Here is a 230,686-nt window from a genome sequence, read left to right on the forward strand (position 1 = left end):
GCCGTCGAGGTGATCTCGGTGTCGACGTTCGCGGTGGTGACCGAGAATTCGGCAGGCGTCGGCAGGAGGTAGCCGATTTCCTGCAGGAACGCCTTGTATGCAGCGGCGTCGATGGGAGCGCCGGCGTGATCGCGATGCCACTGATCGATCTGAGCCTGCAGATCGTCACGCTTGGCAAGCAAGTCGCGGTTCTTCGGTGCGAGCTCGGTGATGACCTTGTCGGCGCCGGCCCAGAACGTTTCGGCGTCTACACCGGTGCCGGGAAGAGCCTCCTCGACCACGAAGTCGTAGAGAACCTTGGCAACCTGAAGACTGCCGACCTGAACGCGCTCAGTCATGAATAGCCTCACTTTTCCGAAAGCGGAGCATCACATATGGATGCCATGAACCAACATCAATGTTACCTGGGAGTATTCCCACCGCTGTCCGCGCCCTGAGCTGCGATAATCGGGCGCGAAGAGCTGAAACGATCAAGTGAAATTCGTTCTGTCTAGAGTTTGCGCGCGGAAATCTCGAAACCAGCCGCGCGTAGACGCTCGACCAGGACGTCGCCGAGCGCTGTCGCTGGAGTCAAAACGCCGGTGGCCGGGGGAAGAGCCTTTTGGTCCTTCGCCAACGACAACGCAGATTCGCCGAGCATTACCGCCGTCGCGCTGTATCCCGGGTCGCCCTTCGCCTTCACTCGTGATGTGTATCGGGCGCCGGTCGTGGTCGTGGTGAACACGTCGAGCGTGAAGTGGCCCTTCTTCTGGGTGCTCTCGCTCGGACCTTCACCGGGAGCCGGCAATACCTTGTCGAGAAGGAAACGTGTCGGAGGTAGAGCGAGTCCGGCGACCAGCGCGCCGAGGCCGACCGCCACGCCGCCCGCAATCACCGGTGACACCACCGATGAGCCGACGCTCATCACCTCGCTGTACTTGAACTTCTTGCCGTACGCCCACTCTCGGAGCGCATTGCTGCGACGGACGACTCGTGTGTTGTACGACGCCATCACGAACGGCGCTTTCCACCCCTTCAACGACGGATCGATCTTCTTGCCGTCGACCACGCTCACGTCGCTCTGGCGTCCGAGTTCGGGCTCCCGATCACGATCGGGGCTCAGCGAGTACGGCGAGGCAGCAAGTTTCCGCAGGCGCGCATCGTCTTTCGACACGTCGATCTGGTTGCGAAGCGAATCGATGGTGCCACCGCTCACGCCGCCGCGCAGGGCCGTGACCACCAGGGTGGTGTCGGTGAGCTCGCCGGCGCCGTCGGCGGCGACCTTCTCGTGCAGGACGTGAACTCCGAGATCGGAAGGGATGGAATCGAATCCGCAGGAATGGACGATCTTGGCACCGGTCGACACGGCCAGGGCGTGGTTAGCGTCGATGCTCTCGCGGTGGAACAGCACCTCGCCGGTGAGGTCGACGTAATGAGTTCCGGCGGAGGCGCATTCGTGAACAAGGGCGTGGCCGTACTTGGCATACGGGCCGACCGTGGTGGCGACGACCCGGGTTCGCTGGGCGAGTGCCTTCAGTGCGGTGGCGTCGTCGGCGTCGGCGATGATCAGGGGGAGATCGGCAGCGGCGGTACCCAGATCGGCGCGAGTGGCTGCCAACTTCTCGAGGGAACGGCCACCGAGGCCGATCTTCGTGCCTTCGGGAGCATGTTTGACGAGGTAGTCGGCGAGTAGCTTACCGACGAAGCCGCTCGCTCCGTAGACGATGATGTCGAGTTCTCGGGCGGGCGAGGTTCCAGTCATGGAGCCAGCCTACAAACGAGCACCCGAAAGTGATGTGACCGAGGTCACTCGGCGGGGAGGGGTTCCTTGACGACGAGGATCGGAGCCTCCACTTCGAGTAGGAGACGCTGCAGCGGGCGTTCGAGGAGGAACTTGCCGATGGGGGACATCCGGCGGGTTCCGACGATCAGGAGATCGACACCCGCGTCGTGGACCAGGTCGACTAGCGCGGTAACCGGATCGCCGTCGTGCTCGGTGGTGCGCAGATCCCACTTCGTTTCCGAGAATCCACCGGCGTCGAGCGCCGACTGGATTTCGCCGCGAAGAGCGGCCCGATCGTCCTCGGTGTCTCCGAGGTTGGCCGTGCCTCCGATGTTGACGTCGTCCAGGACGTGCAGAACCAGCAGTTCCTCGCTTCGACCCACGGATTCCCGTGCGGCGGCCACGATTGCGGCGCGGCCTTCCGGGCTGTCCTTGTGTACGACGGCGATCGTCATGGTTCCTCCGAGTCGGTGAGCAGGTACGCACTCCATTATCGCCTGCAATGCTGTGCTCTACCTGAAATGAGCTACTCGACACGGGGGTTGGGGGTGACGAGATCGCCACATCGGGGCGCCTAGGTGCCGCCCATCACGAATGCGGCGTGCTGCCGATCACCACGGCGAAGGTTTGTAATCCTTGAGGAAGCAGCCGTGCAGGTCGACGCCCAGTTCACCCTGAACGATGGGGTCGTAGACGCGGGCGGCACCGTCGACGAGGTCGAGTGGTGCGTGAAAACCTTCGTCGGCCAACCGCATCTTGGTGAAGTGTGGGCGTTCGTCGGTGATCCAGCCGGTGTCGACGGCGGTCATGAGGATGCCGTCGTCGAGCATTTCCTTGGAGCTGGTGCGGGTCAGCATGTTCAGTGCTGCCTTGGCCATGTTGGTGTGCGGGTGGCCAGGGCCCTTGTACGCGCGGCTGAACTGGCCTTCCATGGCGGAAACGTTCACGACGTACTTGCGTCGCGCAGCTGCCGCGGCCATCGATGGGCGCAGGCGTGAAACGAGGATGAAGGGCGCGACCGAGTTGCAGAGCTGGACTTCGAGAAGCTCGATCGGATCGACCTCTTCGACGGTCTGAACCCAGCTGTTTGTGTGCGCGAGGTCGGGCAGCAGCCCGCCCGCGTCGATGGCGATGCCCTGCTCGATGCGATCGGGTGACGCCGACTTGGCGACGAGGGCGAGTGAACTGACCGCGTCTGCGGACAGATTTCCGGAGGTGATGCTTGCGACGTCCGACAGCGATCCGGCCAGAGCCGCGGGGTGGGCGTCGCTCGTCTTGCCGAAAGTCAGGACATCAGGCAGTTCACCGGCGGGAAGCGCACCGGACTCGGCGTCGACCAGAGCGCCGTAGGCACCGGGGGAGCGTCGAACAGTTTGTGCGGCGTTGTTGATGAGGATGTCGAGTGGACCCTGTGCGGCAACGGAATCCGCGAGTGCAACAACCTGGGCGGGGTCGCGGAGGTCGATGCCGACGATGCGCAGACGGTGAATCCAGTCGTTGCTGTCTTCCATCGCTTTGAATCGGCGGATCGCGTCGTTGGGGAATCGTGTCGTGATGGTCAGATGTGCGCCGTCACGCAGCAGGCGCAACGCGATGTACATGCCGATCTTCGCGCGGCCGCCGGTCAGAAGTGCGCGTCGGCCGGTGAGATCAGTGCTGGCATCACGTTTGCTGCGGCTGGTGGCAGCGCAATCGGGGCACAGTTGGTGGTAGAAGGCGTCGACTGCGGTGTAGCGCTGCTTGCAGATGTAGCATGGCCGCGCCTTGATGAGCGTGCCGGCGGAGGCGCCGGCGGTGTTCGACTTGATCGGAATGCCTGCGGTCTCGTCGTCGATGCGATCGGGTGAACCGGTGGCAGTCGCAGCGACCACTTGGCGGTCGGCTTCGTTGACGGCTGCGCGCGAGGCGAGGCGACGCTTCTTCTTGAGTCGCTTGAACAGATGGCCGACAGCGCGCTGCATGGTGATCGAATCGGGATGCTCGTCGTCGAGTTCGGCGGCTTCGGAAAGGACCTTCAGGCAGATTTCGAGTTCTGCGGGGTCGAGTCCGGTGAGTTCGGCTCGAGCAGATTCTGAATCGGCTGTTTCCAGCGAATCTGCCTGCAGTGCATCCGATTTCTTGGTGTCTGTATCCACTTCGAACTTCTGTTCCATCTCGATCGCCGCTCGCGCGGACTGTTCCCTGGTGCGGGAACTTCGCCAATTACGAGAAAAGCTCCGGTTCGATGAACCGGAGCTTTTCCTGTCTGTCTCAACACAGAGTGTCCGAGGGGGGACTTGAACCCCCACGTCCGTTAATAGGACACTAGCACCTCAAGCTAGCGCGTCTGCCATTCCGCCACTCGGACTCGGCCCCGATTTCTCGGTGCTGGGAAAGAGTATCCGATGCCATCCCCAGGTCCCAAATCGCCCCACTGCTGTGCGCCTTTATTAACCGCCGGGGGTTAATAAAGGCGCACAGCAAAAAGACCCCAGCCTGATCAGGCTGGGGTCTTTTTGCTGTATTCGAGTGTCCGAGGGGGGACTTGAACCCCCACGTCCGTTAATAGGACACTAGCACCTCAAGCTAGCGCGTCTGCCATTCCGCCACTCGGACTCGGCCCCGATTTCTCGGTGCTGGGAAAGAGTATCCGATTAGGTGAGCTGCCCCAAATCGCCAGGTTGCGGGGCATTCCGGTCGCCCGCGTCGTTTGATTCGATGGTAGGAAAGTGGAATGACCACAACCCCGAATAATCCGAATCCGAGCAGAGCCGAAGCAGAAGTAGTCGAACTGGTCAGTTCCCTCATCCGCTTCGACACCTCGAACACGGGAGAACTCGAAACCACCAAAGGCGAGCGTGCGTGCGCGGAGTGGGTTGCCGCGCAGCTTCAAGAAGTCGGTTACGAGACGGAATACGTCGAGTCCGGAGCACCCGGCCGTGGGAATGTCTTTGCTCGCTTGAAGGGAGCCGAGTCGGGTCGTGGTGCGTTGATGCTTCACGGTCACCTCGACGTAGTTCCGGCCGAGCCCGCCGACTGGAGCGTCCATCCCTTTGCCGGCACCGTCCAGGACGGTTACGTCTGGGGGCGCGGCGCCGTGGACATGAAGGACATGGTCGGGATGATCCTGGCCCTCGCCAGACAGTTCAAGGCGGAAGGCGTCGTACCGCCGCGTGATCTGGTGTTCGCCTTCGTGGCGGACGAGGAAGCTGGCGGAAAGTACGGATGCCAGTGGCTGGTCGAGCACCGCCCGGATCTGTTCGAGGGAGTGACCGAGGCCGTGGGTGAGGTCGGCGGTTTCTCGCTGACGGTTCCGCGGCCTGACGGAACCGACCGCCGGCTCTACCTCGTGGAGACTGCGGAAAAGGGCCTAGGTTGGATGCGTCTGACTGCCAAGGGACGCGCCGGGCACGGCTCCTTCCTCCACGACGACAACGCGGTCGCGACACTCGCCGGCGCGGTCTCGAGGCTTGCTGCCCACCAGTTCCCGATCGTGATCTCTGATTCGGTCGCGGAGTTCCTGACCGCCGTCGGCGAGGAGACCGGATTGGACTTCGATCCGGGATCACCCGACATCGACGGGACTCTCGCGAAGTTGGGGACGATCGCCAACATCATCGGGGCGACGTTCCGTGACACGGCGAACCCGACGATGCTCAAGGCCGGATACAAGGCGAACGTCATTCCGCAGACTGCCGAGGCGGTCTTCGACTGCCGCGTGCTGCCGGGAAGGCAGGCCGAATTCGAGCGCACGGTGGACCAACTGATCGGTCCCGACGTGACCCGCGAGTGGATCACCAAGCTGGATTCGTACGAAACAACGTTCGACGGCCACCTCGTAGACGCCATGAACGAGGCGATCCTCGCCCACGATCCGGAGGCTCGCACAGTTCCGTACATGCTCTCCGGCGGAACCGACGCGAAGGCATTCGCGAAACTGGGCATTCGCTGCTTCGGCTTCGCGCCGTTGCAGTTGCCGCCCGAGCTGGATTTCAGCGCGCTGTTCCACGGCGTCGACGAGCGCGTTCCGGTGGACGCACTACTGTTCGGGACACGTGTTCTGGAACATTTCCTGCTCAATTCCTGACGAGCACGTAGATAGATCCGTGAGCTCGACGCACATCGAGCTCTCTTGTCACAGAAAGGATTCGCATGGCGCACGATCCGTACGAACCATTGCCGAAGTTGCCGAGTTTCGAGCTGACCAGTGACGACATCACTGCGGGCCAGCCGCTGAAGCTTGCTCAGGCCAGTGGAGCCTTCGGTGTCCCCGGTGGCGAAGACATCTCACCTCAGCTTTCGTGGTCCGGCTTTCCAGCCGAGACGAAGAGCTTCGTCGTGACGGTGTTCGATCCGGACGCACCGACTGCGTCGGGGTTCTGGCACTGGGCCGTGGCGAACATCCCCGCTTCCGTCACCGAGCTCCCCGCCGGTGCCGGCGCGGCGGACAGCGATGTCCTGCCCGCCGGAACCGTCACCCTCCGCCACGACGGTGGCGGGTTCGGTTTCATCGGTGCAGGCCCGCCTCCCGGGCACGGTCCGCATCGCTACATCGTGGCGGTGCATGCCCTCGACGTGGAGACGCTCGACGGAGTCACCCCTGATTCGTCGCCGGCGTTCCTCGGTTTCAACGTGTTCCATCACGCGATTGCGCGTGCAACCCTGACCGGGACGTTCGAGGTCGAATAGTCACTATGCTGTGCGCCTTTATTAACCGCGGGCGGTTAATAAAGGCGCACAGCACTCTCTAGCGAGGGTTCTCAGCTCCCACAGCCTGGGCGATCGACGAGAAACCCGCTGCGCGGACCCGCTTGGCTATCCCCTTGTGGATGCTGCGAGCCCAGAACGGTCCGCCGTAGATGAAGCCGGTGTATCCCTGCACCAGCGTCGCGCCGGCGAGGATCCGTTCCCACGCCTGATCGGCCGTCTCGATACCGCCGACCGAGATGATGGTCATCTTGTCGCCCACTCGGACGTACAGGCGCCGAAGTACTTCGAGTGAGCGCTCGGCGACCGGTGCACCGGACAGCCCGCCTGCGCCGAGTGCAGCTACCTCGGCGTCCGGGGTCTTCAAACCGTCGCGACGGATCGTGGTGTTGGTCGCGACGATTCCGGCAAGCCCGAGTTCGATTGCCAGATCGGCGACCGCGTCGACGTCCTCGTCCGAGAGGTCGGGCGCGATCTTCACCAGTACCGGCACGCTGACGGTGTCGAGCACGGCCTGCAGGATCGGGCGCAGTGATTCGACGGCCTGCAGATCACGGAGTCCGGGCGTGTTCGGCGAGCTGACATTCACGACCATGAAGTCGGCCAGCGGACCCAGAAGCTGCGCGCTGGCGGTGTAGTCGGCAGCGGCGTCGGCGGCTTCGACGATCTTGGTCTTGCCGATGTTGGCACCGATCGGCACCGTGACGCGGCGCTGTCGCAGGAAATTCGCCGCGTGACCAGCGCCGTGGTTGTTGAAGCCCATCCGGTTGATCAGAGCGCGGTCGGCCGGAAGACGGAAGAGACGCGGCGCGGGGTTACCGGGCTGAGCCTGGGCCGTCACTGTTCCGACCTCGGCGAAACCGAATCCCAACGGGCCCCAGGCGTCGACTCCGGTGGCGTCCTTGTCGAATCCTGCGGCCAGGCCGAGAGGTGCCGGGAACGCCAGACCGAAAGCCTGACTGCGCAGAACCGGGTCGTCGACGACAAGGACTTTTGCGACCAGCCAGCGAAGGGGAGCGAACCGTGTCACCAGTTTCATCGCGGTGAAGGCAATGTGGTGGATGCGTTCCGGTGGGACCCGGAACATCAGGCTCAGCAGCAGTTGGTACACGATTCTCCAGCTCTTCGATGGTGTGATTTTGTCAGCGGTTTCGACAGCGGCGGGCCCTGGTCGTCTGTTGGACGATCAGTGCTGAATGCCGTCCGGATCGGTCACGTGCAGCGGCGTCTTCTTTCGCTTGAGGAGCACGCGACGACTGCCGTCGGGGTAGAGACGGACTCGGGAGAGTTCCCATCCGCCGAACTCGGCGGAGATCGCCAGACGCATCGACGCCGTGACCCGCGAAACGTTCGGCGGTAGTCGAAGGGGCACATAGTCGAACTTGTCGTCCGACGTCTCCCACTGCGCGGGGATCCCGCGCGTACGCTTTTCCATCAGTTCTCCCGTGACGGGATGACCTGCAGCCCGTCACCGGTTGCCGATCCGACGATCAGATTGCCGTTGGAAGAGTCTACGGCCAACGAATTCGGCTGTCGCACCGTCTTGAACCGTCCGGTCTCCACGGGGATGCCGGACGACAGATCGAAGCCGACCACTTCGTTGGTCGCGGTCAGTGTCACCCACACCCGATCCGCGGCCTCGTCGTAGGCGACGGCGTATGGCGACTCGCCGACGGGGTAGCGCTGGTGCATCAGGAGCGGATCGGCAGTGAAGACGAGCAGTTCGTTCCCGGTGGTGTCGGTGACAAGGATGCGTCCGAAGCGATCGGTGGCCAGATGAGTTGCGCCCTCACCGGCGCGAAGAGCGACGCCGAGTTTGCCGTCTTCGAGATTGATCGCCGTCAGCGAGGTCTGACGGTGATCGAGGGCGCTCAGGTTGTCGCCGGTGACCGCGAGTTCGTCGACGGATGCGAATCCCGAAACCGTCTGTGACTGATCGGTCTTCGGGTCGACGATGTGAACTGAACCATTGTCCGTGCCGATCGCGATGCGGCCGTCGTTGAGTTCGACCGCTGAATTCGCCTGCCCGTCGACCGGGATGGACATCTGTTCGCCCGAAGTCAGATTCAGCTTCACTACCTGGCGATCCATCGACAGAAGAGCGCTACCGTCAGAGCCGATCGAAACGTCGCGTACGTCTGAATCCAGAGCTATCGGACGACCTGCGGAGGCGGGGTCGGCGCCGGCCAAACTGTCCGTAGGAACGACCAGCACCGAACGGGGGTCGTTGGCAACCACTAGAGCGCTGCGCGTGATCGGATCGAATGTGATGGAATCGATCAGACCTGAATACGGGTGAACCACGCCGTCCGGGGTACTGGTGGTGGCCGGTGAGACCGCTGCCGTTGCGGGATCGATCGTGATGAGGTCGTCTCCGCCATCTCCGGAAGAACATCCTGTGACCAGCAGAACCGCCGCCCCCATTGCTGCTGCAGTGGTGCGGATCCCTAGGCGAGCCATGTGTAGTTCCTCTTTTTCTTGTCATCTGTTCTTCACGCAGTGCGACTGTCATCGATCATCCCTGATCGCAGTCGGGCGCCGTTCATCGCGTCGAGGAACTACCGACCATTCCGCTCACACCCTTGACGCGATACCGTACGAACAGCGATTGCGGTTGACGCTGCAATCACCGAGGAGATCATTGTGATTCCCACAGAACCCACCGATTCCGGCGCGCAGTCGCCCGAACCGGCGCGGCCGGGCTTCGAGATCGAGGACCTCACCGTCGGCGCTCACGCACACGGTTTCGGCAGGTCCGACGGTCGAACTTTCGCGTTCCGCGTACGAAAGAGCATGCTGTTCGTCGAGGTATACGGCGAATACTGCGAGCACAGTGTGCCGACCCCTGCAGACGTTGTCGCCACCGCGGAGCGATCGGTGACCGACATCGATCTGACCGACGAGCGAAGCATCGCCGGTGTGGTCCGCGACGCAGTTCTGTCCACGGAGGCTGATTGGTCACAGCCCGGTCCCGGTGACGGAGTTCGTGACGGCGACGGCCGCAGCCTGCCGACGGTGAGAGCCGTCCTGAACAGGCTGGGATCGATCATCGATTCTGTTCGGTGAATTCTCGGCGCGGGATGACCAGGGTTGCTCCGGTTGTCGGATGCGGGAACACCTCGACCGGATAACCGTAGACGCGGGTCAGAAGCTCTTCGTGCAACACCGATTCCGGGGGACCGTCAGCGGCGATGCGGCCGTTTTCGAGCACGACGATCCGATCCGCGTACGCCGCTGCCAACGCGAGGTCGTGCAAAACGACGACGACGGCATCGCCGTCCGCAGCGCGAGCGCGCGCCACGGACATCACCGCCTCCTGGTGTCCGAGATCGAGAGCTGCAGTCGGCTCGTCCAGCAGAATGGTCGACGTTTCCTGTGCCAGTACCCGGGCCAGCGCGACCCGCGCTTGCTCGCCGCCGGACAGCACGGCGAACGGCCGATTGGCGAACCCCTCGACATCGCAGGTCTTCATCGCCGCGGTGATAGCAGCGCCGTCGCGGTCTTCTCGGCGAGTTCCGGTCCATGGCGCACGTCCCATACGAACCACCTGGCGAGCGCTGAACGAAAAACCGATGGTGTGTTTCTGGGGGAGCACCGCGCGTCGGCGCGCCATGTCGATCGGCGACCACTGAGTGAGGTCGGTGCCGTCAACGTCCACCCGCCCAGCGATGACGGGCTGATCACCGGCCAACGCCGCAAGAAGAGTCGACTTACCGGCGCCGTTCGGTCCGACGAGAACGACTAGCTCGCCTGCCCGGACTTCGATGGACACGCCTTCCAGAATCTGCCGACCACCGCGTTCGACGGTGATGTCGCGCGCCTCGAGGGTGACATCACCGACGGCTGGGCTCTTCGGTTCGGGGGTGACGCGGCCGAACAGTTCGCGCCAGTTTCTTACGAGGCTGCTCATGCCCACCCGCCCTGTTGCGCGCGCGTGCGTCGGAGAAGCCAGAAGAAGAAGGGGCCGCCCACCAGAGCGGTCAGCATTCCGAGGGGCAGGTCTGCGTTGTCGATCAGCGACCGCGAGCCCAGATCTGCGACAAGCAGAACCAGTGCGCCGGCGAGGGCGCTCGCCGGAATCAGCGCGCGGTGGCCAGGTCCGACGAGAATGCGCATCAGGTGCGGAACGACCAGACCGACGAAGAGGATGATGCCGGTGAAGGCAACACTCGCCGAGACCAGGAGAGCGACGATCAGTACCGCGAACTGGCGAAGCCGTTCGACGTTGACGCCCAGATGACGGGCCGCGTGTTCACCGAGCGCCAGCAGGTCGAGACGTGGGGCGATCATCATGGTCGCGGCGATCCCGACGACGGTCATCGGCGCCACGATCAGGACTGCGTTCCAGGAAGCGCCGTTGAGTGAGCCGAGTTGCCAGAACACGATCTGATCGCGAGCGGACGGGCTGGCGACGAAGGTGAAGAACGCGATGAGCCCGCCGGCGAACGCGTTGATCGCGACGCCCGTCAGCACCAACGTCACCACTTCGGTTCGGCCTTCGTGCCGAGCCAGCAGGTAGACCGCCGCGGTGGTGACCAGCCCGGCGACGAACGCAGCCGCAGCAACGGCCCAGCCGGCCACGAACGTTCCCCCGACGACGATGACAGCACTCGCGCCAACTGCCGCGCCCGCAGACACTCCGATCACTCCGGGTTCTGCGAGCGGATTGGAGAACACACCCTGCAGGAGCGCACCGGAACATCCCAGCGCCGCGCCGACACAGATGGCGAGCACGACGCGGGGGAAACGAACCTCCCACAAAGTCACTTCACCGCTGGGATGGGCGGGCATCGGACCGAGGTCGAGCCCGATGCGATGCAGGATGCTGCCCAAAACCTCGAGAGGCGACGTCGGAACTTGGCCGATGCACGCCGACAGTACCGCGACGATCACCAGGGCGAGAGTCAAGCTGACCAGAACCGCACTCACCCGCGACCGCGACGCGGGGCCAGACGCCGACTTGTCGGCGCCCCCGACGTCGTGTGAATCCTCGGCTGCGGACACAGTCTTACCTGCTTCGGAACTACCTGTCTCTGTACTCACGAATCAGCACTCACGAATCTTTGCTCACGATCCACCGGGCTCGTAGATCGCTTCGGCGAGTGCCGCCATGACGCGTCCGGTGTTCGGCCCGAAGCTGAGCAGTACTCCGTCCGCCATGTCGACTACTCGTTTGTTCTTTCCAGCCGGCGTCTGAGCGATGCCAGGGACCTTTTCGAGGCCGTCGATTCCGCCGATCGATGCCAATCCGTCCGTCATCATCAGCAGGGCGTCAGGCGCTGCGGCGATGAGCGCTTCGCTGGTGATGGGCACGAACTGTTGTGTGATGCCCGAGGCGGTTCCTGCATCGGTGGCGCCGAGTGCCTCGATCAAGGAATCTGCTCCGGACCCTTCACCGCCGATCATGGTGATGGCCGATCCGCGCATGTAGAGGAATGCGATTTTCAGTGGATCGCCCTCGGTGGGGACCAGATCGCGAGCTCCAGCGATTTCCGATTCGGTCCGATCGACCAGCGCTGCGCCCTGGGCGGGTACGCCGAGCGCGTCGGCGACGGCCTGGAGTTGTCCTGGCACACCCTCGAGTGTTCGGGTCGGATCGAAGAAGACGACGGGAACACCGGCGGCGCGCAACTGATCCTGGACGCTCTTGGGCCCGATACTCGTGTCGGTGAGAACTACGGTGGGATTGAGGTCGAGAATTGCCTCGGTGTTGAGCGATTGGCCGCCGACCGTGACAACCGGCACGTCCGCGACTGCGGGGAACTTGGCGGCGGTGTCGCGGCCGACGAGATTGTCACCGAGGCCGAGCGCCACCGTCGTCGTCGCGAGCGTCCCGTAGCGGTCGGCCGCAACGATCCGGCTGTTGTCGGTGATGGTCACGTCGACGCCGTCGAAGCTCTTCACCGTCACGGGCAGTGTCGCGGTCGGGTTGTCGGACACGGGAACCGGGCTGGAATCTTCGAGTACCGCGGTCCTGGCACCCTGAGATGTCGTCGAAGTGTCGCTGGACCCGCAAGCCACCAGACCGAAACCGGCTGCTGCGACCAGAGCCGCCGCGGCCAAGCGCTTCATCATTTGACGAGGTAGCTCTCGATGTCGCCTTCGAGGTCGGCGAACAAGTCGCCGTTGAGGCGGTACGCCAGATTCACCTCGTCGATGAAACGCTGCTGTTCCTCGGCAGGAATCTGCAGTGCATCCAGATTCGAGCGGTAGTCGTCCTTGAAAGGCTTCGGCTTGGGGATGCCTTCGAAGATGTAGAAGCGAAGTCCGTCGGTCTCGAATCCGTAGGCGCGTTCGAGCATCCGGCGGATGATCTGTCCGCCCGAGAGATCGCCCATGTACCGAAGGTAGTGATGTGCGACGAAGCCGGCAGGCCAGTCGAACGCCACCTCCTTCAGGCGGGCGATGTAGCGCTCGGTTGCCGGCAGTGCCACGAGTTCGTCGCGCCAGTTCGGTCCGCCGAGGAACTCGAGATCGGCCTCGAGTGAAGCCACGCGCAACAGATCCTCGGACAGGAACGGGGCGACCAACTCGTTGTCGGCGTGTGTGCGGCCGGCCTCTTCGAGGCTCGTGTAGACGAGGTACGTCTGTCCCAGAAGTGCGGCGTAGCCAGCCGTGGTCAGCTCACCGCCGAGAAGTGCGCCTACGAATCGCGACTGCTCCGTCTCGCGGTGTGCTGCGTCCGTCTCGGTCTTGATTCGTTCGGAGAAGGCTGGGCCTGCGTCTGCGGAAAGGCTGTCTACGTCGAGCGTGGTCATTGATTCTCCTGAGGCTGTAGTCAAGCGTTGCCTACTAGGTTAGCCTGCCCTCGCCAACGCGATACCTCCGGTATTTCGATCAGCGGGACAGATCAAGCGCTCACATCGTCGAGAGCCGCGGCAATCGCTTTCGGAAGTTCCAATTCTTCGGTTGCCAGTACTCCTGTCAACTGGGCGAGATCACGCGTGCCGACGACGGCGCTGGCCACCCCGGCGCGATCGCGCGCCCAGGCCAGTGCCACCGCCAGTGGGGAAGTACCCAGACCGTCGGCAGCGGTAACGACTGCGTCGACCACCCGGATCGAGGAATCGGTCAGATAGCTCTGCACATCCTGCGAATGTGCTTCGTCGGCGCCGCGGGAATCGACGGGAATGCCGTCGCGGTACTTGCCGGTCAGCACACCGCCCGCGAGGGGTACTGCGGCGAACACTCCGACGCCGTGATGGGCCGCCGCTGCGAACAATTCTTCCTCGACGCCGCGTGCGAGCAACGAGTACTCGGCCTGCGTCGCGGCGAGTGTTGTTGCGCCACCGGCTCCTACGGCCGTCGCGAGCTGCCAGCCGAGGTAGCCGCGAACTCCGACGTACCGCACCTTGCCGCTCGAGACGGCGTAGTCGAGGGTTGCTGCAACCTCGTCGACAGGCGTGAGCGGATCCCAGGTTGCGACCTGCCACATGTCGAGGAAGTCGGTTCCGAGTTCACGAAGAGTCGCGTCGAGCTGGCGGAGCAATCCGCGCCGCGAGCAGTCGACGCGGTCGGTGCCGATCGGTGTGGGGTCGATGCCGGCGCTCGAGCTGATGATGAGTTCGTCACGTGGAACGACGTCGTCGAGCAACTCGGCGAGGATTCGTTGCGCCGCACCGGCGCCGTAGGCGGGCGAGGTGTCGACCAGGGTTCCGCCGGCCTCGGCGAACGCGAGTAGCTGCGCAGCAGCCTCGTCGCCGTCCGTGTCGCGTCCCCATGTCAGTGTGCCGAGCCCAAGTCGCGAGACCCGAAGTCCGCTCGTTCCGACAGATCTGTGCTTCATAACCGCCTGCATCTCGCGCCCGACTCGTGTGCGCAAGTGCGGCACCCGAGAGATCTCACCACGTGCAGACTAGTAGGCGCTCGCCTCGAGTCGGGGTATTCGGACACGGACGTGCCGGGCGCGGCGCGGCGCCGTGGGCCCCGGTAGCGTGGCGCCGGTGAAACGTGAACCCGACACACGAAACCTGTGTGCAGTAACCCCATTCGAATCAGCCGGGATCGGTGAGTGATGGGCGAAGCGATGACCTGGCTCCAGGCCGTGATCCTGGGCCTCGTGCAGGGCTTGACCGAGTTCCTGCCCATCTCGTCTTCCGGACATTTGCGAATCGTGTCGGAGATATTCTTCGGCAGTGACGCCGGCGCGTCGTTCACCGCGGTGACGCAGCTCGGCACCGAGTTGGCGGTCCTGATCTACTTCGCACGCGACATCGTGAGGATCATCACTGCCTGGTTCCGAGGTGTGTTCAATGCCGAGCACCGGGGCGATCTCGATTACCGGATGGGCTGGTACGTCATCATCGGCACCATCCCGGTCGGCATCCTCGGGTTCTTCTTCAAAGACCAGATCCGTACCGGCGCACGCAATCTGTGGCTGATTGCCACGATGCTGATCGTGTTCGCGCTCGTCATCGCTGCTGCCGAGTACTACGGACGCAAGACGCGCCCGATCGAATCGCTCACAGCGCGCGACGGCATCATCATGGGTTCGGCTCAGGCGCTCGCGCTCATCCCGGGTGTCTCACGTTCGGGTGGCACGATCAGTGCCGGCCTTTTCCTCGGACTCACCCGTGAGGCCGCAGCCCGTTACTCGTTCCTGTTGGCGATTCCGGCAGTTCTCGCCTCCGGTTTGTTCAGCCTCCCGGATGCCTTCGAGCCGGCCGGTGAGGGTCTGAACGCGAGCGGTCCGCAGTTGCTGGTGGCAACCGTCATCGCCTTCGCGGTCGGTTACGCAGCGATCGCCTGGCTGCTTCGATTTGTTGTCGATCACTCCATGTACTGGTTCGTCGGATACAGAATCGCTCTCGGCGTAGTCGTCCTTGCGTTGCTGGCCACAGGGGTCGTGTCCGCGACATAGGGCCCGTTTCGACGTCGACCACCCGTCCGTGCGGCCACCGCCCCATTAGGGTTGTGGAATGACAGTTGTCCTACTGCGGCACGGGCGGTCGACGTCCAACACTGCCCATACCCTGGCCGGTCGAACGCCGGGTGTGGAACTCGACGACCACGGCCGGAAACAGGCCGAAGGCGTCGTCGATCGGCTGGTCGGTCTGGACATCGCGGAGATCGTCCGCTCGCCGCTGTTGCGGTGTGAGCAGACGGTCGGCCCCATTGCCGTCGACCGTGGTCTGACGCCGGTGGTCGAGGATCGCCTCATCGAGGTCGATTACGGCGACTGGACGGGTCGCCCGCTCAAGGAACTCTTGGAAGAACCGCTCTGGAAAGTGGTGCAGCGCCACGCTTCCGGTGCAGTGTTTCCCGGCGGTGAAGGGCTGGCCCAGGTACAGGCGCGAGCCGTTGCCGCGATCCGAGAGCACGACGCACGGCTGGCCGAAGAACACGGCAAGGACGTCGTCTGGATCGCGTGCACGCACGGTGACGTCATCAAATCGGTTCTCGCCGACGCGTTTGCGATGCACCTCGATTCGTTCCAGCGCATCGTCGCCGAGCCCGCCTCGGTCAGTGTGATTCGCTACACGGCGACACTGCCGTTCGTTCTTCGCGTCAACGACACCGGAGACGTACTCGCCGCGATCGGTGCGGCGAAGGCCGCGACCAACGGTTCGGCTCCCGCGCAGGAGTCCGTCCCCGGCGGAGAGGTCGGTGCGTGAGCTGTGACGGATAATGGGTATTCAGTGATGTTCTGCTCGAACTCGAGGAGGTGCAATGTCGCGCGCGATTCACGTATTTCGCACTCCTGACCGATTTGTCGCAGGAACGGTGGGCGAACCCGGTGACAGGTCTTTCTATCTCCAGGCCGTGCACGAATCACGGGTGGTGAGTGTGCTGCTCGAGAAGCAGCAGGTTCAGGTCCTCGCCGATCGCATGGGCTTACTCCTCGAAGAGGTACATCGACGCTTCGGAACCGAGGTTCCGCCACAAGCCGACGACGTCTCCGACCTCAGCCCGCTGGTCACACCGCTCGACGCGGAGTTCCGGGTCGGCACGATGGGGCTCGGTTGGGACGCCGATGCCGGGGCGGTCGTCGTGGAGCTGCTTGCCGTCAGCGAGACGGAGTTCGACGAATCGGTTGTCCTCGACGACGCCGACGACGGTCCGGACGCGGTCCGTGTGTTCCTGACTCCGGAGCAAGCGCGCGAGTTTTCGCTGCGGTCCGAACGCGTCATCGCGGCGGGACGCGCGCCGTGCCCGCTGTGTGGTGAACCGTTGGCGCCCGAGGGACACGTCTGCATCCGCACCAATGGGTACCGACGCGGCGAGTCCTTCGGTTTCGCGATCGACGACGCAGACGACGACGAGGTCTGACGTCGTGTCCGAACTTGGTGTGCCGGACGTTCTGCTCGAGGGTGATCTGACTCTGATCGGTCAGATCACCACGGCGAGCAACGCCACGCTGGTATGTGAGTCGACTCTGGGGGAGCAGTCCACCCGTGTGGTCTACAAGCCGGTGCGGGGTGAACGCCCACTGTGGGATTTCCCGGACGGCACTCTGGCGGGGCGTGAGGTCGCGTCGTACCGCGTGTCCGAGGCGCTGGGTTGGGGAGTGATTCCGCGAACAGTGTTGCGGGACGGCCCCTTCGGTCCAGGCATGGTGCAGCGATGGATCGACACCGTCGATCGCCGCGCGGATGGATCTGGCGGACTCGAGATGGTGGACCTGTGCAGTCCCGGCAACGTTCCGCCGGGGTGGTTCGAGGTCCTGCAGGCCTTCGACTCGGAGGGTGAACCAGTCTCCCTGATCCATGCGGACGATCCACGGCTGCAGCGAATGGCCGTTCTGGACGTCCTCATCAACAACGCCGACCGTAAAGGTGGTCACGCCCTCGAGGGCGTCGACGGCTCGGTGTACGGCGTTGATCACGGAATCTGTCTTCACTCGGAGAACAAGCTGCGGACGGTGTTGTGGGGGTGGGCCGGGCAGCCCGTACCCGGTGCTTTGATCGCCGACGTCGCCGAATTCGCGACAACTCTCGACGGGGATCTCGGCGACGAGTTGTCCGAACTGATCACCGAGGAAGAGATCGTGGCTTTGGCGGTGCGGGCGATGCAGTTCGCCGAGTCCGCTGTGATGCCTGAGCCGAACGGCCATCGAACGATTCCCTGGCCGGCCTTCTAGTCGCGAGACGTTTCCTGCTGTTCGCGAGTTGCCGTCAATCCGGGTGAGCGAACCAATCGCAGTAGTTGTTCGCGCAGCGCGGCGACATCCCCGACGCCGACGGTCAACGCCGCATCTTCCTTCTCGAGCGTCAGTAGTCGCTCGTACGTCAGTCTTCCGGCGTCGGTTATCGCGATCACGCGCCGACGCTCGTCCCTCGGATCGGTGTCACGAGTGACGTAACCCGCTCGTTCGAGACGGTCGATCGTGCGGCTCATCGTCTGATCGGTGACGCGGGCGTTCTTCGCGATGTCGCGTTGAGACGCCGCCCCACCGGCGATCGAGTGGAGCACGATCAGGCCCGCGTGCGTCATGTCCTGAGACCGCAAGACCTTCTCCCACGAGTGCTCCACCAGGCGTGCAGCGGTGGACAACAGCCGGCCGGTGGGCCAGTCGTCCAGGCCGTCGCTGCTCATTTTTCTGCCTTCCGTTTGCAATTACTCAGCATGCTGAACAAAATAGTCGGCAAGTCCTCTGCTGCCGATCCCTGGAGACCCAGTGAGCACACCAGTACAAAATCGTCCTGTTCGTCGCCTTCGATGGATTGTGCCAGCTCTCCTCGTGATCGGCTGGCTGGCAATCGGAGGATTCGGCGGTCCGTTCGCCGGAAAGCTCAGCACGGTGCAGCAGAACGACAACACGTCGTTCCTGCCCGCGTCGGCCGAAGCGACCGAGGTGGCAAAGCTTCAGGAGAGCTTCACGGACACGCGCTTCGTGCCGGCCATCATCGTGGCGGAACGACCGGGTGGCCTCGAGCCCGTCGACTCCACCTTCCTTTCCCAGACCGTCGATTCGTTTGTCGGTACCGAAGGATTCGGCGACGCCTCATCGCCGCCGATCCCGTCGGCCGACGGCCAGGCACTCCAGATGTTCCTGCCGGTCGACAGCACGCTCGAAGTCAAGGACAGCGTGAAAGCGCTGCGCGCGGCGCTGGAGTCGAGCCCGGACGGACTGACGGTCAAGGTGACCGGCCCCGCTGGGCAGGTTGCGGATCTGTCGGCGGCATTCGCGGGCATCGACGGATTGCTGTTGTTGGTAGCCGGATCCGTGGTGATCGTGATCCTGATCATCGTCTACCGGAGCCCGATCCTGCCGTTCGTGGTGATCTTTTCGGCGATCTTCGCACTCGGATTGTCGAGCTTGCTCGTGTATCTGCTCGCGGACGCGGACGTCATCGCACTGAACGGTCAGAGCCAGGGCATCCTGTTCATCCTCGTGTTCGGTGCCGCCACCGACTACGCGCTACTTCTGGTCTCTCGCTATCGGGAAGAGCTGCGTATCGAGAAGGACAAGTACGCAGCAATGCGCACTGCGTGGCGCGCGACGCTCGAACCTGTCGCAGCGTCTGCGGGAACGGTCATCGCGGGCGTTCTGTGCCTGTTGCTCTCCGACCTGAACTCGAACCGCGGACTCGGTCCGGTGGCCGCCATCGGTATCGCCGCGTCCTTCCTCGCATCGATGACCTTCCTACCTGCTGTCCTGGTTCTGTTCGGGAGGACGGCGTACTGGCCGACCAAGCCGAAGTTCGATGCCGACCGCGAGCACCACGACGAGGCGAACGATCACCGGTTCTGGGCCGGGCTCGCTGCTCGAATCGGTAGGCATCCGCGCCGCTTCTGGGTGGCGTCGACGCTGGTGCTGGTGATCTTCGCGATGATGATGCCGCAGTTCAAAGCCAGCGGTGTCTCGTCGTCCGACATCTTCTTGCTCGATGTCGATTCGGTTGCAGGCCAGGAGATTCTCGGCGAGCACTTCGACGCGGGTTCGGGTTCACCGGCCGTGGTCATCGCGAATGCAGACCAAGTGGATGCCGTTGCGGCAGCCAGTCGCGTGGAGGGTGTCAGCGACGTAAGCGTCGTGCAGAACGGGGGAGCGCCTCTGGTTGTCGACGGGCGAGTCTCCCTGCAGGCGACGTTGACTGACGCTGCCGACTCGCTCGAGGCCGAAGACACCATCGTGCGACTGCGTGATGCAGTTCACTCAGTGGAGGGCGCCGACGCATTGGTCGGTGGCGTCACTGCGACCGACCTCGACACGAAGACCACCTCGACACGGGACCGGACACTCATCATTCCCGTGGTGATCATCGTGGTGTTCGTGATTCTCTCGCTCTTGCTGCGTTCGCTTCTCGCACCGCTGCTTCTCATGGGCACCGTTGTGCTCTCGTTTGCTGCGACACTGGGCATTTCGTCGCTGGTGTTCGACCACATCTTCGGTTTCCCCGGCGCGGATCCGGTGGTCCCGCTCTTTGCGTTCGTGTTCCTCGTGGCTCTGGGAATCGACTACAACATCTTCCTCATGACGAGGGTGCGTGAGGAAGCGCTGAAGATCGGCACCAGGGCGGGCGCTCTGCGGGGACTCACGGTGACCGGCGGGGTGATCACATCTGCCGGAGTTGTTCTGGCAGCAACCTTCTCGGCGTTGGCGGTGATCCCGCTGTTGTTCCTCGCCCAGATCGCGTTCATCGTGGCGTTCGGTGTCCTGCTCGACGCTCTGATCGTCCGATCCTTGCTGGTCCCGGCCTTGACCTACGACATCGGTCAGAAGATCTGGTGGCCGAGCAAGCTCGCGTCGACGCCCGAACCAGAGCAGGATCAGCCAGCACCTTCCCAGCCTCAGAGCAGTCTCCACTAGGCTCGGCAGCATGCAGTCTTGGTCCGATACCGCATTCCCGTCCGTTCCCGGTCAGGGGCCGCCGTTGCGGCTGTACGACACAGCCGACCGTCAGGTTCGCCCCGTCACCCCGGGCGAGAAGGCGACGATGTACGTCTGCGGCATCACCCCGTACGACGCCACCCACCTCGGCCACGCGGCCACGTACCTCACGTTCGACCTCGTGAACCGCATCTGGCGCGACGCCGGACACGATGTCCACTACGTCCAGAACGTGACCGACGTGGACGACCCGCTGTTCGAGCGAGCCAATCGCGACGGCGAGGACTGGATCGTCCTCGGCATGCGTGAGACGGCACTCTTCCGCGAGGACATGGAAGCGCTGCGTGTGCTTCCGCCGAAGGACTACATCGGCGCCGTCGAATCGGTGAACGAAGTAGTCGAGTTGGTGGAGAAGTTCGTGGCGTCCGGCGCCGCGTACATCGTCGACGACGCGGAGTTCCCCGACGTCTACTTCCGTGCCGACGCGACCGAGCAGTTCGGCTACGAGTCGGGCTACGACCGCGCGACGATGGAGAAGTTCTTTGCCGAACGCGGCGGAGATCCCGATCGCGTCGGAAAGCGCAATCCGCTCGACGCACTTGTCTGGCGTGCGGAGCGTCCGGGCGAGCCCTCGTGGCCCTCACCCTTCGGGCCGGGGCGCCCCGGCTGGCACATCGAATGCGCGGCCATTGCACTCAACCGCATCGGCTCCGGCTTCGACGTCCAGGGCGGTGGCAGCGATCTGATCTTCCCGCACCACGAGTTCTCGGCCGCGCATGCCGAATCGGCAACGGGTGATCGCCGATTCGCGCGGCACTATGTGCACACCGGCATGATCGGTCTCGACGGCGAAAAGATGTCGAAGAGTCGCGGAAACCTGGTCTTCGTCTCCAAGCTGCGCGGCGAGGGGGTGGACCCAGCGGCAATCCGTCTCGGACTGCTGTCCGGCCACTACCGCCAGGATCGCGCGTGGACCGATCAGGTCCTCGCGGATGCTCAGTCGCGCCTGAAGGTGTGGCGCGAGGCAGCAGCTCTCGGTTCTGCGCCGTCTGCCACCGACACTGTTGCGCGTTTGCGTCAGCACCTGGCCGACGATCTCGACACCCCGAAGGCGCTCGACGCGCTCGACGGTTGGGCCCGCCGCGCCATCGAGGGCGGCGGATCCGACACGCAGGCACCCGGCGAGTTCGCCGATGCCGTCGACGCCCTACTGGGTATTTCGCTTCGCTGAACCCCTGCTGTGCGCCTTTATTAACCGCCCGCGCTTAATAAAGGCGCACAGCAGTTTCTAGGCGTAGTCCAACGCACCTTCGGCGGGTGTCGGCACCCGGCGCCGTAGCGGCGAGCCCAATGCCCTCGCCAGATCCGTTCCGTCGTGCTCGGCGAGCAGCTCACCGTTCGACCAGACCAGCAGCGCGGCGCTGACCGCTTGTTCGGCCGTGGAGTGCGCGAGGTCGTAGTGCGCACAGCCGGGGACGTCTGCGTACGTGATCCACAGGTCGTAGCCGGTCATGAAGAGGTCCAGGTCGAACTGAACGCTCAAGCCGAGAAGCTCGCTGCGACCGTTGTCGTCGACACCGGCGAAGGCCTCGTCGAGTGCCAGCAGACGCGGGGCGTGCGGGTCGGCCGAGTCCAACATGACGTGCGCCGCGGCGAACAAAGGAAGGTGCAGCGAGACGGACTGCTCGCCACCGGACAGCGCGCTGTGCCGCGCGACGGTAAGACGGTCTTCCTTGCCCTCACCGCTGATGAGGGTGAACGAGAACACGCGCCATTGACGGTAGTCGAGCGCCGAGGACAGAATCTCCGGGTACGAGCGTTCGGGGTGCGCCGCGCGGGCGGTACGGATCTGCGTCGCGAAATGTGCTCGCAGAGTAGCTAGTTCATCGACGCCGAGGGCCGACGCGTCTCGATCCAGCAGCTTGGAGATTGCCCGCGAGCTGTCGTCGAGGTTGTCGGCGAGCACCCAGTGAACGCCGATGGTATTGCCTGAGGACATCCGCCGCTCACGCATCTCGGTGCCCATCTGTGCGATCAACTCGCGTGCGTCGACCGTGCGCTCGTGGATCTGCTGGGCCAATCCCGTCAACAGGGCATCTTCGAGAATGCGACGCTCGGATTCGGTGAGCAACTGCTCCTGATCGCCGCGAGCGTCGTGGATCCGCGTTGCGAACTCGCCGATCGACGAATAGCCCTGATCGTCCTGGACTCGTACGACGGTCAGCCCATCCGGTGCATCCCACTGCAGACGGTAGTCCTGTCCGGCCGCTGCGAGTTGCGCGTCGAAGTCCTGCAGCGCCGAGGTCAGTGCCGTGCGGGTTGCCTTTCGGGCGCCGTCGGTGACTCGGACTGCCGAGGTCGCAGCCTCGAGCGCTCGGTACAACCTGTCGACGTCTTCGGGGAGGACGGGCGGGTGGGCTGCGTCCTCGCTGCGATCTTCGTTCTGGATGCGGTAGACCAACTGATCGGGGCTCATCCACGCCGCTGAACTTGCCGGCCAGCTCAGATGTTCCTTGACGCCCAACAACTCGAGAAGGTCCGGGCGCGCGTAGGGTGCGAGTCGCTCTGCATCACTGCGGGTTTCGGTCAGGGTGTGACGCAAAGTCTCCACGGCGGTGTTGTACGCACCCTCCGCCGTGCCGATCTGGAGGACGGCGGCGTCGTACGCCTTTCGCGCCGCACGCTGTTCGACCTTGCATTCTTCGATCTTCGCGCGGGCTTTTGCCAGGTCCAGGTCGATCTGCTCGGCGCTGGCACCGAGGGTGTCGCGCAGCGTCTCGAGACGCTGCACCTGCTGGAGCAGACTCTCCTCGGCGATGGCGGCTTCCTCGGCGAATTCCTCCGCATTGGCGCGTGATTCGTCGAGACGGTCGCGAGACTCGCGTTCGAGTTCGACTTCCTTGGCATGCTCCCGTCGGCAGCGCAGCGCCAGTTCGCCCTGCTTCTCGAAATGACGGATCGCCGCCGCGAGGGAGTCGAGTTCACGGCCGATATGCGGCGTCCGGTGCTGCGACGCCGTCGCTCGGAGTTGCTTTTCCTTCGCCGCGAGATCAGCGATCGCCGCATCGAGTTCGCGTTGTGCCGTTTCCGTGGCCTCCGAGCGAGTACGGAGTGCGCCGGCGGATTCGGTGACCGTCTTGAGTGCGCGCAGGATCGAACCTGTCTTCGGCAATTCCTTTGCCGCAGAGTTGATCCGGCTCAGTTGCTCGTTGGTCTGCGCCACCAGTGCCTTGGCCGTATCGACTGCCGCGGCAAGTTCTTCCAGAGCCGCGTCGATCTCGGTGATCCGAGCCTCGCGTCGACGCGCCCGTGCTGTGGTGCCGATGTACTCGGCGTCGGCCTTGACGTGCCGGCCACGCGCGACGCCCTGCCAGAAGCGGCCGTCGACGCCGATCGCGACGCTTGCGTCGGAGTCGCCCGGCGCCTCGACGAGACTGATCGACGCGAGAATGTCCTGTACCCGAGCGTCGGGTACGTCGGCATTGCCTTCGACCTCGAGGACGTCGCCCAGCGTTCGTCCCTTCGGACGCTGCTTGACGGGCAGAGCCGTCAGGAACTGCTCGCTGACGTGCTCGGGAATCTTCTCGTCCGGGCAGACCCAGCCGTCGAGCAGATTTGCCGCCTGGAGTGCGGATTCGATTCCCGTGGCCACGTCTGGTTCGACGGAATCGGCGAAGCGCACCAACTGCCACAGCGGTGCACCACCCAGTTCACTGCGGTTGTCGGAGCGTGCGTGGAAGGCAGGCGGAGCGTCGTCGTGTTCCGCGGAGACGGCCTTGCGCTCGGATTTGAGAGCCGCGATGGAGGCGTGTGAGGCAGATATTTCAGCTTCGGCCTCACGTCGACGCTCGCGCAGCGTCTCGGTGCCGGCTTCGGTGTGCTCGGCGAGAACTGCGGACAGCGCCGGAGCGTCTTCGTCGCCGACTTCGGCGAGCGCCGCGTCGAGAGCCTCGAACAGCGACGTGTCGGCGCCGACAGCCGAAAACAGGGAGGAGTGATCGGTCCACCACGCGCGCAGCCCGCTGGCGCACTGACTGCGTGCGAGTTCCACGGCAGCTTCGCCCTCGAGTACAGCCGCCTTGGACGCTTCGAGCAGCTCTTGTCCACGGCGAGAGCTGTTTTCGGCCCGGGTTCGTTCGGTCGCCGCCTTCTCGACGGTCGCCAGTGCGGTGCGGACGACGCGTACGTCACCGTCACGCTCCTCGGCATGGCCACGGACTGCTGCCGTGATCTGGTCACTGCGTGAGCCGTCGGGCAGGGGAGTCCAGACGATGCCGGCGTCCTCGGCTGCTGCCTGAAGTTCGTCCTCGGCGCGCGAGAGTGCTTCGGCCGCACGCTTGACCGACGATGCAGCCTTGTCGGCTTCGTCGCCGCGTTGAGCGAGTGCGGCCTGCGCTTTCCGGGACTTGTCTGCCTGCTGCTCGGTCGAGAGCTTGAGCGTCGCGACGGCCTGGGCGAGGTCGTCGAGTTGCTGTTTGCCTTCGTACGCGCTCGAGCGTTGCAGTGCTTCGACATTGGCGCGCGCGTTCTCGAGTGCCTGCTCGGCCTGGTTGAAGCGCTCCTCGGCTGCTGCCCGCGCCTCACGGCTGCGGGTCTGGGCGAGCGACGACTCGTCCATGGCGGCAACACCTCTGGTGACCGCTGCGAGGCGGGTGCTGACCTGTTCGATCTCTCCGCGAGACTGCTGACGCAGGTACTTGGTGTAGACCCCGATGAAACTCTGGGCTGCCTGATCGGCGGCCGCGAGCCCCTCGAGCGCGCGGCCGACTTCCTCCATGTCGCTGAACGAACGCGCAGCTTCGAGGACCAACTGATCGTCGAGTGGACGGAGACCGTCGGTGAGTGCCTGCGAAAGGCCCTTCGGGTCGAGGTTCTTCGCGAGCTGGGGACGGCGAAGCGTGAGAATGAGATTGATCAGCTGGTCGTAGCGCTGCACTCCGAGACCGAACATTCGCGCGTCGATGGCTGTGCGGTAGTCGAGGGGACGGTCGGTGATGGAATCGCTGCCGAGTTGTTCGGCCAACTGCTTCTTGGTGAGAGGACGATCGTCGTTGCCGATCAGCGAGAAGTCGACCCCGACGCGGCCGTCGGCGACGAAGTACCAGCGGGTGACCTTGTCGTTGGTGCGTGTTGCGCGCATGCCGATTCCCACGGTCACCGACTCGGGATCTTCGAGGGAGCCGCGGCAGAACTCCATCCACACGTAGGAGTGCGCGCTGTCCTGGCCCCGGTAGAGCAGGTTGGACTTCATCGTGCGCTCTTCACCGGCGAACGGGTTGAGGCGCCGCGGTTCGATGCGGCCGTCGAAGACGAACGGGAACAGGACCTCGAGGGCCTTGGTCTTGCCGGATCCGTTGGGTCCCCGCAGAACCAGTCGACCGTCGGCGAACGAGAACTCTTGGTCTCGGTAATCCCAGAGGTTGATGATTCCAGCCCGAGTAGGTCGGAAGCGGGCGTTGCTCATACGTTCTCTACCTCTGATAGTTCGCCGTTGGGGGAAGGTTCGGGGCCGAATTCGTCGACCGGATCCGGTGCGGAGTTGTCCACCGCGAAGTCGATCTGAGGATCGCGTTCGCGCACGGAGACCACGACATCGCGGTACCGGGCAAGGACGGGCAACACCAGTACGCCGCCGTCGACCGCATGCGTCAGGCGCAGACGTTGCAGCAACCCGAGCGCCTGCTTGCGCAGCCCGTTGTGATCGGCCTGCCACTGCGCCGCGAAAGTTCGCCCGAACTGGTCCACCAACTCGGTGACCTTGTCAGCGAGCCAGTCGTCGTCGATTTTCGGGTACGTGACGGGTTCCGGTGGCTCGGTCGGTTCGCCGGCAGGAAGCGGGAATTCTTCTTCCTCGTCGGCGAGGTCCTCGAAGATCCCGGCCTCGGGGATGGCGGCATCGAGTTGTTCGATCAGGTGATCGTCCGACACGTGCGGGATCGGAAGTTTCGGCAGTTCGGGAGCGTCGACGTCGAGTACGCGGTCGGCAATCTCGCCGGCCAGGAGAAGTGCCACCTGAGCGATCGTTCCGGTGCTCGGGAAGCGGACGTCGGAGAGGCGACCGGTGGGATCGATCAACGCGATTCCCTCGGCGCGGCGCTCGGCCACCAACCCCGTCAGTAGTTCGACTTCCGACGCGGTCTTGGGCTGCGCCAACGCGATCAATTCGTGCTGATCGAGTTCACCGGCCAGTACGACCGGGCGCTCGACGAGTGCCCGACGTACTCGGCGTCCGATCTCTTTCGCGTCCACGGGAATTCCGTCGTCCTCGGAGGCGCTCGAGGTCTCGACGGCCAGGAGTCCGCGGATGGAGTGTAGGTGCTGCAGGGCGCGCGGTGGACGGAACAGCGCTACGACGACGGAACGGTCGATGTCGTAGAGCGCTTCTCCCGCTTCGGGATTGGACGCCCAGCCGTTTGCGTCACCGTCGGCGAGGGCGATGGCGCCTCTGACTCCGAGCCAGCCCACTGCGTCGACGAAGGCGTCGCGGTCGGACGCGCGATCGGTGGAGAGTTCGACGCCGTCGACCTGCGCGGCGTCGGCCGCGACGTGATCGGCCAACTCCGACAACGTGATCTGGTTTCCGGCGCGGCCCAATGCGGCCAGGCACAACGCCAGGTAGGCGTAGCGCGTGCGATCGAAGGTTCGCTCGGAGGCAGTTCTGGCCGGTGCCGACGGGTTGAGTCGATCCGACACCGTGAACAGGCGCGCGGTGGTCTCCGTCACCTCGAGGCGGTAGCCGAACAGTTCGAGTAGGTCGTCACGCAGCTCGGTGGCCCAACGGCGCAAGAGCGGCAACGCAATTCGATCCGGGTACGTCGAGGTGATCAGGTGGTTGGACAGGATCACTCGCGCCGCGCGTTGATACGAATCGAGGGCAAGGGGCGTGATCTCGCGAGCTCTCATCGAACACTGACCTCGATGCCGTCGAGGTGCATACGCCCGCGGGCGGTCTTGATGGTGGTCGAACCGTCCGAGGGACTGAGTGTCAGCTTCACCCCGTTCTCGCTACCGGTGGAGCTCTTGACGCGTCCCACCACCGGAACGCGCGCGGTCAGTGCTGCATTGAGCAGACTCAGCAAAACTTCGGTCTCCTGCTCGTTGAGTTCGCGCTGATAAACACCGTTCGACGCGAGGGATTGCGCCGCGGCACTGCGCGTACGTTGCGCCGCCAACTGCTCTTCGCGCAGGCGGCGGATGCTGCCGTCGTTGCGGGCGACTTTGCTCGGCAAGCCGGGTGAGGGCGGGCGGCCGGTTTCGGCGAGTGTTCGCGCGATCTCGACCGGCGGTGCCTCCCACCACGAGCGTGAGTGCGAAATAATGTCGGCGTCCGGATGCACCATCGAGAGATGGCGTGGACGACCGAGGTCGAACACTGCCTGGAACAGAGCATGAGCTGCGTCTTCGGACGGCGTGGCGGCGAACCAGCCGGCGAGGTGCCGGAGCTGGCTCTCACGGCTGACGCCGCCGCGACGGGTTTCCGTGACGCGGCGAAGGAGCGCCAGAACCGCGGCGATCGCGCTCATCGTGCCCTCACGTAGACGCTCGGACTCGCTGATCCCCGATTCCGCGGAGACGAACCAGGCGGTCAATCCTCGCCAGCGCGCAGCCCAGTCGTCCTCGCGTTCGGTGATCGGGACGAACACCCGTTCGTCACTGGCGGCGGCGAGGCGGATCATGCGATCGACCCCGGTGGATTCGACGTGCTCGATCGCTTCCTTGAGCTTGGGGGCGTAGCGAGCCAGATCGGAGCTGAACTCCCGCATGTGCGTGAGCAGTGCGTCCTTGTGCGTGAGGAAAGCCTGCGGAGTGATCTCCGTGGTCCGTACGAGGTCGCCGAGGGTGAGATAGAAGTGCGCGGCTCGATCGGCCATGTCGGAGAGTGTCGAGTCGAGGCGCTTGAGCTTGCGGAAGATCAGATCGCCGTCGGAGCTTCGGTTGGCCTCGGCGAGTTCGGACATGTCTGCGAGCAGGTCCGGCAGAGCGAGACGCGAGAGCGACGCCGAGTCCAGGCGTGCGGCGAGAACGTCCTCGACCGATCGATAGACCTGGTATCCGGCCTGACCGAACTGGTAGACGAAGTGGCGATTGCGGTACTCGGCCAGCGTGGCCGCGCGGGTGCCGTCGTAGCTGCGCTCGAGGATCTCCCACACGTGGAGCTGATCCAACAGGGGAGTGACCTCTGCTGCCGACAGATCGGCCGCCGGATCCGATCCACCGATCTTCTCGAGGATGTGCGCGACGGCTCCGGCATGCAGCAGGACGGTGTAGTTGGCGCGAGCATGGTCGAAGGCACGAAGTACCCAGAGGTACTCGGCCCGTTTTTCCGCGATCGTGAACGAAAACAGCTTCAGTCGATTGGTGTCGGCGTACGCGGCGTAATCGGGCGCACTCGTTTCTTCCACCATGACAGGGTAGGCGAGAGACGCCCCCTCTTTTTCCTACGGGCGATCCGTAGCAGGGGATGCGGCGCGTCGCCACTGCGATTCGTTCTCGATCATCCATGTGAGCAGGTGCTCGGCCGCCGCCTCGTCGGAGTCCGGGCCGACCAGCAGATCGGCGAACGCTTGGCTGGGGGCGACGATGCGGATGCCGTCGCGGGTGAGCAATCGGTCGAAGGCAGACGGTGAGAGGGGAGCGGTGATCCACACGTCACCGCCGGATTCCACCCGCCGTAGTCCGAGAGCGTCGGCGAACTGATCGACGTTGTCGGCATGGAAGTGGGCACGTCGAGTGGGCGCGTACCGAGCAAAGGGTGCGGCGGCCACCGAGGCGGTACCGGCGTAGATGTGGCCGCTGAGCTGACGCAGTTGATCGAAGAGTGCTTCCAACCCGTCCGGCGCGTGAAAGCCGTGAGGCGTCGGCGCTTTGGCGCCGGCTTCGGCCGCCCATTCACGAAGCATCTTCGGCCAGCGGACGTCACCGATTCCGCCGCGGGGGAGCCTGGTCACCAGTTCACGATCCGACAGTGTCTGAACCACCCGATAGGTTGCTCCCGTCGACGCACCGGCCAGGCGCACCAAGGCAGTGATCGCCAGTGGCGCCGCGAAATCGGCAAGCGCACGCACGACGCGAGCTGACGGATCGCCCGTCAACTGTCCGGAAGGACGTCCGGGCCCCCGCCACGGATCGGCGTCGGCTCCGCGTCCACGCACCCAGACGGCGGGTCGATCAGCGGTCAACGACACGTTGCCCGTGGCGTCTGCGTACGAGATCGCGTGGGAATCGAGCTGCCGGCGAACCGGCTCGGACAGATATTTTGCGCACACGAAGCCCGATTGACCGGTGGGGAAGCGATCGGCGATACCGGGAACGTCGCTGCTCAGGACACCGTGAGCGGCGTACACGCCGAATTTGGCCACCGAGCCGTCAGGGGAGCGGAGGTCGAGTCGGAGTGGCGCCTCGGACAGGTCGGGGGAGCGCTGCGTCGACAAAGACCAGGTAGGAGGCAAATTTTCTTCGATGACGGCAACCGATCGCCGAAAAATGTCGATCGGCCGTTCCGGTTCCGACTCAGATTCGCTCATGTTCCAATGGTATCAATATCTGTCGACGACGGAAACACGAAATTTTCCGAATAATGTTCGCCCTGACAGCCTCGCGACAACGGTGGTCGCTTTCGCCGAGAAACTCACTACCTACACAACTTCAAATTCGAAATTGCCTAGACCGATCAGCGTTGCTTCGGCATGATCAGGGGAGCGACGACGGCGAGCAGTAATGCGGGGATCAGGAAGCTCGCGGCAGGCGAAGAGTCGTAAATCGGTGTCAGGGCCAGGGGAGCAAGAGCGGCGCCGCCGAAGCGCATCGCTTGGACGACGGACACGGCGCCGCCACGGTTCGGCCCCGCGGATCCGAGGACCGCCGCGTTGACGCCGACCAGCACGAACTGGCTCGCGACGCCTGCGACAAACCATGCGATCGCGATCACCGGCACCAAGCCGGCAAGGCCGACGACGGAGACCAGAACTGCTCCGCCCAGGGCGCCGATCATCACGGAGGAGCGTGCGCCGATGCGATCGATGAGGATTCCGATGCGCCGGGCCGAGAGGATGCCGGCCACGCCGAAAACGGTGAGCAGTAGGCCGCGGACGGTGGGGGACAGCCCGAACTCGTCTTCGAAGCGGAAGGCGAGCAGGAAGCTCAGTCCACCGAGGGCGCCCCAGCCGAGCAATGCAGCGATACCGATGCGGAGCACTTCGGGGCGTAATGCATCGCGGAGACGGGCGGGAGTGGTCGCTGCCGGTGCTTCGGACTTCGGAAGTCCGACGGCTCCCAGAATGCCCGCGACCACTGCGATGACGAGAAAGGCCAGACGCCAGTCGAATTCGGCCGCCAGTCCGCCGATCAACGGAGCCGACGACTGCCCTGCGGCCTGGAAAGCGCCGAAGGCTCCGAGGGCTCGACCCAGCCGTGCCTGCGGTGTTGCGGCCGCCAACGAGGCAAGCAGTAGCGGCGTGGTGAATGCGTTCGCGGAGCCCTGCAGTACCCGGGCGGCAAGGAAGATCTCGAGTGTCGGGGCGAGGAAGCATGCCAACGACGCGAGGACGTAGACGCCGTAAGCGATGCGCACCGTCCGAACCTTGCCCCACCGCGTCCCGAGTGTCCCCGACACCAACATCAGAGCGGCGAAGGGGAGCAGGTACGCGGTGAGGGAAGAGGCGGCCGCCGACGGACCGACCCCTAGATCGTCACCGATCTCGGGAAGGATCGAAGCAACCACGCCGCCGCCGAACGGGCCGAGGAACCCGCCGGCGTACAGCGCGATCAGCTGAAGCCGGAGGCGCAGTGGGCGCTGTGTACTTCCGCCTTCTTCTGGAGTGTTCTTGCTCACAGTCCGAAGCTGCCGGGGCCTCGCCGTCTGAGGTAGCGCTCGAATTCCGCGGCGATGGCGTCGCCGTCGATCTTGGAGATTGCTTCGCTGATGTCAGTTTCGGCGTCTCCCCGTTCTTCCAGGGTGCGCACGTATTCGCCGATTTCCTCGTCGTCCGCGGTCATTTCGTTGACCGCTTCCTCCCAATCCTCCGACTGAGCCGGGAGCTCCCCGAGTGGGACCTCGATGTCGAGAACATCCTCGACTCGTTGAAGGAGGGCCACTGTGGCCTTCGGGTTGGGTGGCTGCGAGACGTAGTGCGGAACCGCCGCCCAGAACGAAATAGCGGGTACACCAGCACGAACGCACTCGTCCTGAAGAACCCCGGTGATGCCCGTCGGGCCTTCGTACCGCGTCTGTTCCAGGTTGAATCGGGCGGCGGATTCACTGCTGTAGGCCGTGCCCGTCACCGGGACCGGTCGGGTGTGCGGAGTATCGGCGAGCAGGGCGCCGAGGATGACGACCGTCTTGACGTTCAGTTGGTCGATCAGCTCGAGCAGATCCTCGCAGAAACTGCGCCACCGCATGTTGGGCTCGATCCCGCGAAGCAGGACGATGTCGCTCTCGCTGCCAGGAGGCGAACAGACCGACAAACGTGTTGCCGGCCAAACGATTTCGCGAGTGACACCGTCGACCTGCCGGACTGTGGGGCGGTTGACCTGATAGTCGTAGTAGTCCTCTGAATCGAGTTCGGCGAGCGGCTGGGCATCCCAGATCAGCTCGAGATGTTCGACCGCACCGCTGGCTGCGTCACCGGCGTCGTTCCAGCCCTCGAAAGCTGCAACGAGGATGGGATCACGTAGGACAGGGATGTCGCCCTCGAGGCGGTCGCTGCTGTCGACGGCAAAGCCGTCAGGGCTCTCGAAGGCCGCGGAATCATCGAAATCGACCGGGCCGTCGGGAGTGACGGGGAACTCACTTGGACTCACCCACCCAGCCTACGGCCAGAGCTTGTCGGTGCGCCCACTACTCTGGACGGCATGTCTGCCCCATTTAACTCTGCCCTGCTTGATGCGCTGAAACAGCGCGTTGTCATCGGCGACGGAGCGATGGGCACCATGTTGCAGGCCGCGGACCTCACCCTGGACGACTTCCTCGGCCTCGAGGGGTGCAATGAGATCCTCAACGACACCCGTCCCGACGTGCTCAAAGACATCCACCGTGCGTACTTCGCCGCTGGTGCCGATGCCGTCGAGACCAACACCTTCGGTTGCAACCTGCCCAACCTCGCCGACTACGACATCTCTCACCGGATCCGCGAACTCGCGGAAAAAGGCACTGCTCTCGCCCGTGAAGTAGCGGACGAGATGGGACCAGGCCGCGACGGCATGGCCCGATTCGTACTCGGCTCGATGGGACCGGGAACCAAGCTCCCCAGCCTGGGACACGCACCGTACGCAGTCCTGCGTGACGCGTACACCGAAGCTGCGCTCGGCATGATCGACGGTGGCGCCGACGCCATCCTCGTCGAAACCTGCCAGGACCTGCTTCAGGTGAAAGCTGCAATCCTCGGCAGCCAGCGTGCGATGGAGCAACTCGGACTGCGGTTGCCGATCATCACGCACGTGACGGTCGAGACAACCGGAACGATGCTCCTGGGCAGTGAGATCGGTGCGGCGCTGACGGCACTCGAGCCACTCGGTATCGACATGATCGGTCTGAACTGTGCCACCGGGCCGGCCGAGATGAGTGAACATCTCCGTCATCTGTCCAAGTACTCCACGCTGCCGGTGTCGGTCATGCCCAATGCCGGCCTGCCGCAGCTCGGCCCCAAGGGTGCCGAGTATCCGCTGACTGCCGACGAATTGGCCGAAGCCCTCAGTGGTTTCGTCTCCGAGTTCGGACTCGGCCTCGTCGGTGGCTGCTGCGGTACGACGCCCGAGCACATCAGCGCGGTCGCCGACGCGGTTCGTCAGGTCGAGAAGGCCCAGCGCACGCCGATCCACGAGCCGAGCACCTCTTCGCTGTACTCGGCGGTGCCGTTCGAGCAGGACGCCAGCATCCTGATGATCGGCGAACGCACGAACTCCAACGGCTCCAAGGCTTTCCGCGAGGCGATGCTCTCCGCGGACTACCAGAAGTGCCTGGACATCGCCAAGGACCAGACCCGCGACGGCGCACACATGCTCGACCTCAACGTCGACTACGTGGGCCGCGACGGTGCCGCCGACATGTCGGAACTTGCCAGCCGCCTGGCGACGTCCTCGACGCTGCCGATCATGCTCGACTCCACCGAGCCTGCCGTGCTGCAAGCCGGCCTCGAGCACCTCGGTGGCCGCTGCGCCGTCAACTCCGTCAACTACGAAGACGGCGCCGGCCCCGAATCGCGTTTCCACAAGATCATGACTCTGGTCAAGGAGCACGGCGCGGCGGTCGTCGCCCTGACCATCGACGAAGAGGGCCAGGCTCGCACCGCCGAGACGAAGGTCGCCATCGCCAAGCGTCTGATCGAGGACATCAAGGGAAACTGGGGACTCGCCGAGTCCGACATCATCGTCGACGCCTTGACCTTCCCCATCTCCACCGGTCAGGAAGAGGTGCGACGCGACGGCATCGAGACCATCGAAGCCATCCGTCAGCTCAAGGCTGCGTACCCGGAACTCCACTTCACCCTGGGTATCTCGAACATCTCGTTCGGTTTGAACCCGGCCGCACGGCAGGTCCTCAACTCGGTGTTCCTGCACGAGTGCACCGAGGCAGGTCTGGACACGGCGATCGTTCATGCGTCCAAGATTCTGCCGATGGCCCGAATTCCTGACGAGCAGCGTGAAACCGCACTCGACCTCGTCTACGACCGTCGTAGCGAGGGGTACGACCCGCTGCAGAAGCTGATGGCTCTGTTCGAGGGTGTCTCGGCTGCGTCGGCGCGCGAGTCCCGTGCGCAGGAACTGGCGGGACTTCCGTTGTTCGACCGGCTCGAACGCCGCATCGTCGACGGCGAGCGCAACGGCCTCGACGACGACCTCACCGAGGCGATGACGATCAAGCCTCCGCTGGCCATCATCAACGAGACCTTGCTCTCGGGCATGAAGACCGTCGGCGAGCTGTTCGGCTCCGGACAGATGCAGTTGCCGTTCGTGTTGCAGTCGGCCGAGGTCATGAAGGCTGCCGTGGCATTCCTCGAACCGCACATGGAAGCGAGCGACGAGGACGGCAAGGGGCGCATCGTGATCGCGACCGTCAAGGGCGACGTTCACGACATCGGCAAGAACCTGGTCGACATCATCTTGAGCAACAACGGCTACGAGGTCGTCAACATCGGTATCAAGCAGCCGATCGCGACCATCCTCGACGTCGCGTTGGACAAGAAAGCCGACGTGATCGGCATGTCCGGACTGCTCGTGAAGTCCACTGTCGTGATGAAGGAAAACCTCCAGGAACTCAACGCACGCGGAGTCGCCGAGAAGTTCCCGGTTCTGCTCGGTGGTGCGGCGCTCACGCGCTCCTACGTCGAGAACGACTTGCAGGAGGTGTACGAGGGCGACGTCAGCTATGCCCGCGACGCCTTCGAGGGTCTGAACTTGATGGACCAGATCATGACGACCAAGCGTGGTGGCGGCCCGGCGCCGGACAGCCCGGAGGCCATCGCTGCTCGCGAGAAGGCTGCCGAGCGTAAGGCACGTCACGAGCGTTCCAAGCGCATCGCCGAAAAGCGTAAGGCTGCAGCGGTTCCCGTGGTCCTGCCGGAGCGTTCCGATGTCGCAACCGACATCGCGGTGCCGACACCTCCCTTCTGGGGCTCGCGCATCGTCAAGGGAATTTCGCTGTCCGAGTACTCGGGACTGCTCGACGAGCGCGCTCTTTTCCTCGGCCAGTGGGGCCTTCGCGGTCAGCGCAAGGGCGATGGTCCGACGTACGAGGAACTGGTCGAGTCGGAAGGCCGTCCGCGACTTCGGTACTGGCTCGATCGGCTGACGTCCGAGGGCATCCTCGCGCATGCCGCGGTCGTGTACGGGTACTTCCCGGCGATCTCGGAGGGCGACGACGTCATCGTGCTCACCGAGCCGAAACCGGATGCACCCGAAAGGTTCCGGTTCACCTACCCGCGCCAGCACCGCGACCGCTTCCTGTGCATCGCGGACTTCGTTCGCTCGCGCAAGGACGCCGAGGCCACCGGGCAGGTCGACGTACTCCCGTTCCAGTTGGTGACGATGGGTCAGCCGATCGCGGACTTCGCCAACGAGTTGTTCGCGTCGAACTCGTACCGCGATTACCTCGAGGTTCACGGAATCGGTGTCCAGCTCACGGAGTCTCTGGCCGAGTACTGGCATCGACGCGTCCGTGAAGAGCTAGTGCTTCCCGAGGGTCACACCGTCGCGGAGCAGGATCCCACCGAGGTTGCCGGTTACTTCGATCTCGAGTACCGCGGCGCTCGTTATTCGTTCGGATACGGCGCGTGCCCGGATCTCGAGGATCGAGCCAAGTTGGTTGCGTTGCTCGAACCCGAACGAATCGGCGTCGAATTGTCCGAGGAGCTGCAGCTGCATCCCGAGCAGTCCACGGACGCTTTTGTCCTGCACCACCCGGAAGCAAAGTATTTCAATGTCTGAGTTGTTGACCGAAGTATCCGAATCAACGCTCGGTGGTGTCCTGTGGGACATGGACGGCACCCTACTCGATTCGGAGAAGCTGTGGGACATCGCGCTTCGTGAGCTGTCCCTACGCCTGGGCGGACCGATGACGGAAGCGACACGCGTTGCCGTCATCGGTGCGTCGAGTCCCTTCGCCCTTGCGACGGTGTTCGACGCGCTCGGCCTGGAGAAGCATCCCGATGCCATCGCCGAGGCGAAGGACTGGATGTACACCCGCGTCGGCGATCTGTTCGAGGACGGCGTGACCTGGCGGCCGGGTGCTCGCGACGCACTGTCGACCGTGCGTGACGGTGGTTTGGGTTCGGCACTGGTCACCAACACCGAGCGAGTTCTGGTAGATCGGGCACTCGGCATGCTCGGCCGTGAGTTCTTCGACCATTCGGTGTGTGGCGACGAGGTCCCCAACGGGAAACCGGCAGCGGATCCGTACCTGCGCGGCGCGCATCTGCTCGGACTCGAGCCTGCGCAGTGCCTCGCGATCGAGGACTCGCCGACCGGCACGGCGTCGGCCAGCGCTGCGGGTTGCGCGGTGCTCGTCGTTCCGTGTGAGGTCGACGTCCCGGCCGGCCCTGGACGTGTGTTTCGAGAGTCTCTGGTGGACTTGTCCATTCACGATCTTCACGACGTTCACTCGAGCGCGGCACGTTAGGCTGGATTTGCTGTGGCTATTCCGAAAATTGTTCTCTTCTACCAGTTCACGCCGTTGGCGGACCCGGAAGCGATCAAGCTGTGGCAGCACAGCCTGGCCGAGTCCAACAACCTGACGGGCCGGATCATCGTCTCGCCGCACGGGATCAACGCGACGGTCGGCGGAGACATCGAGGATGTCAAGCGATATGTCCGTGGTACGCGTGGTTACGAACCCTTCCGTACCGCTGACATCAAGTGGTCGGACGGCCTCGGGAACGATTTCCCTCGTCTGAGTGTCAAGGCACGCTCGGAGATCGTGACGTTCGGTGCCCCCGACGAGCTGAAAGTCGACGAGAACGGTGTGGTCGGCGGAGGAGTTCACCTGGTGCCCAAGGAACTACACGAACTCGTCGACACTCGCGGTGACGACGTCGTGTTCTTCGACGGGCGCAATGCCTTCGAAGCCGAGATCGGCCGTTTCCGAGATGCGATAGTTCCGGACGTCGCCACCACTCGGGATTTCGTCAACGAACTCGACAGTGGCAAATACGACCATCTCAAGGGCAAAGCCGTGGTCACGTACTGCACCGGCGGAGTGCGCTGTGAGGTGTTGTCTTCGCTGATGCGCTCACGTGGCTTCGACGAGGTCTATCAGTTGGACGGCGGAATCGTCCGTTACGGCGAGACTTTCGGCGACCGCGGCCTCTGGGACGGTTCCCTGTACGTGTTCGACAAGCGGATGAACATCGAGTTCTCATCCGAAGCCAAGACACTCGGCGTGTGTGTCGATTGTGGTACTCCGACCCCGCGGTACCGCAACCGGATCGACGGCGACGGCCGAACCCTCGAATTGCTCTGCGAGAGTTGTTCACCAGACCTCGAGCAGGACTGAGCTGTGCCCAAGGCTCCGTTGCCGATCCGAAACGGTCTCGGACCTGACCGGCTGCGGATGCCGGCGGAGTCGTCGGCGCGGACCGTCCTCGAGCACCTGGTCGGCGAGCATCCCGGGGAGCGGGACCTGTGGGCGGACCTCGTCAGCGCCGGGGACGTCGTCGACGAGCACGGGCGGAAGATCACGAGCCGAACGCCCTATCAGCCGACCCGGTTCGTGTACTTCTACCGCGAGCCGGCCCCCGAGATTCCGGTTCCGCACGAGATCGAGATCTTGTACCGCGACGACTCGATTCTCGTGATCGACAAACCGCACTTCCTGGCGACCATTCCACGGGGAGCGCACATCGTCGAAAGCGCAGTCGTGCGCCTGCGTCGTGACCTGGACCTTCCAGATCTTGCGCCAGTTCACCGCCTCGACCGGATGACGGCGGGTGTCATCGTGTTCACCGTGACACCGGACCTACGACGGCCGTACCAGGAACTTTTTGCCGAGCAGCGGATCGTCAAGGAGTACGAGGCGATTGCGGGCTTCGATCCGGAACTGACTTTCCCTCGCACGGTGCGCAGCCGCATCAACAAAGTTCACGGCGAGATGACGGCTACCGAAATCGCGGGCGAGCCGAACAGTGAGACCTCGATCGAACTGATCGAGGTGATCACCGACTCGGCGGGCCGGACGCTCGGGCGATACAGGTTGCTCCCACGGACCGGCCGGACCCATCAGCTTCGGCTGCACCTCAACTCGCTGGGCGTCCCGATCGTCGGTGACAATTACTATCCGGAGTATCTGCCCGCAGTGCCCGGTGACTTCTCGACTCCGTTGCGATTGTTGGCGCGAGCGTTGGAGTACCCGGATCCGATCACCGGGCAGACCCGCAGGTTCGTGAGTTCGCGCAGCCTCGACGCAGGCCTGTGAACACCGCTGTTCGTGGGCGTGTGAAAACCGCTTCCGTCCTCGTGAAAGAATAGCTACCCGTGAAGACCTTCGAATCCTTGTTCGCCGAATTGACCGAGCGCGCTGCTACTCGCCCCGAGGGGTCCGGCACTGTCGCCGCCCTCGACGCCGGTGTGCATGCTCAGGGCAAAAAGGTCATCGAGGAAGCCGGTGAAGTGTGGATCGCTGCGGAATACCAGAGCGATGAGCAGCTCGCCGAGGAAATTTCCCAGCTGCTGTACTGGACGCAGGTGTTGATGGTCGGTCGCGGACTGACCCTCGAGGACGTGTACCGACATCTGTGATCGGAGCTGACCAGCGAGGTGTACTCCCTCTCGCTCGTCCAGGGCTTCCGATTCATGTCGTCTCACGTCACCCACACCTTCCGAAAGGACATCCACCATGCTGCGCGTAGCAGTTCCCAACAAAGGCTCACTGTCCGAGTCCGCCGCCGAGATTCTCAGCGAGGCCGGCTACCGTCGACGCACCGATTCCCGTGATCTGACAGTCCTCGATCCGGCCAATCAGGTCGAGTTCTTCTTCTTGCGCCCCAAGGACATTGCGATCTACGTCGGCTCCGGTGAGCTGGATCTCGGCATCACCGGTCGTGATCTCGCCGGCGACTCGGGTGCTCCCGTATCCGAGCGTCTGTCACTGGGCTTCGGCCGTTCGTCGTTCCGTTACGCAGCACCGGCCGGCAAGGACTGGGCCGTCGAGGATCTGTCCGGCCTGCGCATTGCAACGTCGTACCCGAACCTGGTCCGTAAGGACCTCACAGATCGCGGACTCGACGCCACCGTCATCCGTCTCGACGGAGCAGTGGAAATCTCGATTCAGCTCGGCGTCGCCGACGCGATCGCCGACGTGGTCGGATCGGGTCGTACTCTCCGCCAACACAACCTCGTGGCTTTCGGTGAATCGCTCTGCGATTCCGAAGGTGTCCTGATCGAGCGCACCGGCGCTCCGCAGGACGATCCCGCACGCAACCAGCTCATCGAACGCGTACGCGGAATTGTCTTCGCGCAGCAGAATCTGATGATCGACTACGACTGCCCGCGCACCATCCTCGACGACGCCATCAAGATGACTCCCGGAATGGAATCGCCGACCCTCTCACCGTTGGCCGATCCCGACTGGGTCGCGGTTCGCGCGATGGTCCCGATCAAGGGACACAACCAGGTGATGGATGCCTTGGCCGAACTCGGTGCCAAGGCCATCCTCGCGTCGAACATCCGCTCGGTACGCGCTTTCTGATCACTGCCTGAATAGATTTACGCGCATTCGCGCCCGTTCCTGAAAATCAGGAACGGGCGCGAATCTGCAAAGTCTGGGCGATACGGCCCACGGCACCCTGCTCGTCGTAGAGCACGCCCGCACACATGCCGACGCCGTCCGGACCCGTTGTGGTTTCGGCGGCGACACCGACCCACTCTCCCTCGGGCACACGGAAGATATGCACCGTGAGATCTGTGTTGAGGAACGTCCAGTGCTCCGGGTCGAGCTTGGCGCCGACCCCGTTTGAGATGTCGGCCACCGCGAACAAACGCTCGAGAGCAGACATCTTCTCACCCTCGACCAGCTCTGGCTTGGGGCGCGCCCATACCTTCCCGGTTCCCACGCACCCGATCGGAGCAATCCAGGACCAGTCGAGGGTCTTGAGATAGCCGACGCTCCACAGACCCTCGAGAACGCCCGGGGTGCCGCTGTCGCGGGGTTCGAGCGGGGGATCGACTACGTGGACGACGTCGCCGGTATCCACCGTCTCCATCCGCCACGCCGTACCGCGCGCAACCGCGCGTGCAGATCCGTCGGCGGTGGTTGCCCACAGTTCGGCGACGATCAATTCGATTCGGCGACCGGGTCGTTCGATCCAGGACCGGACTTCGAGGTCGGCAATCGGAATCGGTCCGAGAATCTCGACGACGACGCGCGTCAGACGGGTTTCGTCGCGCGCACCGCACCGCTCGAGGGCTCGTACCAACAGCGCCGACGGGGGAGCGCCGTGCTGCAGTGTCGGGCCCCAGATGCTGACAGTTGCCTGCGTGCTCGCGAACCGCTCGTGCCCTTCCTCCGTCGTTCCGAGGTAGCGGTAGTACGAACTGTCCGTCATGTTATGAATTCTCCTTTGCGGCAACAGGTTCGGTGCTCAGCAGGTCCGGCCAACCTGGATACGGCGGAGGTGTTCCGCCGAACGAGGGGCACAGTGACTTGTGATCGCACCAGTCGCACAGTTTGCCAGGCTTGGGTCTGAAGTCTCCGGTCGCACCTGCTGCGAGGATCGCTTTCCAGATGGCGGAGAGGGTTCGCTCGAATCGGATGAGCTCGTCGTGATCCGGGGCGTACGTGAGAATCGAACCGGAGGCCAGATAGATCAGGCGCAGTTGTGCGGGAACGATTCCGCGAGTGCGCAGCAGTACGAGCGCGTAGAACTTCATCTGGAAGAGCGCCTTGGATTCGGTGAACTCGCGAGGCGCTTTTCCGGTCTTGTAGTCGACCACCCGCACCTCACCCGTCGGTGCAACGTCTATCCGGTCGACGAAGCCGCGGAGTCGAACGCCGTTCTCCAATTCGGTCTCGACGTAGACCTCGCACGCCTCGGCATCGAATCGAGTGGGATCTTCGAGCGTGTAGTACGTCGCGACGAGCTTGCCGACTTCGTCGAGGAACGAATCCAGCTCGCCCTCCGGAACAAGGTCAGCGGCCTCGGGAGACTCGGCACTGACACGTTCCCACGCGGGACGGACGAGTTCGGCTGCGCGATCGGGAACCCGGTGACCGGTCGGCAGTGCAAACAGTGCTTCCAGTGCCGCGTGTACGACGGTGCCTCTGACCTGGGCTCTGGTTGGCGTTTCCGGAATTCTGTCGACTGCTCGGAAGCGATAGAGCAGGGGGCATTGTTTATAGTCACCCGCCCGAGACGGAGAGAGCGCCGGCCGACTACGCGGGCGCTCGTGTGATGTTGCACCCGTTGGAGTGGGGGTTGGCAATTCGACAGAGCTCACACCTGGCAGGCTATGCGGTTGGTCCGACAACTCCGTCGGAGCCGGTGGCGAGGACACCGGAAACAAGCGAACAGGGATCATCTGCGCATGGCGAACGAGCTGCAACCAGAAGAAGGCACGACCGAAGTGGATGAGGTTGTGCAGTCCGCTGTCGCCGAGATTCCCGAACAAGAGCTTCCAGAAGCTGATCTCACTGCGCCGGGCAAGCGGCCGTCAGGTCCGTTCCGCGTCGGCGACCGAGTACAGCTGACCGACGGCAAGGGACGCCACTACACGATCGTTCTCGAGGCGAACCGCGAATACCACACCCACAAGGGCGGAATCGTTCACAACGATCTGATCGGTGCCGACGAGGGCAGCGTCGTCAAGTCGGTCAACGGCACGCCCTATCTCGCACTGCGCCCCCTGCTGGTGGACTACGTGCTGTCCATGCCGCGCGGTGCCCAGGTCATCTACCCGAAGGACGCAGCTCAGATCGTCCACGAAGGCGACGTGTTCCCCGGAGCACGCGTGCTCGAGGCCGGAGCCGGCTCCGGCGCACTGACATGTTCGCTGCTGCGTGCCGTCGGACCCGAGGGCAAGGTCATCTCCTACGAGGTCCGCGACGATCATGCCGAACATGCGGTTCGCAACGTCGAGACCTTCTTCGGGGAACGTCCGCCGAACTGGGAACTGACCATCGCCGATCTCGCCGAGTTCGATCCGGAAGCGCACGGAGGCAAGGTCGATCGCGTCGTCCTCGACATGCTGGCCCCGTGGGACGTCCTGCCCGCCGTCTCGAAGGCACTCGTGCCGGGCGGCGTGTTGATCGTCTACGTCGCGACCGTTACTCAGCTCTCGAAGGTCGTCGAGGCGATGCGGGAGCAGGAATGCTGGACCGAGCCCCGCTCGTGGGAATCGATCGTGCGCGGTTGGCACGTCGTCGGATTGGCGGTGCGCCCCGAACATCGGATGCAAGGCCACACCGCGTTCCTCGTGAGCGCTCGTCGTCTCGCCGAAGGAACTGTCACCCCGAAGCCGCAGCGGCGTGCGGGCAAGGGCTCGAACACCGCGGCCAAGTAGTCACACGAAAACAGCAAGAGCGGCGATCCGGTATCCGGATCGCCGCTCTTGTAGTAGCTGGAAGTTATGCGGTGCAGGAAGCGCGGCCCATTTCCAGGAGCACGCATGCCGAGGTGTCGGACAGCTTCCAGGAGCCGTCTTCGAGCTCCCAGGTCCACGGGGTGGCCGGGGCGGCGCCGTGCGGGCTGACGACGGCGACGTCTGCGGTTGCGGTCTGACCGTCGACCTTTACGTTGTCCACGTTGAACGTGATCGCGTAGGCCGGGTTACCGCCCAGCGCAGCACTCATCGTCTCGATGTTGGCCTGACGCTTGGTTCCGTCGACCACCAGAGCGGTCTTCTCCTCGATCGGCTTGGCCGGATCGATCAGAGCGACGAGCGAAGCGTTGAGCTCCTCGGCCGTCGGAGCCGCTGCGGCAGCGGCAGCTGACGTCGTGGCGGAAGCCGAGGCCTTGGCCGTGGTGCTCGAGGCGGCGGCGGAAGTCGAACTTGCAGCCGTCGAATCCTTGTTGTCGTCCGAGCTGCATGCACCCATGGTCAGGACGGCAGCGACAGCACAAGCGCTGATGAGAGTCTTGCGGATGATCACAGCGTTACCTTTCGTTGTAAAGAGAGACAGGCGCTGTCTCCATCTTGTAGGCAAGGCTAACATGACCAAATTCTGGCTCGAGACCAGTCGGCACGGTCCGCGCGCAGGTGTGAATTCGCACTCGCGCACCGTGTCTGGCGACAGTTGGGGCCTTATGCCGGTAGCGTTGATGGATCGCACTGGGAGGAGACGCACATGAGCTCGACAGAGAACCCGGATTCGGTTGCGGCAGCAGAAGAACTCCACGCGCTACGAGTGGAAGCACAAGTACTGCGCCGACAACTTGCACAATCGCCGGAGCAGGTGCGTGAGCTGGAGTCGAAGGTGGACTCGTTGTCCATCCGAAACAGCAAGTTGATGGACACCCTCAAAGAGGCCCGTCAGCAGCTCATCGCGCTTCGTGAAGAAGTCGACAGACTCGGTCAACCGCCGAGCGGTTACGGAGTCCTTCTCTCGGTACACGAGGACAAGACCGTCGACGTGTTCACGTCGGGTCGCAAGATGCGGTTGACGTGCTCACCGAACATCGACACGGACACCCTCGCCCTCGGGCAGACGGTTCGCCTCAACGAGGCACTCACCATCGTCGAGGCCGGCACCTACGAGCAGGTCGGTGAGATCAGCACGCTCCGTGAGGTACTCGACGACGGCTTGCGCGCACTGGTGGTCGGTCATGCCGACGAAGAGCGCATCGTCTGGCTCGCAGCGCCGTTGGCAGCCGTCTTCGCCGACCCCGAAGCCGACATCATCGCGTACGACGCCGATTCTCCGACCAGGAAACTGCGTCCGGGTGACTCGTTGCTCGTCGACACCAAGGCCGGGTACGCCTTCGAGCGCATCCCGAAGGCCGAGGTCGAAGATCTGGTTCTCGAGGAAGTTCCGGACGTTCACTACGACGACATCGGTGGTCTCGGGCGTCAGATCGAGCAGATCCGTGATGCCGTCGAACTCCCGTTCCTCCACAAGGATCTGTTCCACGAGTACTCGCTGAGGCCGCCGAAGGGTGTACTGCTCTACGGTCCGCCTGGTTGCGGCAAGACGCTCATCGCCAAGGCCGTCGCCAACTCGTTGGCCAAGAAGATCGCCGAAGCCCGCGGTCAGGACAGCAAGGACGCCAAGTCCTACTTCCTGAACATCAAGGGCCCGGAACTTCTGAACAAGTTCGTCGGCGAAACCGAGCGTCACATCCGGATGATCTTCCAGCGTGCTCGTGAGAAGGCGTCCGAGGGCACTCCGGTGATCGTCTTCTTCGACGAGATGGACTCGATCTTCCGTACCCGTGGTTCAGGAGTCTCCTCCGACGTCGAGACAACGGTTGTTCCGCAGCTGCTCAGCGAGATCGACGGCGTGGAAGGGCTCGAGAACGTCATCGTCATCGGCGCCTCCAACCGTGAGGACATGATCGACCCGGCCATCCTGCGTCCCGGCCGACTGGACGTGAAGATCAAGATCGAGCGCCCCGACGCGGAATCGGCTCAGGACATCTTCTCGAAGTACCTGGTGGACGGTCTGCCGATCAATGCAGACGACCTCGCCGAGTTCGGTGGAGATCGCACTGCATGCTTGAAGGCGATGATCGTTCGCGTCGTCGATCGCATGTACGCGGAGAGCGAAGAGAATCGTTTCCTCGAGGTCACGTACGCCAACGGCGACAAGGAAGTTCTGTTCTTCAAGGACTTCAACTCGGGGGCGATGATCCAGAACATCGTCGACCGCGCCAAGAAGTACGCGATCAAGTCTGTGCTCGACACCGGTGCTCCGGGCTTGCGTGTGCAGCACCTCTTCGATTCCATCGTCGACGAGTTCGCCGAGAACGAGGATCTGCCCAACACCACCAATCCTGATGACTGGGCACGTATTTCGGGCAAGAAGGGTGAGCGGATCGTCTACATCCGCACTCTCGTCACGGGCAAGAACGCCAGTGCGAGCCGCGCGATCGACACGGAGTCGAACACGGGCCAGTACCTGTAACGAAACGAACATCGATCGGGCCGGCCACTCCGCGAGAGTTGTCGGCCCGATCTCTGCGTCGCTGCCGTTGACTTCGTTGCGATTGGACCGGTCGGTCGCGCTGGTTTAGAGTCCCGCCGTGCAGATACATCTTCGACACAATCCGTCGTCCACAGTCGCTCGCTGCTACCTCGCGCCCGGCGAACCGCTGCGCGTGGAGAGCGGGGCGATGCTCGCGCATTCTGCCGGCGTAGTTCTCGAAGCGAAGGCGCAGGGCGGCGTCCTGCAGGGACTCAAGCGGTCGATGCTGAGCGGCGAATCATTTTTCGTCACGACGTATACCGCTCCGCCGCAAGGTGGTTGGGTCGACGTGACTGGTGTGCTTCCCGGAGATCTGATCCCGCTGACCATCACCTCTGATCGCCCGTTCTTCCTCAACCGTGGAACCTGGTTGGCCAACTCCTACGGTGTGACGGTCGAGTCCAAGTGGGGCGGCATGTCCAACCTCTTCGGCGGTGAGGGAGGATTCGGCCTGCGGGCAAGTGGCGACGGTGAAGTAGTGCTGGCCGTCTACGGCGCGATCGACGTCATCGACTTGCAGCCAGGCGAGACAGTCACGATCGATACCGGTCACGTGGTCGCCTACGACCTCGGCATGAATTTCAACATGCGGCGCGCCGTTCAGGGGCGCACCATTCAGTCGATGAAGTCCGGTGAAGGATTTGTCTTCGACTTCACCGGCCCAGGACGCGTTCTCGCGCAGACCCGCAACCCCAGCGCGTTCGCTGCTTGGCTCTCGGCGATCACCCCGGGCTGATCACAGGTCCCACCAGTGTTCAGTCCCAGCGGTGTTCAGTCCCAGCGGTGTTCAGCTCCAGCAATAGTCGGCCAGCAGCGCGCGTGAGTCCGGAACGAACGGCCACGACGGGTCCTGCAGGTGGGCGCCGAGTTCTTTCGGCGTCCACCACCAACCTTCGGCGATCTCGCTGGGCTGATGTGCCATCGGCCCGTCGTATCTGAGTTCGAACGCAAACAGGTGACAGCGCAACGGAGAGTTGTTCCACTCGCCGTCCCAGGATTTTCGAGCGATCTCCGTCAGTCGGAGTGGCTGGTCTGCCGTTCCGAAGATTCCGAGTTCTTCACCGACTTCACGGATCGCAGTTTCCTGCGGCGTCTCACCTGGATCGACGACACCTCCGGCAAGACAGTCGTGATAGCCCCCGAACACCGCTTTCGTGTCGGTTCGGCGATGGACGTATATGCGGGAGCCGTCCCCGGTACGAACCAGGACGCCCGCACTCGCGTGCCAGAGCCCACCCGAGTAGACGACGGAACGTGGTGCTCGGCCGATCGGATTACCCGTCCGGTCGTACACGGCGACTACCTCGTCCGCGGGATTCAGGTCTGCGGTGAGAGGTTGGTGCATTCCTCCAACTGTGCCACGCCTGTGGGTGCCGCGCCGCAATCACATAGGCTCTTGTGTCATGCAGCGGATCATCGGTGTCGAGGTCGAATACGGAATATCTTCACCCAGTGAGCCGTCGGCGAATCCGATTCTCACTTCAACCCAGGCGGTGCTTGCCTACGCCGCCGCAGCGGGCGTGCCACGGGCCAAGCGCACACGCTGGGATTACGAGGTCGAATCTCCGCTGCGAGATGCCCGAGGCTTCGATCTGGGGCGAATGAGCGGTCCCGCGCCGGTGATCGACGCGGACGAGATCGGCGCCGCGAACATGATTCTCACCAACGGGGCACGGTTGTACGTCGACCACGCACATCCGGAGTATTCGGCGCCCGAGGTCGCCGACCCGCTCGACGCCGTGATCTGGGACAAGGCCGGCGAACGCGTCATGGAAGCGGCTGCGCGGCACGCATCCAGCGTGCCGGGTGCGCCTCGGCTCCAGCTGTACAAGAACAACGTCGACGGCAAGGGTGCCTCGTACGGCACGCACGAGAACTACCTCTGCTCACGTGAGACCCCGTTCGCCTCGATCGTGACAGGATTGACGCCGTTTTTCGCGTCCCGGCAGGTGATCTGCGGTTCCGGTCGTGTGGGTCTCGGTCAGTCCGGCGACGAGGCCGGATTCCAGCTTTCGCAGCGATCCGACTACATCGAGGTCGAAGTAGGCCTCGAGACCACTCTCAAGCGCGGAATCATCAACACCCGCGACGAACCGCACGCGGATGCGGACAAGTATCGCCGCCTGCACGTCATCATCGGTGACGCGAACCTCGCGGAGATGTCGACGTACCTCAAGGTTGGAACAACGGCGCTGGTACTCGACCTGATCGAGGCAGGTGTCGACCTCACCGATCTGCAACTGGCGCGTCCGGTCACGGCCGTCCACCACATCAGTCACGACCCCACTCTGCGCAAGACCGTTGCGCTGGCCGACGGACGTGAACTGACAGGGCTTGCGCTGCAACGCATTTACCTCGAACGTGTCTCGAAGTTCCTCGACCGTGAGACCGATCGTGATCCGCGAGCGGACGATATCGTCGCCAAGTGGGCGATGGTTCTCGATCTCCTCGAGCGCGATCCCATGGAGTGCGCGAACATCCTCGACTGGCCGGCCAAACTGCGTCTGCTCGAAGGGTTCCGCAATCGTGAGGGACTCGCGTGGTCGGCGCCGCGATTGCATCTGGTGGATCTGCAGTACTCCGACGTGCGACTCGACAAGGGCCTGTACAACCGCCTGGTTGCTCGCGGCTCCATGGAGCGGCTTGTCACCGAACAGCAAGTTCTCGACGCGGTCACGAACCCTCCCACCGACACTCGCGCATACTTCCGGGGCGAGTGCCTACGCCGATTCGGTGCCGATATCGCGGCCGCGAGCTGGGATTCGGTCATCTTCGATCTCGGCGGTGAATCGTTGATCCGTATCCCCACCCTCGAGCCGCTTCGAGGTACCAAAGCGCACGTCGGAGCGTTGCTCGACTCCGTGGACAGCGCCGCGGAACTGGTTGATCAGCTCACTCACTGAAATCAGCCGATGCGGCTCGCCGTCGCGTCTCTCCACACCTGACGGTGCCGCTCGGTAGGGTGAAGGTCCGAGCGGGATCAGTTACCGACTCTGCTGGGCCGAACAGGATGCTCGCGAGAGCTCCCTTCACACAAGGAGGTCGACGGCGATGGCTCAAGAACAGACGCAGCGTGCCGGTGGCGGCGAAGACGACGAAACCACTGGTGGCGACGGCAGTGCCGGCCAGGAACGTCGCGAGAAGCTCGCTGCAGAAACCGACGACCTGCTCGACGAGATCGACGACGTGTTGGAAGAGAACGCCGAGGACTTCGTCCGTGCCTACGTCCAGAAGGGCGGCCAGTGACGGTGGATCGCGCGCCCCGGATCACAGACGGGGACACACGGTTGAGCTTCGGCTCGAATCTGTCGTCATTCTCGGAATACCTTCGGGTGCATGCACCGGAGCATCTTCCGCAGAACCGCTTCGCCGACACAGGAGGTGTTGTCATGGGCGGGGGAGACGTAGCTCCGCACGGCACCACCATCGTCGCGATCAGCTATGCGGGTGGTGTTCTGCTCGCGGGTGATCGCCGAGCGACGATGGGCAATCTCATCGCCAGCCGTGACGTGCAGAAGGTGTACGTCACGGACGACTACTCGGCTGCGGGTATTGCCGGTACGGCCGGGATCGCAATCGAACTGGTCCGGCTCTTCGCGGTCGAGCTCGAACATTACGAGAAGATCGAAGGCGTCCCACTCACGTTCGACGGCAAGGCCAATCGACTTTCGTCGATGGTTCGAGGAAATCTCGGAGCAGCGATGCAAGGTTTGGCGGTTGTGCCACTGCTCGTGGGTTACGACCTGGACGCGGTCGATCCGTCCACCGCCGGTCGCATCGTCTCCTACGACGTCGTCGGTGGGCGATACGAGGAGCGCGCGGGCTATCACGCAGTCGGATCCGGCTCCCTGTTCGCGAAATCGGCGCTCAAGAAGCTGTATTCACCGGGAATCGACGAGGACACCGCGCTTCGGTTCGCCGTCGAGGCGCTCTACGACGCGGCAGATGACGATTCGGCTACCGGTGGTCCTGATCTGACACGAGGGATCTATCCGACGGCGGTCACCATCACCTCGGCCGGCGCTGTCGAGTTGTTGCCCACCAGGGCTGCCGAGATCGCCAGGGAGATCGTCGCGGCTCGCACGGCGACCGCGAGTCCGGAAGGGGAGTCTGCGCTATGACGATGCCGTATTACGCATCAGCCGAACAGATCATGCGCGATCGTTCGGAATTGGCGCGCAAGGGAATTGCCCGCGGGCGCAGCGTCGTCGTTCTCACCTACCGCGACGGAGTGCTCTTTGTCGCCGAGAACCCGTCGCGTGCTCTGCACAAGGTCAGCGAACTGTACGACCGTCTCGGATTCGCGGCAGTGGGCAAGTACAACGAGTTCGAGAATCTGCGCCGCGCGGGCATCGTCCACGCAGACATGCGTGGGTACTCGTACGACCGTCGGGACGTCACCGGGCGTTCGCTCGCCAATGCGTACGCACAAACCCTGGGAACGATCTTCACCGAGCAGCCCAAGCCGTACGAGGTCGAGATCTGTGTTGCCGAGATCGGTCGCTTCGGAAGCAGTACGCCGGCTCAGCTCTACCGGATCACGTACGACGGATCCATCGCGGACGAGCAGGAATTCGTGGTCATGGGCGGCACGACCGAACCGATCGTGACGGCGATGCGCGAGTCGTACCAGCGAGACCTCGACCTCGAATCCGCAGTGCGGATTGCAGTCGGGGCGCTCCAAAAGGGCGGCCCGGCACCGGCCGGAACCACTGAGGCGGAACCACGAACTCTCGATGTGAGTGCACTCGAGGTTGCCGTACTCGACAGCAATCGTCCACGCCGTGCGTTCAAACGGATCGCTGGAACGGTTTTGGAAGAGATGCTTCCAGCTCCGGCAGCAGTCGAGGATGCGCCGCCGGCAAACGGCGACGCACCCTCGTAGATACTCCGTAGGTCGGGGAGTTACTGCAGGTCTGGAGTTACTGAGTGACTCGGTAGACGGCCACCGCGCCCGGTTCGGTGTCGAAATCGAACCGGCGCGCGTCTGCCACCACTTCACCGTCGGTGGCGATGGCTACCGGTGAATCGGCGACTCGGACCGACATCGACGAGACGAGTTCGCGAACGTAGACCCGCGAGCTGCCCAATGTTCCTGTGGCAGCCGCAAACAGCAGACGTGAGCGCGAGAATTTCTTGTCCGCGCGCAGATAGCGGACGTCGAGTAGTCCACGGTTCATCTCCGGACGCGACATCGGCACCTGATCGGCGGGGGAGTATCGCCCGTTTCCGACGAACAGCATCCAGATTGTGGTCCGCTTCCCGTCGATGGTCACCGTCATCGGCTCCGCCGCTGCGAGAACCCGGATCATCGCGGCTCCTGCGGCCGGCCACTTACCGAAACGCGGTTCCCATTTTTCCCTCAGGCGCACAGCATCCGGGTATCCACCGAGGCTGGCTGTGTTGAGAAACCGTGCAGTCACTCCGGAATCCGTGCGCACCACCGCGTGGTCGACGAATGCCGCCTGACCGGACTCGACTGCCTGTGCGGTCTCCTCGACATTCACCGCCCCGACGTCGCGGGCGAAATGGTTCAATGTTCCGCCGGGAAAAACCGCAAGTGGTAGCTCGTGCTTTGTCGCCGCGGTCGCGACCGTGACCACTGTTCCGTCGCCGCCGCATACACCCAACGCTTTCGGCGAGAGCTCGGGGATCTTGGCATCGATCTGCATGTCGAAGTCGATGTCCGCGTCGAACTCGTAGACGATCGCCGCAGGTAGTAGTTCTCGAATCGATTCCACGATCCCGTCGTCCTCGGAGCCTGAACCAGGATTGGTGAAGACCAACAAGCCTTCTCCGCGCGGGAGCGCGGGAACCACGCACTCGGGTCCGAGTTCGGCGGGCTCTTCGTCGCGTACCGCCCACCAACGACGCGTGCCGGCAGCGATAGCACCGCCGACCGCGAGGCCTGCGAAGACGTCGGACGGCCAGTGGACTCCGTTGTGAACGCGTGAGTACGCCACTGCTGCGGCCAGTGGTGCGAGAGCAGCTCCAGCAACCGGGGACTCCATGGCCACTGCCGCGGTGAATGCCGCGGCCGAAGACGAATGTCCGGAGGGGAACGAGGACGACGTCGGAATGTCGACGCCTCGCTTCGGGCTCAGCCAGACGCGTGCCGGTGGGCGTCGGCGGGGAAAGAGGGGCTTGAGTATGCCGTTGGCCAGCGCGCTGGAACCGGCCAGTGCGAGCAGCCCGCGTGCTGCTGCCCTACGGGGCCGCCCGCCGATCATCGCGAGCAAGGCGGCGACAACCATCCACAAAACGCCGTGATCGGCGGCTCTGGAGAGAAACCGCATGGTCGGGTCGAGCACGGAAGGGCGCAGTGCTCCAGTGCTTTCCATGACTTTGACGTCGCTTCGGACAACTTTTCGGCGAATAAGGCTCACACCGTCACACTATGCTGCCGCCCGACGTTGTCGAGTCGTGACTTACGACGCGATCGAAGTACACGGGTGAACCTCGCATTCTGGTTGTACTGTCGAAGTGTGCAGAGACGAATCATGGGTATCGAGACGGAATTCGGCGTTACCTGCACCTTTCACGGGCACAGGAGACTGAGCCCCGACGAGGTTGCTCGTTACCTCTTCCGTCGTGTCGTGTCGTGGGGTCGCAGCTCCAACGTCTTCCTCCGTAACGGAGCTCGCTTGTACCTGGATGTGGGTTCGCACCCGGAGTACGCGACGGCCGAGTGCGACAGCCTCATCCAGCTGGTCAATCACGACCGTGCCGGTGAGCGTGTACTCGAAGAACTGCTGATCGACGCCGAGGCGAGACTCGCCGAGGAGGGTATTGGTGGCGACATCTATCTCTTCAAGAACAACACCGACTCGGCCGGAAACTCGTACGGCTGCCACGAGAACTTTCTCGTCGCGCGCGCCGGTGAGTTCTCCCGCATTTCGGATGTCTTGTTGCCGTTCCTCGTCACGCGCCAGTTGATCTGCGGCGCCGGAAAGGTACTGCAGACTCCGAAGGCCGCGACGTTCTGCCTCTCGCAGCGCGCGGAACACATCTGGGAGGGCGTCTCGTCGGCTACCACTCGCTCGCGTCCGATCATCAACACCCGCGACGAACCGCACGCGGACGCCGAGAAGTACCGCCGCCTGCACGTGATCGTCGGCGATTCGAACATGGCCGAAACGACGACGATGCTCAAGGTCGGTTCTGCCGCACTGGTGCTCGAGATGATCGAAGCCGGGGTGTCGTTCCGCGATTTCGCGCTGGACAACCCGATTCGTGCCATCCGCGAGGTCAGTCACGACGTGACCGGTAAAAAGCCGGTTCGCCTTGCTGGTGGACGTCAGGCCAGTGCCCTCGATATTCAACGCGAATACCACGCCAAGGCAGTCGAACATCTGCGTAACCGCGAACCGGACCCGCAGGTGGAGCAGGTAGTCGACCTGTGGGGTCGCACCCTCGATGCCGTCGAAGCTCAGGATTTTGCGAAGGTCGACACGGAGATCGACTGGGTCATCAAGCGCAAGCTGTTCCAGCGCTACCAGGACCGTCACGGTTTCGACCTGTCCGATCCCAAGATCGCGCAGCTCGACTTGGCGTACCACGACATCAAACGCGGCCGGGGTGTCTTCGACGTTCTCCAGCGCAAGGGCTTGGTCAAGCGGGTCACCGAGGACGAAACGATCGACGACGCCGTCGAGAATCCGCCGCAGACCACGCGCGCCAAATTGCGGGGCGACTTCATCACCGCAGCCCAGGCAGCAGGCCGGGACTTCACAGTCGACTGGGTTCACCTCAAGCTCAACGATCAGGCGCAGAGAACGGTGCTGTGCAAGGACCCGTTCCGCTCCGTCGACGAGCGTGTCGAGCGTTTGATCGCTTCGATGTAGGTCACTCAATTTCGAGATGTACAAGACGGCAGGTCTGTTTTGCGGCGACGCGCCGGGCACGAAAGTGTCCGGCGCGCGTTCGGTTATCGGATAGCCACTAGGATTTCGGCGTGGCGACATCAAAAATCGAGCGGTTGATGAACCTGGTGATCGCATTGCTGTCCACCAGACAGTTCCTCACGGCGGAGAAAATCCGTGACAGTGTGGCCGGGTACAACGATTCCGCGAACTACGAAGCGTTCAGTCGGATGTTCGAGCGCGACAAGAACGAACTTCGTGACCTGGGTGTCCCGTTGGAAACCGGTCTGGCAGGACGGTTCTCGACCGTCGAGGGGTATCGGATCAATCGCAATGCCTACGAGCTTCCGGACGTGGACCTCACCAGCGAGGAATCTGCTGCAGTCGCCGTCGCGGTGCAGTTGTGGGAGTCGCCGGAACTGATTTCGGCAGCGCAGAGTGCACTACTCAAACTCCGAGCGGCCGGCGTCCAGGTCGACTCAGAAGTCAGTGCCGCCCCGGTCACCGCGATTCCCGCGCGCACCCGCGGTTCGGAGCCCGCGCTCGGCAAGCTTCTTGCAGCGGTCGACGCCGGCCGAGCAGTTCATTTTCAGCACCGCGGCGCATTGAACGAACCGTTCACCGAGCGCACCGTCGAGCCGTGGGGCGTCGTCACGCACAACGGCAAGTGGTACCTGGTCGGGCACGACGTCGACCGTGATGCGGTGAGGACCTTCCGGCTCTCACGGATCGGTGACGACGTCAGGGAGTTCGGCCCGGCCGGTTCGGTTCACAAACCTGAAGGTGTCGACCTTCGCGAGGTCGTCGATCGCGTGACCGGTTCGGGCGTCGTGACCGGGACGGCTACGGTGTGGGTCGCAGACGGCCGCGCCCATGAGCTTCGGCGGCTTGCGACGTCGTCGTCCGAACGGCGGTTGACCGATCGCGACGGCAGCGTGCTGGCCATCCCCGTCCGATCCTGGGAATGGACCGCTCGGTTGATCGCCGGTCACGGGTTGGACGCATTGGTACTGGACCCACCGGATTTGCGTGCTGAGGTCGTCGCGAAGCTGCGCGCCGCCGCGGCGAGCCCGATCACCGGCAATGGACAGGGGGACCACTGATGAGCAATCGACTGTCGTCGCGGTTGGCACGGCTGCTCAACCTCGTGCCGTACTTCATCGCGAATCCTGGCATCAGTCCCGCCGAGGCCGCCGAGGAGCTCGGTGTCAGCACCACTCAACTGATGACCGACCTCAATCAACTGTGGGTGTGCGGACTGCCCGGTTACGGTCCCGGTGATCTCATCGACCTGTCCTTCTCCGAGGAAAGTATCGAGGTCACGTTCTCGGCCGGGATCGATCGCCCGTTGCGCCTCACGTCGACGGAGGCGACGGCGTTGCTGATCGCCCTGCGGTCCTTGGTGGAAATGCCGGGCATGGTCGATCCGTCCTCGGCGCAGCGTGCCATCGCGAAGATCGAGGACGCAGCAGGCTCGGCCGCGGCACGAGCCATCGGTCAGGACCGGGACACATCGCCGGCGCCGGATATCGCCGAAGACCCGATAGCCGCGACGGTCAGAGCCGCGCTCGCAGACAAGACCGCCCTGCGATTGACGTATTACTCGGCCTCGCGTGACGCGGTCTCCGAGCGCATCGTCGACCCCGTTCGTATCGTGTTGGTCGACAACTACAGCTACCTCCAGGCGTGGTGCCGTCAAGCCGAGGGCGTGCGGTTGTTCAGATTCGATCGGATCGACGCCGCCGTCCAACTCGCCGAGCCCGCCGACCCGCCGCCGCAGGCCCTCGAGGAGGATTCGAATCTCGAATTGTTCAGCGGCGACGGTTCCCTTCCGGAAGCGCGGTTGTTCATCACCAAAGAGTGGGTGTGGATGCTCGACTACTACCCGTTGGACGTCGAGCACGTGAACGACGACGGGTCGGTCGAGGCGACGATGAGTTTCGGAACACTTGAATGGATGGCAAGGCTGGTGTTGGGATTCGGTGAGGGCGTTCGGGTCCTTCATCCGCCGGAACTGGTCTCCGAAGTCCATGATCGAGCCGTTGCGGCGCTCGACGCCTATGACGTAATCGGTTCGTAAAACTTCGGGAAACTTCACGTTCAGTGAGTTCGCAGGAAACAAACAGGTAAAAGGTAGCTGAAGTAAGTGCTTTGGCACCTCCGAGCGCCGGTTGTGTCCGGTAGCATCGAGGAATCTGATCATGGGAGGTCGTTATGGGTGCAATGCAGCCGATGCATTGGCTGATTGTCGCTGTTGTCGTCGTAATTCTGTTCGGGTCGAAGAAGCTTCCCGATGCAGCACGCGGTCTGGGTCGTTCCCTCCGCATCTTCAAGAGCGAAGTCAAGGAAATGCAGAACGACGATGCGGCGCCCGCAAGCGCGCCGGTCGCACAGCCTGCTCCGGCACAGTTGCCGACGGCCAACACCGCGGTGGTCGCAAACGGTGCAGCAGCACCTGTTGCGCAGCCGACCGAAGTCAAGCCGCTCTAGTACACACTGCGTTCTAGCCGGGGTGAAATATTCGTTCACCCCGGTTGTCTGCTGACCAAGACCAGGATGCACAGTGCGTATTCCGTTAGACCCGCGTAACCGCAAGCGGAAGGTCAACCCAGACGGCACCATGTCGTTGGTCGACCACCTGTACGAATTGCGGACTCGTTTGTTGTTCGCATTCCTCGGCGTGATCATCACCACGGCGTTCGGCTTCTTCTGGTATTCACACTCGATACTCGGTCTCGAAAGTCTGGGCGATCTGCTTCGCGGACCGTACTGTGAGCTTCCGTCCGAGAGTCGCGCCAACCTCAGCACCGACGACGCGTGCCGATTGCTGGCGACCGGGCCGTTCGAGCAGTTCATGCTGCGATTCAAAGTGGCGCTCACCGCCGGCATCGTTCTTGCCTGCCCGGTGTGGCTTTACCAATTGTGGGCATTCATCACCCCGGGCCTATACGCCAAAGAGCGTCGCTACGCGGTCGGATTCGTCACCGCGGGTGCCGCTCTCTTCATTCTCGGCGCAATCCTGGCGTACCTCGTCGTGGCGAAGGCTTTGCACTTCCTCCTGACCATCGGTGACAACGTCCAGATCACCGCGCTCAGTGGTTCGGAGTACTTCGGCTTCATCATCAATCTGCTGCTCATCTTCGGCGTCAGCTTCGAAATTCCATTGCTCGTCGTCGTGTTGAACTTTGCCGGCATTCTGACGTACGAGCGTTTGAAGGCCTGGCGTCGAGGATTGATCTTCGGGCTCTTCGTATTCGCTGCAGTTGCCACGCCAGGGTCGGATCCGTTCTCGATGTTGGCGCTCGCGCTGGCTCTGACGCTTCTCTTCGAGGTCGCGGTACAGATCGCTCGCCTCAACGACAAACGTAAGGCCAAGCGCGCCGGTGAAGACTGGGGCGCACTGTCCGACGAGGAAGCTTCCTCCATCTCGGCTCCGTCCGATCTGAACGAGGCTTTCGACAATCCGACCAAACCCAAGGCCGAATCGAGTGGATTGTTCGGACGTAAGTCCAAGTCCAAGGCTCCGGTCGCGGAGAAATCCGACACCGCCGGCGACAACGCGCCCGGCCAGGATTTCACTGACACTCTCTGAGCGCCGTGCCACCACGTCGGCGGCGTGTGAAACCCTGACGAGGTGGTTATGAACAAGAGTGAACTGAGCACGTTCGCGTCCAGCCTGAAGTTCGAACTCGATCCATTCCAGGTGAAGGCATGCGTTGCGCTCGAAGCGGGCCACGGCGTCCTTGTCTGCGCGCCGACCGGTGCAGGCAAGACCGTGGTCGGCGAGTTCGCTGTCCACCTGGCTCTCGCGGCGGGCCGCAAGTGTTTCTACACGACGCCGATCAAAGCGTTGAGCAATCAGAAGTACGCCGAACTCGTCGAGCGGTACGGCCCCGGCGAAGTCGGTCTGCTGACGGGTGATTCGAGTATCAACTCTGACGCACCGGTGGTCGTCATGACCACCGAAGTCCTGCGGAACATGCTCTACGCCAACTCCGAGGCACTGCGCGGGCTTTCGCACGTCGTCATGGACGAAGTGCATTACCTGGCCGACCGGTTCCGTGGGGCGGTGTGGGAAGAAGTGATCCTGCACCTGTCCGAGGACGTACGCCTGGTGAGTTTGTCGGCGACCGTGAGCAATGCCGAAGAATTCGGTGCCTGGATGGAAACCGTCCGCGGCGACACCACTGTGGTCGTGGACGAGACGCGGCCGATCCCGCTGTGGCAGCACATCATGGTCGGTAGGCGAATCTTCGATCTCTTCGACAGTCGTAGTCATCCTGCTGCCGGGCCGAAGACCGTGCTCGTCGACCAGGATCTGGTTCGCCACGTCAAGCAGCGTCAGGCTCTCGAACGCGTCGAGAGCTGGCAGCCGCGTGGCCGCGGACGACGCGGCAGCTACCAGAGTTCCAACGATTTCCGGCCCTTGCCACGACCTGACGTCATCGCTCAGCTCGATCAGTCCGGACTGCTCCCGGCGATCACTTTCATCTTCAGCCGCGCCGGTTGTGATGCGGCTCTTGCACAGTGCCTGCGGTCCAGACTGGATCTCACTTCGCCGGAGCAGGTCCGCGAGATCGACACCATCATCGAGAAACACACCGGGGAACTACCCGAAGAGGATCTCGAAGTTCTCGGATATCGGGACTGGTGCAAGGCATTACGACGCGGACTGGCATCTCACCATGCCGGCATGCTGCCGGCATTCCGCCAGACAGTCGAGGAACTGTTCGTCAAGGGTCTCGTGCGGGCGGTCTTCGCGACCGAGACACTGGCCCTCGGCATCAACATGCCGGCACGCACGGTGGTGCTCGAACGTCTGGTCAAGTACAACGGTGAATCGCACGCCGAACTGACGCCGGGGGAGTACACGCAGCTGACGGGTCGGGCCGGCCGACGCGGCATCGACGTCGAAGGCCACGCTGTGGTCCTGTGGCAGCCCGGGGTCGAGCCGACGGATGTCGCCGGTTTGGCGTCGACACGGACGTTCCCGCTCCGCAGTTCGTTCCGCCCCTCGTACAACATGTCGATCAATCTCGTCGAACGCATGGGCGCGGCGGATTCACGGAAGCTGCTCGAACGTTCCTTCGCGCAGTTCCAAGCGGATCGCTCGGTGGTCGGTCTGGTGCGTGGCATCGAGCGGAACGAAGAAGCACTGAAGGGTTTGCAGGAGAAACTCGGCGGTGCGGACGGCGAATACTTCGAATACGCGTCGTTGCGTGAGCGGCTCAGTGCGCGCGAGCGCGCGCTCGAACGTAAGGGCCGCGAAGACCGACGCGGAGATGCGGTGGAGTCCCTCCGTGCACTCGCCCGCGGTGACGTGATCGCAATTCCCATCGGTCGTCATTCCGGGGTGGCAGTGGTCCTCGTCCCGGACAACGATCCGAAGGACCCGCGTCCGCTGGTTCTGACGGCCGACCAGTGGGCCGGCCGACTCTCCTCGGGTGATTTCCCGGAAGCAGCCGACGTTCTGGGAAAGATGCGACTGCCCAAGCATGTCGATCACCACACCGCCCGGATCCGGCGCGATCTGGCCTCGGCGTTGCGTAGTACCGGGATCAGTGCCCCCCGGCGAAAGAAGCGCCACAAGGCGGGCGCATCCGAAGATGCCGAGGTCGCTACTTTGCGACGTGCTATTCGCTCGCATCCGTGCCACAGCTGGCCCGATCGTGAACATCTGAGCCGGATCGGTGAGCGCTACAACCGGCTGGCCAGGGAAACGCAGTCGATGAGGGAAAAGGCTGCGGCCACCACCAACTCGTTGGCTCGGACGTTCGACCGCATCATTGCGCTACTCAAAGAGCGTGAGTACATGACTGCCGAAGCAGCGCCCGAAGTCACCGAATCCGGACGACGACTCAGCCGCATCTACTCGGAAAGCGACCTTCTGGTCGCCGAATGCCTGCGGACCGGGGCGTGGACAGGTCTCAGCCCGGCCGAGCTGGCGGCCGTCGTGTCCTCGGTGGTCTACGAATCACGTCGGGACGGGGACACCGTGGATCGGGTGCCGACAGCGGCGCTTCGTCACGCCCTCAACGACACTCAACGATTGTGGAGCGAGCTGCGGTCGGACGAGATTCGCCACAAGCTGCCGCCGACGCGGGAACCGGATCTCGGATTCGTCACTGCCGTTTATCACTGGGCGAGCGAGAACTCGCTTGTCGACGCACTGATCGCGGCCGGAGTGCAGGGTCGTGCGCTGTCTGCGGGTGACTTTGTACGTTGGTGTCGTCAGGTGATCGATCTCCTCGATCAGGTCCGCCTGACTTCGACGGATGCCGACGTCGCGAAGACTGCGGCGCGGGCGGTAGCTGCAATTCGTCGCGGGGTAGTTGCTGTCGACGCAGCATGACCGCAACTATGTGGTTTGATTCGCAGACTGGTATTTCGAGTGGGAGGCGAACATGAGCGGGCCTTACGGACCGAACGATCCGAATCGGCAATGGGGTCCTGGTGATCAGCAGCAGCCGAACGAGCAGCAGTGGGGGCAGAATCCTCAGCAGCCGGGCGGACAACAGCAGCCTGGTCAGCAGCCCGGCCAGCAACAGCCGTGGGGTCAGCCTGGTCAAACACCGCAGCCCGGTCAGCAGCCCGGTCAGCAACAGCCGTGGGGACAACCTGCCTACGGCCAGCCGGGTGGTCAGCCTGCGTACGGTCAGCCGCAGCAACCTGGACAAGGACAACCCGGCCAGCAACAGCCGTGGGGACAACCCCAGCAACAACCTCCCGCACAGCCGTGGGGTCAGCCCGGGCAACAGCAGTCACCTGACGCAACCCAGGCGTGGGGTCAGCCTCCGGCTGCCGCACCGCAGCAGGCGTGGGGCGCCACGGCCCCCGGGCAGACTCCGGGACAGCAGAACCAGTGGAACCAGGCTCAGCCGTTCCCGAGTCCCGGTGCGCCCGGAAACCAGTCGGGTAAGTCGAAGAAGCCCCTGATCTTCGGTGCGATCGGCGTTCTCGTCGTTCTTGCCGCTGTCGTGGTGGCCCTGGTGTTCGGAGTCTTCGGCAAGAACACACTCGATCAGAGCGCCGCTCAGGCCGGCGTCGAGAAGATCGTCACCGAGTCCTACGGGGCGAAGAACGTGAGCAACGTTCAGTGCCCCGCGGACCAGGAAGTCAAGTCAGGCAACAAGTTCACCTGCACGCTTTCGATCGCAGGTGTGAAGTCGAACGTGACCGTGACGTTTGTCGACGACAACGGCACGTACGAGGTCAGCCGCCCGAGCTGACGCCCTATTGGTCGGAACGGACTGCCGCCGCAGCCTCGAGCGCGGCGGCAAGCCGGCCGGCCGAGCGCTCGATGTTCAGCGAGGCCGCCACTTCCTCGAGGCGTGCGGGATCGACGGGGGTCGGCGGGAGTCGGTCGTCCTTCGAGAACTGAACGTCCGCGTCGCGAACCACTCGTACGACCGGCAACGCAGCATCAAGGTAAGCCATTGCCTCAGGTGAGGTCAGTTTTGCGCGAATCCCCTTGGCCATATCCGATTCAGGATCAGCTGCGGCCGCCCGAAGTCCGGCCAACGAGCCGTAACGGAGCATCAGTGTCGACGCAGTCTTCTCACCGACACCCTTGATGCCGGGTAGACCGTCGGAGGCGTCTCCGCGCAGTACCGCGAGTTCGGCGTAAGCCTCGCCCGCACGGTCACCGGGTACTCCGTACTTCTCCGCAACCTCGACCGGTCCGAAGAGTTCCGCCTTGGACAGGCCACGGCCCACGTACAGGACACGGACGGGCACGTACTCGTCGGTGACGACCTGCAGTAGGTCTCGGTCACCACTGACGACGACGGTGAGATCTTCGCGCTCGGTGGCGGCAAGCGTTCCCAGTACGTCGTCGGCTTCGAGTCCGACTGCACCCGCCGTCGCGATACCCGCTGCAGCGAGCACGTCCATGATCATGTCGACCTGAGGCGTCAACGTGTCCGGAACTTCTTCGGACGCACCGTCAGAGCCTTCCTCGACGCGATGTGCTTTGTACGTCGGAACGGCGTCGACGCGGAACTGCGGTCGCCAGTCCAAGTCCAGGCACACCGCGAGACGACTCGGCTGGTGTTTGGTGATCAGGGAAGCAACCATGTCGGTGAATCCGCGCACCGCGTTGACAGGTCTGCCGTCGGGGTCGACGAATGACTCGGGCAGTGCGTAGAACGCACGAAACCACAGGCTGGCACCGTCGAGGAGAAGCAATGGCCCACTCATGGTCACCATCCTGCCAGTCGGCACTAACCTGTAAGCCATGACGTCTCCAGCCGAACAGGATTCCCGATTCTCCAGCGCCGTGTACGGCGCACGTATCGCTCGTGCCGCCGAGTTGGCTCGATCAGCAGGTCTCGACGGTCTGGTGGTGACTCCCGGTCCGGATCTGCGGTACCTGACGGGTTCTCGGGCTGACTCGTTCGAGCGCTTGACCGCGTTGGTCATCGCCGCGGACACGGCGAAGGCATCCGTCGTACTTCCTCGGTTGGAGTTGGCGTCGCTGAAGGAATCGGCAGTGGGCGATCTCGGGTTGACCGTCCTCGACTGGGTCGACGGTGTCGACCCGTATGCGATTGTGGCGGCGCAACTCCCGACCGGCGCGAAGGTGGCGGTGACGGATGCGATGCCTGCGCTGCATCTGATCCCGCTCGCAGACACCTTGGGCGCGTTGCCGATTCTCGCCACCGGCGTCTTGCGAGAATTGCGGATGGTCAAGGACGGCGCCGAGATCGAGGCGTTGCGGCGAGCCGGTGCGGCCATCGACCGTGTTCACGCCCGCATGGCCGAGTTCTTGGTCGTCGGACGTACGGAAGCTGAAGTAGGCGAAGCGATTTCGGCGGCGATTCTCGAAGAGGGGCACACCGAGGCCGCGTTCGTGATTGTCGGTTCGGGCCCGCACGGCGCCGATCCGCATCACGAGGTTTCGGACCGGGTGATCGAGAGCGGCGATATCGTGGTCATCGACATCGGCGGACCGGTCGAGCCCGGATACAACTCGGACTCCACTCGCACGTACAGCATGGGGCAGCCGTCCGCGGAGGTTGCCGCACAGTTCGCGGTACTCGAGGCGGCGCAGCAGGCTGCGGTCGATTCGGTGCGGCCAGGAATCTCCGCAGAATCCGTGGACGTTGCAGCTCGCGAAGTGCTTGCCGCACAAGGGCTTGCAGAGGTATTCGTTCACCGCACCGGTCACGGTATCGGGCTGTCCGTGCACGAGGAGCCGTACATCGTCGAGGGCAACGCCATCGAACTCGTCGAAGGTATGGCCTTCAGCATCGAACCGGGAATCTACTTCCGCGGCAGTTGGGGTGCCCGTATCGAGGACATCGTCGTCGTGACCGCCGACGGTTGCGAGTCGTTCAACAACCGTCCGCACGGCCTGACTGTCCTCGCCTGATCAGCTTTCCTTTAACGCAGCGGACCCGAGTATGCGTGTGACGTCGATTTCGATGACCACGCGCGCGGGATTGACCCGTGGCTGGCGGTACCGCTCGGCATAGCGCCGAACGGCGTCGGCCACGGAGTCCGCGTCGGTGAGCACGCGTGCCGGCCCCTCGAGCGTGAGCCAACGGCCACCGTCGACCGAACTGACGGCGGCGTATCCGCCACGCGCTGCGTTGATCGCCTTCTGTGAGCCACCGCTGGTGATCACGCGCGCCTTTCCGGCTTCCTGGTCCCAGGTGAACCCGACGGCAACGACGTGTGGGGTGCCGTTCGGACGCAACGTCGTGAGTGTCGCGAGGTGGTATTCACCGACGAACTTCAGCCCGTCTTCGGTGAGAGTCTGCTGTGACGATGGCGTGGTGGAGGGGGTGAGCGTCATGCCACGACGGTAATCCAGGACACTGGAGCGGTGACTGCGGGTGCGAACGTGAATGACATCGAGACGGTACTGCTCCTCGGCGGACGAAGTGAGATCGGCCTCGAGATCGCGGTCAGGCTCGCGCCGGGCCGCAACATCGTTCTGGCTGCCAGACGCAGCGGAGAGCTGTCGGAGCAGGAGCAGATGCTCAAAAACGCCGGCGCTGTCGACGTCTCCACCGTCGAGTTCGACGCCGACGCCGTGGACACTCACGGAGAGCTCCTGGGCGCCGTCGTCGCCGAGCACGGCCGGATTTCGATTGCAGTGCTGGCCTTCGGAATTCTCGGCGATCAGGCGCGTGCCGAAACCGACTCGGCGCACGCGGTCGCGGTGGTGCACACCGACTACGTGGCACAGGTCAGCATCCTCACCCACCTCGCAGAGATCATGCGCCGACAGGGAACCGGAAAGATCGTGGTGTTCTCGTCCGTCGCCGGCGTCCGGGTTCGCCGCGCCAACTACGTCTACGGGAGCGCAAAGGCCGGCTTGGACGGTTTTGCCAGCGGTCTCGGCGACGCGCTGCACGGTTCGGGCGTCCAGTTGATGCTGGTACGGCCAGGGTTCGTCATCGGGAAGATGACCGAGGGAATGTCGCCTGCCCCGATGTCGAGCACTCCGTCGCAGGTCGCCGACGCCGTCGTACGGGGACTGAAATCCGGGGCGACGCGTGTGTGGGTTCCGCGAATTCTGCAGCCGGTGTTCTTCGTCATGCGGCTTCTGCCTCAGACGATCTGGCGCCGGATGCCGCGATGACCACACACCCGGTGGTGATCGTCGGCATCGGCGCCGACGGCTGGGACGGGCTGTCCGAGAGCGCAAAGGGCGCAATCCTCGGTGCGGAGGTCCTGATGGGGTCGCCGCGCCAATTGGACTTGGTCCCGGCGACACATCTCGGGGCACGGCGTGCGCCCACCAGGCTCACCTGGCCGTCTCCGATGATTCCGGCGTTGCCGTCGATGTTCGCCGAGAACGCGGACCGCAAAGTATGTGTTCTCGCCAGTGGTGACCCGATGTTCCACGGCCTCGGTGTCACGTTGGTCCGGCTGCTCGGCGCGGACAACGTGCGAGTGATCTCGCACCCGTCGTCGGTGGCGTTGGCGAGCGCGCGAATGGGATGGGCATCGGCCGAGATCGACGTCGTGAGCCTGGTCAACCGAGACTCGGCGACAGTATTGGCTTCCGTGACTTCTGGTGCGCGACTGCTGGTGTTGAGCAACGGGCGCTCGACACCGGGGGAGGTGGCACGTCTGTTGTCCGGCGCGGGCTTCGGTCGATCGATCGTGACCGTGCTGGCCCAGCTGGGCGGGGCCGGGGAATCGCGGACCGTCATGGTCGCAGACGAGTGGGATCACGCGGACGAGGACGTGGACGCGTTGAACGTTCTGGCCGTCGAGTGCATCGCGGCCGATCCTCTCTTGCGGCTGACTCGAATCCCGGGGCTACCGGATGCTGCTTTTGTCGGCGACGGTCAGATGACGAAGCAGGAGATCCGTGCGTTGACGTTGTGCGCGCTTGCCCCGGCGCCGGGAGAACACCTCTGGGACGTGGGCGGTGGGTCGGGAACCGTCGCCATCGAGTGGATGCGAACTCACCCACGTTGCACTGCAACAACATTCGAGAAGGTGGCGAGCCGCGTGTCGCAGATCGGTGCCAATGCACTCAATCTCGGCGTGCCCGCGTTGAACGTGAAAGGGGCCGCGCCGGAGGCGTTTGCGGACGAAACTCGACGTCCCGATGCGGTGTTCGTCGGCGGCGGCGTCACGCAACCGGGAATGCTCGAAGCGTGCTGGGAGCAGTTGAGCGTGGGTGGTCGTCTGGTCGCGAACGCCGTGACCGCCGAGTCCGAATCGTTGCTGCTCGGCTGGATGAGTCGCCATGGTGGGACGCTTCGACGCTTTCAGGTGCAGCGCGCCGAGCCGTTGGGAACGTTCAACGTTTGGCGACCGCAACTTCCGGTGGTCCAATGGTCCGTCACAAAACGTCAGCCGTCTGCAGGCGCAGACACAGATACGCCGGAGGAATCCACACAATGACCGTTCATTTCATCGGTGCGGGTCCCGGTGCGGCAGATTTGATCACTGTCCGCGCGCAACGGATCATCGCTGCGAGCCCTGTGTGCTTGTACGCAGGCAGCCTTGTTCCAGCGGAGTTGCTCGAGTGGTGCCCGGTCGGAGCTCAGGTCGTGGACACTGCTCGGCTGAGCCTGGACGAGATCACCGCGATTCTTGTCGAAGCGGATTCCGCTGGGCTGGACGTCGCGCGTTTGCATTCCGGTGATCCGTCGATCTTCAGTGCAGTGGCAGAGCAAGCTCGTCGCCTGGACGCCGCAGGAGTCGATTTCGACATGATTCCCGGTGTTCCTGCATTTACCGCGGCTGCAGCCGCGCTGGGGCGCGAGCTGACTGTCCCAGGCGTCTCGCAGACCATTGTTCTCACCCGAGTCTCCACCTTGTCGACGGCGATGCCGGAGGGCGAGGATCTGCGGTCCCTCGGCCGCAGCGGCGCGACGATGGTGATTCACCTCGGCGCTCATCGCATCGAACAGATCGCATCCGAGTTGGCCGACAATTACGGCGAGGACTGCCCGGTCGCGGTGGTCGCCTTCGCCTCACGGCCCGAGGAGATCGTTGTTCGAGGCACTTTGAAGACGATCGTCGAACTTGTTCATGCGGCCGGCATCACGAAGACGGCCGTCGTGATCGTCGGCCGAGTGTTGACTGCGGAGGGGTTTCCGGACAGCTACCTCTACTCGGCAGCGCGCGAGAGAAGCACACACTGACCTCGACAGGTACTCGTCGCCGCGTACTCCTGCTCGGCGGCACAGGCGAAGGTCGAGTGATCGCTTCTCGCTTGGCCGGTTCAGCCGACCTCGAGGTTGTCACATCGCTGGCCGGCCGGGTTCGTGATCCTCGATGGCCGGAGGGGGAAGTGCGTATCGGCGGGTTCGGGGGAGCCGAAGGGCTGTCGGAGTGGTTGTCGGCCAATGATATTCGTGCAGTGCTCGACGCCACGCATCCGTTTGCCGCTCGCATCACCCAGAATGCGTTCGAAGCGTGCCTTGCGAATTCCGTGCCGTACGCCATGTACCGACGCCCGCCCTGGCGCGAGCAACTCGGTGACACTTGGCTTCCGGCACACGATCTCGATCACGCCGCAGAGTTGGTGCCGACGGTCGGCTCACGCGCTTTTCTGACGATCGGGAGGCAAGGAGTTTCGGCGTTCGACCGCGTGAAGAGCGTCTCGTTTCTCGTGCGCTCGATCGATCCGCCTTCGGGGACATTGCCGCCTCACTCGCAATTGCTGCTCGCACGTGGTCCATTCGACATCGAAGCGGAGGTCGATCTGATGCGAACTCACAGCATCGACGTCGTGATCACCAAGAACAGTGGCGGCGAGCAGACGTACGCAAAGATCGCCGCAGCCAGGCAATTGTCGATCCCGGTGATCGTCGTCGAACGACCACCGATCCCGGCGACCGTCCCGGCATTCGATACCGAAGCCGAGGCGATGGACTGGCTCACGGCTTTCGGTCGTGGAACGGCGCTGTGAGGCCGACATCGCGTTCGCTTCAGGTTCGTCTAAGGTTCCGTGACCATACTGGAGGGATGTTGGGATTTTTCGACGCCGCACTGCGGGACCGCGCATGAGAGTGTCGGTTCCCGGAATGAGCCGTCGAAAACCATCGGGAATTCACGTGCGGACGCTCCATGCTCGCGTGAAATTGCTGACTGCAGGCCTGGTGGCGATCGCGGTGATCGTGTCGGCGTCGGCGGTGTACATAGTGTTCAACGCGTATTTGCAAGGCAACGTCGATCGGCAACTCGAGCGCACGAGTGACGCGATCACCGACACCGTCAATTTCGGCGGTGTCACACCGGTTCTGGGATTGACGGCCGGCGCGGATACAGCGGTCATCCAGGCGGTGGGGCTTCTTACTGCCGACGGCGCCTTGGTGACGGCGACTCCCGGTCTGCCGCCGTTCAGCACGAGCGCAGACGCCATCAGGTCGATCGCAGACGGCAATTCGTCGCAGACAATCGCGACCGTTGATGCGTATCGAATTCTGGTCGAGCCCTCGGTTGCGGGCCAGACTTTGGTTGTCGCGCAATCCCTGGGGCCGACGCGTTCGGTACTCAAGCGACTGGCAGTGGTGTTGGCGGCACTCGGGGCGGCCGGAATCGCCCTAGCCTACGCGGCCGGAGATGCTGTGGCACGCACAGGATTACGGCCAATTGCGCGACTTACTGCGGCGACGCGGCGGGTCGCCGAAACGGATGATCTTGCGCCGATCCCGGTGACCGGTGACGACGAGTTGGCGTCGTTGACAGTCAGTTTCAATCGGATGCTCGGGACGTTGTCGGAATCGCGGGCACGCCAGAGAAGTCTGATCACCGAAGCGGGCCAGGACCTTCTGGCTCCTTTGACTGCACTTCGCACCAATATCGAGTTGTTGATGTCTTTCGATACCAAGTCCGGCGCGATTTCCGAGGCGGATGCAACGCAGCTGCGTGAGGAAATCACCGACCAGATGATGGAGTTGACGCTCCTCGTCGGAGAGTTGGTGGACCGTGCGCGGGTTGACGAAAGCACGTTGGGGAGAGGAGATTCCCTCTAAATCGGACGTCTGACCAGCGACTTTGTTGCATTCGTAATTGAAGCAATGGAAGGAGCGCTGGTAATGTGGGGCAATTGTGAAGTTTTTGGGTATAGCTGGAATGTGGCGCGAACCGTGGGGTTTGCTGGGCGGGGGCCTTTGGAGGACGAGAGGGATTCAGTGGTCAAGCAAGCACGCGCCGAGCTGACTCGGCAGCAAATCGTTGCCGGCGCGGCCGCGCAGTTCGAGAAGACTGGTTACGGCAGCACCAGCATGGCCGACATAGTCTCGGGGGCCGGTACTACCAAGGGCGCGTTGTATTTCCATTTCGCGTCGAAGGACGAGCTCGCGCAATTCATCATTGCCGAACAGCATCGGCTCTCGATCGAGTCGGTGCAGGCGATTTCCGCGACGGGCAAGGACCCGTTGGAACAGATGATCATGCTCACGCACGAAATGGCACGCCAGATTGTCGACGAGCCGATCGTTCGCGCGGGTATTCGCCTCACGCTGGAACTGAGCACGTACGAGGGGCCGGTGGAACCGTACGCCGAATGGATCTCGGCAATCACCGATCTCACCGCCAGAGCTCAGGCGGAAGGTGAAATCCGAAAATCGGTCAGCGCAGAATCGTTCGGCAGGTTCATGCCCTCGGCATTCACGGGGGTACAGCTGGTTTCGAACGTTCTCACCCGACGCTCGGATCTTCCGGATCGTGTCGACGAGATGTGGCAGATCCTGCTTCCGGGGATCGTCAGCGACGAACTTTCCGGTGACATCGAGCGCCTCGTCAAGTCGCGGTGGACTCCGGCGGCGGCGTAACCTGCGGGACATGGCCGTCACGCGGATAGTTTCGGATCTGTCGAGTAGTTCGCTCGAGGCCGCGCAGCGCTTCTACACCGAAGTGCTGGGCCTCGAAGTTGTCATGGATCACGGGTGGATCGTGACGTTGGCTTCGCCGACGGATCCGTCATTGCAGATCAGCGTCATGACACACGACGCTCATGCGCCCGTAGTACCGGACGTCTCCGTCGAGGTGGATGATCTCGACGCGGCGTACGAGGCCGCGGTGCAGCGCGGCGATACCATCGTCTATCCCGTCACCGAGGAGCCGTGGGGGGTCCGCAGGTTCTTCGCTTCTGACCCGGACGGCCACGTGATCAACATCCTCAGCCACCGACGCGAGCAATGATGGCGTCCCGCCCGGGCGGGCTGACGTACCTCGAGGTGGGCGCAACGTCAGGCGTTCTCCCCGCCGGCTATCACCACGTTCACGAGAGCGCGACGGTCGGATCCGGACGGGAGGATTTCGAGGTTGCCGCTCGAACCGTCGCGAATTGGGGAATGCACCGCGGAGCCGGACTGGCCGTACGGACGGCAGCCCTGACCGCCGTGGCGGGTCAGGATGCGACTTTCGGACTTGGTCCGGTGACTATCCCCGTTCGGATCGTCTATGTCGTAGACGAACCCAATCGCAAGGGCTTCGCGTACGGAACCCGCGCGGGCCACCCCGAATGCGGGGAGGAATTGTTTGTCGTCCAGTTCGACGAGGCCAGCCAAGCGGTTCGTATCGAGATCGTTGCGTTCTCCAAGCCCGGAACGTGGTGGGTGCTTCTCGGCGCTCCGATCGGACGTCGAGTACAGGCGTTTGTCACGCGCCGCTACATCCGTGCCGTCCGCGAGAGCGTCGCCCGATCGCGGGTATGACCGCTGCCGGGCGCGCTGGAAAAATGATTGGACGAGCTTCGGTTCGGGTTGATAGCTTGTGCGAGACCGTGACAACACGCCAGGAGGTGAGACCCATGAACGCAGTAACCATATGGGTGCTCCCACTCGTGTTCACGGATCGGCGATTGACGTAGGTGTCGCCGGGAGCGCCTCGAGTAGGCAATCCCGAAAGGTAACACCATGCAATCCAATTCTCCGACCATCGAATTCACTTCCGAGACAACGTCGAACGGTGTCATCGAACGCCATTTCGTTGTAGACGACATCACCGGCGTGCTCTGGTCACTCGCGTCCGGATCTGTCGAATCACCCCTTCTGCTGTCCGGGCACTCCGGCGGCATGCACAAGAAGGCACCAGGACTGGTTGCCAGCGCACTCCACAGCGTGAGCTCCCACGGGTTCACAGTCGCCGCGATCGACGCGCCCGGACACGGCGACCGGCCGCGCAACGCGCAGGACGAACACTGGGTCGAGGCGATCCACCAGGCCCGGGCGGCTCACGAGCCGATCGCCCCGATCGTCGTCGAGTACAACCGGTCGCTGGCGGAGCGTGCAGTGCCGGAATGGCAGGCGACCATCGACGCTCTGCAAACGCTGCCCGACGTCGACGCCGACGCTCCGATCGGCTTCGGCGGCGTGTCGCTAGGGGTCGTGACCGGGCTGATGTTGGCCCCGGTCGAATCCAGGATCGCTGCCGTGAGCTTCGGTGGAGTTTTTGTGGACGACTCCCTCATCGAAGCGGCACGAAAGCTCACGGCCCCAGTGGAGTACCGGATCCCTTGGGACGACAAGGATTACGACCGCACGTCAGGGGTAGCGTTGTTCGATGCCTTCGGCTCGACGGAGAAGACGCTGCACGCCTACTCGGGCAGGCACTATCCGGTGCCCGACTACGAGCGCGACAGTTCGGCTCGGTTCTTCGCCCGCCACCTCGGCGGGAGCGCCGGCGCTCCCATGAGCTGACGTGAAACACGTATCGGCGTCCGGCCTGTGTCGGACGCCGATACGATCTCGACCAGGTTTCGTTTCTCAGCAAGACCCGAAGTAGTGGCGTCACCGAATCCTGCATCGATTTGACCGAAGCTTTTCAGATGATCATTTTTGTGGCGCTCGCGATGGTGGCGATTTCGATCCTTCGCTCGCTAGTAGCCGTCCAGCTTGGCCATTTTTGCTGAGGCGCTCGATGGCGACATATGTCCTTACGGTCCGCCGGGCGGAAAGAACTTGTTCGTGATCCAGTTCGATGCTTCGATCTCGTCGAGGGTTGTCCGGAGACTTCGGTGGCTAATGCTCGTGCTGTGCCGAGTGTCCGGTCAATACCGAACATCGAACAAGACTGGAAACTTTCTCGTGTCCGACCTGAGGCGACGACATGTCTTTCAACCGCGCATGTCCAGCCATGCGTCGACTAACCGTCCGATACCTGACCTGGGGGCGGTACTTGAGTGGGCCGATATCGCACGGCGACTGCACCCGACTGGAACTCGTTGCGATCGACGAGCTCGAGCTGGATGCGCTTGCGCAGACCGGCGAGCAACGTCGGTCCGTGTCCGGCAAGGACCGGTTGCACAACGAACTCGTACTCGTCGATCAGTCCCAGGTCTGCCAATGCCAGGGGGAGTGTCACGCCGCCAACCCACAGACCTTCGCCGGGCTGCTCCTTGAGCCGTTGAATCGCTGACCCCAAGTCGCCTTGCACGAGTTCGGCATTCCAATCGACCCCGCTCAGCGTGCTCGACACGACGTACTTCTTAGCCCGGTCCATTGCCTCGGCGAACGGGATCTCCCACTCGTCCATCCAGTCAGGCCACGCCCCCGTTGCGGGCCGCCGCCACGCCGACTCCATCATCTCGTAGGTCACCCGGCCGAACAGCAAAGCATCGGCTCGTTCCATCTGAGCGGTCCAGTAGCGCATCGACTCCTCGTCGGGTGGAAGCCCCGCCTCGTGATGGCAGCAGCCGTCGAGGGTGACGTTGATCGAGTATCGAAGTGGTCTCATCTCGTTGTTCTCCCCTGATACGCGCAGAGTGACAGCACCGGACCGTACTCAGACTACTGCCGGGCCGTCGGTGTAGATCAGGTTCGGGACCTGGAGTCACGCGGGGGTCGACCGAACAGTAACCAGACGAGCGCACCGAGTACAGGCACCGCGATCACCAGTGCCGACCACCAGAATTTGCTCCCCAAGCGGTCGAAATCGGTGCGCACGATCGCCACGAGCGCGCTAATCGTGATGAAGATCCAGGCAAGAACGAAGACGGTGAAGGTGATGTCCATCCTAAGCGGAATGGTGGGGTTGGGGGTCGATTCGTTCACGCTTCCAGACCACTTTCGACGACTGTGCCTTGATGAAACAACACGCTCCATCGATTCTCGGTGAACCGCCAGATGGATGATCGCTCGGTAACTCGTTGCGCTTGCGCCAGCCGGTACGTCACCAGATACGTGTCAGGCGCAATCCGGCTCAGCGCTGGCCGGTCAGCCGTCCACCCGAGTTCGGCGGCGTCGTTCACCTCGCCGCGGAGGCGTCGGCGCTCAACTACCGACTGCACGTAGTCGCGGGTGTATCGAGCGCCGGAGGCTCCGATCTCCCGGAACTGCGGGTCGACGACCGCATCGAACTCGTCTCGTGACATCGCTACTCGAGTTCGGTGAAACAGAGGTTCGAACTCCATGAGCTCGTCGAGAATCAGGCGCAACTCGTCCGGGGCCGTCACGACTGCTCCGAGAACTGCGCCCTCATCTCGATACCTATCTCCGCGTGTCGCAGGAGGAAGGCCTTCTCGTCATACCCCTTGCGCCGCAACCAGAGAGTGACCTCGCTGGTGCATTTGCTTGCATTGCACGAGCGGCACGCCGGTGCGATGTTGTCGAGCGTGTAGCGCCCACCGCGGGAGATCGCCAGCACACAGTCACGCTGCGGCGACTCGTCCGGCTCGCCGCAGTACGCGCAGCCACCCCAGGCCGCTTTGAGCGCGGACCACTGCTCGACGGACAGGTCGTGCTCCATCAGATCCATTCGGCGTTTGCGCCTACGCGCGTATCTGGCTTTCCGGGTCCGGTTGACGGGCATGAGGCCATGCTATCGCCGTGCGGCGTTCACTCCGGGTAGCGCCGCGGGGTGAACACCTGACGGCCCGAACCGGTTTCGACGACCGTCGTCATCGAGGAGCCGACGATCAGCAGAGTTCGCATGTCGATCTCGGAAGGCTCGAGCTCGCCGAGGGTCACGACGCGAACTGATTCCTCGGCACCGGCAACATCGCGCCCGATGACGACGGGAGTCTCGGGGGAGCGGTGCTCGAGCACGAGGTCCTTCATGGCTTGGACCTGCCACGTCCGAGACTTGGACGCCGGGTTGTAGACCGCAAATGCCATGTCTGCGGCTGCAACTGCCGAAATACGGCGCGCGACGACATCCCACGGCTTGAGGCGATCAGACAACGAGAGCACCGCATAGTCGTGCCCGAGGGGAGCGCCGACGCGACTGGCGACAGCGTTTGCCGCCGTCATGCCGGGAAGGATGCGGACCGGGACCCCGCGCCACTGGTCTTCGGCGGCAACTTCGAGAACTGCTGCAGCCATGGCGAATACACCGGGATCTCCCGATGAGACGACAGCTACACGGGCGCCGTTCTTCGCCAGGTCCAACGCCATCGCGGCGCGTTCGGCTTCGACGCGGTTGTCGCTGGAATGGCGACGCTGGCCCGGACGCGTCGGCACGCGATCGACGTACGGGCCGTAGCCGACGAGGTCGGTTGCCAACGAAAGCTCATGCGCCACTTCGGGTGTGGTCCAGGCGGTGTCGCCCGGCCCGAGTCCGACCACGACCACCTCGCCGCGAGACTCGGTCGCAGGTCGAGGGTTGTTCGACGGGCTCGGAACGATGGCGATCGAAAAGTACGGAACTCCGTCCGGGTCGACCTCGGCAGCGGATTCGACGCGTTGACGTGTGGTGCTCGCACGCTCGACGTAGTGCGCTTCGCCCAGTCGGCCGGAATCCTCGAGCGATTGCAGGACTGGCGGGAACGTGCGTCCGAGCTTGAGGATGGCCGCGGCGTCGGTTTCCTTGAGCCGCCTGGTCAGCTCGGCCTGCGGCAACGTTCCGGGCAGGATCGTGAGGATCTCTTCACCCTCGACCAGCGGCTTTCCGAGTGCAGCAGATGCCGCGCTGACGGAGGTGACGCCGGGAATCACTTCGGCGTCGAAGCGATCGGCCAGTCTCTTGTGCATGTGCATGTAGGAGCTGTAGAAGAGCGGATCGCCGGCGGCGAGCAACGCGACGGTTCGACCGGCCGCGAGGTGAACTGCCAGCCGTTCGGCAGCTGCTTCGTAGAACTCGTCCATCGCGCCCTGGTATCCGCCGGGATGATCAACGGTCTCGGTGGTCACGGGGTAGACGAGGTGTTCTTCGATCTGTCCTTCGCGCGTGTACGGCGCTGCAACTCCGCGGGAGATGCTCTTGCCGTGCCGCGCGGAGTGGAACGCAACCACATCGGCCTCGCCGATGACGCGGGCGGCCTTGACGGTCACCAATTCGGGATCGCCGGGGCCGATACCGACACCCCAGAGCTTGCCTGCACTCATTCGACTTCGCTCGCAATCGCATTGACGACGGCGGCGGTGATCGCGCTGCCGCCGCGTCGGCCGCGGAGAACGAGATGATCGATCCCGCTGGCGTGTTCGATGAGGGCTTCCTTCGACTCGGCAGCGCCGATGAAGCCGACCGGACCTCCGACGATGGCGGCCGGACGGGGCGCTCCGGCTTCGATGAGGTTCAGGAGATGGAACAGTGCGGTGGGTGCGTTTCCGATCGCGACAACAGCGCCCTCGAGCTTGGCTCCCCACAGTTCGAGAGCAGCCGCCGAGCGAGTGTTGTCGATGGTCGACGCCAGCACGGGAACCCGCGGATCGCCGAGGGTGCAGATGACGTCGTTGCCGGCGGGCAGACGCTTGCGCGTGATGCCGGCAGCCACCATCTGGGCGTCGCAGAAAATCGGCGCGCCGTCGCGCAGAGCTGCGCGCGCAGCCGAGACGACACCGGGTGTGAAGGCGACGTCGTCGACGAGATCGACCTGGCCACTTGCATGAATCATGCGCACTACAGCTTGCGAGACATCCGCCGGGAAACGGCTCAGGTCGGCTTCGGCCCGAATGGTGGCAAAGGACTGGCGATAGATTTCCGCGCCGTCACGGATGTACTCGATCATGTGCCACACGATAGAGGCATCACCGATCGGGCGGATTCACCCGGTAACCGTCACCCGTCGCGATCACATCCGCTACGTCCCCGCGGGGACGTCCGCAGCTGCGGTCGCACCCGGCCCAGTGCTGGCGCCCGACAACCGGAAGTTCTGCCTGCTCGACGGCGGTGATCGCGTCGGCGCGCACGTCGGCGAGCGACTTCTCGCATCCCGGACTTCCGGTGCAGGCGGTGACCTCGAGCCACGGTGAGTTCTCGTCGAAGATCAACCCCATGGGTGCCAGCACCCGGACTACCTGCTCGGCTGCCCATTCGTCGAGGTCGAAGATATGCACCGATCGCCACGGTGTCACGACGACGGGCTTGTCGACGGCTGCGAGGAACTCGGCCAGCCGAGCGTCGAGCAGCCCGAATCGCAGGCCGCCGCCCAGAGCTACGGTCCCGTCGCGCTGCTCGAGCCAGCCGATAGTAGGCCGTGCATCCGGCGTGAGGTCCGCAGCACCGGTGGACTCGGCGCTCAGACCCAGCTGCTCGAGGGTGCGTTCGATTCCGTCCGGAACCTCGGCCAGGCGCCAGTGCTTGTCGCGAACGTCGAGGAATGATCGAGCCGCCTCGAGGAGCAATTCGACGGCGTCGTCCGCCTGGACGAGATGAGTGGTGTGGTGACCGGCGAGCACCAGTGAATGCTCGGTGGCGCTGCGCGCATGGAGTCCGAAATCGCCCCGTAGCCCGGTGATGTCTCCGCGCCCGTCGTCGAGGGTGAACAGGGTTCGCCCTGGCAGATCCGCCAATGCTTGATCTGCTTGGATCGCCGAATCGAGACGGTGGACCAGTTCACGAATGTCGGCTACGCCCCCGATACGGCCGGACAGTGGGGACGCGAGGATGTTGCGCACTCGCTCGTGCGTCGCGGACGGCAGCAGGCCGGCCGACGCGATTCGCGCTGCGAAGGCTTCGGGATCCGAGACCGAGCGCAGTTGTACGTTGCCCCTCGAGGTGAGTTCCATCTGCCCGTTGCCGAGATCGCGCGCCGCGTCGGCGAGCGTCTGCAACTGGGTGGGGGTGAGGAGTCCGCCGGGTAGGCGCACGCGTGCCAATGCGCCGTCGGCGGCGTGGTGAACTTGCAGTGCACCCGGGCACGCGTCTGGCTGTGAACGGTCCGTGGGCATGGCTCCAGGGTACGACCTGTCATGAGTGCCTTCTGCGGACCGGTAGCATCACCACCACCAGTGACGGCAGTTGAGGAAACCGGTGAAAGTCCGGTGCGGTCGCGCCACTGTGAGTGTTGCTCGAGCGGGACGTGTTTCCGCTCGGAAACACGAGTCAGACCCTCAACCGCCGTCGATGACAGATCTGTGCCACGGGGCGCGAAACCCCAGGAAGGCTTCACCCGTGATTCTTCTGCTCTCCACGTCCGACACCGATCTGCTGAGCGCCCGCGCCAGCCAGGAAGCCGGCGACGGAGTCTCCTATCGCTGGGCCAACCCCTCACGCTTGCTGGTCTCGGAGGACTTGCCGCCCTTGCTCGACGGCGTCGACCTCGTGATCGTTCGTATCCTCGGCAGCCGTCGCAGCTGGGAAGACGGCCTGGACATGGTCCTCGCCTCCGGACTCCCCGTAGTCGTTCTCGGCGGCGAGCACGCGCCGGACGCCGACCTCATGGAGTGCTCGACGGTCTCCGCCGGCGTTGCTGCCGAGGCGCACAACTACCTGGCCGAGGGTGGCGCACAGAATCTGGCACAGCTGCACCACTTCCTGTCCGACACCGTCCTGCTCACCGGCCACGGTTTCGAGCCGCCGGCTCACCTGCCTTCCTGGGGCATCGCTGATTTCGCGCCCGATCTCGACTCGGCGAGCGGTCCGGTCATCGCAGTTCTGTACTACCGTGCTCAGCATTTGGCCGGCAACACCCGGTACATCCAGGCGTTGTGCGACGCGGTCGCCGAGGCCGGTGGCACCGCGCTGCCGATCTACTGCGCATCTCTGCGAACCGCTGAAGCCGAACTTCTGAGCACGCTCCGCCGCGCCGACGCCATGGTCGTGACAGTTCTCGCTGCCGGTGGCACGAAGCCCGCGACCGCGTCCGCCGGTGGGGACGACGAAGCCTGGGATGTCGCCGCACTCGCTGCACTCGACGTCCCGATCCTGCAGGGGCTGTGCCTGACCAGTAGCCGCGCCACCTGGGACGAGAACGACGACGGACTGTCGCCTCTCGACGTCGCGACCCAGGTCGCGGTGCCGGAATTCGACGGCCGCATCATTACCGTCCCGTTCTCCTTCAAGGAAATCGACTCCGACGGACTGTCCACGTACGTCCCCGACGTCGAGCGCGCCGCCCGTGTCGCCGGGATCGCGGTCCGTCACGGCAAGCTGCGCCACATTCCCACCACCGAGCGTCGCGTTGCTCTGATGCTCTCGGCGTACCCGACCAAGCACGCCCGCATCGGCAACGCGGTCGGTCTCGATACTCCGGCGAGCGCAATCGACCTGCTCACCGAAATGCGTTCTGCCGGTTACGACCTCGGTCCGGTCGACGGCCCGGACGCAGTTCCCGGCCTGGCGGCGAAGGACGGCGACGCGCTGATCCATGCCCTGATCGCGGCCGGCGGCCAGGATCCTGACTGGCTCACTGCCGAGCAGCTCGAGGGCAATCCGATCCGCATCTCGGCAGCGAAGTACCGCGAATGGTTCGCCACCCTGCCTGAGGAACTGCGCAGCGGTGTCGAAGAGCACTGGGGCGCAGCGCCCGGAGAGCTGTACGTCGACCGCTCGCAGGATCCCGACGGCGAAATTGTCATCGCGGCACTGCGATTCAACAACATCGTCCTCATGGTCCAGCCGCCGCGGGGATTCGGTGAAAAGCCCGTCGCGATCTACCACGACCCGGATCTGCCGCCGAGCCACCACTACCTCGCGGCCTACCGCTGGATCGCTGCAACACCGGACAACGGCGGATTCGGCGCCGACGCCGTTGTGCACCTCGGCAAGCACGGAAACCTCGAATGGTTGCCCGGCAAGACACTCGGCATGTCCAGCAACTGCGGTACCGACGCAGCCCTGGGCGACCTGCCGCTGATCTACCCGTTCCTCGTCAACGACCCGGGTGAAGGAACACAGGCAAAGCGTCGCGCCCACGCGACTCTCGTCGATCACCTGATCCCGCCGATGGCCCGCGCCGAAAGCTACGGCGACATCTCCCGCCTCGAGCAACTGCTCGACGAGCACTCCAACATCTCCGCACTGGACCCGTCTAAGCTGCCGGCCATTCGCCAGCAGATCTGGACGCTGATGCGGGCAGCCAAGATGGACCACGACCTCGGCCTCGCGGAGCGTCCCGAAGAAGACGTGTTCGACGACATGCTCCTGCACGTCGACGGTTGGCTGTGTGAGATCAAGGACGTCCAGATCCGCGACGGTCTGCACATTCTCGGCCGCGCACCCGAGGGCGACGCCGAAATCGAACTGGTCCTGGCCATGCTCCGTGCCCGTCAGATGTGGGGCGGCGAACAGAGTGTCCCTGGTCTGCGCGAAGCTCTCGGGCTCAGCGAAGACGGCGACGAGTCCCGCAACCGTGTCGACGACGTCGAGGAAAAGGCGCACGCTCTGGTTCGCGGCATGTACGACGCCGATTGGAACCCCGCTGCGGCAGAACAACTCAGCGACGACGAGACCGTCGTGAAGATCCTTCAGTTCGCCGCCACCGAAGTGGTTCCACGCCTCCGACAGACGAACAACGAGATCAAGCAGGTCCTGCACGCGCTCGACGGCGGCTTCATCGCCGCCGGCCCGAGTGGGTCACCGCTGCGCGGCCTGATCAACGTGCTTCCCACCGGTCGTAACTTCTACTCCGTCGATCCCAAGGCAGTTCCCTCACGACTGGCGTGGGAGACCGGTCAGGCGATGGCCGAGTCGCTCGCCGCTCGATATCTCGCCGATCACGGCGAGTACCCGCGCTCGGTGGGTCTGTCCGTGTGGGGTACCGCCGCCATGCGTACCTCCGGCGACGACATCGCCGAAGTGTTCGCGCTCCTCGGTGTTCGCCCTGTCTGGGACGAAGCAAGCCGACGCGTGGTCAACCTCGAGGTCATCGATCTCGAAGAGCTCGGCCGCCCGCGCATCGACGTCACCGTCCGCATCTCCGGATTCTTCCGTGATGCGTTCCCGCACGTGCTCGCACTGCTCGACGACGCTGTTCAGTTGGTCGCCGCATTGGACGAGACGGACGAGCAGAACTACGTGCGCGCCCACGCGCAGGCCGACCTTGCCGAGCACGGCGATGCCAGGCGTGCGACCACTCGCATCTTCGGTTCGAAGCCCGGAACCTACGGCGCCGGCCTGCTGCAACTCATCGACTCCAAGACCTGGCGCGGTGACGACGACCTCGCCGAGGTGTACACCAACTGGGGCGGCTTCGCGTACGGCCGTGGGCTCGACGGAATCCCGGCAGCCGACGATATGCGCAGTGCATACCGTCGAATCAACGTGGCGGCCAAGAACACCGACACGCGTGAGCACGACATCGCCGATTCGGACGACTACTTCCAGTACCACGGCGGCATGGTTGCCACCGTGCGCGCGCTGACCGGAAAGTCGCCCGAGGCATATATCGGCGACAGCACTCGACCGGAATCGGTTCGCACACGCACACTTTCGGAAGAGACCGCACGTGTCTTCCGGGCGCGCGTGGTCAATCCCCGCTGGCTCGACGCGATGCGCCGTCACGGGTACAAGGGTGCGTTCGAGATGGCGGCCACGGTCGACTACCTCTTCGGGTACGACGCCACCACAAACGTGGTCGCGGACTGGATGTACGAAAAGCTCGCCGAGACCTACGTTCTGGACGAGCAGAACCAGAAGTTCATGACGCAGTCCAACCCGTGGGCCTTGCACGGAATCGCCGAGCGGCTCCTCGAAGCCGCCGAGCGCAACATGTGGGAGCACCCCGAGCAGAAGACACTCGACGGCTTGCGTCAGGTGTACCTCGAAACCGAAGGCGAACTCGAGGGGGAGTAAACCTCGAGAATCACCGGCAGGTCCGGGCGCTGAAGTGTGTCAGCGTCCGGACTTGATGATCTGAGCGATGTTCCGCTCCGCCAGAGCAGTGATGGTCAGTGACGGATTGACGGTGCCGGTGCTGCCCGGAATGGCAGCGCCGTCCATCACGTACAGGCCGTCGTAGCCCTTGACTCGCCCGTAACCGTCGGTGGCCTTGCCCAGAACCGCACCGCCGAGGGGATGCGCGGTGAACGAGGAATTGACGTCCTTCGCGAACGGCAATGCCGACGGCAGCGTGGTGCCGGCGAAGGCCATCTTGTTCTGGACGGCGCGTAGTGCCTCGACGGTGGCGTCGTTGCCGTTCTTCGGCCAGTTCAGCACCACCCGATCGGAGCCGCCGTCGTAGGCGAAGTCGGCGCGCTGCGAGTCGAGGGTCATCCCCAATGTTCCGAGCATGCCGATGTTGACGGGTAGGCCGGGGACGTACCAATTTTCCAGGGAGAGTGGCATTCCCGACTCGTCGACGATGCGTGATGCCGACGGTGCGGCTTGCGCAGTGCCGTCACTGAAGCCGAACGAGCGCACCATCCCGGCGTCGCCGTTCGTTCCCCAGCCCTTACCGACGTGTTCGTTGAGGTTGGGCAGCGCGCCCGTCGCCTGGGCGCGTACCAACAGTTCGGACGTGCCGATCGAACCGGCGCCGAGGAACAGACGGTCACAGGTAAGAGTCTTCCGGGCCAGAACGCCACCCGTCGGATCCGTCGATTCGACGTCGACGACGTAGCGTCCATCACGTTCGCGACTGATCGCGAGCACCTGATGTCCGTAACAGACGGTGGCTCGTCCGGTGGCTTCGGCGGCAGGAATGTAGTTCTGTGTGAGGTCGAACTTCGCGCCGTTGGAGTTACCCATGTTGCTGTCACCGACAGTGGCCGAGGCTCGGGTTCGGCCGTCGAGTTCTGAGCGCACCACGTCCCAGTTCCAGATCCCGTCGATCCGCTGCGGATCGAATCCGGCACGACGAGCGTCCTGATCCCAACGACGCGAGTGACCGAAGTTCGGGGTTTGGTAAATGTCTTCGGGCAACGGGCTCAGACGCAGCATCTGGCGCACTTTGGGGTACCAGGTGGACGCCATCTCGTCGTAGTCGAGGGAGTTGCCGAAGACTGCGTCGAAGAATCGGCGCTCGGGCGCGATCATCACGCCGGTGAAGATGATGGAACCACCGCCGACTGCAGCGCCGCGCCAGACCGAGATGTGTTGGTAGTCGGTGGCATCGAGGACGCCGCTGAAGTAGTCGCACGCCACGGGGAGTCCGGTGAGGTTGGTGAACGATGTTCGCCGGAAGACTCCGCGGCCGTCGGCCAGCATGTCGGAGGTGTGAATCTCCCGCTGCGGATCATGCGGCCATCGGAGTCCGCGTTCGAGGATGGTGACCTGGGTGCCGCTCTGCGCCAACCGGAGAGCGGTGGCGCTTGCGCCGAATCCGGACCCGATGACGATGGCTTCGGAATGCTCCGGGGGAGCAGGAGATGGTGCGAACAACTCGGGGACGAGCGCGCGGTAGTGATCGGCACCCATCGGGAGCGCCCGCAGGGGTGCGGGGGCGGCGTGGCTGGTCGACGTCGACATGAGCGGTGTCGCGGCTGCAACTGCCGCCCCCGCCCCGGCGGCTTTGAAAAAGTCACGACGCTGCATGTCACGGCGCTGCATGTGTAAGTTCGACTCCCCAGTTCGACGGTTTGCCTCAGAATAACTCGAGATGGAGTTCGGGGACGAAACGGCGTGTCCGACGTCATGAAGAACCGGATAAAACGTGCATAAGTGGCACTTCCTGGGTGGTACTGATCGGTCGCCAGATAGTCGCGGAATCTTGTCGGTGTTCAGCGAGAGGCGCTCGCACCTATCCTCGAGGAGTGAACCCCGACTTCAAGCGCGTCTCCGAGGCCAAGTACGTCCTACTCACGACCTTCCGCAAGGACGGAACGCCGGTGGCGACTCCGCTCTGGGCCGCGCCGGACGGCGACAAGCTCCTGATGTGGACCGTCACCGATTCCTACAAGGTCAAGCGCATCAGGCGAAACCCGTCGGTCACCGTCGCTGCGTGTGACGCTCGGGGAAATCCCAAGGGTGAACCGGTGGCCGCCGTCGCCGAGATCCTCGACGGACCGGGCACCGATCATGCTCGCGACGCGATAGCACGTCGGTACGGAATCCTCGGCTGGATCACCATGAAGGGCAGTCTCCTTCGCCGCGGCAAGACCGGAACGATCGGACTTGCCGTCACTGCAGCCTGACCGCGCGTCAGTTGCCGAGCAGATCGTCCAACGCTGAGTCGAAGCGCGGATAGGTGAATGTGAAGCCTTTGTCCGCCAACACTTTCGATACGGCTTGACGACCCGTCAGGCCCAGGGCAGCGTCGCTGCGAAGAAGGAACGCGCCGATTCTGACCATGAAAGCGGGCGTCGGCGGCGCAGGTGGCCGGTGAAGGTGCTTGCGCAGCCCGGCCATCAGTTCTGAATTGCGGACGGGATCCGGAGCCGTCGCGATGACCACGCCCGAGGCAGCCGAATCGGGTTCGAGTGCCCAACGAACGATCGACAGCCAGTCCTCGATGTGAATCCAACTGGTCCACTGCCTACCCGAGGCGACGCGTCCGCCCAGACCGAGACGCACGAGCAACAGCAGTCGCTCGAGCGCCGGTGTGCCCTTCTCCAACACGACACTGGTTCGCAGGATCACCACTCGTGACGCGTTTGCACCCTCGACCGCTGCCTCCCAGTCCTTTGCGACGTCGGTCATCTGAGGTGGCCCGTCAGCGAGGGGAGAATCCTCGTCCAATCGTGCCTCACCCGCATCGCCGTAGATCGCGAGCGTGCTCGCCTGGATCCACACCGGAACAGGGTTCGCCAGTAGTTTCGACGCTTCAACCAGCGCGCGGGTCGGATCGACTCGGGAACTGGTGAGCAGTGCGATGTTTGCCGGGGTGGGTCGGCGATCGACCAACTCGCCGGCCAGATTGATCACCGCGGCGCCGTCGAGTTCTCCTGCCCAGTCACCCACCGTGACACCGTCCCACTGAACCTGCCTGTGCCTGCCGGGTTTCGGTGAGCGAGTCAGGACCACGACGTCATACCCACGGTCGGCGAGATCGTCGCTGATCCGGCGGCCGAGAGCGCCGGTGCCGCCGGCGATCACGACCTTCGTCATCACTGCGCCTGGCTGACCGAGGACATGTGGAAGTCGGGAATCCGCATGGGCGGCATGGCCGTGCGGGTGAACCAGTCTTTCCACTCCCGGGGAAGCGTGATCTCGGTACGTCCAGCCTCGGTGACCCGCCGCAGGAGATCGAGAGGGCTCTCGTTGAAACGGAAGTTGTTGACGGCGCCGACGATCCTGCCGTCCTCGATCAAATACACCCCGTCACGGGTGAGTCCGGTCAACAGCAGCGTCGTCGGATCCACCTCACGGATGTACCAGAGGGTTGTGAGCAGTAGACCCTTCTCGGTACCTGCGATCATGTCCTCGATCGAGGTGTCGTCACCACCGGTCAGGATGAGATTGTCGCCGGGAACTGCGACAGGTCGACCGAATTCTCGTGCAGCGTGGCGCGGGTACGCCAGCGCATTGACGACGCCGTCTCGGACCCAGTCGACGGGTTCGATCTCCATACCGTTGTCGAACAGTGAGACGGATTCACTCGACGACGTCGTGATCACGAACGGCGCGGATTGCAAGCCCTCGGCGCCGGGGTCGGAGGTGAGTGTCAGTGGCAATCCGAGCTTCTCGCCGATCCGGGTACCACCGGTGGTGGACAGTGCGGTGTGGCCCTCTTCGGCGCCGCGACCCTCCATGGTCCACATCAGATAGATCATCAGGTCCGCCACAGCCGACGGCGGAAGAATTGTCTCGTAGCGGCCGGCAGGCAGACTGACGGAGTTACCCGCCCAGTCGAGTCGAGTGGTCAACTGCGACAAGAGCTTCGGTATCGAGATATCGCTGAAATCGACAGTTCCGGATCCGACCCAGGCGCTGGCGTCGCCGCGCTTGCCGTTGATTTCCACGGAGCCGGTGGCCTGAGCCGTTCTACGTCGCACGCCCGTCGAGGTGCCGAGCCAGGTGGTGTGCAACTGGTGGTGAGCGAAGCCGAACAACTGGTCGCCGCCGTCGAAGCCCTTCGCCAGGTCGGCAGCCAACTGAGCAAAGACACCGATGTCGGTCAGGGCGGCCGGCAGGTCCCAGTCGGTCTCTGCCGCCGACTGCGTGATCAGGTCGGACGCGTCGTCAGCCGGAGTGGCTGTGCGCGCAGCTTCTTCGCTTGCCTGCACGAGTGCGGAAATCTGCTCCGGATCGACACTGCTGGAACTGACAGTGCCCACCTTCGCGATGTCACCCTCGCGCACGATCGAGATCACCGTCCACGTCCGGGACAGCGAAACTCCGTTGGTGGTCATCGAATTGTTGGCCCACCGCAGCGACGCCTCACTCGCATCGGTCACGATCACCAACGATTCGTCTACGGTCCTCGCGGCCAATGCACGCTCGACGACCTGCTGCGGATCGATCACTGCTGAGCCTCCGAACGAGTATTGAGGATGTTGACTCCGCGGAACAGAGCGGACGGGCAGCCGTGGCTGACCGCCGCAACCTGACCGGGTTGTGCCTTGCCGCAGTTGAACGCGCCCTGCAGGCGCCAGGTCGACTCACCGCCAACGGCTTCCATCGAGCCCCAGAAATCCGTCGTCGTCGCCTGATACGCCACGTCACGCACCTGACCGTCGAGCTTTCCGTCACGGATCTTGAAGAACCGCTGACCGGTGAACTGGAAGTTGTAGCGCTGCATGTCGATCGACCAGGACTTGTCACCGACGACGTAGATGCCGTTCTCGACTCGCGAGATCAGGTCTGCAGTCGAGGTGTCCGTAGAAGGGTCGGGGGAGAGCGAGACGTTGGCCATTCGCTGGATGGGAACGTGATGTGCGGAGTCGGCGTACGAGCAACCGTTGGAACGCGTCAGCCCCAGCCTCGGCGCGAACACGCGGTCTAGTTGATACCCGACCAGTGTTCCCTCTGCCACCAGATCCCACCGTTGAGAGGCGACGCCGTCGTCGTCGAATCCGACGCTGGCCAGGCCGTGCTCTTCGTTACGATCGGCGGTCACGTGCATGAGTGGCGTTCCGTATTTCAGCGTTCCCAGCTTGTCCGGCGTCGCGAACGACGTACCGGCGTAGGCCGCTTCGTAGCCGATCGCGCGGTCGTATTCGGTGGCGTGTCCAATGGATTCGTGGATCGTGAGCCACAGATTGGTCGGATCGATCACGAGGTCGGTCGGACCCGCTTCGACGGTCGGTGCCTTGGTCTTCTCGGCCAGCCACTCCGGGATCTGCGCGAGCTCATCGCCCCAGTTCCATGTGCTCTCCGCCCCGAGGTACTCCCATCCGCGGCCTACCGGCGGCGCCAAGGTGCGCATCGATTCGAAGCTGCCGGCCGACTTGTCGACGGCAGTGGCCTCGAACTCGGGGTGTAGACGCACCCGTTGCTGGGTGATCGACGAACCGGCCAGATCCGCATAGAAAGTTTGCTCCTTGACCTGGAGGACACTCGCCGTGACGTGATCCACGCCGTCGGCGGCTTGAAGCCGTCCGGAGTAGTCGACCAGCAGCGCTACCTTGTCGGCCGTCGGTGTCGCGAAGGGATCTTCGAGGTACGGGGACACCCACGTCGCGTCGGCGTAGACGGGCTCGTCGGCAAGGGTGACCGGATCCCGATTGAGCGAGCGCAATGCCTTCGCAACCTCGACCGCTTGGCGTGCCAGCGCAGCCGCGACGTCAGGGGATACGTCGGCGTGCGAGGCGAATCCCCACGTGCCGTCGACGATCACACGGACGGCGACCCCGATCTCGTCTCCGTCGGACACAGCCTGAACTACGCCGTCGCGCAACCTGATCGACTGTGTGAGCACGCGGTGGACACGAACATCGGCGTGCTGGGCGCCGGCCGTTCTCGCTGCCGACAGCGCCGCATCAGCGACAGCTCGCAGCGGGAGGGCGAGGAAATCTGCATCGACATCTCGGGTGACGGTCACGCACACGACGCTAGCCGACGACCGCCGATCTCAGCCGAACTGCTGCCATCCGAGGCGAATCACCATGGCGATCACGACAACCAACAGCGTGATCCGCACGAACCCGGAACCCTTGCTCAGCGCCATCCGCGAACCGATGACCGCGCCGAGAACGTTGCACACCGCCATCGCCAAACCCAAACTCCACCAGACATGCCCGGTGACGGCGAAGTAGGCGAGCGCGCCGAAATTGGAACCGAGATTGATCACCTTCGCCATCGCTGCGCTCCGAACGAATTCGGTTCCGAGGAAGGTCGCGAAGCTGATGATGAGGAAGGTGCCGGTGCCGGGTCCGAGCAGACCGTCGTAGAGGCCGATGAGTCCGGCGGAGAGCAGCAGGACGAGGACGGTCTTGCGCTGCCTCGGACGATGGGTCGCGATCGTGGTGCCCAGCGTCGGACGCATGGTCACGAAGACGGCGACGGCGACGAGGACGACCATCACGATCGGAATGAAGTACTTCTTGTCGATCAGCGAAACGGCCGCCGCCCCGCACGCGGCCGTCACCGCAGCCAACGCGGCTGCCGGCGCCATCTGCCGCCACTCCATCGGGATTCGACGGGAGAACGTGTACACCGCAGCACTCGTCCCGGTGAATGCCGTCAATTTATTGGTGGCCAGTGCCGCCTGTGGGGTCAATTGCGGGGCGACCAGAAAGAGCGCCGGCAACAGAATCAATCCACCGCCGCCGACCACGGCGTCGACCCAACCCGCCGCCGTCGCTGCCGTCATCAGCAGTCCCCAATCAGCAATATCCACGGCGGTGACTCTTTCACAGCTGTGACACTCTTGAGCACATGCGGAGGTTCAGCCTGTGGCTGCGAGGAAAGCCGATGATCGCGGACAGCGCGCTGGCGCTCGTGTTCTTCGCGCTCGAGGTAGTCACGTTCGTCAGTTCGCCGCGTGAGGAGCGGTGGCCCCAGCTCGTCGTCGGATTTCTGATCTGCCTTCCCGTCGTGTGGCGTCGCAAATATCCGCGTGTGTCCGCTGCGTCCATTTTGTCGATGTCGTACTTCGCAACCTTGATGATGTGGGCGACAGGGGATCCGGCTGCGGAACATCCAGGCCTGTTGGCGCTCGGGGTCTCGCTCTACACACTCGTTGCGTATGTCGATCGACGCACCGGGGCGATTTTCGCGTGCTTCCTTGCCCTGGACATGACACTCTCGTTGCTCGTCATCCGCCAAGACGTGATCCTGACGATCATCATCGCGACGCTGCTCTATGCACTGGCCTGGATCACCGCCGAGTTCTTGAGCGCCCGCCGCGCCTACGACGAGGAAGTGGCCGCCAGACTCGAAGTGGCCGAATACGAACGGGATCGGCGTGCCGAGGATGCGGTGGCCACGGAAAGAACCCGAATCGCCCGCGAACTCCACGATGTCGTCGCCCACGCGGTCAGCGTGATGATCGTCCAGGCGGACGGCGCGTCGTATGCGGTCGATTCCAATCCCGCGTTGGCCAAGAAGGCGCTCGGCAACATCTCCAGCACCGGACGCGACGCCCTTGCCGAGCTTCGCCGGACCGTCTCGCTTTTGCGCACCGAGGTCAGTAGCGATTTGATGCCGCAACACGGAACGGCCGGCATCGCCAAGGTCGTCGAGATGATGCGTGCCGCTGGTCTCGGCGTGCGCCTCGAGCTGACCGGCGAGCTCGACGACGTCAGTCCTTCAGTCAGCCTGGGAATTCATCGCCTGGTCCAAGAGTCACTGACCAATGTCCTCCGTCACGCCGGCGCAAATCCGAAGGCACGAGTCACCGTGCGCCGCACCGACACCGCGGTGCTGCTCGAGGTCGTCGACAACGGAACGTCGAGTTCGACCTTCTCCCACGGTTCGGGGAATGGACTGGTCGGAATGCGTGAGCGGGTGGCGGTACTGCACGGGACGCTCGAGACCGGACGACGCCCCGACGGCAGTTGGCGTGTGTACGCAGAGCTGCCGCTCGAGATCCACGATTGATACCGGCTCGCCGCAATCGCATTGGCACCGACGTCTCAGGCCCGATAGGTTTACGCCGTGCCCATCACCGTGCTGCTAGTCGACGACCAGGAACTCATGCGGATGGGCCTGAACATGGTGCTCGAAGCACATGAAGACATCTCGGTTATCGGTGAGGCCGGCGACGGGGCCGCGGCGGTCGCAGCGGCGGTGGCGCTGAAGCCTGACGTCGTGTTGATGGATGTGCGGATGCCGATTGTCGACGGGGTGAAAGCGACCGAGCAGATTCTTGCCTCCGGGATCGAATCCAGGGTCCTGGTGATGACGACCTTCGACCTGGACGAACACGCTCTCGGTGCCTTGCGCGCCGGAGCCAGCGGCTTCCTTCTCAAGGACACCCCGCCCGAGGATCTCGTGTCGGCAATCCGCAGCGTGGCAGCCGGTGACGCGGTTGTTTCCCCGAAGGTGACACGTCGTCTGCTGTCGAGGTTCATCGTGGACGGTCCGGCGCCCCGGCGCGATCCGGTAGTTCTCGACGTCCTGACCGAACGCGAACGCGAAGTCCTCGGACACGTGGCCACGGGGCTGTCGAACATCGAGATCGCACAGCAGCTGTACCTGTCCGAATCGACGATCAAGTCGCACGTCGGACGCATTCTGACCAAACTCGATCTGCGTGATCGTGTGCAGGCTGTGGTGCTGGCCTACGAGACCGGACTGGTGACTCCGGGCGCGTAGGCCAGCCGCCTGTCAGGCAGCGAGCGTTTCGCTCTGCTCAAGCATCAAAAGCGCCCACTGTTGGCAGCACGATGCAGGTCTTCCCGTCTGCGTAATCGACATTGCCGAACAGAGCGGCAAACACCTTGCCGTCACCGGTGTCGACGACCTTCGAGAGCAACGGCGTATCGAGTACGGGCAACTTCTCGTCCAACGGGACGATGCCGCCCTTGAACGTGCCGACGTTGATCCAGGCAACACTCAACCCGGAGGTCTTGGGTATGCCGACGTAACCCGGGATTGCCTGGAACCGGAGATGGTCGGCCTCGACCCACGGCGGCAACGGGAAGTTCGGACCGGCCTGTGCGGAGCTGAGGGTGACGGTGACGGGTTCACCGGCCACGCCACACCCGACCGTCGGTGCGGGGTACATGAACGACTGCGGCTTGGTGACGCCGATGTCCGGGAGATCGAGAGCGGTCGTGATCTGATCAGCGCCTGCCGTGCCGATCAACTGCTGAACAGCAGCAGAGGCTTCGGGGGAGATGGCTGCGGCCTGCGCGATCAGTGCGGCAATTCCTTCGGGTACCACCGGTTCTGCGGCCGCGGTTCCCGCGCTGATCATCGCGCTGCCGGCGGTGAGTGCCACGACGGCGGCAGTGCCGGCGATGGCAGCGGGAATGCGTCGGGCGAGTGTCTTGCCGGGGAGTCGGCTCATGTCGGGCTCCTTCATTTCATGAGGCCGGGAAATGCGGCCCGAAGTGACTTGACCATGCGCAGAGTCTCAACGTCAACTTGAGGTTTAGAATCGTTAGCGGAGCGTTAGTTAACGCCAGGCAAGTTGCACGTGCGTGAGAGAAGGCCCGTGTGACTCACGGCACCCACCTGTTTTGCACCTCTGCGTCTTTGTCGGGAGAAAAACCGGCCCCTCGAGCGTTGAACGAATAGACCGTCTGAAAGGGGACGTCATGATCGCCGCCGTATTTCTCCTCTACGTGATCGTCGAGATCGCAGCCTTGGTCATCGTGGGCAACGCCATCGGTGTCGCCTGGACAGTGCTGCTGTTTCTCGCCGGATCGCTTGTCGGATTGATCCTCATGCGCTCGCAGTGGCGACGGGTCATGGACGGGTTCCGTAAGGCCACGCGGGGTGAGGGATCGCCGTCACTGGCGGTCGCCGACGGCGCCCTGGTCGCGGCGGGCTCCGCGTTGATGTTCGTACCCGGACTCGTGACTTCGGTTCTGGGCCTGCTGCTTCTGATTCCGCCGACCCGCTGGGCGCTGCGCCCGCTTGCAGTGCTCCTGGCAGGTAAGCGCGCAGCAGCATTTGCCGCCGGTGGTGACGCCTTCGCCGGAACCGTCGGCTACGCGGCGCGGATGCGCGGAAACGGCGAGGTGATCGACGGCGAGATCATCGTCGAGACACCCGAAACCACCGAGTACGTCGCCAGCAACGGCAAGGAACTCGTGCTCGAGGGTGAGATTCTGGACACGGATACACCCACCCGTTCGCGGGGGCCGCAGTACTAACAGGCAGACTGGGTGCTCGTGACTACTCGTCTGCTGGTCAACGGCCGGATCTACAGTTCATTTGCACCTGACGCGACCTCGATCGCCATCACCGACGGCACCGTCGTGTGGGTCGGCGACGAGCGCGCCGGACGGGCGTTGCACCCCGCCGCGGAGATCGAAGATCTGGGTGGTGCGTTCGTCACTCCCGGGTTCGTCGACACCCACGTCCACATCACCGCACTGGGACTCAATCTCGTCGGCCTCGATCTCGTGGGCGCGAACTCTCTGGACGAATGTCTCGCGCGAGTACGAACATTCGCAGCCGCGAACCCCGAAACTGCCCATCCCGACGCAGTCATCTGGGGACACGGTTGGGACGACACCGAGTGGGCCGAGCAGACCCCGCCGTCGACCGCAGATCTCGACGCGGCCGCCCCTGGCCGCAAGGTGTATCTCTCGCGGATCGACGTTCACTCGGCCGCGTGCTCGAGCGCATTGCGCGACGGGATCTCCGGCCTCGCCGACACCGCTGGATACTCAGCCGAAGGCCCGTTGACGTTCGACGCACACCACCTGGCGCGCAATGCCGCTCGGAATCTGCTGACGGAAACTCAGCGCGCGTCTGCTCGTACCGCTGCGCTCGATCTCTGCGCCTCACGCGGAATCGTGGCCGTTCACGAGTGCGGGGGACCGGACATCTCGGGATTGACCGATTTCCAGGAACTGTTGGCCCACGATCACGGCGTGGAGGTTCGGGGCTACTGGGGTGAGCGTGTCGACAGCGAAGAGGATGCTCGCGCGCTCCTCGACAAAACCGGAGCAGACGGACTCGGCGGGGATCTCTTCATCGACGGCTCGCTCGGTTCGCATACCGCGTGGTTGCTCGAACCCTATGCAGACCAACCTGATTCGACGGGCAATGCCTACCTCGACGTCGACGCGATCGCCGTACACATCCGGGCCTGTACCCTCGCGGGCGTCCAGGCCGGGTTCCATGCCATCGGTGACGGCGCCGTCTCGTCGGCAGCTGCCGCGTTCCGCAGGGTCGCCGACGAACTGGGTGGCCCCAAGGTCGCCGCGTTGGGTCACCGCCTCGAGCACGCGGAAATGATGTCTATGGCCGACGCGGAAACCTTTGCCGCCTTGGGTGTCATCGCTAGCGTCCAACCGGTGTTCGACGCACTGTGGGGTGGCACCGACGGTCTTTACGCCACGCGCCTGGGAGTAGAGCGCGCAGCAGCGTTGAATCCGTTTGCACCTGCTGCCGGTAAGGGTGTCTCGCTCGCATTCAGCTCCGACGCCCCGGTCACCCCCATCGAGCCGTGGGCGATGCTGCGCGCCGCTGTCCAGCACCGCACCGACGGAAGTGGAATCTCGCCGCGTGCGGCCTTCTCCGCGGCAACTCGCGGCGCCTGGCGCGCGGGCGGAGTGCGGGACGGCGCCGCGGGAACCCTCAATCCGGGCGCACCGGCCTCCTACGTGTTGTGGGAGGCAGGTGAACTCGAAGTGAGCGCACCCGCCGACTCGGTTCAGCGATGGTCTACCGATCCGCGCTCGCGCGTACCCGCTCTGCCGAGGCTGGCGGAAGATGCGCCGATTCCGGTCTGCATCAAGTCGGTGCATCGCGGACGCGTCGTCTATCAGCGCGGCTCGTCGAGTGAGTGAGGCCGGCGCAGAGGCGTCTGTCGGTGATCGCTCCCGTGTGAGCGCTGTGCTCACCGGTTCCGCATGGCTACGTTCGCTGTACGCGGCCGCAGGTGGATTCCTGATCTTCGCAGGGTTCCCACCCCGCCCGCTGTGGTTCTTGGCGCCCGTCGGGATCGCTCTTCTGACGTGTGTGTTGACGAACTTCGGGCGCGGCGGACTGCGCCTTCGTGCCGGCTTCGGTTACGGATACTTGGCCGGTCTCGGATTTCTGGTGCCGTTGCTTCCGTGGATCGGTGTGTTCGTAGGTGCGGTCCCGTGGATCGCGTTGGCCGCGGTGGAGTCGTTGTTCATCGGACTGTTCGGGCTGCTTGCGGTTCTGGTGGCGAGGTTGCCATGGGCACCCTTGTGGATTGCTGCGACCTGGACGCTCACCGAGTGGCTTCGTTCCAGCGTTCCTTTCGGCGGATTTCCTTGGGGCAGGCTCGCATTCGGTCAATCCGAAGGGTGGCTCCTCCCTCTTGCGAGTGTCGGCGGTGCGCCGCTGCTCAGCTTCGCGGTGGCCCTGACCGGTACCGGCTTGGCAGCAGTTGCAGTCGCTGTCGCGGCCAAACGATGGGACCGAGGATTCTTCGGAGCTGTTGCCGCTGCCCTCGTGCCCGTGATCATTGCTCTCGTGGTGTCGCCGTTCTTGTCCACCATGGATTCCGGTGATCGAACGATCACCGTCGCCGCCATTCAGGGAAGCGTTCCGAGGTTGGGCTTGGACTTCAACTCGCAACGCAAGCAGGTCCTCGACAACCATGTCGCCGAAACCGTGAAACTTGCTGCCGAGGTGGACGCGGGCCGCGTCGATCAGCCTGACGTCGTGATCTGGCCGGAGAACGCCTCGGACATCGACCCCCTGCGAAACGCCGATGCCGCTGCCGACATCACCCGGGCCTCCGAAGCGATCGGAGCGCCGATTCTTGTCGGCACCGTACTCGTGAACGCCGATCGTACGACCACCAATTCGGTGATCGTGTGGGACGGCGCCAACGGTCCTCAGGAACAGCACGACAAGAAGATCATTCAGCCGTTCGGCGAATACCTGCCCTACCGAAGCTTCTTCCGGAACTTCTCCTCGTACGCCGATCGCGCGGGCAATTTCGTTCCCGGCGAGGGCAACGGCGTTGTCCATGCAGCGGGGGTACCCATCGGTGTCGCGACTTGTTACGAGGTGGCGTTCGACCGGGCGTTCCAGGAATCTGTGCGCAACGGTGCACAGTTGCTGGCGGTACCGACCAACAACGCCACTTTCGGGGACACCGAGATGACCTATCAGCAGCTGGCAATGTCGCGTGTGCGGGCAGTCGAGCACGGCCGCGCCGTCGTTGTCGCCGCAACCAGTGGTGTCAGCGCCATCATCGCTCCCGACGGTGCGGTGACTTCGCAAACCGACCTGTTCGTGCCGGCGACCCTGGTGGCGAAGGTGCCGCTCTCGACCAGCTCCACCCTTGCCAGCCGAGTAGGTCCGGTGCCGGAGATCGTGCTCAGCATCATCGCGGTCGGCGCGATTGCCATGGCAGTGCTGGCCCGGCGCCGAGATCAGGCTGAGCACTCACCCGAGGAGACTGCGGCAATCTGAGCCGAGCATCGGATATTGGGGCTGCCGATGTTCCGAGGAGCGCCTACGCGGGTACTCGCTGTGCCACCCGTTCCTGCGTAAGGCGGCTTCTTGTGACCGAGCCTGAGAAAACCGAGCCAGACAAGTCCGAGCCCCGGGATGCAGTTCACAAAACCAGTGTCGTCGACGCGGTTCTGCAGTCACCGCTCGCCGGCCTGTCACCGTGGATCTTGCTGTCCTTGCTCTCCGGGCCGGGAAGGTTCGAGGAATCCGCGGCCGCAGCCCTCGGGTTGTCGCTGCTGATCTTGGCGGCCAGTCACCGGCGCGGCGGCACCGTGAAGCTGTTGGAGGTCTTCGACGTCGTGTTCTTCGGCGTTCTGGCGGCCATCGGCCTCCTCGCGTCGGCGAACACGATTCGGTGGTTCGAACTCTGGGGAGGCGAACTGACCAACATCGCGCTGGTGGTCTTTGCCTTCGGATCGATCCTGCTCCGCAATCCTTTCACTTTGCAGTACGCGAAAGAGTCGACGCCCGAAGAGTATTGGGCGACGCCTCTGTTTCTGCACATCAACTACGTCATTACGGCGGTGTGGGCTCTCGCCTTCACCTGGTCGGCCGTAGTGGGCCTGTTCGGAGACGCACTGCTGCACGACGGTGACAACTTCTGGACCGGATGGATTCTGCAGTTGCTCGGAACCTTCTTCGCGATCTCCTTCACCGAGTGGTACCCCGAGTATGCGCCGAACAAGGCCGCTCAGGCTCAGGGCCTCGAAACCGAACCACCGCAGTCGATTTTCAGGCTGTTCGACTTTTTGCCGGTGTTCGTAGCCGTGACCGGCATCGCGGGGTTGGTGACCGACTCCGTTTCCGTGACCGCAGGCGTCACGTTGATTCTGGTCGGCGTGTTCGGACATCTGGCGATGCGACGGTTCACCGTCGACTAGGAGCTCTCGGTGATCTCGCGCCTACGGGAACTTGGTGCACGATCGTCTCGATGACCGGCAGGTGCCGGCTGATGCACGGAATTTGTCCGTTTCTGCGATAGTCAGTGCACCTGCCGTGCAATGGAAACGAGGGAAATTGAGCGTTATTTCGAGTACTGCACACAAGCACGAGCCCCTACACGGAAGACGTCCACCAGCGGATCACCGCTTCCTCGGATTCGACCCACGAGTCTTCCCACACGCCCTCGCGATCTTGGCGGTGTGGATGCTCTGGACCGTGATCGTGCCCGCCATCGATTCCGCTGTCTCCTCCGAAGATCCAACCGGCGCCGGAGACCGGATGGCCGTGACCGAAACGGTCTCCTTCGCCGTACCTGCGGGCTGGAATGTCGACAGTGGTTTCCGAACCGACCAACATGGCGCGTCCGATTCGCTCCCACGTGTGACGTTGACCGATGGCACCGTCACCGTGAGCGTCGACGCCGACACATTCAGTGGAACTGCCGACGAGCTCCTCTCCCAAACAGATGCCGTGAGTCTTGCGACGAACGGCAGTTCCGTGCTTGCGGTCTCCGGTGCGCGCCAGCCGATCAGCACCGCCGGGGGTCTGAGCGGCGTCCAGGTCAGCTTTGACACTCCGCGGTCCGCCGGATCGGTGACCACATTCGTCGTCGACGGCAAGGGAATTCGGGTACAGGTAGTCGGCCCACCCGATCAGATCGCCGCCCGCAGTCGAGAAATCACCGACATGATCGCCTCTATCGGCACACACGAGGGAGACACCAAGTGAGCACCGATCTCCTCGAAACCCGCTCCCGCGCATTCGATACGACGGCCTGGGGCGAGAAATTTCACTTCTTCCAGCCACGCAACGTCGTGTTCTGGATATACCTGTGGATGTGCGGATTCGGCCTCGTCAAAGGCTGGCAGATGTTTGCTCCCTTCGCCGGATACTTCGGGCGCGCACTCCTCGTTGCCGGCATCGTCGGCGTCATCAGCGCCGCGGTCTGGACATGGTGGTTCCGGCACATCGACCGCCACGAACGCCAACCCGTAGGACTAGTGGTCACCGGCTTCATCTGGGGCGCCACCGCAGCAACGTTCACTATCGCAGTACCCGCGAACGGAGCAGTCGGTTCGCTCTACTCGAAGATTTTCGGGCAGGTATGGGCTCAGGACTGGCATGCGGGCCTCTCTGCACCCTTCGTGGAGGAAACCGCCAAAGGCATCGGCATCGTAGTCCTCCTCGCGCTTGCACCACGCCTGGTGCGCACCGCAACCGACGGCCTGCTCCTCGGTGCTTTCATCGGCTTGGGATTTCAGACCAGCGAAGACTTTCTGTACTCGATTGCCGGCGCAACACAGGGCTTCGGCGCCCACCAAACCGACGGCCTGCTCGGTTCCATCGCCACCCGCACCTACTCCGACATCGTCTCTCATCCCCTCTTCACCGCCCTTTTCTGCGCCGGCGTGATCTATCTGATCGGCACCCCGGCCCAGCCCCGGCGGATCGGACGCGGATTGGCGTTGATCGTGGCACCCATCCTGATCCACGGCGTGTGGGATTCCATGCTCGCGATCGCCGGCGGCAGCAGTTCGCTCGTGTTCGTCATCATGATCGGCGACATCGTCTTCGCGTTCACTGCCTTGTGGATCGCGTTCGTCTGGGCGCACCCACGTGAATCCCACTTCGTCCGTGACATTCTCGCCCCGGAAATCGAGTCCGGCGTCCTGACCGACGCCGAGGTGACAGCCGCCGGCGGATGGCGACAACAACGCACTTACGCGAAAGCCGCACCCACTCGCACCGAACGTCGCCAACGACGACATATCGTTCGTGCCGCGCTGGATCTGTGCAGCGACCTAGCTGTCAGCAAGGGCGACGACAGCCCCCAGGTCGTCGAATCACGCAACGAAATCACCCGCCTCCGCCAAGGAACCGCGGCACAGAGCATCACTCGGTGACCGGGAAGTAGCGGAAGAACCGTTCAGCACCGCAAATCATTCACCCACACCCCAGTCGGCCGGGTTGCTTGCCATCGTCACTTGGCAAGCAACCCGGCCGAGTGACTGGGCTACCAGTTCACTCCGTATCGAAGTTTGGTGTACCGAAGTTTGGTGTGTCGCGGGGTGGGGGATACAGCTCACACTGGTGCACGAAGCAGCGCCGATGGTTCTCCAGCGCAAGTCCAGGATTTGCGCACTGTCGGCCCGCGAGTGCGCCTGGATGCTGAATGACGTTGCCCTGAAGTGTCTTTGAGGACCGCGAAGCATCCTGAAGTTGCCACGTCGAAGAAGGGCCGAAGTATGACGTCGACTTGTGAACGATCACTCCCCGAAGAACGAGAAAGACCGCCCGGTGTAGAACCGGACGGTCTTGATCGAAGTGCTAGTTCATGCGCCGCGACGCTTGGCCTTCAGCAAATCGAGACGCTCTTTGAGGAGCTCTTCGAGTTCCTCGACCGAACGACGCTCGAGCAGCATGTCCCAGTGGGTGCGGGGAGGCTTGACCTTCTTGGCTTCGGGAGCAGTCCCCTCCATGAGGGTGCCTTCGAGGCCGTTTCGGCACAACCAGGTGCCGGGGATCTCGGCTTCGTCCGCGAACGGGATGTCGAAGATCTCGCCGTTCTCGCACTTGTACTTGGCCATACGACGGGGCGCGAGGTCATGGTCACGGTCGGTCTCGTAGCTCACAGCTCCGAGTCGGCTACCTCGAAGTACGCGATCTGCCATGGTGGTGTCCTCTCTTCGTTCGTCACCGCTGGTGGGCGCCCTGACTTGGGGAGTAGACGCTCACACTCATCTACAACGCCACGAGCACCCGATTGGTTCCCGTGTGGCGAGAAGACGCAACCTCTCCATCTTACCGGGTACCGTGCGCGTTCATCGAAGGCGTCCGAATCTCGAGTACAGTGTCGATTCATGGCTGAGAGCACACGCGTCGGATCACCGCAGTCTGCGCGTTCGGGAAACCCGTGTGTGTGGTGTGGTCGAGAGGTCGCGGTGACCGGTGTCGGTCGTCGACGCCGGTACTGCAGCCAGTCTTGTCGACAGCGTGCGTACGAGCAGCGCAATGCCGTCAAGGGCACGTCGATCCCGGCTGACGCCGTCATCTTGACCGCAGTCGAAGCGGTCGAACTCGTGGATCGGATGTTCGAGGTCCGATGCGCTGCCGAAGATGTGGCGACAGCAGTTGCCGAGGGCGCAGAGAGTTCAGAGCTCACACAGTTGTGTGAACGGTTGACCGAGCTTGCCCGCGAAGCCGAACGTTTCCGGTAGAGCAGGTGTGGGCAACCGGTTTCTAGCCTTGCGTCGAGCACTGCAACACTGCGGTGCTCCTGACGCCTGACGACGACAAATTTTGATCCTGAGTTCGGACCTTCGGGGAGGTTCGGACTTCGAAGCGACCCTTCGTCGAGGTCGATGACCTTCGGCTGCGCTCTCGCAGGATCGCCACATGGTTTCCACTCGATATCGAGGCGGTGCGATGTTTCTCTTCAATCCCCGAGCCACACTTCCCGGCGCTGATCGTGACAACGCTGATCGTCACAACGCTGTGTGGGGGTGGTCGTGATGGATACCGACAAGAGGATCGACCCGCTCACCGGATCGCGAAGCCTGCCGGCAGGAGCGTTCCCCCTGTCTGCGGTGCAGCGCAGCATGTGGTTTGCGCAGCAACTTCACCCGACGGTCCCGTACTTCATCGCGCAGTACATCGAGTTCCACGGCGATTTGGACATGCAACTGCTCAGTCGCGCCGCGGTGGAGGCTGCCCACGAGTTCGAATCACCGTTTCTACGGTTGATGTACCCGGATGGGGAGCCCTGCCAGATCGTGGACTTCACGATCGACCCGGGCATCGACTACTTCGACTTCCGCGAGCGTGAGAACCCTCGGCAGGCTGCCTCGGAGTGGATGGACAACGATTACGCGACGACGCTCGATCTGACTCGCGATCGTCTCGTCGAGATGACAATTCTTCAAACTGGTGATCGGGATTACCTGTGGTACACCAGGATTCATCACGTCGCTCTCGACGGTTACAGCGGTATGACGATCGTCAATCGGATTGCGGCGATCTACACCGCAGCCGTCGAAGGTCGAGAGCCTGCGGTGAACAAGGCGCTCGACGTCACGACGCTGTCCGAGCTCGACCAGAAGTACCGCGAATCGAGCCGATTCGAAGCCGACCGCGAGTACTGGGCCCAGCGTGTGTCGGGCGTCGAACACGGTTCGACGTTGGCCACCCGTGAGGGACCCCCGACTGCACGCAGTGAACTCGTCAGTGCCGCGATGTCGGCGAACAGCCTTGCTGCCTTGGACGAGTGGAATTCACGTTCCGGTGCAACTCCGGCCGCAGTGTTGATTTCGGCACTGGCGTGCTACCTGTCCCGCAGTACCGGCTACGACGACGTGCTGATCAACCTGCCGGTTTCCGCGAGGACGACGGCACCGCTGCAGCGGTCCGGCGGAATGCTGGTCAACGTCGCGCCGCTACACATCCACGTAAACCCGGACGAAAGTGTCGACGATCTGGTCGGGCGCGTGCAACTCGAACTTCTCGGTGCGCTTCGTCATCAGCGATGCAGCCTCGAGGACATCCGGCGTGATGCCGGTCTGACCGTCGGCGACGCGCGTCTGTCCGGCCCGATGATGAATGTGATGCTCTTCCGGCAGGAGATAACCCTCGGGCCACTGACCGGTGAGTATCACATCGTCACGTCGGGTCCGGTCGAGGATCTGCTGGTCAACGTGTACCAGAGCGGCGATCCGGCGCAGACGTTGATCGACTTTCGCGGAAACCCCAATCGCTACGGCCACGACGAACTGGCCGAGCACCACCGGGCGTTCACCGAGTTGGTCGCAGAACTGACAGCAGCACCGGCCGGTACGCCGATGAACCGGATTCATCCGGCAAGTGCCGAGGCAGGGGCGCGCAGAGCACAGCGCAGGGAACTCGAGCGGTTCTGGGCGAGATACCTGGGGGACTCCGACGAGGGCTCCACACTGGACCTCGAGACACTGGGCCTCGAGCGAATCGACGCCGAATCGGAGCCCACCGGTACGAATCGGCTGAGCGTCCCACTCGATCCCGCGGTCGCCGAACTTGCGCGCACGGAAGGCGTCTCCCTCTTTGCCGTTGTCCATGCCGCATTTGCTTCGTTGCTGTCGAGATCGACCGAGCGCCGGGACGTGCTGATCGGAACGAGGACCGAGTGGGGAACTTTGCCCCTGCGCTGCGAGGTCGATCCGGCGGCGCCGTTCGACGAGTTCGTGAGTTCTCTTGCTCGAGAACGCGATACGTTGTCGATTCGATCGGCGGCAGGTGTCCCCGCACTGCCCGAGTTGCACGTCCACCTCAACGACGGCTCGCAGGAGACCACGATTGCCGGCCTCGACGTGGCGATCGACGTCCACGCAGATACCGGCGCCCTCGAGGTTGCGTACTCCACGCAGCACTACGCCGAATCCACGGTCCGAGCCTTCCTCTCGCGACTGGTGCGGATCCTTGCAGGCGCAGCAGCAGCCCCGCGAACGCCGGTCGGAGACCTCGATCTCCTCGACGACTTCGAGCGTGAGTCCCTGGTACCGGCGCGGGGAGCGACCGCGTCCTCCCCGTTGACCCTCCCCGATATTCTCCGCCGGGCCTCGGCTGTGAACCCCGATGCCCCAGCGCTCGTTTTCGGTGATCGTGAGGTGAGCTACCGGGATCTCGACGCCGAGTCGAACACACTCGCCCGTGAACTGATCAACAGGGGAGTCGGCCCCGGCACCTATGTCGCCCTTGCGCTGTCGAGGTCTCTCGAATCGGTGACCGCGACGTGGGCGGTGGCCAAGACCGGCGGTGCCTTCCTCCCGATCGATCCGCACTACCCCGAGGATCGTATTCGGCACATGCTCACCGATTCGGGAGCTGTAGTCGGAATCAGTGTGGGGGAGCACCACGGCGGGCTCGCCGATTCGGTGGATTGGCTGCTCCTCGACGAACTGGACACCTCGCACCATTCCGATGCACCGGTCGACGACGCCGAGCGGCGTACGCGCCTGAGCTACGACGATCCGGCATACCTCATCTACACGTCCGGCTCCACTGGTGTCCCCAAAGGCGTCGTGGTCGGTCACCGCGGGCTGAGCAGCTTCGCCGACGAAGAACGATTCAGGTTCGGAGTCGAACCTGGAGACCGCACCCTGCATTTCTCTTCGCCGAGCTTCGACGCTTCGGTCCTCGAACTCCTCCTTGCCTTCGGGGGCGCGGCAACGATGGTGATCGCGCCGCCCACCGTGTACGGCGGCGACGAACTGGCACAGGTGATGCGTATCGGACGGGTCACCCACGCCTTCGTCACCCCGGCCGCGCTGGCAACAGTCGATCCCGCCGGCCTACCGGATCTACGAGTGGTCGTGACCGGCGGCGACGCATGCTCACCCGCGCTGGTGGATCAGTGGTCACACGGACGCTCGATGTTCAACGCGTACGGACCGACCGAAACCACCGTCGTCGCCACTCTGACCGGACCGCTGAGCAGCGATGTTCCCGTCACCATCGGGAAGCCGATGCGCGGAGCTGCAACCGTCCTCCTGGACTCGCGGCTTCAACCGGTGCCGATCGGTGTCGCCGGCGAGCTCTATGTGAGCGGTGTCGGTTTGGCGCGCGGGTACCACGCGCGTGCCACGATTACGGCCGAACGATTTGTTGCCGACCCCAACGGTGTTGCGGGAGAGCGCATGTACCGCACGGGTGACCTCGCGCGGTGGAACGGCGAGGGTGAGCTGGAGTACCTCGGCCGGAGCGACTTCCAGATCAAGATCCGCGGTTTCCGCGTCGAGCTCGGCGAGATCGACGACGTGCTGCGCCGCCACCCGAGCGTCGCACAGGCAGTCACCGCCGGAGTTGCGGGCCCGAGTGGGGAAACACTGTTGGCGGCGTACGTCACGGCGGCTGCGGGCACACACATCGACAACTCCGAGCTGGTCGCCCACGCGAGATCTTCGTTGGCAGCCCACATGGTTCCGGCGCGGATCGTCGTCCTCGACTCCATTCCGTTGACTCCGGCAGGAAAGATCGACAGGAAAGCGTTACCGGACATCGATTCTGTGGGCGGGTCGGCTGAATACCGTGCCCCCGAGACCTCGACCGAGAAGCGAATTTCGGCGGTGTTCTGCGATCTGCTCGGTATCACCCGGGCGGGAGCAGACGACAGTTTCTTCGACCTCGGCGGTGACTCGTTGATCGCGACCCGCGTCGTGTCGCGAGTCAACGGAGCTCTCGGAACGACGCTGAGCGTTCTCGACCTCTTCGAGGCGCCGACCGTCTCCGCTCTGGCAGCACGTGCCGACCTCGCGGACTCGCGGAACACACGTGCCCCGGCACTGACGCGTATCGATCGCCCTGACCGGATACCGGTATCTCTGGCGCAGCAACGAATGTGGCTGACCAATCAACTCGATCCGAGTTCGCCGGCGTACAACATTCCGATCGCGGTTTCGATGACCGGCGATCTCGACGTCGATGCACTGTTCACCGCGCTGAGGGACGTGATCGTTCGACACGAGATCTTGCGGACCGTTTTCCCCGAGAGTGCGCGTGGCCCCGTCCAGCACGTTCTCGATGTGGACGAGATGTTCGATCATCTCGAGGTGGAAACGGTGCCTGCCGCAGCGACCTCGGCGCGGGCGAGTGAGCTCGCGCGAGAGGGATTCGACGTCAGCGAATCGGTGCCGATCCGCGCGACTCTGCTCGAGGTGAACGAACGCGAGCACACCTTGGTCCTCGTCGTGCACCACATTGCAGCAGACGGCCTGTCGATGGCGCCGCTGGCTCGTGACGTGATGGTGGCGTACGCCTCGCGGGCGAGCGGACGCGTGCCGGCGTGGCTGCCACTCGAAGTGCAGTACGGCGATTTCAGCGAGTGGCAACGCGGAGCGCTCGGTGAAGCGTCCGACCCGGATTCGATTCTTGCCGAGCAGTTGCGGTTCTGGTCGCACACGCTCACCGAACGCGGTGAGCTCGCGGAACTGCCGATGGATCATCCGCGCCCTGCGGGTGTCTCGCTGCGCGGTGACGATCTCGATTTCCGGATCGACTCCGCGACGTACCGCCGGGTCGGCGAGATCGCGGCGCGCAGCGACGTCAGCGTGTTCATGGTGATCCACGCCGCGCTGGCCGTCCTGCTCAGCCGAGAATCCGGAGCGAACGACATCACGATCGGCACTCCGGTGGCCGGGCGGAGCGAGCGCGCTCTCGACGACGTCGTCGGAATGTTCGTCAACACGGTGGTGCTGAGGACGGTTCTCGAGGGGGGACTCACCTTCGGTGAAGTTCTCACCCGCGTCCGCGACGTCGACGTGGCGGCCTTGCAGCACACCGAAGTGCCGTACGACGTACTCGTCGAATCCCTCGCAGACAACCAGGCGCCGCTGTTCCAGGTGATGCTGGTGATGCAGGGCGCCGCTCCCACCGAGGTCACTTTGCCCGAGCTCGAGGTCACGGTCGACGAACTGTCGACGGGCGCGGCAAAGTTCGACCTTCAGGTCATTCTCACCGACCGCGGCGACCATCTCGACGGCCAGTTGAACTACGCCAGCCAGCTTTTCGACTCGGACACCATGTCCGGCCTCGCTGATCGCTTCACGATGCTCCTCGACGCGGTAGCTGCCTACCCGGAATCCGTCGTCGGCGACGTCGATCTCACAGCTCCGGGCGAGGCGGAACTGGTCCTCGAGCGTTGGAATGCCACCGAACACGCCGTACCGATCACCACCCTCTCGGACCTGGTGGCGGAGCAGGCAGCCCGGACACCCGAGGGGGCCGCGCTGGTCTACGGCGAGCGGACACTGACCTATGCGGAGTTCGACGCGAGGGTCGGTGAACTTGCCAGAACCCTCATCGCCCGCGGGGTCGGCCCGGACATGCGCGTCGCGGTGTCGATTCGACGGTCACCGGAACTACTCGTCGCGGTCCACGCCGTGATCCGTGCCGGTGCGGCATACGTCCCGGTGGATCCCGATCATCCCGCCGAGCGCATCGCGTACGTCTTCGACATCGCGGAACCGATCTGCGTGCTGAGCCGGCCCCAGGACCACGGCGCTTTTCCCGCGCGAGTCCCGATCGTGGACGTCGATCTCGATCGTCAGGTGTCCACGACGGCGCCGATCACCGACGCTGATCGGCTCGGACCCCTGCGCCCGGACAATGCTGCTTACGTGATCTTCACGTCCGGATCGACGGGTCGACCGAAAGGTGTTGCAGTATCACACCGTTCGATCGTCAATCGCCTGCTGTGGATGCAGGACACGTACCCCCTTCACGCGTCGGACGTGGTGCTGCACAAGACCCCGGTGACCTTCGACGTCTCGGTGTGGGAACTGTTCTGGCCCCTGCAGACCGGCGCGCAGTTGGTGATCGCGGAACCGGACGGGCACCGTGATCCCGGGTACCTGTCGGCGTTGATTGCCGACAGAGGCGTCACGACGGCGCACTTCGTTCCGTCGATGCTCGCGGAATTCGTCGCTGCCGCGACTGCCGGGCAGTGTGCGAGCCTGCGTCAGGTGTTCTGCAGCGGTGAAGCCCTCGCGCCTACCACTGCGGAGGCGTTCACCCGTCTGAGTTCTGCGGGACTGTTCAACCTGTACGGACCCACAGAGGCTGCCGTCGACGTCAGCGCCGCCGAATTCACCCCCGACATGACCGTCACCGTTCCCATCGGTGCGCCCGTGTGGAACACCCAGCTCTATGTCCTCGACGGGCGGCTGCATCCGGTTCCGGTCGGCGTTCACGGCGAGCTGTATCTGGCGGGAGTGCAACTGGCGCGTGGATACCTCGGGCGCAGCGATCTCACCGCCGACAGGTTCGTGGCCGACCCGTACGGCCCGTCTGGCACCCGGATGTACCGAACCGGTGATGTCGTCCGGTGGCGCGCCGACGGGCTGCTCGACTATGTCGGTCGACGCGATTTCCAGGTCAAGATCCGCGGGCAGCGCATCGAACTCGCCGAGGTCGAAGCAGCATTGCTCAGGCTGCCCGGTGTCGCGCAAGCTGCTGCTCTCGTCCATCACGACGACGTGGTCGGTGACAGTTTGGTCGGCTACGTCATCGCCGACACCGGCACTTCGATCGACACGGACGGCCTACGCACCGAGTTGAGAGGTCTCCTTCCGGCCTACATGGTTCCCGCTGTGGTCATCGCCCTCGACGTGTTCCCTCTCGGTTCGACCGGCAAGCTTGATCGGAAGGCTCTGCCCGCGCCCAGCTTCGACAGCTCGCAGACGTATCTGGCGCCGCGAACACCGCTCGAAGCGCAGTTGGCGGCGATCTTCGAGGAGCTTCTGGAATCCGGGGCAGTCGGTGTTCACGACAACTTCTTCGAGATCGGCGGAAACAGCCTCGTCGCTGCACGCGCTGTGGCGCGCGTGAACGATTCGCTGTCGTTGAACTTGTCGATCAGAGAGTTGTTCGACGCGCCGACCGTTGCGCAGTTGGCGGTCGAGTGCGCCACGGCACGAGGGGGACCGGCAGTCCTTCCGCTCGAGGCATTGCCGCGGCCACAGACGATCCCGCTGTCGCTGGCACAAAAGCGCATGTGGTTCGTCAATCAATTCGACGTCACGTCCGCGGCGTACAACGTCGCCATAGCGATCAGGCTGAGAGGCCGGTTGGACGTTGCCGTGTTGGAGGGCGCGATCACCGACGTGCTTACTCGCCACGAATCGCTGCGCACGCTGTTTCCCATGATCGAGGGAGTGCCGGCGCAGGTGATCGTCGAACCCGGTGAAGCGTTGGGCGCGCTGCCGGTTGTCGCCGCAAACGCCGAAGCGGTACTCGGGGAGATCGAACGTCTCACCTCGAGGGGCTTCGACGTCACGCAGGCTCCACCGATCAGGGCGGAACTGATCGAGGTCGACGAAGAAGATCACGTCCTGACCGTGGTCGTCCATCACATCTGCGCCGACGGATTCTCGATGGCACCGTTGGCGTTCGACGTGATGAGCGCGTACTCGGCAAGGCATCGAGGTGAGGCGCCCGACTGGTCTCCTCTTCCGGTCCAGTACGCGGACTTCGCCATCTGGCAGGAAAGGGCTCTCGGTCGGATCGACGAAGCGGACAGCACTCTTGCAGGTCAGCTCGAGTACTGGACACGTCAACTGGCGAGTGTTCCCGAACTTCTTGCGCTCCCCGCAGATCGACCGCGTCCGCGTGTGCAGGATCTCTCGGGCGGCGTCGTTCGATTCGACATCGATGCCGGCATCCACCGCCGTCTGAGCGAAACCGCGATCGAACACCGAAGCAGTATGTTCATGGCGGTACACGCCGCATACGCAGTGCTCGTGGCGAGATTGTCCGGCATGGAAGACATCACGATCGGCTCACCGATCGCCGGGCGCGGAAATGCCCTGCTGGATCCGATGGTCGGTATGTTCGTCGGCACGTTGGTCCTGCGCGCCGACGTCGACCCCGCCGCCTCGTTCACCGATCTGTTGGCCAGAGTTCGCAGCACCGACCTCGACGCCTTCGCTCACGCAGACGTCCCCTTCGAGCGCGTCGTCGATGCGCTGGCTCCGGAGCGGTCGACGTCGCATTCACCGTTGTTCCAGGTGATGCTGGAGTTCAAGAACACCACTCGGCCAGCAGTTCGTCTGACGGATTTGGACGTCGAGGTCCTCGAACTCGAATCCGCCGTCTCGAATTTCGATCTGCAACTCACGCTTGCCGAGACCTTCGACGACGACGGCCGGCCGGCGGGAATCGAGGCCGGGTTCACCTACGCCAGCGCCCTGTTCGACGAGTCGACCGTCGAAGGTTTCGCTCGATACCTGGTTCGGATTCTCGGTGCTGTCACCGAATCACCGCACACGCCGGTCGGCGACATCGATCTCGTGAGTGATCTCGACACGATTCGCGCCGTCGCACCGGAACTTCCCGAGCAGGTTCACTTCTCGACGTTGCTCGAGCGGAAGTACGTCGACGAACCGCAGAGGACTGCACTGATTTTCGGCGACCGCCATCTGACCTACTCCGATCTGGACCGCCGCGCCAACCGGCTTGCACGACTGTTGATCAGCCGCGGGGTCGGTCCGGAATCCGTTGTCGCCCTGGCATTACCACGCTCACTGGAATCCGTGGTCGCGATCTGGGCGGTTGCCCGGTCGGGCGCTGCATTCGTACCCGTCGACCCGGCGTATCCCGTCGACCGCGTGCACCACATGATCAACGACTCGGGAGCGGGCGTCGTTCTCACCACCGCCGAGCATGTGGGTGTCGTCCCCGACGAGGCAGACGCCGTTCTGCTCGATCAGGCAAAGACACTCGCAACCCTCGAACAGATCGGTGATCAGCGGATAGATGCCTCGGAGCTGCTGGCTGCGGTGTCCCTGGACAACCCGGCCTATGTCATCTACACCTCCGGTTCCACCGGCGTCCCCAAAGGCGTCATGGTCACTCACCGTGGGCTTTCGGCACTTGCCGAGCAGGAACGCAGTCGCTTCCGCGTCGAGTCGACCTCGCGCACGCTGCATTTCAGCTCACCGAGCTTCGACGCCTCGATTCTCGAACTCCTGATGGCTGTTGGTGCCGGGGCCACGATGGTCATCGCCCCACCGAGCATCATCGGCGGAACCGAACTGACGAGTCTGATCGCCGACCAGCACGTCACGCACGCCTTCATCACACCAGCCGCACTGGCCACGGTCGATCCGAGCGGACTGAACGAGCTGGTGTGCATCGGAACCGGCGGCGACGTCTGCCCACCCGACCTCGTCGCCGCCTGGGTCAGCGATCACCGGATCATGATCAATGCCTACGGACCAACCGAATCGACGGTCGTCGCCAGCATCACCGAGCCGATGTCCCCGACCGATCGAGTCACGATCGGTCGCCCGTCGACAGGCATCACCGCGTGGGTCCTCGACAATCGCCTGCACCGCGTCCCGGTCGGAGTGACGGGAGAGCTGTACGTCAGCGGCGACGGACTCGCCCGCGGTTACCGAAACCGCGCCGGCACGACCGCCGAACGATTCGTGCCCAATCCCGCGGGCAGTGCGGGCACACGGATGTACCGAACCGGCGACCTCGCCAGGTGGAACAAGAACGGCGAACTCGAGTACCAGGGTCGAGGCGATTTCCAGGTCAAGATTCGCGGATTCCGCATCGAACTCGGCGAGATCGAGGCAGTTCTGGCTCGCTATCCCGGCGTTGCACATTCCGTGGTGACCACGCTCGAACGTGACGGAGGCGCCGCACGGATCGTCGGATACGTCGTGCCTGCCAACGACGCTCAGACTGTGGATCCCGAGGCCGTCATCGCGTTCGCGGGCTCGGCTCTGGCCCCGTACATGGTTCCTGCGGTCGTGGTCGTTCTCGACGAACTGCCGATGACTGCCAACGGAAAGCTCGACCGCCGAGCCCTGCCGGTTCCCGACTTGCGAGCAACCCAGGCACGCTCGCGGGCCGCCGAATCCGATACCGAACGCACGCTGGCCGCCTTGTTCGTCGATGTCCTCGGTGTCGAATCGGTGGGCGTCGACGACTCGTTCTTCTCGATGGGCGGCGATTCGATCATGTCGATTCAGCTCGTCGCCCGTGCCCGCGATGCCGGGCTCGTCTTCACCCCGCGTGACGTCTTCGAGGTGAAATCGGTCGCCGGTCTTGCGGTTTTGCTGGCATCGACCAAGGACGACGAACCCGAGGTGCTCGAGGAACTTCCCGGAGACGGCGTGGGCCACGTGCCGTTGATGCCGGTGGCTCAGTGGTGGCTCGACCGGCTCGGCTCCGATCTCCGAGGTCTCGATTCGTTCTCCCAAGCGACTCTTCTCAACGCGCCGCACGGGCTTCACAGTGTGGAGCAGTTGACCGCGGCTCTTCAAGTTGTTCTCGATCGTCACGACATCCTTCGCGCACGCCTCGAGCTCGACGGCGAGCGCAGGCTTGTTGTCGGCGAGCCGAGATCTGTTGCAGCCGAGAATATTTGCCGGGTGATCGAGGTAGAGGCCGAGCCGGGCACCGCGGTGTTCGACGCGGCGATCGTCGACGCACTGGACGGTGCGCGCCGAGAACTCGACCCCGGCCGGGGCGTGATGGTGCGGGTCGTCTGGTTGTCCGGCGTGCGCAACACTGGCCGGCTGCTCCTGGTGATCCACCACCTCGCCGTCGACGGTGTCTCCTGGCGCGTCCTCGTGCCGGAACTTGCGTCGGCTTTCCACCGCATCGATGCAGGCGAGGAACCGGAGCCGTCGTACTCGGGCACGTCGGTTCGTCGTTGGTCGCATGCGCTCCGCGACATCGCGCCCGATCGAAGAGTCGAATTGCCCCGGTGGCGTTCGATACTCGAAGGTGCCGACCCGCTGATCGGAACCCGGCCGCTGGACCCGCGGCTCGACACGTTCGATTCGGTCGGCCGAGTTGTCGCCGACGTACCCGTCGAACTGTCCGACACAGTCCTGACCACGCTTCCGGCGCTTTTCGGTGGATCAGTCAACGACGGTCTCGTTGCTGCTCTCGCACTGGCACTGACGCAGTGGAGGCAGGCACAGGGCATACGAACCGACAACGTGCTCATCTCGATGGAGGGCCACGGACGCGAAGCTCACGTGGTGCCCGGTGCGGACGTCCTGCACACGGTCGGCTGGTTCACCAGCGTCTTCCCGATGCGGATCGACCTCGCCGGCATCGACATCGCGGAAGTGATGAGCAGCGCCCCAGAGGCAGCGGTGGTGCTCAAGCGTGTCAAGGAAGAACTCTTGGGTGTTCCGGACAGCGGCATCGGCTACGGAGTTCTGCGTTACCTCGACGAGGTGGGTCGAGCGGAACTCGAAGACCTCCGCCAACCGCAGATCTCGTTCAACTATCTGGGCCGTTTCTCCGGCACCGAAGCAGGAGAGTCACTGGGGGACTGGGCACTGGCCCGGGACGTCGATCTGGAAGCGGCAGCGCGGTCCGAGATGCCAGTGGGTTCGGTCCTGGACGTCAACGTCGTCACCACCGAGATCTCGGGCGCACCGCACATCGGTGCCACTATCGCCTATCCCACCGGCGTGCTGGCAGAGCGCGATGCTCGCGCCATCGCCGACCTCTGGGTGCAGGCGTTGCGCGCGCTGGCCACCTATGCCGAACACAGCGAACGCGGGGGACTCACCCCGTCCGACATCGACCTGATCGACCTCGACCAGGATTCCATCGACCACCTCGAGCGCGAGTTCCCGACACTGACCGACGTCTGGTCCCTCTCACCGCTGCAATCCGGACTGCTCTTCCACGCCCGCTACGCCGAACACACAGTCGACGCGTACACCGTCCAACTCGCACTCGAACTCGACGGCGTCGACGCGTCCCGGTTGCACCGTGCCGCACAGGCACTGCTCGACAGACACGAGAACCTACGCGCGGCGTTCACGACCGACACCGGTGGACGATCGGTGCAGGTGATCAACGCAGACGTTGACGTGCCGTGGACCGAGATCGACATCTCTCCGTTGGCCCCCACCGAACAGGCGACCGAGATACGCGAGCTTCTCCATGCGGATCGGGTCCGCGGCTTCGACATGGCCACTCCGCCCCTGCTGCGGTTCCTGCTTCTGCGAACCGGTGACGACGCGTATCGGTTGATCCTGACCAACCACCACATCCTCCTCGACGGATGGTCGATGCCGCTGCTGGTCCGCGACCTACTGACGCTCTACGCGACAGACAGTGATCACAGTGCCATCCCACGCGTACGCCCCTACCGGGACTATCTGAGCTGGATCAGCACTCGCGACGACAGCGTGTCGATCGAGGCCTGGGGCGAAGCACTCCGCGGACTCGACGACCCGACGCTGCTCACCGGAACTCACGCCGTCGACGAGGACGGCGCTACCTCACGCTCGACGACCACAGCGCTCGGAGAACGTGAGACGGAACTTCTGCGTGGATTCGTCCGCTCCCGTGGCCTGACGACAGCCTCCTTGATCCAGGTGGCCTGGGGAATCGTGCTCGCCGAACTCCTCGGCCGCGACGACGTCGTCTTCGGTGGAACCGTCTCCGGCCGACCACCCCAGGTGTCCGGCGTCGAGTCGATGGTGGGTTTGTTCATCAACACCGTCCCCGTCCGAGTTCGCCTCGATCCGCGAGAGTCCCTGGCGGCGCTGTGCGTTCGCGTCCAAGCGGAACAGGCGCGGTTGTCCGATCACCATCATGTCGGGCTTTCGCATATCACTTCGGCTGTGGGGTCCGCTGCATCGTTCGACACGCTGACTGTGTTCGAGTCGTATCCCGTCGACCGCGGTGGACTCTCCTCCGGTACCGACATAGCCGGAATGCACGTTCTCGACGTCCACGACGCCGAGGATGCCGCGCACTATCCACTCGCGATCGTTGCCTCTGCGGCAGACGGGCGACTGCGGCTCAAATTCGAGTATTTCCCGGGAGTCCTGGGCGATCACGACATCGACGCGATCGCCGACCGGCTGCTCCGCACCCTCGAGCTGATCACCGCGCAACCGGATCTCCCGCTGGCGAAACTGCGCCTGATGCCGGATTCGCAAGTGCAGCAATTGGTTCCCGCGCGCGGCCGGCAGGGCCGCTCGGTCAGGACACTCGATCGCATCTTTTCGGACACCGCGAGCAGATTCCCCGAACGGGTCGCACTGTCCTGTGGTGAGAGAAAGATGACCTATCGAGAGCTGGACGAGGCGTCGAACCAGTGGGCGCGCGTGCTCATCTCGGAAGGCGCCGGCCCGGACTCACGGGTGGCGATCTGTGTGGAACGCTCCTTCGAATCCGTCGCAGCGGTCTGGGCGATCACCAAGACCGGCGCCGCCTTCGTGCCGATCGATCCTCGCTACCCGAGTGACCGGATCTCGTTCATGCTCGAGGACTCGGCATCCTCGCTCGGATTGACCACGGCCGCCCACAGACCCGGCGACGGCGGTGTGACGAAGTGGCTCGAACTCGACGACCCGACGAGCATCGCTCGGCTCTCCGGAGTATCCGCGGCGCCGCTACGCGAGGACGAGCGCCGGGGAACCCCGCGGTTGGAGAACACCGCCTACCTCATCTACACCTCGGGCTCGACCGGCCGACCCAAGGGCGTCGTCGTCACGCACACCGGTCTCGAGAACTTCGCCGACGAACAGCGTCATCGCTACGGTCTCACCGAGAATTCACGCGCACTGCATTTCGCCTCTCCGAGCTTCGACGCCTCCGTTCTCGAGTACCTGCTCGCCTTCGCCGTCGGCGGCGAACTGGTCGTAGCTCCCACCACCGTCTACGGAGGAACCGAACTGGCCGACGTTCTCCGCGAGGGACATGTCACCCACGCGTTCATCACGCCTGCAGCGCTGACGTCGGTGGATCCCGAGGGAATCGACGAACTGACCACCATCACGGTGGGCGGCGAGGCGCCCTCGGCGGACCTGGTGCGCACCTGGGCGCCGGGAAGATCGTTCGTCAACGTCTACGGACCCACCGAAACCACCATCTCCTGCAACCTCAGCGACCCCATCCCGGCCGGCGAGAAGGTCTATCTCGGACCGCCGAACCGCGGATTCAGCGAGGTCGTCCTCGATCGCAGACTTCAACCGGTGTCCGTCGGAGTTCCCGGCGAACTGTATGTCGCCGGAGTCGGACTCGCGCGCGGCTATCACGGGCGCTCACCACTGACGAGCGAACGATTTGTCGCCAACCCGTACGGCGAGCCGGGGGAGCGGATGTACCGCACGGGCGACGTGGTGCGCTGGCGCAGCGACCGCACCATCGAGTACCTCGGACGCAGCGACTTCCAGGTCAAGATCCGCGGCTTCCGTATCGAACTCGGCGAGGTCGACACGGCGTTGGGTCAGCTGCCCGGCGTGGAGTACGCGGTCACGTTGGCGGTGCGCGGACCCTCCGACGAGCAGGCCTTGGCGGCATATGTCGTCTGCGACGACGAACGCCGGGTGAGCGCCGAGGACATCCGGGCGGCGGCACGGGAGCTACTGCCGGCACACATGGTGCCCGCAAGCGTCGTCGTGCTCGACGAACTACCGCTGACCGGCGTCGGCAAGGTCGATCGGGCTGCTCTTCCGGCGCCTCGTTTCGACACCGATGCCGAGACACTCACTGCACCGGCCACCGAGTTGGAACGGCTGGTGGTGGGCGTTTTCGAGGACGTGCTCGGAGTGTCTCCGATCGGTATCGACACTCACTTCTTCGACGTCGGCGGAAACTCACTGACCGCGACCCGCGTCATCGCCCGCGTCAACGCACTTCTCGGCACCGACATCGGCGTTCGAGGACTGTTCGAGTCTCCGACAGTTCGGCAGCTCTCGCGTCTGGCGGAGAGCGTCGGCCGCGGAGAGAACCCCAGACCACCGTTGACTCGGCGATCCCGCCCGGACCCACTGCCCGTGTCACTGGCACAGAAGCGGATGTGGTTCCTCAACCAGTTCGACGTGACGTCCCCCGCCTACAACGTTCCCCTGGCAGTGCGCCTCGACGGCGATCTGGACTTCGCCGCATTGCAGGCCGCGGTAGCGGACGTACTGGGGCGCCACGAGAGCTTGCGGACGAAGTTCCCCTCGATCGACGGACAGCCGGTTCAGCAGGTGATGTCCAGCGACGAGGTCATGCCGATCCTGGAGCCGGAAATCGTCACTGCTGCCAGAGTGTCCGATCGAATCCTCGAGCTGGCCTCGGCAGGCTTCGACGCCTCGGCCGAAGTTCCGATCCGCTGCGCGGTCCTGCGCGTCGACGGGGACGAGCGCAGGCACGTACTCGTGATCGTCGTCCACCACATCGTCGCCGACGGGTTCTCGATGAACCCCCTCGCAGCGGACGTGGCAGCGGCTTACGCGGCCCGCAGTGCCGGCAGTGCGCCGAACTGGTCGGAACTGGCCGTGCAGTACGGCGACTTCGCTGTGTGGCAGCACGAAGTGCTCGGCTCCGAGGAAGATCCGGACTCGGCTCTGACCCGTCAGCTCGATTACTGGAAGGACCGACTCGCGGGACTGGGCGAGCCGATCGCGTTGCCGACGTCGTTCCCACGTCCGGCAAAGCCGTCCATGGTCGGCTCGGTCCACCGGTTCGTGGTATCGCCGCAGACCCATCGGGCGCTGACCGACCTGGCACGTGAGCACGGCACCACCATGTTCATGCTCATGCACGCAGCACTGGCGGTACTTGCGGCGCGCCTGGCCGGTACCGAGGACATCGCCATCGGGACACCCGTCGCCGGCCGCGGCGAGGCCGAACTCGATCACCTGGTCGGTATGTTCGTCAACACTCTCGTGCTGCGAACACAGATCACGCCCGACGCGTCGTTCGAGGACGTCCTCGCCCAGGTTCGCGAAGGCGACCTCGGCGCGTTCCAGCACACCGATTTGCCCTTCGAAAGGTTGGTCGACGCACTCGACCCGGAACGCTCGACTTCGCACACTCCGTTGTTCCAGATCCTCATCGAGTTCCGCAACAATGCACTCCCACAACTCGAATTGCCGGGGCTGTCGGTCTCGGGAGTCGAGTTCGACCTACCCGTCGCCAAGTTCGATCTGCAACTCTCGGTCACCGAGCGTTACGACGCGGATGGCGGAACGGATGGCATCGACGCCGAATTCATCTACGCCACAGACCTGTTCGACGGTGACTTGATCGATTCGTTCTCACGCAGACTGCTCACCATCCTCGAGGCGGTCTCCCGAGAGCCGTCGACTCCTACCGGTGACATCGACGTCGTGAGCGCCGACGAGCGTCGACAGATGCTGACCGAGTGGAACACTCACGCCGAACCGGCTCCAGCGGACAACATCGCGGACCGATTCTTCGAGGCTGTTGCAGCACATCCGTCGTCGACCGCGGTCAACGACAGCGACGGCGCCATGACGTACGCCGAACTGGACGGGCGCGCTAACCGCCTGGCGCGGCTCCTGATCGGCCGCGGTATCGGTCCGGAATCCGTGGTGGCTGTTGCAATGCCCAGAACCACCGATCTCGTGCTGGCCCTCGTCGCCGTCATCAAAACCGGAGCGGCATACCTGCCGGTCGACATCACCTACCCGGCCGAGCGCATGCGGTTCCTCTTCGACGACGCGCGGCCGGTATGCCTGGTCACGACCGGAGACTTCCGAAGCGACCTACCTTCGGAGATCATCGAATCCGGCATAGACGTCGTCGAACTCGGATCGCCGGAGATCGCGGTACGCCTCGATCACTCCGCGCCCCATCGCATCACCGACGCGGACCGGACGACACCACTTCTGCCCGACGCGATCGCGTACATCATCTACACCTCCGGATCCACAGGGCGCCCCAAAGGTGTCCAGGTCAGCCACCGCAACGTGCTGACTCTGATGGACAACACCGCCCCGACGTTCGGGTTCGACGACACGGACGTGTGGACCATGTTCCACTCGTACGCATTCGACTTCTCCGTCTGGGAGCTGTGGGGGCCGCTGCTACACGGGGGCCGGCTGGTCGTCGTCGACTACTACACGACCAGATCACCGGACATGTTCCACGAACTGCTCCGCAGGGAGCGAGTGACGGTGCTGAACCAAACACCCACCGCCTTCTACCAACTCGCCGAAGCCGACCGTGCGTACTCACCGAACGGCACGGATCCCGACCTTGCACTGCGCTACGTCGTCTTCGGTGGCGAAGCGCTCGACCTCGGGCAGTTACGCAAGTGGTACGACAGGCGGGCCGACACGGCTCCGACGTTGGTCAACATGTACGGGATCACCGAGACGACAGTGCACGTCAGTCGAATCGCACTCGACCGCAACGACAGCGAGCACGCGTCGGCGAGCATCATCGGGCGAGCAGTACCGGGATTGTCCGTCTACGTACTCGATCGGCGACTGAACTTGGTACCACCAGGTGTCGTCGGCGAAATGTACGTCGCCGGTGATCAGGTGACTCGGGGATACCTCGGGAAACCCGCATTGACTTCGGTGCGGTTCCTTCCCGATCCATTCGGTAGTTCGGGGGATCGAATGTATCGGAGCGGGGACCTGGCGAGGTGGAACGACGCGGGGCAGTTGGAGTACGTGGGCCGCAGTGATTTCCAGGTGAAGGTGCGTGGTTTCCGCATCGAACTCGGCGAGATCGAAGCCGCAATGCTCCGCTGCCCCGGCGTCGCTGCCTCGGTAGCACTTGTTCGGACAGAGGGAGCGTCACCGCGGATCGTCGGGTACGTGGTCGCCGAAACAGGCAGTACCGTCGATTCAGCGACGGTGACCGACTTCGTCGCCGCCGAACTCGCGGAGTACATGGTGCCCACCGCCATCGTCGTCCTCGAATCGCTTCCACTGACGGTCAACGGAAAGCTCGACCGACGCAGCCTCCCGGCTCCGGACTTCACCGTCACGGGAACAACCGAGGCGACGCGGGCGCCGGCCACCGCTACCGAAGCGGTCCTCGCGGACCTCTTCGCGGAGGTGCTGGGTCGGGGCAGTATCGGAGTAGACGATTCCTTCTTCGGTCTCGGCGGCGATTCGATCATGTCGATCCAACTCGTCTCACGGGCGAAGTCCGCAGGCCTCGTCTTCACTCCGCGGGACGTCTTCGAAGCGAAGACCGTGGCCGGCCTCACCAAAGTGCTCCTCATCGAATCATCGGAAACGGCACCGGTTCTCACGGAGCTACCCGGCGGGGGAGCCGGCCCGCTACCGCTCACGCCGATCATGGAGTGGCTCGTCGAACGCAGTCGCGGTGACCTGAGCACGATCCGCAGTTACAGCCAGAGCGCGCTGATCGCACTGCCCGCGGATGTCTCCGGCCCCGCGCTGGAACGAGCATTGCAAACGATCCTCGATCGTCACGACGTGCTGCGGGCGCGCCTGGACGCCGCGACTCACCAACTCGAGATCCGCGAGCCAGGGAGCATCACCGCCCCCGACATCCTGCGCCGAACCTCCATCGTGTCCACCAGCGGCGAAGAATTCGTCGCCGCTGCGGAAACCGCGATGCAGGACGCATCCAGCCGCCTCGATCCCGAACACGGGAAGATGATCAGCGCAGTCTGGTTGGATCCCGTCAGCTCGAACGGCAACCGGGCCGAAGCCGGACGGTTGCTCCTGGTCCTTCATCACCTCGCGGTCGACGGTGTGTCCTGGCGCATGCTCGTCCCGGGCCTGGTCACTGCTTATGCCTCGGCGTTCGACGGAGAAACACCCATACTTCCGCCGGGCGGAACGTCGATACGTCGCTGGGCGACAGCGCTCGCCGAGACCGCTGCGCAGCGACGCGACGAGATCGACCTGTGGTCGAGAATGCGGACCGACGAGCCATTGCTCGGGGCACGCGGGCTCGACCCAGCCGTCGATGTCGGAGCCACCGTCGACCGCGTCAGCGTCGACGTTCCGACCTCCGTGACCGAGAACGTCATCTCGACGGTGCCTCAGCATTTCGGAGGCTCGGTGAACGACGGGCTGCTCGCTGCTCTCGCGATTGCCGTCACCGCCTGGCGTCGATCGCGCGGACAGCGCAGCGGGGACGTGCTCGTCAACCTCGAAGGGCACGGCCGCGAGGAGAACGCCGTACCGGGCGCCGACCTCTCGCGCACGGTCGGCTGGTTCACCACCTTGTTCCCCGTCCGGATCGATCTCACCGGACTCGATGTCGTCGATGCACTGGCCGGGGGATCAACCGCCGCCTCCGCCGTGAAACTCGTCAAGGAAACGCTGCTCGGCCTGCCCGACAACGGAATCGGGTTCGGCATCCTGAAGTACCTCGATCGAAACGAGGAACTTCGTGAGCTGCCCACGCCGCAGATCTCGTTCAACTACCTCGGACGATTTGCCGGCTCGGATCCCGAGCACGGCGAAGTGCCGTGGCTGCCGATCTCGGAAGTGACCCTCGACGAAGCGCACAGCGGCGAATTGGCCGCCGCGTCGGTGCTCGACATCAACGCCGTCACGACCGATACCGCACACGGTCCGATTCTGCGCGCTACGTGGTCCTTCCCCCGCGGCATTCTCAGCGAGGCCGAAGTCACCGAACTGGCGGAGCTCTGGACCCGAGCACTGGGCGCACTGAGTGAATACGTGGAGGAACACTCCGAGCGCGAGCTCACGCCCACCGATCTCGATCTCGTCACCGCGGATCAACAGAGCATCGAACAGCTCGAGCGCAGATTCCCCGACCTGACCGACATCTGGTCACTGTCACCTCTGCAGTCGGGCATGCTCTTCCACGCCCAGTTCGACGAAACCGAAATCGACCCGTACATGGTGCAACTGACCCTCGAGCTCGGGGGTCGGGTGGAGGCGCCGCGCCTGCGCCGCGCCGCGCAGGCCTTGGTTGATCGTCATCCGAGCCTGCGCGCGGGATTTGTCTCCGCACCGGGAGGGCGGGCACTGCAGGTGATCCGTTCCGGTGCCGACATCGGCTGGGCCGAGATCGACCTGTCCGGGGCCGAAGACAGCGAAGTCGCGTTCGGTCAGCTGCTCGAACGCGATCGCGCTCATCGTTTCGACATGGAAACAGCCCCGTTGATCCGCTTCATGCTCGTGCGAATCGGACCGGACACAGCACGCCTCGTCGTGACGAACCACCACATCCTGCTCGACGGCTGGTCCACCCCGCTGTTGCTTCGAGACCTGCTCACTCTCTACGCAACCGACGGTGACCCCGAGATTCTGCCCCGAGTTCAGTCGTATCGCGACTATCTCTCCTGGATCTCGAAGCAAGAACCCGAGACTTCGCTACGGGCGTGGCAAGAAGCGCTACGGGGCGTCGACACGTCCACCCACCTCTCGAGGGCAGACACCGCCGCCGAAACCGTGGCAAGTGAAATCCACTCGTACTCGCTGCCGACCGAACGAGCCGAGACTCTTCGGGCGTTCGCGCGAAGCCGCGGTCTGACCATGGCGACCCTGGTACAGGTGGCATGGGGAATCGTGCTCGCCGAACTTCTCGGACGCGACGACGTCGTCTTCGGCGGAACGGTCTCAGGACGCCCACCACAGGTGCCCGGCGTGGAATCGATAGTCGGCCTGTTCATCAACACGGTGCCTGTCCGAGTCCGCCTCGACGCCCGAGAAACCCTCGCCGAAATGGCCATTCGCGTCCAATCCGAGCAAGCGTCATTGCTCGACCACCACCACATCGGACTGTCGGACATCGCCGGAGCAGTCGGCGCCGCCGGTTCCTTCGACACCCTGACGGTATTCGAGTCGTATCCCGTCGACGAGACAGCCCTGACCGCCGAAACCGACATCGCGGGAATGCACGTTCTCGGCATCGACGGACGCGACTCGGCGCACTATCCGATTGCCGTGGTGGCGTCCGAAAGTGACACGCTGAATCTGAAGATGGAGTACTTGCCGACGCACTTCTCCGCCCGCGAAGTCGCCAAGATCACCGAGCGCGTGGGCATCGTCCTCGGGCAACTCGCCTCGGCACCGGATCAGCCGCTGGCCCGTCTGCAGGTTCTCACGGAGTTCGAGAGCCGTGATCTTGCGCCGGTCTTCGGCTCCCCGGGGCGCTCCGCGCGAACGCTCCCAGAGATTCTCGCCGACGTCTCTGCCACCTATCCCGACCGCATCGCGCTCTCGGCCGGCAGCCGTTCCATGACCTACGCCGAACTGGACCGGCGCTCGAACCAGTTGGCCAGAGCCATGATTCGCCGCGGCGCCGGGCCCGAGACGTCGGTTGCCATCGGCATCGAAAGGTCCGTCGAATCCGTACTCGCGGTGTGGGCGGTGGCCAAGACCGGCGCAGCGTTCGTCCCCGTCGACCCCACCTATCCGGCTGACCGAATCGAACACATGCTCAGCGACTCCGAGGTGTTGTTCGGGTTGACCGTCGTCGACGCCATCGACACACTTCCACCCATCGTGTCCTGGTTGGTGCTCGGAGAAGAGGCATTCGACGACGACGTCGCCACCAGTTGCACGCTGCCGATCACCCAGGACGAACGGCGTGCACCGGTGGTCATGGACAACGCCGCCTACGTGGTCTACACCTCGGGATCCACCGGCCGACCCAAGGGAGTTGTGGTCACCCACACCGGACTCGACAGCTTCGCACTCGACCAGCAGCGTCGATTCCACGCAGATCACCACTCTCGAACCCTGCACTTCGCCACCCCCAGCTTCGACGGAGCCGTCTTCGAGTACCTGCAGGCATTCGGTGTCGGAGCAACCATGGTGATCGTCCCGACCGACATCTACGGCGGCGCCGAACTGGCAAGTCTCATCCGCCGCGAACACGTCACTCACGCGTTCGTCACCACGGCAGCACTCGCCACCGTCGACCCGGCCGGCCTGGACGAGTTCCGGCACGTCGTCGTCGGGGGAGAGACACTACCGCCGCATCTCGTCGGCCTCTGGGCTCCCGGACGAGAATTCGTCAACGCCTACGGCCCGACCGAGACAACCGTCATGGCAGACATCAGCGAACCCATGACAGTGGGCGCACCCATCACGATCGGTGGACCGATCCGCGGCGTGCACGAGATGATCCTCGATTCGCGCCTGCAACCTGTACCCGTCGGAGCTCCCGGTGAGCTGTACATCGCCGGCATCGGCCTGGCTCGCGGATACCACCGGCGTCCCGGCCTGACCAGCGAGCGATTTGTCGCCGACCCCTTCGGCAAGCCAGGCGACCGGATGTACCGCACGGGCGACATCGTCTCCTGGCGAAGCGATCACACCATCGAATACGTCGGGCGTAGAGACTTCCAGGTCAAGATTCGCGGATTCCGCATCGAGCTCGGCGAGGTCGACGCCCAGATCACCGCAATGGCGAGTGTCACGAATTGCGTGACACTCGGCGTCGACGGACCGGCCGGCGCCACAGTTTTAGCGTCCTACCTCACCGTCGAGGAAGGATCGACGCTGACCGGGGCAGAGATCACCGCGCACCTCGCCGGACGTGTTCCCTCGCACATGGTTCCGGCCAGCATCATGATCGTCGACGAGCTACCGCGCACCGCGGTCGGCAAGCTCGATCGAAAAGCGTTGCCGACGCCGGAGTTCACCGGAACCGGTGTGGAATTCCGGGCGCCCGGCACCAGCCTCGAACGTCGGATCGCCGATGCGTTCATCGACGTACTCGGCGTCGAACGGGTCGGCGTCGACGACAATTTCTTCGAGCTCGGCGGCAACTCGCTGATCGCCACTCGCGTGGTCTCGCGGCTCAACTCCGCACTGAACATCGACGTCGGGGTGCGCGTGCTGTTCGAGGCACCGACGACGGCTCAGCTCGCCGAACGGCTCTCCAGCGCTGTCACTGCCGTCGGCACTGTGCCGCTCACTCCCATGGAGCGCAATGGCAGCGTCCCGCTCTCGTTGGCGCAGAAGCGCATGTGGTTCCTGAACCAATTCGACACACGCTCAGCCGCGTACAACATCCCACTAGCTGTTCGCCTCACCGGTGACCTCGACGTCACGGCCATGCAACAGGCCATCGCCGACGTCGTCGAGCGGCACGAAACACTGCGGACGGTGTTCCCCGCCGTCGGCGGCGATCCGATTCAGCAAGTGCTCACCGTCGACGAGGCAGTACCGCCGGTCCGTGAAATGACGTTGGGGGAGGACGAACTCGCAGAGCGCATGCAACGACTCGCCACGACCGGCTTCGACGTGTCGGTGGACCTGCCGCTGCGCGTGGCACTGTTCCGACTCGACACCGCTGAACCCGTTCACATTCTGTTTGTCGTGGTCCATCACATCTGCGCCGACGGTTCGTCGATGGCGCCGCTCGCACGCGACGTGATGACGGCCTACCTGGCGCGTACGGCAGGGACCGAGCCCACGTGGGCGCCACTCGAGGTGCAGTACGCAGACTTCACGTTGTGGCAGCATCGCGTCCTCGGATCGGAAGACGACCCGGAATCCGTCATCAGTCGCCAATTGCACTACTGGAGTGAGCAACTCGCCGGACTCGACGACGTCATCGCACTGCCCGCCGACCACCCGCGACCCGTGCAACAGACCTTCCACGGTGACCGATTCACCTTCGACATCGACGCGAACACCCACCGCGCCCTCGCGGACCTCACCAGGGCAAACGGTGTCACGATGTTCATGGCGCTGCACGGCGCGCTCGCAGTGCTGATGTCCAAGTTGTCGGGCGCCGACGAAGTCACCATCGGCACACCGATCGCCGGCCGAGGTCAGGCAGCGCTCGACCATCTCGTCGGAATGTTCGTCAACACACTGGTCCTGCGAACCAGCGTCGATCCCGACATCACGTTTGCCGACCTGTTGGAGCACGTCCGGGAAATCGACCTGGCCGCATTCCAGAACTCGGACCTGCCATTCGAACGGCTCGTCGACGTCATCAACCCAACCAGATCCACGTCGTACTCACCGTTGTTCCAGGTCGCCCTCGAACTTCAGAACAACGAACCCGCACATTTCCACCTACCCGGCCTCGACATCGACGGACTGACCGTGGAAACCAAATTCGCGAAGGAGGACCTGGAGCTGATCGTCGACGAGAAGTTCGACGAGTTCGGCATCCCGGCTGGGATGTCCGCAGCCTTCGACTTCGCAACCGATCTCTTCGAACCCGCCACCATTCGTCGGTTTGCCGACCGACTGCGCCTGATCCTGGACGCTGTCGGACGCGAACCCGCAACACGTATCGCCGACATCGGCATCCTCGGCGCCGATGAAACAGCTGCCCTGGTGCCGGCATCCGGTGCCGCCGCGACTCGAGCGCGGGTGTGGCCGGAGATCCTCGCCGAAGCAGTCGCCTCGAACCCGGATGCCCCAGCCCTCTCGAGTCGCGAGAGGTCGATGACCTACCGCGAGCTCGACGAGGAATCGACGAAGCTGGCGCGCGCGCTGTGTCGGCGCGGCGTCGGTCCCGAAGATTTTGTGGCGCTGGGTCTGCCGCGGTCCACTGCGGAGATCGTCGCGATCTGGGCGGTCACGAAAACCGGTGCAGCGTTCTTGCCGGTCGACCCGAACTATCCCGACGATCGCATCAACCACATGCTCGACGATTCGCGGGCCGTACTCGGCATCACCGACGACGCTCACCGCAGTCAACTTCCCGACACGGTCGAGTGGATGGTCCTCGATGAAGCCGAGACCGTCGACGAGATCGACGCCCAGAGCGCAGCCGCGATCACCGATCGCGACCGCACGATCCCCTTGCATCACGGGCATCCCGCGTACCTGATCTACACCTCGGGTTCAACCGGGAAGCCGAAGGGCGTCATCGTCACCCACCTCGGGTTGTCAAACCTCAACGCCGAGGAACATCAGAGATTCAACGTCCAGCCCTATTCGCGGATCTCTCACCTGGCATCACCGAGCTTCGACGCCTCGGTCTTCGAACTCATGATGGCGTTCGGCAGCGGAGCGTGCCTGGTCGTCATCCCACCGACGGTCTTCGGCGGATCCGAGTTGGCCGAAATCTTTGCCGACGAACACGTCTCACACGCGTTCATCACTCCGACCGCGCTCAGCTCGATCGAAAGCTCCGCGCTACCCGAACTCCGCGTACTCGCAGTCGGTGGCGAGGCCTGCCCACCCGAACTCGTGGACATCTGGGGCCGCGACCGTCGCATGTTCAACGGATACGGACCCACCGAATCCACCATCCAGGCCAGCGTCAGTGAACCCATGCGGCCGGGCAAGGACATCAACATCGGACGACCGGCCATCGGCTTCGCCGGACTGGTCCTCGACGGGCACCTCAAGCCCGTGCCGGTGGGAGTCATCGGGGAGCTGTACGTGACCGGCCCCGGACTCGCCCGCGGATACCACAATCGTCCCGACCTCACCGCCGACCGATTTGTCGCCGATCCGTTCGGCGAACCAGGCCAGCGGATGTACCGCACGGGCGACCTGGTGCGCTGGCGCTCCGACAGCACCCTCGAATACCTGGGCCGCAGCGACTTCCAGATCAAAGTCCGCGGATTCCGCATCGAGCTCGGCGAAATCGACTCTGTCCTGATGGCACACCCATCCGTCTACTTCGCCGCCACACTCGGGCACGAAGCGCCGTCGGGGGAGACGATGATCGCCTCCTACATCCAGCCCGTGGAAGGACAGACCGTCGACGACTGGGAGCTTCGCCGCCATCTGTCTTCTCGCCTGCCCGCGCACATGGTTCCCGGCGCGATCGTCGTCGTCGACCGCATTCCGGTGACACCGGTCGGCAAGCTGGACCGCAAGGCACTGCCGACCCCGAGCTTCGAGCGACGCACGGTCCCGTACGCACCGCCGACAAACAACACCGAACGAACGGTCGTCGACATCTTCGAGACCGTGCTCGGGCACGAGCACATCGGCGTCGACGACGACTTCTTCGAACTGGGCGGAACGTCGATCGTGGCCACTCGCATCACCATCGAACTCGAGAAGCGTCTCGGGATGCGAGTGCCGTTGCAATCGCTTTTCCTGGATCCGACACCTGCCGGAGTCGCCCGGGCTGCCGACGGAATGGACGCACACTCGCCGGACGATTCGTCGGATCTTCTCGCCCCGATGATCACGCTGCGCGCCGGATCCGATCGTGCACCACTGTTCTTCGTCCATCCGGGTATCGGATTGTCCTGGGGTTACGCAGAATTCGTCAAGCATCTCGAGCTGGATCAACCCGTCTACGGTCTTCAGCTACCGTCCCTGAGCGGCGGGCCCAGCTTCGACTCGCTGACCGAACTCGCCGACGACTACGCGAATCGCATTGCAGCCGTGGCATCGACCGGCCCGATCCATCTGGCCGGCTGGTCGCTCGGCGGCGTGATCGCACACGCCGTGGCACACAGCCTCACTCGGAGCGGACGTGACGTGACTCTGTCGATACTCGACAGCTATCCGTCGTCGGATTCCGATCAGCCCGCAGAACTCTCGGTCTCCGAACTACTGGCCGGGCTCGCGATGCCGGCGGGATCCAAGACGGTCGAGACCTTCGAAGAAGCGGCGGAATTGCTGGAGCAGACCCTGGGTGCCGGAATCGGAATCGAAGCGGAGCATCTGGCGCGGATCAGTCGCGGTTACTCCCACTCCGTCGAATTGACGAATCGGCACCAACCGCCTGTCCACGTTGGAGCCATCGAGTTCTTCGTAGCCGGAAGATCTACGGAGAACGGACACGATGTCGCCGAATGGCGAAGGTTTGTAGAAGGGGACATCCGAGTCACCGAAGTCGATTGCGAACACAACCAGATGATCGAACCGGGTCCGGCGGCAACCATAGCTGTACGATTGCGAGAAGTTATCGCTCAGTGGGGTGTCTGAACCAGGTTCGACATGGGTATGAGTGAAACACACAGGGTGATGGACCCCGGGTGGGTCCGGACGAGGGGAAAACGTTGAAACTGCGAACCACACGCGTGTTTACCGGATCGATGCTGACTGCCGCTGCACTGACTGCCGCACTGCTCTCCGGGGGGACTGCACAGGCCGATCCCGCATATCCGGCACCGGACCCGGACCCGTTCTATTCGCAAGCAGCGGCCGAGGGGACCGCCGGCACGCCGATCTCCGTGCGCCGGGCCCCTGACCTGATGACCTTTCCCGGCGTCGCGATCTGGCAGGTCAGTTACAGGTCCACGAACTCCGAGAACAAGCCTATTGCCGCGGTCAGCACGATCCTGGTCCCGCCGAATCAAGCACAAGACGGTCCGTTGCTCTCGTATCAGCACATCGTCAATGCACTCGGTACGGGATGTGCGCCATCTCGCGCGCTTTACGCATCGGATCCCAACATCGTCATCCGTGAAGCGCCCATCCTCAACGTCGCGCTGCAACGTGGATGGACTATTGCCCTTCCCGACCATCTCGGACCCAACAGTGCGTACGGCGCCGCGCGCCTGGGCGGACAGATCACGCTCGACGGTATCCGCGCCGTTCAGAAAGTCCCCGAATTGCGTAGTGGCGCCAGCCCTGTCGGTATTGCCGGCTACTCCGGCGGCGGCATGGCCACCGCGTGGGCGGCCGCACTGGCCCCGAGCTACGCACCCGAGGTCAACCTTGTCGGTGTAGCCGAGGGCGGCGTCCCGATGAATCTGTCCAAGATGGCAAACGGCCTCGGACAGGATCCGCACCCGGCATTCGGCCTCGCCTTCGCCGCAGCCATGGGCCTCGAACGCGAGTATCCCGACCTACTGCCGCTGAGCAACCAACTCAACGACCTCGGACGGTCGATGCGGGCCGAACTCACCAACGCGTGCACCAACGACATCCTCAGGGTCGGTGCCGGGCGCAGTGCCTCTCAGGTGTCGACGTCGACATCCTTGCTGTCCAGCCCTGAAGTGCGAAAGGTGATGGACGACAACAGCGTCGAACTCTATCCCGGTGTGCCGACTGCCCCGGTGTTCGAATGGCACACGCCCGACGACGTTCTGATCCCCATCGATTCGGTGGTCAACACGATTTCGCGGTACTGCGCCGCCGGAGCCACGATTCAATCCCAACTGTTCCCCAGCCCGGACCACCTCACCACTGCGGTCCTCGGTCTGCCCACCGCATTCGAGTACCTACAGGACCGATTCGACGGAGTGCCGGCCCCGCGTTCGTGCTGAATGTCTCCGGAGTGACGTATCGAGCAGGCGCGGCACATGGCCAACTCGGTGTGCCCGTGGCATCGTTGATCGTATGAGCGACACGGATGACACCGGCGCGGCCGGCAATGGCGATTACAGTCTCGATCCCGACGACCAGCTTCAACCTGAAGACACTCTGATCGATCGAGGCGTCGACGACATTCTCGACGAGGGAATCTCACCACCGGAACGCCCACTGGGACTTGATGCCCACGGGTTGACCGGCAGCGAGGAATCAGCGGGGGAGACCCTCGACGAGCGCCTGGCCGAAGAAGAACCCGATCCGTACGCGTCGCTCGGAGATCCTTTGAAGGATCCCGCCGATGCCGACGAATTCGAACGGGAAGAAGAATTCCCGAACGGTGACGAAGTGGGTAACCGTCGGGTCGGGCGTCTCGTTGCCGAAGACGAGGGCAGATACGAGGACGAGGAAAGTGAACTCATTGCCGGAGACGTCGGAATCGACGGCGGCGCAGCGTCGGCAGAGGAAGCCGCGATGCATCTGATCGACGATTCAGAGGACTGAACGACCGCCTGACTGTTGTGGCTGTTGTAGCAGTTGATCGGTGAGAACGATGGAGTGGACGTGATTTCCACCCATTCTCTTGCTTTCGTACATCGCCGAATCGGCGAGGCGATGTAGATCGTGAACGCCACTTTCTGCTGCTTGTACGTCCGGCCAGGCGCCGTTGTGGATGGCTATGCCGATGCTGGTCGTCGAGATTGGTTCGCCTGTAGGGGAGTTCATGATGGGCGCGATCCGGGCCAGTAGATCGCCGACGTACGGCAACGGCATCATCTGAACGACGACGAACTCGTCACCGCCGATGCGCGCTATCGCCGCGTCCGATCTGGCCCAGTCGTGTAGTCGATAGGCCGTGCGCAGTATGACTCGGTCGCCGACGTCGTGACCGTAGGTGTCGTTGAAGTGTTTGAAATTGTCGATGTCGATCACTACCACCAGCAAAGACTGGTCGAGGCTGGATTTCGCTTGCAGTAGTTCGGAAGTCCGCCGTGCGAGTCCGCGCCGATTCAGCAGGTCCGTCAACGGATCGAGTTCTGAGCTTTGAGCGTCGTTGCTCAGGAGCGCCAGAGCAATCTGCGTGACCACCGGTATGACAGTGATGACAGGAATGGCAAAGGCAATGCGCCCCAGGACGTCTGGAAGGCCAGAAGGTACATCGGTGAACACGCCGATGCTGGCAACAACGATGACCGCCCCGGAAAACAGCAGGTGCCACAGCTGAGTTCGAAGATTGTGAAAGAAGGCTATGTACGAGCCGACGAGCCCGAAGACGAGACATCCGAGCAATCTCTGATCCGGATTCGCCTCAGCCAGCACGATCACCGCAACGGCGAACTCCCCGGCAACGACGAAGAAATACGACCTTTCACGGGTGGTCGCTACGACAGGCAGGGCAATTCCGGCGATCATCACAAGCACTGCGACGACGACGTCCAACGGAAATCCGATGGTCTGTACCGAATGAGTGCCCAGTCGCTTCAGCAGAATCGTGATACCCAGGAGGAAAACCAATACGCCGATGCCTATCCGAGTCGGCATCAGAATTCCGTTGTCGCGCAAGAATCGCGTGAATCGGTCAAACTGGTCTGGCACTGCGAGCCAGCGATGCACGACCTTGGGTGTGTCGCTCATCGCGGCCACTGACCATGAGAAGCGGCCGGTCGAATACAACACATGCGGCGATAGTAGTCCGTGGCGATGACAAGGGAACTGAACTCGCCTCCAGCCTGTCGACCATAATACGTCACAGTGACGAATTGAGGTGGGGTAGCCGGAAGTCGGTGAGACGTGTTTATCGGCATCAATCCACATCAGAGCACTTATTGGTCGTTCCTGACGTCCAGGTCGCGCGGCGTAGCCGCAGTCGCCGGCGAGGCCAGGCGGTGATCGGTACCAATTCAGCCGGCGATCGCGGAGTCGCAATGGTCGAGTCGTGCAAGCCGGTCGCAGATCTAGGACGGAAACGCAGGAAAGCCGGCAAATGTACCGGCAGACAGACATAGGTGGGCGGAAACAAGGAAGGTTGCACGAACCAGGCGTGAGCCGGATATCGCCAGGTCGAGAATTTGCCGATAATCTACATTATGTCAAGTAATGGATATTCGAACGTCCCCCGTCAGCTTGTCCGCTAGCTTTACCCACATGGATTCCGTTGCACTCGTCCTCGGTTCACCACGTGGCCGTCGCTTCTGTGCGAACGTCGGTTACGCATGCCAGCAGAAATGTCCGAACTCGAGATTCTGCACTGTCTTGCGTATGCCGTAGATTGCGCACGCTACTGGGAGCCGCCGGACGAAGAAGACCTGATCTTCGTCCGGCCGGATGTCGCAGCGGCGCTGCGACCGGTTGCCGAAGCACTACTCGACTCCCCACACACTGCCTGGTGGACCGAGCCGATCGACCGTCTGAACCAGAATCTGGTTGAAAAGCGAAACCCTATTTACGGCTGGTCGGACCTACCCTTGCGGATTTACCGTGCAGAGGACGGCCTCGAACAGTGGCGTGCTGAGGCACTCGACAACGAACGTCAGTTTCTGGAATACCAGATCGAAGATCCGGACCGTCACATCGGAGGCGAATGGTGGTCTATCCCGTTTGCCAACGGTACAACCGAAACAACCAGGGCCCGCGACGGTATCGGGGCGCTCGGGGTGTTTCTCGAAGAAGACAGCTCCTCGAACGAGGCGCGGGTGCAGCCGGTAAGGATCTACGGCGCGCCCCGGATCTACGAGATCACCGGTCCGCAGGACTGGGCGAATCTGGTCGATACCTATCCCCTGCCAGTGCCCGCTTCACGTCGCTCCGTGTGGTAAGACACGACCGGTGAATACCGTGACTGGTTCATTCCGGACTGGGTTTCGGTCGCTGCAGATTACGACGCCGTGCACCTGACCATGATGGCTTATCTGACCACGCCAGGCATCGCGATCCCGTTGTCGGCCAACGCGGGGGCCACCGTGCTCGCCGGGTGGGATCCGGACGCCACCTTCTGGCTACGTAGCAACAACATCACCGTTGACGACGACCCGACGGGCTGACGTTCGGCTACACCGAGTTGAGCAGGTGCGGCCGCACTGCCAGCCACCGCGCGGTGTCCTCGATCCCCTGTTCCAGGGTGAATGTCGGAACCCACCCGAGTAGTCGCAACGCACGATCGTTCGACGCATAAGCGCCGGCAGTGTCACCGGTGCGTCGGCCGGCAGCGACCACGTCGATATCTTCGCCGAGCACGTTCTCGAATGTGTGTACCAGCTCCCACACCGTCGTCCCCCGCCCGCTGCCCAGATTGACCACAGTCATGCGTGATGAATCAGCGGTGACCCGGTCGAACCTTTCGAGTGCTCGAACATGAGCGTCTGCAAGGTCCCAGACATGAACGTAATCACGCACTCCGGATCCGTCGCGCGTCGGCCAATCCGTTCCCGTAACCCTGAAAGGCGTTCCTGTCGAATATGATTCGAACAGCTTTCCGAGTGCGTGGGTCGGGCGTGCCGATGGTGTACCACTTCGTAGCTCCGGATCTGCCCCGACCGGATTGAAGTAGCGTAGAGATATCGCCGATAATTCAGTGGCCGCCGCAATGTCGTCGAGCATCGTTTCGAACTGAGCCTTGCTGTGCGCATAGGGACTCTGCGGTGCGATCCCCCAACGTTCGTCGACACACCCACCGTCGCTCGGCGCATACACCGCCGCAGAGGAACTGAACAAGAAGCGCTCACACCCGTTCCGAAGGACACTCGATACCAGCGTCAGCGACTTGGATACGTTGTTCTCGTAGTACCGCGCCGGGCTACTCACGGAATCTCCGACCACGATCAAGGCCGCACAGTGAACTGTCGCATCGATATCGGAATGATCTGCGAATACCTTGTCGAGCAGTTTCTCGTCCGCGATGTCGCCGCAGTAGAACGGGAATCTGTGCGCAAATTCGGCGCGGCCGGTCAGCAGGTTGTCGAGAATCACGACATCGATCCCGGCGTCGACGCACTTCGACGCGACGGTGCTTCCGATGAATCCCGCTCCGCCCGTGATCAGTACTTTCACGCCGCTCCCCCGGCATCTTCGACGGCAGTCCTGGCACGACGGACGAAGTGGGACACGCGTGAGCGGGCCAAGTCCCATCCACGTAGGTCGCGCCCGTCCCGGATGGATAGCCGATCACGGTCGAGAAAGAGCGGCACCATGACCAGATCGCAGTAAAGCGAGTGCAGACGTGGGCGATCCGCCAACCACAGCGTCCATCGCCACCACCAACGCGCCGAGACGGTCGTCATTCCGGTGCTGACGCCGAAGATCGATTCCACCGCCGCCCAGTGGACGTTCACCGCCCGACGGACATCGCGTGGCAACTGGCGTCTGGAGAGCGTCACAGCGAGTTCCGGTTCGGAAGTGAGCAGGTACCCCACGTCGAAGACACTGTTCAACGACAAATCGGCTCGAATCAAGGCCCGATCGGCAAGCCGCGCGTGAGCGATGACGTGCAGCGTCACGTCGGCCATCGCAAGGCGGGATCCTTCCGCCTCCGAGCTGATTCCTCGGACCGCGGCCTCCCGGGTCAGCGCGTGACGGGCGAACCTCGGAAGTAAGTGCGAATGGATTTCGACGGAGCCATGACGGTCGTCGCGAAGGAGTGCCGGTTCCTGGTGATCGTCGTGATCGATGGAGTCGGAGTCCACTTCGTCGGGGCGGACCATTCGGTAGCCGAAATCGAGGATCGCGTCGTTGGCCGGAACGGCATGTGCAGGGTCGACGACCAAAAGGTCGATGTCCGTCATCCGTCGAGCTGCCGGGTTCGGCCAGATTCTTCGCTCGAGAAGGGCGGCACCCTTCAGTGCAACCGTCGGAAATCCGTTGCTGTGTAACAGCTCTTGCAGTTCCACTCGTTGCGCGTCGAGGTCCGAGATCCTTATGGTGTTTCGGTGATGGACAAGGCTCAGCGTCAATTCCGGACTCGATGCGGTGGCCGAGGATTCCGACAGCATTTCCGCGAAGCTCGCAGGTAGGACCGATGCGAAGCCGGCCTCGACCGCTCGGGAGGCGAGCAGCGGCAATACCTTGTGCCTTACAGCGGCGTCGATGACTCTGGGCCAATCCTGCTGCGAACACAAGCGGATGACGTCGGCCCCACACTCGGGTTTCAACATGGAAATCAGGTACCGGGTGTCACGCATGACGCCACCAGTTCCTCCACCGTGTCGGCGCCGGTATCGCCGTGATGTCGAATCAGTCTGTAGCACGGGGCATTCGAGAGTAGAGCAGCGATGTTTCTCAGGGTCAATCCGTGATTGTCGGACCACAGTGCGGATTGCCCGGCCAGCGACTGTATCGCTTGGGATACGGGCATCGGAGCGAGTCGAGTCGGCCCCTCGTCCCATCCATCGAGGATCAGCACCAGGTCGATTCCGCGAACCGCCGAGCTGACGTTTCGTTCAGCAGGCAAGGTCGACGGGTCCAACGCCCACATCGGCGGGGCGTACGGAAGATACAGCGAATCGTGCGCTTTGATCTCCGGGAGGACGTCGAACGTACCGGCTTTGAGGTGAACCCGCCGCGGTAAGCCCACAGCTTCGGTACCACGAATGAAGACGCCTTCGTCAGCACGCAGTTGTGCACCCCGCATGGCAAGGGCGAGCGCCAAGGTGGTCTTGCCCGCCCCTGAATGCCCGGCGATCGCCACTCTCACACCGTTGCAGTCGACCAGAGCGGCGTGCAGGCGTGTCCACTGTCGGGCGTGCGCGGCCGTCATGACATCCCGGTGCACCGTGCGGTACACGCTCTCCGCGAGCTGGAGACCGTCCAGACCGATCAGCGTTTCATGGCTGCCGCCGATGGTCGATTCGATGGTGACGTCCCAGCGACCGAATGTCGCTCGATTCCGCTGAATCCGAACTTCGACGTTGTTGTCCGCAGGCCACGGGCTGGCAATCCGATGCTCGACGACACCGACCTCGGGTATGCGGAAACCGCGCACAATCGCGTCAACCCAAAGGTAATGCGCCCGGAATTGTGGTACGTGGTTGCCTGTCACGGAATTCTCACACCAGCAGACGAGAGGTGCTCAGCGGTCCGTACGTCTCGTTGACTACCGACTTCGCCTCGTCGTCAGGGATCTCGAGCACTTCTGCCACGGCCTGGACAATTTCGCTGACGGTCCGGCCGTCACACAGTTCCCACACCAACGTCGCGACCGGGTTGAGGTGATGGGCAACCTCGCTGGAGCTGTCGTACAGCACAACACCGTCGGTGAGATCGTTGCTTTCCACCGTCTGAGAGCGTTGCGGTCTCACACCTTCGAGTAGTTCGGTCAAGATATCTCCTTGATTCAGCGAATCCGATTTCGTTTCGGTGGTGGTCTCACAGTGCGAAGCGTCGTGAGTATTCGGATTCGATTGCGCCCGAACGAATCAGGCTGCGTGTGGAGGCGATGCCGGGCGACAGCGTCAGGCACGTGAGCGCTCCCCCGGCACTCGCATCCACCAGGTAGTCGCCCAGAGTTCGGTAGTGACCCGCCCATTGTCCGAATGCTTCGGGATCTGACTCCGGATCCGCAATCTCGTCGAGAATTCGCTCGAAGGCGCGCGAATGTACGAGAACGGCGTGGACTCCACGGTTCTCAGGACTGGTGCGCAAGAGTGCCGAACCGTCGAGCAGAGCTCCGTCCCTCGATTTCGGGTCGTGTCCGAGGTGGACGACATCCCAATCGCCGTGATCCAACTCTTCGCGGGCATGGCCAAGGATCGATGCGGCGGCATCCAGCAAACTGACGTCATCAGCAGCGATGAGGACCGAATCCCAGCCCTTCTCAGTCGCCCGAGCGAGCGCACGACGCCACGAGACGGCAAAGGCCGCGTCCTGATTCATCGCGTCCTCGAAAGCCGACACTCTTTCCACCGCTGTTACGCGCGGTAAGCGAATGAATCTATGCCAGGACGCTTTCCATCTGTCGATGTCGAGATCGAGATTCACGACGGCAACACCGAGGTCCGACTCAGAATCCTCGACAACGGGGTTGGGTTCTCCCCCTACTCGGACAGGCGACAGTGGGCGATCGAGCACAACGTCGACTGCGCCTCGCTCGAGCAGATAAGCCGCCAGTGAGAAGTCGGACGGCACGGGTCCGTTGATCCTTCGTGAGAGTTCGTCTCGCAAAGTTCCGTAGGTCGCCGCGTGAACAATCAGTGCAGCTCCGACCAGATCTTCGCCGTGTGCGTGGATGACAGCCGTATCGGCCTCGGCCGGGAGGTCGTCGACGATGTTCCGTAGCTTGTACATAACGGCGGGTTCGATCACGCGCGCCTCGTCCAGAAAAACCACCGACTTCCAGCCCAGCAGAATTGCCTTGTCGAGTCCGGCGACGAACGCAGAGGCCGTCCTCCACCCATCCGGACCGTCGTCCTCCGCCGGAATGGCACGGTGAACGGTCAGTTCGATCGACTCGGCCTCCGCCAGGCATGAACGCCACGGAGCGACTCGGCGGTCGTCGCCGAGAACGATCACTCCACCAAAGACCAACTCGGGTCGCTGGACGCTCAGCTCGGCACGGCGACGAATCTCGGGATACGAATCACCGAGGTACCTGGAGAACTGACGATGGAGTGAGTCGAGATCCCATCCGACCTCACTCCAACCGAGCAGGTAATTGTGAACACGATCTTCCCAGTTTATTCGATACGGGACGCCGGCCGGGCGCTCGAATCGATGGTGCCAACCAAATGTCGGAAGGCAGACGACCTTTCCGCCGTTGATCCGGAACTTCTCGTGGATGTATCCCTCTTCACCGCCGAATCCGGTGAAGTGCGAGTTCAATCCCGGCCATGCCTCACGCCTGCAGGCAAATGAGCCGAGGCCCTGCATGACGATCTCGAAAGGCACGTCCGGGTGTTGCTTCGCTCGCGGATCAACTCCCCACGAGCCGAACATCCCGTTGCGCCACTTGGGGTCCATGTGGGTGGCCGCGATGTGCGAGGAATCCTGGGAGAGCATCGGTCCCTGGATCAGATCGTCGGTTTCCGGGTCCGCATCGAAATACGCCAGCAACGCCGACAACGATCCCGGTGCCAAGATCACGTGAGAGTCGAGGACAAGGACATACTTTCCGGTGGCCTTGCGGAACAGGACGTCCCGCACCGCAGTCGATCGAACGTCGGTGAACGGGATGTAGCGGAACCGATCGATGTAACCGGCAAACGATTCGAGCATCGGCGCCGGCAACCCCTCGGGGTTGTTGTCCAACAAGACGAATTCGACTCTGTCCAGAACCTCGCGATGATGGACCAAGATCGAGTGGATCGTGAAGTACGCGCCGTCGAAATCGTCGTAGGTCGCGATCGCGACAGTTAGATCGGCCGGTTCTCCGTGTGGCGGAGTCTCCTTCACCTGAACCGACCCCGCGCTCTGAAACTTCTTCAGAGCGCGGTGTAGCGCGACGTCGAACTCTGTCATCGTCGGTGTTCCCCCTCGGAACCAGTCGCGTCGTGTCGGCTACGTAGGTTCCGTGGGATTTGTCGGCTGGGTCGGAGGGGTCGGGAAGGTCGGCTCGGTGCGAGTGGTCGGCACCGTCGGTACGGTTGGCACAGTCGGGACGGTCGGCTCCGTCGGCGCTGTCGGCCCGGTGGGCTTGGCGGTCGTCGTTCCACCCGAACCTGACGAGCTACCGGTTGATCCGGAACCTGTGGAACTTCCGGACGGTCCCGAACTCCCGGAACTACCCGAACTTCCTGACGATCCCGAACTTCCCGATGATCCGGGATTGCCCGGCTCGTTTCCGCCCGGCTGATTCCCTCCCGGAGTATTACCACCGGGCTGATTCCCGCCTGGTTGCTCGCCGCCTGGTTGATTCGGATTCTGCTGGCCACGACTTGGCGCTCCGGAAAGATTCGGCGTGTCACCGGCTGCGAAGGCCGGCGCCGCACCACCGAGGCTGATCGACGTCACGACTGGCACAGTTACCGCCGAGGCCGCTAGAACTGTCTTGACGAACTTGCGTCGATCAACTGGAACATTCTGAAAAGCGTCGCCGCCCATAGCGTTTCTCCCATGCGTCCGAGACGAGGTCGTCCTCACTCGATGTCGGGCAAAACGCTAGCATCCTTCTGGCAACTTTACAGACTGAACGCGCCGATATTTGACGGTTATGCGAATTTGAGTCCGGACTGGGCCGACTGTTCGGACAAACGTACGGCGATCTCCTCCTGTTCAGGGGACTCGTTTGTCCCGGTCGACAACCGTCAACCGACCGGCATCTCCCACGGCGCCACCGGAAGAGTGCTTCCGGTTTCGAGGTAGGACTTCAGGTTCGACAACACCGCCGACCATCCACCGGCCACCTCCATGCGAGCCGATTCGTCCGCCAAATCGGTGTGCTTGACGGTCAGTCGCACGATCGCGCCGAAGGCTTCGATGTCGAAACTCACCCGAGAGATGTCGACGCCCGGTTCGCCGTTCGGATCAGCCCAGGTGGTGACCAACCTCGACGGAGGGTTGCTCTCGACTACGGTGCCGACTACATCGGCAATGTTCGAACCGTCGATCCGGCGGTGCTCCCACGTCGATCCCGGCTGCCAGTCGGAGACGTTGCTGTGTCCCCAATACTCTGCGGTGGCCTGTGCGTCGGTGAGCGCTTTCCAGACGTTGTCCGCCGTGCTCGCAATGTAGGTGACGTACACAAAACTGGGCTTGTCGGTCATGGCTTCCTCCGCGATTTTTTTGACGGTACTGAGCGCACGAAGGCGCGGTACCTCGAACTTGTTGATCCACCGCTCTCGAATCTCCTCGAGCGCAACGGGATTGAGATAGTGAAGCTTCGCCCTCCCCTGTCGGACCGTGCTGATCAGATTGGCGTCCTCGAGCATGGTGAGGTGTTGAGTGACAGCTTGCCGACTCATGTCGAGGCTGTCGCACAGCTCGCCGAGCGACTGACCGTTGGCTACGAACAAGCGGTCCAGGAGAAGCCTTCGTGTGGGATCGGCCAGTGCTTTGAAGGCTGCATTCATCCGGTCGTTCACAACTTCACAATATGCAAGCATTTACTTGCATGTCAACGGTTGGGCGTGCCGGGTTTCGAAAGTTGGGACAGATGAGGTGTGATGTCTCTAGGCAGATGTGATCTGAATCCCGGATTACACCGTAAGAGAGGTTGGGCACATGGACTGGGCAGCAATTGGAGTGGGTGTCGGGTATGCCTCGGTGGCCCTGTCGATCCTGGTTTTCGTCGGCGGGTGCATCGCACTGTTCATCTTGTCCGTCCGCCAGTAGCTGACACCTCGACAAAGTGGTGATCACCCCGGGGTCCGGCCAAGCCGATCACCTCGGGAGTGATCACCCTCGAGGCCGCTTGATCGATTCGGACACACCGGCGCGCGTCGAACTGCTCGCAGAGAAGCTCGGCCGCGGTGGGACTACCGTAGGACTGTCGCCTAGAACTCGAGGAGTACGGAATGAGCATCCAGTCGGTTGAACCGCACCGCCACCGCGTAGTGGTGATCGGTTCCGGCTTCGGAGGATTGTTCGGCACTCAGGCTCTCAAAAAAGCCGATGCCGACATCACGATGATCGCGCGTACAACCCACCATCTGTTTCAGCCGCTCCTCTATCAGGTTGCGACCGGCATCCTCTCGGTCGGTGACATCGCTCCCGCCACGAGACTGGTGCTGCGCAAGCAGAAGAACGCACAGGTACTGCTCGGTGAGGTCGAGACCATTGATCTCGAGAATCAGACCGTGACCTCGCGCCTGCTCGAACGCGTCACTGTTACGCCGTTCGACAGTCTGATCGTGGCAGCCGGTGCCGGTCAGTCGTACTTCGGCAACGACCAGTTCGCGGAGTTCGCCCCCGGAATGAAAACGATCGACGACGCCCTCGAACTGCGCGGACGAATCCTCGGGGCCTTCGAACAGGCCGAACTGTCGGACGATCCCGCCGAGCGTGCGCGCTTGCTCACCTTCGTCGTTGTCGGCGCCGGCCCCACCGGCGTGGAGTTGGCCGGGCAGATCGCCGAGCTTTCCCGTCGAACGCTGGACGGCGCGTTCCGCAAGATCGATCCTCGTGAAGCGCGCGTCGTGCTCCTCGACGGCGCCCCTGCCGTGTTGCCCGTGTACGGCGGGAAGCTCAGCCGCAAGGCTGCCGAGACGCTCGAGAAGCTCGGCGTCGAGATCCAGCTCGACGCGATGGTCACCGACGTGGACAACGACGGTCTGATCATCAAGGAGAAGGACGGCACGCTTCGCCGTATCGAGTCGCAGTGCAAGGTGTGGTCCGCCGGCGTGCAGGCCAGCCCCCTCGGCAAGCAGCTCGCAGAACAGAGCGGCGGAGAAACCGACCGCGCCGGCCGCGTCATGGTCAATCCCGACTTGTCTCTGCCCGGGCACCCCAACGTCTTTGTCATCGGCGACATGATGTCGCTCGACAAGCTTCCCGGTTTGGCTCAGGTTGCCATGCAGGGTGGCAAGTACGCGGCCAAGCAGATCAAAGCGTCACTGGACGGCAAGTCCCCGTCGGAACGAGTTCCGTTCAAGTACTTCGACAAGGGAAGTATGGCAACGATCTCGCGCTTCAGCGCGGTAGCCAAGGTGGGCAAGCTCGAGATCAGCGGCTTCATCGGGTGGGTTGCCTGGCTGGCAATTCACCTCCTCTACCTCGTCGGATTCCGTTCCCGTGCCTCGACGCTGTTGTCGTGGGCGGTGACGTTCTTCGGGCGTGGCCGTGCTCAGATGGCGTCCACCGAGCAGCAGGTCTTCGCGCGAAACGCGATGGGCGAATTGGAGAAGAAAAACAAGGAAGCGACGGAGTCCGGCAGCGCTTCGAATGGCGAAGCCAAGAAGGCTGCCGGCAAGCAGCAGAAGGCCGCCGGCTGATCAACACCTGAGTGACCGGCGGAGGGCGGCTGTGGAGTTCAATTCCGCAGCCGCCCTCCGTCATTCGATCGACTGCCGCGTGGTCAGTTTCCGATCTTCGCCACCTCGGTGATGTTCGCGAGGCGAACCTGTCCCTTGGAAACGAGTCGGTCGTTCTCGTCGGTGATGCGAACTTCCCAGAGTTGCTGGGTGCGTCCGCGATGAATCGGGGTGGCTTCAGCGGTGAGAGTGCCCTCCCGCGTTGCGCGCAGGAAGTCGGTGTTGTTGTTGACTCCGACCACGTGTCCTCGCTCGCCCAGCCACACGGTGCCACCGACGCTGGCGAGAGACTCCACCACTGAGCAGTACACACCCCCGTGCTGTATCCCGGCGGGCTGGTGCAGCGTGGGCTTGACGGTCCATTGCGCCCGCACGCGATCTGGGCTCAGTTCGGTGTATTCCAGGCCGATGGTGGCGTCGAAGCCCGTTCCGAGCCGTTTCATCATCTCTGCGGTCTCAGCAGTGTCGACCATGCCATCTCCATCTGTGATTCTCTGGCGCCGGTGTGGCTGCCACTCCCTACCTGATTACACGAGAGGTAACTCGAGCTTGGAATCAGGTCTGGAAAAAGAACCGGCGGGTTTCACATCATTCGATGTGAAACCCGCCGTGGGAAGGACCGGGAGTCTCTGCAGCCCTCAGGACTCCGGCGCGGTCCGGCAGTTTCGTCACTCTCGCGGGGTGTAGCTCTCCGCGCGGTGTTCCACAATCATAGGCAAGGCTGACCTAATTTAGCAAGCCCTTCGTCGAACTGGTTCCAACGAGGACGTAGCGAGACCTTGCGGCGTGCACGCACGGGCAGTCCGGCGGCGACAAAAGCGTCCAGCAGCCCCTGCCCGCGGCGCTGAGCGGCTGATTCGCCCCCGCCGGCCAAGATGGGGACATATGCCGCTGCGCCCAGGATCGACTCCCCTACCAAGCCCCAGAATCTGAACTGGTCGACGGGCGCACACCTGGAGACGGCGTCGTAGATCGCCCGTAGCGAGGTCAGGCAACGGTGCGCGGTCCAGACGAGGAGCGCTTCTTCGCACGGCATGTCGACGACGCCGTCACTGCCGGACTCCCGTCCGTTCGGCGCAACTCGCAGAGTTTCGTCGATCACCCCGGCCCAGTCGATACCGCCGTCGCTGTCCATGTGGATGAACAGGTTCTCGAGGCCTGGATCCCAAGCGGCACCTTCGGAGACGATCGATGCGGCAACCCTGCCGACCACAGCGTGAATCAGTGATGTTGCGACCTGTATCGCCGCAGCTTCGGCACTGTCGAGATCCTGGAGCGAGCGGGCGAACATCTGATGCACCCGATCCCCGCACAAGCCTTCACTCAACTGCCACCAACGCCGTTTGCCTTCACCTGACATGGCGGCAACCGCGTAGACGCGCGGGTAGTCAGGGTTGAGTGCTCGTAGGCGAACGCTGGTGCGGCTCAATGCGTTCGACCGGAGTTCGAATTCACGAACATCCGCATGCTGGGTGGTCAAGGTGATTGTCACCGTGCACTCCAATCGGCCGAAGTTGTCTTGTGGTTCTTAATGTAGGTTAGCCTCACCATAATTCAAGAGTAAAGAACTGTGACGCTGGGCACCGCATATTCACAGGAACTTGCCCCGCAGGGAGCACACCCACATAGGGTTCCGTAACCTAAGATGCGAATTCCCTGCGCACAAAGACCAGGAGCTCGAACCGCCAGTGACGATGATCAAACCGCTCGGGAACGGACATCCCCGAGGACCCAGCGAGACGTACGGACGGCGCATAGTGCCGCGCGGCCCGGCTCCTGTCCGAATGCGTGTTCTAGCTGGGATTTTCGACGCGGGGGTGTTCCTGCTTCCGTTGCTCGTCGGCTGGTACGTCGTTCAGTCGCTCCGAGACGAGAACGGTGGCGGCGAAGCCGACCGCGCAGTATTCGGTGGGACGGCAATAGCCATTGCCGTTGGTCTCCTCGTGTGGAACCTGGGATTCCGCGAAGGTGCCACAGGCCGGACCTCGGGAAAGGGATGGGTAGGTCTGGTCACGCGTGACGCGAAGACAAAGCAGCCCATCGGTGTTCGCCGAGCTCTGCGCAGGCCGTTCGATCGAACCAGTATCGAGGTGGTCCGTGAAAGCACGGCGCGCGAAGAAGGGTTCGAGGAACTCGCGCGCGACAACAGCGTCGGGGCAACTCGTCGACGCCGGCTGATCGGTCTCGCGGTGCTCACGGTTCTTCTCGCGCTCGTCATGCTCGCGAGCATCGCGGTGGGCGCACGTCCGCTGACGTTTGCCGAGATCTTCCACGCCATCTTCAGTTCGGACGGCACCCAGACGGACATCATCGTGCGAACGTTGCGCGCTCCGCGGACCATCCTGGGTCTTGTCGTCGGCATCGCACTCGGTATCGCCGGCGCCCTGATTCAGGGACACACCCGTAACCCGTTGGCAGATGCCGGATTACTCGGCCTCAACGCCGGCGCGGCTTTCTTCGTAGTCATGGCGATCTATCTCTTCGGTTTCACCGCCCCGAGTCAGTACCTCTGGTTCGCGTTTGCAGGATCGTTCGTCGCCAGCATCGTCGTCTTCGGCTTGTCCTCCATCGGAAACGGCGGCGCAAGTCCTCTGAGTCTGGCTCTGGCGGGCGCGGCCGTCGCGTTCTTCCTGCAAGCCATGACCAACGCCGTGATAATCCTCGACCAGACGAGCCTGGACGCCTACCGTTTCTGGGTAGTCGGGTCGGTGTCCGGTCGCGGGTTCGACGTTCTCTGGCAGGTCCTCCCCTTCCTGATACTCGGTTTGGTCATCGCCCTGGCGAGTACGCCTGGTCTCAATGTCCTCAGCCTGGGTGAAGACGTCGCAAAAGCGTTGGGAACGAACATCGCGTTCAGTCGCACACTCGGCATCATCGCGATCACCCTGCTGACCGGCGCCGCGACCGCAGCGTGTGGACCTATCGCGTTCATCGGATTGGTGGTCCCCCACGTGGCCCGGGCCATCACCGGACCCGACTACCGCTGGCTGGTCCCGTACGCGGGCTTGCTCGGCGCGGTCATGTTGATCACCGCGGACATCATCGGCCGCGTAGTCGTGCGTCCCGGCGAGTTGCAGGTCGGAATCATCCTGGCCCTGTTCGGCGCCCCGTTCTTCATCGCTCTCGTACGCCGCAGGAAGTTGGCAAGTCTGTGACGCTCAAGCAAGAACTCCGGGTACTCCCCCGGACCGTCCCCTCACGTAAGTCGATTCGTATCGGTGGATTCTCGCTGGTCTACCGTCCACTCGCGGTGTCGGTGTGCATTGCGCTCGCGGTCGCACTCTTCCTTCTGCTCTGCATCAACATCGGACGCGGCGACTATCCGATCTCGATCCCCGATGTCATTTCCGTCCTGCTCGGTAATGGAAGCAAGACACAGAACCTGATCGTCTTCGATCTCCGACTTCCTCGATCGCTCACCGCACTCTTCATCGGCATGGCACTCGGTATTGCCGGTGCGGTCACCCAGACGATCGCTCGCAACGCCCTCGCCAGCCCCGACATCCTCGGAATCACGGCCGGATCGAGTGCTGCCGCGGTTGCTCTCATCGTGCTCGGTGGTGGCGGGTCGTTCGTGGGACTGCTTGCCACACTGGGGATTCCGTTGGCTGCACTGTGTGGCGGTCTGCTGACAGCAGTGGTGATCTACGCCTTGGCGTGGCGCAAGGGCGTCGAGGGATTCCGCCTCATCCTGATCGGTATCGGCATCAACGCCATGCTCGTGGCAGCGACGGGATGGCTTCTCATCTCGGCGGACATCAACGATGCTTCCCGCGCACAGGTGTGGCTCAACGGTTCGCTCAACGGTGCCACCTGGAATCAGATGTGGCCGGTAGCCATCGCTGTCGCGGTAGTCGGCGGCTACGCGGTGATCGCTTCGTTCACCATGGGAGCGCTGCGGTTGGGCGACGACAACGCCACCTCTCTCGGTGTTCGCTTGCAATCATCGCAGGCCAAACTGTTGCTCTCCGCCGTGGCGCTGGCCGCCATCGCAACCGCCGCAGCAGGTCCGGTCGGCTTTGTCGCCCTGGCTGCGCCACAGGTCGCCATGCGTCTGGTGCGCTCTGCCGGCCCGCCCATCGTGGCGTCCGCGCTGACCGGTGCTGTACTGGTGGTCGGCAGCGACGTCATCGCTCGAACAATTCTGCCTGTGGAACTCCCCGTCGGAATCGTGACTTCCGCACTTGGTGGTCCGTTCCTGCTCTACCTGTTGGTTCGTAACAATCGGAAGGTCACAGCATGACCACCATCGCCCAGTCCACCGATACTCCTTCGCGTCTCGTCGCCAAGAACCTGACGCTCGGATACGGGGACCGCATCATCGTCGACGGACTCGATCTCGAGATCCCTACCGGCGTGATCACGACGGTCATCGGCCCCAACGGTTGCGGCAAGTCGACGCTCCTGCGTGCGCTCGGTCGTCTGCTCAAGCCCAAGGGCGGATCGGTTGTCCTGGACGGCAAGGCGATCAGTTCGATGAAGACCAAGGAAGTCGCACGGGTGCTCGGAATGCTCCCCCAGACTCCGGTTGCGCCCGAAGGACTCACGGTCGCCGATCTGGTCTCACGTGGGCGCCACCCGCACCAGTCGTGGATCAGGCAGTGGTCCGCGGACGACGAGGGCGAGGTCGCCGAAGCGCTGGAGCTGACCGGTGTCTCGGATCTCGCCGATCGACCCGTCGATCAATTGTCCGGCGGTCAGCGCCAGCGAGCCTGGATCTCGATGGCTCTCGCCCAGGGAACCGACATTCTGCTTCTCGACGAACCGACTACCTATCTGGACCTCGCGCACTCGATGGAAGTCCTCGACCTGGTGGATCAACTCCACGAGGAAATGGGGCGCACCGTGGTGATGGTTCTGCACGACCTCAATCTCGCGGTCAGATACAGCGATCATCTGATCGTGATGCGCGACGGCGCCGTCGTCGCTTCTGGTGTCCCCAAGGACATCATTTCCGCGGAACTTCTGCTCGAGGTGTTCGGTCTCGAAGCTGCGGTCATCGACGATCCCGTCTCGGATCGGCCGCTGATCGTTCCGATCGGAACCCGGCACGTGTTCGGCGCCGTCGGCGGGCCGGCAAAGCCTGCGTGACGATCGCGAATCAGCGACCCAGAATCGTCCGAACAAGTTTGAATCCTTGACCGATCGTCACGGTCGGCAGGTACGCCCGTCCGACCGCGTTCCCGATGCTCGGCAACGCGGCTGGATCGGCGAAAGTCATGTGCATCGGCACGTACCGAGGCTGGAACTTCGATTTGAAGGCCAACAGCGAACGAAATCCGTACACCGGTTCCAGGGTGCGACCGAGTAGGTCGAGCACGCTGTCCATCATCGCCGAGAAAGTCGTGGCCTCCGGTTCGTTCGCATTCCTCTCGGAGTCACCGGCGATTGTTGCCAACGGTGCACCGGACAGACTGAGGAACTCGACGCCCTCCTCCTCCAATTTCAGTGCAGCGGAGGCGATGAGGAACTCCATCGCGGGACGGAATCCTTCGGAGCGTCGCCTCATGAAGTCGAGTGTCCACCCGACGACTTTGCCGTCGCGGTACACCGGTAGCCACGACGTGACACCGTGCACGGTGCGATCCTCGTCGACGGCGATCAGGCACCGCACTTGTTCGTCGTCGACCTCGTCGAGTCCGCCGAGGGTGAATCCCATCTCGGGCATCCCCTTGTCCGCCACCCATTCCTCCGAGATCGCAACTATCTGATCCTTGATCGCGAGAGGTGCATGAGGGAAGGAAATCCACTCGGCCGTGATCCCGGACTTCTTCGCCCGGTTCAGTGCTGTTCGCACATCCTGGAACCGCTTTCCTGTGAACGCGACCTGTCCGAGGTCGAGCACGGTTTCCTCGGCGACCTGCAGGCCGCTCCAGCCCATGGAATCAGTGATGCTTCGGGCGTCGTCGGTCACTGAATAGAAGCAGGGAATCCAACCGTTCGACGACGCGAACTCGGCAAACTCCTCGATCGCCGTGCGCATGCGATCTGGAGGACCGACCGGATCACCGGTTGTGAGAGCAACACCGGCGATGACGCGATACGCGACGTAACTCGAACCGTCCGCGCTGAACCAGTATGTGTTTCCCTTCCACGTCGTCATCCAGGACAACGGGCTGCCGGTACCGGCGATCAACATGGATCGTGCTCGTTCGGCGGCTTTGGGATCGGCGGTCTTGACCGGCTTGAGGAAACTCACGAACACCAACACGGCGGCGACGCCCCAGAACACGACGCCGGTCCACTCGAAGAGCAACGTCGACTCGATGTCCACGGGAAGCAGACGCGGATCGATCAACTGCAGGTACACGGGCGGTACAAGGCGCTGAGGGAAGTCCGCGAGCAACATCGTTACGGTTGGCTCGCGATCGAACCCGTGCCTGGCGAGCATTCCGCCGCCGACGTAGATCACGGCGAGGACCGCGAGCAAGGTCACGATCGCAGCACCGAGACGTCGGTATGTCTTGGCCGGGGCCGCGACGTCGAAGTATCGACGTGTCGCGATCAGCAGGATCAGTACGAAGAGCGGTGTCAGGAACGGCACCAGAGTTCGGTACACGTTCGGATCGCTGATTCCGTAGAACAAGCTGTCACTGTCGACGGCGTCGACGAACCTGATGACGAAGTTCCCGATCGAGAGGACGAGTAGGACTACCTGAGCACACACTGTCGCAATCCAGGCGAATCTGCGGCCACGACGGAGCCCGTCACTCAACACGAGAACGAAGATCGACGGCATCAGCGAGAGCAGAGTCGGGCCGATACCGGAGAGTCTGAGCTCGAGGAGTCCTCGTCGGCAGTCCGGATCCGACGCCGACTCCTCGCACAGTTCTCGAACCTCGGCGACAGTCCAGGGAACTCCGCGGAAGAGGTCACGGAGGACCGCGAGTGGGCCGACCGCCTGCGGGGACAATGCGGCGATCATCGGGCCGATCGCACTCGCCGCGACGACGATGGCGACCAGGACGCGACCCTCTCGCTGTGTCCCGGCGATGCGCTCACCGCGCGCCGATCGTCCGACGATCCACTGACCGATCACCAAACCCACCACAGCGGCAAAGAATCGGATGACGTCTTGCAGCTGACCACTGAACAAGGCCAAAGTGATCGTCAACGCCAAAGTTCCGACGCGAATGCGACGGCGCCACAGGGTGCCCATGTTCGAGCTGGCGGCCATCGCAGCGCCGACGATCCATGCACTGGCTCCGACCGCGGAGCCCACGTGGAGGCGGAATCCCCAACTGGAATCGAACACCTTCGCAAACGACGCCCAGCCGAGCCCGAGCAGGACTCCCAAGATTTGAGTGCTTGCGCCGGCGATCGCAAGCTTGATCGTTCCCATTCGGCGTTCGAGGGGTGCGGCGACTGCGATCAGGAGCACGGTCGCGCCGAGGTACCCGAGCAGGTTTCCTGCCCACAGCACGGACGTGAGCGGAGTCCAGATGCGGCCGTGCTGGATCGAGCCCATTCCGGCACCGATCGTGTGCTCGAGATCGCGGGACGGTCCGTGAACGAGGCTGCCGGTTGCGGCACCCACGATCCACATGGTGAGAAGTAGAACGACCGTCAATGGTGCGTCGCGAATGCCGAAACGGATGATGCCGGCAGCTTTCTGCGTGACTGCCCGCGCCCGTGATGTCGATTCTTCGGTGCCCGGCGAACTGTCGATCGTCATCTACGTGCGGCTACTTTCTGCGGATCGACTGTTGGCTTGCAATTATCGGGCATCGTCATTGTCGGGAATTCCGTCGTCTCACACCACCGTAACCGTCACGCAGATCACTATGGCCAATACCACACCCCCACCGAGGTGGTTACTACTACCAGTAGTACGTATTTCGTCGTGGAAGTCCGTAGAATCGAAGAATGGCAGGTCTAGGTGAACTCGAACGCGCGGTGATGGATCATTTGTGGTCCACATCGGAACCGCAAACTGTGCGACAGGTGCATGAAGCACTCGCGACGCATCGAGAATTGGCGTACACGACGGTAATGACCGTTCTGCAGCGCCTGGCGAAGAAGCATCTGGTGATTCAGCAGCGTGACGATCGCGCACATCGCTATCTTCCCGTCAACAAACGCGAAGAACTGGTCGCGAGTCTGATGGTCGACGCGCTGGCCCAGGCTCCGGAGTCCGGCGGTCGCGCCGCGGCGCTCGTCCACTTCGTGGGACAGGTCAATGCTGACGAAGCCGATGCTCTCCGCGAGGCGCTCGCTGCCCTCGAGGTGCGCGAGTCCGCGAAAAAGGCTGCGCAGCCCGGAATTTCTAGGCCGAACTGATTTCGTCGTGCATGATGTGTAGGACATGAACGCCACTACTGCACTGGTTTTCGGACTGCTTGCCTTGTTGCTGGCCGGTCCGGTTCCCGCACTCCTGAGCCGCTCCACGTGGCCTTACCGCGCTCCACGCGCGGCGTTGGTTCTGTGGCAAGCCGTCGCAATTGCTGCGGTGCTGTCGGCATTCAGCTCGGGCCTGGCCATTGCCAGCCAGCTGCTCGTTCCCGGCACTGACGGTAGGCCGACGACGGCCCCGACCGCCGAAATCGATGCACTCGGGCTCCCGCTGTGGATTCTGTACGTGGTTGTTTTTGCCCTGACGCTTCTGATCGGCGCGAAGCTGATCTTCTCGATCATCCAGGTCGCTGTGAGAACCCGACGTCGCCGTGCACGTCACCGCGTGTTGGTGGACCTTCTCGACGACTGCGCCATGCCCGCGTCGGTGGAACGCACACCCGATCTGCGGGTACTGGACGTCGACGAACCGATCGCATACTGCCTGCCAGGTCTGCGTCAACGCGTGGTTCTCAGTCAAGGCACTCTGCAGAACCTCGATCATGCCGAGGTCAAAGCCATCCTGACGCACGAGCGTTCCCACCTGCGAGCTCGTCACGATCTGGTCCTCGAGGCTTTCACTGCCGTCAACCACGCGTTCCCCCGTTTCGTTCGTAGCAAGTCGGCCCTGGGATCGGTGCAGCTACTGGTGGAGTTGCTCGCCGACGATTCAGCCGTGCGGGCTACCGGTCCCACTCCCCTCGCGCGGGCGCTTGTCGCGTGTGCCGGATCGACGGCACCCCGCGGGGCAATGGCAGCGGGCGGGCCGTCGACGCTCATCCGAGTGCAACGCCTCTCGGCCGACGACGCAGATCCCCGCATCGCAGTTTTTGCGTATCTCGGGGCGGTCGCGATTCTCGTTGTTCCCACGGTTGCGGTGGCTGTGCCCTGGCTCACCGAACTTCGACTGCTTTTCAACGCATACTGAGTCTTGACCTGCGTAACCCCGTGTAGTAGTGCAGGTCACAGGCGGGGCTACCTGACTTCGGTGTCCCCGGTGGCGTAGAGTGGATCACGGCCACCATCGTGGTCCGTCAACATATAACGGCACACAGCCCAATTCCCCGCAGTATGCGTTCGGATTGCCAGGTGACATGTGCCCTGGCTCGTCCCTTTGCGAACTGTGTCGTGTATTTCAGCATGGCTTCTTCCGCTCCGCGACGTGCCCGTAGTCCGGAGAGGTTTCCGCGTGACCAACGCTGTCCAAATGTCGTCTTCCGAGAACATCGAAGACCCCACCGTCAACACCCCCGCTGCCGAAGAAGCAGTCGCCACCGAGCCGGGTATCACCTTCGCCGAGATCGGCCTGCCCGAGCAGCTTGTTGCCGCATTGGCGCGCAACTCCATCACCGTCCCGTCCCCCATCCAGGCGCAGTCCATCCCGGACGCGCTCGCCGGAACCAACGTTCTCGGCCGCGCACAGACCGGATCGGGCAAGACCCTCGCCTTCGGCCTGCCGATGCTGACCCGCCTCTCACGCCACGAAGATCGCCCGGCCGCCAAGCGTCCCCGCGCACTCGTGCTCGTCCCCACCCGTGAGCTTGCTTTCCAGGTGGTCGACTCCCTCAACTCCTACGCCGGCGCACTCGGACTCACGGTTCGCCCCGCTGTCGGTGGAACGCCGTTCGCCAAGCAGGTCGATCAGCTTCGCCGCGGCGTAGACGTCCTCGTCGCAACGCCGGGTCGTCTCGGCGACCACCTGCGTCAGGGCACCTGCATCCTCGACTCGGTGGAAATCACCGCACTCGACGAAGCCGATCAGATGGCGGACATGGGCTTCCTGCCCGAGGTTCGCTCGATCCTCGGTGAGACCCCCGCAGACGGACAGCGTCTGCTGTTCTCGGCAACCCTCGACCGTGAGGTCCAGTCGCTGGTTCGTCAGTTCCTGGCCAACCACGTCACCCACTCCACCGAAGACGGCCGCGCAAGCGTCGACACGATGGAGCACTACGTCCTCCTCGTCGATCGTGGACAGAAGGATTCAGTCCTCGCCGAGATCGGTGCCCGCGACGGACGCACCATCATGTTCGCCCGCACCAAGCTCGGTTGCGAGGGAATCACCGACCGCCTCCGCGCAGTCGGCATCGCTGCCGAGTCGCTTCACGGCGGCAAGGCACAGAACCAGCGCACCCGCGTCCTCGAGCGTTTCAAGAACGGCCGCACCCCGGTCCTCGTCGCAACGGACGTCGCAGCACGCGGCATCCACGTCGACGGCATCGACCTCGTCGTTCACGTCGATCCCCCGGCCGACCACAAGGACTACCTGCACCGCGCTGGTCGTACCGCTCGCGCCGGCGAGAAGGGCACCGTTGTCGCCATCGTGCTGCCCAACCAGAAGCGTCAGTTCAAGCGTCTGACCGGTATGGCCGGCGTCAATGCCGCAGCCGTTGCCGTCACCCCGGGTTCTGCTGAACTTGCTCGCATCACCGGCGCCAAGAAGCCGACCGGAGAACCGTTGCGCGAGAGCTCTTCTCGTGGCGAGCGTTCCTTCGGTGATCGTGGTGGAAGCCGTGGCGGCTACCAGGGCAACCGCTCGTCCGGTGGATACCAGGGCAACCGCGACGGCGAGAGCCGCGGCGGATACCAGGGTGATCGCTCGAGTGGTGGTTACCAGGGCAACCGCGACAGCCGCCCCTCGACCGGATACCAAGGAAACCGCTCTTCGGGTGGCTACCAGGGCAACCGCGACGGCGAGAGCCGCGGCGGATACCAGGGCAACCGCTCTTCCGGTGGATACCAGGGTGATCGCTCCAGCGGTGGTTACCAGGGCAACCGTGACAGCCGTCCGTCCTACGGAGACCGCGACAGCCGCCCCTCGACCGGCTACCAAGGAAACCGCTCTTCGGGTGGTTACCAGGGCAACCGTGACGGCGAGAGCCGCGGCGGATACCAGGGCAACCGCTCTTCCGGTGGATACCAGGGTGATCGCTCCAGCGGTGGTTACCAGGGCAACCGTGACAGCCGTCCGTCCTACGGAGACCGCGACAGCCGCCCCTCGACCGGCTACCAGGGCAACCGCTCCTCCGGCGGATACCAGGGAAACCGCGAAGGCGGCGACAACCGTGCAGCCTCGACCAGCGGTGGCGGCTTCCGCAGCCGCACCGACCGTCGTAGCTATGACGGATTCGACGGCCCGAAGCGCGATCAGCGGTAATACCTGCGCTGAGCTGCGGCTCGACAACTGAACACTGAGAACCTTCCGGCTGTGCCGGAAGCTGTATCGAGACGGATGCAGGTCACTGCAATTAAAGTGATCTGCATCCGTGTTTTGTATGCACGGTCTGATGTTCACGCGCGTCGCGGCCGCACCGTTTTCGGCTGCGCACAGCGCAGGATTTCACAGCCGCGGACCGAGAGGGAAAGCTGTAAGCATGTCAACCACTAGCACCGAATCACCCCGAGCTCAGATCGGCGTCACCGGCCTGGCCGTCATGGGTTCGAATATTGCCCGCAATTTCGCCCGCCACGGTCACACCGTTGCCCTGCACAACCGCAGCATCGCGAAGACCGATGCCCTGATCGCCGAGCATGGTTCCGAGGGCGATTTCGTGCGCACCGAGACCGTCGAGGAGTTTGTTGCCGCACTTCAGAAGCCGCGACGCGTCCTGATCATGGTCAAGGCCGGCGCCCCGACCGATGCTGTCATCGAAGAGCTCGCAAACGCCATGGAGCCCGGCGACATCATCATCGACGGTGGCAACTCGCTCTACACCGACACGATCCGTCGTGAAGCGGCGATCCGCGCCCGCGGACTGCACTTCGTCGGCGCCGGTATCTCCGGTGGCGAAGAAGGCGCACTCAACGGTCCGTCGATCATGCCGGGCGGCCCGAAGGAGTCCTACGAGGCTCTCGGCCCGCTTCTCGAGTCCATCTCCGCTCACGTCGACGGCACCCCGTGCTGCACCCACATCGGCCCCGACGGCAGCGGTCACTTCGTCAAGATGGTGCACAACGGCATCGAGTACGCCGACATGCAGCTCATCGGCGAGGCGTACAACCTCTTCCGCGACGCTCTGGGCTACGACGCCGGTCAGGTTGCCGACGTCTTCACCGAGTGGAACAAGGGCACCCTCGAGTCCTACCTGATCGAGATCACCGCCGAGGTGCTCCGCCAGGTCGACGCCGAGACGGGCAAGCCGTTGGTCGACGTCATCGTCGACGCTGCCGAGCAGAAGGGCACGGGCCGCTGGACGGTCAAGTCCGCTCTGGATCTGGGCGTGCCGGTCACCGGTATCGCCGAAGCCGTGTTTGCTCGCGCACTGTCCGGTAGCCGCAATCAGCGCGCTGCAGCTCAGGCGCAGGGTCTGGCTGCCGGCTCTCTCGGCGACAAGCCTGCTGACGCCGAGCAGTTTGCCGCCGACATCCAGGCCGCGCTGTACGCGTCGAAGATCGTGGCGTACGCGCAGGGCTTCGATCAGATCGCTGCCGGCAGCGCCGAGTACGACTGGAACCTCAAGCCTGCCGACCTGGCGACGATCTGGCGCGGTGGCTGCATCATCCGTGCGCAGTTCCTCAACCGCATCAAGGACGCGTTCGACGCCGATCCGAGCCTGCCGAGCTTGATTCTGGCGCCGTACTTCCGCGAGGCCATCGAGGCAGGCATCGACAGCTGGCGCCGCGTGGTCGCCACCGCGACGATGCTCGGCATTCCGGTACCTGCGTTCGCGTCCTCGCTGTCGTACTACGACGGTCTCCGCGCGGAGCGTCTGCCGGCCGCCCTGACTCAGGGTCAGCGCGACTTCTTCGGCGCGCACACCTACGAGCGCATCGACAAGCCGGGCAAGTTCCACACACTGTGGAGCGGTGACCGCAGCGAAATCGAGGCCTGATTCACAGCGGGTATCGGTAGATGCGGTCATCTGCGTCTACCGATACCCGGTAGCCTGGACAAATGCAGGAATCGACGATCGACTCGCCCACCTCGACCGAAGGGCGTTCGTTCGTCGACCTCGGAATCCCCGCCGTGATGGTGCACGCGTTGCGCCGAAGCGGCATCGATGCCCCCTTCCCCATTCAGTCGGCAACCATCCCCGATGTTCTTGCCGGTCGGGATGTACTCGGGCGCGGTGCGACGGGTTCCGGAAAGACTCTGGCCTTCGGGCTTCCGATGCTGGTGCGCCTCAAGGGTGGGGCGAGCAAGCGGAATCGTCCGCGCGGTTTGGTGCTCGCTCCCACCCGTGAGCTGGCGATCCAGATCCACAAGGCACTCGACGACGCCGCTACCGAGATCGGTTTGCGTGTGGCAAATGCGGTCGGGGGCGTTCCGATCAAGCGTCAGGCCGACATCCTTGCCCGCGGCGTCGATCTGCTGATCGCGACCCCCGGGCGCCTACTCGACCTACTCGACCAGAAGTCGGTGATTCTCGACGACGTCCTGATCACGACCATCGACGAAGCCGACCACATGGCAGACATGGGTTTCATCGACGAGGTTGCGAAGATTCTCGACACGACTCCGAAAGACGGTCAGCGTCTTCTCTTTTCGGCGACACTCGACGGCAAGGTCGACGATCTGGTCGCGGGTTACCTGCGCAATCCGGCGTCGCACTCGACTGCTCCCCCGGTTGCGACCGTCTCGACCATGGAGCATCACCTGCTTTTCGTCGACCGCGACGACAAGAGATCCGTTGTCGCACATATCGCTTCGCGCGCGGGGCGGACCATCATGTTCGTCAAGACCAAGCACGGTGTGGATCGTCTTGCGCAGCAACTGCATTTGATCGGCGTCTCGGCCGGGGCTCTGCACGGCGGCAAGACGCAGAACAATCGGACCAAGACCCTCGCGTCGTTCTCCGACGGGACAACACCGGTCCTGGTCGCCACCGATGTCGCCGCGCGCGGAATCCATGTCGACGACGTGACGCTCGTCGTTCACGTCGATCCCCCGGCCGAGGCGAAGGACTACCTGCACCGGGCCGGCCGGACGGCACGCGCCGGGGAATCAGGCGTCGTCGTCACCATCGTCACCGACGAAGAACGTGACTCGGTCGAGAAGTTGACCAAGCAGGCAGGCATCAAGGTTCACGGTGTGCGGGTTCGTCCTGACGATCTTGAACTCACGCGCATCACCGGTGCGATGGAGCCGACGGGAATTCCGGTCGAGGCTCCCGATACGACGGTTGCCGTCAAGCACACCGCCAAGCGTGGCCGTCAGGAACACGACACTGCAGGCCGGACCGCTGCCGGAGGCCGGATGAAGAAGGACGGCGACAAGCGCGCCGCCTCCTCGCGGCGCGTCACCGATCCGAAGAGTGTGAAGAAGATCCGTGCGGACGGCACTCCGGTCCCGACCCGTTCGGAGCGTCTGGCGTCCAAGGGCTTGACCCCGCGTCGCGGCGCACCCGGCGCAGGAAAGCCGTCTGCCGGAAATCGGGCGGGCAAGCGCGCACACTGAGGGAATGGGTGATCTTCCACTGATCTCGGTTCTCTGCGCACTTCTCGCTGCACTGCTCTTCGCGTGCGCTTCGGTCGCTCAGCAACGGGCGGCGTCCGCGGTTCCCGAGGGCGAGGCGTTGGTGGCGTCGTTGATTCGCAGTCCTCGGTGGTGGGCCGGGTTGATCGGTGACGGCGGCGGGTACGTCATGCAGGCCGTTGCACTGTCGTTGGGTTCGGTGTGGTGGTGCAGCCGCTGATCGTGACCTCGTTGCTGTTCGCGCTGCCTCTCTCGGCCAAATTCTCGGGAATCCGCATCACCCGTTCCGCGTGGTCACTGGCGATCATGCTCGCGATTTCCTTGGCGATCTTCCTCGTCGTCGGCGATCCCACCGAGGGAGACAGCAATGCTCCATGGTCGGATTGGGCTGTGCCCCTGACGATTACGGTCGCAGTGGCCGTGGCCGCAACTGTCGGCGGCTTGTCCAAACTCGACGGCGGCTGGCGCGCACTGCTTCTCGGCTCTGCGGCAGGCATCTTCTACGGCGTCGCCGTCGCATTCACCAAGTACGTCACCGACCTACTCGGCCACGGCGTCGTCGGGGTGATTTCGGCATGGCAGACGTGGGCGCTGATCGCCTCGGGCGCAATCGGGGTCTACCTGCAACAGCGCGCGTTCCAGGTCGGGCCGCTGTCGGCGTCGCTACCCGCCCTGACGATCGGCGAGCCGATCGCGGCCATCTTCCTGGGGATGACAGTGCTCGACGAACGCCTTCGCGTCGACGGTCCCGGAATTGCTCTCATCGGGTGCGCCGTCGCCGTCATGATCATGACCACGATCGCCCTCTCCCGCTCACAAGCGCGCGATACCGAGGGCGCTACGGCGGAATCGACGGTAGGCTCGTGAAACGTGCAGTTCCTCGAAGGGCAACGCCCCCCATACGACCTGACCTACGACGACGTCTTCCTCGTCCCTAACCGGACCGAGGTCACCTCTCGATTCGACGTCGATCTCAATTCTTCCGACGGATCCGGAACGACCATTCCCGTCGTGGTCGCCAATATGACCGCAGTCGCCGGCCGCCGCATGGCGGAGACTGTCGCCCGCCGCGGCGGACTGGTCATCATTCCGCAGGACGTCCCCACCGAAGCTGTCGCCGAGACCGTGGCGTTCGTCAAGAGCCGCCACCTCGTCGCCGATACGCCGGTCACGCTGAGTCCGGACGACGCCGTCTCCGATGCGCTGGCGCTGCTTCCCAAGCGCGCTCACGGCGCGGTCGTGGTGGTCGAGGACGGTAAGCCTCTCGGTGTCGTCACCGAGGCTGCCTGCGCGGATGTCGATCGGTTCACTCGCCTCCGTACCGTCGCGATCACCGACTTCGTCACGGCCCCGGTCACCGCCACACCGCGTGAGGTCTTCGAACTGCTCGAAACCAAGCATGATCCGCTGGCGGTCATCATCAACGAAGACGGGACTCTTGCCGGCGTCCTCACCGGCACCGGCGCGATCCGTGCCGGCATCTACGACCCCGCAGTCGACGAGCGCGGCGCACTCCGGGTCGCTGCGGCGGTCGGTGTGAACGGTGACGTGGGCGCCAAGGCCAAGGCACTCGTCGACGCCGGTGCCGACGTGATCGTCGTGGACACGGCTCACGGTCACCAGCAGAGAATGATCGATGCACTCACCACCCTCAAGGCGCTCGATCTCGGCGTCCCGTTGGTCGCAGGCAACGTGGTCTCCGCACAGGGAACCCGTGATCTGATCGCCGCAGGCGCGGACATCGTCAAGGTCGGCGTCGGACCCGGAGCCATGTGCACGACTCGCATGATGACCGGCGTCGGACGCCCGCAGTTCTCGGCCGTCGCGGAATGTGCTGCAGCGGCACGTGAGCTCGGCAAGCACGTCTGGGCCGACGGCGGCGTTCGACACCCCCGCGACGTTGCACTCGCCCTCGCGGCGGGCGCGTCGAACGTCATGATCGGCTCGTGGTTCGCCGGCACATACGAGTCCCCCGGCGATCTCAAAGTCGATCAGGCGGGCAACGCGTACAAGGAGAGCTTCGGTATGGCCTCCAAGCGCGCTGTTGCCGCTCGCACAGCCACCGAAACGGCTTTCGATCGCGCCCGTAAGGGATTGTTCGAGGAAGGCATCTCCAGTTCGCGGATGCGTCTCGATCCCGAGCGCCCCGGAGTCGAGGACCTGATCGATCAGATCTGTTCCGGCGTGCGCAGTACCTGCACGTACGCGGGTGCGCGCTCTCTCGAGGAGCTGCACGAGAAGGCCGTTCTGGGCGTGCAGTCCGCCGCCGGATTTGCCGAAGGACGGCCGCTTCCGTCTGGTTGGTGAACCACGTTCTGTGACTGTCGGCGGGTGCTCGGGTCCCTACTCCTGGGCACCCGCCGGTATCATTGGATCCGTAAACAGAAAACAAAACTCGGTCGGGTGCCCTTCGGCGACCCGACCGAGCCCGCTACAGCCGAGAACTACTCGGCTCTGACGAAAGGAACCCGGTGCCCGAGGCACCCACACACTTACCCGGCGCTACACCCGTCGTTTTATCCGAGGAATCTTCTGATTCCGCCGGTTCGGAGGGCTCCTCTAGCGAGCCGGGAGACAAACCCGGCGGCCCCCGTGCACATCTCAGGTGGCGATGACACATGGACATCGTTTTCACCATTCTCAGCCTGGTCGGCTTCATCGCGCTGACTGCAGGCACCGCCCTCTTCGTGGCGGCCGAATTCTCACTGACCGCGCTCGAACGCAGCACCGTCGACGAAGCTGCTCGTGGCGGCGACCGACGCTCGCGGCAGGTTCAACACGCGCACAAGACTCTTTCGTTCCAGCTCTCCGGCGCTCAGCTGGGTATCACGATCACAACCCTGATCACCGGTTACCTGGCCGAGCCGGTCCTGGCACGGTTCATCACACCGGTCACGAAGGCCGTCGGGCTCAGTGAATCCGCGGCCTCGACAACGTCTTTGATCCTGGCGCTCGTGATCGCGACCTCGTTCTCCATGATCTTCGGTGAGCTCGTACCGAAGAACCTCGCAATCTCCAAGCCGATGCCCACCGCCCGCGCGACTGCGGGCCTGCAAGCAGGGTTCTCGCTGATCTTCCGGTGGGCCATCAACGGCCTCAACGGAACCGCCAACTGGATCGTGCGACGCCTGGGCATCGAACCCGCGGAGGAATTGCGCTCCGCGCGATCACCGCAGGAACTCGGGTCCCTCGTGCGGACGTCCGCGCAGCGCGGGTCCATCGACAAGGGCACGGCGATGCTCGTCGACCGTTCACTGCAGTTCGGTGACCGCACGGCAGAAGAGCTGATGACTCCGCGAGTGAAGATCGAATCGCTGGAACTCTCGGACACCGTCGCAGACCTGATCGTGACGGCGTCGCGGACCGGCTATTCGCGCTTCCCGGTCGTTCGCGGCGATCTCGACGACACGGTCGGCGTCGTACACATCAAGCACGCGTTCACCGTTCCGGCCGAACGTCGGCGCACGACGCGCGTCGACAGTCTGGCTCAACGTGTTCCCGTCGTGCCGTCGAGCCTGGACGGGGACACCGTCATGGAGCGAATCCGCTCCGACGGCATGCAGGTTGCGCTCGTCGTCGACGAGTACGGCGGAACTGCCGGCATCGTCACGATGGAAGACCTCATCGAGGAAATCGTCGGCGATGTGCGCGACGAACACGACGAACCCGAACTCGACGTGCAGCGCGTCGGCGACGGATGGTCGTGCTCCGGTCTCCTGCGCATCGACGAGGTCACTTCGGCGACCGGGTACACCGCTCCCGAAGGCGACTACGACACGCTCGGCGGCTTGGTGCTCACCGAACTGGGCCGCATCCCCGACGAGGGTGACGAGGTGGAATTGCCCGACGTCGACTCGTCCGGTGATTCGCGCGGAAAGTGGATTGCACGAGTGACCGGCATGGACGGCCGCCGTATCGACCGGGTGACCATCACGCCGGTCCCCGCTTACGTCGAACCCGAATCCGCAGACGACAGCAAGAAGGAGTCCGACGATGAATAACCTCTTCGGTGTACTCCTCACCGTCGTGCTGCTCGCCGGCAATGCATTCTTCGTCGGTGCGGAGTTCGCACTGATCTCCGCACGACGTGACCGCCTCGAAGCACTGGTCGCGCAAGGCAAGAAGCGGGCGCTCACAGTCATCAAGGCCGGTGAGAACCTCTCGCTCATGCTTGCGGCGGCTCAGCTGGGCATCACGATCTGCTCGATCCTCCTCGGTAAGGTCGCCGAGCCCGCCATTGCGCACCTCCTCGAGGTGCCGATGGAAGCCGTCGGCCTGCCCGACGGATTGCTGCACCCGATCTCGTTTGCCATCGCGCTGTCGCTCGTCGTCGTGCTGCACATCCTGCTCGGCGAGATGGTGCCCAAGAACATCGCGTTGGCCGGCCCCGAGAAGACGGCCATGCTGCTCGTTCCCGTGCATCTGGCGTTCATCAAGATCGCTCGCCCGATCATCGCGTTCTACAACCTGTGCGCGAACGGAGTGCTCAAGCTCCTGCGCGTCGAGCCCAAGGACGAACTCGACGTCACGGTCTCGGCGGTGGAGTTGTCCGCGATGATCGGTGAATCGCGATCCGAAGGTCTGATCGACGCCGAAGAACACCGGCGGTTGAAGCAGGCACTCGAATCGACCGATCGGACCGTCTCCGAGGTCCTGATCACTCTCGACAAGGTGCGGACCATTCCCCTCACACCGTCGGGAACAACACTGGGTGAGATCGAGCGTGCGGTCATCGAGACCGGATACTCGCGTTACCCGGTGCGAGCGAGCGACGGATCGCTGGCTGGGTACGTGCACCTCAAGGACGTGCTCGACGAGGTGCTCGACGAGGCCGCTGGACCGGATACCGTCGTTCCGACGTCGGATATCCGGCCGCTGCCCATCGTTCCGCTCAGCACACCGCTGGCCGAAGCGTTGGCCGGCCTTCGTCGGGCCAGCTCGCACCTCGGCGCTGTCACGGACGCTGACGGAGTGGTGATCGGTATCGTCGCGCTCGAGGATCTCCTCGAGGAGTACGTCGGAACGGTCCGCGACGGCACGCACCGCGGCACGGATGCTGTTCCCGGACAAAGAAACAGCTGATCGATGACACGTTCGGTGCATTCACTCGCACTCGCGCAGAGCGAGTGGACGGCTCGGCGGGCACTTCACCTCGAGGAGGTGGAGAAGCTCGTCGAGCCGCACCGAGCGCGTCGTAGCGCCGGTATCTCTCACCCGGTGCACGACTTCCTCTTCACGTACTACAACTTCAAACCCGCCCAACTGCGCCGCTGGCACCCCGGGTACGGAGTCGCGCTCGAGAACGCCGCCGAATACGCAGCCTTCTCCGGCTACCGCGTCGACGAGTCGGGTACCGCGACGGTCGAGGCCTCAGTGCTGGAGCGTCGGCGTCACACAGTCGAATTCGTGTGGAATCTGTTGAATCAGACGTCTGCGCGGCCCGCTGTGCTGGGTTGCTTCGGCCTCCACGAATGGGCGATGGTCTATCGCGGCGGCGAGGACGCAATCCGTCACCAGTCGGTGCCGCTGCGACTCGGGTTCGCCGGTACCGACGCGGTCGTCGAATCCCTGCCACTCAAATGCACGCACTACGACGCGTTCCGGTTCTTCACACCGGACGCGGCCCCCAAGAACTCGCTCCCGCTTGCACGCGAAACTCAGATCGATCACGAACAGCCGGGCTGCCTGCACGCCGGTATGGATCTGTACAAGTGGAGCTTCAAGTTGTTGCCACTCGTCGATTCCGACCTGGTGATGCGGTGCTTCGAACACGCGCTCCTGGCCCGTGAACTCGACATGCGCGCGAGCCCATACGACCTTGCCGAGTACGGGTACTCCCCCATTCGTATCGAAACTCCCGCGGGCCGCGCCGAATACGTGCGTCAGCAACAACAGTTGGCGGATCGTGCTGCGCCGCTCCGCGATACGCTGGCAGAGAAGTGCCGGGAGCTTCTCGGCCACTGAACTGCCGAAAGGCGTCGCATGGATCACGGGTACGGGTTCTATCTCGACGAATACCAGCGTGACGTCGGGGTGCACAGCGACGACCGACGCGGGCACATCGAATGCCCGGACTCGGCGGGTTTCCTTGCGGCGCACTTGCCGGTGTTCGACCTCGCTGCGGGCTCAGTCGCGGCGTTCGCCTCGGCGATTCATCGGTCAACCCGCCCGGGCGACGGACACTGGACCCTCGATCCCGAGCGCATCGCCGCGTCCTTCTCGAGCGATCGACTGTTCCGGATCGGCGGCGAGCCGATCAACGGGTTCTCCGAGCACTCGGGGTTCTTTGCCGCCCGCGACGGTTGGGTCCGCACGCACGGCAACTATCCGCACCATCGCGACCGCCTGCTCGCCGTCCTCGAGCTCGATCATGGATCACCCAAAGATGCAGTGGCGCAACGTATATCCGAACTCAGCGCCATCGAGATCGAGCAGCAGGCCGCCGAGATCGGAGCCATCGCGGTCCGTGTTCGTACCGAGACCGAGTGGCGCCTGAGTGAGCAGTGCGCAGCTGCGAGGTCTGCGCCTCTGGTATCCATCCGAGCACGCGACGAGGGAAAACCCCGCACGCATCCGACGCGCCCACGCGTTCTCGACCTGACCCGCGTCATCGCCGGTCCGGTCGCGACGCGCGCCCTGGCGTTGGTCGGCGCTGACGTTCTGCGGATCGATCCCCCGGCGATCCCTGAGATCGGATGGCAGCACCTCGACAGTGGACAGGGCAAGCGGTCGGCGCTTCTCGACCTGAAGTCCTCGGCGGGAGCGACAGCGTTCCGAGAACTCCTCGAAACCGCAGACGTACTGGTCACCGGCTACCGGCCGGGTGCACTCGAAGCGCTCATCGGGCAGGATCTTCCCGCCCACCTGATTCACGGGCGCGTCAGCGCATGGGGATGGGAAGGTCCGTGGGCGAATCGCCGTGGCTTCGACAGCATCGTGCAGGCCGCGTCCGGCATTTCGTTTCTCGAGGGCGGTGAGAACCCTGGTGCACTTCCGGCGCAGGCACTCGACCACTCGACCGGATACTTCTTGGCAGCGGGGATCCTCGACGCGTTGACGCTGCGCTCGCAGGACGGCGGTGGCCGCGATGTCGACGTGTCATTGGCCAGCACCGGCGCCCGTCTTCTCGACGCACCCGGCCGAACCGTCCATCCCGGTCTGCCGACCGCTCCCGGCCTGAATGTTGTTGTCAACCATGCCGACGTGACCACCGCACGACCCGCGCTGGCAGAGTTCGAGGACTACCCCGAACCGGCGCATCCGTGGGGATCGGATCGGGCGGAGTGGGCACACTGAGGGACCGGCACATTCAGGGCAAGATGGACCTGTGAAGTCACATACCTACACACTCGACCTTCAGTGGACGGGCGATCTGGGAACCGGAACGTCCAGCACGCAGGGATATTCGCGCAATCATGCAATATCCGCGGTCGGAAAGCCGGAACTTCTCGGCAGCTCCGATCCCTCGTTCCGCGGCGACGCGCAGCGATGGAACCCCGAGGAACTGCTCGTTGCCTCCCTCGCCCAGTGCCACATGCTCTGGTACCTCGGTCTGGCAGCTGCCGCTGGGGTCGTCGTACTCGACTACAGCGATCAGCCGGTCGGCAGCATGATCGAGGAATCCGATGGCGGCGGCCAGTTCATCGAAGTGACGTTGAATCCGACGGTGTTGGTCGCGGAGGCGTCGATGGTCGAGAAGGCCCAGGAGCTTCACGGCCCCGCACACACGAAGTGCTTCATCGCTCGGTCGGTGAACTTCCCCGTCCTGCATTCCCCGACGATCCTGGTGGCCACCGATGAGTGACATGCACAAGCTCATCGTCGACGTCGACACCGGTATCGACGACTCGTTGGCGCTTCTCTATCTCCTTGCCAGCCCCGAAGCCGAGATACTGGGGATTGCGAGCACCGCCGGCAACGTTCCGGTGGAACAGGTCGCGGCCAACAACTTGAACTGGCTTGCGCTCTGCGGCGCCCCGGACATCGAGGTTGCACTCGGCGCCCGCGAGCCATTGGTCATACCGTTGCGCACCACCGAGGAGACTCACGGTCCGCAAGGAATCGGCCATGCGGTCCTCCCCGATTCGGGTCGCAAGCGCTCGGTCCGAACCGCCACCGACCTCTGGGTGGATCTCGTCCGGGAGTACCCCGGACAACTCACCGGGCTGGTGACGGGGCCGCTCACCAACCTGGCCTTGGCGATCAGACGTGAACCCGATCTGCCGTCTCTGCTGAAGCGACTGGTCGTGATGGGTGGGTCGTTCAACTATCCGGGCAACACGACGCCGACCGCGGAGTGGAACGTCTCGGTGGATCCGCACGCCGCCAAGGAGGTGTTCGACGCGTTCTCCGTCGTACCCGCGCACCGGCGCCCGATCATCTGCGGCCTCAACGTCACCGAATCCATCGAGATGTTCCCCGAACATGTGCGTCGGCTCGCCGAAGCTGCCGGGAGCACCCCGGAAGAGATCATCTCGCCTGACGACGGTCCCGACGTCCGCAGTTCCGCGTCCAACAGCGTGATCAGGCATATGTCCGACGCAATCCGGTTCTACATGGAATTCCACCGTGAATACGACCAGGGATTTCTTGCTCACATGCATGATCCCTTCGCTGCTGCCGTCGCGCTCGATCCGAGCCTGGCGACGCTGAAACCGGCAACGGTAGATGTCGAAACCGAGAGTCCACTGCTGATCGGAACGACGGTCGCGGACTGGGTCGGGCACTGGCAGCGTGAGCCCAACGCGGATATCGCGGTCAGAACCGATCCGGCGGAATTCTTCGATCGACTTGTCCACCGAGTGGGAAATTACGCCCGCGTCGTGGGTTGACCGAGCCGGTCACCGGCTATGCTCGCATGGACAGAACACCAACGAACGAGAACAAAGGACCTGACGTGCAGATTTCCAGCCACGATGCCTCCCCGGCATTTGCGCTCGGATTGATGGCGTTCTGGCCCACTCGTCGTAGCGCATGCTTCGATCAGGCGTGTTGCTGAGCGGCGATTTCTCGCTGCCTGCACCCCTGACTTTGTCGCTTCTTCGCTCGGAGTCTGTCTTCTCATGTTCAACCTTCTTTTGTTCACCCTTGTCGGCGTCGGCGCCCAGCTCGTCGACGGCGCCCTCGGTATGGCCTTCGGTGTCACCGCAACCACTCTGTTGATGATCGGTGGCCTCGGTCCGGCTCAGGCCAGCGCCGCTGTTCACCTGGCCGAGGTCGGCACCACCCTCGCTTCGGGTGTGTCGCATTGGAAGTTCAAGAACATCGACTGGAAGCTCGTCGCCAAGCTCGGTGTGCCCGGCGCAGTCGGTGCATTCATCGGCGCAACTGTGCTCTCGGGTCTGTCCACCGAAGCGGCAGTCCCCATCACGGCGACGATCCTGCTGGCCATCGGTATCTATGTGGCACTACGCTTTTCGGTCCGCCCACCGGCCGTCGCGGACGCTCGTACCACCCCGCACACTGCACGTTTCCTGTCCCCACTCGGCCTGTTCGGTGGTTTCATCGATGCATCCGGCGGTGGTGGTTGGGGTCCGATCACCACCAGCACGCTGCTCTCACGAGGAAAGACCGCGCCGCGCACCGTGATCGGCTCGGTCAGCGCCTCGGAGTTTCTGGTCGCGTCAGCCGCGTCGCTGGGATTCCTTGTCGGATTGGGACGTGAGTCGGCGGGAAACCTCCTCGTTGTCGCCGGTCTCGCGCTCGGCGGTGTCATCGCAGCTCCGTTCGCGGCGTGGCTGGTCAGCCGCGTACCTGCAACCTTGCTCGGAACGGCGGTGGGCGGCGTCATCGTGTTGACCAACGCACAGAAGCTGTTCAAATCCTTCGACATCACCGGGGCGGTCACAGTGGCCGGTTACCTGACCATTCTCGGCGCGTGGGCAGCGCTGCTGTTCTACGCGTGGAAGCGGTCCACTCTCACCCCGGCCGAGGCAGAAGGCGATTTCACGGGAGTCGAACTCGCTGTCGAGACCGAACTCACCGAGCCTGCAGTCAAACGCGAACGATAGCTCGTCACAGAAGAAATCCCGGGTATCCGCGCTCGGATACCCGGGATTTCGTTCTTTCCGCGCTAGTTGCTTCCGTCGAACGCGTCGAGAATTCGCCCCGCCGCCAACGCTGCCGTCAGCGAACCGTCACGCACGCTCTGCTCGACGTCGGCCCGGATCGCACGCACCCGATCGTTGCTCGAGAGCCTGCGTAGCAGCTGATCGTTGACCATCGTCCAGGTCCAATCGACCTGTTGCTTGCGACGCTTCTCCTCGAACTGTCCCGCTTCGGTGAGCACCTCACGGTGTTTGGTGACAGTTCCCCAGAACTCGTCCAGCCCGACACCTTCGAGACCGCTCATCGTGATGACGGGCGGCTTCCAGATGGCGTCGTGCGGGTAGATCAGGCGAAGCGCACCCGCCAATTCACGGGCAGCGCCCTTTGCCTCGCGCTCATGCTTGCCATCGGCCTTGTTGACCGCCACCAGATCTGCGAGCTCGAGGACACCCTTCTTGATGCCCTGGAGCTGATCACCGGTACGAGCGAGGGTCAGGAACGTGAAGCAGTCCACCATGTTGGCAACAGTGACTTCGGACTGGCCGACACCCACCGTTTCCACCAGGATGACGTCGAAACCGGCAGCTTCGAGAAGCACGATGGTCTCGCGGGTTGCCTTGGCAACACCACCGAGCGTGCCGGACGTCGGTGACGGCCGGATGTACGCATTCGGTTCGACGGTGAGCCGAGCCATGCGTGTCTTGTCGCCGAGAATCGAGCCGCCGGTGCGGGTGGACGACGGATCGACCGCCAACACCGCAACCCGATGTCCCTTGCCCAGCAAGTACATTCCGAGCGCGTCGATGAAGGTCGACTTGCCGACGCCGGGAACGCCGGTGATGCCGATCCGGTGCGCTCCCCCGGCCTCCGGCAGCAACTTCAGTAGAAGTTGCTGCGCGAGGGCCCGGTGGTCGTCGCGGGTGGACTCGACGAGGGTGATCGCCCGAGCGAGGCCGGCACGCTGATTTCCGCGCACCGCCTCGGCGAGGGAATCAATGTCGATGGGCTGACGTGCCATCTTCAGTGACCCCCTTCTCAGCTGTTGTCGTGACCCAGTTGGGCGGAGAGCTTCTCCAACAATCCGCTGGCAGCGTCGGCGATGACGGTGCCGGGCGGGAAGATGGCAGCAGCGCCGGCCTCGTAGAGTTCGTCGAAGTCACCGGGCGGAATGACGCCGCCGACGACGATCATGATGTCGGGACGACCGGCCGCAGCCAGAGCCTCCCGCAGCGCCGGCACCAAGGTCAGGTGACCGGCGGCCAACGACGACACACCGACTACGTGGACGTCGTTGTCGGCCGCCTGATTGGCGACCTCTTCGGGGGTCTGGAACAGCGGTCCGACGTCGACGTCGAATCCGATGTCCGCGAAGGCGGTGGAGATGACCTTCTGGCCACGGTCGTGACCGTCCTGGCCCATCTTCGCGACGAGGATGCGGGGCCGACGTCCCTCGTCCTCGGCGAACTTCTCGACCAGTTCCATCGCCTTGCTGATGTTGCTCACCGTTCCTGCCTCGTCGCGGTACACACCACTGATGGTGCGGATCTCGGCCTGGTGGCGTCCGTACACCTTTTCGAGGGCGTCGGAAATTTCGCCGACGGTAGCCATCGCGCGGGCGGCGACGACAGCGAGGGCGAGGAGGTTGTTCTCCATGCCGCCTTCGGTGGATGCGGCAGCGCGAGTGAGGTTCGCCAGTGCGGCCTCGACGGCTTCCGGATCACGTTCCGCGCGAAGGCGAACCAACTTCTCGAGCTGTTCCTTGCGGACCTTGGAGTTCTCGACCTTGAGAACTTCGATGGTGTCGACCTCGTCGGGAACGTACTTGTTGACGCCGACGAGCGGCTGCCGACCGGAGTCGATGCGTGCCTGGGTGCGGGCGGCAGCCTCCTCGATGCGCAGCTTCGGGATGCCTTCGTTGATGGCCTGAGCCATTCCGCCGGCTTCCTCGACCTCTTCGATGTGCTTACGAGCCCGGTTGGCGAGTTCGTTGGTGAGCCACTCGACGTAGTACGAGCCACCCCACGGGTCGATGGGACGCACTGTGCCGGATTCCTGCTGCAGCAGCAACTGGGTGTTACGGGCGATGCGGGCGGAGAAGTCCGTCGGCAATGCGATCGCTTCGTCGAGTGCGTTGGTGTGCAAGGACTGGGTGTGGCCCTGGGTGGCAGCCATGGCTTCGACGCAGGTACGCGGCACGTTGTTGAAGACGTCCTGCGCGGTCAGGGACCAGCCGGAGGTCTGCGAGTGGGTACGCAGCGAGAGCGACTTCGCGCTCTTGGGGTCGAACTTGGCGACAAGCTCGGCCCACAGGAGGCGTCCGGCGCGGAGCTTGGCGACCTCCATGAAGAAGTTCATGCCGATGGCCCAGAAGAAGGACAGGCGAGGTGCGAACTTGTCGATGTCCATACCGGCGTCGAGGCCGGCGCGGATGTACTCGACGCCGTCGGCGAGGGTGTACGCCAGTTCCAGATCGGCCGTCGCTCCGGCTTCCTGGATGTGGTAGCCCGAGATGGAGATGGAGTTGTACTTCGGCATTTCCGCGCTGGAATACGCGAAGATGTCCGAGATGATCCGCATCGAGGGCTTCGGCGGATAGATGTAGGTGTTACGAACCATGAACTCTTTGAGGATGTCGTTCTGGATCGTTCCGGCCAGCTTGTCCGGAGTGACACCTTGCTCGCCTGCCGCAGCGACGTACAGCGCGAGAATCGGCAGCACGGCGCCGTTCATCGTCATCGAGACCGAGACCTGCGAGAGGTCGATTCCGTCGAAGAGCTGACGCATGTCGAGGATGGAATCGATTGCGACACCGGCCATTCCGACGTCACCGGCAACGCGAGGATGATCGGAGTCGTAGCCGCGGTGTGTGGCGAGGTCGAAGGCGACCGAGAGACCCTTCTGACCGGCCGCGAGGTTACGACGGTAGAACGCATTCGACTCCGCGGCAGTGGAGAATCCGGCGTACTGGCGAATGGTCCACGGCTGGTTCACGTACATGGTCGGGTACGGACCACGCAGGAACGGCGCTGCGCCCGGGAAGCTGTCGAGCGGGTAACCCGACTCGGCGGCGGCCGTGCGGTCCGCACCGGTGTACACCGGCTTGACGTCGATGCCTTCGGGGGTGGACCAGACAACCTGCTCGGCGGCGTAGTTGTTGGCGTTGGCGCCCTCTTCGATGAGCGCCTGGGCCTGCTCGACCGACGGCGGTGTGGGTGCCGGAGACTGCGGGTCCTCGAGTGGGACCTCGGCGAAACTGCCGATCACGTGCTTGACCTCTCGTGTCGTCACTTGGAGCTTCCCGTCTCGATGAAGTCGAGCAGTTCGGTCAGAGCCGACACTGCGTCGATGCGGGCGGTGAGGAATCCGTCCGGGCGAGAATCGCCGGTCGCGTCGGCGACTGCCTTCTCCGGTCCTGCGAGCAGCACCTTGGTGATGCCGGCGGCGCGAAGTTCGGCGACGGCCGCTGCGGCGCTCTCGCCGTATCGCTTGTCCGTGCCGCACAGCACGGCGACGGTGGCACCGGAAGCCTTGACTGCAGCGGAGATGGCCTCGGCGCCCACCTCGAGCGGGCCGGGGTTGACTGCGTCGATACCACCCGAAGCGAGCAGGTTGGACGCAAACGTGGTGCGCACGTTGTGTTCTGCAACCGAGCCCAGCGGCGCGAGAAGCGCAGTGGGACGGGCGCCGCCGGCGGCGAGGAACGCGTCCGAACGGTCACGAAGCGCTTCGAATGCAGCTGCGTAGCGGGCGACGGACTGGCCGGGCTCGACGGCTTCGGCGGACAGCGGCGTTTCGCCGAGGTTCGGGAACTCGTTGACACCGGTGACCGTGGTCTTGCGGTGTGCGATGTCGGAGTCGCGCTTGGCCTTGGTAGCGGCGATGCGACCGGAGACGATTCCCGCTTCGAGTGCCGCCAGATATCCGCCGGCTGCTTCGATTTCCTGGAAGAACTCCCACGCGGTGGCGGCGATCTGCTGTGTCAGGTCCTCGACGTACCAAGACCCGGCCGACGGATCGAGGACACGGCCCAGGTGCGACTCCTCGAGCAGGAGCAGCTGTGTGTTGCGCGCGATGCGCGAGGAGAAGGACTTGCTGACACCGAGGGTGCCGTCGGCCAGGGCGACGTCGAACGGAAGAACAGTCACTGCATCTGCTCCGCCGACGCCGGCGCCGAATGCAGCGAGGGTCGTGCGCAGCATGTTCACCCAGGGATCACGCTGAGCCATCATCGCGGCCGAGGTGACTGCGTGCTGCGGCGCTCCACCGAAATCGGAAGCTCCGCAGACCTGGGCGATGCGTGCCCATACGAGACGTGCGGCGCGGAACTTCGCGATGGTCTGGAACTGATCGTCGGTTGCCGCGTAGCGGAAAGCCAACTGCGACAACGCAGCACCGATGGTCAGGCCGCTCTGGGCGGTGAGTGCACGGAGGTACTCGAGGCCGGCGGCGATTGCGGCTCCGAGTTCTTCGGCGTCGCCGGCACCCGCGTTGTGAAAGGCCGTGCCGTCCACGGTGATCGCGTGCACGGTTTCCGCACGAGCGGCGGCGAGGGCGGCCAACTCGACTGCGCCTGCAAATTCGACGTCGGCTGCGCCGGAGAACGAACTGGTCAGCGGCGCTGCACCGAGGTGAACTCGGATACTGCTGCGATCGCTGACACCGTCGCCGGCTTCGCCGCGAGCATCGAGGAGTGAGAAGAGTGCTCGGGCTGCATCGTTTGTCGCTGCGCCTGCATCGAGCGTGAGCGGTGCGAGGTCGAGAAGCACGCCCTCGAGCGCAGCGGCGAGGTCGGAGACCGGAACGCCGTCGGCGCCCACCTTCAACCAGAGTGCGCTGACTCCGTTTTCGAGGGCGTCCAGGATGGCGCGATTGGTCTCGGCCGCCGAGGCGGTTCCGAAAGCAGCGGAAACCAACCAACCGGCATTGACATCACGGTGAGCGTCGACGCCACGCACGTACGGAAAAGTGCCCGGCAAGCCCTGCTCGGGACGCTCGTCGCGTGGGCTGTAGAGCGGTGCGACAGTGACACCGTCGTAGGTGACGGTTTCGAGCAGTTTCTGTGGCTCGGGGCCCAGTTCTGCCGCATCGACTCTGCGGGACTTGGCGAGCACACCGGCTACGGAGCGCTGCCACTCCGCGTACGCCTGCTCGACAGCCTCGGCTTCTGAAGCTAATGACACTGTGTCCGCTCCCTCTCATTTTTTGCGTGAGCGCTTTACCGATAATCGGATTTGTTCGTTAGTTCTGTGATGCTAACCCGCGGTTGAGCCCAGATATCGTGAGGATCACGTCATGTTCTTCACAGGGCTGTTCGTGGCCACTTTCCGACCGGCCGGGCGACGTGCGGATTCGGTCGTTCGTGCACGTGTAACCGGCCCTTACCTAGCGATTGTTCAGCATGTTTGCGGGTTACCCGCGAGTTCGTTTCACTGGCCGGGACTGCAGGTGAAGGCCGCTCCGAAAGCCTAGTGGTTTTCGTCACAGCGCGGTTTCATTGTCGCCTGGAGCACGTCGCTTTGCTGCCCCCGTGGCGATGTTCGACTCGCGATTGCGGGTCGGCAGTCGGCCTGGTTCACCGTTCGCAGGTAGCCTTGTGACCTGTGATGGGACGCCTGCTGGACCGAAGATTGATCGCAATAGTCCTGGTAGTGCTCGCTTTGTTCCTCGCAGCCCTCCTCGCCCCACATCCCACGGTGTCTCAGGTACGCGAGTGGGCGGACTCGGTTGGCCCGGCGTTTCCCCTCGTGTTCTTCCTGGTTCATTCGATAGTCACCGTCGCGCCGTTCCCGCGCACCGTCTTCACGCTCAGCGCTGGGGTTCTCTTCGGCTCGGCAACCGGCATCGCCCTTACTGTGGCGGCAACGACTGTGAGCGCCGTTCTGGCCCTCTACCTTGTCCGCGCGATCGGCCGCGACGTCGTGTGGCAACGGATTTCGAGTCCGACGATCCGGCGGGTGGACGAGCGGATCGAAAAGCGGGGGTGGCTGGCCGTCGGGTCTCTGCGCTTGATCGCGTTCGTCCCGTTCTCGGTGGTGAACTACTGCTGCGGCATTTCGTCGATCCGGATCGTGCCCTACATCCTTGCCACCGTCGTCGGCATCTTGCCCGGCACTGTTGGGATTGTCGTTCTGGGCGATGCGCTCTCCGGCGAAGCCGATCCTCGTCTCCTGATTCTGTCCGGGATCTGCATTGCGATCGGCATCGCCGGTCTGGTGTTCGACGCTCGCCGTCAGCCTTCACCGGGCGAAACCATCGTTGACAACGGTCAACCTCAAGAGGTTGATTTGATTGAGTCAACCCAAAACGATTGACTATTGAAAGTCAACTATCTAGCATTGACTAATGTTCGTACTGACAGTGGATCAGCGAGGTAGCCGACGCGATGTCGACCGCGTCGGGGACATCATCGACGACATGGCCGATCGCAGGCTCCTGCGGCCGTTCGAGCGCACAGCGGGCGACGAGATTCAAGCGGTGACCGACGATCCGGCGCCACTCGTCCTCGTCGCACTCGAGCTGATTCGGCGCGAGCACTGGAGTGTCGGGATCGGGATCGGTCCCGTCGAGCAGCCTCTCCCACGGCAGACCCGGGCCGGACGCGGACCGGCATTCGAAGCTGCTCGGATCGCCGTCGAGCGAGCCAAGCGAGCTCCGGCCAGAATTGCCGTCGAACAGGCGCCGGCGGACAGCTCACGCGACGAACTCGCCGCAGATGTCGATGCCGCGTTCACCTTGCTCGGAACGATCGTCACGAGACAGACGAAGGACGGACGCGAAGCCATCGCCCTGATGGACAGCGGACTCACTCAGGTCAGCGCAGCGGCCCACCTCGGAATCACCAAACAGGCCATGTCCAAGCGACTCCTGACAGCCGGGTGGCACGCAGAACTCGCCGGGCGCAGACTCGCAGAACGACTTTTGGTCAGACTCCAGCCCTAGACTGCTCACGCTCGCACCGGTACAAACTCGTCGACACAGCAGGGGGCTCGAATACATGGTCGTTCTGGCGTTGATCGCGCTCGCCGTCGCCGCCGCGGCACCAGCAGTTGCAGCGGCACTGGGACCGCTCAGTCGTGGTCGACTGGAAGTCCCCGAATGGGCGTCGTCCGTGGTGGCTCTTCCGGCGCTGGGTGTTGCCGCACTGGCATCGACCCGAACGACCCCGGTCACCGGTTTCGCTCTCGGGGCGACGCTTGTCCTGTGCGTACTTGCCGCCGCCACGGCCGGTGCACCGTTGGTACTTGCCACCTTCAAGATCGCTCGTCGCCAACCGGACGGGAGCCCGGCACCGGACGCCGGACCTCTTCGCGGCGGACGTGTGATCGGCATCCTCGAACGGCTCGCGGTGGCGGCGTCGATTCTTGCAACCTGGCCGGAGGGGATCGCGATCGTCTTGGCAGTCAAGGGGCTCGCACGGTACCCGGAACTTCGTGAACCGCACGCGTCCGAGCAGTTCATCATGGGAACCTTCGTCAGTGTCCTCTGGGCGATCGCCGTATGCGGAACGGGACGGGCACTCATCACGTAGGTGATGAGTGCCCGTCCCGATCAACGTTCGCTACGAGAGGCGCCTACCGGCGCTGGCCGCCCTCCGGCGGCTGATCCTGGTAGGGGTACTTCTGCTGGAATTCTTCGCGTTCGGACGGCAGCGGTAGCTGACCGGGCCAAGGATTTTCACTCTGCTGCGGCAGCGCGGGATCTACGAATCCGGGCTGCTCGGGCGCACTTTCACGGAGGTGCCTGACCGCAGCTGCCGGATCTTCGACGGGAGTACGTGCAGCAACTTCAGCAGCACGGACTGCTTCTGCGATAGCCGGATCGGATTTCGTTTCGAACCACTCCGCGACCTCAGCTGAATCGTCCTCAGGGTTGGGAAGATTCTCTTCGGCGGCCGGCGGCTCGTACCGGAAGACACCGTCCTGCCCCTGCGCGCCAAGCGTTTTCGCAAATCCCTTCAGTGCGTCACCGAAGTCGCTGGGCACGAGCCACACCTTGTTCGCATCGCCTTGCGCCATCTGCGGCAACGTCTGAAGATACTGGTATGCAAGCAATTCCGGAGTCGGCTTACCGGACTTGATAGCAGCAAAAACCTTCTCGATGGCCTTGGCCTCGCCTTGGGCCTGCAAGTACTTGGCCGCGCGGTCACCTTGGGCCCGAAGAATCTGGGACTGACGCTCACCCTCGGCGTTGAGGATCGAGGCCTGCTTGTTGCCCTCGGCGGAAAGAATCTGGCTCTGCTTGGCGCCCTCGGCTGTCTTGATAGCGGATTCGCGGTGGCCTTCAGCCGTCAGAATCATCGCGCGCTTCTCGCGGTCCGCCTTCATCTGCTTTTCCATCGACTCCTGGATGGAGGGCGGAGGATCGATGCTCTTGAGTTCGACGCGGGCCACTCGCAGGCCCCAGCGGCCGGTCGCCTCGTCGAGGACACCACGAAGCTGACCATTGATGGAATCACGCGAGGTCAGCGTCTCTTCGAGGGTCATTCCGCCGACGACGTTTCGCAGCGTCGTGGTTGTCAACTGCTCGACGGCAGCGATGTAGTTGCTGATCTCGTACACCGCAGCTTGCGGATTGGTGACCTGGAAGTACACCACCGTGTCGATGGACAGTGTCAGGTTGTCCTGGGTGATCACCGGTTGCGGTGGGAAGGAGACCACCCGCTCACGAAGATCCACCTTGGCGCGCACACGATCGGCGAACGGGATCAAGAACGTGAGCTGCCCGGACACCGTCTTCGAATACCTACCGAGCCGCTCGATCACCGCGGCTTCTGCCTGCGGTACCAGTGCTACCGACTTCGCGACCACCAAGATCACGAATAGCACCAACACACCGAGCACTATGAGTGCTGCCATTAAGGTCCCCTCCAGACGACTGCTGTTGCGCCGTTGATTTCCATCACCGTCACCTTGGTGCCCGGCGGATACACCTCGGTAGTGTCGTACGGCCTGGCAGTCCACACCTCGCCGTCCAACTTGACCTGCCCGGAATGCTCGCCCACTTCTTCCAGAACCAGAGCGTGCTTACCTTCGAGTGCCTGTATTCCGGTCGGGGTCGGCGGCGGACTACCGAAGCGACGCAACATGATCGGTCGCACGCCCAGGACGAGGGCGGCGGAGAACACTCCGAACATGACGGCGTCGACCCACACCGGGAAGTCGGTGACAGCACTGACACCGGCAGTAGCGAGCGCCCCACCGGCGAGCATCAGCAGGAAGAAATCCCCCACCAGCGCTTCGGCCCCGGCGAGCACCAGTGCTCCGATCAGCCAAATAAGTGCAGCCACAACACCATCTAACCAGAATGTGTGACCCAGGCCGCCGCTACGTCAGTTCGGCTCGGTAACGAAATCGACAAGTTGTTCGACTGCACCGATCAAAGGAGCTTCCAGATCGCGGAAGCTCTCGACCGAGTTGTAGACCCGCCGCCAGCCCTCCTGAGGTGTCCCCCAGCCCAGTTCGCGGCAGATTCCCGTCTTCCAATCCTCGCCGCGTGGAATCTTCGGCCAGGAGGCGATTCCGACAGATTTGGGACGAACGGCCTCCCACACGTCGATGTACGGGTGCCCGGTCACCAACACGTTCGGGCCGAGGCCCTGAGTCAGTTGGGTTTCTTTGGAACCGGTGACCAGGTGGTCGACCAGGACCCCGACGCGGCGGCCGGGACCAGGCCCGAATTCGGCAAGCCGCTCCCCCAGATTGTCGAGTCCTTCGAGATGTTCGACGACAACACCTTCGACGCGAAGATCGTGACCCCACACCCGCTCGACGAGGGCAGCATCGTGTACTCCCTCCACCCAGATCCGGCTGGGCAGTGCCGTGCGGGCGCGTAAGCCTTCGACTCGCGTCGAACCCGAAGCCGACCGTGCGGGTCTGGTGGACACGGGCTCGGGGGCCGGGCGTACGAGGGTGACCGGTGAGCCGTCGATGAGGAAGGCCGCCTCGCGCATCGCGAACAACCGCGTCCGGGAACGACCGTCCTCGAGCCGCACGAAATCGCCGTCGTACGTGCGCTCGAAACCGACTACCGCACCGCAGAATCCCGTCGCCGCATCCTCGACGACAAGATCACGCTCGGCCGCCACTTCAGGCGTCACGCGCTTCTGTTTGCGGGTATGACCCGCAAAAATGTCACCGTATCCGTTGCCACCGCTCACGCCGGATCACGCTAGGTCACAACGCCGGGGCCGCGCATGTCGCCACGCCGAACTAAACTTCACGGTCATGAGTTCTCCCAGCGCAACCCTCACCGTGTGGGCAGCGTCATGGCTCGCCGGCGACGCTGCGCCGGACGACGTCATCGACGCCCTTGCCGCGTGGGCACCCATGCACCTGATCGGCGCCGCCGATGCGGAAACCGCGGTCCGCCACGATCTCGAATGGCCGGGAGTCACGGCTTCCGGTGTGCCCACCCTGCTCAGAATCGCGCGCTCGGAGGCTGCCGAGGTCCGCCTGGTCCTTCCTACGGCCGGTGATGTACGTGGTCTGCCCACCGGGACCGAGTTCGCGCGCGCTGCGATCGCAACGGGTGAAGGGTTACAGATCGGCGCCGTCGGCAAGCCGGGAGTCGGACTCGTGCCGTCGAAGGAAGGCCCGGACGTCCTGCGATGGACGGTCTTCTCCATTCCCACTGTGGCGGGCAGCGCCGAATCGATCGGACTCCGCGAAGCCGAATACGAACTGCGCCAAGCTGTTCGGGACGCAGCCGAGGTGCTCGGCGGGCTTCCGACCGTAGCCACCGGAATGCCTGGAAACGACGCTCGTACGCTGGTCGCCGAAGCCCTGCAGGCCCAGGCCGGACACCGCTGGCCGTCGACACTGTCACCTCGGCATTTACAGGTGATCGACACCGCCGACAACGTGGCAGCCATTCTCACCGTGGCTGCGTCGATATCGACCAATCAGGCCCCGAGCGTGTCCACTGCGCAGAGGCGTGACGACCTGCTGCGACGACTGTGGGACGTTGTTCGCACTGCCCGTGTCGCGGCGGCGAACAGCGTGTCGATCAGAGCTTGAGCACGAAGTTCCGGCGTTTCTCGGCAAACCCGTTGCGGTCACCGAACATGTCGATCTTCATCTCTTCGAGCTCACGCTCCTCGTAGGGCTCCACCGGATCACGTTCCAGTCGAAGACGTTTGCGCTCCAGCATCGATTCCAGCCGATCTCCTTCGAGCAAGTCGGTGGCGACCTCGCGCAACCACGCCTCGAACAGATCCGGCCGCCTGGGGCCGATCGCGTCGACAAGTCCGATCTCCAAGGCTCGACGGATGCCGATCGCACTGCACTCGGCCAGCAGACTGCGGGCCTGCTCCTCGCCGACCCGAGCCGGAAGTGTGTACGTGTGCAGTTCCGAGCCGAACAGGCCCATCGTGGCGTAATGAGGATTGAGAACCACACCGTCCCTGGCCACGACTACGTCGGCTCCAAGCGGGAGCATGACCCCGCCGGCACCGGCGTTGCCTGTGAATGCCGCCACCACAACCTGTTCCGTACAGGTGACGATCGCTTTCGCGATCTCGTTGATGGCTTTGATGTTGGCCCACGCTTCTCCGGCTTGATCCGACGCGGCCTCGATGACGTTGAGGTGGATACCGTTGCTGAATCTGTCGTAGTCACCCGTCAGGACAAGAATCTTGGTGTCCTGCGCGATCGCCCAGCGGAGCCTGGAGGTCAGTCGCGCGCATTGCTTCGTACTCATCGCACCGTTGTAGAAGCGGAACGAGAGATATGCGATTTCGCCGTCGCGGTGATAGTCGGTCTCGGGGTAACGACTCTCCCAGACCTGTGGAACGAACACGTCCGGACGTACGACCGCGGTCGACGGAAGTTTGACATTGCCGGCGCCGACGAGCCGCGCATGTCCGATCCAAACGGAGCCCGCACCGGTGGCAACACGTATTGCCTGGTGGAAGTACTCGACGATGGTGCCGGGCGCTGCATCGACGTGGGTATCGAGGTGAGCGTCGTAGACGTAGACCCGGTCGAGCCCCAACTGAACGGCGACGCCGGGAAACCCGTCGGCGGCGTTGACGGCGCGGACGATGCTCGACGCGTCTTCCTCCCAGCTGAAAACGCGATCGGCCTGTTTCATGCTGGGCCTCGATCGGGCCGATGCCACGGGCCGCGCAACTCGGTCCGATGGGATCGCCTGGAAGTCAGGAGTACGGAAATGTTCGACGACCTCCGTAATGCACTCCATCGCCGCGTCGGTGACTTCCTCGTTGTATACCGAGGATTTGGTTGCCCCGTTCCGGAGTTCGAACGTCCGCCAGGCCCACACCGGCCCGGCGTCGAGTTCCTCAGCGGCCTGCAATGCCGTGACACCCCAGATCGGTTCGCCATCCGTTATCGCCCAGTCCAGCGACGACGGCCCGCGATCTCCGGGCGGGCCGGGATGGATGATGATCGTTGTCCACCGCTGCCAAACAGATTCCGGGACATAGGCTTTCAAAAACGGGCAGATGACGAGGTCAAAATCTCCCGAAGAAGTCGCGGCCAGCACTGCGTCCGCGTCGGCGACGACGGCTGTACGGACTTGGTGTCCCGCCTCGCGAAGAACAAGACCGGCCCGCTGCGAGAGACCGTTGTCGGAGGTGACGAGAAGAAGCACGCTCAACGGTGGCGCGAAGGTCGTACGTGGGCGTGAGCGCCGGAACAGCGCCGCCGTCGCCGCTCGCAGACGGCCCCTGCCCGATACACCTTCACGTAGCTTAGCCGTTGCTACATCGCTGGAAATAGCCACAGAAGTCGTGAGCGCGGCCGATTTGGGCATCGGTCGTACTTCGGGGGTCGAAACCATGAATTCCTGCTCGCATGCTCGGGTATCTGCAGCGCAGACCAGACTCCCCCCAGAGCAGGACCGACGCACCGATAGATTGATTGAGATATTTAGGGACTTTATACCTACCGTCGGTTTGTTTCAATAGCTATTTTCAAGCAAACCGTTTGATCGATCAACCCACAGTCTTGTGATTGATCGCGATATGGCGGTCGATGCGAATATGTTCATCCAGCGTCGGGTAGCGCAAACCGGTGTCCTGGCTGTACCCCTGACGGCGCAACCAATCCAGGACGTCGCCCCAGAACCAGATCCCCCCGGCAACCGAGTTGTACGGAATCGGGAAAGGCGTAGCAGCCTGCCGGACCCCTCGCACCCACTGCCCGACAGCTTGCCGCGTCACCCCCGCGCGGTCGGCAATGTCCTGACGTGACACCAGATCGGGATGTGTCCGCTGGGGACGCACGCCTGCAGCCACCAACTGGTCCACCACTGTGATAGCCGTTGTCGCCGCTCGCATACCTTCCGAGGTGAGCGTCAGCAGCTGCAGCCCGCGTCGGTCCTCGACCCTTCCGCCCAAGCTCTCTTCGATCGCCTGCTCTTGCGAGACTGTCAGCATCTGAACGATGAATGTGAATTCGTAACGGTGATAGAGGTCTTCGGCCACGCAATGAACATAGCCGTAAGCTGCACTGTTTCCACATGGACACACCCGGGTCCCGCCCCCGCACGCACAATGGGCAGATGATCGACGTGGACGACAGCCAGTTCGAGGACATGGTCAAGCGGGCGCTCGACAGCCTGCCACCGAAATTGGGTGCGGAGATGGCCAATGTCGCAGTGACCGTTCAACTCGAAGGTGGACGACCGGGGCTACTCGGGCTGTATCAGGGCATCCCACTGACCAAGAGAACCACCACGTACGCCGGCGTCCTTCCCGATCGCATCACGATCTACCGCAGGGCCATCTGTGCGATCTGCAGCACCGAAGACGAGGTGATCGAGCAAGTTCGCCGAACCGTGATCCACGAAATCGGCCACCACTTCGGGATCGGAGATCCCCGGTTGCGTGAACTCGGATGGTGACAACCGACTCATCTACAAGTCGGAAATCAGCTAGAGGTTGATAATCGGCGAATTGTCATGTCAGCTGTACCAAGCCCGCAACAATTGAACACTTACAGGAGTTCGCATGGTCAATTTGATCCAGATCGCCCCGAAGAATGCCCCGACGTTCGCGATGAGCCGACAGAAGGCCGCAGAACTGCTGGGCATCTCGGTCGACAGCGTCGCGTTTCTCCTCAAGTCTCGCTATCTCCCGGATCTGGACGCCGGTCGGTTGATCAAGATGGCCAACCAGCCTTGGTTGTACTCGGACGGCGACTTTCCCGTCCTTCAGCAGGGCGCATCCGAACTTGCCCCCAAGAAGATGCTGCCCGCACGTAAGTACATCGGCGAGAGCGCAATTCACTCCGATGCCGAATGCGTGGAGGCCAACCAGGGGCAGTGGGCGGGATTCAACGTCGACCATGTGCTCGGCGCCCGCTTCCTGCCTGTGACGCTGCGCAAGTTTCCGGTGTCGGTGCTGCAGATCCACGACGTCAACGACGACGACGAAGAACGCGTCTCGTTTGTCGCGACCCTCGCCGGGCGAGTCCGCGAACTGGGCGCGCCCGAACTCAACTACATCGACCCGTCACTGAGCCCCGAGGATCGACAGATCGTCGAGACGCTCCTCACCTCGCGCAGCACGTCCACCGTTCCCGGGCCCTGCGGAAAGCTCAAGCATCCGAACACCTGAGCGCCGGACCGTCAGCGGGGGCGCTGAACGGCCGCGCAGCAATTGACCGCACACGAGAGACCGTTGGTGGTCGAGCCGAGCAGCGGCTCGACCCCCAGTCGCAGTGGCTGCTCGGCCTCGGCCAGTTCCCGAACGAGCGTGGGCACCAGCTGCGCGAAACGCTGATCGCGGCCGGGCGTTGCTGCCCGAACGAAATCCATCCCGAGTTCGGCTGCCTTGTCCTTGGCCTCGGTGTCCAGGTCCCACACCACTTCGAGGTGATCGGAGACGAAACCGACGGGGCACACGATCACGGCGCGAACATCCTTGGCGGACAACGTATCCAGGTGATCACAGATGTCGGGGTCCAGCCACGGAACCTGCGGCGGGCCTGATCGCGACTGCCACACCAGATCGAAATCCTCGGCGCCGACGGCCTCGGCAACCAACTTCGCGGCCTCGGCGACCTGTCGACTGTAGAGGTTTCCGCCCTCTGCCGGCGGCCCTGCATTGCGGTCTGCGGCACTCGGTACCGAATGCGCGGTGAACACCAGGCGCGCAGTATCGCGAGTCGCTTCGGGCAACTCTGCGCGGGCCGCGCGCACACCGTCGGCGAACGCGCCGACGACCAGCGGATGGTCGTAGTACTGGCGAAGTTTTGTCAGCGTCGGTGCGCCGTCACCGACCGCCTCACGGGCACGGGCGATGTCCTCGTGGTACTGCCGACATCCGGAGTAACCACCCCACGCCGACGTGGCGAACACGGCGGCGTTGCGGACACCGTCCTCGCGCATCTTGGCAACGGTGTCTTCGACCATCGGGTGCCAGTTGCGGTTGCCGAAGTACACGGGCAAATCCACGCCGGCTGCTGCCAGCTCACCTTCGACCCGTTCGATCAGGTCTCGGTTGAGCGCGTTGATGGGCGAAACTCCACCGAAATGCATGTAGTGCTCGACAACGGCGTCGAGCCGCTCCGGTGGCACTCCCCTACCGCGCGTGACGTTTTCGAGGAACGGCCGTACGTCTTCGGGTTTTTCGGGACCGCCGAACGACAAAACGAGAAGAGCATCGAACTGCATGTCCATACTTACGGTCATGAGTTCAATCTTGCGCGATGCCGTTCGGCGGGAGTCACCCGGGTACTCACCTGCGTAGTAGAAGGGGTGCTACTAGCCGACCATCGCGTGGAAGCCGCCGTCGACGTAGATGATCGACGCGGTCGTGCCGGGCAACCAATCCGAGAGAACGGTGCAGACCGTTTTGGCGACCGGCTCGCGATCGTCGACGTCCCAGCCGATGGGCGCAGCACCGTCCCATGCGGTGTTCAGCTTGTCCAACTCCGCGCCCGGACCGGTGCTGTCGCCGGCAATGGCCTTGGCGGCCAGGGTCTTGATCGGGCCGGAGGACACCAGGTTCGAGCGGATGCCGCGGACGCCGACCTCTTTGGCCACGTACCGATTGACGGCCTCGAGGGTTGCCTTGGAGACACCCATCCAGTTGTAGAAGGGCATTGCGCGTGCCGGATCGAAGTCCATTCCGACGATGGACGCGTTGTCGTTGAGCACCGGCAGCAAGGCCTTGGCCAGTGCGCTGTACGAGTAGGCGGACACCTCGAGTGCGACCGCCACGTCTTCCCACGGCGCGTCCATGAACGGGCTTCCCAGGCAGGAGCGGGGAGCGAAGCCGATCGAGTGGACGACGCCGTCGATACCCTCGGGAGCCAGCTCGCGCACACGCTCGGCGAGAGAGGCGAGATCCTCCGAGCTCTGGACGTTGAGCGAGATTGCCGACGGCACGGGCTGCGGCAGGCGCTGGGCGATGCGGTCGATGAGGCGCAGACGATCGAATCCGGTGATCAGTACCTTCGCGCCCTGCTCCTGCGCGACCTTGGCCACGTGGAACGCGATCGACGAATCGGTGATGATGCCGGTGACAAGAATGGTCTTACCCTCGAGCAAGCCGCCCATGAGATGTCCTCCTGATTTCAGACGTACGAGAAAGGTGTGTGTACGAAAAGCGGGTCAGTGCCCCATGCCGAGTCCACCGTCGACGGGGATGACCGCACCCGAGACGTAGGCCGAATCGTCGGAGGCGAGGAAACTGACAACTGCTGCAACATCTTCCGGCTTTCCGGTCCGCTGCAACGGGATGAACTCGGTGGCCTTGTCCTTGACGTCGTCGCCCAGTGCTGCCGTCATGTCGGTCTCGATGAACCCGGGAGCGACGACGTTGGCGGTGATCGAACGTGAGCCGAGTTCCCTTGTCAGGGAACGAGCGATACCGACGATGCCTGCTTTGGACGCGGCGTAGTTGACCTGGCCGGCTTGTCCTGCCAGACCCACCACAGAGCCGAGGAAGATGAACCGTCCGAAACGCGCGCGCAGCATCGACCGGGTCGCACGCTTCGAGAGGCGGAACGTACCGGTGAGGTTCGCGTCGACGACGCTCGTGAACTGCTCTTCGCTCATTCGCATGATCAGTGTGTCGTCGGTGACGCCGGCATTGGCGACGATGACCTCGACCGGCCCCTGGTGCGCTTCGACCTCTTTGAACGCACGGTCGATCGACTGGGTGTCGGTGACGTCGCACACGACGCCGAACAACCCTTCGGGGACACCGGAACCGCGGTGCGTGACGGCTACCTTGTGGCCGTCTGCGGCGAGCCGCTGAGCGACGGCCAAGCCGATTCCGCGGTTACCGCCGGTGACGAGCACCGAGCGAGGTGTGGTGACGGTCCGTTCGGAAACCACTGTCGTGGGAGGGGTAGACATGGCGATCAACCTATCAATTCTCTGCGGGCCGCGTACCAGCGGTATTTGGACAATTCGGAACTGCTCTCGATCAGGGCAGACGCTGCCTGCGTACCAGGGCAATCGTCAGACCAGCGGTCGCGAACACGACGCCGAGGACCAACCACGGTCGACTCGCGTCTCCTCGTGTCGTCTCGAAACCGATCTGCTCTTCGAGCGTGTCGTACACCTGGCGCAGTTCTTCGAGGCTCGATGCCGTGAAGAAACTTCCGCCGGAAAGGTTGGCGATCTCCTTCAATGACGCGTCGTCGACCGGGACGGGGATTCGGTCTCCTTCGATCTCGACTCGCCCGTATGTCGTTCCGAAGGAAATGGTCGAGATCGGAACGCCCTTGTCCTTGGCCTGACGGGCAGCGGTGAATCCGCCCCGCGGATCGTCCGAGTTCTCGGGAACGGTCTGCTTACCGTCGGACAGCAACACGATGCGCGCCGGTGGCGCCTGGTCGCTGCCGCCGAGAACAGCCGACAGCGTGTCGATCGACTGCAACGAGGTGAAGATCGCTTCGCCCGTCGCCGTTCGCTCACTGAGCTTGAGGTTGTCGATGGCGACCTTCGTCGCGTCACGATTCGTGGTGGGCGACACCAGAACCGAAGCCGTTCCGGCAAATGCGACCAACCCGAGGTTGATGCCGGGAGTCAGACCGTCGGCGAACGACTTGGCAGCTTCCTGCGCTGCTGCCAATCGCGTCGGCTCGACGTCGGTGGCCTGCATCGACAGCGACACGTCGATCACGAGGATCACCGTGGCACGGTTTCGCGGGACCTTCTTGTCTGCCGTCGGACCGGCAAGGGCGACGGTGAAGAACACCAATGCGATGACCATCAGAATCGCCGGAATATGACGCCACCGCCCGGGCCGCGAAGGCGCGACCTTCTCCAGTAGCGCAAAGTTCGTGAACCGAAGTGTGTGCTTGGCCCGCTGCTTCTGCACGAGTACGTAACCGACCACCAACGCGGCGATGACAGCGAGGAACAGCAGCCACCACGGTGCGGTGAATTGAGAAAGACTCACGAACGAACGCCCCCAGTTCCGGCGCCGGCACCATAACTGTGTCGGCGTGCCGAGATGAATCTCACGACGTCGGCAATCCAGTCCCGATCGGTGTGCAGGGACATGAGCGGTGCGCCGCAACGACGTAGAGCTTGCCTGACCTCGACGCGGTGCTCGGCGGCGACTCTGGCGAAGTCGGCGCGCAATTGCGGCGTCGTGGTGAATTCTCTGGTCCGGCCGGACTCGGGATCGTGGAGCACCACGTCGCCCACGTCGGGCAGTTCGAGGTCTCGCGGATCGACCACTTCGACACCGAGCACGTCGTGCCGTCCTGAAATGGCGCGCAGCGAGCGTTCCCAGTCGATCGGTCCGAGGAAGTCACTGATGACCACCGCGAGTCCGCGCCGACGCTGTGGGCGTCTGAGCGCTTCGATCGCGCCGACCAGATCACCGCGTACCCCGTCCGGCGCGTGCGGAGTCGTCGCGATCTTGCGGAGCATCGCCTGTGCGTGAATTCGCCCACCGCGGGCCGGAATTCGAGTTGTCTGTGCGCCGGTCGAGATGATGGCGCCGACGCGGTTACCGCCCGAACTGGTCAGGTGAGTGATGGCCGCGGCTGCGGCGACGACCAGGTCGCGCTTCTCGCATCCGGCGGTCCCGAAGTCGAGACTTGCGGACAAGTCGATGACGAGCCACGTCTCGAGCTCACGATCTGCGACCGACTGACGCACGTGTGGGTGCGTCGTCCGTGCGGTGACGGACCAGTCCATCTGCCGCACGTCGTCGCCCGGCTGATACTCGCGGGCATCTCCCGGCTCCGAACCCGGACCGGGAATCAGGCCGAGATGATCGCCGTGCAGCACACCGTCGAGGCGACGGCGAACCGTCAGCTCGAGGGTGCGCAGCGCAGCGGTGAGTTTGGGGTCGCTGAGCTCGCCGGATCGGAACGACGGCGGAGAACCGGTGGATCCGGCGGGTGTCGCCTGGCCACCGTCGCGGCCTTCGGTCACTGCGGGCGACTCATCGTCTCAGCGGTCGCGATCGGCGCGCCGTTGCCCTGCGGATTAGCTGTGCCCTGCGGATTAGCTGTGCCCGGTGCGTTGAACTGCGGTGCTTGCGGTGCGCCCTGCTGGGGCGGTCCGGGAACGGTAGGAACCGGCCGCGCGGCGATCTGCGGCAGTCCGACGGTCTGCAGCACCCGGGCGATGACGGCGTCGGGAGTCACCTCGTCGGCCATGGCGTCGTAGGAAAGAACGAGGCGGTGACGCAACACGTCCGGGATCACCTCGATGACGTCCTGCGGCACTACGTAGTCGCGCCCGCGGACGAGAGCGAGAGCTCGCGACGCGGCGATGATGCCGAGCGTCGCGCGGGGTGAGGCGCCGTACGCGATCCAGCCGGCGACGTCCTCGAGTCCGACCTCACGCGGCGTACGCGTGGCGGCGATGACCCGGACAACGTAATCGACGAGCGCGTGGTGAACGAAGACGTTGCTGGCGACGCGTTGGAGCCTGACCAACTCCTCCGGACCGAGGATCTGGTGCGGCTCCGGCGCTGCCACGCCCATCCGGTAGACGATTTCGCGTTCTTCCTCCACTGTCGGGTAATCGACGAGGATCTTGAACAGGAAGCGGTCGCGCTGCGCCTCGGGGAGCGGATAGACACCCTCGTTCTCGATGGGGTTCTGCGTCGCCATCACCAGGAACGGATCGGGCATGTGGTACCGCTTGCCACCGATCGAGACGTGGCGTTCTGCCATCACCTCGAGGAGCGCGGACTGCACCTTGGCCGGGGCACGGTTGATCTCGTCGGCCAACACGAAGTTGGCGACGACGGGGCCGAGTTCGGTGTCGAACTCCTCGCGGCCCTGACGGTAGATGCGCGTGCCGATCAGGTCGGTGGGCACCAAGTCCGGGGTGAACTGGACGCGGGAGAACGAACCGCCGACGACCTTCGCGAAAGTCTCGACGGCCAGCGTCTTGGCGACACCGGGTACGCCTTCGAGGAGGACGTGCCCCTTGGCGAGAAGTCCGACGAGAATGCGCTCGACAAGCCGGTCCTGCCCGACGATGACTCGCTTGACCTCGTAAATCGCTCGTTCCAAGGTCTGAACGTCGGCTGCCAGGGAAGGTGCTGCTCCGTCCGCACTTCCACTCGCCTTGCTTACGTCGACCGTTCCGACCGAATCTTCACGTGAGGTCACCAAGAATCCATCGCTTTCACCTAGAAAAGTACCGACAGTAACGTGTTCCCCGTCAACTATTCCAGGTAGTTGCGCTCGATGCCGTAACACCACGTCGGGAACTTGATACTTCCCTGACAATGCGGGTGTCAGCGGCATTTCCTCTGACGGTCAGGACACCAGTCGGACGGCGTACGGCGTCATTCCACCCCACCGAACCGGTGAGACCATGACACTCGAACCGGATTGTGGTGCCTCGAGCATCTGACCGTTACCGAGGTAGAGCGCCACGTGTTGGCTGGCGTTGGGGCCGTAGAAGATCATGTCGCCGCGCTTCATCTCCGAAGACGGAACCTGAGTGCCTGCGGTGTACTGATAGCCGGTGTAGTGCGGCAGCGAGATCCCGATGCCGGCAAAGGCATAAATCATCAAGCCGGAGCAGTCGAACCCGACCTTGTTGAAGTCGCCGTAACTGTCAGCGACGCCGCCGTCACGGATGCCTCGCGTCGGACCGTTCTCGTCGCCGCCGCCCCAGGCATACTGCACGCCTAGCTGAGACATTCCGCGGTCGATGACGGATTCGATTGCAGCGCTTCCGGTAACGGAAGGCTTCGGAGTGGTGGGTTTCGGCGTCGTCGGCTTCGGGGTGGTGGGCTTGGGCGTCGTGACCGTTTCCTCGTCGGTGCCGGTCTCTTCGTCCGTGCCTGTTTCCTCGTCGGTCCCTGTTTCTTCGTCAGTCCAGGTGTCGTCGTCGTCCGGGATGACGGTCGGAGTCGGGTCTTCGACCGCGGTGTGCGGACGCTGGGCCGCTGCCAGTGCGGCAGCTCGATCCTTGGCTGCCTGGTCGGCTGCGGCACGGGCGGCGGCCTGAGCGGCCGCTTCCTTGGCAGCGGCTTCGAGAGCCTTCTGATGCGCTTCCTCGGCACGGCGCTGTTCGTCCCAGGTCGCGTATGCCTGGCGTTGACCCTGCAAGCCGGCGACGGCGTTGCGGGCGGCGTCGAGCTGAGCCTGGGCAGAGTTGCGCTCGGCTTCGATCGCGGCCTTCTTGGCTACCTGCTGATCGAGAGCGTTGCGCGCGATCTGAATCGCCTGCTCCGCCAGATCCTTCAGCTGCGCGGCGACCTCGGCGGCGGCATCGGCCTGCTGCTTGGCCTGGCGGGTCGCGGAATCCTTGTTCGCCTGCTCGGTACGTGCTCGCTGGAGACCGTCGAGCACTGCACTCTGCGTATTGGCGAGAAGCTTGAGGACCTGGGCGCGGTCGAGAACGTCGCCAGGACCCTTGGCGTCGAGGAACGACGAGATCGACGCAGTATTGGTGCCCTTGACGTAGCTCGAGCGTGCGTACTTGTCGAAGTCCGTCTGAGCGACCTCGATCTGCGCCGACGCGTCCTTCAGAGCTTGTTTCGTGACTCCGACGGCCTGCGCTGCGGAGTCTGCGGCGCCGCGAGCGTTCTGCAGATCCACGAGAGTCTTGTTGACGTCTTCACGCTTGATCGCAACTTCGTTGTCGAGTGCCGACAACTGTTCGTTTGCCGATGCGACTTGATTGATGAGCGCGCTGACGGTGCCGACGCTCGACGAGACCTGCGAATCTGCCGCGGCGATATCCGAGTCACTCGGATTCGGCGGCGGTGGCGGTACGGCCGAGGACATGGCCGGCGTCCCGACGATCAGGGATCCGACGACGCCGAATCCGATGACCAGTTGCGCCAGGCGCATCGATTTACGGGAAGGACCACGACGGGACTCGCCGCCACGTGTTACTTGCCTCACAAATAACTCTCCCTCGCGTGTAACGCCACGGCCCGCTGGGTCGCCGATCCGTGCGGGGAGGGAATGCGCAGACCAAGCACCGGTCGCCCACAGCCCGAGAGCTGCTCGTCGACCTGGACGTGCCGTACGAACGCCACCGTCGACACCTCGAGAACGAGGCAACCGACAAGTACGCGTCGAACAACATCAGCCTGTCTGCGACACTTCTTCCCCAAAAAGTGCCAGTTGTACCGTACGACACTCAAGCGCTCTTTGGAAACTTTAGCCACAAATAACACAAACGGTATTTGAGCTGGTCGAATGGCATGCAGGCACCAAAAAGGGCAGGTACTCACCGCAAACAGCGGTGAGTACCTGTTTTCGACGAGTTACTGAAAATCTCGCAAGAGGACCAAGGTCAGACGGAATCGGCCCGGTGGTCGGATGGTGCTGGTGTTTCCGAAGGCGAAGCGATATGTCTGGTTTGCGCGTTTTCTGGCTCTCGCCGCCACTTGACGGCAAAGGTAATTCCGGCAATAACCGCCACCACTGCGATGACAAGGACCGTGTAAAGCGTCCACGGCGGACCTGGCGCCACGATCTCGTGCGAGAAGCGGTCCGCGGTCACGCTTGCGCTTTCGCCGAAAGATCGGTCCTGTGCAGTTTCGAGCTGCACTCGACTGATCGAATCGCTGTAGCTACCCATCCAGTCAGGGCTCAGAACGAGAACCGTTCCGCCTTCTGTTTTGCCGACCGTCGTGGCCAGGTCTCGAAGATCGGACGGCCGGCCCGGATTTGCGTCGACTACTACGACGCTCAAGTCGACACCACGTTCACGAGCGTCGGTCACCACCGCGGTCAGCCCCGCAACATCATCCGCGGGGGCGGAGACGCCGTCCGTCGAAATGTCCGCGAGCACGTCGTCGAGATCGACGTCCGACGGAACAGCGACGTGCAACGGGGACTTCACGTGCACAGGCGCAAAAGCGTGATTTGTAGGAGCAGACATCTCTCATCCGGGTGCTGTTCGGATTCCGTCCACCGCTGAGATGCGGGGAGTTCTTCCGAGGTCGTTTTTCGGCGGCCGACCCGCGACGGGCCTGCATGCACCCTACTTCAGGTCGACTGCCACCAGGCGTCACACACAACCGCCGCGCGTGCCGCCCGAGCGGTAGCTGTGGGTGCGGTCACCCAGCCAAGCCTGCGTTGCGCAGGCCCGCAGTCTGCATGAAGATTGTTTCGGTCAACTTGCCCTGAATTCTCACAGGACAAGCGTACTGTTAGACTTGGACCAAGAGGTACCACCGGTCAGGACAGGTTCTACTGCAGCTCCGATGTTCGGACAGTTCTCACGCGAACTGTGCGATTGGCGTGAGCTACGGAGGATCTTCCCGGCCGAAGTACCTCGCTTCAGCTGCCGACACAGCCCCGTCGGTAGCGACCCTCATAGACGAGTGGAGCAGACGTGAGCACCAGTATCGATTCATTCGGAGCCAAGGGAACCCTCGAGGTCGGTGAGAACTCTTACGAGATCTTCCGCCTCTCGGCCGTCCCCGGCACCGAGAAATTGCCCTATTCCTTGAAGGTTCTCGCCGAGAACCTTCTCCGCACCGAAGACGGCGCCAACATCACCGCGGATCACATCCGCGCAATCGCAAGCTGGGATCCCTCAGCCGAGCCGAGCATCGAAATCCAGTTCACGCCTGCCCGCGTGATCATGCAGGACTTCACCGGCGTTCCTTGCATCGTCGACCTCGCCACCATGCGTGAGGCCGTCACCACCCTCGGCGGCGACCCGAACAAGGTCAACCCGCTCTCCCCCGCCGACATGGTCATCGACCACTCGGTCATCCTCGACGTCTTCGGCCAGGCCGACGCACTCGAGCGCAACGTCGACCTCGAATACGAGCGCAACGGCGAGCGTTACCAGTTCCTCCGTTGGGGCCAGGGCGCATTCGACGACTTCAAGGTCGTCCCCCCGGGAATGGGCATCGTTCACCAGGTCAACATCGAGTACCTGGCACCCACCGTCATGTCGCGTAACGGACAGGCATACCCCGACACCTGTGTCGGCACCGACTCGCACACCACGATGGTCAACGGCCTCGGCGTGCTCGGCTGGGGCGTCGGCGGCATCGAGGCCGAGGCAGCAATGCTCGGCCAGCCCGTCTCCATGCTGATCCCCCGCGTCGTCGGCTTCAAGCTCTCCGGTGAGATCAAGCCCGGCGTCACCGCAACCGACGTCGTGCTCACCGCCACCGAGATGCTCCGTAAGCACGGCGTCGTCGGCAAGTTCGTCGAGTTCTACGGCAACGGTGTTGCCGAGGTTCCGCTCGCGAACCGCGCGACGCTGGGCAACATGAGCCCCGAATTCGGTTCCACCGCAGCGATCTTCCCGATCGACGCCGAGACCATCGAATACCTGCGCCTCACCGGCCGCAGCGACGAGCAGCTCGCTCTCGTCGAGGCGTACGCCAAGGAACAGGGCCTGTGGCACAACCCCGACAAGGAACCCGTCTTCTCGGAGTACATCGAGCTGGATCTGGGCACCGTTGTTCCCTCGATCGCCGGCCCGAAGCGCCCGCAGGACCGAATCCTGTTGTCGGAGTCCAAGACTGCGTTCCGCAAGGACATCCACAACTACGTGGAAGAGAACCACCCGACCGAGCACACCCAGCTCGACGAGGCAGTCGAAGAGTCCTTCCCGGCTTCCGATCCCGCGGTTCTGTCGTTTGCCGACGACGGAGCGGTCGACGTTCTCTCTGCTGCCAACGGTGCAGAAGGCCGTCCGAGCAAGCCGGTCGTCGTCAAGTCCGACGCCGGTGAGTTCGTTCTCGACCACGGCGCCGTCGTCGTTGCAGGTATCACCTCCTGCACCAACACGTCCAACCCGTCGGTCATGCTCGGTGCTGCACTGCTCGCACGCAACGCCGTCGAAAAGGGCCTCGCCACCAAGCCGTGGGTCAAGACCAACATGGCTCCCGGTTCGCAGGTCGTCACCGACTACTACGAGAAGGCCGGCCTGTGGCCGTACCTCGAGAAGCTCGGTTACTACCTCGGTGGTTACGGCTGCACCACGTGCATCGGTAACACCGGACCGCTGCCCGAGGCAGTCTCGAAGGCGATCAACGACAACGACCTCTCGGTCACCGCGGTGCTCTCGGGTAACCGTAACTTCGAGGGACGTATCTCCCCCGACGTCAAGATGAACTACCTGGCTTCCCCGCCGCTCGTGATTGCCTACGGCCTCGCCGGAACCATGGACTTCGACTTCGAGACCGATTCGCTCGGTAACGACACCGACGGAAACCCCGTCTACCTCAAGGACATCTGGCCGTCCACGCAGGAAATCGAAGAGACCATCAAGTCCTCGATCGACCAGGACATGTTCCGCAAGTCGTACGCAACCATCTTTGCGGGCGACAGCCGCTGGCAGAACCTCGAAACCCCGAAGGGTGACACCTTCGAGTGGGACGAGAACTCCACCTACGTGCGGAAGCCACCTTACTTCGACGGCATGACGATGGATCCGGCTCCGGTCAAGGACATCAAGGGCGCTCGCGTCCTCGCACTGCTCGGCGACTCGGTCACCACCGACCACATCAGCCCGGCAGGTCCGATCAAGGTCGGTACCCCCGCTGCGCAGTACCTCGACTCCCATGGCGTCGAGCGTGCGGATTACAACTCGCTCGGCTCGCGTCGCGGTAACCACGAGGTCATGATTCGCGGAACGTTCGCGAACATCCGTCTGCGCAACCAGCTCCTCGACGACGTCTCCGGTGGTTACACCCGCGACTTCACGCAGGAAGGCGCACCGCAGGCATTCATCTACGACGCGTCGCAGAACTACCAGGCAGCCGGCATCCCGCTGGTCGTCCTGGGCGGCAAGGAGTACGGCTCCGGATCCTCGCGTGACTGGGCAGCCAAGGGCACGAGCCTGCTCGGCGTCAAGGCCGTCATCACCGAGTCGTTCGAGCGCATCCACCGCTCCAACCTGATCGGCATGGGCGTTGTCCCGCTGCAGTTCCCGGTCGGCGAGTCCGCAGGTTCGCTCAAGCTCGACGGCACCGAGACCTTCGACATCGAAGGTGTCGAGAAGCTCAACGAGGGCGTCACCCCGAAGACCATGAAGGTCACGGCGACGCGCGAGAACGGCGAGAAGGTCGTGTTCGACGCAGTCGTACGCATCGACACCCCCGGCGAAGCGGATTACTACCGCAACGGTGGCATCCTGCAGTACGTGCTTCGCAACATGATCCGGGGCTAGTAGGCACTACGTGCCTGTGAGCACTTTCGGCCCCTGACGGGTCACAAAGCGCTCACGACCACTTTCGCCGGAAGGCGAACCAGGTTTCATCGGTGGTCGTGAGCGCTTTGTGCACTGAGTCGACATTCAGCGCCTACGGCCGAAAGTGTTCACAGGCAACCCGACAAAGGAGGGATGCCCGTGCCCAAGGTCAGTGAAGACCATCTCGCGGCACGGCGCAGTCAGATCCTTGACGGCGCCCGCCGCTGCTTTGCGGAATACGGCTACGACGGCGCCACAGTTCGCCGTCTCGAAGAAGTCACCGGTTTGTCCCGCGGAGCGATCTTCCATCACTTCAAGGACAAGGACGGCCTGTTCCTCGCTCTCGCAAGCGAGGATGCGAGCCGGATGGCAGATGTCGTCGCCGAAGAGGGCCTCGTCCAGGTCATGCGGGACATGCTCGCGCAGCCCGACCAATTCGATTGGCTGGGAACGCGACTGGAGATAGCGCGTCGACTGCGCAACGACGCCGATTTCCGCGAGAAGTGGTCACAGCGCTCCGTAGAACTGACGGAAGCGACCAGTGCGCGTCTCGCCAGACAGAAATCGGCAGGCAGACTCCGTGACGACGTCCCCACCGAAATTCTGATCGGGTATCTGGATCTGGTGATGGACGGCCTGGTCGCGAGAATCGCCTCCGGCCACGGCGTCGACAACCTGTCAGCGGTTCTCGATCTGGTCGAGGAATCGGTGCGGCGGAGAGATTGAGGGGCTTCGCCCCTGTGCGCCTTTTTGGTAGTTCCCACTACCAAAAAGGCGCACAGGGGGTTAGGCGAGCTGGATCAGCTCGAGGTACTCCTGCGACCAGTGGTCCTCGTTGCCGTCGGGCAGGAGGATGACCCGCTCGGGGTTGAGTGCCTCGGCAGCACCCGGATCGTGGGTGACCAGGACGACGGCACCGGTGTAGCTGCGGAGCGCGTCGAGCACCTGCTCGCGTGAGATCGGGTCCAGGTTGTTGGTGGGCTCGTCGAGAAGCAGAACGTTGGCAGCGGACGACACCAGACCGGCCAGAGCCAGACGCGTCTTCTCACCACCCGAGAGCGTTCCGGCCGGCTGTTCGAGCTGCGGGCCGGTGAACATGAAGGCACCGAGCAGCGAACGCAGTTCCTGCTCCCCTGTGTCCGGCGCGGCGTGGCGGATGTTCTCCCACACGGACGCGTCGTCGTCGAGGGTGTCGTGCTCCTGAGCGAAGTAACCGACCTTGAGTCCGTGACCGGCGATCAGCTCACCAGCGTCCGCTTTCTCCGCGCCCGCGAGGATGCGGAGCAGTGTGGTCTTACCTGCACCGTTGAGTCCGAGGATCACCACACGAGACCCACGATCGATCGCGAGATCGACACCGGTGAAGATCTCGAGCGAGCCGTACACCTTGGTGAGGTTCTTGCCCATCAGCGGAGTCTTGCCACAAGCGGCGGGTTCGGGGAAACGAATCCGCGCAACCTTGTCCGAGACACGTTCGGCATCGAGGTTCGCCATCAATTTGTCGGCTCGCTTGGCCATGTTCTGAGCCGCGACGGCCTTGGTTGCCTTTGCGCCCATCTTGGCGGCCTGAATCCGCAGCGCACCGGCCTTCTTCTCGGCGTTGGCGCGCTCGCGGCGACGACGCTGCTCGTCCGTGGCACGAGCGTCGAGGTACTTCTTCCAGTTCATGTTGTAGACGTCGGCCTCACCGCGGACGGCGTCGAGGAACCACACGCGGTTGACGACGTCGTTGAGCAGGTCGACGTCGTGGCTGATGACCACCAGTCCACCCTCGTGGTTCTGGAGGAAGCCACGCAGCCAGGTGATGGAGTCGGCGTCGAGGTGGTTGGTGGGCTCGTCGAGCAGCAGAGTCGTGTCCGAGCGGGCACCGCTGCCGTCGGAGGCGGCGAAGAGGATGCGCGCCAATTCGACGCGACGACGCTGACCGCCGGACAGCGTGCTGAGCGGCTGCCCGAGAATGCGGTCTTCGAGACCGAGGCTGCTGGTGATGCGTGCGGCTTCACTCTCGGCTTCGTATCCGCCGAGGGCCGAGAACCGATCCTCGAGCTGACCGTACTTCTTGACCGCGCGGTCCTGCGATTCCTGATCGAGCACCTCGCCCATCAGAATCTGCTGCTTCTCCATCTCGCGGAGCATCGTGTCGAGGCCACGTGCGGAGAGAACCCGGTCCTTGGCGAGGACGCTCAGGTCGCCCTCTTTGGGGTCCTGCGGGAGGTATCCGAGTTCACCGGTACGTACGACGCTTCCCGCATATGCCTCACCTTCGCCGGCGAGGATGCGCAGTGTGGTCGTCTTTCCGGCTCCGTTACGTCCGACGAGTCCGATCCGGTCGCCCGGCTGGATGCGCAACGAAGGCCCGGGAGCCGTGAGAAGGGTGCGGACACCGGCACGAACTTCGAGGTCAGTGGCGGTAATCAAGCAAACTCCTCAGGAAAAACGACGAATACGGGTAAACAATGCCTGACTACAGACACAAGAACTATCGATTTTACCGTGACCTGACGGTCGTTCCGACCAGCAGCGTGTGAGTCCGCTAACGTTCGGGACATGACTAGCGAAAACAGCACTCGTCCTCGCGACCTCGAAGGCCGTGCCGCCATCGTCACCGGCGCAAGTCGCGGAATCGGCAAAGCTGTCGCCGCCGAACTCCTCGCTCGCGGTGCCGACGTCTTGATCACAGCCCGCAAGCCGGAGCCTCTCGAGGCCGCCGCATCCGAGCTGTCCGCTCTGGGGCACGGCGGAAAGGTCGTCGCATTCGCGGGCAACGCAGCCGATGCCGAAGCCCGCTCCGGTGCCGTCGACCGCGCCGTGTCCGAATTCGGTTCACTCGACATTCTGGTCAACAACACCGGAATCAACCCCGTCTTCGGTTCGCTCATGGAAGCGGACCTCGACGCCGTGCGCAAGATCTTCGACGTGAATGTGGTTGCCGCCCTCGGTTACGTCCAGCAAGCACATCGGGCATGGATGGGCGAACACGGTGGAGCCGTCGTGAACCTGGCAAGTGTGGCCGGGATCCGGTCGACGGGCGTCATCGCGGCGTACGGCGCGTCGAAGGCTGCGCTCATCCGCCTGACGGAAGAACTGGCCTGGCAACTGGGACCGAAGATTCGTGTCAACGCCGTAGCTCCCGGGATCGTCAAGACGCAGTTCGCGGCAGCCCTGGTCGCTGCCGGCGAGGACAAGGCGTCGGCGGGCTACCCGATGAAGCGGCTCGGCACCCCCGAGGACGTTGCCGGTCTGGTCGGCTTCCTCGTCTCCGACGCGGCGGCGTGGATCACGGGCGAAACGGTCCGGGTCGACGGCGGTCTGCTCGCAACGGGATCGATGTAGTGCGCCGGTCGTGAGCACAGACAACTCTTCCGCCGACGTGGTGATCGTCGGTGGCGGCCCGGCCGGGCGGGCACTCGCCACCCGCTGTATCGCCCGGCAACTCACCGTCGTCGTTGTCGATCCGCATCCCCATCGGGTGTGGACGCCGACCTATTCGGCGTGGGCTGACGAGCTGCCGTCGTGGCTGCCGGTCGATGTGATCGCAAGCCGGATCGAACGCCCGAGCGTGTGGACCCGCAGACAGAAGACGCTTGATCGCACATATTGCGTATTGAATACATCTTTACTGCAATCATTTCTCTCGGGCACATCCGTACAGTTCAGAGCCTTGCGTGCTCAAACACTGTCACCTACCGCCGTCCTGTGCGTGGACGGATCGCAGCTGACAGGTTCCGTCGTCATCGACGCCCGGGGTACCGAACTGACGGTGACAACCGCCCAGCAGACCGCCTTCGGAGTGATCGTCGACCGCGCGCTGGCCGATCCGATTCTGGGTAGTGGCGAAGCCTGGTTCATGGACTGGCGACCAGACAACGGCGCCTCCGACGCCGACACTCCGTCGTTTCTCTATGCGGTCCCACTCGACGACGAGCGAGTCCTCATCGAGGAGACCTGCCTCGTCGGCCGGCCGGCGTTGGGACTCCGCGAACTCGAAGCGCGTCTGCGCACCCGACTTCGCAATCGGGGCTGCGAAGTCCCCGACGACGCACCGGTCGAGCGAGTCCGTTTTGCAGTCGAAGGCCCGAAGGAGTCGTTCCCCGACGGTGTCCTCCGGTTCGGCGGGCGAGGCGGTCTGATGCATCCGGGAACCGGATACAGCGTTGCCTCGTCACTCGCCGAGGCAGACGCTGTCGCCAAAGCAATCGCCGACGGTGGAGATCCCAACGCGGCGCTCTGGCCGCGGTCGGCCAAGGCGGTGTCTGCCCTTCGCCGCGTTGGCCTGAACGCACTTCTCATCCTCGGCTCGGGAGAGGTCGCGACATTCTTCGACACGTTCTTCGATCTACCGGTCGAGGCTCAGCGGTCCTACCTGTCCGATCGGCGGGACGCGTCCGCGACGGCGAAGGTGATGGCAACCCTGTTCCGATCGTCACCGTGGCACGTCCGAAAGACGTTGATGCGCGCGCCGTTTCTGAGGTGAGCACTTCGGACCGACTACTGCGCTCCCATCGAGCCGGCGATCATCGGCCAGGAATTGTGTAGGTCGTCCTGCCAGTAGCCCCACGAGTGGGTTCCGGTCGGCTTGAAGTCGAAGGTCGCGGGGATGCCCAGTGCGTTCAGTCGGTCCGCCAAGCCGTGCGTGCACCCGTTGACCGCGGATTCGATGATGCCGCCGACGACGATCTGATTCAGGAGCGCTCCGGGATTTCCGTTCACATCGGGTGCCTGAAGGTTGTCGTGCGGACCTGGCAGCCCGGATCCGGTGGAAACGTACAGTGCGGTCCCCCGCAACTTCTCCGCGTTCACGACCGGATCGTTCTCGCGCCATCCCGGACCGTCGAACGGTCCCCACATGTTTGTCGGATCAGCGCCACCCCGCGCGCCGACCACCAACCGCACATAGTCCTGACCCGGCTGGGTGGAAGTCTCCGCGCACCCGCTGTAGGCCCCGACACTCCGATAAAGCCCTGGTGCCGAGATCGCGAGATTGAGTACCGACGTCGCCGTCATCGAAATCGCCGCGATGGAGTTGACCCCGTTGGTACCGAACTGCGCATCGATGACGGGCGGCAGTTCGCGAGTGAGGAACGTCTGCCACTTGTTGCGCCCGAGTACGGGATCGTCTTTCTGCCAGTCGGTGTAGTAGCTGAACGCTCCTTCCAGCGGCGTCACGACGTTGACGTTCTTGTCGGCGAAGAAGTCCAGGACATCGGTCCGTCCTTCCCACGTTGCACTGTCCTCGCCACCACCGGCGCCGTTGAGCAGATACAACGTAGGCCGTGGGGCGCTCGTGTCGGCGGGGAGGATCACCTCGAGTGGAATGTCGCGGCCCATCGCATCGGAGTGGACGCTGATGGTTACGGTGCGTGCCGGATCTGCGTTCGCGGGCCAAGGCGCAAACAGCAGTGGAACCAGTGAAATCGCCAGCGCCGCGGTGACGCGTCGACGGTAGGTTCGGATTCTCATCGGAGCGTCCCCCCAGGTGTGCGAGTCGGGTTCTCGAAGCGGATACCCGCTCGATACGCCCCGAACCGACCCATCCACACGCAACGGTTCGGGATCAACCGTGATCGTTTGCCTCGCGCAAACGGCCGGCGGCGACCATCATGGGAGGCATGCGCTCGATTTGGAAAGGCTCGATAGCCTTCGGTCTGGTCAACGTCCCGGTCAAGGTGTACTCGGCGACCGAGGACCACGACATCCGATTTCACCAGGTCCATGCAAAAGACGGTGGCCGCATCAAGTACAACCGTGTGTGTTCCGAGTGCGGAAACACGGTTCAGTTCGCCGACATCGACAAGGCGTACGACTCGGAAGACGGATCGCGCGTCATCTTGAGCGACGAGGACTTCAACAAACTCCCGGCTGCGGAGAAGCACGAGATTCCGGTGCTGGAATTCGTGCCGAACGATCAGATCGATCCGATCTTGTTCGAGAAGAGTTACTTCCTCGAGCCCGATTCGGCGTCGCCGAAGGCGTACGTCCTGCTTTCGACTGTGCTCACCGAGAGTGATCGAACGGCACTGGTGCATTTCACGCTGCGACAGAAGACGCGCCTGGCCGCGATGCGCGCTCGCGATGGTGTTCTGGTGATCCAGACCTTGCTGTGGCCCGACGAAGTTCGTGCAGCAGAGTTCCCTTCCCTCGACGACGTGGAGAAGCCGAAGGCGAAGGAACTGAAGATGGCGCAGACGCTCGTCGAGAGCATGGCGGGCGATTTCGATCCGACCGAGTTCACCGACGACTATCAGCTCCAACTGAGGCAGTTGCTCGACGAGATGATCGAGAACGGCGGCAAGAAGGTCATCCCGGCCGCCGAGGTCGACCAAGAGGGCACCGACGCAGAGGTGGTGGACCTGGTTGCCGCACTGCAGCGCAGTGTGGACGAAGCGAAGTCGAACGCCTCCAAGGCCGGCTCGTCGAAGTCGACTACACCGAGGAAGAAACGAGCCTGAGTCAGCCGCGCACGTCTTGGATCTCGATCAGAGCGTCCAACTCTGCGTCGACGTCCGGAGCCGCGTGACGACCCGTTCCGACCGCAAGGTTGATCACGGGTCCGATCGCCTCCAGACCTGCCTCGGTGAACATTTCGGCGTGTGACGTGGGCACCGGACGGTCGATGATCACCCCGGAGACGAACGGTCGCCACGCCGACGCGGTTCGCAGCGGGTCGAAGGTGTCGGCGTGTGCCGAGAAGAACAGCAGATCGCCCACGAACTTGCCCGGGCGGTATCGGTGAGCCAGTTCGGCGCCGGCGGAGTATTCCTCGAACAGTCGCTCGATCCGATCGCTCGAGACCAAGGGGTGATCGCCGATGGCTTCGCGCAAGAGTGCTTCGGCGTCCTCGGGTGTCAGATCACGCACGCCGGTGTCCGGGACCGAGATCCCCAACCCGCCGATCAGTTCGGCGAGAGAAGGCTGCGCGCCCGCCATCGTCGGGTCTTCGAGAACGAAGCTGTCGAGCAGAATCAGGTCGGCGACGCTCTCACCCGCGGCTTGCAACTGCACCGCCGCCGCGTGAGCGATCAATCCGCCGATCGACCACCCCAGCAGGTGATACGGACCGTGCGGCTGAACTCCGCGAATTTCCTCGACGTACCGCGCCGCGAAGTCCTCGATCAGCTCCGCCCGAAATTCGGAGTCCGTCAGGACCGGCGACTGCAGGCCGTAGAGCGGCCGGCTGGAGTCGACGTAGCGATCGAGCGCTCCGTAGCACCAGGCCAATCCGATGGCCGGATGGATGCAGAACAGTGGCTCGGCGCGGCCTTCCGGACGTAGTGGCAGGACTACCGCAAGTGCGGAGGTATCCGCGTCACTTGTCACAACTGTTGCCTCGAGTTCGAAGAGTCTGCGCGCCAATGCCTCCGGAGTCGGGTCGGAGAATATCCACGCGACGGGGACGGTCATGCTGGTGCGTTCTTTGATGGCAGCGACCAAACGCGTTGCCATGAGTGAGTTGCCGCCGAGTTCGAAGAAACTCGAATCGGCGTACGTGTCTACGTCGGCCAGATCGAGTACCTCTGCGAAAGCAGCGCAGATCGCGATCTCGTCGCTGCCTTCCGGACTGCGTCCACTCGGCGACTCCCAGTTGGGAGCAGGCAGAGCGCTGCGATCGAGCTTGCCCGCCGGTGTGGTCGGGACTGCGCCGATCACGACAACAGCGGACGGGATCATGTGCGCAGGCAGCGATATACCTGCGTGACGGCGTAGCGCGGCGGCGTCGAAGTCCGCATGTGCCGGGACGACGTACGCGACGATCCGAGCGTCGATGCCCTCCCCGACGACGACGCTGACAGCCGAATGCACGGAGGCTTCCGCTGCCAGCACCGCGTCGATTTCTCCGAGTTCGATTCGGAACCCTCGGATCTTGACCTGGTGGTCTGCGCGTCCGAGGTAGATCAGTGCCCCTGAGCGATCTTCGCGCACAAGATCCCCGGTGCGGTACATCCGAGCGCCTTCGGGTCCATGCGGGTCGGCGACGAAGCGCGCGGCTGTGAGTGCGGGGTTGCCGAGGTACCCGCGGGCGAGACCGTCGCCGCTGACGTAGAGCTCACCGACGACCTGGCCGGGAACCGAGTGCAGTCGGGAATCGAGAATCATCGCGTCCACGCCGCGGATCGGGCCGCCGATCGTCACGGGCTCCCCCGCGACCAGCGAATCACTGATGGTGACGGCGACGGTGGCCTCGGTCGGGCCGTACGCGTTGAACATTCGGCGCCCCGGTGCCCACCGAGATACGAGGTCGGCGGAACAGGCGTCGCCGCCGACGACGACGGCTTCGAGATGGTCGAGCCCGGCGGGATCGACAGTCGCCAAGGCGGCTGGAGTCACGAAAGCATGGGTGATCGTCTGCTCGTCGAGCAGTTCGTGCAATTCGACACCGCCGAGAACTGTCGGCGGCGCTATCACCATCGTTGCGCCGGCGCCGAAAGCCAGAAGGAGCTCGAGAACCGACGCGTCGAAGCTCGTCGAGGCGAAGCTCAGAGCGCGAGAGTGCGCGGTGACGCCGAAACGCTCCCGCTGTTCGTCGGCAAACGCTGCCAGTCCCGCATGAGTGACCAACACGCCCTTGGGTTTTCCTGTCGAGCCCGAGGTGTAGATCAAGTAGGCCGGGTTGTCGAACTCGAGTGGCGCGTCCGGCAGTGTCTCGGAATGGACTGCCTCGATTTCGGTGGTGAATTCGATCGCATCCAACTCGATCCACGATGTGACGCCCGGAAGGTCGGCCGCATACTCGCCCCTGGTGATACCGAGTGCCGCTCCACTGTCGGTGAGCATGTGCTCGATCCGCTCGGCGGGGTACGCCGGATCCACGGGAAGAAACACTCCGCCGGCTTTCGCTACGGCCCAGAGCGCGATCACATAGTCGGCCGACCTCGGAAGCGCCAGTGCCACCATCATTTCCGGCGCTATTCCGCGAGCGATCAACGCAAACGCCATAGCGTCGGAGCGTCGGTCGAGTTCGCCGTACGTGAGCGTGACGGATGTGGCGACGTCGACGATTGCCGGAGCGTGCGGATCGGCAGCGCCGCGAAGCAGCAACTCCGGCAAGGTCAAAGCATCGCCGGCCGGACGTCCGGGCAACGCACGCAGGCGACGTCCCGCAAGATCCACGTCACCGACGACGGCGGAGGGCTGGGCAGTCAGTGTCTCGACGATCGTTTCCAGCATCACTGCAAACGACTCCGCCGTATCGGTGTCGAAGAGATCCTTCGCGTAGGTGAGGGAGGCCTCGTAGCCGCCGCCTTCCTCCGCGGTCTGTTCGACAACGGTGAACTGCAGGTCGTACTTGGCGATGTCCGGTGTGATCTCATGGGCACGAACGGCAAGTCCAGGCAGGTCCCACGTCGTCGGGTGGGCGCCGTGGAACGAGATCATCGTCTGGAACACCGGATGACGGTCGGTGCTCCGGGTCGGCGCCACCACGTCCACGACCTGCTCGAACGGAATGTCCGCGTGGGCGAAGGCGTCGAGATCGACGGAGCGGACAGTACGCAGAACGTCGACGAACGTCGACCCGGGGTCGACTGTCGTGCGCAGTCCGACCGTGCCCACGAACATTCCCACGAGGTCGTCGAGAACTCGGTGTCCTCGCCCGGCGACCGGAGATCCGATCACGATGTCGGTGCTTCGACTCAGCCTGGACAGCAGGACGGCATAGGCAGCGTGCAGCACCATGAACGGCGTCGCCGCATTGGCTCCGGCAACCGCCTCGACCGCGATCCGGGTGTGCGCCGGAAGCGAGACCGCCGTGTGGGCACCGCTCAACGACTGGGTGCGCGGGCGCGCTCGATCGCTCGGAAGGTCGATCAATTCAGGTGCTCCCCGCAACGTCTCCCGCCAGTACGACGCCTGTGCCCCGAGCACGCTCTCGGATTCGTTCACCGAGCCCAGCGCTTTCCGCTGCCAGATGGCGAAGTCCGCGTAGTGCACTTCGAGCGGGGTGAACTCGGGAGCGTGTCCCGAACTTCTCGCGACGTAGGCGGTGAGCACGTCCTTCATCAACGGCGCGATCGACCATCCGTCCGCCGCGATGTGGTGGATCACGATGACAAGTGTGTGGTGCTGCGGCGTCGATTCGAGCAGGAGCGCGCGAACGGGAGCTTGGGTCGTGATGTCGAATCCACGCGACGCGAATTCTCTGGCGAGCTCTGCCGGTTCACGGGTGTCCGCATTTCCGTACTCGAGCGAGGTGAATGCATCCTGGATCACCTGGTGTGGACCGGTGCCGGAGTCGGGGAACACCGTGCGCAGGATTTCGTGCCTTTCGATCACGTCGAGGACCGCAGCTTCGAGGGCCGGCACGTCGAGTGCACCGTCGAGGGAGATCGCAGCAGGGACGTTGTACGCGGGTGAGCCGGGATCCATCTGGTTGAGGAACCAGATGCGTGCTTGCGCGTAGGACAGCGGAATTCGCTCGGGGCGGTCTACGGCGGTGATCGGTGGAAGCGCCTTCGCCCCGGCGGATGTGTCGAGCGCAGTGGCAAGTTCCCGAATTTCGGGGTGCTCGAACAGCATTCGGACAGGCACCTGCCTGCCCAACGACTCGCCGAGTCGCTGGGCCAGTCTGGTGGCGAGCAGTGAGTTGCCACCGAGTTCGAAGAAACTGTCCGACGCACTGATCTGTTCGATACCCAGCAGTTCCGCCACGACGCCGGCAACCTGGAGTTCGGTCGCGGTCGTCAGCGGCTCGACACTTCGCTCGGACGAACGCAGTGTCGGCGCCGGCAATGCCGATCGGTCGAGCTTCCCGACGGGGGTCAGCGGTACGTGATCGATCGGGGTGATCGCCGACGGCACCATGAAGGCGGGCAGTGAGCGGCGCGCATGGCTCAGCAACTCGTCCATCTCGACCGCATCGGCACCGAGCACTACGTACGACGCCAACATCGTCTCACCGGAAGCTGCGTCGACGCCCACGGTGACCGCGAACTCGACGCCGGGGTAAGTGCTGAGGACGGAGTCGATCTCGCCCAGTTCGATGCGGAATCCGCGCACTTTCACCTGGTGATCGGAGCGTCCGACGTATTCGATCGTCCCGAGCGGCGTCCACCGAACCAAGTCACCGGTCCGGTACATGCGGGTGCCGGCCGGGCCGAACGGCGCTGCCACGAATCGCGTCGCCGTCAAGGCGGGTTGGTCGAGGTAGCCGCGGGCAAGTCCCAGGCCGGCGATGTAGAGCTCACCGGTGACCCCGACGGGTACCGGCTGAGCCGAGCCGTCGAGAATTACCGCGGACACGCCGCGGACGGGCCCGCCGATGGTCACGGTCTCCCCCACGCTCAAGGCATCACTGATGCAGACCATGACGGTGGTTTCCGTCGGCCCGTAGCCGTTGAACAATCGGCGACCCTGTGCCCACTTACGGACCAGTTCGGGTGAGCATGCCTCGCCACCGACAACGATCGACTGCAAGACGTCCAGCCCGGTGGGATCGACCGAGGCCAGCGCTGCCGGTGTGATGAACGCGTGGGTCACCTGGTGATCGGTGACCAATTCGGCGAGGTCCTGGCCGCCGTAGACGTCGGGAGAGGCGATCACCATCGTCGCGCCTTCACCGACTGCGAGCAGCAGTTCGAGGATGGATGCGTCGAAGCTCGGTGAGGAGAAGTGCAGCGTCCGCGACTGCGCCGAGATGCCGTAACGCGCCGTCTGCTCGGCCGCCAATGCGCTCAGGCCACGGTGAGTGACGCTGACACCCTTGGGCTTTCCTGTCGATCCGGAGGTGTAGATGATGTAGGCGAGGTTGTCGATTCGGATCGGCGCGGCCGGAACCGGCTGCCCGACACCGTCGCCGTGGATGTCGTCCATTGTCATCCACGGAACCGGGCGGGGCAGTGATTCGATCACCGCTTCCGTCGTCACTCCGCGAGTGGCTCCGGAGTCGGTGAGCATGTGCAGAATGCGATCGGCGGGGTATCGCGGATCGACCGGAACAAACGCGGCGCCGGTCAAGGAAACGCCCCACAAGGCGACGATAGAGTCGATCGAGCGCGGAATCGCGATCGCCACAATGTCTTCGGCACCGATCCCTTCCGTGGTCAGACGGCGGGCAAGCGCCGATGCACGGGCGAAGAGATCTCGGTAGAGCACGGTGGTGTCACCGGATCGAAGGGCCACCGAATCGCCTGAACGGGTGGCGGTCCGCGTCAATATTTCGGCCAAGGTACGCGAGGCTGTCCACGCCGGACCGCGAACCGGCATCAGCGACGCCCGCTCGAGGGTGCTGAGGAAATCTAGGTCGCCGATCGCGGTCTCCGGATCTGCGGCGACGGCGCGGGCCACCGACTGCACACGCGCGGCGATCGTTTCCGCGGTGGCAATGTCGAAGAGCGCCTCGGCGAACCTGAGCGACCCGGTGATCTCGGTCTTCTCGGAATCGCCTGCCAGCAGGGTGAACTCGAGGTCGAACTTCGCGACGGACGGTTCGAGTGCTTGCGCTTCGAGATGCGCGTCGTGGACCGTGACCTGCGGCGAGACCACATTCTGGTGGTACGACAGCATGACCTGAAACAGGGGGTGTCGCGTAGTGGACCGGTCGAGATCGAGGGCGTCGACCAGCACCTCGAAGGGCAGCTCGGGGTGCGCAAAGGCGGCAAGGTCGCGTTCACGGACGACCTCGAGCAGGGAGGTGAACGACGCTCGGTGATCGACCGGCGTCCGAAGCGGTACCGAATTGACGAACATCCCGATCAGGGAATCCAGCTCGGGTCGCCCGCGGCCTGCCACCGGGGTGCCGACCACCACGTCGTCGGTTGCACCGAGACGCGCGAGAACAACCGCCAGGATCGCGTGTACGACCATGAACTGCGTCGAGCCACTGCGCCTCGCCAAGGCGGCGAGACGCTCCCCGGTCGCCGCGTCGATGACGATCGGCACCGATCCGACGGCGGTCGTGGAGACAGATCCGCGTGGGCGATCGACCGGTAGCAGTACCTCGTCCGGGGCACCAGCCATGGCAGTGGTCCAGAAGGTCAGTTCGCGGGCAACCAGAGACTCCTGGTCGCCGACCTGTCCGAGCGAGTCTTGCTGCCACACCGCGTAGTCGGCGTACTGCACGTCGAGCGGTGTGAAAACCGGGGCGTCTCCAACGACGCGTGCGGAGTACGCCGCGACGAAATCTGTCGCAAAGGGAGTCAGGGACCAGCCGTCGAAGGCGATGTGGTGGATGACGACGACCAGTACGTGAGCGCCGGCGTCCTCGCGCACCAGCATGGCCCGAATCGGCAGATCCGAACCGAGATCGAACCCACGCGCCGCGAACTCCGTCGTCGCCGCGTCCACACCTTCGGATCCGCAGTAGCGCTCGACGGAGAACTGCACGTCGGAGAGCGCTCGGATGACCTGGCTCGGGCCGTCGGCGCTGTCGACGTAGATCGTTCGAAGCACCTCATGGCGTGCAATGACGTCCGCAAGCGCCTCCTCGAGTGCATCGCCGTGGATGTCTCCGGTGATGCGGATCGCGAACGGAATGTTGTAGACCGCGGACTGGGGGTCGAAGCGATTGACGAACCACAGGCGCTGTTGCGCGGCGGAGAGCGGTAGGCGGTCCGGCCGAGCGCCGGCGCTCAGGGCAGGTCGATCGTCTGATTCTTCGGCGCTCGCCGCCAGACGTGCAGCGAGCGCTTCGACGGTCGGCGCTTCGAAGATCGAGCGAACGTCCACCGTGAGTCCCGTCGCTGCGCTCAACCGCGCGGACACCTGCGTCGCGACGAGCGAGTTGCCCCCGAGATCGAAGAAGCTGTCTCCGGCCCGGACCTCGGGCACGTCGAGCAGTGAAGCGAACACGTCGGCAACGGTTCGTTCGAGTCCGGCCTCGGGTTCACGGCCCGTTCCGAGGATTTCGCGCGGTATCGGCGTCGGCAACGCTCTGCGATCGAGTTTGCCGACCGGAGTCAACGGAATGGCGTCGATCGGGGTGATCGACGACGGAATCATGTACCGCGGCAGCGTGTCGGCGAGTCCCACGAACAGCGACTCGATATCAGCGTCGCCGCTCAGCAACACGTACGACGCCAGAGTGGTACCCGCGGCGGATTCGACGGGAATCGTCGTGGCGAACTGGACGAGAGGGGAATCCATCAGAGCAGCGTCGATCTCGCCGAGTTCGATGCGGAACCCGCGGATCTTGAGCTGATGATCGCTGCGGCCCACGTAGCGAAGGGTCAGGTCCTTGGTCCAGCGGACCAGGTCACCGGTTCGGTACATCCGGGCACCGGGCGTCGAGTACGGATGCGCGACAAACCGATCCGACGTCAGCGCGGGACGAAGGTGGTAACCACGTGCAAGGCCCGGCCCACCGATGTACAGCTCGCCGACGCCGCCGATCGGGACCGGTTGCAGCCGAGAGTCGAGCACCACGGCGTCGATTCCGCGGATGGGACCGCCGATGGTGATCGGCTCCCCCGGTGAGAGTGGGTCACTGATGGCAACCATGACAGTGGTTTCGGTCGGACCGTATCCGTTGTGCAGTCTGCGCCCGTTGCCCCAGCTCGAGACCAATTCCGGCGTGCACACGTCGCCGCCGACGACTACGCATTCCAGTGCCGTCACGCCCGCCGGATCGACGGTCGCCAGCGCAGCCGGAGTGATGAAGGCATGAGTGACCTCGTGACTTCGGAGGAACTCGCTCAACGCCTCCCCTCCGTAGATGTCGGGAGGGGCGATCACCATCGTCGCGCCGGTCGAACCGGCGAGCAGTAGCTCGAGTACGGCGCCGTCGAAGCTCGGTGACGCAAAATGCAGAGTTCGCGACCCGGCGGTGATCCGGTACCGATCCTGTTGTTCGCGAGCAAGATTGGCCAAACCCGCGTGAGTGACGACGGTGCCCTTCGGCACTCCGGTCGAGCCGGACGTGTAGATGACGTACGCGGCCGACGCCGCAGTGATCGACGCTGTTCTGTCAGCGTCGTCGATGGCAGCGTCGGAGTAGGCGGCACATTCTGCAACCGTGTCCGCGTCGCCGAGGTCGATCCAGACTGCGACGTTCCCACCGGCTGCCGGACCGGCCGCAACCTCGGCGGACCGAATTCCGATCCGCACACCCGAATCCGCGAGCATGTGCGCAACTCGATCTGCGGGATAACGGGGATCGACCGGGACGAAAACGCCACCGGCTTTGGTGACCGACCAGACTGCGAGCACGGAGTCGACCGATCGGGCGACGGCCAGTGCGACCGGTGTCTCGGGGCCGACTCCCAGGTCCATGAGGTATCGAGCGATCCGATTCGATCGACGCTCCAGCTCCCCGTACGAGAGTGAGCGCTCGGAGTCTTCGAGGGCGATCGCGTCGGGATACGTCCTCGCGGTGTCCCCGAGGATCTGCGCCAGCGTCGATTCGCCCACCGAAGCCACACCGCGTCGCGGCAACGTCGCGGCACTCTCCCGCGATCCGAGTACACGAAGGTCACCAACCGATGCAGTCGGTTCCGACACTGCCGATTCCACGAGGGTTACGAAGTTTCGCGCCAACGCTTCGACGGTCGCGTTGTCGAACAGGTCGGTGGAATAGGTGAACGTGGCATCGATTCCTGCTGCGGCCCCGGCCTCGTGACGTTCGGTGACGGTGAGCTCGAGGTCGAACTTGGTCAGCCCCGTCTCGACTGCCCGCGCCGTCATCGACACCCCTGCCAGTTCGGCTGTGTGAGCGGTGGTTATCCGCGAGGTGATGGCCGCTTGAAAGACCGGGTGGTGTGCGGGCGAGCGGTCCAGTTCGAGCGCGTCCACGACCACGTCGAAAGGCACGTCCGCATTGTCGAAGGCATCCACGTCGACGGCCCTGACCTGTGACAGGTATGCGGCGAACGTTGCGTCCCGATCGACGACGGTCCGCAGGGCAAGAGTGTTGACGAACATGCCGACGAGCAGATCGAGAGATCGGTCCCCTCGCCCTGCCACCGGTGTTCCGATGACGATGTCGTTCGTGCCGCTGTACCTGGCCAGAAGCAGGGCGAAGCACGCGTGCAGGGCGATGAACGGCGTGGCGTCGTGATCGGCGGCAAGTACAACGAGCTTCTGATGCGTGGAAGCGCCGATTCTGATGTCGACTCCGGCTCCGCGCATGGTCGGGTCGAGTGCGCGCGGACGGTCCGTCGGCAGGTGGAGCTGCTCGGGCGCTCCCGCCAGCTGCTGCTTCCAGAACGCGATCTGTGATTGGGCAAGTGAATCGGTGGATGACGCGTCGCCGAGGTGTTCTCGGTGCCAGAGCGTGTAGTCGGCGTACTGCACCGGAAGGGGTGCCCACTGCGGGCTGTTGCCGCCGACGCGGGCGGCGTAGGCGCCGGTGAGATCAGCAGCCAACGGCGCGAGCGACCAACCGTCGGCCACCATGTGGTGCAGAACCACTACGAGGACAGCTTCCTCGTCATCGCCTTCCTTCTCGGCGGCGACAGTGATCAGCAGGTAGCGCACCGGACGTTCGCGGACCAGATCGAAACCGGCCGAAGAGAATTCGAAGATCACTCTCTCGAGGCTTCCGCGTTCCACGTCGATCGACTCGAGCTCTGCGATCCCCTCGCCCAGGCCCAGAACCTTCTGCGTCGCGTTGTCCCCGATCTGAGGAAACACGGTGCGTAGTGACTCGTGACGTGTCACGACGTCCACGATCGCGGCACTGAGTGCGTCGGGATCGACGGCGCCGCGCAACGACACCGCCAGTGGAATGTTGTACGCACCTGATTCCGGTGCCACGCGGTTCAGGAACCACAGTCGCTGCTGCGCGGGAGCGAGAGGCAGTACAGGCGGCCGGGCCACGACCTGAATACCGTCGGCGTCCGGGGTCTGTGCCGCACGCTCGATCGTCGCCGCGATCCCAGACACCGTGGGATGGTCGAAGAGTGCACGCAGCGGCATTTTAACCCCGGTGGCTTCGGTCAAGCGCGCTACCGCCGTCGTCGCTACCAGCGAGTTTCCGCCCAGATGGAAGAAATTATCGTCGAGTCCGAGCGGTCCACTACTCAGGATGTCAGCCAGAACCGCCGCAACCTTGCCCTCGGTCGGGGTCGTCGGAGGTCGGAAGACCTTGGTGGAGGCCAGGATAGGCGAAGGCAGCGCACGCCGGTCCAGTTTTCCGTTGGTGGTCAACGGAATCGAATCGAGGACCATGAAGGCATCGGGAACCATGTAGGTCGGGAGGGCTTCGGCGGCGTGAGCTCGGAGGGCGTCGGCGTCCACGACGTCGGAAGCGGTCACATAGGTCACGAGAGCGCCGCCCGCCGGCGTCGGAGCCACAACCGTCACAGCATCGTCGATTCCCGGCGCGCTGAGGATGACGGAGTCGATTTCGCCGAGTTCGATCCGGAATCCGCGGATCTTGACCTGCGCGTCGCCGCGTCCGAGGTACTCGAGTTGTCCGGGCGCAATCCATCGTGCGCGGTCGCCGGACCGGTACAACCGTCGTCCGCCGGCATTGAAAGGATCGGCAACGAACCGGCCCGCGGTGAGGTCTGGACGGCCCAGATAGCAACGGGCGAGTTGACCGCCCGCGACATAGATCTCCCCCGCGATCCCCACCGGGACCGGGGAGAGATGCTCGTCGAGCAGGTACACACGAAGTCCGTCGATCGCGTCACCGATCCGGCTGCCGGTCAGCGCACTCGCGCTCGCCCGGTCGAGTTCGAGATGGGTGACGTGCACCGTCGTCTCGGTGATGCCGTACATGTTGACGAGTGCAGGCGCGGATTCCGTGTGACTTTCGTACCCCGGGTGATTGTCGTACCAGCGCCCGAGTCGACGCAGGTCCAAGGCTTCGCCACCGAAGATCACGTACCGGAGCCGGGTCTCCGAATCGGCCCGAAGGTCGGCTTCGATGTACTGGTAGAAGGCCGAGGGCGTCTGATTGAGCACGGTGACGCCTTCTGCGGCGACCAGCGCCCGGAAGGCGTCAGGGTCGCGTGATACCTCGTGATCGACCAGGACCAGCGTTCCGCCGTGGAGCAGCGCGCCCCACAGTTCCCAGACCGAGAAGTCGAAGGCGAACGAGTGGAACATCGTCCACACGTCGTTGCCGTCGAATCCGAATTCGACGTGCGTGTTCTCGAACAATCGCACCACAGTGGCGTGGGTGACGGAGACACCTTTGGGTCGGCCCGTCGACCCCGAGGTGTAGATCACGTACGCCAGATTGTCGGCTCCGTGTCCGCGCGGGCGCTCATCGGTTTCCAGACTCTCACCGGAGTATTCGTCGGATTCGACGCCGACGACCACCACGTCAGAGTTCGGGAAGGCGGAGTTCGGGAAAGTGGAATCGGAGATGACGCACACCGGTTGCGCATCCTCGACCACGTATGCCAAACGCTCGGCGGGGTGTGCACGATCGAGTGGGAGGTATCCGCCGCCGGCCTTCACTACCGCGACAGCGGCAACGATCATGTCCACGGATTTCGGCAGCATGATTCCGACCAACGACTCGGATTGCACGCCATGATCGACGAGCTTGCGCGCCAACTGATTCGATCGTCGATCGAGTTCGCGGTACGACACGCGCTCGCTGCCCGCGACCACGGCGATCGCTTCCGGGGTCGCCCGAATGCGGTCGGAAAGGATCTCGGAGAGCGTTCGGACCGGGGTAATCGGCAGAACGGGCGGCACCAGCGCCTGGCGCGCCTCCGGGCGCAGTAGATCCACTGAGCCGAGCGCCGAGTGCGGAGTACCGACCATCGCGGTCAAGATTCGTAGATAACGGTCGGCGAGGTCCTCGGCTTGCTCTTTCGTGCCGAGCCAATCCAGAACACCGGAGATCGGCTGATCGAAATCGGCATGCTCACCAGTCGGAATCGCCAGGGAGACAAACAGTTCCGGCACGGTGGCCAGATCCGATCCGATAGGCGCACCGACCATGAGCCCCGGAAATCTCGGGTGAGCATCCAGCGGCTCCTCGAAACAGACCATCGCCCGGAACAACGGGCCCGTCTCGACCCAGCGGCCGTCACCGAGTGCGGCGGTCACCGAAGACAGAAGAATGTCTGCGTGTTCGAGAGCTTCGATTGCGACGGTGTCCACCGCACCGACCAGGTCGGTGAGCGTCATGGTGTTCGACACCGTCGAGCGAAGCACCAACTGGTTGGCGAACATCGAGACGAAATCGTCCGGATTGGAGGCGCCGTACCCTCGGACCGAGACGCCGATCGACACCTCGTCGGCCGAACCGACGCGGCGCAGCAGTCCGGCCATCGCAGACTGGAACAGCACGAACAGACTCGTGTTCATCGTCGTCGCCATCGTCTCGAGGCTCCGGCAGAGGCCTGCCTCGATCTCGAGGGGCGTGGACGTTCGACCGGATCCGGCGACGACCGGCAAACCCAGTTCCTCGGCGGGGTTCGACAAGGTCGCAGACCAGTACTCGACGTTGCGGGCGTGTTGAACTTCGGCGATCCATTTACCCGCGGCGTCGGGGTCGATATCCATCAATCGAGTTCCCGATTCCGCAGCGCAGAACAAGTCGAGGAACTCGAGGAAACGCCGGTGGTGACGCGAGATGTCCTCGTTGGTGTACAGGTCTGGATTCGCGGCGAAGTCGATCTGGATCTCTTCGGCTGCGGAAGTCTGATAGACGTTGACGGAGAGGTCTTCGATCGGCCCGGTCGAGATCACGTTCAGTTCGCCGTGCGCGTCCCCGAGAGTGATTCCGGAATGGAACAGCATGAGGTTGATCAACGGCCCGTGGAAGCCTCGTCCGTCGGCGATGCTGTGATCACCGGCGTTGAGGTCGCGTCGTAGGTCCTCGTGGCGGTATTTCTGATGACGCAGTGCGCCGGTGAGTTCGATCTTCACCTCGTGCAGCAAGTCCCCGACCGCGAAATGCGGATCGACGCTCGCACGTATCGGGACGACGTTCGACATCATTCCGCCGGACCTGCGAGCAGCTTTTGTCGTCCGCCCCGAGACCGGCAGGCTGAGGACCACGTCGCGGGTCCCGGTGGCCCGGGCGAGGTAAGCCGCCAGAGCACCGATCACCACTGACGACGTCGTCACATCGTGGGCGGCGGCCAGCCGTTCGAGGGAGCTCCGCAGTTCCGTAGGTACCGTCGCCGACCGTAGGCGAGACCATGCCTGCGACGGAGCAGTCGAGGACGCGAGCGAGGTTCCGCCCGGTTTGTCGGCCATCTTGGTGTTCCAGTAGTCGCGATCGCGCTCCCACCGCGTGGAGCCCAGATAGTCGGCCTCTGCCTTCACCAACGATTGGAGGGGGGCAGTTACCGCTGGGGGAACTGGCAGATCGCGCACCACAGCGGTGTAGATCTCGGCTGTGCGGTTCATCATCGACATCGCGCCGAAACCGTCGAGCGCCACATGATGAATACGGCTGTACCAGTAGTAATGGTCGTCGCGAAGCACCAGGACTGCCAGCCTGACCAGGCGATCGGTGAACGGATCGATGGCAGCAGTGTGCTCTCTGCGCATCCATTCCTGCGCTGCAGATTCCGGATCCGATTCGGCGCGAAGATCGACCACGTCGAGGGAGTCGTCCATGTCGAGATCGAGCCACTGACGCGCAACCCCGTCCACCTCGACCAGGCGCAGATATCCGGAGCCGATCTCACGGCCGGTCTGTTTGCTGGCAGCGGTCAGCAGCTCGATGTCGAGTGGGCCGTCCACGTCCACGTACTGAGCGATGCTGACGGGAATCTCGGGTCGAAGCTGTTGTGCGACAAGCAGGGAAAGTTGCGCGGCAGAAAGAGGGAAGGTGAGTTCGTCGTCCGGACGAGCTGCGGAAACGATTCCTCGGTCGGGACTGCCATCCACACGAATCTCCCTCTTACAACTTGATCATGATGCAAACAGGTATATGCGTCCGCTGGACGCTTCGAACTGATCGGGGCACTTCGAAAATGAGACGAATACTTTGGAAAGCTCGGGTGGAAACTGGCAAATCGCCCGCTGGAGATCACATCGTGACAATCAGCTGCGATGTTACCGATCAGTCAGCTTCCAGCAAATATTCATCAAACAACCATTTGGGACTATTGTCCTGAATATCATGGCTAAAACGGCCCTATATAACAAACCGAAGCGCCGGTACCCGACGAACGGGCACCGACGCTCCGGTGAAATGTATTCAGTTGATCGTGCCGAGGTTACTTGTCAGACCGTGAAGCCGAGTGCGCGCAGTTGCTCGCGTCCGTCTTCGGTGATCTTGTCCGGTCCCCACGGCGGCAACCACACCCAGTTGATCTTCATGTCGGTACACAGATCGCTACGCACAAGTGCGCCGCGTGCCTGGTCCTCGATCACGTCGGTCAACGGGCACGCCGCCGAGGTCAAAGTCATGTCGATCGTGACGACACCGTCGTCTTCGAAGAGTCCGTAGACCAAGCCGAGATCGACGACGTTGATTCCCAGTTCGGGATCGACGACGTCGCGCATCGCTTCTTCGAGTTCGTCGAGTCGCTCAGGCGACGGGACAGTGCCACTGCCCTGTGCGCCACCGAATTCCGCAGTGGAATCGGGATTCGGATTCACCGGAGCGCCGACCTCGGCGTCCTGCACTGGTTGTGTCTCGGTCATGATCCCTGTCCTTCAGTCGTGTCGACCAATTCACTGCTGCTGTCCGCCGTCGTCACAGCACTGCCGTCGACAATCTGGACTACAGCATCCTTGAATGCCATCCATCCGAGCAAGGCGCACTTCACGCGTGCCGGGTACTTCGAGACACCGACGAACGCGATGCCGTCGCCGAGAACGTCCTCGTCCCCCTCGACGGTGCCCCGACTGCTCACCATCTCGTTGAACGCCGTCACCGTCTTCAGTGCGTCGGTGACCTGCATCCCGATGACGAGGTCGTTGAGCACCGACGTCGACGCCTGGCTGATCGAACAACCCTGACCGTCGTACGAGACGTCGGAGACCGTTCCGTCCTCGGAGATCTGGACGCGCAACGTCACCTCGTCGCCACACGTCGGGTTGACGTGGTGCACCTCGGCGCCGAACGGCTCACGGAGTCCGCGGCCGTGCGGATGTTTGTAGTGATCGAGGATCACTTCCTGATACATCTGCTCCATGCGCATGATTCAGTTCAACTCCCCTGCGACACCGAAAAATTCCTGCGCACGCTTGATCGCTGCAACGAGAACATCGATTTCCGCGGTGGTGTTGTAGAGCGCAAACGACGCACGGGCCGTCGCAGCGACACCGAACTTACGATGCAGCGGCCACGCACAATGGTGTCCGACGCGAATCGCGACGCCCTCGTCGTCGAGGATCTGTCCGAGGTCGTGGGCGTGAATACCGTCCACGACAAAGGAAATCGCTCCGCCGCGGTTCTCGGACGTCTGTGGTCCGATGATGCGCAGACCTTCGATCGCCGACAACTTTTCGAGAGCAGCCTCCACCAACACGTGCTCGTGCGCAGCGACGGCGTCCATCCCGAAGGTGTTCAGGTAATCCACGGCAGCGCCCAACCCGACCACCTGTGAGGTCATCGGGACGCCGGCCTCGAAACGCTGAGGCGGCGGCGCGTAAGTGCTGACCTCCATGGTGACCGTCTCGATCATCGATCCGCCGGTGATGAACGGAGGCATCGCTGCCAGCAGTTCACGACGGCCGTAGAGAACTCCGACCCCCGAAGGGCCGAGCATCTTGTGACCGGAGAACGCCGCGTAGTCCACTCCCAGTTCGTGGAAGTCGACCGCCATGTGAGGCACCGACTGGCACGCGTCGAGCACGACGAGTGCACCGACGGCGCGTGCTCGTCGCACCAATTCCTCGACGGGCGCGATCGCGCCGGTCACGTTGGACTGGTGGGTGAACGAAACGACCTTCACCGCGTCCGTCAGCTCCAGCGAATCGAGATCGATCCGGCCGTCGTCGGTGACGCCGTACCACTTGAGCGTCGCACCGGTTCGGCGCGCAAGTTCCTGCCAGGGAACGAGGTTGGCGTGGTGTTCGAGTTCGGTGATGACGATTTCGTCGCCAGGACCGACATGGCGGTCGAAGCGATCGTCACCGAGAACGTAGGTCACCAGATTGAGAGCCTCGGTGGCGTTCTTGGTGAACACCAACTCGTCCGAATCCGCACCCACGAAGGAAGCGATGGTGGCGCGAGCATTCTCGTACGCGTCAGTCGCCTCTTCTGCGAGCTGATGAGCACCCCGGTGTACTGCCGCGTTACACGTGGTCAGGAAGTCCCGTTCGGCATCGAGAACCTGGACCGGACGCTGCGAGGTAGCGCCGGAATCCAAGTACACCAAAGGTTTTCCGTCGCGCACGGTTCGCGCCAGGATCGGGAAGTCGGCCCGAACCGCTGTGACGTCGAGCTCGCGCACCGAGGTGGTCATCGTGATTACGCTCCCTGGGTAGCTGCGGTGTCCGCGGTGAAACGAACGTAGCCGTTGGTCTCGAGCTCGTCGGCCAGCTCCGGTCCACCGGACTCGACGATGCGGCCACCGACGAACACGTGAACGAAGTCGGGGTTGATGTAGCGCAGAATGCGCGTGTAGTGCGTGATCAGCAGAACGCCGCCGTTCTCGCGCTCCTTGTAGCGGTTGACGCCTTCGGAGACGGTGCGCAGAGCGTCGACGTCGAGGCCGGAGTCGGTCTCGTCGAGGATCGCGATCTTCGGCTTGAGCATGCCCAACTGCAGGATCTCGTGCCGCTTCTTCTCGCCACCGGAGAAGCCTTCGTTGACCGAGCGCTCGATGAACGAGGGATCGATCTCGAGCTCGCTGAGGGCTTCCTTGACTTCCTTGACCCAGTGGCGCAGCTTGGGAGCCTCGCCTCGCACGGCCGTAGCGGCGGTGCGCAGGAAGTTGGACATGGAAACGCCGGGAACCTCGACGGGGTACTGCATGGCCAGGAAGAGCCCGGCACGTGCACGCTCGTCGACGCTCATTGCGAGGACGTCTTCACCGTTGAGGGTGATGGAGCCCGACGTGACCTGGTACTTGGGGTGACCGGCGATGGCGTACGACAGAGTCGACTTGCCGGAGCCGTTGGGGCCCATGATCGCGTGGGTCTCCCCCGAGCGGACCGTCAGGTCGACGCCCTTGAGGATTTGGATGGGCTCGGCGTTGGCATCGGAGTTGGCGACCTCGACGTGCAGGTCACGAACCTCGAGGACCGAGGTGGTGGTGTTGTCACTGGTAGACATGAAATTCCTTCAAGATGAGGCGGGCGAGCGTAGCGACGGGGTGGTGTCGCAGGCGGGGCGGTCAGGAGCCGACGGCTGCGAGTTCGGCTTCGACTGCGGCTTCGAGGCGATCGCGCACCTCGGGAACAGCGATCTTGTTGATGATTTCGTGGAAGAACCCACGTACGACCAGACGACGAGCCTGATCCTCCGGGATACCACGAGCACGCAGGTAGAACAGCTGCTCGTCGTCGAAACGTCCCGTTGCACTTGCGTGGCCGGCCCCGACGATCTCACCGGTCTCGATTTCGAGGTTCGGAACCGAGTCGGCGCGGGCGCCGTCGGTCAGCACCAGGTTGCGGTTGAGCTCGAACGTGTCGGTGCCCTCCGCTGCGGCGCGGATGAGAACGTCGCCGATCCACACGGTGTGCGCGTCGGGCTTGCCGGATCCGGGATCTCCCTGAAGCGCACCCTTGTAGACCACGTTGGACTTGCAGTTGGGCTGCGAATGATCCACCAGCAGACGCTGTTCCAGATGCTGGCCGGCGTCGGCGAAGTACAGGCCGAGCAGTTCGGCGTCGCCGCCCGGTCCGTCGTACTTGACGGTGGCGGACAGGCGAACCAGGTCGCCGCCCAGGCTGATCGAGGTGTATCGAAGCACTGCGTCGCGGTTCAGGCGAGCGTGGTGTGACGTCACGTGAACTGCGTCGTCCGCCCAGTCCTGGATGGCCACCACCGTCAGCTGCGCACTGTCACCGAGAACGAATTCGATGTTCTCCGCGAAGGTTCCGCTGCCGCGCTGGTCGATCACGAACGTCGCCTTGGCGAACTGCGCCAGACGAATCTGGGTGTGTCCGTAGGCGACGTTGTCGACTCCGGGGCCGGTCATGGTGACCACGACGGGCTTCTCGACCTCGACCTCGGCGCCAACCGAGATGACCGTTGCCGTCTCGAAGCTCGAATACGCCTGCGCTGCAATGCGATCAGCGGGAACGCCGGCTTTGCCCAGACGTGCGTCGTCACGGCCGACGGTCTCGACGGTGATGTCGCTTCCGCCGTCGACCTCGACGGTGACCTGTCCGTTGGCGACGGCGCTGCCGTCGTGCAATCCCCGGAGACGACGCAGCGGGGTGAACCGCCAGATCTCGTCACGTCCGCCGGGAACCTCGAAAGCATTGACGTCGAACGAAGAGAACTGCTCACCCTTGTTCGTGATGGGTGAGCCTGTGGCTGCACCCTTTACAGGAGCGGTCGGGTTCTCCCCGGCAACAGCTCCGATGACTCCGGTCTCTGGCGTGGTCACTAACCCACAGCCCCTTCCATCTGAAGTTCGATAAGGCGGTTGAGCTCGAGCGCGTACTCCATCGGGAGTTCCTTCGCGATGGGCTCGACGAATCCACGCACGATGGTGGCCATCGCCTCGTCCTCGGTCAGTCCGCGGCTCATCAGGTAGAAGAGCTGATCGTCACTGACCTTCGAAACGGTGGCCTCGTGACCCATGGTGACGTCGTCCTCGCGGATGTCGACGTACGGGTAGGTGTCGCTTCGGCTGATCTGGTCGACCAGCAGAGCGTCACACTTGACGGTCGACTTGGAGCCGTGGGCACCCTTGTTGACCTGCACCAGACCGCGGTACGACGCACGTCCACCACCACGGGCGACAGACTTGCTGATGATGGTCGAGGACGTGTGCGGCGCGAGGTGGAGCATCTTGGCGCCGGTGTCCTGGTGCTGGCCCTCGCCGGAGAACGCAACGGAGAGAACCTCACCGCGGGCGTACTCGCCCATCAGCCACACGGCCGGGTACTTCATGGTGACCTTGGAGCCGATGTTGCCGTCGACCCACTCCATGGATCCGCCGGCCTCGACCTTGGTGCGCTTGGTCACCAGGTTGTAGACGTTGTTGGACCAGTTCTGGATGGTCGTGTAGCGGCAGTGGCCGCCCTTCTTCACGATGATCTCGACGACGGCCGAGTGCAGTGAATCGGACTTGTAGATCGGCGCGGTGCAACCCTCGACATAGTGCACGGAGGCATCTTCGTCGACGATGATCAGGGTGCGCTCGAACTGACCCATGTTCTCGGTGTTGATGCGGAAGTACGCCTGCAACGGGATGTCCACGTGGACTCCCGGCGGAACGTAGATGAACGAGCCACCGGACCACACGGCGGTGTTCAGCGCGGAGAACTTGTTGTCGCCGGCCGGGATGACCGATCCGAAGTACTCCTTGAACAGCTCCGGGTGCTGCTTGAGACCGGTGTCCGTGTCGAGGAAGATGACGCCCTGCTCCTCGAGGTCCTCACGGATCGAGTGGTAGACGACCTCGGACTCGTACTGAGCTGCGACGCCGGCAACGAGGCGCTGCTTCTCCGCCTCGGGGATGCCGAGCTTGTCGTACGTGTTCTTGATGTCCTCGGGCAGGTCTTCCCACGACTCGGCCTGCTTCTCGCTGGACCGGACGAAGTACTTGATGTTGTCGAAGTGAATACCTTCGAGGTCGCTGCCCCAGTTCGGCATCGGCTTCTTGTCGAAGGTGCGCAGCGCCTTGAGGCGGATGTCGAGCATCCACTCGGGCTCGCTCTTCTTGGCGGAGATGTCCCGCACGACAGCCTCGGACAACCCGCGCTGCGCGCTGGCTCCGGCTTCGTCGGAATCGGACCAGCCGTAGCCGTAATGACCGAGGGACGCGATGGTCTCTTCCTGCGTGAGCGGCTCGGTGCCTGCTGCCGCAGTGGTAGTCGCCTGGTCTGATGTGACGGTCATGCGAGCTCCTTCCGGAGTCTTGTTTCTTGACGGCTGCTCGGGCTCAGCGAGGGCTGGTCGCTGTGGTCGAGCAGTTCTGACTTTGAAGAACTAGCTGAAAAATCTCTATTCGAACGCTGCACGGTGGCAACGCTCTGTAGAACACTCTGGTCCGGTCATCTACTCCCGGTGGACACGAGGGGCACGTGCGTCGTGCAGGCGCAGTCACCGTTGGCGATGGTCGCCAGACGCTGAACATGAGTCCCGAGCAATTGCCGGAATGCTTGCTGCTCTGCCTCGCACAGTTCCGGAAACTCTTCTGCCACATGGGAAACCGGGCAATGGTGTTGGCAGATCTGCACGCCGTTGCCGACCGGCCGGGTCGACGCTGCGAACCCCACCGCATTGAAGGCTTCGGCGATTGCGTCCGCTGTCGCCTCGACGTTGTCGACATCTGTCGGATCAGCCGGTTCGACGTCTCCGACGATCGCCTGGACCCGACGCTTGGCGAACTCCTCGATTGCCGCGTCTCCGCCGATTTCACGGAGTTGCCGCATCGCGGCTCCCGCCAGATCGTCGTAGGTGTGGCCGAGGCGGCCTCGGCCGGTCGCGGTGATCTGGAACTGCTTGGCGGGACGACCTCGTCCACGCTGACGCAGCGACGCTGCCGAAGCGGTTCGGGCTTCGCCGGACTCGATCAAAGCGTCCAAGTGACGTCGGACACCTGCGGCACTCAAACCGAGGCGCGTGCCGATTTCGGAGGCGGTAATGGGGCCTTCTTCGAGTAGCAGCTTGACCACTGCGGCCCGGGTCTGGCCTTCGACGCTCACCGTCACCGGATTTGCGGCAGCACTAGGCGAGGTCGCTACAGTGGGCTGACCTGCAACTTCCTTGCTTCGAGGGTCTGACGCATTTCTTTTCACAACACAAGTGTGACGGAATTCTTTTCGCAGGTCTACTAAGGGCAACCTGCATTACATTCGGGAATATCCGGACAACGCACGTTGTTTGTGCTTGTCTGTCCGGCTGGATCGAGCCGCTACGCTGCCTGGTGTGCCGCAGACCCCCGAGAAGACGACGACCGCGCGATCGGCGCGCGCGATCCTGCTGGAAAAACCCAAGGCACTCGCGCTTTCCACGATCGGCGTTCGGCCTTTCGGTTCCGCTCCCCGGCAGAGTATGGCCGCCGTGCTGCACGGCGACGAGGACGAGCGCCCGGGCCTGAACGCGAAGGAAACCGCACAACTGCGAGGGATTCGCCGATTCGGCGCAACCGGCGCGGTCTTGATGGCAGTCGGAGCGCTCGGCGCCGGCGCACAACCCGTCCTGCAGAATCCGACCGCAGGACTTCGAGTCCTCAGCCTTCCCGGACGTATGCCGACGGTCTCACTCACCATGACGATGACCGGAACCGTGCTCGTCGTTCTGGCCTGGCTGATGATGGGCCGATTTGCAGTCGGGGACATACGCAGCCGTTCCGGCGCACCGCGGCGCATGACCCGTTCCCAGTTGGACCGCACACTCCTGCTGTGGATCCTGCCGCTCTCGGTCGCACCGCCGATGTTCAGCCGCGACGTCTACTCGTATCTGGCTCAAAGCGAAATCGCGGCCCGTGGACTCGATCCGTACGCCATCGGCCCCAAGGCGGCACTGGGCGTCGACCACGTTCTCACCCGCACGGTTCCGACGATCTGGCGCGACACCCCAGCTCCGTACGGTCCGTTCTTCCTGTGGCTGGGACGCGGGATCAGCTCACTGACCGGCGACAACATCGTGGCCGGAATCTTCTTGCACCGCTTGCTCGCATTGGCCGGCGTCGCGCTCATCGTGTGGGCGATACCGCGACTGGCCAAGCGATGCGGTGTCTCTGCCGTCAGTTCGCTCTGGCTCGGTGCCGCGAACCCGCTGTTGCTCTTCCACTTGGTGGCCGGCATCCACAACGAAGCGCTCATGCTCGGGTTGATGCTCGCCGGAATCGAGATCGCGCTCCGTGCAGTCGAAGGGTCCGGGCCCATCCGTGGGCGAGCGCTGTTCTATCTCGTTGCGGGATCAGGTTTGATCGCGTTGTCGTCGACCGTCAAAATTCCGTCCTTGCTTGCGCTGGGATTTGTCGGCATGGCCTTGGCTCGGCGTTGGGGTGGAACCTGGAAAGCCTTGACAGGAGCCGCGATTCTCCTGGGCATCGTTGCCGCTGTCGTCACGTTTGTCATCAGCGTGGCCAGTGGGCTCGGTATGGGGTGGATCAACACCCTCGACACCGCTACGGCAGTGCGAAGTTGGATGTCCATCCCGACGCTCCTGGGAGTCGGCACGGGATTGGCCGGTGTACTGCTCGGTCTCGGTGATCACACCACGGCGATCCTCACGATCACGCGGCCGATCGCTACTCTCGTCGCCATGCTCGTCACCGCTCGGATGATGATCTCGGTGTACATGGGCCGCATCCATCCGGTCGGCGGACTCGGCATCGCGCTCGGCGCGATCGTTCTCCTGTTCCCCGTCGTTCAGCCGTGGTACCTGCTGTGGGCGATCCTTCCGTTGGCGGCGTGGGCCACCGCACCGATTTTCCGCATCCCTGCCGTCGTCTTCACCTCGATCGTCAGCGTCATGTTGATGTCCAACGGCGCCGAATACCTTCCGTTCATGATCGTGCAGGCCGTCATCGCGACCATCCTCACCGCCGGAACGCTCATCGTCTTCACCCGCAATTCACTCCCCTGGCGTAGCGACAAGCCAGTAGCGGAGATCACGAAAGGCGGACCGGTAGACGAAGACAACTCGGCGGGGGCTTACGCTGATTCCCCGTGACCTCGAGAGCCTCCAGATCGTCGACGCCGGCGGTACAGATCCAGGGTGTCGTCAAGTCCTTCGACGGTGTTCGAGCCGTCGACGGTATCGATCTCACTGTCGAGACGGCCCAGGTCGTTGCCCTGCTCGGCCCCAACGGAGCCGGTAAGACGACCACCGTCGAAATGTGCGAAGGTTTTGTCACCCCCGATGCCGGCACGGTTCGAGTGCTCGGTCTCGACCCCATCGCCGACTCCGGTGAAGTCCGCTCGCGAATCGGCGTCATGCTGCAGGGCGGCGGCGCGTACCCCGGGTCCAAGGCCGGGGAAATGCTCGACCTCGTGGCCGCATACTCGGCCGACCCGCTCGATCCCGCCTGGCTCCTTTCCAAACTCGGCCTCACCGATGCGCGCAAGACCCCGTACCGCCGCCTCTCCGGAGGCCAGCAGCAACGACTGTCACTGGCGTGCGCGCTGGTCGGCCGTCCCGAATTGGTATTTCTGGACGAACCCACCGCCGGCCTCGACGCTCAGGCACGTCTACTCGTGTGGGAACTCATCGACGCTCTGCGACGCGACGGCGTGAGCGTCCTGCTCACCACACACCTCATGGACGAGGCCGAAGCGCTCGCCGACGAACTGGTCATCATCGACCACGGCAAGATCGTCGCGTCGGGAACGCCGGCGGAGGTCACCAGCAAGGGCGCCGAAGGACAACTCCGTCTGACGACGGTTCCCGGTTTGAGCCTCGATTCGCTGGCCGGTTCACTCGCCGGGTTCCGCATCGAGGAATCCAACCCCGGCACCTATGTCGTCGAAGGTGCAATCGATCCGGCAACCGTGGCGACTGTCGCAACGTGGTGTGCCGATCAGGACGTGCTGATCAACGACATTCGCGTCGATCAACGGAGTCTGGAAGACGTCTTCCTCGAATTGACGGGCCGGGAACTGAGGGGATGACGGAGATCAAGGTCATGAACGAAACAGCGTCGAACGGCCAGAGCAGTCCCATCAGCGTTGCCAGAGACCGACGGCTCGCCGAGAACCGCTTCGAGCCAGGCACCTTCTCGCCGGATCCCCGCCCCAATTCGGCGGCCACGATGCTGGCGGCGCAGACCAAACTGGAGCTGACTCTTCTGCTCCGCAACGGTGAGCAATTGCTGCTCACCATGTTCATCCCGATCACCCTGCTCATCGGACTGTGTCTACTTCCGATCGGCGATTTGGGCGATTCTCGGGTCGATACCGTGCTCCCTGGTGTCATGATGGTTGCCGTGATGTCGACGGCGTTCACCGGACAGGCCATCGCCGTCGGATTCGACCGCCGATACGGCGCGCTCAAGCGACTCGGTGCAACGCCGCTACCGCGGTGGGGAATCATCGCAGGCAAGAGCGCTGCCGTCATCATCGTCGTGGCGCTGCAGTCACTCTTGCTCGGCGCTATCGGTTTGGCGTTGGGATGGCGTCCGTCATTCGTCGAACTTGTACTCGGCGCAGTGGTCATTGCCATCGGTACTGTCACATTTGCAGCGCTTGGCCTACTGCTCGGCGGTACTTTGCGAGCAGAGATCGTTCTCGCGCTCGCCAACATCCTGTGGTTCATCATGGTGGGCATCGGAAGTGTGGTCTTCGCCAGTGGTGAACTCCCGACCGCCGTTCACACGCTGGTCCGCATTGTTCCGTCCGGCGCTCTCGCACACGCACTCGAAGCGGCCCTCGACACCTCGATGGACTGGTTCTCGATTCTCGTACTTCTCATCTGGGCCGCAGTGGCCGGAGTCTGCGCAGCAAGGTGGTTCAAGTTCACGTGAGTACACGACGGACAGCTCAGATCGTCGGCTGTGTGGCCGCAACAGTCATGTTGTGTGCCGGACCCGCAACGGCGACCCCTTCGGTGTCCGGTCCACTCGCACCTGCAAATCCGCACCTCGGTCCCGTCGGTACTTCCACCATGCACGGTGACGCGGGCTCGTCCGACGTCACGCCGCTGCCCGGTCCAGGAACCGGCCCACACGAGGTGACAGCTTTCCCGATGATGGCCGCCTGCCCGACGGTCCTCCAGGGTTCCGACGGCATGATCGTCTCGCTCTGCACGACGATGATCGGCCAGATCCCGACCATCCATTTGATCGATCCGAAGGCCGACGCCACGCCGTTGGGTAGATCCGTAGCACAACTGCCGCTCGCGAAGGGCAGTCTGCTCGGCGGCGTCTACGCCTACCTCGACAACGAGAACCGTCTCGTCGCCGTCGACGGAAACCGTCAACTGGTCCGCATTTCCCATGCGCAGAATCCGGACGGCAGTTGGCGGCTGGAACTCGCGGAGGTCATCGATCTCAGTGGTGCGGTTGCCGCCGACGACAACGTCACCGGCCTCGCTCCGGACTGGGACGGCAATGTCTGGTTCGCCACCGGGCACGGCACCGTCGGGTATGTCGGCGCGGATCGAATCGCGCACAGCATTGCGCTCCCCGAAGGTGAACAGGTGCAGAACAGCATCTCCACCTCCCCGACGGGCACTGCTGTCGCAACTACCCACGCGCTCTACCAACTGAAGCGAAATGGCGACGAGGTCGTCATCGACTGGCGTCAGCCGTACGACCGCGGGCCGGCCCGTAATCCGGGTCAGCTCAGCTGGGGAACCGGATCGACGCCGACATACTTCGGCCCGTCGACGGGCAGCGATTTCTTGACCATCGTCGACAACGCCCACCCGACAGTGAGCTTGCATGTCTATCGCGCTGACACGGGCGCCGAGGTGTGCACGCAGCCGGTGTTGTCCGCTGCCAGCCAGGACGGCTCACCGAGCGGCAGCGAGAACTCCCCCGTCGGCATCGGTCATTCCGTCTACGTCGCCGGCACTTACGGATACCCGTACCCCACGACTCCTGAAGGTGCCGGTCCAGCGGTCCCCGCCACGGCACCCTTCAACGGCGGAATGACCCGCGTCGACATCGATCCAGTCGGCTGCCATGTCGTGTGGGACAACACGATTCGCAGCTCCGCGGTACCCCACCTCTCGACGGCTGACGGCTCGATTTACACGGTGACACGAGACGGTGCTCCGAACACCTCTCCGCTGGACGGTTACTCCTTCGCGGTGATCGACTCGAAGGACGGGTCGCAGATCGGTTCGACTCCCCTGCCGTCGACGATCCTCAACGACACCCTTCAGATGTCGGCACTCATCACCGAGTCGGGCGAGTACTTCCAGGGAACGATCTCGGGAATCGTGCGAGTTCGCGCGAACTGACGCGAGCTGGCCCCAACGACGCGGGGCAGGCGCGGAGCGAGCTGGCCCCAACGACGCGGGGCAGGCGCGGAGCGAGCTGGCCCCAACGACGCGGGGCAGGCGCGGAGCGAGCTGGCCCCAACGACGCGGGGCAGGCGCGGAGCGAGCTGGCCCCAACGACACTGTGTAGTTGATGGGGAACTACGATCGTTGGCGTGGTGAATCGTGTGTATGCCGGATTTTTACGCTTGGTGGATCGACTACCTCTCCCCTCGCTGAAAACGCAGAAAATCATCGCGTTCATCGTGATCCTGACGCAGGGCGGCATCGCTGTCACCGGCGCGGTGGTGCGCGTGACGGACTCGGGACTCGGTTGCCCGACGTGGCCGCAGTGCTTCCCCGGTAGCTTCGTCCCGGTCGGCCACGGACAGGTCGCGGTGATTCACCAAGCCGTCGAGTTCGGCAACCGCCTGCTGACCTTCCTGGTCGTCATCGTCGCCGCTGCGATCGTGCTTGCGGTGACTCGCGCTCGCCGACGCAAAGAGGTGCTTGTCTACGCCTGGATGATGCCGCTCGGCACTGTCGTTCAGGCAGTGATCGGCGGTATCACCGTCCTCACAGGCTTGCTGTGGTGGACGGTCGCCATTCACCTGGTTGCGTCGATGCTGATGGTCTGGGTTGCCACGGTGATGTACGCGAAGATCGCGGAACCCGACGAAGCAACAACTCTGGTCGTGATGCCGAAGCCGCTGCGCTGGCTTACCGCGCTGTCAGGTGTCGCGCTCGCCGGCGTTTTGGTCGCTGGAACTCTCGTAACGGGCGCAGGCCCGCACGCCGGCGACAAGGGGCTGGACCGGACGGTGCCTCGCCTGGAGATCGAGATCGTGACGCTCGTCCATCTGCACTCACAGCTTCTGGTCGGATATCTCGCGCTGGTCGTGGGTCTGACCTTCGGCCTGTATGCGGTCGGGACATCCGCAGCCGTGAAGATCCGTCTGAAGGTCCTGCTGGGACTGATCCTCGCGCAGTCGCTCATCGGTGTCGTGCAGTACTTCACCGATGTGCCGGAAGTTCTGGTGATCATGCACGTCGCCGGTGCGGGACTGTGCACGGCTGCGACCGCAGCAGTTTGGGCTGCGGGTAAGACCCGCCAGTACACGCCGACCAATTCGCCCATACCAGCTGTCTGACGCTTCAAGACACGTGTGGGGCGTAGGAACACCAAAAGGTGTTCCTACGCCCCACACGTCATTTCAGGATTCGTTGCGAGCTTTCGGGAACCGAGTCTGGTTGGCGACCCAACCGGCCATCTTCTTGAAATGGCCTTCCTGCGGGGTGACGATGCTCGTCAGTTCGCGCTCCCACTCGGCGACGGTGACGTTGTCGAAGGACGCGACGACCGCGTTTGCCGTGGCGAGGTCCTCGACGACCTGATCACCGAGGATGCCGTCGGCACCTACGAGGGTGATGCGAACGCCGGCCAGGCCGACCGGCTGGATGACGGCGCTGGCGGAGCCGCCGTGCTCGGCGACGAACTTGGTGATGGCGTTCACCGTGGACTTCGGCAGTTCCGGCGCGGACGGGGTGGCGTCCGACTTCTCGGTATCGGTGCTCATGACTCGACAATACTGGTCGGTAGCCCGGAAGCGACACCAGGCATGGACTGAGCGTCGGCCGCCTCGGGTGTAGAACAGAAACCATGCGAGCCATCTACGTGACCGAGACCGGCGGACCAGAGGTTCTGACTCTGACCGAACAACCCGAACCGACACCAGGCCCAGGCGATCTACTCGTCAAGACCGAAGCGATCGGCATCAATTTCATCGACACGTACTTCCGAATGGGCCAGTACAAGCGTCCGCTCCCCTACATTCCCGGCGACGAGGGCAGCGGTGTCGTCGAAGCTGTCGGCTCCGACGTCTCCGAATTCTCCGTGGGCGACCGGGTCGCGTGGGCCGCTGCCACTGGCAGCTATGCCGAGAAGGTGGCTGTTCCCGCCGCAGTCGCAGTGAAAGTGCCTGACGGTGTCCCGGCATCGGCCGCAGCGTCGGCGCTCCTGCAGGGGATGACGGCGCACTACCTCGCGAAGTCGACGTATCCGATCCAGAGCGGCGACACCGTGCTCGTGCACGCAGGCGCGGGCGGCGTCGGGTTGATCCTGACGCAGATGGCCGTCAGCCTCGGGGCGAGGGTCATCACGACTGTGTCATCGGATGCAAAGGAAGAACTCTCGCGGGGCGCGGGCGCCGCGGAGGTTCTGCGGTACGACGAGGACATCGCAGCGCGAGTCCGGGAGTTGACCGGCGGCGAAGGAGTAGCGGCGGCATACGACGGCGTCGGTGCGACAACTTTTGATTCGAGCTTGGCTTCCGTGCGCATCCGCGGCACTGTCGCGTTGTTCGGTGCGGCCAGTGGCCCGGTTCCGCCCGTCGATCCGCAGCGGCTCAATTCGTCGGGTTCGCTGTTCCTGACGCGTCCGACGCTCGCGCATCACATTCGCACTCGTGAGGAACTGACCTGGCGGGCCGGCGATGTCTTCGACGCCATTGCGGCCGGGAAGCTCGATATTCGTGTCGGCGCCGAGTATCCCCTCGCCGACGCGGCAACAGCGCATCGGGATCTGGAAGGTAGAGCAACGACCGGGTCGATCGTTCTGATCCCCTAGCGAAGTGCTGTGCGCCTTTATTAACCGCCCGCGGTTACTAAAGGCGCACAGCAGAATCAGCTGAGCATGTCGCTGATCGTCTGCAGTCCGAGAACCGAGTCGACAGCGAGGCCGACGAACACGATCGCAAGATAGTTGTTGGACTGCAGGAACAGGCGGAGCGGTTTGACCTGAGCACCACCGCGAACGCTGCGGTACAGCTGATGTGCCATGAGCAGGAACCACGCACCGGCGACGATGGTGATGGCGGCGTAGATGACGCCCGACGCGGGGACGAGGACAAGCGTCGTGACGACCATTGCCCAGCTGTAGAACAAAATCTGCTTGGTGACGTGCTCTTCGGTGGCGATCACCGGAAGCATGGGAACACCGGCAGCTTTGTAGTCCTCTTTGTATCGCATCGCCAGCGCCCAGGTGTGCGGCGGCGTCCAGAAGAAGATGATCAGGAACAGCACGACGGGCTGCCAGCTCAGCGACCCGGTGACAGCGGCCCAGCCCACGAGGACGGGCATACATCCGGCTGCGCCACCCCAGATGACGTTCTGCCAGGTACGACGCTTGAGAACCATCGTGTAGATGAGGACGTAGAACGCGATCGTGATCACGACGAGGATGCCGGCCAAGAGGTTGGCTCGCCACCACAGCCACAGGAACGACGCGAGTCCGAGAAGGAGCCCGAAGACGAGCGCGTTGCGCGTCGGCACCGCCTCGCGGGCCAGCGGACGCTTCGCCGTGCGCTTCATGACCTTGTCGATGTCGGCGTCGACGACGCAGTTGAGCGAGTTCGCACTCGCTGCGCCCATCCAGCCACCGAAGAGGGTGCTGAGAATCAGAACGATGTCGACCGTTCCGCGATCTGCCAGCAGCATTGCCGGAATGGTTGCCACCAACAGCAATTCGATCACTCGCGGCTTCGTGAGCGCGATATAAGCCAGAACCTTGCCCGTTGCGCGACCCCACACCGTATCGGTATTGGTCGCCCGCGGGGCGGCACCTGGGCTGCCGAAGCCATGTCCGCTCGGCTGTTGCCCTGTCCGCACGTTCTCTCCTTGCACCACGCGTTACCGCACTAACTCTTCACGACACACTGCTGACACTGTTCTCTACTACGAACGATGGTAGACCGCAGCCATTGAGGAACCGAATCGACCCGGACAGCCAGGACCATTAGGCTGGGTTACGCAGTGGAGGGACACCCCACCCTCGCAATCCACGTACACCATGTCAGGAGACATCTGCCAGTGTCGATCACAGACGAGATCCACGTCCTCACGCAACCCGTCCACCCCTCGGACTGGACCGACCTGGACACCAAGGCTGTCGATACCGCCCGCGTGCTCGCCGCCGACGCGGTTCAGAAGGTCGGCAACGGCCATCCCGGAACTGCAATGAGCTTGGCGCCGTTGGCATACACCCTCTTCCAGCGCGTCATGCGCCACGATCCTTCGGATGCAGAATGGGTCGGCCGTGACCGCTTCGTTCTCTCCTGTGGCCATTCATCCTTGACGCTGTACACCCAGCTCTACCTGTCGGGCTACGGTCTCGAGCTCGCTGACCTCGAAGCTCTCCGCACGTGGGGCGCACTGACCCCCGGCCACCCCGAGGTCGGCCACACCGTCGGCGTCGAGATGACCACCGGTCCGCTGGGCCAGGGCCTTGCGTCCGCAGTCGGTATGGCGATGGCTGCGCGTCGTGAGCGTGGGTTGTTCGATCCGGAGACCCCGGTCGGCTCCTCCCCCTTCGACCATCACATCTACGTGATCGCGTCCGACGGTGACATCGAAGAAGGCGTTACGTCCGAGGCCTCGTCTCTCGCCGGTGTCCAGGAACTGGGCAACCTCATCGTCTTCTACGACGACAACAAGATCTCCATCGAGCACGACACCACCATCGCTCTCGGCGAAGACGTCGGAAAGCGATACGAGGCATACGGCTGGCACGTTCAGCACGTCGAAGGTGGCGAGAACGTCTCCGGCATCCTCGACGCGGTTGCCGCGGCCAAGGCCGTCGTCGATCGTCCCTCCATCATCTTGCTCCGCACCATCATCGGTTTCCCGGCTCCGAAGAAGATGAACACCGGCGACGTCCACGGCTCCGCTCTCGGTGCCGACGAAGTTGCAGCGGTCAAGGAAGCCCTCGGCTTCGATCCGGCCAAGTCCTTCGACGTCGACGCCGACGCCCTGGCTCACGCCCGTGAGGTCGTCTCCCGCGGCGCCGACGCACGCAAGGTATGGCAGGTCGAGTTCGACGCGTGGGCTGCACGTGAGACCGAGCGCAAGGAACTCTTCGACCGCCTGTTCGCCGGTGAGTTCCCTGCCGGCTGGGCCGACGCTCTCCCGACCTACGAGGCCGACGCCAAGGGCGTTGCGACTCGCAAGGCCTCCGGTTCGGCGCTCAACGCGCTCGGACCGATCCTGCCCGAGCTGTGGGGCGGCTCCGCCGACCTCGCCGGCAGCAACAACACCACCATCAAGGGCGCAGATTCGTTCGGCCCGTTCTCCATCTCCACAAACGACTGGAATGCGCAGCCTTACGGCCGCACGCTCCACTTCGGCATCCGCGAGCACGCGATGGGCTCGATCCTCAACGGCATCGCGCTTCACGGACCCACCCGCCCGTACGGCGGAACCTTCATGGTCTTCTCCGACTACATGCGTCCGGCGGTTCGCCTGGCCGCACTGATGAAGACTGCCGTCACCTACGTCTGGACCCACGACTCCATCGGTCTCGGCGAAGACGGCCCGACCCACCAGCCGGTCGAGCACCTCGCTGCTCTTCGTGCGATCCCGAACCTCGCCGTCGTCCGCCCGGGTGACGCCAACGAGACCTCTTTCGCATGGCAGGCAGCACTCGAGAACAAGACGGGCCCGACGGCTCTGGCACTCACGCGCCAGGACATCCCGGTTCTCGAAGGCACCAAGGAGAAGGCTGCCGAGGGTGTCAAGCGCGGCGCTTACGTCCTCGTCGACGCAGCCAACGGTTCGCCCGAGGTCATCTTGCTGGCGACCGGTTCCGAACTGCATCTGGCCACCGAGGCTCGCGAAACCCTCGAAGCTCAGGGCGTCGCAACCCGCGTCGTTTCCGTGCCGTGCCTCGATTGGTTCCTCGAGCAGGATCAGGCGTACCGCGACGAGGTCATTCCGCCCGCCGTGCGCGCGCGTGTGTCCGTCGAAGCCGGCATCGCGATGCCGTGGTGGCGCATCCTCGGCGACGCCGGTCAGGCCGTCTCGCTCGAGCACTACGGCGCTTCCGCCGATTACAAGACCTTGTTCCGGGAGTTCGGCATCACTGCCGACGCGACTGTCGAAGCCGCGCAGCGCTCCCTCGCAGCTGTGAAGGGATGATCTCGATGACACAGAACGTGAATACCGAAAAGCTCTCCGCTGCAGGCGTTTCCATCTGGCTCGACGACCTCTCGCGGGATCGCATCCAGTCCGGCAACCTGCAGAACCTCATCGACACGAAGTCGATCGTGGGTGTCACGACCAACCCGTCGATCTTCCAGGCGGCACTGTCCAAGGGATCGGCGTACGACGCTCAGGTCCGTGAGCTCGCACAGCGCGGCGCCGATGTCGACGCCACCATCACCGCGGTGACCACCGACGACGTGCGTGCTGCGTGCGACATCCTGGCTCCGCAGTTCGAGGCGTCGAACGGCGTCGACGGTCGCGTGTCCATCGAAGTTGATCCTCGCCTGGCACACGACACCGACGCCACCGTCGCGCAGGCGATCGAGCTGCACAAGATCGTCGATCGCCCGAACGTCCTGATCAAGATTCCCGCGACGCTGGCAGGCATTCCCGCCATCGCCAAGGTGATCGGTGAGGGCATCAGCGTCAACGTCACCTTGATCTTCTCGGTCGAGCGCTACGAGGCAGTCATGGGCGCATACCTGGAAGGTCTGGACACCGCCAAGGCTGCCGGCCGCGACATCTCGTCCATCGAGTCGGTCGCCTCGTTCTTCGTCTCCCGCGTGGATTCCGAGATCGACAACCGCCTCACGGCAATCGGCACGCCGGAAGCCCTCGAGCTTCGTGGCAAGGCTGCACTCGCAAACGCACGTCTGGCGTACAACGCGTACCAGCAGATCTTCGAGGTGCAGCCGCGCTTCCAGGCTCTTCTGGCCGACGGCGCCAAGGCTCAGCGTCCGCTGTGGGCGTCGACCGGCGTGAAGAACCCGGATTACCCCGACACTCTCTACGTCACCGAGTTGGTTGCGCCGAACACGGTCAACACCATGCCGGAGAAGACGCTCGACGCTCTCGCCGACCACGGCGAGATCACCGGCGACACGATCTCGGGCACCGCTCAGAAGTCACAGGCGGTCTTCGATCAGCTCGCTGCAGTCGGCATCGATCTTGCGGACGTGTTCAAAGTCCTCGAGACAGAGGGCGTCGACAAGTTCGAGGTGTCCTGGAACGAGTTGCTCGACGCAACCGCCGAGCAGCTCCGCGCAGCAACCCAGAAGAGCTGAGCCTGTGAGCGATTCCGCGGCGGCATCAGATTGGGTGAATCCCCTTCGGGACAGCACCGACAAACGGCTTCCGCACATTGCGGGGCCCTGCGCCCTGGTGATTTTCGGTGTTACCGGCGACCTTGCCAGGCGCAAGCTCATGCCCGCCATCTACGACCTCGCCAACCGTGGACTGTTGCCGCCCGGATTCGCTCTGGTCGGGTTCGCCCGGCGTGACTGGACGGACGAGGACTTCGCGAACGTCGTCCTCGAAGCAGTCAAGGACGGCGCTCGCACCAAGTTCCGTCAGGACGTCTGGGAGAGGCTCGCCGAAGGTATCCGGTTCGTGGAGGGCAGTTTCGACGAGGCCGAGGCCTTCCAGAACCTGTCCGACACGTTGGCCACGCTCGACAACGAACGTGGTATCGGCGGCAATCACGGTTTCTACCTTGCGATTCCGCCCAACGCGTTTCCTCAGGTGCTCGAGCAACTGTCGGCGTCGGGCCTCGCGCAGGCCGAGGACGGTCAGTGGCGACGAGTCGTCATCGAGAAGCCGTTCGGCCACGACCTCGAGAGCGCTCGCGAACTGAACGCCGTCGTCAACAAGGTGTTCCCCGAGGACACGGTCTTCCGTATCGACCACTACCTCGGTAAGGAAACCGTCCAGAACATTCTGGCTCTGCGCTTCGCGAACCAGTTGTTCGATCCGATCTGGAACGCGCACTACGTCGACCACGTTCAGATCACGATGGCCGAGGACATCGGCCTCGGTGGACGCGCGGGGTACTACGACGGCATCGGCGCGGCCCGTGACGTGATCCAGAACCACCTGCTGCAGTTGCTCGCGTTCACGGCGATGGAAGAACCCATCAGCTTCGAGCCGCTCAATCTGCAGGCGGAGAAGATCAAGGTCCTCTCGGCTACTCGCCTTGCCGAGCCCCTCGACGAGACCACCGCCCGCGGCCAGTACGCGGGCGGCTGGCAGGGTGGGCTGCCGGTGGTCGGGCTCCTCGAAGAAGACGGCTTCGCAGCGGACTCCATCACGGAGACCTTTGCCGCCATCACCCTCGAGGTCGACACCCGCCGCTGGGCGGGTGTGCCGTTCTACCTGCGCACGGGCAAACGACTCGGACGCCGTGTCACCGAGATCGCGGTGGTGTTCAAACGTGCACCGCACCTACCGTTCGACAAGACGATGACCGAAGACCTCGGCCAGAACGCTCTGGTCATCCGCGTGCAGCCCGACGAGGGCGTCACCATGCGGTTCGGCTCGAAGGTTCCCGGATCGAGCATGGAAGTCCGTGACGTCAACATGGACTTCTCGTACGGCCAGGCTTTCACCGAGTCGTCTCCGGAGGCGTACGAGCGGCTCATTCTCGACGTGTTGCTCGGCGAGCCGTCTCTGTTCCCGGTGAATGCCGAAGTCGAATTGTCTTGGGAGATCCTCGATCCCGTCCTCGAGCACTGGGCTGCCGGCGGTAAGCCGGAACCCTACGAGGCCGGAACGTGGGGACCACCGTCTGCGGACGAAATGATGCAACGCACCGGACGCGAATGGAGGCGACCCTAGTGATTCTCGATTTGCCGTCCACCACCACGGTCCAGGTCAGCAAGAAACTGGTCGAGGTACGTAAGACCGGCGGCGCTGTCACCTTGGGACGAGTGTTGACGCTCGTCGTCTGCACCAGGGACACCGGGAATGCCGAGGAAGCCATCGAGGCCGCCAACGAAGCAAGCCGCGAGCACCCATGCCGCGTCATCGTGCTTCTGCGTGGCGACGAGCAGAGTGAGCCCAGGCTCGATGCTCAGATCCGTGTCGGCGGGGACGCCGGCGCCTCGGAGGTTGTCGTGTTGCGTCTCTACGGTCCGCTTGCGGATCACGAGAGCAGCGTCGTCATCCCGTTCCTGCTCCCCGATACACCGGTAGTCGCGTGGTGGCCCCTCGAGGCACCCGAGATTCCGGCCAAGGATCCCGTCGGGAAGCTCGCGATACGGCGCATCACCGATGCCACCGGCGCCCCCGATCCGACCGCCACCATCAAGGGGCGACTCGCGTCGTACACCGCCGGCGATACCGATCTCGCCTGGAGTCGCGTCACCTACTGGCGCGCGCTCCTCGCGTCGGCTCTCGATCAGCCGCCGCACGAGAAGATCACCTCAGCGGTGGTCTCCGGTCTCAAAACCGAACCGGCACTGGATATTCTCGCCGGTTGGTTGGCGGCCAAGATCGACGGTCCGGTCATTCGACGTACGGGTGAGCTGACGGTCGAGTTGAAGCTCGAGACCCGCAGTATCTCCATCAGTCGTCCGCAGGAGGGCACGACCGCTACGTTGATCCGCACCGGCCAGCCTGACGCGCTGGTTTCTCTGGGTCGTCGAGAGACACGCGATTGCCTCGCCGAGGAATTGCGTCGGCTCGATCCGGACGAGATCTACGAAGAAGCTCTGGCCGGATTGGAGAAGGTGACCTATGAG

The 230,686-nt window shown here is 63.7% G+C and carries 173 protein-coding genes, 2 tRNA genes, 1 pseudogene and 1 riboswitch (3 of these 177 only partly in view); of the genes and pseudogenes, 96 read left to right on the plus strand and 80 right to left on the minus strand.

Going from position 1 to position 230,686, the window contains the following annotated elements:
• The 6 genes from G4D79_RS19200 to G4D79_RS19225 all read right to left on the minus strand — a co-directional run.
• On the minus strand, positions 1 to 338 hold the 5' portion of the coding sequence (locus tag G4D79_RS19200) for a malate synthase G (RefSeq protein ID WP_099698231.1). It extends 1,846 nt beyond the left edge of the window; the window shows 338 of its 2,184 coding nt (coding positions 1–338); its start codon is at positions 336 to 338; its stop codon lies beyond the left edge, outside the window.
• A gap of 152 nt (positions 339 to 490) precedes the next feature.
• Entirely contained in the window at positions 491 to 1,741 is a 1,251-nt protein-coding gene (locus G4D79_RS19205; protein ID WP_054781805.1) for a trans-acting enoyl reductase family protein, read from the minus strand.
• Positions 1,742 to 1,785: 44 nt separating this feature from the next.
• Positions 1,786 to 2,217 carry a universal stress protein gene (locus tag G4D79_RS19210; protein ID WP_063316375.1) on the minus strand — a complete coding sequence of 144 codons (432 nt, stop codon included), beginning with the start codon at positions 2,215 to 2,217 and terminating at the stop codon, positions 1,786 to 1,788.
• Between the two features lie 156 nt (positions 2,218 to 2,373).
• Complete coding sequence (locus G4D79_RS19215) at positions 2,374 to 3,915, minus strand: SDR family NAD(P)-dependent oxidoreductase (RefSeq protein ID WP_074447104.1); 1,542 nt, start codon at positions 3,913 to 3,915, stop codon at positions 2,374 to 2,376.
• Positions 3,916 to 4,023: 108 nt separating this feature from the next.
• Positions 4,024 to 4,109, minus strand: a tRNA-Leu gene (locus G4D79_RS19220).
• Between the two features lie 162 nt (positions 4,110 to 4,271).
• Positions 4,272 to 4,357, minus strand: a tRNA-Leu gene (locus G4D79_RS19225).
• A 118-nt stretch (positions 4,358 to 4,475) separates the two neighbouring features.
• Here G4D79_RS19225 and G4D79_RS19230 point away from each other — a divergent pair.
• Positions 4,476 to 5,828, plus strand: coding sequence for a M20/M25/M40 family metallo-hydrolase (locus tag G4D79_RS19230; RefSeq protein WP_003946170.1), 1,353 nt, complete (start codon positions 4,476 to 4,478; stop codon positions 5,826 to 5,828).
• 65 nt (positions 5,829 to 5,893) lie between these two features.
• Positions 5,894 to 6,430: a YbhB/YbcL family Raf kinase inhibitor-like protein gene (locus tag G4D79_RS19235; protein WP_007733394.1), complete on the plus strand. Its 537-nt coding sequence runs from the start codon at positions 5,894 to 5,896 to the stop codon at positions 6,428 to 6,430.
• Positions 6,431 to 6,488: 58 nt separating this feature from the next.
• Here the strand turns inward: G4D79_RS19235 and G4D79_RS19240 are convergent, their stop codons facing one another.
• From G4D79_RS19240 to G4D79_RS19250, 3 genes are all read right to left on the minus strand, one after another.
• A complete protein-coding gene (locus G4D79_RS19240) occupies positions 6,489 to 7,559 on the minus strand; it encodes a quinone-dependent dihydroorotate dehydrogenase (RefSeq protein ID WP_099698232.1) in 1,071 nt (356 codons plus the stop codon).
• A 75-nt stretch (positions 7,560 to 7,634) separates the two neighbouring features.
• Complete coding sequence (locus G4D79_RS19245; RefSeq protein WP_003946171.1) at positions 7,635 to 7,883, minus strand: DUF5703 family protein; 249 nt, start codon at positions 7,881 to 7,883, stop codon at positions 7,635 to 7,637.
• Entirely contained in the window at positions 7,883 to 8,908 is a 1,026-nt protein-coding gene (locus tag G4D79_RS19250) for a YncE family protein (protein WP_099698233.1), read from the minus strand. Before G4D79_RS19250 ends, G4D79_RS19245 begins: the two co-directional genes overlap by 1 nt.
• 183 nt (positions 8,909 to 9,091) lie before the next feature.
• Here G4D79_RS19250 and G4D79_RS19255 point away from each other — a divergent pair, with 183 nt between their 5' ends.
• Complete coding sequence (locus G4D79_RS19255; RefSeq protein ID WP_030537527.1) at positions 9,092 to 9,514, plus strand: hypothetical protein; 423 nt, start codon at positions 9,092 to 9,094, stop codon at positions 9,512 to 9,514.
• On the opposite strand, the gene G4D79_RS19260 is transcribed toward G4D79_RS19255, so the two are convergent.
• From G4D79_RS19260 to G4D79_RS19280, 5 genes are all read right to left on the minus strand, one after another.
• Positions 9,495 to 10,358 (minus strand): heme ABC transporter ATP-binding protein, encoded by an 864-nt coding sequence (locus G4D79_RS19260; RefSeq protein ID WP_007733386.1) that lies wholly within the window; start codon positions 10,356 to 10,358, stop codon positions 9,495 to 9,497. The genes G4D79_RS19255 and G4D79_RS19260 overlap by 20 nt on opposite strands.
• Positions 10,355 to 11,452, minus strand: coding sequence for an iron ABC transporter permease (locus tag G4D79_RS19265; RefSeq protein ID WP_030537529.1), 1,098 nt, complete (start codon positions 11,450 to 11,452; stop codon positions 10,355 to 10,357). The genes G4D79_RS19260 and G4D79_RS19265 overlap by 4 nt, the downstream gene beginning before the upstream one ends.
• Before the next feature lie 63 nt (positions 11,453 to 11,515).
• Complete coding sequence (locus tag G4D79_RS19270) at positions 11,516 to 12,523, minus strand: hemin ABC transporter substrate-binding protein (protein WP_042450998.1); 1,008 nt, start codon at positions 12,521 to 12,523, stop codon at positions 11,516 to 11,518.
• Positions 12,520 to 13,206 (minus strand): heme oxygenase (biliverdin-producing), encoded by a 687-nt coding sequence (locus G4D79_RS19275; protein ID WP_003946162.1) that lies wholly within the window; start codon positions 13,204 to 13,206, stop codon positions 12,520 to 12,522. Before G4D79_RS19275 ends, G4D79_RS19270 begins: the two co-directional genes overlap by 4 nt.
• A gap of 92 nt (positions 13,207 to 13,298) precedes the next feature.
• Positions 13,299 to 14,234: an aldo/keto reductase gene (locus G4D79_RS19280; RefSeq protein WP_003946175.1), complete on the minus strand. Its 936-nt coding sequence runs from the start codon at positions 14,232 to 14,234 to the stop codon at positions 13,299 to 13,301.
• A 228-nt stretch (positions 14,235 to 14,462) separates the two neighbouring features.
• Here G4D79_RS19280 and G4D79_RS19285 point away from each other — a divergent pair, with 228 nt between their 5' ends.
• Genes G4D79_RS19285 through G4D79_RS19300 form a run of 4 tightly spaced genes read left to right on the plus strand, consistent with a single transcriptional unit; the run spans position 14,463 to position 17,528 of the window.
• Positions 14,463 to 15,308, plus strand: coding sequence for an undecaprenyl-diphosphate phosphatase (locus tag G4D79_RS19285; RefSeq protein ID WP_030537531.1), 846 nt, complete (start codon positions 14,463 to 14,465; stop codon positions 15,306 to 15,308).
• Positions 15,309 to 15,366: 58 nt separating this feature from the next.
• A complete protein-coding gene (locus tag G4D79_RS19290) occupies positions 15,367 to 16,062 on the plus strand; it encodes a histidine phosphatase family protein (RefSeq protein ID WP_003946173.1) in 696 nt (231 codons plus the stop codon).
• A 55-nt stretch (positions 16,063 to 16,117) separates the two neighbouring features.
• Positions 16,118 to 16,717, plus strand: coding sequence for a DUF3090 domain-containing protein (locus tag G4D79_RS19295; RefSeq protein ID WP_003946200.1), 600 nt, complete (start codon positions 16,118 to 16,120; stop codon positions 16,715 to 16,717).
• 4 nt (positions 16,718 to 16,721) lie between these two features.
• Entirely contained in the window at positions 16,722 to 17,528 is an 807-nt protein-coding gene (locus G4D79_RS19300; RefSeq protein ID WP_099698234.1) for an SCO1664 family protein, read from the plus strand.
• Here G4D79_RS19300 and G4D79_RS19305 read toward each other — a convergent pair.
• Complete coding sequence (locus G4D79_RS19305; RefSeq protein WP_042450996.1) at positions 17,525 to 17,983, minus strand: MarR family winged helix-turn-helix transcriptional regulator; 459 nt, start codon at positions 17,981 to 17,983, stop codon at positions 17,525 to 17,527. The genes G4D79_RS19300 and G4D79_RS19305 overlap by 4 nt on opposite strands.
• Positions 17,984 to 18,110: 127 nt before the next feature.
• Here G4D79_RS19305 and G4D79_RS19310 point away from each other — a divergent pair, with 127 nt between their 5' ends.
• Positions 18,111 to 20,201, plus strand: coding sequence for an MMPL family transporter (locus G4D79_RS19310; protein ID WP_371746460.1), 2,091 nt, complete (start codon positions 18,111 to 18,113; stop codon positions 20,199 to 20,201).
• Positions 20,202 to 20,211: 10 nt separating this feature from the next.
• Positions 20,212 to 21,453, plus strand: a complete 1,242-nt coding sequence (gene mshC, locus G4D79_RS19315; RefSeq protein ID WP_214514284.1) for a cysteine--1-D-myo-inosityl 2-amino-2-deoxy-alpha-D-glucopyranoside ligase — start codon at positions 20,212 to 20,214, stop codon at positions 21,451 to 21,453.
• 57 nt (positions 21,454 to 21,510) lie between these two features.
• Here the strand turns inward: mshC and G4D79_RS19320 are convergent, their stop codons facing one another.
• The 6 genes from G4D79_RS19320 to G4D79_RS19345 form a co-directional block, all read right to left on the minus strand.
• Positions 21,511 to 25,686 (minus strand): TIGR02680 family protein, encoded by a 4,176-nt coding sequence (locus G4D79_RS19320; protein WP_099698236.1) that lies wholly within the window; start codon positions 25,684 to 25,686, stop codon positions 21,511 to 21,513.
• Entirely contained in the window at positions 25,683 to 27,125 is a 1,443-nt protein-coding gene (locus G4D79_RS19325; protein ID WP_099698237.1) for a TIGR02678 family protein, read from the minus strand. The genes G4D79_RS19320 and G4D79_RS19325 overlap by 4 nt, the downstream gene beginning before the upstream one ends.
• On the minus strand, positions 27,122 to 28,627 hold the full coding sequence (locus tag G4D79_RS19330) for a TIGR02677 family protein (RefSeq protein WP_007733760.1): 1,506 nt from the start codon (positions 28,625 to 28,627) through the stop codon (positions 27,122 to 27,124). The genes G4D79_RS19325 and G4D79_RS19330 overlap by 4 nt, the downstream gene beginning before the upstream one ends.
• Positions 28,628 to 28,660: 33 nt before the next feature.
• Positions 28,661 to 29,746: a hypothetical protein gene (locus G4D79_RS19335; protein ID WP_007733759.1), complete on the minus strand. Its 1,086-nt coding sequence runs from the start codon at positions 29,744 to 29,746 to the stop codon at positions 28,661 to 28,663.
• A 146-nt stretch (positions 29,747 to 29,892) separates the two neighbouring features.
• Entirely contained in the window at positions 29,893 to 31,053 is a 1,161-nt protein-coding gene (locus tag G4D79_RS19340; RefSeq protein WP_050655280.1) for an MFS transporter, read from the minus strand.
• Entirely contained in the window at positions 31,050 to 31,904 is an 855-nt protein-coding gene (locus G4D79_RS19345; protein ID WP_223257810.1) for a PAC2 family protein, read from the minus strand. Before G4D79_RS19345 ends, G4D79_RS19340 begins: the two co-directional genes overlap by 4 nt.
• Positions 31,905 to 32,072: 168 nt before the next feature.
• On the opposite strand from G4D79_RS19345, the gene metH reads away from it, so the two are divergent.
• The 6 genes from metH to hisG all read left to right on the plus strand — a co-directional run bounded on the left by metH (position 32,073) and on the right by hisG (position 39,396).
• Complete coding sequence (metH, locus tag G4D79_RS19350) at positions 32,073 to 35,642, plus strand: methionine synthase (RefSeq protein WP_047270513.1); 3,570 nt, start codon at positions 32,073 to 32,075, stop codon at positions 35,640 to 35,642.
• Positions 35,635 to 36,333, plus strand: coding sequence for an HAD family phosphatase (locus G4D79_RS19355; protein WP_099698320.1), 699 nt, complete (start codon positions 35,635 to 35,637; stop codon positions 36,331 to 36,333). The genes metH and G4D79_RS19355 overlap by 8 nt, the downstream gene beginning before the upstream one ends.
• 12 nt (positions 36,334 to 36,345) lie before the next feature.
• Positions 36,346 to 37,206: a rhodanese-related sulfurtransferase gene (locus G4D79_RS19360; RefSeq protein ID WP_042450983.1), complete on the plus strand. Its 861-nt coding sequence runs from the start codon at positions 36,346 to 36,348 to the stop codon at positions 37,204 to 37,206.
• Between the two features lie 57 nt (positions 37,207 to 37,263).
• Complete coding sequence (locus G4D79_RS19365; RefSeq protein ID WP_047270562.1) at positions 37,264 to 38,124, plus strand: pseudouridine synthase; 861 nt, start codon at positions 37,264 to 37,266, stop codon at positions 38,122 to 38,124.
• A gap of 59 nt (positions 38,125 to 38,183) precedes the next feature.
• On the plus strand, positions 38,184 to 38,447 hold the full coding sequence (locus G4D79_RS19370) for a phosphoribosyl-ATP diphosphatase (RefSeq protein ID WP_003944933.1): 264 nt from the start codon (positions 38,184 to 38,186) through the stop codon (positions 38,445 to 38,447).
• 97 nt (positions 38,448 to 38,544) lie between these two features.
• Entirely contained in the window at positions 38,545 to 39,396 is an 852-nt protein-coding gene (gene hisG / locus G4D79_RS19375; RefSeq protein WP_003944905.1) for an ATP phosphoribosyltransferase, read from the plus strand.
• A 46-nt stretch (positions 39,397 to 39,442) separates the two neighbouring features.
• Here the strand turns inward: hisG and G4D79_RS19380 are convergent, their stop codons facing one another.
• Positions 39,443 to 40,252 (minus strand): thioesterase family protein, encoded by an 810-nt coding sequence (locus tag G4D79_RS19380; RefSeq protein WP_003944950.1) that lies wholly within the window; start codon positions 40,250 to 40,252, stop codon positions 39,443 to 39,445.
• A gap of 1 nt (position 40,253) precedes the next feature.
• On the minus strand, positions 40,254 to 41,144 hold the full coding sequence (locus tag G4D79_RS19385) for a RecB family exonuclease (protein ID WP_370852750.1): 891 nt from the start codon (positions 41,142 to 41,144) through the stop codon (positions 40,254 to 40,256).
• A gap of 138 nt (positions 41,145 to 41,282) precedes the next feature.
• Here G4D79_RS19385 and G4D79_RS19390 point away from each other — a divergent pair, with 138 nt between their 5' ends.
• On the plus strand, positions 41,283 to 42,206 hold the full coding sequence (locus G4D79_RS19390) for a tRNA (adenine-N1)-methyltransferase (protein ID WP_007729892.1): 924 nt from the start codon (positions 41,283 to 41,285) through the stop codon (positions 42,204 to 42,206).
• A gap of 64 nt (positions 42,207 to 42,270) precedes the next feature.
• Here G4D79_RS19390 and G4D79_RS19395 read toward each other — a convergent pair whose 3' ends face one another.
• Positions 42,271 to 42,795 (minus strand): hypothetical protein, encoded by a 525-nt coding sequence (locus G4D79_RS19395; protein ID WP_003944789.1) that lies wholly within the window; start codon positions 42,793 to 42,795, stop codon positions 42,271 to 42,273.
• A gap of 195 nt (positions 42,796 to 42,990) precedes the next feature.
• Between G4D79_RS19395 and arc the strand changes: the two genes are divergently transcribed.
• Positions 42,991 to 44,766: a proteasome ATPase gene (gene arc, locus G4D79_RS19400; protein ID WP_003944870.1), complete on the plus strand. Its 1,776-nt coding sequence runs from the start codon at positions 42,991 to 42,993 to the stop codon at positions 44,764 to 44,766.
• A 118-nt stretch (positions 44,767 to 44,884) separates the two neighbouring features.
• Positions 44,885 to 45,562, plus strand: coding sequence for a TIGR00266 family protein (locus G4D79_RS19405; RefSeq protein ID WP_003944961.1), 678 nt, complete (start codon positions 44,885 to 44,887; stop codon positions 45,560 to 45,562).
• Positions 45,563 to 45,613: 51 nt separating this feature from the next.
• Here the strand turns inward: G4D79_RS19405 and G4D79_RS19410 are convergent, their stop codons facing one another.
• Entirely contained in the window at positions 45,614 to 46,171 is a 558-nt protein-coding gene (locus tag G4D79_RS19410; RefSeq protein ID WP_007729886.1) for an NUDIX domain-containing protein, read from the minus strand.
• A gap of 58 nt (positions 46,172 to 46,229) precedes the next feature.
• On the opposite strand from G4D79_RS19410, the gene dop reads away from it, so the two are divergent.
• The 4 genes from dop to prcA all read left to right on the plus strand — a co-directional run bounded on the left by dop (position 46,230) and on the right by prcA (position 49,711).
• On the plus strand, positions 46,230 to 47,729 hold the full coding sequence (dop, locus tag G4D79_RS19415) for a depupylase/deamidase Dop (protein WP_003944852.1): 1,500 nt from the start codon (positions 46,230 to 46,232) through the stop codon (positions 47,727 to 47,729).
• Between the two features lie 148 nt (positions 47,730 to 47,877).
• Complete coding sequence (locus tag G4D79_RS19420) at positions 47,878 to 48,072, plus strand: ubiquitin-like protein Pup (RefSeq protein WP_003944925.1); 195 nt, start codon at positions 47,878 to 47,880, stop codon at positions 48,070 to 48,072.
• The gene (prcB, locus tag G4D79_RS19425) at positions 48,069 to 48,947 is read left to right on the plus strand and encodes a proteasome subunit beta (RefSeq protein ID WP_058038807.1); all 879 of its coding nucleotides are present in this window, start codon (positions 48,069 to 48,071) and stop codon (positions 48,945 to 48,947) included. The genes G4D79_RS19420 and prcB overlap by 4 nt, the downstream gene beginning before the upstream one ends.
• Entirely contained in the window at positions 48,944 to 49,711 is a 768-nt protein-coding gene (prcA, locus tag G4D79_RS19430; protein ID WP_003945006.1) for a proteasome subunit alpha, read from the plus strand. The genes prcB and prcA overlap by 4 nt, the downstream gene beginning before the upstream one ends.
• A 37-nt stretch (positions 49,712 to 49,748) precedes the next feature.
• Here the strand turns inward: prcA and G4D79_RS19435 are convergent, their stop codons facing one another.
• A complete protein-coding gene (locus G4D79_RS19435; RefSeq protein ID WP_172827081.1) occupies positions 49,749 to 51,167 on the minus strand; it encodes a bifunctional phosphatase PAP2/diacylglycerol kinase family protein in 1,419 nt (472 codons plus the stop codon).
• Between the two features lie 144 nt (positions 51,168 to 51,311).
• Between G4D79_RS19435 and pafA the strand changes: the two genes are divergently transcribed.
• The 7 genes from pafA (at position 51,312) to G4D79_RS19470 (ending at position 59,917) form a co-directional block, all read left to right on the plus strand.
• Positions 51,312 to 52,670: a Pup--protein ligase gene (pafA, locus tag G4D79_RS19440; RefSeq protein WP_007729869.1), complete on the plus strand. Its 1,359-nt coding sequence runs from the start codon at positions 51,312 to 51,314 to the stop codon at positions 52,668 to 52,670.
• 110 nt (positions 52,671 to 52,780) lie between these two features.
• Entirely contained in the window at positions 52,781 to 53,791 is a 1,011-nt protein-coding gene (locus tag G4D79_RS19445; RefSeq protein WP_003944939.1) for a YafY family protein, read from the plus strand.
• The gene (locus tag G4D79_RS19450) at positions 53,791 to 54,768 is read left to right on the plus strand and encodes a YafY family protein (protein ID WP_070162325.1); all 978 of its coding nucleotides are present in this window, start codon (positions 53,791 to 53,793) and stop codon (positions 54,766 to 54,768) included. Before G4D79_RS19445 ends, G4D79_RS19450 begins: the two co-directional genes overlap by 1 nt.
• A gap of 134 nt (positions 54,769 to 54,902) precedes the next feature.
• Entirely contained in the window at positions 54,903 to 55,178 is a 276-nt protein-coding gene (gene tatA, locus G4D79_RS19455; RefSeq protein WP_003944836.1) for a Sec-independent protein translocase subunit TatA, read from the plus strand.
• 73 nt (positions 55,179 to 55,251) lie between these two features.
• Complete coding sequence (tatC, locus tag G4D79_RS19460; RefSeq protein WP_003945030.1) at positions 55,252 to 56,280, plus strand: twin-arginine translocase subunit TatC; 1,029 nt, start codon at positions 55,252 to 55,254, stop codon at positions 56,278 to 56,280.
• 48 nt (positions 56,281 to 56,328) lie between these two features.
• Complete coding sequence (locus G4D79_RS19465; protein ID WP_003944907.1) at positions 56,329 to 59,040, plus strand: RNA helicase; 2,712 nt, start codon at positions 56,329 to 56,331, stop codon at positions 59,038 to 59,040.
• Positions 59,041 to 59,092: 52 nt separating this feature from the next.
• The gene (locus G4D79_RS19470) at positions 59,093 to 59,917 is read left to right on the plus strand and encodes a DUF4333 domain-containing protein (protein WP_003944884.1); all 825 of its coding nucleotides are present in this window, start codon (positions 59,093 to 59,095) and stop codon (positions 59,915 to 59,917) included.
• 4 nt (positions 59,918 to 59,921) lie between these two features.
• Here the strand turns inward: G4D79_RS19470 and G4D79_RS19475 are convergent, their stop codons facing one another.
• Positions 59,922 to 60,887, minus strand: a complete 966-nt coding sequence (locus G4D79_RS19475; protein WP_099698334.1) for a 5'-3' exonuclease — start codon at positions 60,885 to 60,887, stop codon at positions 59,922 to 59,924.
• A 37-nt stretch (positions 60,888 to 60,924) separates the two neighbouring features.
• On the opposite strand from G4D79_RS19475, the gene G4D79_RS19480 reads away from it, so the two are divergent.
• A complete protein-coding gene (locus G4D79_RS19480; protein WP_099698321.1) occupies positions 60,925 to 62,061 on the plus strand; it encodes a Xaa-Pro peptidase family protein in 1,137 nt (378 codons plus the stop codon).
• Here G4D79_RS19480 and G4D79_RS19485 read toward each other — a convergent pair whose 3' ends face one another.
• Positions 62,062 to 62,487 (minus strand): PPOX class F420-dependent oxidoreductase, encoded by a 426-nt coding sequence (locus G4D79_RS19485; protein ID WP_099698322.1) that lies wholly within the window; start codon positions 62,485 to 62,487, stop codon positions 62,062 to 62,064. It abuts the gene before it with no gap.
• A 30-nt stretch (positions 62,488 to 62,517) separates the two neighbouring features.
• Here G4D79_RS19485 and G4D79_RS19490 point away from each other — a divergent pair, with 30 nt between their 5' ends.
• The 9 genes from G4D79_RS19490 (at position 62,518) to G4D79_RS19530 (ending at position 69,811) form a co-directional block, all read left to right on the plus strand.
• The gene (locus tag G4D79_RS19490; RefSeq protein ID WP_075833224.1) at positions 62,518 to 63,279 is read left to right on the plus strand and encodes an SDR family NAD(P)-dependent oxidoreductase; all 762 of its coding nucleotides are present in this window, start codon (positions 62,518 to 62,520) and stop codon (positions 63,277 to 63,279) included.
• Positions 63,276 to 64,559, plus strand: a complete 1,284-nt coding sequence (cbiE, locus tag G4D79_RS19495) for a precorrin-6y C5,15-methyltransferase (decarboxylating) subunit CbiE (protein ID WP_083057129.1) — start codon at positions 63,276 to 63,278, stop codon at positions 64,557 to 64,559. Before G4D79_RS19490 ends, cbiE begins: the two co-directional genes overlap by 4 nt.
• Complete coding sequence (cobM, locus tag G4D79_RS19500; RefSeq protein WP_003944967.1) at positions 64,556 to 65,305, plus strand: precorrin-4 C(11)-methyltransferase; 750 nt, start codon at positions 64,556 to 64,558, stop codon at positions 65,303 to 65,305. Before cbiE ends, cobM begins: the two co-directional genes overlap by 4 nt.
• Positions 65,302 to 66,075: a cobalt-precorrin-6A reductase gene (locus G4D79_RS19505; RefSeq protein ID WP_037126390.1), complete on the plus strand. Its 774-nt coding sequence runs from the start codon at positions 65,302 to 65,304 to the stop codon at positions 66,073 to 66,075. The genes cobM and G4D79_RS19505 overlap by 4 nt, the downstream gene beginning before the upstream one ends.
• A 145-nt stretch (positions 66,076 to 66,220) precedes the next feature.
• Positions 66,221 to 67,141 carry a HAMP domain-containing protein gene (locus tag G4D79_RS19510; protein WP_007729850.1) on the plus strand — a complete coding sequence of 307 codons (921 nt, stop codon included), beginning with the start codon at positions 66,221 to 66,223 and terminating at the stop codon, positions 67,139 to 67,141.
• A gap of 159 nt (positions 67,142 to 67,300) precedes the next feature.
• Entirely contained in the window at positions 67,301 to 67,942 is a 642-nt protein-coding gene (locus G4D79_RS19515; protein ID WP_019748499.1) for a ScbR family autoregulator-binding transcription factor, read from the plus strand.
• A 10-nt stretch (positions 67,943 to 67,952) separates the two neighbouring features.
• On the plus strand, positions 67,953 to 68,312 hold the full coding sequence (locus G4D79_RS19520; RefSeq protein WP_047270531.1) for a VOC family protein: 360 nt from the start codon (positions 67,953 to 67,955) through the stop codon (positions 68,310 to 68,312).
• Positions 68,312 to 68,827 (plus strand): DUF1990 family protein, encoded by a 516-nt coding sequence (locus G4D79_RS19525; RefSeq protein ID WP_099698323.1) that lies wholly within the window; start codon positions 68,312 to 68,314, stop codon positions 68,825 to 68,827. Before G4D79_RS19520 ends, G4D79_RS19525 begins: the two co-directional genes overlap by 1 nt.
• 201 nt (positions 68,828 to 69,028) lie before the next feature.
• The gene (locus G4D79_RS19530) at positions 69,029 to 69,811 is read left to right on the plus strand and encodes an alpha/beta hydrolase (RefSeq protein WP_099698324.1); all 783 of its coding nucleotides are present in this window, start codon (positions 69,029 to 69,031) and stop codon (positions 69,809 to 69,811) included.
• 445 nt (positions 69,812 to 70,256) lie between these two features.
• Here the strand turns inward: G4D79_RS19530 and G4D79_RS19535 are convergent, their stop codons facing one another.
• The 7 genes from G4D79_RS19535 to cobG form a co-directional block, all read right to left on the minus strand.
• Complete coding sequence (locus tag G4D79_RS19535) at positions 70,257 to 70,847, minus strand: dihydrofolate reductase family protein (protein ID WP_099698325.1); 591 nt, start codon at positions 70,845 to 70,847, stop codon at positions 70,257 to 70,259.
• A 77-nt stretch (positions 70,848 to 70,924) separates the two neighbouring features.
• On the minus strand, positions 70,925 to 71,164 hold the full coding sequence (locus tag G4D79_RS19540; RefSeq protein ID WP_099698326.1) for a PLDc N-terminal domain-containing protein: 240 nt from the start codon (positions 71,162 to 71,164) through the stop codon (positions 70,925 to 70,927).
• A complete protein-coding gene (locus G4D79_RS19545; protein WP_099698327.1) occupies positions 71,161 to 71,565 on the minus strand; it encodes a hypothetical protein in 405 nt (134 codons plus the stop codon). The genes G4D79_RS19540 and G4D79_RS19545 overlap by 4 nt, the downstream gene beginning before the upstream one ends.
• Positions 71,562 to 71,921: an HNH endonuclease gene (locus tag G4D79_RS19550; RefSeq protein WP_099698328.1), complete on the minus strand. Its 360-nt coding sequence runs from the start codon at positions 71,919 to 71,921 to the stop codon at positions 71,562 to 71,564. The genes G4D79_RS19545 and G4D79_RS19550 overlap by 4 nt, the downstream gene beginning before the upstream one ends.
• A 26-nt stretch (positions 71,922 to 71,947) precedes the next feature.
• The gene (gene cobJ / locus G4D79_RS19555; protein WP_099698329.1) at positions 71,948 to 73,435 is read right to left on the minus strand and encodes a precorrin-3B C(17)-methyltransferase; all 1,488 of its coding nucleotides are present in this window, start codon (positions 73,433 to 73,435) and stop codon (positions 71,948 to 71,950) included.
• Complete coding sequence (locus G4D79_RS19560) at positions 73,432 to 74,058, minus strand: precorrin-8X methylmutase (RefSeq protein ID WP_007729839.1); 627 nt, start codon at positions 74,056 to 74,058, stop codon at positions 73,432 to 73,434. Before G4D79_RS19560 ends, cobJ begins: the two co-directional genes overlap by 4 nt.
• A 19-nt stretch (positions 74,059 to 74,077) precedes the next feature.
• On the minus strand, positions 74,078 to 75,220 hold the full coding sequence (cobG, locus tag G4D79_RS19565) for a precorrin-3B synthase (protein WP_042450957.1): 1,143 nt from the start codon (positions 75,218 to 75,220) through the stop codon (positions 74,078 to 74,080).
• A 74-nt stretch (positions 75,221 to 75,294) separates the two neighbouring features.
• Positions 75,295 to 75,380, plus strand: a riboswitch (cobalamin riboswitch).
• A 63-nt stretch (positions 75,381 to 75,443) separates the two neighbouring features.
• Here cobG and G4D79_RS19570 point away from each other — a divergent pair.
• Positions 75,444 to 79,064 carry a cobaltochelatase subunit CobN gene (locus G4D79_RS19570; protein WP_042919753.1) on the plus strand — a complete coding sequence of 1,207 codons (3,621 nt, stop codon included), beginning with the start codon at positions 75,444 to 75,446 and terminating at the stop codon, positions 79,062 to 79,064.
• 39 nt (positions 79,065 to 79,103) lie between these two features.
• Here G4D79_RS19570 and G4D79_RS19575 read toward each other — a convergent pair whose 3' ends face one another.
• On the minus strand, positions 79,104 to 80,759 hold the full coding sequence (locus G4D79_RS19575; protein ID WP_099698330.1) for a GMC oxidoreductase: 1,656 nt from the start codon (positions 80,757 to 80,759) through the stop codon (positions 79,104 to 79,106).
• Between the two features lie 203 nt (positions 80,760 to 80,962).
• Between G4D79_RS19575 and G4D79_RS19580 the strand changes: the two genes are divergently transcribed.
• A complete protein-coding gene (locus G4D79_RS19580; protein WP_003944780.1) occupies positions 80,963 to 81,343 on the plus strand; it encodes a PPOX class F420-dependent oxidoreductase in 381 nt (126 codons plus the stop codon).
• 7 nt (positions 81,344 to 81,350) lie between these two features.
• Here G4D79_RS19580 and G4D79_RS19585 read toward each other — a convergent pair whose 3' ends face one another.
• From G4D79_RS19585 to G4D79_RS19600, 4 genes are read right to left on the minus strand one after another with little or no spacing between them, the layout of a single operon-like run.
• Positions 81,351 to 82,256, minus strand: coding sequence for a TIGR01777 family oxidoreductase (locus G4D79_RS19585; protein WP_037131792.1), 906 nt, complete (start codon positions 82,254 to 82,256; stop codon positions 81,351 to 81,353).
• A complete protein-coding gene (locus G4D79_RS19590) occupies positions 82,256 to 83,614 on the minus strand; it encodes a metallopeptidase TldD-related protein (protein WP_099698331.1) in 1,359 nt (452 codons plus the stop codon). Before G4D79_RS19590 ends, G4D79_RS19585 begins: the two co-directional genes overlap by 1 nt.
• The gene (locus tag G4D79_RS19595) at positions 83,611 to 85,131 is read right to left on the minus strand and encodes a TldD/PmbA family protein (RefSeq protein ID WP_007729833.1); all 1,521 of its coding nucleotides are present in this window, start codon (positions 85,129 to 85,131) and stop codon (positions 83,611 to 83,613) included. Before G4D79_RS19595 ends, G4D79_RS19590 begins: the two co-directional genes overlap by 4 nt.
• Positions 85,132 to 85,161: 30 nt before the next feature.
• The gene (locus G4D79_RS19600; RefSeq protein WP_007729832.1) at positions 85,162 to 85,929 is read right to left on the minus strand and encodes a TSUP family transporter; all 768 of its coding nucleotides are present in this window, start codon (positions 85,927 to 85,929) and stop codon (positions 85,162 to 85,164) included.
• Positions 85,930 to 86,003: 74 nt separating this feature from the next.
• On the opposite strand from G4D79_RS19600, the gene G4D79_RS19605 reads away from it, so the two are divergent.
• Both G4D79_RS19605 and G4D79_RS19610 read left to right on the plus strand, forming a co-directional pair.
• On the plus strand, positions 86,004 to 87,131 hold the full coding sequence (locus tag G4D79_RS19605; protein ID WP_083471225.1) for a sensor histidine kinase: 1,128 nt from the start codon (positions 86,004 to 86,006) through the stop codon (positions 87,129 to 87,131).
• 57 nt (positions 87,132 to 87,188) lie between these two features.
• Positions 87,189 to 87,848 (plus strand): response regulator transcription factor, encoded by a 660-nt coding sequence (locus G4D79_RS19610; RefSeq protein WP_003945024.1) that lies wholly within the window; start codon positions 87,189 to 87,191, stop codon positions 87,846 to 87,848.
• A gap of 37 nt (positions 87,849 to 87,885) precedes the next feature.
• Here the strand turns inward: G4D79_RS19610 and G4D79_RS19615 are convergent, their stop codons facing one another.
• Positions 87,886 to 88,545, minus strand: a complete 660-nt coding sequence (locus tag G4D79_RS19615; RefSeq protein ID WP_003944837.1) for a hypothetical protein — start codon at positions 88,543 to 88,545, stop codon at positions 87,886 to 87,888.
• A gap of 250 nt (positions 88,546 to 88,795) precedes the next feature.
• On the opposite strand from G4D79_RS19615, the gene G4D79_RS19620 reads away from it, so the two are divergent.
• The 6 genes from G4D79_RS19620 (at position 88,796) to G4D79_RS19645 (ending at position 95,497) form a co-directional block, all read left to right on the plus strand.
• Positions 88,796 to 89,356 carry an FxsA family protein gene (locus G4D79_RS19620; protein WP_003944915.1) on the plus strand — a complete coding sequence of 187 codons (561 nt, stop codon included), beginning with the start codon at positions 88,796 to 88,798 and terminating at the stop codon, positions 89,354 to 89,356.
• A 12-nt stretch (positions 89,357 to 89,368) separates the two neighbouring features.
• A complete protein-coding gene (locus tag G4D79_RS19625) occupies positions 89,369 to 91,003 on the plus strand; it encodes an amidohydrolase (RefSeq protein ID WP_099698332.1) in 1,635 nt (544 codons plus the stop codon).
• A gap of 37 nt (positions 91,004 to 91,040) precedes the next feature.
• Positions 91,041 to 92,609, plus strand: coding sequence for an apolipoprotein N-acyltransferase (gene lnt, locus G4D79_RS19630; RefSeq protein WP_063316713.1), 1,569 nt, complete (start codon positions 91,041 to 91,043; stop codon positions 92,607 to 92,609).
• A gap of 92 nt (positions 92,610 to 92,701) precedes the next feature.
• A complete protein-coding gene (locus G4D79_RS19635; protein ID WP_007729819.1) occupies positions 92,702 to 93,532 on the plus strand; it encodes a hypothetical protein in 831 nt (276 codons plus the stop codon).
• Positions 93,533 to 93,668: 136 nt separating this feature from the next.
• Positions 93,669 to 94,322 carry a hypothetical protein gene (locus G4D79_RS19640; RefSeq protein WP_235867912.1) on the plus strand — a complete coding sequence of 218 codons (654 nt, stop codon included), beginning with the start codon at positions 93,669 to 93,671 and terminating at the stop codon, positions 94,320 to 94,322.
• Positions 94,319 to 95,497 (plus strand): PrsW family intramembrane metalloprotease, encoded by a 1,179-nt coding sequence (locus tag G4D79_RS19645; RefSeq protein ID WP_064444604.1) that lies wholly within the window; start codon positions 94,319 to 94,321, stop codon positions 95,495 to 95,497. The genes G4D79_RS19640 and G4D79_RS19645 overlap by 4 nt, the downstream gene beginning before the upstream one ends.
• Positions 95,498 to 95,926: 429 nt before the next feature.
• On the opposite strand, the gene G4D79_RS19650 is transcribed toward G4D79_RS19645, so the two are convergent.
• Positions 95,927 to 96,265, minus strand: a complete 339-nt coding sequence (locus G4D79_RS19650) for an RNA polymerase-binding protein RbpA (RefSeq protein ID WP_003944971.1) — start codon at positions 96,263 to 96,265, stop codon at positions 95,927 to 95,929.
• A 189-nt stretch (positions 96,266 to 96,454) separates the two neighbouring features.
• Between G4D79_RS19650 and G4D79_RS19655 the strand changes: the two genes are divergently transcribed.
• The 4 genes from G4D79_RS19655 (at position 96,455) to G4D79_RS19670 (ending at position 125,515) form a co-directional block, all read left to right on the plus strand.
• Positions 96,455 to 96,811, plus strand: coding sequence for a hypothetical protein (locus tag G4D79_RS19655; protein WP_042450945.1), 357 nt, complete (start codon positions 96,455 to 96,457; stop codon positions 96,809 to 96,811).
• Between the two features lie 294 nt (positions 96,812 to 97,105).
• The gene (locus tag G4D79_RS19660) at positions 97,106 to 123,682 is read left to right on the plus strand and encodes a non-ribosomal peptide synthase/polyketide synthase (RefSeq protein ID WP_214514285.1); all 26,577 of its coding nucleotides are present in this window, start codon (positions 97,106 to 97,108) and stop codon (positions 123,680 to 123,682) included.
• A gap of 110 nt (positions 123,683 to 123,792) precedes the next feature.
• Positions 123,793 to 124,968: a lipase family protein gene (locus G4D79_RS19665; protein WP_054827626.1), complete on the plus strand. Its 1,176-nt coding sequence runs from the start codon at positions 123,793 to 123,795 to the stop codon at positions 124,966 to 124,968.
• A gap of 73 nt (positions 124,969 to 125,041) precedes the next feature.
• The gene (locus G4D79_RS19670) at positions 125,042 to 125,515 is read left to right on the plus strand and encodes a DUF5709 domain-containing protein (RefSeq protein WP_003945009.1); all 474 of its coding nucleotides are present in this window, start codon (positions 125,042 to 125,044) and stop codon (positions 125,513 to 125,515) included.
• Here G4D79_RS19670 and G4D79_RS19675 read toward each other — a convergent pair.
• Positions 125,504 to 126,553, minus strand: a complete 1,050-nt coding sequence (locus tag G4D79_RS19675; RefSeq protein WP_235867795.1) for a diguanylate cyclase — start codon at positions 126,551 to 126,553, stop codon at positions 125,504 to 125,506. The two genes, G4D79_RS19670 and G4D79_RS19675, sit on opposite strands and share 12 nt — an antisense overlap.
• Positions 126,554 to 127,224: 671 nt before the next feature.
• On the opposite strand from G4D79_RS19675, the gene G4D79_RS19680 reads away from it, so the two are divergent.
• On the plus strand, positions 127,225 to 127,827 hold the full coding sequence (locus G4D79_RS19680) for a hypothetical protein (RefSeq protein ID WP_250887550.1): 603 nt from the start codon (positions 127,225 to 127,227) through the stop codon (positions 127,825 to 127,827).
• A 69-nt stretch (positions 127,828 to 127,896) separates the two neighbouring features.
• Positions 127,897 to 128,052 carry a hypothetical protein gene (locus G4D79_RS34625; protein ID WP_250887551.1) on the plus strand — a complete coding sequence of 52 codons (156 nt, stop codon included), beginning with the start codon at positions 127,897 to 127,899 and terminating at the stop codon, positions 128,050 to 128,052.
• Positions 128,053 to 128,059: 7 nt separating this feature from the next.
• Here G4D79_RS34625 and galE read toward each other — a convergent pair whose 3' ends face one another.
• The 5 genes from galE to G4D79_RS19705 are packed head-to-tail and all read right to left on the minus strand — an operon-like array spanning position 128,060 to position 133,456.
• Positions 128,060 to 129,058: a UDP-glucose 4-epimerase GalE gene (galE, locus tag G4D79_RS19685; protein ID WP_149357695.1), complete on the minus strand. Its 999-nt coding sequence runs from the start codon at positions 129,056 to 129,058 to the stop codon at positions 128,060 to 128,062.
• A complete protein-coding gene (locus G4D79_RS19690) occupies positions 129,055 to 130,185 on the minus strand; it encodes a nucleotidyltransferase family protein (RefSeq protein ID WP_214514286.1) in 1,131 nt (376 codons plus the stop codon). Before G4D79_RS19690 ends, galE begins: the two co-directional genes overlap by 4 nt.
• Entirely contained in the window at positions 130,164 to 131,042 is an 879-nt protein-coding gene (locus G4D79_RS19695; protein WP_250887552.1) for a hypothetical protein, read from the minus strand. The genes G4D79_RS19690 and G4D79_RS19695 overlap by 22 nt, the downstream gene beginning before the upstream one ends.
• A 7-nt stretch (positions 131,043 to 131,049) precedes the next feature.
• Positions 131,050 to 131,322, minus strand: a complete 273-nt coding sequence (locus tag G4D79_RS19700) for a PqqD family protein (RefSeq protein ID WP_081557876.1) — start codon at positions 131,320 to 131,322, stop codon at positions 131,050 to 131,052.
• Between the two features lie 46 nt (positions 131,323 to 131,368).
• Positions 131,369 to 133,456 carry a glycosyltransferase gene (locus G4D79_RS19705; protein ID WP_214514287.1) on the minus strand — a complete coding sequence of 696 codons (2,088 nt, stop codon included), beginning with the start codon at positions 133,454 to 133,456 and terminating at the stop codon, positions 131,369 to 131,371.
• Positions 133,457 to 133,508: 52 nt separating this feature from the next.
• On the opposite strand from G4D79_RS19705, the gene G4D79_RS19710 reads away from it, so the two are divergent.
• Entirely contained in the window at positions 133,509 to 133,790 is a 282-nt protein-coding gene (locus tag G4D79_RS19710; RefSeq protein ID WP_042450929.1) for a hypothetical protein, read from the plus strand.
• 451 nt (positions 133,791 to 134,241) lie between these two features.
• Here the strand turns inward: G4D79_RS19710 and G4D79_RS19715 are convergent, their stop codons facing one another.
• Positions 134,242 to 135,039: a metalloregulator ArsR/SmtB family transcription factor gene (locus G4D79_RS19715; RefSeq protein ID WP_080726673.1), complete on the minus strand. Its 798-nt coding sequence runs from the start codon at positions 135,037 to 135,039 to the stop codon at positions 134,242 to 134,244.
• Positions 135,040 to 135,450: 411 nt separating this feature from the next.
• Between G4D79_RS19715 and G4D79_RS19720 the strand changes: the two genes are divergently transcribed.
• Positions 135,451 to 136,866: an NAD(P)/FAD-dependent oxidoreductase gene (locus G4D79_RS19720; RefSeq protein ID WP_003944885.1), complete on the plus strand. Its 1,416-nt coding sequence runs from the start codon at positions 135,451 to 135,453 to the stop codon at positions 136,864 to 136,866.
• An 83-nt stretch (positions 136,867 to 136,949) separates the two neighbouring features.
• On the opposite strand, the gene G4D79_RS19725 is transcribed toward G4D79_RS19720, so the two are convergent.
• Both G4D79_RS19725 and G4D79_RS19730 read right to left on the minus strand, forming a co-directional pair.
• Positions 136,950 to 137,378: a PaaI family thioesterase gene (locus tag G4D79_RS19725; RefSeq protein WP_003945020.1), complete on the minus strand. Its 429-nt coding sequence runs from the start codon at positions 137,376 to 137,378 to the stop codon at positions 136,950 to 136,952.
• Positions 137,379 to 137,614: 236 nt separating this feature from the next.
• Entirely contained in the window at positions 137,615 to 138,397 is a 783-nt protein-coding gene (locus G4D79_RS19730; RefSeq protein ID WP_003944809.1) for a hypothetical protein, read from the minus strand.
• Between the two features lie 202 nt (positions 138,398 to 138,599).
• Between G4D79_RS19730 and G4D79_RS19735 the strand changes: the two genes are divergently transcribed.
• The 3 genes from G4D79_RS19735 to G4D79_RS19745 are packed head-to-tail and all read left to right on the plus strand — an operon-like array spanning position 138,600 to position 141,996.
• Positions 138,600 to 140,060 (plus strand): iron ABC transporter permease, encoded by a 1,461-nt coding sequence (locus G4D79_RS19735; protein WP_214514628.1) that lies wholly within the window; start codon positions 138,600 to 138,602, stop codon positions 140,058 to 140,060.
• Positions 140,057 to 141,148 carry an iron chelate uptake ABC transporter family permease subunit gene (locus tag G4D79_RS19740; RefSeq protein ID WP_003944960.1) on the plus strand — a complete coding sequence of 364 codons (1,092 nt, stop codon included), beginning with the start codon at positions 140,057 to 140,059 and terminating at the stop codon, positions 141,146 to 141,148. Before G4D79_RS19735 ends, G4D79_RS19740 begins: the two co-directional genes overlap by 4 nt.
• Positions 141,145 to 141,996: an ABC transporter ATP-binding protein gene (locus G4D79_RS19745; RefSeq protein ID WP_003945031.1), complete on the plus strand. Its 852-nt coding sequence runs from the start codon at positions 141,145 to 141,147 to the stop codon at positions 141,994 to 141,996. The genes G4D79_RS19740 and G4D79_RS19745 overlap by 4 nt, the downstream gene beginning before the upstream one ends.
• A 10-nt stretch (positions 141,997 to 142,006) precedes the next feature.
• On the opposite strand, the gene G4D79_RS19750 is transcribed toward G4D79_RS19745, so the two are convergent.
• On the minus strand, positions 142,007 to 144,580 hold the full coding sequence (locus G4D79_RS19750) for a bifunctional lysylphosphatidylglycerol flippase/synthetase MprF (protein ID WP_214514288.1): 2,574 nt from the start codon (positions 144,578 to 144,580) through the stop codon (positions 142,007 to 142,009).
• Positions 144,581 to 144,771: 191 nt separating this feature from the next.
• Between G4D79_RS19750 and G4D79_RS19755 the strand changes: the two genes are divergently transcribed.
• The 14 genes and pseudogenes from G4D79_RS19755 (at position 144,772) to G4D79_RS19820 (ending at position 161,658) form a co-directional block, all read left to right on the plus strand.
• Positions 144,772 to 145,185 (plus strand): BlaI/MecI/CopY family transcriptional regulator, encoded by a 414-nt coding sequence (locus G4D79_RS19755; RefSeq protein ID WP_003944876.1) that lies wholly within the window; start codon positions 144,772 to 144,774, stop codon positions 145,183 to 145,185.
• Positions 145,186 to 145,210: 25 nt separating this feature from the next.
• Positions 145,211 to 146,164: a M56 family metallopeptidase gene (locus G4D79_RS19760; RefSeq protein ID WP_007730909.1), complete on the plus strand. Its 954-nt coding sequence runs from the start codon at positions 145,211 to 145,213 to the stop codon at positions 146,162 to 146,164.
• A gap of 261 nt (positions 146,165 to 146,425) precedes the next feature.
• Positions 146,426 to 148,390, plus strand: a complete 1,965-nt coding sequence (locus G4D79_RS19765; protein ID WP_214514289.1) for a DEAD/DEAH box helicase — start codon at positions 146,426 to 146,428, stop codon at positions 148,388 to 148,390.
• 217 nt (positions 148,391 to 148,607) lie between these two features.
• Positions 148,608 to 150,065, plus strand: a complete 1,458-nt coding sequence (gene gndA / locus G4D79_RS19770; RefSeq protein WP_007730904.1) for an NADP-dependent phosphogluconate dehydrogenase — start codon at positions 148,608 to 148,610, stop codon at positions 150,063 to 150,065.
• A gap of 62 nt (positions 150,066 to 150,127) precedes the next feature.
• Complete coding sequence (locus G4D79_RS19775) at positions 150,128 to 151,630, plus strand: DEAD/DEAH box helicase (protein WP_214514290.1); 1,503 nt, start codon at positions 150,128 to 150,130, stop codon at positions 151,628 to 151,630.
• 4 nt (positions 151,631 to 151,634) lie between these two features.
• Positions 151,635 to 152,515, plus strand: a pseudogene (locus G4D79_RS19780) (DMT family transporter).
• A gap of 3 nt (positions 152,516 to 152,518) precedes the next feature.
• Positions 152,519 to 153,955, plus strand: coding sequence for a GuaB1 family IMP dehydrogenase-related protein (locus G4D79_RS19785; protein WP_214514291.1), 1,437 nt, complete (start codon positions 152,519 to 152,521; stop codon positions 153,953 to 153,955).
• Positions 153,956 to 154,266: 311 nt separating this feature from the next.
• On the plus strand, positions 154,267 to 155,649 hold the full coding sequence (locus G4D79_RS19790; protein WP_003944847.1) for a hemolysin family protein: 1,383 nt from the start codon (positions 154,267 to 154,269) through the stop codon (positions 155,647 to 155,649).
• Entirely contained in the window at positions 155,642 to 156,730 is a 1,089-nt protein-coding gene (locus G4D79_RS19795) for a hemolysin family protein (RefSeq protein WP_003944826.1), read from the plus strand. Before G4D79_RS19790 ends, G4D79_RS19795 begins: the two co-directional genes overlap by 8 nt.
• A gap of 3 nt (positions 156,731 to 156,733) precedes the next feature.
• Entirely contained in the window at positions 156,734 to 157,612 is an 879-nt protein-coding gene (locus tag G4D79_RS19800) for a hypothetical protein (RefSeq protein WP_030536382.1), read from the plus strand.
• 18 nt (positions 157,613 to 157,630) lie between these two features.
• Positions 157,631 to 158,944, plus strand: a complete 1,314-nt coding sequence (locus tag G4D79_RS19805) for a CoA transferase (RefSeq protein WP_214514292.1) — start codon at positions 157,631 to 157,633, stop codon at positions 158,942 to 158,944.
• 31 nt (positions 158,945 to 158,975) lie between these two features.
• Positions 158,976 to 159,452 (plus strand): OsmC family protein, encoded by a 477-nt coding sequence (locus G4D79_RS19810; RefSeq protein WP_007727816.1) that lies wholly within the window; start codon positions 158,976 to 158,978, stop codon positions 159,450 to 159,452.
• Complete coding sequence (locus G4D79_RS19815; RefSeq protein ID WP_003945017.1) at positions 159,445 to 160,479, plus strand: nucleoside hydrolase; 1,035 nt, start codon at positions 159,445 to 159,447, stop codon at positions 160,477 to 160,479. The genes G4D79_RS19810 and G4D79_RS19815 overlap by 8 nt, the downstream gene beginning before the upstream one ends.
• 231 nt (positions 160,480 to 160,710) lie before the next feature.
• A complete protein-coding gene (locus G4D79_RS19820) occupies positions 160,711 to 161,658 on the plus strand; it encodes a sulfite exporter TauE/SafE family protein (protein ID WP_007727818.1) in 948 nt (315 codons plus the stop codon).
• 62 nt (positions 161,659 to 161,720) lie between these two features.
• Here G4D79_RS19820 and meaB read toward each other — a convergent pair whose 3' ends face one another.
• From meaB to mutA, 3 genes are read right to left on the minus strand one after another with little or no spacing between them, the layout of a single operon-like run.
• Complete coding sequence (meaB, locus tag G4D79_RS19825) at positions 161,721 to 162,713, minus strand: methylmalonyl Co-A mutase-associated GTPase MeaB (RefSeq protein WP_003945003.1); 993 nt, start codon at positions 162,711 to 162,713, stop codon at positions 161,721 to 161,723.
• Positions 162,714 to 162,730: 17 nt separating this feature from the next.
• Positions 162,731 to 164,983: a methylmalonyl-CoA mutase gene (gene scpA / locus G4D79_RS19830; RefSeq protein WP_003944912.1), complete on the minus strand. Its 2,253-nt coding sequence runs from the start codon at positions 164,981 to 164,983 to the stop codon at positions 162,731 to 162,733.
• Complete coding sequence (gene mutA / locus G4D79_RS19835) at positions 164,980 to 166,875, minus strand: methylmalonyl-CoA mutase small subunit (protein ID WP_214514293.1); 1,896 nt, start codon at positions 166,873 to 166,875, stop codon at positions 164,980 to 164,982. Before mutA ends, scpA begins: the two co-directional genes overlap by 4 nt.
• Positions 166,876 to 167,298: 423 nt before the next feature.
• On the opposite strand from mutA, the gene G4D79_RS19840 reads away from it, so the two are divergent.
• From G4D79_RS19840 to G4D79_RS19850, 3 genes are read left to right on the plus strand one after another with little or no spacing between them, the layout of a single operon-like run.
• Positions 167,299 to 168,006, plus strand: coding sequence for a TVP38/TMEM64 family protein (locus G4D79_RS19840; RefSeq protein ID WP_058038785.1), 708 nt, complete (start codon positions 167,299 to 167,301; stop codon positions 168,004 to 168,006).
• A gap of 31 nt (positions 168,007 to 168,037) precedes the next feature.
• Positions 168,038 to 168,634, plus strand: coding sequence for a hypothetical protein (locus G4D79_RS19845; RefSeq protein WP_151098057.1), 597 nt, complete (start codon positions 168,038 to 168,040; stop codon positions 168,632 to 168,634).
• A gap of 55 nt (positions 168,635 to 168,689) precedes the next feature.
• Positions 168,690 to 169,223 carry a hypothetical protein gene (locus G4D79_RS19850; RefSeq protein WP_003944797.1) on the plus strand — a complete coding sequence of 178 codons (534 nt, stop codon included), beginning with the start codon at positions 168,690 to 168,692 and terminating at the stop codon, positions 169,221 to 169,223.
• Positions 169,224 to 169,266: 43 nt separating this feature from the next.
• On the opposite strand, the gene G4D79_RS19855 is transcribed toward G4D79_RS19850, so the two are convergent.
• From G4D79_RS19855 to G4D79_RS19865, 3 genes are read right to left on the minus strand one after another with little or no spacing between them, the layout of a single operon-like run.
• Entirely contained in the window at positions 169,267 to 170,550 is a 1,284-nt protein-coding gene (locus tag G4D79_RS19855) for an SPFH domain-containing protein (protein ID WP_003944935.1), read from the minus strand.
• Positions 170,550 to 170,981, minus strand: coding sequence for an NfeD family protein (locus G4D79_RS19860; RefSeq protein WP_003944877.1), 432 nt, complete (start codon positions 170,979 to 170,981; stop codon positions 170,550 to 170,552). The genes G4D79_RS19855 and G4D79_RS19860 overlap by 1 nt, the downstream gene beginning before the upstream one ends.
• Before the next feature lie 42 nt (positions 170,982 to 171,023).
• Positions 171,024 to 171,851 carry a DUF3097 domain-containing protein gene (locus G4D79_RS19865; protein ID WP_214514294.1) on the minus strand — a complete coding sequence of 276 codons (828 nt, stop codon included), beginning with the start codon at positions 171,849 to 171,851 and terminating at the stop codon, positions 171,024 to 171,026.
• 67 nt (positions 171,852 to 171,918) lie between these two features.
• Here G4D79_RS19865 and G4D79_RS19870 point away from each other — a divergent pair, with 67 nt between their 5' ends.
• Positions 171,919 to 172,710, plus strand: coding sequence for a hypothetical protein (locus G4D79_RS19870; RefSeq protein ID WP_064688208.1), 792 nt, complete (start codon positions 171,919 to 171,921; stop codon positions 172,708 to 172,710).
• On the opposite strand, the gene G4D79_RS19875 is transcribed toward G4D79_RS19870, so the two are convergent.
• A complete protein-coding gene (locus tag G4D79_RS19875; RefSeq protein WP_214514295.1) occupies positions 172,700 to 174,493 on the minus strand; it encodes an enoyl-CoA hydratase-related protein in 1,794 nt (597 codons plus the stop codon). The genes G4D79_RS19870 and G4D79_RS19875 overlap by 11 nt on opposite strands.
• Positions 174,494 to 174,647: 154 nt before the next feature.
• A complete protein-coding gene (locus tag G4D79_RS19880) occupies positions 174,648 to 175,139 on the minus strand; it encodes a hypothetical protein (RefSeq protein WP_003944993.1) in 492 nt (163 codons plus the stop codon).
• Between the two features lie 77 nt (positions 175,140 to 175,216).
• Between G4D79_RS19880 and G4D79_RS19885 the strand changes: the two genes are divergently transcribed.
• Together G4D79_RS19885 and G4D79_RS19890 are read left to right on the plus strand one after the other, a co-directional pair.
• On the plus strand, positions 175,217 to 175,558 hold the full coding sequence (locus G4D79_RS19885) for a metallopeptidase family protein (protein ID WP_003944783.1): 342 nt from the start codon (positions 175,217 to 175,219) through the stop codon (positions 175,556 to 175,558).
• A 106-nt stretch (positions 175,559 to 175,664) separates the two neighbouring features.
• Complete coding sequence (locus G4D79_RS19890; protein ID WP_007727873.1) at positions 175,665 to 176,273, plus strand: transcriptional regulator; 609 nt, start codon at positions 175,665 to 175,667, stop codon at positions 176,271 to 176,273.
• A gap of 11 nt (positions 176,274 to 176,284) precedes the next feature.
• Here the strand turns inward: G4D79_RS19890 and G4D79_RS19895 are convergent, their stop codons facing one another.
• The 8 genes from G4D79_RS19895 to G4D79_RS19930 form a co-directional block, all read right to left on the minus strand.
• On the minus strand, positions 176,285 to 177,337 hold the full coding sequence (locus G4D79_RS19895) for a ferrochelatase (protein ID WP_047270404.1): 1,053 nt from the start codon (positions 177,335 to 177,337) through the stop codon (positions 176,285 to 176,287).
• Between the two features lie 84 nt (positions 177,338 to 177,421).
• Positions 177,422 to 178,219 carry an NADH-dependent enoyl-ACP reductase InhA gene (inhA, locus tag G4D79_RS19900; RefSeq protein WP_214514296.1) on the minus strand — a complete coding sequence of 266 codons (798 nt, stop codon included), beginning with the start codon at positions 178,217 to 178,219 and terminating at the stop codon, positions 177,422 to 177,424.
• A gap of 54 nt (positions 178,220 to 178,273) precedes the next feature.
• The gene (gene fabG1 / locus G4D79_RS19905; RefSeq protein ID WP_081557866.1) at positions 178,274 to 179,023 is read right to left on the minus strand and encodes a 3-oxoacyl-ACP reductase FabG1; all 750 of its coding nucleotides are present in this window, start codon (positions 179,021 to 179,023) and stop codon (positions 178,274 to 178,276) included.
• Between the two features lie 70 nt (positions 179,024 to 179,093).
• A complete protein-coding gene (locus G4D79_RS19910) occupies positions 179,094 to 180,074 on the minus strand; it encodes a VWA domain-containing protein (protein ID WP_003944878.1) in 981 nt (326 codons plus the stop codon).
• The gene (locus G4D79_RS19915) at positions 180,071 to 181,063 is read right to left on the minus strand and encodes a DUF58 domain-containing protein (RefSeq protein WP_003944991.1); all 993 of its coding nucleotides are present in this window, start codon (positions 181,061 to 181,063) and stop codon (positions 180,071 to 180,073) included. The genes G4D79_RS19910 and G4D79_RS19915 overlap by 4 nt, the downstream gene beginning before the upstream one ends.
• Positions 181,060 to 182,256, minus strand: a complete 1,197-nt coding sequence (locus G4D79_RS19920) for a MoxR family ATPase (protein ID WP_003944917.1) — start codon at positions 182,254 to 182,256, stop codon at positions 181,060 to 181,062. Before G4D79_RS19920 ends, G4D79_RS19915 begins: the two co-directional genes overlap by 4 nt.
• Positions 182,257 to 182,406: 150 nt before the next feature.
• Positions 182,407 to 183,954 carry an NlpC/P60 family protein gene (locus tag G4D79_RS19925; protein WP_003944866.1) on the minus strand — a complete coding sequence of 516 codons (1,548 nt, stop codon included), beginning with the start codon at positions 183,952 to 183,954 and terminating at the stop codon, positions 182,407 to 182,409.
• Between the two features lie 451 nt (positions 183,955 to 184,405).
• A complete protein-coding gene (locus G4D79_RS19930) occupies positions 184,406 to 184,996 on the minus strand; it encodes a DUF6676 family protein (RefSeq protein WP_070162284.1) in 591 nt (196 codons plus the stop codon).
• A gap of 456 nt (positions 184,997 to 185,452) precedes the next feature.
• Here G4D79_RS19930 and acnA point away from each other — a divergent pair, with 456 nt between their 5' ends.
• Positions 185,453 to 188,254 (plus strand): aconitate hydratase AcnA, encoded by a 2,802-nt coding sequence (gene acnA / locus G4D79_RS19935; RefSeq protein ID WP_007727883.1) that lies wholly within the window; start codon positions 185,453 to 185,455, stop codon positions 188,252 to 188,254.
• A 180-nt stretch (positions 188,255 to 188,434) separates the two neighbouring features.
• A complete protein-coding gene (locus G4D79_RS19940) occupies positions 188,435 to 189,001 on the plus strand; it encodes a TetR/AcrR family transcriptional regulator (RefSeq protein ID WP_003944970.1) in 567 nt (188 codons plus the stop codon).
• A gap of 60 nt (positions 189,002 to 189,061) precedes the next feature.
• Here the strand turns inward: G4D79_RS19940 and G4D79_RS19945 are convergent, their stop codons facing one another.
• Positions 189,062 to 190,693, minus strand: a complete 1,632-nt coding sequence (locus tag G4D79_RS19945; RefSeq protein ID WP_003944932.1) for an ABC-F family ATP-binding cassette domain-containing protein — start codon at positions 190,691 to 190,693, stop codon at positions 189,062 to 189,064.
• Positions 190,694 to 190,822: 129 nt separating this feature from the next.
• Here G4D79_RS19945 and G4D79_RS19950 point away from each other — a divergent pair, with 129 nt between their 5' ends.
• Both G4D79_RS19950 and G4D79_RS19955 read left to right on the plus strand, forming a co-directional pair.
• Positions 190,823 to 191,608 (plus strand): SDR family oxidoreductase, encoded by a 786-nt coding sequence (locus G4D79_RS19950; protein ID WP_047270400.1) that lies wholly within the window; start codon positions 190,823 to 190,825, stop codon positions 191,606 to 191,608.
• Between the two features lie 10 nt (positions 191,609 to 191,618).
• Positions 191,619 to 192,749: a lycopene cyclase family protein gene (locus tag G4D79_RS19955; protein ID WP_214514297.1), complete on the plus strand. Its 1,131-nt coding sequence runs from the start codon at positions 191,619 to 191,621 to the stop codon at positions 192,747 to 192,749.
• A gap of 14 nt (positions 192,750 to 192,763) precedes the next feature.
• Here G4D79_RS19955 and G4D79_RS19960 read toward each other — a convergent pair whose 3' ends face one another.
• Positions 192,764 to 193,735: an alpha/beta hydrolase family protein gene (locus tag G4D79_RS19960; protein ID WP_003944869.1), complete on the minus strand. Its 972-nt coding sequence runs from the start codon at positions 193,733 to 193,735 to the stop codon at positions 192,764 to 192,766.
• 140 nt (positions 193,736 to 193,875) lie between these two features.
• On the opposite strand from G4D79_RS19960, the gene G4D79_RS19965 reads away from it, so the two are divergent.
• Positions 193,876 to 194,724, plus strand: coding sequence for a Ku protein (locus G4D79_RS19965; RefSeq protein WP_020907736.1), 849 nt, complete (start codon positions 193,876 to 193,878; stop codon positions 194,722 to 194,724).
• 1 nt (position 194,725) lies between these two features.
• Here the strand turns inward: G4D79_RS19965 and G4D79_RS19970 are convergent, their stop codons facing one another.
• From G4D79_RS19970 to G4D79_RS20005, 8 genes are all read right to left on the minus strand, one after another.
• Entirely contained in the window at positions 194,726 to 209,011 is a 14,286-nt protein-coding gene (locus tag G4D79_RS19970) for a non-ribosomal peptide synthetase (protein ID WP_214514298.1), read from the minus strand.
• A gap of 339 nt (positions 209,012 to 209,350) precedes the next feature.
• The gene (locus tag G4D79_RS19975) at positions 209,351 to 209,773 is read right to left on the minus strand and encodes a metal-sulfur cluster assembly factor (protein WP_003944963.1); all 423 of its coding nucleotides are present in this window, start codon (positions 209,771 to 209,773) and stop codon (positions 209,351 to 209,353) included.
• Positions 209,770 to 210,273 (minus strand): Fe-S cluster assembly sulfur transfer protein SufU, encoded by a 504-nt coding sequence (gene sufU / locus G4D79_RS19980; RefSeq protein WP_003944894.1) that lies wholly within the window; start codon positions 210,271 to 210,273, stop codon positions 209,770 to 209,772. Before sufU ends, G4D79_RS19975 begins: the two co-directional genes overlap by 4 nt.
• Before the next feature lie 3 nt (positions 210,274 to 210,276).
• Positions 210,277 to 211,542, minus strand: a complete 1,266-nt coding sequence (locus G4D79_RS19985; protein ID WP_003944865.1) for a cysteine desulfurase — start codon at positions 211,540 to 211,542, stop codon at positions 210,277 to 210,279.
• A 5-nt stretch (positions 211,543 to 211,547) separates the two neighbouring features.
• On the minus strand, positions 211,548 to 212,354 hold the full coding sequence (sufC, locus tag G4D79_RS19990) for a Fe-S cluster assembly ATPase SufC (RefSeq protein WP_003944795.1): 807 nt from the start codon (positions 212,352 to 212,354) through the stop codon (positions 211,548 to 211,550).
• Positions 212,355 to 212,415: 61 nt separating this feature from the next.
• Positions 212,416 to 213,636 (minus strand): Fe-S cluster assembly protein SufD, encoded by a 1,221-nt coding sequence (gene sufD / locus G4D79_RS19995; protein WP_042919809.1) that lies wholly within the window; start codon positions 213,634 to 213,636, stop codon positions 212,416 to 212,418.
• Entirely contained in the window at positions 213,636 to 215,096 is a 1,461-nt protein-coding gene (gene sufB / locus G4D79_RS20000) for a Fe-S cluster assembly protein SufB (RefSeq protein ID WP_003944799.1), read from the minus strand. Before sufB ends, sufD begins: the two co-directional genes overlap by 1 nt.
• Positions 215,097 to 215,251: 155 nt before the next feature.
• Positions 215,252 to 215,998: a metalloregulator ArsR/SmtB family transcription factor gene (locus tag G4D79_RS20005; protein ID WP_076948451.1), complete on the minus strand. Its 747-nt coding sequence runs from the start codon at positions 215,996 to 215,998 to the stop codon at positions 215,252 to 215,254.
• Between the two features lie 130 nt (positions 215,999 to 216,128).
• Between G4D79_RS20005 and mptB the strand changes: the two genes are divergently transcribed.
• The 5 genes from mptB (at position 216,129) to G4D79_RS20030 (ending at position 222,283) form a co-directional block, all read left to right on the plus strand.
• A complete protein-coding gene (gene mptB, locus G4D79_RS20010) occupies positions 216,129 to 217,883 on the plus strand; it encodes a polyprenol phosphomannose-dependent alpha 1,6 mannosyltransferase MptB (RefSeq protein WP_214514299.1) in 1,755 nt (584 codons plus the stop codon).
• Complete coding sequence (locus G4D79_RS20015) at positions 217,880 to 218,821, plus strand: ABC transporter ATP-binding protein (RefSeq protein WP_007727917.1); 942 nt, start codon at positions 217,880 to 217,882, stop codon at positions 218,819 to 218,821. Before mptB ends, G4D79_RS20015 begins: the two co-directional genes overlap by 4 nt.
• Positions 218,822 to 218,835: 14 nt before the next feature.
• Positions 218,836 to 219,672 carry an ABC transporter permease gene (locus tag G4D79_RS20020; RefSeq protein WP_374223444.1) on the plus strand — a complete coding sequence of 279 codons (837 nt, stop codon included), beginning with the start codon at positions 218,836 to 218,838 and terminating at the stop codon, positions 219,670 to 219,672.
• Between the two features lie 47 nt (positions 219,673 to 219,719).
• Positions 219,720 to 221,114, plus strand: a complete 1,395-nt coding sequence (locus G4D79_RS20025) for a hypothetical protein (RefSeq protein WP_250887919.1) — start codon at positions 219,720 to 219,722, stop codon at positions 221,112 to 221,114.
• 194 nt (positions 221,115 to 221,308) lie between these two features.
• Positions 221,309 to 222,283: a heme A synthase gene (locus G4D79_RS20030; RefSeq protein WP_021332987.1), complete on the plus strand. Its 975-nt coding sequence runs from the start codon at positions 221,309 to 221,311 to the stop codon at positions 222,281 to 222,283.
• 63 nt (positions 222,284 to 222,346) lie between these two features.
• Here the strand turns inward: G4D79_RS20030 and G4D79_RS20035 are convergent, their stop codons facing one another.
• Positions 222,347 to 222,709 (minus strand): hypothetical protein, encoded by a 363-nt coding sequence (locus tag G4D79_RS20035; protein ID WP_003945032.1) that lies wholly within the window; start codon positions 222,707 to 222,709, stop codon positions 222,347 to 222,349.
• 83 nt (positions 222,710 to 222,792) lie between these two features.
• Here G4D79_RS20035 and G4D79_RS20040 point away from each other — a divergent pair, with 83 nt between their 5' ends.
• Positions 222,793 to 223,758 carry a quinone oxidoreductase gene (locus G4D79_RS20040; protein WP_214514302.1) on the plus strand — a complete coding sequence of 322 codons (966 nt, stop codon included), beginning with the start codon at positions 222,793 to 222,795 and terminating at the stop codon, positions 223,756 to 223,758.
• Between the two features lie 56 nt (positions 223,759 to 223,814).
• On the opposite strand, the gene G4D79_RS20045 is transcribed toward G4D79_RS20040, so the two are convergent.
• Positions 223,815 to 224,798 carry a heme o synthase gene (locus G4D79_RS20045; protein WP_003944994.1) on the minus strand — a complete coding sequence of 328 codons (984 nt, stop codon included), beginning with the start codon at positions 224,796 to 224,798 and terminating at the stop codon, positions 223,815 to 223,817.
• A 201-nt stretch (positions 224,799 to 224,999) separates the two neighbouring features.
• Here G4D79_RS20045 and tkt point away from each other — a divergent pair, with 201 nt between their 5' ends.
• Complete coding sequence (tkt, locus tag G4D79_RS20050; protein WP_214514303.1) at positions 225,000 to 227,102, plus strand: transketolase; 2,103 nt, start codon at positions 225,000 to 225,002, stop codon at positions 227,100 to 227,102.
• Positions 227,103 to 227,107: 5 nt separating this feature from the next.
• A complete protein-coding gene (gene tal / locus G4D79_RS20055; protein ID WP_165639254.1) occupies positions 227,108 to 228,232 on the plus strand; it encodes a transaldolase in 1,125 nt (374 codons plus the stop codon).
• 4 nt (positions 228,233 to 228,236) lie between these two features.
• On the plus strand, positions 228,237 to 229,781 hold the full coding sequence (zwf, locus tag G4D79_RS20060) for a glucose-6-phosphate dehydrogenase (RefSeq protein ID WP_003944956.1): 1,545 nt from the start codon (positions 228,237 to 228,239) through the stop codon (positions 229,779 to 229,781).
• A protein-coding gene (opcA, locus tag G4D79_RS20065; protein WP_003944921.1) for a glucose-6-phosphate dehydrogenase assembly protein OpcA crosses the window boundary here: on the plus strand, positions 229,781 to 230,686 show its 5' portion. The gene runs 3 nt beyond the window's last position; the window shows 906 of its 909 coding nt (coding positions 1–906); it begins with the start codon at positions 229,781 to 229,783; its stop codon lies off the right edge, out of view. The genes zwf and opcA overlap by 1 nt, the downstream gene beginning before the upstream one ends.
• Positions 230,682 to 230,686, plus strand: partial view of a 6-phosphogluconolactonase gene (pgl, locus tag G4D79_RS20070; protein WP_030536405.1) — the 5' portion only. 736 nt of this gene lie beyond the right edge of the window; the window shows 5 of its 741 coding nt (coding positions 1–5); it begins with the start codon at positions 230,682 to 230,684; the stop codon falls past the right edge of the window. The genes opcA and pgl overlap by 8 nt, the downstream gene beginning before the upstream one ends.

This window comes from Rhodococcus sp. WY5 (assembly GCF_018588185.1).
Classification (GTDB): domain Bacteria; phylum Actinomycetota; class Actinomycetes; order Mycobacteriales; family Mycobacteriaceae; genus Rhodococcus_F; species Rhodococcus_F qingshengii.

Excerpts from the sequence above, each read along its gene's own strand:
- cobJ (WP_099698329.1), bottom strand. The coding sequence starts at position 73,435 with ATGAGTGCAGGCAAGCTCTGGGGTGTCGGTATCGGCCCCGGCGATCCC.
- G4D79_RS19885 (WP_003944783.1), top strand. The coding sequence starts at position 175,217 with ATGATCGACGTGGACGACAGCCAGTTCGAGGACATGGTCAAGCGGGCG.
- G4D79_RS19380 (WP_003944950.1), bottom strand. The coding sequence starts at position 40,252 with ATGACGGACAGTTCGTACTACCGCTACCTCGGAACGACGGAGGAAGGG.
- G4D79_RS19680 (WP_250887550.1), top strand. The coding sequence starts at position 127,225 with ATGCCAGCAGAAATGTCCGAACTCGAGATTCTGCACTGTCTTGCGTAT.
- G4D79_RS19210 (WP_063316375.1), bottom strand. The coding sequence starts at position 2,217 with ATGACGATCGCCGTCGTACACAAGGACAGCCCGGAAGGCCGCGCCGCA.
- inhA (WP_214514296.1), bottom strand. The coding sequence starts at position 178,219 with ATGGGCGGCTTGCTCGAGGGTAAGACCATTCTTGTCACCGGCATCATC.
- cobG (WP_042450957.1), bottom strand. The coding sequence starts at position 75,220 with ATGCCCACGGACCGTTCACAGCCAGACGCGTGCCCGGGTGCACTGCAA.
- G4D79_RS19840 (WP_058038785.1), top strand. The coding sequence starts at position 167,299 with ATGGGACGCCTGCTGGACCGAAGATTGATCGCAATAGTCCTGGTAGTG.
- G4D79_RS19815 (WP_003945017.1), top strand. The coding sequence starts at position 159,445 with ATGAGTGACATGCACAAGCTCATCGTCGACGTCGACACCGGTATCGAC.
- G4D79_RS19660 (WP_214514285.1), top strand. The coding sequence starts at position 97,106 with ATGGATACCGACAAGAGGATCGACCCGCTCACCGGATCGCGAAGCCTG.
- G4D79_RS19550 (WP_099698328.1), bottom strand. The coding sequence starts at position 71,921 with ATGCCCGTCAACCGGACCCGGAAAGCCAGATACGCGCGTAGGCGCAAA.
- G4D79_RS19715 (WP_080726673.1), bottom strand. The coding sequence starts at position 135,039 with ATGCTTGCATATTGTGAAGTTGTGAACGACCGGATGAATGCAGCCTTC.
- G4D79_RS19435 (WP_172827081.1), bottom strand. The coding sequence starts at position 51,167 with ATGGAAAGCACTGGAGCACTGCGCCCTTCCGTGCTCGACCCGACCATG.
- G4D79_RS19975 (WP_003944963.1), bottom strand. The coding sequence starts at position 209,773 with ATGACCGAGACACAACCAGTGCAGGACGCCGAGGTCGGCGCTCCGGTG.
- G4D79_RS19485 (WP_099698322.1), bottom strand. The coding sequence starts at position 62,487 with ATGACGCTCACCCCCTCCACCACGCCATCGTCACAGCAGACTCTCACC.
- G4D79_RS19795 (WP_003944826.1), top strand. The coding sequence starts at position 155,642 with ATGAATAACCTCTTCGGTGTACTCCTCACCGTCGTGCTGCTCGCCGGC.
- G4D79_RS19750 (WP_214514288.1), bottom strand. The coding sequence starts at position 144,580 with ATGACGATCGACAGTTCGCCGGGCACCGAAGAATCGACATCACGGGCG.
- G4D79_RS19790 (WP_003944847.1), top strand. The coding sequence starts at position 154,267 with ATGGACATCGTTTTCACCATTCTCAGCCTGGTCGGCTTCATCGCGCTG.
- G4D79_RS19250 (WP_099698233.1), bottom strand. The coding sequence starts at position 8,908 with ATGGCTCGCCTAGGGATCCGCACCACTGCAGCAGCAATGGGGGCGGCG.
- G4D79_RS19295 (WP_003946200.1), top strand. The coding sequence starts at position 16,118 with ATGTCGCGCGCGATTCACGTATTTCGCACTCCTGACCGATTTGTCGCA.
- G4D79_RS19335 (WP_007733759.1), bottom strand. The coding sequence starts at position 29,746 with ATGAGCGAATCTGAGTCGGAACCGGAACGGCCGATCGACATTTTTCGG.
- mshC (WP_214514284.1), top strand. The coding sequence starts at position 20,212 with ATGCAGTCTTGGTCCGATACCGCATTCCCGTCCGTTCCCGGTCAGGGG.
- G4D79_RS19855 (WP_003944935.1), bottom strand. The coding sequence starts at position 170,550 with ATGGCAGCACTCATAGTGCTCGGTGTGTTGGTGCTATTCGTGATCTTG.
- arc (WP_003944870.1), top strand. The coding sequence starts at position 42,991 with ATGAGCTCGACAGAGAACCCGGATTCGGTTGCGGCAGCAGAAGAACTC.
- G4D79_RS19760 (WP_007730909.1), top strand. The coding sequence starts at position 145,211 with ATGAACGCCACTACTGCACTGGTTTTCGGACTGCTTGCCTTGTTGCTG.
- G4D79_RS19655 (WP_042450945.1), top strand. The coding sequence starts at position 96,455 with ATGGCTGAGAGCACACGCGTCGGATCACCGCAGTCTGCGCGTTCGGGA.
- G4D79_RS19705 (WP_214514287.1), bottom strand. The coding sequence starts at position 133,456 with ATGACAGAGTTCGACGTCGCGCTACACCGCGCTCTGAAGAAGTTTCAG.
- hisG (WP_003944905.1), top strand. The coding sequence starts at position 38,545 with ATGCTGCGCGTAGCAGTTCCCAACAAAGGCTCACTGTCCGAGTCCGCC.
- G4D79_RS19470 (WP_003944884.1), top strand. The coding sequence starts at position 59,093 with ATGAGCGGGCCTTACGGACCGAACGATCCGAATCGGCAATGGGGTCCT.
- G4D79_RS19735 (WP_214514628.1), top strand. The coding sequence starts at position 138,600 with ATGATCAAACCGCTCGGGAACGGACATCCCCGAGGACCCAGCGAGACG.
- G4D79_RS19270 (WP_042450998.1), bottom strand. The coding sequence starts at position 12,523 with ATGATGAAGCGCTTGGCCGCGGCGGCTCTGGTCGCAGCAGCCGGTTTC.
- G4D79_RS20025 (WP_250887919.1), top strand. The coding sequence starts at position 219,720 with ATGTTGTGTGCCGGACCCGCAACGGCGACCCCTTCGGTGTCCGGTCCA.
- fabG1 (WP_081557866.1), bottom strand. The coding sequence starts at position 179,023 with ATGTCTACCCCTCCCACGACAGTGGTTTCCGAACGGACCGTCACCACA.
- G4D79_RS19985 (WP_003944865.1), bottom strand. The coding sequence starts at position 211,542 with ATGACCACCTCGGTGCGCGAGCTCGACGTCACAGCGGTTCGGGCCGAC.
- G4D79_RS19560 (WP_007729839.1), bottom strand. The coding sequence starts at position 74,058 with ATGATCGAGTACATCCGTGACGGCGCGGAAATCTATCGCCAGTCCTTT.
- G4D79_RS19520 (WP_047270531.1), top strand. The coding sequence starts at position 67,953 with ATGGCCGTCACGCGGATAGTTTCGGATCTGTCGAGTAGTTCGCTCGAG.
- G4D79_RS19820 (WP_007727818.1), top strand. The coding sequence starts at position 160,711 with ATGTTCAACCTTCTTTTGTTCACCCTTGTCGGCGTCGGCGCCCAGCTC.
- G4D79_RS19875 (WP_214514295.1), bottom strand. The coding sequence starts at position 174,493 with ATGGTTTCGACCCCCGAAGTACGACCGATGCCCAAATCGGCCGCGCTC.
- dop (WP_003944852.1), top strand. The coding sequence starts at position 46,230 with ATGCAGCGGATCATCGGTGTCGAGGTCGAATACGGAATATCTTCACCC.
- G4D79_RS19690 (WP_214514286.1), bottom strand. The coding sequence starts at position 130,185 with ATGCGTGACACCCGGTACCTGATTTCCATGTTGAAACCCGAGTGTGGG.
- G4D79_RS19280 (WP_003946175.1), bottom strand. The coding sequence starts at position 14,234 with ATGAAGCACAGATCTGTCGGAACGAGCGGACTTCGGGTCTCGCGACTT.
- metH (WP_047270513.1), top strand. The coding sequence starts at position 32,073 with ATGTCTGCCCCATTTAACTCTGCCCTGCTTGATGCGCTGAAACAGCGC.
- G4D79_RS19355 (WP_099698320.1), top strand. The coding sequence starts at position 35,635 with ATGTCTGAGTTGTTGACCGAAGTATCCGAATCAACGCTCGGTGGTGTC.
- G4D79_RS19670 (WP_003945009.1), top strand. The coding sequence starts at position 125,042 with ATGAGCGACACGGATGACACCGGCGCGGCCGGCAATGGCGATTACAGT.
- sufU (WP_003944894.1), bottom strand. The coding sequence starts at position 210,273 with ATGCGCATGGAGCAGATGTATCAGGAAGTGATCCTCGATCACTACAAA.
- sufC (WP_003944795.1), bottom strand. The coding sequence starts at position 212,354 with ATGTCTACCAGTGACAACACCACCACCTCGGTCCTCGAGGTTCGTGAC.
- G4D79_RS19755 (WP_003944876.1), top strand. The coding sequence starts at position 144,772 with ATGGCAGGTCTAGGTGAACTCGAACGCGCGGTGATGGATCATTTGTGG.
- cobM (WP_003944967.1), top strand. The coding sequence starts at position 64,556 with ATGACCGTTCATTTCATCGGTGCGGGTCCCGGTGCGGCAGATTTGATC.
- G4D79_RS19410 (WP_007729886.1), bottom strand. The coding sequence starts at position 46,171 with ATGCACCAACCTCTCACCGCAGACCTGAATCCCGCGGACGAGGTAGTC.
- G4D79_RS19235 (WP_007733394.1), top strand. The coding sequence starts at position 5,894 with ATGGCGCACGATCCGTACGAACCATTGCCGAAGTTGCCGAGTTTCGAG.
- G4D79_RS19450 (WP_070162325.1), top strand. The coding sequence starts at position 53,791 with ATGAGCAATCGACTGTCGTCGCGGTTGGCACGGCTGCTCAACCTCGTG.
- G4D79_RS19320 (WP_099698236.1), bottom strand. The coding sequence starts at position 25,686 with ATGAGCAACGCCCGCTTCCGACCTACTCGGGCTGGAATCATCAACCTC.
- G4D79_RS19950 (WP_047270400.1), top strand. The coding sequence starts at position 190,823 with ATGACTAGCGAAAACAGCACTCGTCCTCGCGACCTCGAAGGCCGTGCC.
- G4D79_RS19365 (WP_047270562.1), top strand. The coding sequence starts at position 37,264 with ATGCCGGCGGAGTCGTCGGCGCGGACCGTCCTCGAGCACCTGGTCGGC.
- G4D79_RS19465 (WP_003944907.1), top strand. The coding sequence starts at position 56,329 with ATGAACAAGAGTGAACTGAGCACGTTCGCGTCCAGCCTGAAGTTCGAA.
- G4D79_RS19525 (WP_099698323.1), top strand. The coding sequence starts at position 68,312 with ATGGCGTCCCGCCCGGGCGGGCTGACGTACCTCGAGGTGGGCGCAACG.
- G4D79_RS19535 (WP_099698325.1), bottom strand. The coding sequence starts at position 70,847 with ATGAGACCACTTCGATACTCGATCAACGTCACCCTCGACGGCTGCTGC.
- G4D79_RS19960 (WP_003944869.1), bottom strand. The coding sequence starts at position 193,735 with ATGAGAATCCGAACCTACCGTCGACGCGTCACCGCGGCGCTGGCGATT.
- G4D79_RS19305 (WP_042450996.1), bottom strand. The coding sequence starts at position 17,983 with ATGAGCAGCGACGGCCTGGACGACTGGCCCACCGGCCGGCTGTTGTCC.
- G4D79_RS20020 (WP_374223444.1), top strand. The coding sequence starts at position 218,836 with ATGAACGAAACAGCGTCGAACGGCCAGAGCAGTCCCATCAGCGTTGCC.
- G4D79_RS19965 (WP_020907736.1), top strand. The coding sequence starts at position 193,876 with ATGGGAGGCATGCGCTCGATTTGGAAAGGCTCGATAGCCTTCGGTCTG.
- G4D79_RS19895 (WP_047270404.1), bottom strand. The coding sequence starts at position 177,337 with ATGGACATGCAGTTCGATGCTCTTCTCGTTTTGTCGTTCGGCGGTCCC.
- G4D79_RS19870 (WP_064688208.1), top strand. The coding sequence starts at position 171,919 with ATGAGTTCTCCCAGCGCAACCCTCACCGTGTGGGCAGCGTCATGGCTC.
- G4D79_RS19725 (WP_003945020.1), bottom strand. The coding sequence starts at position 137,378 with ATGGTCGACACTGCTGAGACCGCAGAGATGATGAAACGGCTCGGAACG.
- gndA (WP_007730904.1), top strand. The coding sequence starts at position 148,608 with ATGTCAACCACTAGCACCGAATCACCCCGAGCTCAGATCGGCGTCACC.
- G4D79_RS19585 (WP_037131792.1), bottom strand. The coding sequence starts at position 82,256 with ATGACGAAGGTCGTGATCGCCGGCGGCACCGGCGCTCTCGGCCGCCGG.
- G4D79_RS19620 (WP_003944915.1), top strand. The coding sequence starts at position 88,796 with ATGATCGCCGCCGTATTTCTCCTCTACGTGATCGTCGAGATCGCAGCC.
- G4D79_RS19890 (WP_007727873.1), top strand. The coding sequence starts at position 175,665 with ATGGTCAATTTGATCCAGATCGCCCCGAAGAATGCCCCGACGTTCGCG.
- prcA (WP_003945006.1), top strand. The coding sequence starts at position 48,944 with ATGACGATGCCGTATTACGCATCAGCCGAACAGATCATGCGCGATCGT.
- cbiE (WP_083057129.1), top strand. The coding sequence starts at position 63,276 with ATGACCACACACCCGGTGGTGATCGTCGGCATCGGCGCCGACGGCTGG.
- meaB (WP_003945003.1), bottom strand. The coding sequence starts at position 162,713 with ATGGCACGTCAGCCCATCGACATTGATTCCCTCGCCGAGGCGGTGCGC.
- G4D79_RS19665 (WP_054827626.1), top strand. The coding sequence starts at position 123,793 with ATGCTGACTGCCGCTGCACTGACTGCCGCACTGCTCTCCGGGGGGACT.
- G4D79_RS19205 (WP_054781805.1), bottom strand. The coding sequence starts at position 1,741 with ATGACTGGAACCTCGCCCGCCCGAGAACTCGACATCATCGTCTACGGA.
- G4D79_RS19605 (WP_083471225.1), top strand. The coding sequence starts at position 86,004 with ATGATCGCGGACAGCGCGCTGGCGCTCGTGTTCTTCGCGCTCGAGGTA.
- G4D79_RS20040 (WP_214514302.1), top strand. The coding sequence starts at position 222,793 with ATGCGAGCCATCTACGTGACCGAGACCGGCGGACCAGAGGTTCTGACT.
- G4D79_RS19720 (WP_003944885.1), top strand. The coding sequence starts at position 135,451 with ATGAGCATCCAGTCGGTTGAACCGCACCGCCACCGCGTAGTGGTGATC.
- G4D79_RS20035 (WP_003945032.1), bottom strand. The coding sequence starts at position 222,709 with ATGAGCACCGATACCGAGAAGTCGGACGCCACCCCGTCCGCGCCGGAA.
- G4D79_RS19675 (WP_235867795.1), bottom strand. The coding sequence starts at position 126,553 with ATGCCGACTCGGATAGGCATCGGCGTATTGGTTTTCCTCCTGGGTATC.
- G4D79_RS19850 (WP_003944797.1), top strand. The coding sequence starts at position 168,690 with ATGGTCGTTCTGGCGTTGATCGCGCTCGCCGTCGCCGCCGCGGCACCA.
- G4D79_RS19930 (WP_070162284.1), bottom strand. The coding sequence starts at position 184,996 with ATGTCTGCTCCTACAAATCACGCTTTTGCGCCTGTGCACGTGAAGTCC.
- G4D79_RS19575 (WP_099698330.1), bottom strand. The coding sequence starts at position 80,759 with ATGCAGCGCCGTGACATGCAGCGTCGTGACTTTTTCAAAGCCGCCGGG.
- sufB (WP_003944799.1), bottom strand. The coding sequence starts at position 215,096 with ATGACCGTCACATCAGACCAGGCGACTACCACTGCGGCAGCAGGCACC.
- G4D79_RS19260 (WP_007733386.1), bottom strand. The coding sequence starts at position 10,358 with ATGAGCAGCCTCGTAAGAAACTGGCGCGAACTGTTCGGCCGCGTCACC.
- tatA (WP_003944836.1), top strand. The coding sequence starts at position 54,903 with ATGGGTGCAATGCAGCCGATGCATTGGCTGATTGTCGCTGTTGTCGTC.
- G4D79_RS19775 (WP_214514290.1), top strand. The coding sequence starts at position 150,128 with ATGCAGGAATCGACGATCGACTCGCCCACCTCGACCGAAGGGCGTTCG.
- tal (WP_165639254.1), top strand. The coding sequence starts at position 227,108 with ATGACACAGAACGTGAATACCGAAAAGCTCTCCGCTGCAGGCGTTTCC.
- G4D79_RS19800 (WP_030536382.1), top strand. The coding sequence starts at position 156,734 with ATGACACGTTCGGTGCATTCACTCGCACTCGCGCAGAGCGAGTGGACG.
- G4D79_RS19325 (WP_099698237.1), bottom strand. The coding sequence starts at position 27,125 with ATGAGAGCTCGCGAGATCACGCCCCTTGCCCTCGATTCGTATCAACGC.
- G4D79_RS19480 (WP_099698321.1), top strand. The coding sequence starts at position 60,925 with ATGACGTCTCCAGCCGAACAGGATTCCCGATTCTCCAGCGCCGTGTAC.
- G4D79_RS19215 (WP_074447104.1), bottom strand. The coding sequence starts at position 3,915 with ATGGAACAGAAGTTCGAAGTGGATACAGACACCAAGAAATCGGATGCA.
- G4D79_RS19530 (WP_099698324.1), top strand. The coding sequence starts at position 69,029 with ATGCAATCCAATTCTCCGACCATCGAATTCACTTCCGAGACAACGTCG.
- G4D79_RS19420 (WP_003944925.1), top strand. The coding sequence starts at position 47,878 with ATGGCTCAAGAACAGACGCAGCGTGCCGGTGGCGGCGAAGACGACGAA.
- G4D79_RS19285 (WP_030537531.1), top strand. The coding sequence starts at position 14,463 with ATGGGCGAAGCGATGACCTGGCTCCAGGCCGTGATCCTGGGCCTCGTG.
- G4D79_RS19230 (WP_003946170.1), top strand. The coding sequence starts at position 4,476 with ATGACCACAACCCCGAATAATCCGAATCCGAGCAGAGCCGAAGCAGAA.
- G4D79_RS19845 (WP_151098057.1), top strand. The coding sequence starts at position 168,038 with ATGTTCGTACTGACAGTGGATCAGCGAGGTAGCCGACGCGATGTCGAC.
- G4D79_RS19275 (WP_003946162.1), bottom strand. The coding sequence starts at position 13,206 with ATGACCACGCTCGACGTAGACAGCCTTTCCGCAGACGCAGGCCCAGCC.
- G4D79_RS19805 (WP_214514292.1), top strand. The coding sequence starts at position 157,631 with ATGGATCACGGGTACGGGTTCTATCTCGACGAATACCAGCGTGACGTC.
- G4D79_RS19615 (WP_003944837.1), bottom strand. The coding sequence starts at position 88,545 with ATGAGCCGACTCCCCGGCAAGACACTCGCCCGACGCATTCCCGCTGCC.
- G4D79_RS19475 (WP_099698334.1), bottom strand. The coding sequence starts at position 60,887 with ATGAGTGGGCCATTGCTTCTCCTCGACGGTGCCAGCCTGTGGTTTCGT.
- G4D79_RS19745 (WP_003945031.1), top strand. The coding sequence starts at position 141,145 with ATGACCACCATCGCCCAGTCCACCGATACTCCTTCGCGTCTCGTCGCC.
- G4D79_RS19290 (WP_003946173.1), top strand. The coding sequence starts at position 15,367 with ATGACAGTTGTCCTACTGCGGCACGGGCGGTCGACGTCCAACACTGCC.
- G4D79_RS19245 (WP_003946171.1), bottom strand. The coding sequence starts at position 7,883 with ATGGAAAAGCGTACGCGCGGGATCCCCGCGCAGTGGGAGACGTCGGAC.
- G4D79_RS19925 (WP_003944866.1), bottom strand. The coding sequence starts at position 183,954 with ATGCGCCTGGCGCAACTGGTCATCGGATTCGGCGTCGTCGGATCCCTG.
- G4D79_RS19330 (WP_007733760.1), bottom strand. The coding sequence starts at position 28,627 with ATGGTGGAAGAAACGAGTGCGCCCGATTACGCCGCGTACGCCGACACC.
- G4D79_RS19650 (WP_003944971.1), bottom strand. The coding sequence starts at position 96,265 with ATGGCAGATCGCGTACTTCGAGGTAGCCGACTCGGAGCTGTGAGCTAC.